The sequence below is a fragment of the Fodinicurvata fenggangensis DSM 21160 genome, assembly GCF_000686045.1.
GTDB lineage: Bacteria > Pseudomonadota > Alphaproteobacteria > Kiloniellales > DSM-21159 > Fodinicurvata > Fodinicurvata fenggangensis.
The window spans coordinates 1-228,798 of record NZ_JMLV01000001.1 but is presented as its reverse complement, the minus strand read 5'-3'; the positions used below and the strand labels follow the sequence as shown (position 1 = coordinate 228,798).

The window sequence follows — 228,798 nt, the reverse complement described above, 5'->3', positions numbered from 1 at the left end:
CCAGTATTATCCCAAGCTACAGTGCGGCATACCCTTCACACCGGCCACAGGGCCACGACTGCTGACCGCAACAGCCGAACAACCGCAATATGCGCGGCGCCTTTTGATCTCCGCTCTCTCCTCCGTCGCTGAACAGACCGGCGTCTCCTCCCTGCATGTTACCTTCCCGCCACAGGACGAGTGGGAGTCGTTTACATCTGCCGGCTTCCTGGCGCGTACAGGACAGCAGTATCACTGGCACAATCGCGGCTATGCCGATTTCAACGACTTCCTGGAAACTCTGTCCTCGCGCAAGCGCAAGAACATTCGCAAGGAACGTGCCCGTGTACGCGAAAGCGGGATAACGCTTTGTGCGCTCAGTGGAGATGACCTTCGCAGCGAGCATTGGGAAGCATTTCACCGCTTCTACATGAACACGACGGACCGCAAGTGGGGGCAGGCCTACCTGTCGCTGGAATTCTTCCTGCAACTGTCCGAGAAACTGGCCGACCGGATCGTGCTGGTCCTTGCCTACCAGGATGACGAGCCCGTGGCCGGTGCCCTGAATCTGCGCAGTGACGATTGCCTCTATGGCCGCAACTGGGGATGTGCGACGGACTTCCGCTTCCTGCACTTCGAAGCCTGTTATTATCAGGCAATCGATTATGCCATAGCCAACGGTCTGGCCCGGGTGGAAGCCGGCGCCCAGGGCGAACACAAAATCCAGCGCGGCTATCTGCCTGTGGAAACCTACAGCGCTCACCTGATTCGGGACCCGGCCTTACACGACGCCGTGGAGAGCTATCTGAGACGCGAACGTGAAATGGTTCGCCACACGATAGACCACCTTCAGGAAGAAAGTCCCTACCGCAAGACCTAGACATTCTGACCGGAACGTAACCCGTATAGTCAGGCGCGCAGCAGCAGGGTCGTCCAGTCCCCAAGCTTGTAGCGGGCTTCCAGTGCAAGTCCGGCACTGCGATGGCGTTGACGCACCCAGCGTTCCTGGTGCCATAGCAGGCCTGACAGGATGACATGGCCGCCCGGCTTCGCATGACGTGCTGTCTCCGTGGCCATGCGGCAAAGCGGAGCGGCAAGAATGTTCGCCACGATCAAATCATATGGGCCTTCGCGCTTGATCGCCGGATGTGCGTATCCTTGGCTCAAATAGGTCTGAATCCTGCGGGACACGCGATTGAGTCCGGCATTCTCGCGTGCCACCCGGACCGAGCCTGGATCATTGTCCGTGGCAAGAATCCTGGCCTTTGGCCAAAGATAGGCAGCACCCATGGCCAGGATGCCCGAGCCGCATCCCATATCCAGAACGCGCGTCTTGCGCCCGCGTTTGGCAAGATCGCACATGGCAAGGAGGCAGCCGCGCGTCGTTTCGTGCCGCCCTGTGCCGAAGGCAATATTGGCATCAACGAGCAATGGAATGGCGCCCGCTGACGGTCGCTCCTGGACATGGCTGCCGTGGACAAAGAAACGCCCAGCCCGCAAGGGCGGCAATGCCGCCTGGCTTTCAGCCACCCAGTCCGTTTCCGGCATCAGTTCATAACGATAGTCCGGAACGGCAATCTCACAGCCCAGCGCGGCAGCGGCCAGACGTCCGAACAGCTCGGTTTCTCCGTGATCCTCACCCAGATAGACCTGCAGCGGCGTATCTCCGTTGCGGTCCGGGCCTCCAACGGCTATGGCCGCGCCAAGTCCTTCCAGCGCGTCTTCGAAAACAGGAACTGTCTGTGACGGGACCGCAAAGGTCAGGCAATAGATTGGCTGGCTCATGGTCTGATTACTGGTCTTCCGTTGAGGCAGATAATGCGAGAGATGGACGCCTTCAGTCCGCTTCTTCTGCCGGAACAACAAAAGAGGCCATGACCTTCTTCTCGCCAGCATGATCGAAGCGAATGCTCAAGCGATCACCATCCACCACATCCACGGTTCCATAACCGAACTTGCGATGGAAAACACGCGCCTTCGGCGCATAACCTGAAGTGTTTGGAGCGAGACGCTCCACAGGCTGGGCCTGGACATCTATGACCTTGTCGGACGAGCGTTCACGCGCACGCATCATGCCTGGTGAAACCCGTGTCTCCCCCCAGCTGTCAAACCCGCCGAAGCGTCCACCACCCCAGGCCTGTGCCGAAGCGCCGTAGAGCCCCTGGTCACTTTCCTGAACCTTGTGCTCCTCAGGAAGCTCATCGATGAAACGCGAGGGTATGGCAGCCGCCCAGGAACCATAAAGGCGCCGGTTGGCTGCAAAACTGACGATTGCCCGAACCTTGGCGCGCGTCAGTCCCACATAGGCCAGACGCCGCTCCTCCTCCAGGCCCTTCAAGGCCTGCTCGTCAAGTGCCCGCTGGTTGGGGAACAGCCCCTCCTCCCAGCCCGGCAAGAAAACGGTCTCGAACTCCAGGCCCTTGGCCGCGTGCAGGGTCATCACGGAAACCTGGTCCTGACTGCTGTCCTCCAGGTTCTCCATGACCAGACTGACGTGCTCCAGAAACCCGGCCAGGGTTTCGAACTCTGCCAGCGCGTCTATAAGCTCCTTCAGGTTTTCCAGGCGCCCGGGGGCTTCGATCGATTTGTCCTGGCGCCACATGTCGGTATAGCCGGATTCCTCGAGAACCGTTTCCGCAAGTTCCGGATGTGGCATCTGCAGCATGTCCTCACGCCACTTGTCGCAAAGACCTATGAAGTTCTTGAGTGCACGCCGCGCCTGGGGGCGCAACTCATCGGTTTCCGTCAGGCGACGGGCCGCATCGAACAATGACAGACCGCCAGCCCGTGCCGTTTCGTGCAGGATCTTCAGTGCCACATCCCCCAGGCCACGTTTCGGCTTGTTGCAGATGCGCTCAAAAGCCAGGTCATTGTCCGTGGATGTCAGCAACCGCAGATACGCCAAGGCGTCGCGAACTTCCATGCGTTCATAGAAACGCGGACCACCGACCACGCGATACGGCAGTCCAAGGGTTACGAAGCGTTCTTCGAACTCGCGAGTCTGTGCACCCGTGCGGACCAGGATAGCAATTTCCGACAGAGCATGTCCTTTGGTCTGCAGTGCCTCGATTTCATCGCCCACAAAACGGGCTTCGGCTTCTCCATCCCAAAGTCCGCGCACACGGATGGGCTCGCCCTGGTCACCATCCGTCCAGAGCGTTTTTCCCAGACGGCCCGAATTGTGGGAAATCAGGCCCGAGGCCGCCCCCAGGATGTGGGGGGTGGAGCGATAGTTGCGCTCAAGGCGAATGACATGAGCTCCGGGAAAATCCTGCTCAAACCGCAGGATATTTCCCACTTCCGCCCCACGCCATCCATAGATCGACTGGTCATCGTCGCCGACACAGCAGATATTCTTGTGTTTCTGCGCCAGCAGGCGCAGCCAGAGATACTGGGCGATGTTGGTATCCTGGTATTCATCCACCAGGATGTACTTGAACTGGTCCTGATAGCGTCGCAGGACCTCATCATTCGTCTGAAACAGATGAACGCAGTGCAACAGCAGGTCGCCGAAATCACAGGCATTCAGTTCTCTCAGCCTGCGTTGATAGAGCGCATAGAGAGTTGGTGCGCGTCCGCCTGCAAATTCCGAACTGTCCTCAGCCGAAACCCGGTCCGGGGTAAGAGCCTTGTCCTTCCATCGTTCAATGATCGACAGCAATGCGCGTGGCGGCCAAGCTTTCTCGTCGATATTCTCGGCCTGCATGACGTGCTTCAACAGGCGCAACTGGTCATCGCTGTCCAGGATGGTGAAATTGGACTTCAGCCCCACCGATTCGGCTTCATAACGCAGGATACGCGCCGCCAGGGCATGGAAGGTTCCCAACCACCAGCCCTCTACCGACGGCCGTCCCAGTAGCTCGGCCACACGTTCCTTCATTTCACGCGCGGCCTTGTTCGTGAAGGTAACAGCCAGGATTTGCCCCGGCGCCGCCTTGCCGCTGTAAAGCAGATGCGCCAAGCGCGTGGTCAAGGCACGTGTTTTACCCGTTCCTGCACCAGCCAGCATAAGAACCGGACCATCCAGCTGTTCCACGGCATTCCGCTGGGCTTCGTTCAAACCCTCGGCGACAGCCTCGGGCAAAGGCGCCCTGTCATTCTGCAGTGAGGAGGATGGAGACGAAGAGATTGACATGCTTTCCTTCTGGCCCTTTCCAGGCGAGCTTATCGCGAGCATGGAGTCGCTCACGAATCCTCTAGCCTGCATTGACCGGACAGACGGCTCCGGTCATCTATTCATGATACCGCATTCCACGGGAACCACATGTCACATAGCATTGAACGCCAGATCCTTAAAGGCAGTCCGCCGGGCACCCAGCAGCAACTGCAAATCCACCGCTTTGGGCCAGCCGATGCGGACAGGAAGGCTTATATTCAGGCCTCACTGCATGCGGATGAAACGCCCGCCATGCTCGTGGCACAGCATCTTCTGAGTCTGCTGCGTGCCGCCGATTCAGAAAATCAGATCCTTGGACAGGTCACGCTTGTGCCCTACGCAAACCCGATTGGACTGACCCAGTTCGTCAATGGCGTGCACCTGGGGCGCCACAATCTGGGAGAAGGCGGCAACTTCAATCGATCCTGGCCGGATCTTTATGAGTTGATCCGGGAGTACCTGGCCGGAAAGCTCTCTCAAGATATCGAGCAGAACAGGGACACGATCCGGCAATCCATGAAAACGGCACTTGCCCGCATGGAAACCAGAAACGAGGCCGGCCATCTCAAACAACTGCTGGCACTGGAGGCCTGTGACGCCGATCTCGTTTTCGACCTGCACTGCGATGATGATGCACTGATGCATCTCTACCTTACGCCCCATCAATGGCCGGACGGCCAGGACCTGGCCGCCGATCTGGCCTGTGAAGCGGTATTGCTGGCTGAGGATTCCGGGGGCGGCTCATTTGACGAAGCCTTTTCCACACCCTGGCCGCGACTGGCAGAGGCCTTCCCGGACGTACCGATCCCAAGGGACGGCTGTTTTTCCGCAACTGTCGAATTGCGTGGCCAGGCAGACGTCAACGACGTTCATGCCGCAAGTGACGCCCGGGCCATTTTCAGGGAACTGCAAAGATCAGGGCTGTTGGAGGGCCAAGCTGAAGAAACGCCGCCATTGCGATGCGAGGCGACTGCGCTGGAGGCTTGTGAAATCCTTCGGGCCCCCGCAACTGGAATCCTGATTTACCAGGTTGAACTTGGGCAACAGGTAGCCTCCGGTACTGTCATAGCGGAACTGGTCGACCCTGCAGCTGAAGATGACAGGGCAGCACGGCAGACCATCCAGGCCGGGACCTCTGGCTTGCTGTTATCTCGCCGCCTGAAGAAATACGTTCACGCTGGTGATAGCATTGCCAAAATTGTCGGTCGCGCCCCCTTGCCAGAACGCAAAGGCTTGCTGCTCGATGACTAGTTCTTTCGATCCGACCGCACGAACGGAGATCCATTCGGCAGGCCCGCAGGATGCAAGCGATCTTTCCGAATTGATTCGGGAACTGGCCGTTAGCGAAGGAAAAACGGAAACGAAACACTTGAGTTCCAAGAAGGTGGCAAGCTGGTTGATGCAGTCCCCGCCACCCTTCGAAGCACTTCTGGCGGGGCAACCAGGTGAGAGACTTGGCTACATTGCCTTCTACAAGGTTTTTTCCCTTTTCCTTGGCGGCCCCGTCCTTCTGGTGGAGAATCTCTATGTCCGGCCGGCGGCGCGCGGACTTGGTCTCGGTCGATTGCTGCTCAGGCAGGCCAGCAGCCAAGCTGTCGAACAGGGAATCAATCGCGTGGAATTGAATGTTCGCAACGACAACAAGGAGACCACAGCCTTCTATCAGCATTGCGGATTCCATCACCCTGATGAGGATGTCTACCGGATCGAGGGCGACTCTCTGCGAAAATTCACGAGACAGGAGACGAGGCCTTGATTCGAATACGAGCTGCCCACCAGGAAGACTGCGCACAGATCCTACAGCTGATAAAGGAACTGGCTGACTTTGAAGAACTTTCGGACCAGGTGCTGGCAAGCGAAGAAGACTTGAAACGGGATGGTTTCGGAGAGTCTCCCCGTTTCGAATGCCTGATCGCTGAAGATCACGAAAACACTGCAGCACCTCCGACTGCGCTGGCCTTCGCGCTGTTCTTCCACACCTACTCGACCTTCGCGGGACGGCCCGGACTCTATCTTGAGGACATCTATGTACGCGAGAGGGCGCGCGGACTTGGGGTGGGCAGACAGCTGCTCTCCCGGCTGGCCGTCATCGCTCAAGAGAGAGGCTGTCCGCGCCTCGACCTCTCGGTACTACACTGGAACCCTGCCCGCAGCTTTTATGAGAAACTGGGATTCCGTCACCAGTCCGATTGGCTGCCTTATCGGCTCGAGGGAGACAGGCTGCAGGAACTGGCTGCCACACCCGAAAACACGACCGAAGAACGTTAAACCCGGTCAGTGAGCCCTTCACCAGAGCCGGCATTCTTCGCACAGTGCGCACAGCAGTATACCTTGCCATTGCTCTCGACCCCGTGCCCGATCACCCGGCAATCGCAGTGAGGGCAAACCGGAGCCATTGCGCGGATGGCGCACTCAAAGCTGTCGAAGGTAGAGGTCTGACCGCTCATGGTGACCTGGAAAGCCTTGTCATAGTCGTTTCCGCATTGCTCACATTTGGCCATTTTAATGATCTCCTATACGGGAAGTAGGACACCCCATATTTCGGGATCCACATGTCCATGACAAAGGAGTGGCTTGTGACTTTTATCTGGTCACGGGAAAGAACCCCTCCCGAAAGTAGAAGCCATCTCCCCAAAATCGTGGAAATACGGAAACTTCACTTGATTGCCACATCATGATCAAAAAATAACACTGGCCCGCATACACAAAGCTATTACGCTCGTTATCTGGAAAACAGTATCGTTATTTGCCCCGGGCTGATCTGACCAGCCTGCAATATTCTGGGAGTCCGATCATGAAAAAGCCTTTCTCGCTGCTCCTGCTATCCGGTATGGGCCTGCTGTTCGCCGCCAGTGCAACGGCCCAGGAATCCTCTACCGCAACTGCAACCTTCGTGGATGTGAGCGGCACCGAAATCGGGAACGCAACGGTCACCGAAACGCCCTCAGGTGTGATACTGGACCTAAGCGTTAACGGGCTGCCCGAAGCGACCTGGCTCGCCGTCCATATCCACGAGAATGGAGAATGCGATCCGGCCGGCGCCTTTGATTCAGCCGGCGGGCATTTCAATCCCGATGGTCGGTCTCATGGCTATTACACGCCTGACGGCCCGCATGCCGGCGACCTGCCCAATCAACAGACCCAGCCCACTGGGGAACTTCGTGCCGAAGTTTACAACCATCTCGTCACCCTTGATGGCACCGATACCGGAATTCGCGGCCGTGCATTGGTGATCCACGCAGATGCCGATGATTACGAGAGCCAACCTTCCGGTGATGCAGGCCGTCGCATTGCCTGCGCCGTGATCGAATAAGGCGGGAGAACAGCAGCAGGAAGCAGCAAAGTCAGCCTCAATTGCACCGGCCGACAGACCCTTCCCGGCAAACATACTCCCCATTGGTCCAGGTCGCACCGGACAGATCTGTAAAGGAAAAGTCGGTATTATCCAGGGTGGCTCCGCTGAGATCTGCATTCTGCAGGTTGGCTCTATAAAAGCGGGCATCGCGAAGATTCGCGCCTGACAGGTTCGCCCCCTTCAAATCCGCTTTCGTGAAATCAGCATTCACCAGGTCGGCGTCCGACAAATTCACATTCTGCATGTTTGCACTGACAAATTTCACCTTATACCCATCGATCCCCGACAGGTCGGCTTCGGAAAAATCGGCCCGGAAGAAGCTGGCCTCTCGCAAACGGGACTCCGGCATGTCCACGCCGGAGTAGTCGAGCCCGTCAAAGGAGCATCTCTGCCAGTCTGCGCCCGTAACCGGGGGATCGCTGCAGCCGGCGATACCTTGAGAGGGAAGAGCCAGAGACACCAGAAATACCAGTGCTGCCAGTAACGGTAATCGCATCACAGAAAAAGAGCCTTTCAGTCCAACAGGATATAACACCACACTAAGAATACGTCTTGTTCAAGGCCACTGGTTTATCCCACCTGCCTTTCAAGAGCACGAAAGCTCTGCAGTTTATGAACGCCTGCTTCCCTGGAATTGCGCGCCTGCTGCGGTGGAAGCCTCCAAGAAAAGAAGATAGCGTCCATAAACAAACGATAAAGTGGGGGAGTTGCATCTTGATACGTTCAGTATTGAGTTTCTGCGGGGGCCATGGTCCAAAGGTTCTATTCATTGGCGTATTTTTGGGACTGGCCGCCCCTGACCTGGCCGCCCTCCTGCGCCCTCACATTGGACCAATTGTCGGCGTTCTCCTGTTTTTCTCGCTGCTTCGTATAGAGTGGCAAGCGATGAGCAGCTACCTCAGACATCCTTTCAGCCTGGTTGCCTTGCTGGTCTGGCTGCTGGTGATCTCCCCCGCACTGATTATGCTGCTACTCTCGCCCTTCCCCCTGCCCGAGGCTCTGGAAACGGCCTTGATTCTCATGGCGGCAGCACCCCCCATCCTCGGCGCCAGTGCCATTGCGTTGCTCGTCGGCCTGGATGCCGCCCTTGCCATTGTTGTCGGCTTGATTGCAACTCTGCTGGCGCCCCTCACCGTACCACCTGTCTCCTTCTGGCTGCTGGGCGTGGAACTGGATGTCAGCACCTACGAATTCATGTTGCGCATGGGGATGGTCGTAGGCGGCGCTTTCCTGGCCTCGGTTCTGGTGCGCACGCTTGCCGGCAATCACCGGCTTCGTACGGCAGCACGAGAAATCGATGGCACGATCGTTCTGGTCATGCTCGTGTTTGCCATTGGCATCATGGACGGTGTCACCCAAACGCTCTTTGAGCGCCCCCACACCGTAGCACTGTGGGTCGCTGCAGCCTTCATCGCCAATCCCTTGCTTCAGGTTGCGGCCTTTCTTGTCTTTTACAAACTCGGTCGAAGCCGTGCGCTGACAGCCGGCCTCATGAGCGGGAACTGCAACATGGGTTTACTGCTCGCCTCCCTTCCGGAAAGCACGGATTACGATGTCGCGCTGTTCTTCGCTCTTGCACAGCTTCCCATGTACATGCTGCCCGCCCTGTGCGTTCCCCTCTATCGACGCTTGTTGCCTGAAAACACCCATCCGTCGTGAGTGGGACGATGCAATGTAGACACAGGCTTACGGCCTGTTGACCAGCCGCACGCACGATAACTGGCGTTTAACCTTTCCATATGATACTTGAGCCCTAATTCGTACTCACACTCGTTCAAGTTATGATGCAATGAATGGTGCGGGGAGAGATAGTGTGAGCAGGGGGACGGCTTGCCAGTCCCATCCATAACCACCCGCAGTCGTTGAAACTGGGTTAAAGCAATGATGCAAAGGCTGGCTGGCAGCATGGGGCAGAAGATGAAACCTGAGATGACGCGCGAACCAGTAGGCGAGCATTCGACAGCGCGCCGCATGTTCCATGGCAGCCGTTTTACAGCCTCAGCAATCCTCGTCAGCGCCGTGATGCTTCTTTCAGCTTGTGGCCAAATCCCGGAGGGTCATAGGCAGGTCAGTGGTCAGCCAATGGACCTTCTTTCTCCAGGAACTGTTCAGTACGCGCAGAACAGCGATGATGAAGGTTACCTGAGTGACGAGGATGCGGCCGCGATATACGGAACGGATACCCAGGTAAGCAGCGACGATCCCCTGGAACTCCTGAATCGCTTCGTTTTCGCCTTCAACGAGGCCCTGGATGTGATCCTGATTCGCCCAATGGCGGTAACCTATCGGGACCTATTCCCGGACCCGGTCAAGGATTCGGTACGCAACTTTCTGAGAAACCTGAGTACTCCGGTTGTACTGGCGAACGACTTCCTGCAGGGCAATCCGGACCGTGCCAGCGATACGGCCGCACGCTTCTTCATTAACACGGCCTTCGGGCTTGGTTTCTTCGACCCGGCCAGCGAACTCGGCCATCCCTATCACGACGAGGATTTCGGGCAGACGCTGGGAAGCTACGGTGTTGGTGAAGGCGCATATCTTGTCCTGCCGATTCTCGGACCATCCTCGGTTCGTGATACCGGCGGGCGTGTCGTGGACATGTTCTTCGATCCTTTGACCTATCTGCTGTCCGGTGATGAGGCAAGGACGGTCAGCATTTCCCGCGGCGCATTGCGCGGTATTGATTTCAGGTCTCGCAATATCGAGACCTTCGACGAGATCGCCGAGGATTCCGTTGACCCATATGCACGTTTCCGTTCGCTCTGGCGGCAGAACAGGCAGTATCAGATTGAAAATCGCGACAATCAGGTCGAGGGGATCAACTGATCCGGATCATATGAGTACTGCTATTATCTCATTTCAGTGCAACCGATTTGCTCGCGGGGAGCCCATGAAATCAGCAATTAAATACCTTTCCGTCGTATTCTTGATTCTGGGCCTTAGTGCCCCGGCTTTAGCCCAGGACAATGCTGAGCAGTTTATACAGGACTTTGGCTCAAAGGCTCTGGAAGAGCTCACGGATCAATCCATTTCCTCGGACGAGCGGGAAAAGAGGTTCCGCAGCTTGCTGCAGGAAGGCTTTGACCTGCGCTCCATCAGCCAGTTCATCATAGCCCGTCACTGGCGAAGCTCCAGTGAGGAGGAGCGCAAACAATTCATCCAGGTTTTCGAGGATTACCTGATCCAGCGCTTTTTGCCCCTGTTCGAGAAGTATCAGGGCGAAACCTTCCAGACCAATGGCATCCGTAGGGATGCCCAGAACGAAAACCTCTCCTGGGTAAAAGTGACATTCAAACGCCAGCAAGGCGACCCAGTGAACACGGAATGGCGCGTCCGCAATCAGGATGGCTCATTCAGCATTCTGGACGTCCGTGCCGAGGGGGCGAGCATGGCGCTCACCTTGCGCGATGAATATGCATCGGTGATGAATCAGCGTGGTGGACTTTCCGGCCTGATTGATGCCCTGAGGCAGAAACTGGACCAGGGGGCTTTCCGGCCCGATTGAAGTGGCAGCAACCAGCACGCAGGACCTGAACTGCGTGCCGGCAAATCCGGGACCTCTACTCTTCTGGAACCTCTATAAAGATGTCGTCGCCTTCACGCTTGACGTCATAAGTCGCAACAGGCACTTCCACCGGCCCTTCCAAGGCTTCGCCAGTGCGAATGTCGAACACAGCCTGGTGTAAGGGGCACTCGATGGTTTCTCCATCGACATAGCCTTCATGCAGGCAAGCATAGGCGTGCGTGCAGATGTTGTGGGTTGCAAAGAATTCACCATCGAGGTTGTAGAGTGCTATGGGCGTATCTCCCACCTTCACCTCGATGGCCTTGCCGTCCTCGACATCGTGACTGGACGCAACCTTATGCCAGGTCATACAAAACTCTCCTTGATACCGTCTTTTATAGGCCCTCAACTTGAAACCGGTCGTTCCGGAAGTTGTGCCGAATCGTGAACTTTGTCTCTCTCACATATCCTGCATGGAACGGGAATTCCACCCCTCGCCGAACACAAGGCTGGTCTGTCTGGCTTGGCACGATTGTCTCCTTGTTGCTACTGGTTTTTCCCGGGCCGTCCACAGGTGCGGAACCACTGGACGAACTCCATGTACTGATCAATGAATATCGTCAGCAGGCAAGTTTGCCATCCCTTGAACGGAACGGTGAACTCGACCGCGTCGCAGCGCGCCACAATAGCGACATGGCACGAGACGGGTTCTTTGCGCATTGCGCGCCAGATGGCAGTTGCCTGAAAGAACGCCTAAAGACAGAGGGGTACGAGGCGCATCTCTGGGCTGAAAACCTGGCGGCAGGACATGCGACAGCTGCCCAGGTCCTGCAGGCCTGGCATGAAAGTCCTGATCACCGTCAGAATCTTCGTCTGGAGCAGGCAACGCAGATCGGGCTTTCTATTCACCCCCACGGCAACAGCGCCGTTCCAAGTCCTTTGTGGACAGTCGTCCTTGGCCATCCTCGGTAAAGATCGGCCATTTGCGGTAAAGTTTGATTTTAGTTGATCAGTCAGTTGGCTGCGGCGGGATTGTTTCCTGAAAGCGAATGGCCTGTCCGGATGGCTGCTTGAGGAGTTCACCATCCTGCATGACCGTTTCGCCACGAATGATGGTCATCACGGGCCAACCTTTCACCTTCATCCCTTCAAAGGGGGACCAGCCACACTTCGAAGCGAGCCAATACGAGCTGATGGTTTCACTACGCCCCATATCGACAACAGTGAAATCGGCATCGTAGCCACGCGCAATCCGGCCCTTGGCTGCCAGTCCGAATATGCGTTGCGGTCCGGCACTGGTCATGTCCACCAGTCTCTGCAAGGTCAGGCGGCCTGCATTCACATGATCGAGCATCAGAGGCAACAGGGTTTGGACGCCCGGCATGCCGGAGGGAATGCGTGGATAGACCCCTTCTTTCTCGTCTCGCGTATGAGGCGCATGATCCGAACCCAGCACGTCAAAGACACCCTGGCGCACACCTTCCCACAGTGCCTCACGATGTTCGGCATCACGAATGGGTGGATTCATCTGTGCCAATGCGCCCAGGCGTTCATAACATTCGGGGGCAGAAAGGGTCAGGTGCTGAGGCGTGACCTCACAGGTTACCATGTCCTTGTGTTCGGCCAGCAGAGCCACTTCATCACCTGTCGTGATATGCAGGACATGAACACGCCGCCCCGTCTCCCGCGACAAGGCCAACAGGCGTTTCGTTGCCTTGACCGCTGTTTCCACATCGCGCCAAACCGGGTGCATTTCCGACCCACTGCCCTCCTCGATCACGGAGAGCCGTTCGCGCAGTCGCACCTCGTCCTCGGCATGTACAGCAACACGCCGACGCCCGGAAGACAGGACACGGCGCAGGGACTCGTCATCCTCGACCAGCAGGCTGCCTGTTGAGGATCCCATGAAGATCTTCACACCCGAACAGCCCGGCAGCATCTCCAGCTCTGCGAGCTTGTCCGCATTCTCCTCTGCCGCACCCATGTAAAAGGCGAAATCAGTCCAGGCCCGACCTTCTGCACGCGCCAATTTGTCGTTCAGGGCCTTTGCCGTCAGGGTTGAGGGGTTGGTGTTGGGCATTTCGAACAGGGCCGTGACCCCGCCGAGTGCAGCCGCCCGCGTCCCGCTTTCCAGATCTTCCTTGTGCTCCAGGCCAGGCTCACGGAAATGTACCTGGCTGTCGATCACACCTGGAAGCACTGTCAGGCCTTTCAGTTCATGAACTGCCTGGGCTGCGTGCCTCTCGAAATTTCCAAGGGCCGCGATACGCCCACCTGAAACCGCAACATCACATTCTACCGGTCCATTTGGCGTGAAGACGGTTCCCCCCTTGAGAAGCAAATCAAACATAGCTGTCATCAATCATTCTCCGGTTCACGCACTCATGCGGTAATATCGGCATGCCCGCCCTGACCTTCTGCCGTTCGTGCTTTCGAGCCCACAGGGACAGCTTCTCCCTGTGCTCGGTAGAAACAGGCCAGCCACCCGTCCGTTGCCAGGCTTTCCTGATGGTGAGCCTCATAGACCCGTCTGCCGCCTGCGGCAAGGCGATCATACAGCATGGGATCCTGCAATATCCGACGCAAGGTCCGTTGCAGGGCCTTGTCGTCCCCGTTTGTGCTCAACATGCCGCTGTCACCATGCCTTATCAAGCAGGCCGGACCAATCGCTCCCGCTCCGACAACCGGGCGGCTCTGGCTCCAGGCTTCGACAACGCTATAACCCACAGTGTCCATTGTGCTGGCTGCGACCACAACATCCGCCGCTGCATAAAAGGCCCTGTGGTCAAGGCGTGGCTCCAGCAGACGCAATCGGCTCGATGTTTCCAACCGTTCGGCGAAGGCCATCAGTTTCTTGTGATCGCGTTTGGGCGCTATCAGCCACAAGAATATATCCTTCATCTGCGCAAGCGCCCGGATCAGGCAATAGCTTCCGGGATCCCCTCTCGCCAATGGTGTGCTGACCACAAGATCAGCCTCAAAGGGGGTGTGAAGGACCTTGCGAGGAAAGGGCTGTCCGATCTCGTTGCTGACGGGCATGCTCGGAAGGTCGATATGGTCATCGGCCCAACCCTGCTCCCGAATGGCCTCTCCCAGATCCTCGTTCAGGGCAATCAATCGGGTACAGGCCCGCCAGCGAGAAACAGGCCCATAATCGCTGACAACCCCGACCAGGCAACGGTGACTTTCCATCCTAAGCGCACCCATGGCTTCCGGGCGCCACACAAGCACAACATCAGGACGATAGACCTGCAATCGCTCGGAAACCCGTGCAGGTGTGGAAAAATCCAGCCAACGACGAAACGGCAGGGTCTCAAGATTCAACCCCATGGTTTCCAGATCGGCCGCGGGCAATGCATTGTTGCGGATCAGGACCTGCTGCCCCACCTCCTCACGCCAGATTGGATCGTGAAAGGTGGCGCAGACTCTGGCAAAAAGTGTGCACAATTCCGGTTCGTCACGACCGAAATCGGCGATATGCATTATGCGCATGCAATGGCCCCCACTGAGAACCGGACCTTTCTCCAGGAACCTTCTTGTTCCGACTCGCCCGGCCACTTACCTAGGTCAGCGGAAGAAGGATAACAGCATGAGCAGAATTTTCGCCGTAAAACTTGAAGATCGTGGTCTCCTGGCCCTGAGTGGCCCGGATCTGAGGGATTTCCTGCAGGGGATTGTCTCCAACGATGTCAACCGTGTCAGTGCCAGCCAGTCGATCTGGGCCGCTTTTCTGACCCCTCAGGGCAAGTACCTCTACGATTTCTTCATCAGCCAACCAACGGAAGGTACCTTCTGGTTGGACGTTGAGGCGGAACGCCGTGCAGACCTCATGAAACGCCTGCGCATGTACAAGCTTCGCTCCAAGGTCGAGATGACGGATTTGAGCGAGGATTACGAAGTTCATGCCCTCTACGGTGAAACATCCGATATTCTGGACCTGCCCCCACTGGCGGGCGCCAGTCAGTCCTATCATGATGGTGTCCTGATGCGGGATCCGCGCCACCTCGACATCGGCTTGCGCCTTGTTGCTCCGAAGACCCAGACAGATCAGTTGTTGTCCGAGTTGGAAGCAGAGACCGGCACGCGCGAAGACTATGATGTGCAGCGAATAGCCCTTGGCCTTCCAGATGGCAGCCGGGACATGGAAGCAGAGCGGGCAACCCTTCTCGAGAACGGCTTCGACGAGCTTGGCGGGGTGGATTGGCAAAAGGGCTGCTACATGGGACAGGAACTGACGGCCCGCACCAAATACCGGGGCCTGGTTAAGAAGCGACTGATGCCGGTGAAGCTAGACGGGTCCCCGCCGGATATTGGCACTGCCGTTACGCTCAACGGGAAGCAGGTGGGTGAAATCCGCTCTTCTGCCAAGGGACGCGCCCTCGCCCTGTTGCGCCTGGACATTTTCAAGTCGGAAGACAGCCCACTGCTTGAAGCGGGTGAGGCCCGGCTTACGCCCCACCCACCCGATTGGGCAGATTTCTGGAAAGACTCTCGCTGAGATCGGCCAACCGATCAAAAGGCACGTCGCGCTCGTCCAGCTTCAGGCTTTCACATCGCTTTACCCCTTCGCGACCGAAGCGATCGCGCAGGGAATCCTCAAGCCAGTGTTCAGCCTGCTGCAGACGCAAGGCAGCCAATCTGGCGGGGCTGGAGAGCAGGCTTGCCCAGCGACTGTCCAGCCTGGCCCGTAGAGGCTCAACGCCTTCTGGCTCATGCAAGGCAAGGCGTAGAATGGCAACCTCGCTTCCATCCTTGGCCCTGCTCGGCAAGGCTTCTCGCAAACCCTGCTCGGCCCTGTGCGCAACAGCTCCCATGTCCGCTTTTGTGACCACAGCCAGATGCGGCGTTTCAGCTATGCCCGCCTTCATGAATTGAAGAACGTCCCCGCTTCCAGGCTGAACGCAGAAGACAACGCTATCGGCCAGGTTGGCCACATCGGTTTCCGATTGCCCGACGCCGACTGTCTCAACAATCACCCGATCATAATATGCTCGGAGCAAGACAGTTGCGGCCCAGGTAACATCCGCCAGTCCCCCCAGACGGTCCCGGGCCGCCATGGAGCGAATGAACAACCCGGAATCCTCGGGGTCACCCCCAAGCCTCACGCGGTCACCCAACAAGGCGCCACCGCTCTGTCGTGACGAAGGGTCCACTGCAACCACTGCCACGCTCAGATTCCTCTGGCGGAAGGACTGGATCAAACCCCGTATCAAGGTGGATTTGCCAACGCCGGGAGGGCCGGTCACACCGATCACATGCCCCTTGGGCGCCCGATAGGCTTCGGCCAGCAAGCACCGCGTATCCGGATCATCGGCACGACGCTCAATGGCTGCCAGGGCACGCGCTATAACGGCCTTGCCTACGGGTGGGCTGTGGTCCGCAGTATCACTGTTCATGCAATATCACTTTCCGGGGCGTACAGCTTTGGATCAATCCTTGTTTGCGGAAGCGTACTGCCCAAACCTGAAAGTTCCAAGACGGCACCTCATGCCATGAGCCGTACTCTTGTGCTTCTGGGAATAGAAAACGCCCGAAGCAATGCTCCGGGCGTTTTCCCGCCCAAGGCCCCTTAACTCTTTATCGAATTACACATCCCGTTCCGCTTCCTTGAGCGCTGCCTGTGCCGCCGCAAGGCGTGCAATCGGGACACGGAAGGGAGAACAACTGACGTACTCAAGGCCTGTCTCATGACAGAAGCGGATCGAGTCCGGATCCCCCCCATGCTCGCCACAGATGCCGAGCTTGATATCCGGGCGGGCACGACAGCCACGCTCCACAGCAATACTGACCAGTTCACCGACACCCTCCTGATCAAGGGAGATGAAGGGATCCTGCTCCAGGATGCCCTGCGACTGGTAGGCCGGCAGGAAATTGCCGGAATCATCACGGGACAGGCCAAAAGTCGTCTGAGTCAGATCGTTCGTACCGAACGAGAAGAAATCGGCTTCCTCAGCGATCTCCGCTGCACGCAGGGCTGCACGCGGTAACTCGATCATCGTACCAATCAGGTATTCGATTTTCTGCCCATGACTGTCCATGACTTCCTGGGCCACCCGTTTGACCAGGGCGCGCAGAATCTCCAGCTCCTTCTTCACGGAAACCAGTGGAATCATGACTTCCGGCACGATGGTATCGCCATCCTGCTTGTGGACCTCAACCGCAGCCTCGAAGATGGCGCGGGCCTGCATTTCATAAATCTCCGGATAGGTGATCCCCAGACGGCACCCACGATGGCCCAGCATGGGATTGACCTCGTGCAGCTTCAGCATGCGTGCGCGTGTCTGCTCCACCGGTACGCCGGCCGAGCGCGCCACTTCTTCCAGTTCCGCATCACCATTCGGCAGGAATTCGTGGAGCGGCGGATCCAGCAGGCGAATGGTCACCGGCAGGCCCTTCATGATCCGGAAGATGTCGATGAAATCCTGACGCTGCATGGGAAGGATCTTTTCAAGAGCCTTTCTGCGCCCTGCCTCGGTTTCGGCCAGGATCATTTCGCGCACGGCCACGATGCGATCGGCTTCGAAAAACATGTGCTCGGTCCGGCACAGACCAATGCCCTCAGCTCCAAACTGAACCGCCGTCCTGCAATCGTTGGGGGTTTCCGCATTGGTGCGGACCTTCAGCGTGCGTGTACGGTCGGCCCACTCCATAAGACGGGCAAAATCGCCGCTGAGTTCCGGCTGGACCGTAGGAACGTCGCCCTGAATGATCTCCCCGGTGGCCCCGTCTATCGTAATACGGTCGCCTTCCTTCAACTCGACTGCCCCGGCACGCAGAACACCGCCCTTGTAATCGATACGCAGTTCTCCTGCACCCGCCACGCAGGGGCGTCCCATGCCACGCGCCACAACGGCCGCGTGACTGGTCATGCCACCGCGCGTGGTCAGAATGCCCTGCGCCGCATGCATGCCGTGAATATCCTCGGGACTGGTCTCGATACGGCAAAGGATGACCTTCTGCCCGTCATTGGCCAGCTTCTCCGCCTGGTCCGCGGTAAAGACGATGGTCCCGGAAGCTGCACCCGGGGATGCCGGCAGGCCACGGCCTATGACCTTGCGCTCGGCCTGCGGATCAAGTGTCGGATGCAGCAACTGGTCCAGCGAGGCCGGATCTATGCGCTGGACGGCCTCTTCCTCGGTGATCACGCCGTCCTTGACCATGTCCACGGCAATCTTGAGGGCGGCCTTGGCCGTACGCTTTCCGGCGCGGGTCTGCAGCATATAGAGCTTGTCGCCCTGGACGGTGAATTCGATGTCCTGCATGTCGCGGTAATGCCGTTCCAGCAGGTCACGCACTTCCAGCAATTGCCGGAAGACATCGGGCATGACCTCTTCCATGGCCGGCATGTCCGAGCCCTGCTTCTCCTTGCTGCGCACGGTGATGTTCTGCGGCGTGCGAATGCCGGCAACCACGTCTTCCCCCTGAGCATTCACGAGATACTCGCCATAGAACTCGTTCTCGCCCGTGGAAGGATCGCGGGTGAATGCGACCCCCGTGGCACAGTTATCACCCATGTTGCCGAAGACCATCGCCTGGATATTCACAGCCGTTCCCCAGCCTTCGGGAATCTGGTGCAGGCGACGGTAAGTTACGGCACGCTGGTTGGTCCATGACTGGAAAACCGCAGATATGGCGGCCCAGAGCTGGTCCTTAGGATCTTGTGGAAAGGGAGTCCCGATCTCGGCGGCAATCTTCTCCTTGTACTGCTCGATAACACCCTTCCAGTCGTATGCTGTCAGTTCGGTGTCCAGGTTCGCTCCGCGATCCTCCTTGGCCAGTTCGAGAATTTCCTCGAAGTGGTAATGGTCAACGCCCAGAACGACGTCCCCGAACATTTGGATGAAGCGGCGATAGCTGTCGTAGGCAAAACGTTCATCGTTGGAGTGACGGGCCAGGCCTTCAACCGTGTTGTCGTTGAGGCCAAGATTGAGAACTGTATCCATCATGCCGGGCATGGACACGCGGGCACCCGAGCGGACGGACACCAGCAGCGGATTGTCCGAATCCCCAAAACGCGCACCTGTAATGCTTTCGATCTGCTTTAATCCGGCCTCAACCTGCTGCGACAGGTCATCCGGGTATTCCGAGGTTTGCGTAAAGTGCGCACAGACTTCCGTCGTGATAGTAAAACCCGGCGGTACAGGCAGTCCGATGGATGCCATCTCGGCGAGGTTCGCTCCCTTTCCGCCGAGAAGATTGCGCATGTCGGAACGGCCTTCGGAGTCACCGCCACCAAAGTTGTAGACCCACTTGGACATCTTGACACTTTCTCCCGATAGTCGACGCACTGCGCGCCGTGTCTATCCTTCAATCTTCGAAAAATCAGCCACTTCGGACAGGGTTTGGCCAATACGAGCCAACAAGTTCAAGCGATTCTCCCTTAACCCGCTGTCTTCGGTATTGACCGTCACGCTGTCGAAAAAGGCGTCCACAGGGCGGCGCAAGGCCGCCATGGCCGCCATGGCTTCTGCGAAATCTTCCCTCCCCAGTGCCGTTCTGGCATCGGCCGACGCTTTTTCCAGCGCCTTGTAAAGCTGGGCCTCTGCCTCTTCTTCAAGGCGCGATTGCGTCACCTTGCCTTCAAAGACCCGCGCATCCTTCTTGGACTCGATCCGAACGATATTGGCAGCCCGTCGCCACGCTATCAGAAGATTGGCCCCATCCTCGCTTTGCAGGAAGGCCTCCAGGGCCTCGACCCTGGCCAGCAAGCGTACAAGGTCATCTTCATCCCCGACTGCAAAGACCGCGGAGATCAGGTCGTGCCGTACCCCGCGATCGCGAAGGGTCACCTTTAGACGGTCGGCAAGGAACTCAAGCAACGAGACGTCTACTTGCTCCGCTTCCAACCCCTTGTATGTGCCTGCGGCATCTCTGAAGACCTCGAGCAACGGCATGCGCAGGCCATTCTCGACGATCAGGCGTATAACGCCCAGTGCTGCGCGACGTAGCGCATAAGGGTCCTTGGAACCTGTCGGCTTTTCGTCGATGGCCCAGAAGCCAACCAAGGTATCGATCTTGTCAGCCAGGGCGAGTGCGACGGAAACACCGGACGAAGGACAGGCGTCATTGGGTCCCAACGGTGAATAGTGTTCGGCTATGGCCTGCGCCACTTCCACATGCTCTCCATCGTAGGCCGCATAATAGCGCCCCATGATGCCTTGCAGTTCCGGGAATTCGCCCACCATCTCGGTGGTCAGGTCCGCCTTGCACAGCCGAGCTGCAGAGCGCACACGGTCGATATCCACATCCGTCATGCGATGCGCCAGCCCGACGGCCAAGGCTTCGATACGTCCCACTTTATCAGCCAAGCTACCCAGCCGGGCGTGGAACACCATATCGGACAGGGCCTCGACCCGGCTTTCCAGGCTATCCTTCCGGTCCTGCTCCCAGAAGAAGCGCGCGTCATCCAGACGCGCCCGCAATACACGCGCATTGCCGGAGATTATATTGTCCCTGATTCGCGACCCCTCAGGCGCCGCCATGTTCGCAACCAAAAGGAAACGGTCCGCCAGGCTGCCATCCGGCTTGACCAGCGCTAAGTACTTCTGGTGGCTGCGCATTGCGGTAATCAGAACCTCTGAAGGCAGTTCCATCAGGTCCTGGGGAATGGGAACCATCAGCGTTTCCGGCCATTCCACCAGACCGGCCACTTCATCGATCAGACCGGGATCCGGGCGCACCGCCAGACCCGCAGAATGGGCAAGCGCTGCGCTCTGCTCGACAATCATGCGCCGGCGCTCCTCCTGATCCAGGATGACATAAGCTTGGCGCAGCTTGTCCTGGTACTCTTCGAAAGAGCTTACCGCAAAGGGATCAGGATTCAGAAAACGGTGTCCCACGACACTGCAGTGCGAAACATCAAATCCCCAATCAGTCAGTTGGATGGCATCACCCAGTGGTTCTCTATCAAAAATTGCCACGATCCGGTGCAGGGGCCGGACCCAGCGCCCTTGGCCACTGGCCCAGCGCATTGACTTCGGCCAGGACATTGCCAGCAGAACAGCAGAAATCGTGTCGGGCAACACCGTGCGCGTGGCTCTTCCCTCAATATGGCGGACGGCAAAATAGAAATCGCCCTTGGGTGTTTGCCGAACCTCCGCCTGGGAAATGTCTTCAAGGCCATTGGCCTTCATGAAGCCTTCGACGGCCTTGTCGGGTGCGCCAACCTTGGGGCCCTTGCGCTCCTCGGTCACGTCCGGCTGGCGTTCCGGCAGACCCCGCACCACAGCAGCAAGGCGCCGGGGCGTCACGAAACATTCTATTCCCTCGTGTTCCAGCCCCGCTTCCTTCAGCTTTTCCTCTAGAAGTCGCTGCATGTCCTGGCGGGCACGCGATTGCATGCGGGCCGGAATTTCCTCGCCGAATAGTTCCAGCAGCAGTTCAGGCACTTGTTGCCTCCTGCGCCTGTTCGTCAGTGGCAAAGCTGTCCACCCAGACCTCGCAGCATCCCTTGGCCAAGGCCCGGACCTTGCCGATATAGGCCTGCCTCTCGGTAACGGAGATGACCCCTCGGGCATCCAGCAAGTTGAAGAGGTGACTCGCCTTCATGCATTGATCATAGGCGGGCAATGCCAGTTTCTGTTTCAGCAACAGGGCGCACTCAGCCTCGGCATCCGCGAAATGCTGGAACAAACGCGCCGTATCGGCATGCTCGAAATTGTAGGCTGAGAATTCGCGTTCAGCCTGCAGGAAGACGTCGCCGTAACATTTGCCACCACGACTCTCCGGCAGGCCATCCCAGTCAAGGTTATAGACATTGTCCACGCCCTGGACATACATGGCCAGGCGTTCGAGGCCATAGGTCAATTCCACAGGCACGGGATCACAGTCGATGCCACCCACCTGCTGAAAGTAGGTGAACTGCGTGACCTCCATGCCGTCACACCAGACTTCCCAGCCCAGCCCCCAGGCGCCCAGAGTCGGACTTTCCCAGTCGTCCTCAACGAAGCGAATGTCATGCTCCAGCGGATCGATCCCCATGGCTTTCAGGCTACCAATGTAGAGATCCTGGATATCTCCCGGAGACGGCTTCATCAGGACCTGGAACTGGTAGTAATGCTGGAGTCTGTTCGGATTCTCACCGTAACGGCCATCGGTCGGACGGCGCGACGGTTGGACGTAGGCACAGTTCCAGTCGCGCTCGGGACCCAGCGAGCGCAAGGTCGTGGCCGGATGAAAGGTCCCGGCTCCTACTTCCATGTCATAGGGCTGCAGGAGGACACAGCCCTGTTCGGCCCAATAGCTTTGCAGCTTGAGGATCAGACTCTGGAAACAGGTCGTCGGGTCGGCGGCGATCTTGGGCATGGAAACAATCGGAATTGCGCATCTGAAGGCGAGCGCACCCTATAGAGAGCAGGTCCTCAAATCAAGCCGCACTCAGGGTCCATCCACTGCCTGCCACTGATGACAGGGCAAGTTTTCGGCGACAGATCGGGTGTGCCTAGCCTGTCGGCACAGAAAAGTTGCAATGTATTGATAAAGTGCAATTTCCGCATCCAATGCAACCCGTGCCGGGAGACAGGGCAGAGTTCTCCCGGCGCCATGGCAGGAGTCCGTTTTATCGCGACAATTGAGAGAGATCAGTCAGTAGGGACAGTCGGAACGTCCGCAATTCACTGGATTGCTTGCCGGTACATAGGCACCGCAGCGAGTGCAGGCCTTCATTTCCTCGACTTCGCCTTTCGACTTGCGGCTCTCTTCTTCCTTTTGCCGTTCATAGGCTCGCAGCTTCGCCTCCGACTTTCGCGCATTGTCCAGTCGGTTGACGATCTTGAAGCCATACCAGACGACCAGAACGACGACGGCGAGGACCAGGAGTTTGGAAAGTGAAGGAAGTCCGAACATTCCTGCATTTATGCCTTTGCGGATGGCAGGGTCAAGCGCGCACGAAGACGCCGACCACTTCCAGATGAGCAGACCAGAGAAACTGGTCGACCGGGACGACTGATGCCAGCCTGTAGCCCCCCTCGACCAGAAGGGCCGCATCCCGGGCGAAGGTTGACGGATTGCAGGAAACCCCGATCACCCTGGGAACGCTGCTGGCCGCCAGATGGGCCGCCTGCTCCCTGGCCCCGCTTCGCGGCGGATCGAAGACCACGACATCGAATCCATCCAATTCCTCTGGGCGCAAGGGCTGGCGAAAGAGATCGCGATGTTCCGCTGTGATGCGCCCCGCCAGTCCGCGTCGGTTTGCGGCATTCTGCAAAGCCTTACAGGCGGCCAGGTCGCCTTCGACGGCACGCACTGGTCCCGATCGGGAAAGCGGAAACGTAAAGGTGCCACATCCCGAGAAGAGATCCAGGACGGGGCCGGTTTCTCGCGGCAAACCCTCCAGTACGGCCCTGCACAACAGTGCTTCACCCTCTGCTGTCGGCTGGAGGAAGGCCCCCGGGGGTGGTGAAACCAAGGTCTCACCAAAGCGCACTTCCGGTTCTGCCCGCTGAACCACGGGTTCGACAGGCTCTCCGATTGAAGGAGACCAGGAAAAACGTTTGATTTCAGGCAGGACGTCAGTATCCGCAAAGATTTCGCGTGCCTGCAGGTCGGGCAGATCGGTGCCCGAGAGCACGACATCAAATCCATTCTCCATCTCTGACATGAAGAGGTCGCCGACTGATTTCTGCTGAAGAAATGGCAGAAGATGGCGTTTCAACTCACGGCAAAGATTGAATAAACCCGGGGACAGCACATGGCATTCCTTCAAGGCCACAATCCTGTGGCTGAAGCGTTCCCGGAATCCCAGTTCAACGCCTTCGCCCGAGCGTCGCACGGCCAGAACGGCGCGGCGTCGGCTGTAGGGTGGCACTTGCTGGAGTGCCGAAACGGCGTCGGCCCTGATACCTGCGCGATCGAGTGCCTGTGTCAGCAGGTCCGCTTTCCAGGTCCGATAGGCTGTCTCCTCAAGATGCTGCAACTGGCATCCGCCGCATGGGCCGAAGTGTCGGCATCGAGGCTCCATTCGCCCTGGACCTTCCTCCAACAACTCCAGAGGCTCACCACGCATGCCTCCTGCCTTTTCGGCAGTCAATCGCACGCGAAGGCGGTCCCCCGGCAGAGTGGCCGGCACAAAGACGGGCCGCCCCTCCAGAGTGGCAACCCCATCCCCACGGCCGCCAATTGTATCGATCCGGACAACGACCTGCCGCCCACCGCCTTGTCGCGCGCGTCTACCCATGATTCGCGTGCCCTTTCCTTCCGGCCAGAGGGCGTTTAAGACTGACTTGATGCGCTGTATGACGACCGTCGCAGTGAATTGCAACAACCACCCGGGAGCCCGGCTGCATGCGCCTTATCGTCTTCCTGCTCAAATGCCTGGTCGGCTTCCTGGCAAGCATCGGGGTATTGGCACTGCTGCTTATTGGCGGCCTTGCCTATCTCTTCACGCAGTTTGAAAGTCACTTCGAAGACTGGACCGGGCAGGAAGAGCTGCCGCCGCGCATGGTTCTCATGCTCGACACGGCCGATGGGCTGTCACAAGGGCCATCCGGCCCGAACCTGCCCGTCTCGGGCCTTGGGCGGTCACTGAGTTTGATAGACGTCATGGAGGCCCTGGAGGCGGCAGCCGATGATCCCGCCGTAGAAGGGCTCGTGGTCCGGCTTGGCTATGGCCGCCTGAGTGCAGCCGATTCCCAGGAGCTCCGCAATCTGGTCGACGACTTCCAGGAAAGCGGCAAGTTCGCCATTGGTTTTGCCGAAAGCTTCGGCGAAGCCGGCAATGGAACCTTGCACTACAACCTGGCCACCGGCTTGGACGAGATCTGGCTGCAACCCTCCGGAAGCCTGGATCTGCTGGGTTTTCAGCTGGAGACCCCTTACTTCGCGGAGGTCCTGGAAGACTGGGATATCCGCGTGCGCTTCGACCAGCGGGAAGAATACAAAGGCCTGGCAGACGCCATGACACGGGACGACATGTCCCCCGAGGTACGCAGCAACGTCCAGCAACTCCTCGACTCCTGGTTCGCTCAAGTCGCCGAGGCCATCTCCAAAGGACGTAATATAAATCTGAACAGCGCCAGACAACTCATCGATCAGGGACCTTATTCCGCCCCTGAGGCGCTGGAAGCAAAACTGGTGGATCGCCTGGGCTACTGGGATGAATTGGTTGAGCGCTACGATTCGGATGAAGATACAGGTGACTCTTCGAATGGAAACTCTCCTGCCCTCTATCCGATTGCCGACTATCATGGCCAACTGGACGGAGCCTCAGAAGAAGACCAGACGGCCATTGCCCTGATCCATGTGAATGGACCGATCTCACTCGGCAAGGCGGATGGCAGTGCCCTCTCAACACCTGGTGCAGCCGCAGACCGCATCAGCGGTGCCATCGCAAATGCCGCGGCAAATGAGAACGTGAAAGCCATCATCCTGCGGATCGACAGTCCGGGTGGCTCCTATGTCGCCTCTGACACAATCTGGCGTGAAGTGACCAAGGCGCGTGAAAGTGGGCGTCCAGTCATTGTCTCGATGGCTTCCACGGCTGCGAGTGGCGGCTATTTCATCGCCGCCCCGGCCGACCGGATTCTGGCCCTTCCGGGCAGTGTCACAGGGTCCATCGGAGTGGCTGGTGGAAAGCTGGTGCTGTCCGGCCTATGGGACCGCCTGGGCATAAATTGGGATGGCCCTCAAGCTGGAGAGAATGCCGATATCTGGAGCATGAACAGTGATTTCGACAGGGAACAATGGCAGCGATTCCAGGATAGTCTGGACCGTGTCTACAGTGACTTCACAAAAAAGGTCGCCGAGGGACGTGATCTGACGGAAGACGAAATCGAGGCCGCGGCAGGTGGGCGCATCTGGAGTGGTGCAGATGCCTTGACCATGGGCCTTGTTGACGAACTGGGCGGCTTGCCACGGGCAATTGAAGTCGCTCGTGAAGAGGCCGGACTGCCCGCCGACGAGCCGGTACGACTGACCCCCTACCCGGATCCGGACAAGGCATTCCAGGACTGGATCCGCAGATCCCTTGCAGGCGGAATCGAGAGCCCGGAGACCTTGGCCAGGCTGGAGCGGATTCTGCTGCTCAGCGAGCGCCTGGCCCCGGTCATGGAAAAAATCGAGCACCTGGTCCAGGATCCGCGACATGGACTTCTGCAGGAAGACAGCTTCACGGGGCAATAAAGCCTGGTCCTGCAGCCTGGTCAGCGATCCCGAACACCTGCCATGAGGAACTCCCGGTTGCCCTGGGTGCCCGTTATGGGACTGTCCGCCAAACCCAGAGAACGCCAGCCGGGCAGCGATTCCAGCCACGCAATCGCCGTGCTGCAAACTTCCTCGTGAAGCGCGCGATCACGAACCAGTCCCCCCTTGCCAACCCTGTCACGCCCCACTTCGAATTGTGGCTTTACAAGCGCTATCATGATCCCGCCCGGGCGCACGAAATAAATGGCTTTTTCCAGTGCCTTGGCCAATGAGATGAAACTGGCGTCGCAAACCAGGACGTCGATCGGCTCCGGAACTTCCGCCCTGCTCAGGTAGCGCGCATTTACCCCCTCCAGGGAAACGACTCGTGAATCCCGCTTGAGCATTTCGGCAAGCTGATCATGGCCGACATCCACGGCATAAACCCTACGGGCCCCCTCGCGGAGCAGGACTTCGGTAAAGCCGCCCGTGGAGGCTCCGATATCCAGGCATACTGTTCCGCCAACTTCCAGGTTGAAATGCGCCAGGGCATGATCGAGTTTCTCGCCCGCCCGTGAAACCCGCATGGGCCCGGCGCCTTCAAGCAGCAACACGCAATCATCCGGCAACTTCTGGCTGGCCTTGGTCACATGTTTTCCATCCGCCAGGACGTGCCCAGCTGCGATCAATGCTTGTGCCTGTTCCCGACTGGGAACAAGGCCTTGGCGAACCATCAATCGGTCGGCACGATCCCTGGTCATCCCCTGTAAACCGCCTTTTCAAGCAGCCCCAGCTCGCTACGCCGGCTGAAACGCCAGATCGCCATGATCGCCACGGTCGTCAGTCCCACAGCAAGCCCCATCCAGATGCCTTCTCCTCCATAATCCAGTGGGAAGGCCAACACCCAGGCAGTTCCAATGCCAACGCCCCAATACCCCAGGCCAGCATAGATCATGGGAATCCGTGTATCACTCAGGCCGCGCAACATGCCGCCGCCCACCACCTGACCGGCATCGGCCAATTGGAAAAAAGCGGCAACGGCCAGGAATGAGATGCCCAGCGCAAAAGCCTCCGCATTATCTGGATTATCAGGGTTCAGAAAGGCTCCGATGAGGACCTCCGGAATGGTCACGAACATCAGTGCCGACAGGGACATGAATGCCAAGCCCAATGCCAGCGCAATCCAGCCGGCTTGACGCACCCCTTCCGCACTGCCGGCCCCGGCGGCAAGTCCGATACGCACGGTTGCGGCCTGACTGACCCCCAGTGGCATCATGAAGGTGACGGTTGCGCACTGCATCGCAACGGCATGAGCGGCCAGAGCTGTCGTCCCCAACCAGCCCATCATGAGCGAGGAGACAGCAAACAGGCCGGCTTCACTCATCAGGACCATGCCGATGGGCAGGCCAAGTGCCAGCAACTGTCTGAAGCGTTGCCAGTCCGGCTTCCAGAAACGGACCAGCAGGTCATACCTGCGGAACTGCGAATCCTTCAGGACATAAACCAACAGCCCCAGGAACATCGCCGTGTGTACAACAGCTGTACTGATGCCAGCGCCCAGCAACTCCAGGCGCGGAAAGCCAAGCATCCCGAACATCAGCAGGGCATTAAGCCCAATGTTCAACAGGACACAGGACAGCATGGCCACCATGGCGGCCCTGGGCCGTGAAAGCGCCGCGATGAAATAGCGCAGGACCACGAAGCCCATGCTGGCCGGAAAGGCCCAAAGTGCAGCACGCAGGTAGGTCTGTGCTTCTGCGGCAACCTGCGGTGTCTGCCCGATCAGAAGCAACAGGTCCTCGCTGTACCAGAGCACGCTCATCGAGGGCAGCGAAACCAGAACCGCTGCCCACAGGCCTTGGCGGACAGTCCGGCGTGCACCGACTTCATCAAGCGCACCGATCGCTTGGGATATCATGGGGGCAACAGCGGACAGTACGCCCAAAGTGAAGAGCCAGAAGAACATGAAGACATGGACGGCCAGTGCCCCAGCGGCCAGGGAGTCCTGCCCCAGCCAACCCATCATCACGACGTCTGTGGTCTCGATCGCGACCTGGCCAAGCTGAAGGGCGACCAGAGGCAGCGCCAGTCGCAGGGTTGCCTTCAGTTCGGTTTTCCAATCTGTCAGACGGTGCCGCCTGCGATACCCTCTTCCCAGAAGCCTGACTGCCCAAGGCAGACGGAAGCGCTTCATGCCGTGGCGGGTCGAATATCGGCGTCGTTGTAGCCCATGGCCCGCAAGGCCGATGACACGATGCCGTCCGCAGCCAACCCGACCTCCTGGTATTGCTTTTCAGGTTTTCCGTGGTCGATGAATCGGTCAGGCAGGCAAAGTGGGCGTACCTTGGCACCGCTTTCCAGAAGACCTTCACCAGCCAGCCATTGCAGGACATGGCTTCCAAAACCGCCAATCGCCCCCTCTTCCAGGGTCAGGAGCACCTCGTGCTCGGAAGCAAGCCGACGTATCAGGTCATGATCCAGGGGCTTGGCAAAGCGCGCATCGGCAACTGTGGCGGACAGACCGCGGGTTGCCAGTTCATCGGCAGCTTTCAGCGCTTCTCCCATTCGGCCGCCATAGGAGAGGATGGCCACCTTCGTGCCCTCGCGAAGCACACGCCCCTTGCCGATCTCCAGAGCTGTGCCCTGGTCGGGCATCTCCACGCCCCTTCCCTCGCCTCTTGGATAGCGCAAGGCCGAAGGCCGATCATCGATCTGCATCTGGGTCGCCACCATGTGCATCAACTCGGCCTCATCGGCGGCCGCCATCAATACGAACCCGGGCAGACATCCCAGATAGGTGATATCGTAGGAACCTTGGTGAGTTGCGCCATCCGCGCCTACCAATCCGGCACGATCAATCGCGAAACGGACTGGAAGCGACTGGATCGCCACGTCATGCACCACCTGGTCGTAAGCACGCTGCAGGAAGGTCGAATAGATGGTGGCAAAGGGCTTCATGCCGGCCGCCGCCAGTCCGGCACAGAAAGTCACACCATGCTGCTCGGCAATCCCAACGTCGAAGGTACGTTCAGGGAAGCGCTCGCCGAACTTGTCCAGACCCGTACCTGAGGGCATGGCGGCCGTGATGGCGACAACCGATTCATCCCGCTCGGCCTCGCTTATGAGGGCCTTGGCATAGACTGAAGTATAGGAAGGTGCCTTCGGCTCGCCCTTGGCCTGCTTGCCGGTGACCACATCGAACTTGGCTACGCCATGGTACTTGTCCTCGGCCTCTTCGGCAGGTGCATACCCCTTGCCCTTCTGGGTCACGGCATGCACCAGGATTGGCCCGTCATGCTCGGCATCACGAACATTCTTGAGGATCGGCAAGAGGTGATCGAGGTTATGCCCGTCCACCGGCCCGACATAGTAGAAGCCCAGTTCCTCGAACAATGTTCCGCCGGTCAGGAACCCCCGGGCATATTCCTCGGCACGCTGGGCCGCTTTCTGGAATGGGCTGGGGAAACGCTGGGAGAGGCTTTTCCCGAAATTGCGCACGGACTGATAGGACTGCGATGACAGCAGTTTGGACAGATGAGCGCTCATGGCCCCCACGGGCGGGGCGATCGACATGTCATTGTCGTTCAGGATGACGATCAGGCGTGAATTCTTGGCGCCGGCGTTGTTCATCGCCTCATAGGCCATACCGGCCGACATGGCACCATCGCCGATCACGCAGACGACACGATAATCCTCATGCTTCAGGTCGCGTGCCACGGCATAGCCAAGTCCCGCCGAGATGGACGTCGAGGAATGCGCAGCGCCGAAGGGATCATAGACACTCTCCTTGCGGCTGGTAAAGCCGGAGAGGCCGCCCTCCTGGCGCAATGTACGGATGCGATCGCGACGACCGGTGAGTATCTTGTGCGGATAGCATTGATGCCCGACATCCCAGATCAGCTTGTCGTTGGGTGTCTCAAAAATGTAGTGCAGCGCCAAGGTCAACTCGACCACCCCAAGCCCGGCACCCAAATGACCGCCGGTATTGGAAACTGCGTCGATGGTTTCCTCACGCAGCTCGTCCGCCAAGGCATGCAGGTCCGATTCATCGAGCAGACGCAAATCGCTCGGTGAGGAAACCTTGTCCAACAGCGGCGTCTTACTCATGATCACTCCTTGCAGCGCAATTAAGGGCCAACCTGTACATATGGTCAGGACCTCGGGGCATCTGAAGCCTTCACGCTTTTCGTTCGAGTACAAAAACGGTTACAGCTCGCAGAAAATCGGCTTTTGCTCCGAAAAGATCAAGGCTTTCCCAGGCTTGCTCAAGTAGCTCGGCCGCCTTTTCCTGCGCCCCGTCCGCGCCCAGTAGGTCGACAAAGGTAGCCTTGCCACGACCGGCATCACGGCCAACGGGCTTGCCCGTTTCCGCCTGGTTGCCTGTGTAGTCAAGAAGATCGTCCGCAATTTGGAAAGCCAGTCCCAGCTTCTCGCCATATTGCGCAAGTGCCGTACGTGCATTTTGATCCGCCTGGCCAAGATCGGCCCCGGCCGTACAGGCATAGATGATCAGCGCTCCGGTCTTGCGGGCCTGCAGGGCAATGATCTCGTCCAGGTCCAACGGCTGCCGAGCCTTTTCGGCAGCCAGGTCGAGCGCCTGTCCGCCGGCCATTCCATTCATGCCTGCGGCCGTACTTAGATCCTGAACAAGTTTCAGCCGAATGGTGGCATCGGGATGGGTTGCGGCACCGCCGAGCAGCCCAAAGGCTTCCGTCAACAGGCTGTCACCAGCCAGGATCGCCGTTGCCTCGTCAAACGCCCGGTGAACCGTCAAGTGTCCGCGGCGCAATTCACTGTCGTCCATGGCCGGCAGGTCATCATGTACCAGGCTGTATCCATGAACCATCTCCAGGGCCGCCGCCGCACGTAGTGACCTGTCTTCCGGAACCTCGAACAGGCCGGCACTCTCAAGCAGCAGGAAGGGCCGTAGGCGCTTCCCTCCCCCCAGTACGGCATAACGCATGGCCTCAACCAGCGTAGCCCGGGCGTCCTGGGGGACGGTCAGCAGGCAATCAAGTTCTGCCTCGACTCGTTCCGCGGTTCGCGCCAGTCGCTCCTGCATGGACTCTCGCTCCGTAACCACGGAGATCAGTTCTGGTCCAACGGCTCGGTCTGGGGCGTACCATCAGGCCCCATGCCAATCTTCTCGATCTTGGCCTGAGCCTCGCGCAATTTCAGTTCACAATGCGCCTTGAGCCTGGCGCCGCGCTCATAGGCATCTATCGCCTCGTCCAGGCGCCCTTCTCCCTTTTCCAGGCGCGTGACAATCTGCTTCAGTTCCTCGAGGGCTTCCTCGAAGTTCATCTCCGTGATGTCCTTCTCGCTCGTCTGTTCACTCATGCCAGTTGTCTTCCCGTAAATTTCAGGACTGCATCAAGGCGCGGACATGCGCGGCCGCAGACCGCCCCAGTGCCTGTAAGTCGTACCCGCCCTCCAGCAGCGAGACAACCCGGCCGCCACAGCCATGCTGGGCCGCCTCGAGAATCTCCTCGGTCGCCCAGGCAAAATCATCCTCGTGCAGCTTCAGTCCAGCAAGCGGATCGGCTTCGTGTGCGTCAAACCCCGCCGAGATGAAAACAAAATCCGGTGCAAAGGAGGACAGTCGCGGCAGGACAATGCTTGAAAAGGCTTCGCGAAATTCCTGTGAACCCGACCCGGTAGGCAGCGGAATGTTCAGGATGTTGCTCGCCGCCCCACGTTCCGATGCTGCACCTGTCCCGGGGTAGAGTGGCATCTGATGCGTCGAGATCAGCAAGAGGTCCGGGTCATCCCAGAAGGCAGCCTGCGTCCCGTTTCCGTGATGCACATCGAAGTCTACAACGGCGATGCGGTGCACCTTATGCGCTGCCCTGGCATGCTGGGCGGCAACGGCTGCGTTGCTGAACAGGCAGAATCCCATGGCCTGGCTTGGTTCGGCATGATGGCCTGGTGGCCGCACGGCACAGAAGGCATTCCTAGCTTCTCCGGACATGACAGCATCCACGGCCGCACAGGCGGCCCCTGCCGCCCTGAGCGCAGCCTCGCCCGAATCCGGTGACAGCACGGTATCTCCATCCAGGGAGGCATGTCCTTCCTCCGGGATGGCACCGAAGACACGGTCGATATAAGCTTCTGGGTGGACCCTGGAAATCTGTTCCCGCGTGGCCAGCGGCGCCTCACGACGTTCAAGCGTCTGGAATTCTTCTTTGTCCAGCTCCCGCAGGACGGCGCGCAAACGTTCGGGGTTTTCCGGGTGAGCGCGCCCCGTATCGTGGCGCAGGCAGGCTTCATGGGTATACAGGAATGTGCTCATAGAGATGCCGTCCCAGGGCTGGAATTCATTTTGCAGATAAGCGCGATCATGGCTGCCAAGGCGTTGCCCGGGAATGATCTCACTGCTACGAACATACAGTTTACAAGGGAGGACCGGCCGGTGGCCACGACAAAGCTGCAAACTGCCCAGGAAATGGGAGGGGGCATCCTGCCCGACCAGGCCATAACGGAACTGGTCCGGAAGGGCGCCATCAAATCCGACACGGACACTCTCGAGGAGCAGATCCAACCTGCCAGCCTTGACCTGCAGCTTGGACGCACTGCCTATCGTGTCCGCGCCAGTTTCCTGCCAGGGCGTGACAAGACGGTTCGCGAACGCATCGCGGAGCTCTCGATGCACGAGATCGATCTGACCAACGGTGCCGTGCTTGAGGTGGGCTGCGTCTATATCGTGCCTTTGCAGGAAGCTCTTGCCCTGCCAGAAGGCATTTCCGGCTTGGCAAATCCCAAGTCCTCAACCGGCCGGCTGAATGTCTTTACGCGTCTGATTGCCGACAACACCGAGCAATTCGACCAGGTTCCCGAGGGCTACACTGGCCCCCTCTACGCCGAAATAGCCCCCAACGCCTTCAGCGTGCTCGTGCGTCCTAGAGTGCGGCTGAACCAGCTGCGCCTCAGGCATGGCCAACCCGATATGGATGACGGCGACCTGCAGCGCCTGCACGAGGAAGCCGGTATCGTTGGCGAGAACGGAGAACAGCCCGGAACAGCCGAAATCCGCAAGGGACTTGTCTTCACGGTGGACCTGAGGGGCAAGGCAGAAACCCAACTGATTGGTTTCAGGGCAAAACGCCACACCTCCGTGGTCGACCTGTCCCGGATCGGCGCCTATGACCCCCGGGAGTACTGGGATCCGCTTTATGTAAGTCCACGCAACCAGTTGATCCTGGATCCCAACGAGTTCTACATCCTGGCTTCAAGGGAAAGTGTGCGCATCCCCCCCGACTATGCTGCGGAAATGGTCCCCTATGACACCCAGATCGGCGAGTTTCGGGTGCATTACGCCGGCTTCTTCGATCCCGGTTTCGGCTGGCAGGAAGAACGCAGTGGCGGCACGCGCGCCGTACTGGAAGTCCGCTCGCACGAAGTGCCTTTCGTTCTGGAGGACGGCCAGGCCGTAGGACGCCTTGTCTATGAAAAGCTTGCCGGCCGGCCAGAGCAACTCTATGGCGCAGGCATTGGCTCGTCCTACCACGCCCAGGCATTGACACTCAGCAAGCACTTCCAGCCCTGGTCGGCGTGAAACTCACCCCATGGCTCGCCAAGCATAGCGGATAAAGAAGACCCAGCCGACCATGAAGGCAAGTCCTCCGACGGGGACGACCGCACCGAAAACGCGCGGCGCACCCAGCGCCATGACATACAACAGGCCACAGAAAAGCAATGTTCCCAAAGTGAAGGCGTAACCGGCAAGCGTGATGTCCAGGCTACGCTCCTGTGCGCGGCCAAGGATGCCCAGGGCAATCAGAGCCAAAGCATGGAACATCTGATAGCGAACGGCTGTATCGATCCAGCCCAGGGCCTTCTCATCCAGTCGCGCCTCCAAGCCGTGGGCGGCAAAAGCGCCGATCAGAACCGTCAATAATGCACTCACACCGCCAATTGCCGTCCAAACGGGCATATCCTCACTCTCCATTCCATTGATTGCGTCTGACGAGGATCTCCTTAAGCAGGCTTGGCCGATCGGTCATGAGACCGTCGACGCCCAGATTCAGGAGAGCTTCCATCTCATCGCGTTCGTTCACTGTCCAGACATGCACCTGCAGACCGCGCTTCCGGGCCGTCCGCACAAACCTGTTGGTGACAAGCGGCATCCCCTTGTATCGTGGCGGCACCTGGACTGTCGGGAAGGGAGTGGCGACCTTGACCCCATGTGATGCCAGCCACAGCCGGGCGACCCCCATTTTCCCCGGCGCCCAGCATAGGCCAAGTCCCAGGCGCTTGCGCAGGTCATGGACACGATTTTCCTCGAACGAGGCGACACAGACCCTGTCCTCGGCCCTGCAATCAGAAAGGGCCCTGGCCAGGGGCTCGACGACAGCGTCGCTTTTGGGATCAATATTGAAGCGACAGTCCGGAAAGGCCTCAAGCACCTCCTCTAACCGGCTCAACAGCTCTCCCTGCTTGGTCCGCAGCTTCCGCAACTCGCGCCAAGTATGACTGGAGACAGTGCCCTTCCCATTCGTGGTTCGCTCCAACGTGGCATCGTGAAAAATCACCGCAACACCATCGGATGTAGCCTGGACATCCGTCTCGATATAGCGATACCCAAGCGCCACCGCACGCCCGAAGGTGTTAAGCGTGTTCTCCTCGCCTTCCAAAGCACCTCCGCGGTGTGCAAAGGCGAGTGGCCGCAAAGCATCCAGATAGGGGTAGCGATTAACCATAGCCAATCCAACAGGCTTTGCTGTCCAGCCATCGCTGGGGCTTTGCCTTAAAGGAACGGAGTGCTAGAGCAGTGTCATAAAGACTGAACACGTCGCCACACCTCTTCACCTTCAAGAGAATAGACTCGGCACGCTCCATGCAGCTTAGCGACTTTGACTTTGATCTGCCACGCGAGCTGATCGCACAGCGGCCAGCAGACCCGCGCGAGGACGCCCGACTGCTGCATGTCGGCGCGGAACTCATGGATTACCATGTTCGCGACCTGCCGAATCTCCTGCGCCCTGACGACCTGCTGGTTTTCAATGACACGCGCGTGATCCCGGCTAGACTGTACGGAAAGCGCGACCAGGTTCGGGTTGAGGTCACACTTCACCGGCAAACGGAGAACGGGAACTGGCGTGCCTTTGCACGCCCAGGCAAGCGTCTGCGTGAAGGACAGGAAATCATGTTCGGGGACAATTTGTCCGCTCGCGTCCTTCACAAGCTGGAGGAAGGAGAAATCGAGCTGAATTTCTCCCGCTCGGGGGCCGATTTCCTTGCTGCACTGGAAAGCCTGGGGCACATGCCGCTGCCCCCTTACATACAACGCCCTGAGGGCTCGGACGCTCGCGACCACCAAGACTACCAGACTGCTTATGCGCGCGAACCAGGTGCGGTCGCCGCACCCACGGCGGGCCTGCATTTCACCGATGCCCTTCTGGAACGAATCAGTGACCGTGGCGTTGAAACGGCCTGGGTCACCCTGCATGTGGGCGCCGGTACCTTTCTGCCGGTCAAGGTCGAGAAGATCGAGGAGCATCGCATGCACCTTGAGTACGGCCGGCTTTCGCAGCACACCGCCAGCCAGGTCAACCGGGCCCGCGCCGCGGGCCGACGCGTGGTTGCCGTCGGCACCACAGCTTTGCGCCTTCTGGAAACCGCGGCCAGTGAAGATGGCAAGTTGCAGCCCTTTGACGGCGAGACCGGAATCTTCATTTACCCTGGCTATCGTTTCCGCTGTGTCGATGCCCTGATCACCAACTTTCATCTACCCAAGTCGACCCTGTTCATGCTGGTCTGCGCCTTTGCGGGGACGGAACGCATGAAAGCGGCCTATGCCCATGCAGTCGAGCAGGGCTATCGATTCTTCTCCTATGGTGATTCTTCCCTTCTGGAGCGCGCATGAATAGATCCAACGGGACCGCTTTCACCCTTCTGGCCGAGGACGGTCTGGCCCGACGGGGACAGGTCGCCACGGCCCACGGACTGGTTGATACGCCCGCTTTCATGCCTGTAGGCACGGTGGGCAGTGTAAAGGGGCTCCTGCCCGAACAGGTTGCTGCCAGCGGCGCCCAGATCCTGCTGGGCAACACATATCACCTGATGCTGCGCCCCGGTGCCGAGCGGGTCAAGAAACTGGGCGGGCTGCATCGCTTCATGAACTGGTCGGGTCCGATCCTGACGGATTCAGGAGGTTTCCAGGTCATGAGCCTCTCGGAACTGCGCGACATGAACGAAGAAGGCGTTACCTTTCGTTCCCATCTGGATGGCAGAAAGCACCTTCTGACCCCCGAGCGTTCCATGGATATCCAGCATAGCCTGGATGCTGACATCACCATGGCCTTTGATGAGTGCACTCCCTTCCCGGCCAGTCACGAGGATGCGGAAAGCTCCATGCAACGCTCCATGCGTTGGGCGGCACGCAGCAAGAGGGCTTTTCAGCCAAGGCCCGGCTATGGTCTTTTCGGAATCGTCCAGGGCAGCGTTTACGAGGACTTACGCCGCAAGTCGGTGGAAGAGCTTTCCGAGATCGGGTTTGACGGCTATGCCATTGGCGGACTGGCCGTCGGCGAAGGCCAGGAAACCATGCTGCAGGTACTGGATTTCACACTGCCCGTCCTGCCCGCGGACAGTCCGCGTTATCTCATGGGCGTGGGCACGCCTGATGATATCGTGAAGGCCGTGCAGCGGGGAGTCGACATGTTCGACTGCGTCATCCCCACGCGCGCCGGGCGGACAGCGCGTGGCTATACACCGCGCGGCACCTTGAACCTGCGCAACGCGCGCCATCAGGAGGACCCGCGCCCCCTGGACGAAGCCTGTAGCTGTCCGGCCTGCAGGGATTACAGCCGCGCCTATATCCACCATCTCTTTCGCGCACAGGAAATGCTCGGCCCAATCCTTTTGACGCTGCACAACTTGCATTACTATCAGTCACTGATGTCCGGACTGCGACACGCCATTGAAGCGCGCGCACTGGACTCCTTCGTCGAGCGCTTTCGAAAGGATCAGGCGCAGGGTGACATTCCACCGATCGAGGCCAGCGAATGAGCGATACGAGAGAATTGAGGCTATCGCAGCTGGGCGATGACAGCCACCTCCCTGCTTCTCCGGACGAAGCGGTGCTTGACCCCATTCCCAATCCACACCCGAAGAAACTCTATCTGGTCCGCTTTACCTGCCCCGAGTTCACCTCGCTCTGCCCCGTAACAGGCCAACCCGATTTCGCACATCTGGTCATCGACTTCGCACCGGACCAGTTCCTTGTGGAAAGCAAGTCCCTGAAGCTGTTCCTTGGATCTTTCCGCAATCACGGAGCATTTCATGAGGATTGCACCCTGGATATTGCCGAACGCCTGGAGGAGGCCATAGAACCACGCTGGCTAAGGCTAGGCGGTTATTGGTATCCGCGGGGCGGCATCCCGATCGATGTTTTCTATCAATCCGGCCCCCCTCCCGAGGGATTATGGCTGCCGGACCAGGGCGTAGCTTCTTATCGCGGCCGTGGTTGATCCAGACGACATCAAGGCGGAGCTTCGAAAGCGCGCCCTCGAGATCGGATTCGATGCCGTCGGTTTCGCACCCGCAGATCAGCCACAGGAAGCCGGTGACCGCCTGAAAGACTTCGTTGAGGCCGGGTACTACGGCGACATGGGATGGATGCCAGAAACCTACGAACGGCGGCGCCACCCACAGGCTCTGTGGCCGGAAGCACGTTCCGTGATCGTACTGGCCCAGAACTATGGTCCGGAAGACGATCCCCTGGCAGTACTGGACCAGCCTGAACAGGGCGGCGTCTCGGTTTACGCGCGTCATCGGGACTATCACGACCTGGTTAAAAAGCGCCTGAAACAGCTGGCGCGCTGGATGCACGAAACACTGGATTGTGACGTGAAGGTTTTCGTGGATACAGCCCCTGTCATGGAAAAGCCCCTGGCTCAAAGCGCCGGGGTCGGTTGGCAAGGCAAACACACCAACCTGCTGTCACGTGACCTTGGCAACTGGTTCTTCCTGGGGGAAGTCTTCACGACCATGGAATTGCCGCCCGACGAACCGGAGAGCGAGCATTGCGGCAGCTGTCGGGCCTGCCTGGACATTTGCCCGACCAATGCCTTTCCTGCGCCATTTCAACTCGATGCTCGGCGTTGCATTTCCTACCTGACCATCGAGCACAAGGGGCACATTCCCGAAGAGCTGCGCAAGCCCATGGGCAATCGCATCTATGGCTGCGACGATTGCCTGGCGATATGCCCCTGGAACAAGTTTGCCCAAAAGACACGAGAGGAGAAGTTGCGCGCACGCGAGGACCTCAAAGGCCCCTCGCTGGCCTACCTTGCATCACTGGACGACGCATCATTCCGTGAATTTTTCTCCGGCAGTCCCATCAAGCGGACCGGCCGCAATCGCTTTCTTCGCAACGTGTTGATCGCGATTGGAAATTCCGGGCGAAACGAAATGATCCCCCATGCCACACAACACCTGGACGATGACTCTCCACTGGTGCGCGCAATGGCCGTTTGGGCCTTGTTCCAGTTGATGTTGCTCGCAGAGTTCAAGACCCTGCGCCAGAAGCACCTGAGCAAGGAAGAGGATGCTGCCGTCATAGAGGAATGGAATCGAGCCTCATGAATGAAGAAGCGCGCATTCCGACCCATATCTGGGTGGGCGCAGGTATACGCCAAGCCAATCAGGATGGCACACCAGCCATGTTGCGCCATCGCGGCGAGGCGATGGACGGTCAGGTCTATGTAAAGATTGACCTGCTGGATGGCCGGGCCTGGGTACTGATACGCCAGCGCAACATTCAGGGGGACTTATCCTGGACCAGCGTGCCGCGCTCGGAACCGCTTTCCACTGACGAGGCCGAAAGTTATCTGGAACGCGTCCTACAACGCGACCCCGACAGTTGGATCATCGAGGTAGAGGACCGTAAGGGCCGAAATCCCTTTGAATGAACAGCACGCGGCAGTGACGGCTTTTCACTCGGACGCGTGTCGCAGAATGAAATCCGCAATCCGCGGCTTGATCTGCTCACGCCAGCGCCGACCGTTGAATATGCCGTAGTGTCCGACATCCTTCTGCATGTAGGTCTCCTGCCTGTTTCGTGGCAGGGACGTGCAGAGATCATGCGCAGCCAGGGTTTGCCCGGGCGCGGAGATATCATCCAGCTCCCCCTCGACAGTCAGGAGTGCAGTCTTCTCGATCTTTCCTGGATCGACCCTCTGGCCGCGCCACAGCAGTTCCCCCTTGGGCAACAGATGGCGCTGGAAGATTCGATCGACGGTTTCCAGGTAGTACTTGCTGGGCGTGTCCATGACAGCCTGGTATTCGTCATAGAAAGCTCGATGAGCGGCGGCCGAATCCCCGTCACCGCGCACCAGGTGGCGGAACATCCTGAGGTGAGCGTCGAAGTGACGGGAAGGATTCATCGAGATGAAGCCACTCAACTGCATGAACCCGGGATACACCATGCGCCCAGCACCGGGGTAATAGGCCGGAACTTCGGTTACCAAACTGCGTTCGAACCATGACAGGGGCTTGGACTCGGCAAAGCGGGTCACCTGTGTTGGCTCGGCACGCGTATCAACAGGTCCGCCCATCAAGGTCATGGTTCGTGGCTGGGCGGGATCGTCCTGAGCTGCCAGTACAGCCACCGCCGCCAGTACGACAGGCGCCGGCTGGCAAACCGCAATCACGTGGCTATCACGGCCCAGATGCCTCATGAACCCCATCAATTCCTCGAGGTAGTCATCAAAGCCGAATTCGCCTTCATCCAGGGGCACTTCTCGGGCATCGCGCCAATCGGTGACATAGACCTCATGATCGGCCACCAGAGCCTGGACAGTTCCCCGCAACAAGGTGGCATAGTGCCCGGACAGTGGTGCAACCAGCAGGACCTTGGGCAGTTCCTTATCATCGGCGTCTTCACGACGGAAACGCTGCAAATGACAGAACGGCCGCTTCACGACAGAGTCACGATGCACCCGGCGCTTTTGCCCCTCGACTGTTACACTCTGTATGCGCCACTCCGGCCGTGGCCTCTGCCGAACGGCATCGTCAAAGATCTCCAGACCCGCCACCATGGACTTTCCCATATGCGTATAAGTGGCCGGGAAAAATGGATTGCTGAGCAGCTCGCGGGTCATTTCACCTGCCAGCCGCCACGGCATAAGTGCCGTCTGCTGAAATTCGTATAACCGATAGAGCATGCTGCTCCTTTCAGGTCCCTGTTTGCGGGGGTCCCCTTTTCAGGGAACGCCCAATCATTGCCCTTCAAGGGTTACCATTCCGTAAGCGGGGAAACACCCTTTATGTTCCGCAGGGCGTCAAGCCGATTTCAAGTGGAACGCGCAAGGCGTTGCAAGATGAGAGGTGCGGATGGAGCAGTCTCTGTAGCCTGCTCCATCGCGACCGCATCACCAGAAATACTTCTTCAAGCCCGCCAACCCCTTGCGCGCAAACAGCATCACGAAAATCAGCAGCGCGCCGAAGATGACCAGCCTCCAGGGCCCCAGCCCGCGGAAATACTCCTGGAAACCGATCAGCAGGAAAGCCGCAAAGATCGAGCCCCAAAGCGTACCACGTCCGCCAACGTATGTGATCGTCAGGATTTCCACTGTCCGATAGACTCCGAATTCTTCCGGAGTCGGAGAGAGAATGCTTATGTAATGAGCATAGTATGCCCCCATGACACCGGCAAAGAAGCTGGCGATCGTGAAGTTGTACAGCTTGTACTTTGTGGTGTTCAGTCCCATGCTCTGGCTGGCTAGTTGGTCTTCTCGCAGCGCCTCGAAAGCCAGGCCGAAACGCGATTTCACCAGCCACCACAGCGATCCCATGATGATGGCTCCCAGGACGAGCACCAGATAGTAGTAATTCAGCAGATCACCACGGCTGAAATCGATTCCCAGAATGTCCGGGTAAGGCGGCACGGACAGCCCGAGCATCCCACGTGTGAAATCCGGTGTATTGGAGATCGTGAAACGGATCGCCTCACCCACGAAGAAGGTCATCAGCGCAATATAGAGCCCCCGAAGCCTCAGCGTGATGACACCGGCGAGAAAACCGATGAAAGCGGTCATAAGCCCGCCTGTCAAAAGACCCAGCCAAGGTGATATACTGTAATGGAAAGAGCCTAGGGCTGAGGTATAGGCACCGATCGCAAGAAATCCGGCATAGCCGAAATTGATCAGACCTGCATAGCCGATCATGAGATCGAAGATCGCTGCCATCAGCCCCATCATCACGGCCGATATGAAGATACGGGTCAGATAATCATTGTCGATTAGGGTGGGTGCGAAGACCAGCAGTGCCAGCAGCACCACGATCTTGAGAATACGTGCCCCGTGGCTGTGCCAGACACCCGAACCAGCTGTCATCACAGTCTCGTTGGTCATGCTCTTTCCACCTTGCTTGAAGAGAACAGTCCACTGGGACGCACAATCAGGATCACGATTACCAGGACCGCGGTCATCACGTTCTGCCAGCCGCCAGACATGAAGAAGGACGAATAGGCCTCGACCACACCGAGCAGCATCGCCGCAATGATTGCGCCGGATATGTTCCCCAGTCCGCCCAGGATAACGCAGGCAATGGACTTGATGACCGGATAGAAACCGACAGTCGGATGTGCAGGAAAGAGTGAGATCAGCAGACCACCGGACAGTCCGGCAAGTGCCGCTCCAATACCGAATGTATAGGTATAGATGCGCTGGATATCGATGCCCAGGGTCTGAGCGGCTCCCGGATCCTGGGAGGTTGCACGGATCGCCTTGCCAAGGTCGCTGTAACGAATGAAGGACCAGAGCGCCAAGCCGACCGCAACAGCGACGGCAACGATCATCATGCGCTCATAGGTAATGATGATCGGTCCATAGACGAAGGTACCGTCAACAAGTCCACCTACACCACGCCGCTCCGTACCAAACAGAATAAGCGCCAGATTCTGCATCACCACCAGCATTCCGATGGTCAGGACGAAAGCATCCAGCAGCCAGTCACGCCCTGCCCGTTTACGCAGGGTCGCAATGAGGGTGCGCTCGATGAGCACCCCAAACCCGAAGAGGACCACTGCGGCGGCAGCAACACCCATTGGCCAAGGCAAACCCATGACACCGGTCACGAAGAACATGACATAGGCGCCGATCATGAAGAGCTCGCCGTGAGAGAAGTTCTTCACGCCCATGATGCCGAAGATGAGTGATAGGCCGGCAGCCATCAGCGCATACATCGAACCGCGCACCAGACCCTGGGCCAGGACCTGGGCCAGAATGCCGGGATCGAGTAAAAGGCTGAGCTCCATCAGATCCACTCCTTCACAATCTCATCCAGTCGTTCGGCGAACTCTTCCTTTGTGCCCTCATGGCGATTTTCACCCAGCGCCAGCGCATAGACATAATCCGCGATGGATATCGACTTCTTCACGTTTTGATCGACAATCAGGATGGTATATTTTTCATCCTTCAGCCTTGAAATCTCTTCATAAACCTCGTTTACCAGCTTCGGCATCAAGCCCACTGAAGGCTCATCCAGAAGAAGTGTACGCGGCCCGGTCATGGTCAGACGGGCAATCTCGAGAATTCTCTGTTCACCGCCGGAGAGTATACCGGCGGACAGGCGTCTTTTCTCCTTGAGGCGTGGATAGCGTTCGTAGATACGCTCCAGTGCTTCCCGACGCTCACTGTCCGAACCCATGATCCAGCCGCCGAGTTCCAGGTTTTCCTCGACCGTCATGCGCGGAAAGATGCTGTGGCCCTGAATCAGGTAGGCGATTCCCTTGCGCAGCATGTCCTTGGGGGAATATCCGACAATGGATTGCCCGTCGTGCTTGATCGTACCGCGCTCCGGCTTCAGGTAGCCGTAGATCGTTTTCAAAAGTGTGGATTTACCGGCCCCGTTCGGACCAATGATAACGGTTACACGTCCATCCTCAGCGGTCAGGTCAAGGCCATTGAGAATGGGAACTTCCCGCGTGTAACCGGCAACGACATCAGAGACTTCCAGACTCATTGCTATTGTCCCAGGTAGGCTTCGATCACGGTTGGGTTCTCGCGCACCTCGCTCGGGGTGCCGCGTGCCACGTTCCCGCCAGCGGCCAGCACCGCAACCGTGTCGCATAGTTCACTCACATGCGGCATTTCATGGCTGATGAGAAGGAAGGTTTTCCCCTGGTCATTGAGCTTGCGAACTATGCCTATCAGCACCTCGATCAGCGCAGGATTGATGCCATTGAAGGGCTCATCGAGAAGAATGAGGGAAGGGTCCGTCATCATCGTGCGCATGAACTCGAGGAGCTTCTTCTGCCCCCCCGAGATCTCGATCGCAGGGTTCGCCTTGACCCTGTCAAGCGTAGCCATCTCCAACAATTCCTCTGCACGCCGGATGGCCTCGGTTCGCGTCATCGACATGGGAACGGTTGGAACCAGCATGTTCTGAAGCACCGTCATTTCGTCAAAAACGCGTGCAACTTGAAAAGTTCGCCCAATTCCCATGGTGGCGATGCGGTGTACCGGTTTGTTCGTGATATCACGTCCCTTGAAACGAACGGTTCCACTATCAGCCGAATAGATCCCGTTGATTACGTTGAACAGGGTCGACTTCCCGGCCCCGTTTGGGCCCATCATCCCCTGAATCTTGCCTTCCTCGACGTCAGCGTCGACACCGTCCAGGACGACCAGGCCATCGAATTGCTTCTTAAGCCCGCGAACTTCGAGCAGACTCATGCGCGCAGCTTTCCTTGCTGTGACAGGAAGTTATTGGAGAGATAACGGCAGGATACCGGGGGCGGTTCGAATGGCCCGCCCCCGGCCGGAGACCTGCAAATCAGAGCCAAGGCGGTGCTTCGAATTCGCCCTGCGCATGCTCAAGCGGCCAGAGAATCTTGGCTTCACCGTCCTTGAGCTGGACAAGCGGGAAGAAGAAGCCTTCCTCGAAACCACCCACCTGGACTTCGCCTGGGCAGAGAGCATTCTCGCCGGCTTCATCGGCGAAGTTTATGCGCTGCCAGACACCCTGGTGATCGAGTTCCCGGGCACTTTCTACCAGGGCATCGAAGTCCAGCGTACCGGCACTCTGAAGCACCTTGAGGCCAGCCGTCATGTAGTCATAGCCTTGTTGTCCGGCTGGTGCCAAGGACGGCTCCTCGTCATACTTCTCGCGATAGCGATCAACCCACTCCTGCTGATAGGGCGCAATGACACGTGGTGAATCCATGGTCACCACGAAATCCGAAGCATCACCCGTCAATTCATGCCATTCGCTGAACCAGGTCAGGCCGTGACCGATCAGCAGTGCGGGAATCTGCTGGTCCCGGAACTGCTTGACGAAGTTGGAGGCACTGACGTTGCCAGTGACGGTCATGCCGACCACTGATACGTTCTGGGCACGGTATTTCGTCAGCAACGAGGAAAACTCGGTCTCGTCCAACGGGATGACGTCATAGGGCAGGACATCGAAACCGATTCGCTCAAGGGACTTCACGAGCGCATCCCCCCAGCCACGGCCATAGTCGGTATCCTCCACAACTACGGCGGCTTTCTTGTTTGCCGGTTCCCACAGGCCTTCATCCATGAAGTGCTGCAGCGGATCGCCATAGAGACCGGCAAAGATCGGTGGAGAGGCCCAGCCCTTGTACCAATGGGTGTATTTTCCTGGATCCTCGTTGATCTTTTCACAGATATACTGGGATTCACCGCCATGCCCCACATGAACGATTCCCATGCCGGCCTCGGCTTCCGATACGGCCATGGCGACGGATGAATGCCAGCCGGAAACCATGAATTGAACGCCTTCGCGGTCGACCGCATTCTGAACGGCACGAACAGCGCGCTCGGGGTTGGACTCGCTGTCCACCCAGACGATCTCGATGTCACGCTCCGAACCATCGATGTTCAGGGGCAGCAGGCCCTCTTCGCGCGCATCCTCGACTGCCATCATGGCGCCATTCTGAATGCCTTCTCCCGTACGGCTGGCCGCTCCCGTGAAGGGGCCCATCACGCCCACCTTGATGGGACCGGAGTCCGATTGCGCCCGGGCCAGTCCCGGCGCAGCAAAGAGCGTCGCCGCACCCAAGCCAACGGTCCCCGCCGTTTCCATGAAACGACGACGCGTTACGCCCTGTGGTGCGGGCTTTTGAACAGGCTTTTCGTCTTTCGTGGTCATTCTATTGCTCCCCATTCTTTGGATCTTGCACGTCTCGGGCCGTTCAGCCGTATTCTTCTTGTGCGATTTCCATCCCTTTCACAGCCCGAAAGGTAACGTGAGCTCTGCGAACGCTAGCACGATCTTTTTAGAGGAAGCAATCTCTCTGTTTTTACAAAGAAATTATATATTTTTCAGCAAATAACAAGACTATCATAGACAATTTTCAGTTGTTTTCTTCCAAGGCTTGATACGTCTTATCCATGCAAATAAAAGGCCGGACAGGGGTTCCCCGTCCGGCCGATATACCTAGAATTTGGTCCTAAGCTCGAGAAGATCAGGCTGCCTTGCTGGTAACCTTGTTCTCGCTCTGGCCTTCTATCGACTTCTGGCTCTTGCTGGAATCCGAGGACTCGATCTGAATGCTCCTCGGCTTCATGGCCTCAGGAATTTCCCTGACAAGCTCGATGTGCAACAGACCGTTCTCGAGGTTCGCTCCAGTGACCTTGATGTGGTCCGCGAGACGGAAGGACCTCTGGAATGCCCGTTCGGCAATTCCGCGATGCAGGTAGGTTCCTTCCTGCTCCTCGCTGTCCTTCTCCTTCCTGCCTTCAACCACCAGCGCGTTCTCCTGAACCGTGATACTCAGATCCTCATCCGAAAATCCGGCCACGGCCATCGTGATGCGATAATCATCCTCACCGCGCTTTTCGATGTTGTAAGGTGGATAACTCGGCGTTTCTTCGTAACGCGATACGTTGTCCATCAGGTCCATCATACGGTCGAACCCGACAGTTGCACGAAGCATTGGTGAAAAATCCAGACTGCGCATAACTATACCCTCCATTTGAGCGATACAGGTTTTAAATGCCCTCATGGGCCGCTGATTGGCGGAAAGCCCCTTCAGGCGACTTTCCATGCCATCCAGCTATCTGGGAATCCCCTCACGGCCTTTCAAGTCTCCGGCGCCCGATTCAAGTAAATATGATACGCCCTACTTCGCGCTTACGGTTTGGGTTTCCACCTCTTCTGAAGGAAGAGCCTCCTCTGCTTCGGGAAAAACCCAGCGCACTTTAAGCCCTGGATTGTTATCTTCAAGAAACAACTCGGATTCGTGCAGACGCGAAACGGCAGAAACCAGGCTGAGACCAAGCCCACTGCCCGGTTCGCTTCTTGCCGTATCCAGCCGCACGAAACGTTCGAGCACACGTTCCCGGTCGGCTTCGGGAATCCCGGACCCTTCATCTGCAACGGTCAAGGTAACCTGGCCTTCTGTCTTCACCAGTTGCAAGCTGACACAGCTGTCCTGAGGACTGTACTTGATCGCATTGTCCAGCAGGTTGGCCAATGCCTGCGCCAGAAGCTGACGGTGCCCGGTCACGTAAGCCGGGCTGTCCAAATCGGCCCGCAAGGAAACACCCTTGTCTTCAGCCACGGGCTCGTAGAGTTCCTGGACATCGCGCAGCACCTCGCCGAGGTCCAGGATCTCAAGCCGTGTGCGACTGACACCCGATTCTGCTTCGGCAATGGCCAACAGAGCGTTAAAGGTCGCCTGGATGGTATCGATCTCGGACAGAGCCTGTTCCAGTGTCTGGCGATAAGCCTCCACATCCGCCGGCCCAATCAGGGTCAACTCTATACGTCCCTTCAAATGGGTCATTGGACTGCGCAAATCATGCGCCAGACTGTCAGAAACAAGCCGCATACCGGTCATCAAGGCTTCGATGCGTTCCAGCATGCGGTTCAGGTTTCCTGCCAGGCGGTCAAATTCGTCGTTACTGCCCTCTCTCGGCACCCTCTGGCTCAGGTCCCCATCCATGATTCGCCGACTGGTCTCGGCCACAGCATCAACGCGCCGTAGGACATTGCGTCCGAATATCCACCCACCGCCAAGACCAAGAGCAAGTGTCACGCCCAAGCCCCAGGCCAAGGCTTCCTGGAGATTCTGTTGGAAGTTTGCGCGCGCCGACATGTCCCGGCCCACCAGCAAGCGATAGCCATTGGGAAGTTGGAAACTTCGCGAACCTACCAGGATCGGCTCATCACCGCGCTCACGGTGATACAGCGGCAGTACCGTCCAGCGGCCATCTGCAATTGCCGATTCCGGCCAGTTCCTGAGGTTTCCGGCAACAGGCTGAAAATTCTGGTCTGTCAGCAGGTAAACACTCTCGTGCTCCCCACCCCGGCCACTGCGCTGCGCGATCGCCGTCTCCAGCCCACTGATGCCTTCATTGCGATAGCGCTCTTCCAGACCTGTAATCTCGGCAGCCACGGTCTGCGCCACCTGCCCCTCGATCAGGGTAATGGTGGACCAGTAGATGAATCCGAACAGCAGCAGCACCGAAACTCCGAAAAGCCCGACATAGGCCAAAGCAAAGCGAAAGGTGGCGCTGTTTGAGATTCTAAGTATCTGCACGAAGCATGTATCCTGCGCCCCGCACAGTATGCAGGAGCTGTTTGTCGAAGCCCTTGTCGACCTTCTGCCGCAAGCGGCTTATATGTACGTCTATGACATTGGTCTGCGGGTCGAAATGATAGTCCCAAACCCCTTCCAGCAACATGGTTCGTGTTACTGTCTGGCCTGCATGGCGCAAAAGATATTCCAGAAGCCTGAATTCCCGGGGCTGCAATTCTATGGTTTTCCCGCCACGTTCAACTCGACGGGAAAGTAGATCCATCTCCAGATCGCCGACCTGCAGCTTGGTTTCAACAGCAGGTGCATTGTTGCGTCGAACAAGCGCTTCTGCACGGGCTTGCAGTTCCGAATAGGCAAAGGGCTTGGTCAGGTAATCATCACCGCCAGCGCGCAATCCCGCTACACGATCATCCACCTGGGCCAAGGCGCTGAGGATCAGTACAGGTGTGGAGCTGCCATTGGACCTCAGGGCCTGCAGCACGGCCAGGCCATCCAGTTTCGGGAGCATGCGATCCAGTATAATCAGGTCATGACCTCCCTCGCTTCCGAGAAAAAGGCCTTCATGCCCATCTGACGCCCGGTCAACGATATGACCGCTTTCCGTCAGTCCTTTGGCCATGTAATCGGCCGTCTTGTCATCATCCTCGACGATCAGGACACGCACCGGAACCATCCTTTCCGAATGTTTTCATCTTGCGATTGGACGGAAGTATAAAGCGACGACGCGCCAGGATGAAACATCCGGCGCGCCGTCGAGGTAGGCCGAAGACGATCCAGGGGAATAAACCGACTTCGGCAGAAGAACCGCGGTGAAGGAGATACCGCGGCTGTCAGGCGTCGCCCAGACGGAAACCCAGGAACAGCGGGCTGCCATCACGCTCGACAAGCAGGACTACCGTCTTCTTGCCATCACGTGTGGCCTGTCCCAGGCGTTCCGCCACTTCGCTCGGACTTGTGACTTCCTGTCCATCCACCTGCTCGATAACATCACCGGGTGCGAGTCCCTGGGAAGCGGCACGTCCATCCGGATCGACGTCGGTCACAACAACACCCGACATATCTTCAGGCAGGCCGAGACGCTCCTTGGTTTCCTCGTCCAGACCGGAAAGCGTTGCGCCAAGACGGTCGAGGCTACGCTCCACGTCACCCTCGCCTTCTGGCTGACTGCGTGAGCCACCAAAGGCCGCCATGCTTTCCTCAGTCTGTTCGGCTATGGTCGCATTCAGGATTTCTTCTTCGCCGTTGCGCCATACCACGATCTCTACATCCTCGCCTGCACTGACCGCAGCAACGATTCGTGGCAGGTCGCGCATGCGCTCGACGTCTTCACCAGCAAATTCCAGAATGACGTCACCGGCACGGATCCCTGCCTGGTCGGCTGGGCCATCAGGTTCGACGCTGGCCACCAGCGCACCCTTTTCCTCGTCCAGGCCCAGACCTTCCGCCAGTTCAGGCGTTACCTGCTGGATACGGACACCGAGCCAACCGCGTTCGACTTCACCCTTGTCACGCAGCTGTGTGATCACATCACTCGCCAGGTTGGAAGGAATGGCGAAACCGATCCCCACGGACCCGCCGGAGGGAGAGAAGATAGCCGTGCTAATGCCGATCACCTCCCCATCCATGTTGAACATGGGGCCACCGGAATTGCCTCGGTTGATGGCGGCATCCGTCTGCAGGAAGTCATCATAGGGACCGGCGTTGATATCGCGGCTGCGGGCCGAGATAATGCCGGCCGTGACTGATCCTCCAAGGCCGAAAGGGTTGCCAACTGCCATCACCCAATCGCCAACGCGCACTTCATCAGAATCGCCCATGTTGACAGTGGGCAGCTCATTATCCGATGAGATCTTCAGCAATGCCAAGTCCGTCTTTGAGTCGCGGCCGATCACCTCAGCCTCCAGATCACGACCATCGGACAGCTTGACACGGATATCATCCGCCTTGTCGATCACGTGATTGTTCGTAACCACGAAACCTTCCGAATCAATTATGAAACCGGAGCCCAAGCTTGTGGCCGGCCGATTTTGATACTGCTGTGGGCGCATGCCCTTGAAGTGCTCTTCGAACTGCCGGAAGAAATCCTCGAAGGGAGAACCTGGCGGCAAATCGAAAGGAAGGGAATCGCGTGAACGAGGACCGCGGTCTTCGTCCGGGGCACGTGTAGAAGAGATGTTCACAACGGCCGGACTGACTTCTTCAGCCAGATCGGCAAAACTGTCGGGCGGTGACGCTGCCTGCGCCACCGCCGACCACACCAGGAAACCACCCGTGACAAGGGCTGTTGCTGGTGCCTTGAGTGACTTGATCGCAAGAGACATAAAAAGGAACCTCCTAGGTACTCCTGAGCAATGCCCCTTATTTCTAATGCATGCCACCTAACAAGGCCGTGTCGTGAAGATTACAAATCGGTAATCTTTACCTGTGCAGCACGGCTTCTGCATCAGGTACGAGCAGCTGCAGCCTCGGCCAGGACTTCAGGCGTCAAACGCCCTTCTTCCACGGCATGGCAACGCACGCGCACATTCTTGCTTTCCGTAATTCCGGGGATCTCCTCTCGACAGCGTGCATCCGCAAAGGGGCAACGCGGATGGAAATGGCACCCCGCCGGTGGTGCCATTGGACTGGGCACCTCCCCGGCCACGGGAATACGTTTGCGACCGGACATTTCGAGATCCGGGATGGCATCAAGCAACATCCGTGTATAGGGATGCTGCGGATCATTGAAGATATCACTGGCTGTCCCGGACTCCACCAGACGTCCCAGATACATTACCCCAAGATAGTCTGAAATGTGTGAGACCACGGCCAGGTCATGGCTGATGAAAAGGTAGGTCAGCCCCAATTCCTTCTGCAGATCCTTCATCAGATTCAGGATCTGTGCCTGGACGGACACGTCCAGGGCCGATGTGGGTTCGTCGCAGACCAGGAACTCGGGATCTCCCGCCAAGGCCCTGGCAATGGAGATACGCTGCCTCTGGCCACCCGAGAATTCATGCGGGTACTTTTCGCCATCCTTATTCGAAAAACCCACATGATCCAGCAATTCGGCGACCCGCTTGCGCAAGGCCGCACCTTCCGGAAGCAGTCGGTGCGTACGGACAGGCTCTGCAATGATATCCCGAACGCGCCATCTTGGGTTCAGGCTGGCATAGGGATCCTGGAATATGATCTGTATGCGTCGCTGGAAATCAGCCAGATGGCGCCGCGTCTTCAATTGGGATACGGCACTGCCATCAAAGTAGATTTCCCCCTGAGTCGGCTGATAAAGCCCGACCAGCAAGCGGGCCACGGTCGATTTCCCGCACCCCGACTCGCCCACCAGGCTGAAGGTGCTGCCATGCGGTATGTCGAAGCTGACATCATCCACGGCGCGCAGGGCGCGGCGCGGCCGTCCCTGCAGAACCCGAGTCAGGAAGGGCGGGGAAACATCGAAGTACTTCGACATTCCTTGCACCGAAACAAGCGGCCCCGAGGGCTGGACTGATGGCCTCTTGTCCTGGAGCACATCCGTCATTGTTCTGTTTCTCCCGACAAGACCCGTGCGTCGTCATACAGCCAGCAGGCCACCTTCGATTCCTCAACTGCTATTGGATCCGGCCGTTCCGTATCACAACGATCGAATGCTTTGGGGCAACGTGGATGGAAGGCGCAGCCTGAGGGAATTTCCGTCAAGCGCGGCATGGCGCCATCAATCTGTGTCAGGCGCTCTAGCTTTTGACCGACTGTGGGAATGGCCCCCATCAGGCCCTTTGTGTAGGGATGATACGGCTGTTTGATGACATTCTGAACGGGACCGACCTCCGCCAACCGGCCCGCATACATCACGGCCACCCGATCTGCCGTCTCGGCAATCACTCCCATGTCATGGGTAATCAGCATCACCGCTGTCCCCTGCTCATGGCACAGACGCTTCAAGAGATCGATGATTTGTGCCTGTATCGATACGTCGAGGGCTGTTGTGGGCTCGTCGGCAATGATCAGCGACGGATTGGCACAAACGGCCAAGGCGATCACGATCCGCTGGCGCATTCCGCCCGAGAACTGATGCGGATACTGGTCGATCCGGTCCTGCGGAGCGGAAATTCCGACTTCGGAAAGCAACTCTATCCCGCGCTTGCGGGCCTGGCCTTCGCTCATGTTCATGTGTGTGCGGATCGTTTCCTCCAACTGGTACCCCACAGTATAGAGCGGGTTCAGGCTGGTCAGCGGATCCTGGAACACCATGCCGATCTGGCGTCCACGGATATGGCGCAATTTCTCCTGCGGCAGGTTATCGATACGCTGCCCCTTCAGGCGGACCTCCCCACCAGCGATACGTCCCGGCGGCTCCAGCAGATTTATCACGGCTGTTCCTGTTAGGGACTTTCCCGCACCGGATTCGCCGACCACTCCCAGCACCTCGCCGGGTTTGATATCAAAGGAGATATCATCAACTGCCACCAAGGTTCCGCGACGCGTCGGGAATTCGACACGCAGGTTGAGGACCTCAAGGAGGGGTGTCTCGGATGAATCTGTCTGAGCCATCATCTCAACTTCGGGTTCAAGGCATCGCGCAGCCAATCGCCCAGCAGATTCACTGACAGGGCAAGCATGATCAGCGCAATTCCGGGGAAGATGGTGATCCACCATTCGCCGGAGAAAAGGAAATCATTGCCAATGCGGATCAGGGTTCCCAGGGACGGTGTGGTCGGCGGCACCCCCACACCCAGGAAGGACAGCGTGGCCTCCGCGATAATAGCAAGAGCCAGGCCAATTGTCGCGATCACCAGCACGGACCCCATCACATTCGGCAATACGTGACGGAACAGGATGACAGCCGGTCGAACGCCAATGACCCGTGCTGCCTGTACATATTCACGGTTCTTCTCGACCATCGTGGTTCCGCGCACTGTACGGGCGTATTGCACCCAGTCAGACAGGCCAATGGATATGATCAGGACGTAGATGGCCATGTTTTCCTGGTAGTCGCGCGGGATCATGGCCTTGGCCAGACCGAAGATCAAAAGCGCAACCAGGATGGCTGGGAAGCTCAACTGGACATCGGCAATGCGCATGATGACCGTATCCACCCAGCCACCGCGATAGCCTGCGATCAGGCCCAGAGTCACACCAAGAACCATGGCAAAGAGCACAGCGCAAAAACCCACCAGCAGGGATATGCGCGCGCCATAAATGATGGCCGAGAAGACATCCCGCCCCTGATCGTCGGTCCCGAAAACATAGAAGTTCCCGCTCATGCCCTGTTCGAACGGGGGCGTAAATCCATCCATAAGATGCAGGGACCCTGCCTGGAAGGGCGTATAGGGCGCAATCAGGGGCGCGAAGATGGCCGCCAGGAAGAACAGCAGGGTTATGATGGCTGAAAGCACCGTGATCGGCGAATGCGAAAAGCTGTGCCAGATATCACTGTCGAAAATACGGTGCAGCCGTCCATGAGGTGCCTCTTCGGAGGCACCTGCCTGACCCTGCCGACTGTTCAGCGGCCCCTGCTGGCTGTTGGATTGCGAGGCACCCATTTGCGACTCTCCTTCAGGCAGCGGTCCGCGCCGCAGGCGTTTCCACTCGCAGGCGCGGATCCACAAGGTAATACAAAAGGTCGACAATCAGGTTGATGATCACGAAAAACAGCGCGATCAGGATCAGATAAGCCGCCATTACAGGTATATCGACAAACCGTATGGCAATGATGAATAGCAAGCCCACCCCGGGCCATTGGAAAACCGTTTCGGTAATGATCGCGAAAGCAATGATGGAGCCCAGTTGCAGGCCTGTAATCGTGATCACTGGCACCAATGTGTTCTTCAGGGCATGGCCGAAATTGACCGCACGATTGCTCAGGCCGCGCGCACGCGCAAACTTGATGTAGTCTGTCCGCAGAACCTCGAGCATCTCCGCACGCACAAGCCGCATGATGAGGGTTAGCTGGTACAGTCCAAGGGTAACTGCCGGCAAGATCAGGGCCTGCAGTCCGCTGAGAGTCAGAAAGCCTGTTCGCCAACCGCCCAGATCCACGACCTCACCCCGTCCATAGGATGGCAACCACTGCAGGTTCACGGCAAATATCCAGATCAACAGGATACCGATCAGGAATGTCGGCAGCGACACGCCGATCAGGGAGGCAGTCATGACAAAGCGGCTGGTCCAGCCATAGCGATTGAGCGCACTGTAAACGCCGAGCACGATTCCCAGGGTCAGCGCGAAAGCCGCGGAGGTAACCGCTAGCTCGACGGTGGCCGGCAGGCGTTCGGCAATCAGGTCCGCAACCGGTCGGGCTGTGCGATAGGATATCCCGAACTCCCCCTGTGCCGCATTGCCCACGAACCGGAGAAACTGGACGGGGATCGGATCGTTCAATCCCAGTCTTTCGCGCAGCTCTGCGCGCTGCTCCGTCGTGGCTTCCTGCCCCACCATGTTGTTGATGGGATCGCCAACGAAATTGAACAGGCTGAAGGCAACCAGGGCGACCACCAGCATGACCACGATGGACTGCAGGAGGCGGCGTACAATAAAGGCAAGCATCTGCTGAACCGCGATACGCTGAAGGTCGGAAAACCCGGAAAATCCCGCCGGAGCCAGGGAAACAGGCTCCGGCGGGATTGATCCAGACCGTTATCTCAATCGTTGAAGGTTGCCGTGGCGATATGGGGCTGGTTGTCTGCCCTCAAAGGCACGGTCACGCCCTCACGTGTCGCCCAGTTCAACACCTGAAGATGTATCGGAATGTAAACCAACTCCGACTGTGCCAGTTCCCAAGCCTCGGCGATCATTTCGTTGCGACGTTCTTCGTCGACCTCCGTTCCCATCTGCTGCACCAGTTCGTCCATGCGATCGTTGGAAAAACCGGTCGCATTCCAGGAACCGCGCTGGCCGTCATCCGTGTGATAGAGGTAGTTGAAGACGTACTCGCTGTCGAAGGTCGGTACACCCCATCCCAGCAGATAGAAGCCGGTTTCCCGATTGCCGATATCCTGGAAGTGCAGGCTCCGTGTCTGTGAGTTGAGATCGACAGTGACACCAACCTGCCCCAGCATTCCGGCTACGGCCTGGCAAATGGCCTCGTCATTGATGTAGCGGTCGTTGGGGCAGTGCAGAGTTACTTCGAAACCATCTTCGTAGCCGGCGTCCGCCAGCAGCTCACGGGCCCGCTCCTGATCGAAGGCAAGACGCTCGTCCAGCTCCTCGGGATAGCCGTTGATGAAAGGCGGGGCGATCGTTCCGGTCGGCACGGAACGGCCCCGCATGACCACCCGCTGGATGGTATCCGCATCGATGGCGTGGTACATGGCTTCGCGTACGCTCTTGTCGGCCATGGGGTTCTCGCCCTCGACGTTATCGTACTCACTGTCTTCCTCGCGCAGGTTCAGGCCAAGGAAGATTGTCCGGTTCTCCTCGCCCTGTTCGATATTGATGTCGCCTTCTTCCTCCAGGCGCTCCAGATCCTGAACGGGCGGATCCAGAACGAAATCCAGTTCACCTGAAAGCAGGGCAGCCACGCGTGTCGAATCAGAGGAAATGGGCGTGTAGACGATACGCTCAACCTCCATGGGGAAACGATCCATGCCCCAGTAGTCATCATTGCGGACCAGGACCGTGCGCACGTCGCCTTCCCGGGATTCAAGCTTGTAGGGCCCCGTCCCCATGGCATTGCGAACGGCGTAGTTCTCCTCGCCGCTTGCATAGTCCTGAGCGGTTTCGACGTCATTCTCTTCCGCCCAGGCCTTGCTCATCATGGAGATCTGCGTCAGCTGCTGCGGCAGGATCGGATTGGGGCCAGAAGTGTGGATGTGAACAGTGGTGTCATCCACAACCTCGACCTCCTCGATCGAAGAGATATAGTTGCGGAAATCGGAGGGCTCGGTGCCCGCTCGATTCAACGAAAAGGCCACATCTTCCGCCGTGAAGTCAGATCCGTCATGGAAAGTGACACCCTCTCGGATCTCGAACTCCCAGACTGTTTCCTCCACCGCTTCCCAGGAGGTTGCCAGACCGGGCTCGATCGCCATGTCATTGTCCCGCATCACCAGAGGGTCATGCAGATGCAGGGACATGGTATTGGTCGGCCCCTCGTTCTGGGCATGCGGATCCAGGGTCAGGGCATCCCCCTGACTGGCCCAGCGCAACGTCTCGGCCTGCGCGGCAGAGGCCACTGCCAAGCCGCTCCCCAGAACCAAGCTCATCAACAGTTTTCGTGATTGCATGCTTTCTATCCTTCTCCCTGTAAACGGCTTATCTGAAGCCGTTTTGATAATTGCATTGTTCAACCGGTCACATACCGATTGGGCAAGGCTTTGAAACCAGCATGGCACAGAGTCTTTTGCGTTGTCAGCCGAGTTTTTGACCCGCTACCTTAAAGGAAATAATCCTCAAGAAAGAACAATCGTTAAGTGTAATATATTTCCTGATCGTGCACTCCAATGAAATCTCACTCTGGATACCCGCTGATCAGATGCAGGAACGACCCGGCAACCGAGCCCCTGACAAGCCCTGCCTCCTCGCGTTCACGTCCCCGCGCATCCCATACCTTGAAGAGTGATGCGGCCGCACCGCTTTCGACCGTGTTTGCGTAATGGAACTCATGGCCCGCCAGGTAATGGCCGGACGCCTTCCAGAACGGCATAGGGCGACAGGTTTGAAGCCGGCGATAGCCGAGATGCAACCGCGGCTGTTCGAAGGAGGTGTGAAGGGGCAGCAGTCCCAGCATGGGAAAGGCCCGCCCCTTTCCGTCCGTCAGGCAATCCCCCAAAGTCATGAAGCCGCCGCATTCCCCGTAGATGAAGACACCTCTCTCTCCCGCATCCATCATGGCCTGACGAAACTGCCTGGCCTGGCTGAGACCTTCGGCATGTAGTTCTGGATAACCTCCCGGAAGGTAGATTGCGTCAGCATCCTGTCTGGGGGATTCATCCTTCAGTGGCGAGAAAAAGTGAAGCTCTGCACCCGCGCTTCGCCAATGGTGAAGCAGATGCGGATAGAGGAAGGAGAAGCAGGTATCCCGCGCAATGGAAACCTTCTGACCAGGTGGGTTCGGCAGGTCCCTGGACGAAATCGTCTCAGCCCCTTCTCCGCGTGCGGGTACGGCCATGCATGCAAGAGCGTCCAGGTCCAGGTGCTCGTCCATGCAGTCGGCAGCTCTTTCCAGGAAGGCTTCCAGATCCTGGTGCTCGCCTGCCTGGACCAGACCAAGATGCCGGTCCGGCAACGCGAGGTCCGTATCCCGGGGAATACCTCCAAGCAGCGGAACACCCAAAGGCTCGAGGGCGTCGCGCAACATGTCCATGTGAAAGCTGGAGCCAACTCGGTTCAGCACAAGTCCACCCAGATTCAATTCCGGCCTGTGCCCGCAAAACCCTTCCACCAATGCTGCGATCGACTGGGCCTGACCACGCACATCAACAACCAGGATTACCGGCAGGCCCAGTTGTATTGAAAGGTCTGCAGTCGAGCCCAGGCCATTGGAAGCAGCATCGAAAAGACCCATGACGCCTTCGACCAGCACCAGATCGCTATCTTCACCGGCCTGCCTGAAAAGATGTCTCTGCAGACCCCGCGACATGGCCCAGGGATCCAGGTTGTATGCGGCACGCCCTGTCGCCTGTGCGTGAAAACCCGGATCGATATAATCCGGACCGACCTTGGTGCCGGAAACGCGATACCCCCGGCGTCGCAATGCGCGCAGCAAGCCCAGGGTCAGTGTGGTCTTGCCCGAACCCGAGGCCGTTGCCGCAATAACCAACCCGTGCGGTTCAGCCGGCATCACTCGCCTGCCGCACACCCAGAGGGTCGGCCTGTGGCTGGCGGCCGGACAGGGCCCCAACCCAGTCCAGAGCCGCGCGAAGGCGCACCACCTCCCCAAGCACGACCATGGCTGGCGGCTGAATACCCGATTCCTCGAGGGCCTGAGGAGCTTCGCCCAGTGTGGTTTCCAGGACTTTCTGATCCGACAGGGTTGCCTGGCTTATGATGGCCAGGGGTTCATCCGCGCGGCGCCCTCCCTCCATCAGACGGTCCCGGATTTCGGTCAGGTGCTTCAGGGCCATATACATGACAATCACGGGCGAGGACCTTGCCACTGCCTTCCAGTCAATCGCACTTGGTGTCAGTCCCGTTGCATCATGCCCGGTCAGAAAGGTCACAAGGCTGTTGGTATCCCGGTGCGTAACCGGTATGCCCGCATAGGCCAAGCCACCGATCCCGGCGGAGATTCCGGGAATGATGCGGAAGTGAATCCCTGCATCAACCAGCGCAAGGGCCTCTTCACCACCGCGGCCGAACACGAAGGGGTCTCCCCCTTTCAAGCGCAGGACACGCTTGCCCTGTCTGGCCAATTCGATGATGCGCAGGGTGATATCCACTTGCTTGGCCGAAGGCTTGCCGCCACGCTTGCCTGCATACTCCAGAAGTGTGTCCTCGCCTGCCAGAGACAGGATGTCCTTTCCAACCAGGGCGTCGTATATGACCGCATCGGCCGAACGAAGTGCGTGAACACTCGCCAGGGTCAACAAGGCGGGGTCGCCCGGCCCGGCACCGGCCAGCCAAACCCACCCAGGTTCGAAGTTTGGCATTGGAAGGCCTTCAAGCATTTCGAACTCCTTCACCTACAAAGCAATGTTGCATCTGGCCTCCATCAGCCGATGCACCTATAAATCCAGAATGACTCGTAAACCGGAAGGAACGTTGCGCCGCGGATGGACCACAGGGGCCTGTGCCACCGCTGCCACAAAGGCGGCCTGCACGGCCCTGTTTGACGGCCGTTTTCCCGACCCTGTCCAGATCACGCTGCCCAAGGGAGAGACCCCGTCCTTCCCGCTCGCCTATGAAAGCCTGCAATCGGCCTCCGCTGCTGCCGGCATCATAAAGGATGCCGGAGACGATCCCGATGTCACGCATGGCGCTCTCATCATATCGACCGTCCGGCCCGGACCCGCCAACAGTGGCCTGGTCTTTCATGCCGGTCCCGGCGTTGGCACGGTCACGCTTGAAGGGCTTCCAGTTCCTGTCGGGGAAGCTGCCATCAATCCAGTCCCCCGACAGCTCATGACAGCCGTCGCACAAGAGGTCTCCGGACAGAAGTCCCCTTCCCTGGAAATCGAGATATCGATTCCTGAGGGTGAACAGCTTGCCGAGAAAACCTGGAATCCCAGACTTGGCATCCTTGGCGGCCTCTCGATTCTGGGCACCACCGGCGTTGTCCATCCCTTCTCCTGTGCGGCCTGGATTCACTCGATCCATCGTGGAATCGACGTTGCACGCGCCAAGGGCCTCCAGCGCGTCGCCGGTTGCACGGGGTCGACTTCGGAGAAAACCGTGCAGCAGCTCTATGGGCTGCCGGACCACGCCATGCTCGATATGGGGGACTTTGCCGGCGGCATGCTGAAATACCTGCGCCGTCAACCGGTCCCGCAGGTCACGATCGGCGGCGGATTCGCGAAGCTCGTGAAGTTGGCCCAGGGCTTCCTTGACCTTCATTCCGGGCGCAGCCAGGTTGATTTCGACTGGTTGGCGGCGGAACTGGCCACCCTCGGCGCCTCGTCGGAACTCCTCGACCAGGTTCGACAGGCCAATACTGCGGGGCAGGTGCTGATTCTCGCAACCGCCCACAACCTGCCCATAGCCACGCAAGTTGCCGAGAGAGCGCGGCAAACGGCCACGGAAGCCCTGAGAAACGCCCCCTGCGAAGTGGATATCGTCGTGGTCGACCGCCAGGGACAGATTGTCGGACGCAGTCATGCCTAATTTACTGATTCTGGGAGGAACGCAGGAAGCGGCAGAGCTGGCGCGCCATCTGACAGGGGAAACAGACTGGCGCATCATCACCTCCCTGGCGGGCCGCACCCGAAATCCGTCCGAGTTACCTGGTGAAGTGCGTATCGGTGGATTCGGCGGCAGTTCCGGTCTGGCCCAATACCTGAAAGACCAGTCAATCAATCTGCTTGTCGATGCGACCCATCCCTTTGCGCTCAGAATGCCGGGCCATGCCGAGCGCGCAGCCGACCTGGCCGGAGTGCCCCGCATCAAACTGCTGCGTCCACCCTGGCAGGCCGAAAGCGAGGATCGCTGGATTCCGGTTCCATCGCTCCAGCAAGCCGCCCAGGTCTTGCCACGTGACTGCAAGGCCTTCCTGACCACAGGGCGCCAGGAACTGGAACCGTTCGCACAGCGGCGAGACGTGGCATTCCTTGTGCGGCTTGTCGACACGCCAGAGCAGGCCCTCCCACTGGCACGGTACAGCGTCATCGCCCAGCGGGGCCCTTTCAGATCCCAGGAGGAACAGGAGCTGTTGCGCAAACACGAGATCGCCTGTCTCGTCAGCAAGAACAGCGGTGGTTCGGCATCGTATCCGAAGATCGAAGCGGCACGTGCGTTGGCACTTCCGGTCATCATGGTTGAACGCCCGCCGATTCCGCCCGGAGCCCTGGCCCGTTCGGTAACGGAGGCGCTGGACTGGATCGGCGAGATCATCCGCTGACCTTTTTCCTGTGTGGACGCAGGACATGGACATGATCCGCGTCATAAAGGGCGCTATCCCGAAAACGCCCGGGTTCAAGCACGGGCCCCACCAGGATCAGGGCCGTCCGTGTGATCTTGGCAGCCCTCACCTTGGCCTGAATATCCCCCAGAGTGCCATGGATGTAGAGCTCATCCGGCCAGCTTGCCCGATAGGCCACAACCACAGGGCAATCCTCTCCGTAATGGGGCACCAGCTTTTCACGCAGGATTCGCAGGTTTCTCACGGAAAGATGAATGGCAAGCGTCGCGCCGCTCTGCCCCAGGATTTCAAGATCCTCACCTTCCGGCATGGACGACGACTTCATGGCCGTACGCGTCAGGATCACAGTCTGGCTGATCTCGGGCAGGGTCAATTCACGCCCGATTTCCGCGGCAGCTGCTGCAAAGGCTGGAACACCGGGCACAATACGGAAGGGAATGCCCAGGTCCTCCAACCGTCGAATCTGCTCACCGATCGCCCCATAGATCGAGGGGTCACCGGAATGCACGCGTGCCACGTCCTCTCCGCGCTCGTGTGCGGCCTGAATGCGCGAGAGGATATCGTCCAGCGTCATTGAGGCGGTGTCTTCCACAACAGCACCTTCCGGTGCTTCCGCCACAACTTCGGCCGGCACAAGTGATCCAGCATAAAGGCAGACAGGACAGCGGCGAATCAGATTCAATCCCCGCAAGGTGATCAGGTCCGGCGCACCAGGGCCGGCCCCTATGAAATGTACTGTCATGATGCCGTCTCCATCCTGTCGTTCTTGGCGGCGTAGCCGCGCGGTGTGTAGACCCAAGACCCTCCGCCAGAGCGCGGGATTGCGCGACTTTGCGAGCTGCCAACCAGCACCGTGGTCAGCATGTCCACATCATCGACTTCAAGATCGGCAAGCCGAATGACATTCAGCTGCTCACCGGGGCGGCCAAGATTGGTGCCCAGCACAACGGGGGTCTCTTCAGGCCGCGCCTCCAGCAGGATCTCCTTGGCTCGTGCCAACTGCTGGCGACGGCGACGCGACACCGGATTATAGAAGGCAATCACGAAATCTCCTGCCGCAGCGGCTTCCAGGCGCCGCTCGATGGCCTCCCAGGGGGTCAGCAGGTCTGACAGGGAGATGCAGCAGAAATCATGGCCGAAGGGTGCCCCTATCCGAGCCCCCATGGCCTGGAAAGCGGATACGCCCGGTGCAACTTCAATATCGATACGCGCCCAATCCGGATTGTCCCCGCGCTCGAGCAACTCGAAAACCAAGGTGGCCATGGCATAGATCCCGATATCTCCGGAAGAGACCAGCGCCACGTTCCGCCCCTCGGCCGCCAGCTCAAGTGCAGCCTTCACCCGCACCTCCTCCTGACCCAGTTCGTAGACATGATGGCTCTTGCCCTCAGCCAAGGGCCCAAGAAGGTCCAGATAAAGGCCGTAGCCCACAAGGTCCCCAGCCTCGGAGATCATGCGCGTGACCTCTGGCGTGCGCCAATCCGCACGACCGGGTCCGATCCCCACAACGGACAGTCGGCCGCGCGCCACGCCAACCGCTTGGGGATCAATGATATCTACAGCCCGCGCCACCGCGCAGGTCGCACCACGACTCTTGTGCTTGGTGACTTCCAGGGCGCCCTGTGATCCGACCGCTGCAAGCGCTGCTGCCTCGGCCACGCCGTGGCAACCCACTTCCCGGAACACCAGGTCCGAAGGGTTGGCCAGGCGCGGGGTTTCCGCTTCCAGCCTTCCGGGAGTCAGGAATCGGGCCGGCACGTCCAGACGGCGGGCCAGATGATGAACGGCCACCTCATCCATCTTCAAGTCCACACTGACAACCAAGGCAATCGCTTCACGCGCCAAGCCTGCCTGCTGGAGCGTTTCTTCAACCAGTTCTTCAAGCTCTTCCGGTGGACAGTCACGTTCACAGCCCACACCCAAGGCAAGGACCGCGGGATGATAGACAAGGCAAGATCCATCCCCCTTCTTAACCGACGGCCCGAGAGCAATGTTAAGTGCCCCCTCAGGTGATTGAGGAAGACTCTGAAGGAATTTTGGCAATTCTCTGTTTTCGCGCAGTTTATCCCCGCGCATAAGCGCCGACGAAAAGGCCTTGGCATCCTTGGGATTGCCAAGGCGCCAACCGCTTGGAGGATCATCCAGAGCCATATCATAGTTCAGGTCGCCGGCCGTGGTAATTGCGGCGTGTCCTTCCAGCAGATCGGCAAGAAAACGTGCCAGACGATTGGCACCACGATGCCCACCCAACAAGGGAACAACTGAGCTTGCGTCTTCTGCCAACGAAAGAACCGGTGGCTCAGTCCTCTTGTCTGACAGCAAGGGCCCCAGAAAGCGGATCAGGATGCCCGAGGCACAGATACCAACGATTGGACGCTCCTGTACGAAAAGCTCTGCCAGTTCCTCGCCCGTATCCGAAAAGGCATGGTCACAATCCTCGACCCGCCCGGTCAGTCCATGGACTGTGCTTCCAGGCAGGTCGCGCTGAAGGCGTCGTGCCAGTTCCGCTCCCCTGCCCGTCAGGACAACAAAGGCCGCATTCCCGGGAATGGCTTCCTTCATTTCCAGGCGTCCCCTCGATGGTGCACCAGGATCATCGAGAAATAGGGCACAGAATCATCCGGTACATCGCGCATTTTGAGTATCCTCTGGTTTTCAAGTGTGGCCCGCTCCACGTAACGTGCCTGATCGAGCAGGCCCATGTGATCCAGCAGTGCCTGAATCCTGGCGAAATGTCGGCCGGGCTTGATGATGGCCACCGCATCGAAGTTCCGTAACCTGGCTTTGAGCTGTTCATCCGGAAGCGGGGCCGGCAGGACTGCCAGGGTATCATTCCGCGCTGCCAAGGGGGCTCCAGCCACAGCTGAACAGGCGGTCAGAGAGGTCACACCCGGAACGACAGAGGTGGGATAGCGTTCGGCAAGACGGCCGAAAAGATACATGAAAGAGCCATAGAAAAAGGGATCCCCCTCACAGAGCACGGCAACATCCCGCCCTTGGTCCAGCTCGCGCGCCAACTCCACACTGGCGCGATCATATGCCTGCTGGGCTGGGGCACGCTCCACCGTCATGGGGATTCGAATGACAATCTCCCGCTGACTGTCAGACAGGTAATCGGCCACGATCGAGCGGGCAAAGCTGGCTCCGTCCTCCAGTGCCGGATAGGCAACGACTGGACAGCTTGTCAGAATTCGGTGCGCCTTGAGCGTGAGCAGCTCAGGATCCCCGGGGCCAAGGCCCAGACCATACAGGTTTCCCGCCATCATCCTTCGTCCCTGGATTTGACCAAGGCAAACTGGGTAACCGGCATGGCAGGGCGCCACCCCCGGAAAGGACCGACGGCTTCCGCGCGTGAAACGGACAGCCGGCGCAATTCCCCACCATGCTCAGCCTGCAAGCTGGCCAGTCGCGCTTCCCCCTCCAGGGTCACAGCATTGGCGACCAGACGACCGCCCGGCATCAAGGACTGCCAACAGGCCTCGAATAGTCCCGAAGTATTGATACCGCCACCGATGAAGACGGCATCCGGGCGCTGCAGATCCGACAGGCAAGCTGGGGCCTCACCGGAAACCAGCTTCAGGTAGGGCGTGCCCAGGCGGGCCGCATTGCTGGTGATCATTTCGCACCGCGCGGCCTGGCGTTCGATTGCCACGGCACGGGCATTCGGGTCGGTCCGCATCCATTCAATGGCCACAGAGCCGCACCCGGCCCCGACGTCCCACAGGACCTGGCCCGGTCCCGGCATCAGAGCCGACAGCGTGACGGCACGCACCTCCCGCTTCGTGAGCTGTCCATCGTGATGGAACACGTCGTCCGGCAAGCCAGGAATTCTGGGCAGGATCTCTGCCCCTTCACCGGCCTTGCAGACAATCGCAAGCATATTGAAATCCGCGAATTCAGGAAAATCCTCCTGGTCGGCACGCAAATGCAGAATACGCTCCCTGGAGCCACCCAGATGCTCCAGGACATGCAGCTCACTCGCCCCAAACCCCTTTTCGCACAGCAGGCTTGCAACCTCGGTGGGAGTCTCGTGATTGTCGCTCAGAACCATGAGGCGGGCATCCGGCTGTATCGCTGGAACAATCAGGCTGGTTGGTCGGCCATGAAGTGTCAGGAGACTGACCTCCGGCAAGGACCAACCCAACTGCGCACAAGCCAGTGAAAAGGCGGATGGCGCAGGGATCACCTGCATCTCCGACATGGGGATGCGACGCGCCAGGGTCGTCCCGATGCCGAAGCAGAAGGGGTCACCGGTCGCCAATACGCACACGGCCTGACCACGCCGCGCCTCGATTTCACCCACCAGCCGGTTGAGAGGTGAGGGCCAGGCCAAGCGCTCACGCCCATCGTCGGGCAGCATGGACAGATGACGCGCACCGCCGATAAGGACGTCGGCCCGATCAACCAGGTTTCTTGCCTGCTCGCCCAGGCCAGAAAGACCGTCCTCGCCAATCCCCACGATCGAAAGCCAGGGAGTCATTACGCCAAATCCCCTGCCAATGCATTCACGGCAGCAGCTGCGATTGCGCTGCCGCCGCGGCGGCCCGTCAAGGTCACAAAGGGAATGCCCAGCGAGGCCTCGATCAGTGCCTGCTTGGATTCGACTGCCCCAACAAACCCGACAGGGGCAGCGACAATCACGGCCGGACAGGGCGCGCCCTCTTCCAGCAGTTCAATCAATCGAAACAGGGCTGTGGGGGCATTGCCGATTGCGACCACAGCCCCTTCCATCTGCGTTTTCCAGAGCTCGACAGCCGCCGCCGATCGTGTCGTCTGCTGCTGGTGCGCCAGTGACGGAACCGATAGATCATTCAGGCTGCACACAACCTTGTTGTCGGCGGGCAGCCTGGACCCAATGATGCCATGAGCCAGCATCTCGCAATCCACCAGAATCGGCTTTCCCGACTGCAGTGCGCGTGCACCTGAACCCGCCGGATCCCCCTCGACACGGACATCCCCGGCAATGTCCACCATCCCGCAGGCGTGGATCATTCTGACAACAAGACCCTGGGCGCCTGGCGGAAACTGCTCGAGTGCGGCCTCTCGTCGAACCGTCTCGAAAGACTGCTGATAGATTGCCGCCGGATCACGCAGGTAATCTCTCTGCGGCATGGTCATCCGCTCTGCTGGCCCCCTCCCGCATTCTCCTTCAGGGTGCGCGGCCCAAGAGGATGATCGGCATGCGGATAGGGGTGATGGTGGCTGTGGCTATGATCGTGCCCATGGTCATGCCCGTGTGAGTGGGAATGGCCATGGTCGTGGTGATGGTCCTCCTGCCCGGAACCAATGCCCTCGACATGGTGGTGATGGCTCTCCTGGGGCAGCCCGACTTCAGCCTCGAATCCCAGGACCTGTTCACGGTACTTGCACATCTGGCAATTCATGTTGTTGGTGCCTTCCAGAATCTCCTCGACGCGGGCCGCCATGGTATCCAGCACGCGGGGATGATCGTTCAGGTAAGGCGCCTTTATGAACTCGATATCCGGATGCCGCGCTGCAACACGGTCGGTATGCTCGTAGATCCGCCTGACCAGCACGCCGGTGAAAAGGAAGTAGGGGAAGACCACGATACGCTTGAATCCCAGGCGGGCAGCATGCTCCAGGCCTGGCTCAACCAGCGGGAAGGTGACACCGGAGTAACAGGTCTCGGCCCAACCGAAACCCAGACCTTCCCACAACATGCGGGTTACCTTCGCGACGTTGGAATTGGCATCCGGGTCCGATGCCCCCCGTCCGACAACAACCAGAAGCGTGTCATGGCGCGGAACTGTCTCGTCCGCACCATCCAGGGCTTCCTGGATGCGATCACCGGCGGCCTGAAGCATCTTCAGGTCGATACCCAGCTCGCGACCATAATTGATCTCGAGTTCCGGGTGCTGCGCCTGATAGGTGTTCAGAACCGAGGGAATGTCGTTCTTGGCATGGCCTGCAGCAAACAGCATTCCCGGCACCGCCAGGACGCGGTTCACCTGCTGTTCACGCAGACTGTCCAGACCATCGCGAATCACGGGGCGTGCGAATTCAAGATAGCCATAGTCAACAGGCCAATCGGTAAAGCGTTTGCGCATGTGTTCTGCTAGGCTGGCAAACTCCGCCACGGCTTGTTCGTCACGACTTCCGTGTCCGCAAACCATCAATCCCAGGCGCTCGGCCATATTCACTCTCCTGCCTTAATGAAGTCGGGGCTCATGCAATGCGCGCGTTCAAATTTGCCCACCGACAAGCATCCAGGTACCAGCTACGGCCATGGTGCCACCTGCCACGCGCATGGCCGGTGTATAGGCCAGTCGGCCTGCCACGACTCCAAGTATGACGCCAGCCGCATGCAGGAATGCAGTGGCCAGCAAAAAGCCTGCGATATAGGCCACCGGAGAACCACCGGCTGGTATCTCAGCACCATGTGCAAATCCGTGGAAAACGGCGAACAGGCCGACCATGGCGGCCCCGATCTCCCAGCGTACACGCACCGCTGCCGCAATCAGGACACCCAGGACCAGAACCGATAGCGCAATGCCGCTTTCAGCCATGGCAAACTGCCAACCGGCGAGACCGGCGGCACCGGCTACGGCCATGGCCAGCACGAACATGCTGGGAACAGCCCAAAGAGCGCGGCCTCCCAGCGTGTAGGCCCAGATCCCGACCGCCACCATGGCCAGAAGATGGTCCATGCCCGTTACGGGATGCGCGAGGCCGCCAAGAAAGCTCGCACCTGCCTGCACTTCGTGTCCCGGATGTGCAGCAGCCGCCGAAGCCAGGAAAGCTGCGGGCAGGAAAGCGGCGGCAAATCGAGCAAGTCTGAGAATGGCTGTATGGATCATCGTGTCCCCCTTGTTGCAGGCAGGCCAGCCGGCCGGCCTGGCTGTTCAATAGCGTACAGCCTCCCGAACGGTCCGGAAGGCCAGGAAATCATCTTTTGGCGGCAGGCTGACTGACTTGCGCGATGTCTACGCGATTGCGGACAGGCGCTTACAGATGCTGGAACAGTTCCGGACTTGGCCCCCGACTTGGGTCGGCCGCACCGGATTGCCTTTCATCCCCTATCGAGGAACCGTCCAATGTTGGTCTTACGGTAGAAAGCCCGTGAGGAAGGGTCAAGCACAGTCGCGGCACAATATGTCGTATATGAGAACCTTCATGGGCATAAAAGCAGCGGCATCCCACTTGAAGGCGCTCGATGATTCACCATTTCTTTCTACAAAGGCGCCATAATGGGCCTTTTCGCGGCGGGCCGGGACACGGACGCCGGTGAACCAAACAACCAGCAACCTTGCTCAAGAAGAGGAGGCAGCTGCACCTATGAGCCGATCTTCCTACCTGAATTCCCCGCTCCTGCTTGGGTTTGACCAACTGGAACGCGCCATAGACCGTATGCACAAGAGCAGTGGCGACGGTTACCCGCCTTACAATGTGGAGCAGGTGGACGAGCGCCACCTACGCATAACACTGGCTGTCGCCGGTTTCTCGGAAGATGACCTCGAAGTCAGGCTGGAGAACAACCAATTGACCATTCGCGGTCGCCAGCCCGAGGATGACAGCGAGCGCACCTTCCTTCACCGAGGCATTGCGGCGCGCCAGTTCCAGCGCAGCTTCATGCTGGCTGATGGCATGGAAGTCGAGGGAGCACGCCTCGATAATGGCCTGCTTCACATCGAACTGAAGCGCCAGACGGATGATGAGGTTGTTCGCACTATCAAGATCGAGCGCAAGCAGAAAGCCGAGGGTTCGGACACCAGGACCATTGATCAGAAATCCGCCTGATAGAAGGTGGGAAGACACCAAGGAGCCTGCGCCTCAGACAGCGTGGGTTGCCGCCAAGGGAAAGGTATATTTTATGATGCAGAATACACCCCACAGTGACCTGAAGCAGCTGACACAGGACGATTTCCTGTCCTTCGGCGTAGACGACGTGGCCTATGTCCGTCCATTCCAGGGCGCTGTCGGAATCTTCGCAGCAGACGGCACGAAGATTGCGGTCATGGCTGACTTCGATGTTGCCTGTGCCGCCGTTCGCCAAAACGGCATGGAGCCCATGACCGTCCATTGAGGCAATCAGCGTATGACAAAGGGGAATGTCCCACTTCCGGACATTCCCCCTTAAATCCACATCAAGCCCATGCGCCTTCAGGCAGCGTGACTGGCGGCCGATTCCGTTAAGATGGCATAGAGACCGTCACGACTGTCCGTCCCGCGCAGCTTGTCGCAAATCGCTTTGTCACGCAGCAGACGAGAAACACGCGCCAGGGCTTTCAGATGGTCTGCACCTGCCTTCTCTGGCGCCAGTAGCACGCATATCAGGTCCACAGGCTGCTCATCGATTGAATCGAATTCCACAGGCGTTTCCAGCCGCGCAAAAAGGCAATGCAAGCGATCAAGCTCTGACAGCTTCCCGTGCGGAATGGCAATGCCATAGCCTACACCCGTCGTGCCGAGACGCTCGCGCTCAACCAGAACCTCGAAGATCGCTCTTTCCGGCTGTCCGGTGACATCGGCAGCACGCCTTGCCATCTCCTGGAGGGCCTGCTTCTTGCTCGTCACACGCAATGCTGGAAGAACCCCTTCGGGGCTCAGCATATCGGCGATATCCATAACAAATTGTCCTGATATTAGCTTTCGCGGTTACCGCGTGGGTCAACCCATCCGACATTACCGTCATTCCGACGGTAAACCACGTTCAGGCCTCCATGTCCCCGGTTGCGGAACATGAGCACCTGTATATCAGCCAGGTCCATGCGCATAACGGCTTCTCCCACGGTTAGAATCGGGATCTCCGTCTCCATTTCGGCAATAACGATGGGCTGATCGCCCTCACCGGCTATGGCATCCTCTCCTGCTGGTTCTGCATCTTCTTCTTCTTGCGGTTCCGGTTCCGGGGCGAGGATATACTGCTGTGCCGGAATCACGTCCTGAGCAGCAGCACGCCCGTTGTTGTGGTCACGCAGGCGCCTCTTATAGCGGCGCAGCCGCTTCGCCAGACGATCTGCCGCCATGTCGAAGGCAGGATAGACCTCGTTGGCCTCGCCAGAAGCCTGCAGCAGCATGCCACGCCCTATGTGCGCCGACACATGGGCACGGAACAAATGCGATTCCTTGGACAGCGTGACATTTGCCTCGATGGCGTCGCCAAAGTACTTGTCCAGGATCGTGCTCAATTGATCTTGGGCATGCTGGCGGAAGGCTTCACCGGTATCGATGTGCCGACCTTTAACCGACAACTGCATGAGATGTTCCCCAGTAGTGAGCTCGAGTGTCATATTCGGCCCGGCTCAAGAGCGCGCGGACCATATGTGCGGCCTGCCGGTAAGTCAATAGTAACCAAACCACCCTTCACAGGCCCGTTCCAGAGTATATCGGAAGCCCCCCCCCTTACTGCAAGATAGAAGGTCATGCACGCCTAGCAATGGCTTCGTGTCTTTTCTTTTCTGCGCTGTACGGAGGACGGAATATTCATGGATTCTCGGTACTTGGCGACTGTTCTTCGGGCTATGTCAATATTTTCGCCGCGCAGGGCAACGACGATCGCGTCATCGCTAAGGATTGCCTTGGGTGATTCCGCATCGATCAACGAGCGTATCCTGTGGCGCACGGCCTCGGAAGAATGCTCACTGCCAGAGGTCCCCGATATCGAGGTTGTGAAAAAGTATCGCAGCTCGAATATCCCACGCGGGGTGGCAATGTACTTGTTGCTGGTTACCCGGCTGATCGTCGATTCATGCATTTCAACCTCTTCCGCGATCGTCCGCAACACCAGGGGTTTCAGATGCGATATTCCCTTCCGGAAAAACCCGTCCTGCTGCCGCACAATCTCCTCACTGACGCGCAGGATCGTGTTCGCGCGCTGATGAAGGGAACGGACAAGCCAGTTCGCGGCCTGGAACTGCTCATTCACGAACTCCTTTTCCTTGCGGTCCCGGCAGTGTGTCACGATCCTGTTGTAATCGGCTCGATTGACGAGCACGCGCGGCAATGTCTCGGGATTGAGTTCCAGTTGCCAGCTTCCATCGGGACGCATGCGCATCAGAATATCGGGGACGACCGGTTCAGCCGGCCTGGTATTATGCAGCAAGGCCGGTTTTGGATCCAACCGGCGCAACTCTGCGAGCATCTCGGAAAAGTCCTCCTCATCGACACCGCAGAGCTGTCGCAGTTTCCTGTAATCATGACTGGCCAAAAGCTCCAGATTATCGAGCAGGCACTCCATGGCCGGGTCAAAACGGTTCTGGTCGAGCAATTGCAGCTTCAGGCATTCCTTCAGATCGCGTGCAAAGATCCCTGCCGGCTCAAAACCCTGTAGGGTAACCAACACAGCTTCCAGCTTGTCCTGACTGCACCCCAGCTGTTGGGCCGCCTCCTGCAAATCTGTTTGCAGATAGCCGGCATCGTCCAGGCCGTCCACAAGATAGGAGGCTATCAGCTGGTCCTCAGGCGCCCCGAGAGCCAGAGGAACCTGGTCGAGCAACGTTTCCCGGAAGGAGCGCTCCGCAGCCAGGCTTTCATCCAATCCGCGCCCCTCATCCTCGAAGCCGCCACTGCTGTTCGATCCTGCTGTGGACTGTGACCAGCTTTCGGCTGTTCCCCAATCATCCGAAGGGCTGTTGTCATCATACTCATAGACGGCGTCCAGTGGGCCATCGCCGGCGCCAGTCAGCTCATCCGACAGGGAGCGATCATAACTGTCGGTTTCATTCTCCAGAGTGGCTTCACCCTCGCCAGAAGCCTCCACACGATCGGCGACAGCCTGCCTGTCGGGGATATCGATACCCCCGTCAGATGCCTGGTCCTCATCCCCATCCCGACGCTCAAGCAATGGATTCTGCTCAAGTTCGCGCTCGACGAACTCGGCCAGCTCCTGGCTGGAAAATTGCAGCAACTTGATCGCCTGCTGCAATTGCGGCGTCATGACAAGCGATTGGGACTGGCGCAGCTCTAGTCGCTGAGAGACAGCCATAGCAGAAAGCCTAAAGGCTGAACCTTTCACCCAGGTAAACGCGCCGCACTTCCTCGTGGGCCACGATCTCGGATGGCGCCCCCTCCATCAGCACACGTCCATCATGGATGATATAGGCACGATCGACGATCTCAAGCGTCTCCCGGACGTTGTGATCGGTAATCAGAACGCCGATCCCCCTGTCTTTCAGATGAATCACCAATTCGCGAATATCATTCACGGCGATCGGATCAATACCGGCAAGCGGCTCGTCAAGCAGTATGAACTGCGGCTGGGCCGCCAGAGCCCTGGCAATCTCGCAGCGTCGCCGTTCACCGCCAGAAAGGGAAACGGCAGGTGAACGCCGCAGGTGCGTGATCGAGAACTCGTCCAACAAGGCCTCCAGGGCTTGTCGCTGACGCGCCCGGTCCTTCTCCACAACCTCCAGAACGGCGCGAATGTTCTCCTCAACGCTCAGACCGCGAAAGATCGACGCCTCTTGCGGCAGATAGCCGATCCCCAATCTGGCCCTGCGATACATGGGCAAGTCGGTTATATCCTCGCCATCAAGGGCGATATATCCTGTATCCGGAGCGAGCAGTCCCGTAATGATGTAGAAGGATGTTGTCTTGCCCGCACCGTTCGGTCCCAGCAAACCAACCGCCTCACCGCGGCGCAGGCGGATCGAGATGTCCTTGAGGACAACGCGCTTGTTGAAGCTCTTTCCGATGCTGACGGCTTCCAACCCCCTGTGCTGGGGAACCAGCCGCGCTATCTCCTGCGTTGCATCGACGACCTTGCCTGACTCGTTCATTGGCTTTCCGGGGCGTTATTGCTGTCCCCGGACGATCCGGAGTCTTCATCCTCATTGGGCGAGATCAAACCACTGACACCCTGGCCTTCCGTGGACAGAAGGCGGCTGACGCCAGAGCGAAGATCGATCTCGGCACGATCTCCATTGAGTTGATTGTTGCCGCGCGTGATCTTCACGTTGTCTTCCAGAGTCGCGGTTTCATTATGAGCATAATATATGCCCTGATTGCCGCTGGCGAACACCCTGTCGTTCTCAACCTCGACATTGCCCACGGACTCGGCTTCCTGCATCTCTGAGTCGCCCTCTTCATTGTCGCGGAAGTAGGCGGTTATGACATCGCCACGTATCTGGTCGCCATTCGCACGATCGACGAATGCATCGCCACGCGCAATCGCAATGGGTCCCTCTCCTTCTGCATTCTCGAGATACTCCAGGCTGTCCCGTGCTGTAACCGTTTCTTCCGCGCTTTCATAGAGCAGGTCATCACCGGTAACCTCCAGAGCCCCCTCCTCCAGAAGATAGATGGCATGATCCCCGAAGATCTCTTCGCCATTTTCAGTGACGATCCGTACCTGGCCGACTGCCTCGACCTTGTATATGTCCTCCCGGTCGTCCTCGCTGCGGTAGTGAGCCAGCAGGCGGTCGGCATAGACAGTCAGGTCCTCGCGCACGGCCACGGCATCACCTATGGCGATATAGACCTGACGGTCGCGATGCCATTCGATACCATCGCTGGCCCTGACCTGGATTGTTGAATCCCCTTGCTGAACATTCATTTCCTGTGCAGCAGACAGGCTCGAAAGCGCCATGGCCGAAGCCAGCAGGCCCCCTGCCAGAAAAAGCCGTAAGCTCATTGTTCTCGATCCCCCCCCTGATCCGGCGTTGCGCTGCTCTCTTCTTGTTTCTTTTCGTCAAAGAGAGTCAGCTTGCTTTCCCCGGTAAAGTATATCACTCGGCCTTCATCCTCCAGCCGGAAGCCCTGCGAAATGATATGTCCGCCTGGCCCAAGCCCGTTCACGGGTTCATGGCCTTCCGCTCGCCCCTGTGACAGCTCCAGGTATGCCGATGACGTCATGATCTCAAAACCTTCGTCATTGCTCAGGTTGACGTTACCCTGCAGGTCCATGTCCTCGGCTTGGCGATCGTACATTCCCGACAATGCCGTCAGGCGAACCCAGCTTCCATCCTGCTCGAACAAGTCTCCCTTGGGGTTGTCCAGCTTGACGTAACGCTTGCTGCCCGAAGCATAGTTGGCCGTATTGGCCGTCAAATTATAGGGACGTCCCTTTTCATCGACACCTTCGAACCTGGGGCCGATCAAGCGTGAAGAAGATGTATCGGAATCGCGCCTGTCACTGCTCTTAAGGCCGAAGTCCCCGGATGATTCCTTGATCTGAGGCCAGAAGAAGATCAGGCCAACGGACAATACGGCAACAGTCGGAAGAATCACCCGCAGCCACCCCATCACCTTCCTGTTTCGGGAAAGAGCCGTCGGTGGTCGTACCTTGCGGTCCTCTTCGCTGTCGTTTGTCTTCATTTCGGTTCAGGCGACACCTTCACGCAACAGGTCGTGCATGCGAAGGAAGCCGATGGGCCTGCCTTCTTCCACAACGAAAAGACTGGTAATCTTGTGGGCATGCATCAACCGCAAGGCTTCGACAGCCAGGGCGCCGGCCCGGATCGTCAGAGGGGCGCCCGTCATCACATCCCCGGCCGCCTGCTCCAGCAGATTGGAGTCGATATGACGCCGCAGATCGCCATCGGTAATAATGCCAATCAATTCACCGGCTGCATCCACCACACCGACGCAGCCAAAGGTCATGGCACTCATCGTGATGATGGCTTCCTTCATGGAACTTTCGGGTTGGCAAAGCGGCAGTTCGCCTGGGCCGTGCATGATATCGGAAACCCGCACAAGCTTCTTGCCCAATGATCCGCCAGGGTGGAAAACCTGAAAGTCCTCCGGCGAGAAACCACGCCGTTCCAGCAGGGCAATTGCCATTGCATCGCCAAGCGCCAGGGCCATTGTTGTCGACGTCGTGGGCGCCAGCCCCATCGGACAGGCTTCGTCCACGGGCGGCAGCAGCAGGACCGTATCCGCAGCTTCACCCAGCACACTCTGACGCCGGCTGGTTATGGCAATCAGGGGAATGTTGAAGCGGCGGCTATAGGAAACAATCGCCGCCAATTCCGGTGTGTTTCCTGAATTCGACAGGGCAATGATGGCGTCCCCCCTGGCCACCATGCCCAAATCGCCATGGCTGGCCTCAGCGGGATGGACGAACTGAGAGGGCGTCCCTGTCGAGGCCAGGGTCGCTGCAATCTTGCAGCCTATGTGGCCGCTCTTGCCCATGCCCGTTACGATGACCCGGCCATCGACCCGCTCCAGGCGGTCCAGGGCTTCGATGAACTCCATGCCAAGGGACTCCGACAGCGCCGTAAGGCCTTCGGTTTCCGTGGCCAGGGCACGGCGCGCAGCCCTGATGTCGTTCTGTTCGGGCGTTTCTGCAGTCTCGGCTGTGCGTTTTGCCTGTGCATCCATGTCGAAAATGCGGTCCTGTGTTTACGTCAGCGCCAGATGATCCGGCAGCAACCTAATAATACATTGCCAGATGATATAGAAAGCCCGGGCTTTAAAGCAGAAAAAAACGGCGGCGATAAGACCGACCTATCGTCGCACTGAAGAAACACCGATGACCGTGTTAGTGGGCGAAGATGTCGATCTCGTCCCAGCCTGCCAGATCCAGCCTTGCGCGATGCGGCAGAAAATCGAAACAGGCCTGGGCAAGCTCCTGCCTGTTTTCCCGGGCCAGCATGGCATCCAGGCGTTCACGCAGCGCATGAAGGTAAAGAACATCGGATGCAGCATAGCGCAGCTGTTCTTCGCTCAGTTCTGCAGCCCCCCAGTCCGACGACTGCTGCTGCTTCGAGATCGTCACATTCAGAAGCTCACCGCAAAGGTCCTTCAATCCATGTCGATCCGTAAAGGTGCGCACCAGTTTGGAGGCGATCTTGGTACAGTAGACGGGGCTACAGGAAATGCCGAGATAGCGTTCGATCGCCGCGATGTCGAAGCGTCCGAAGTGAAACAGCTTCGTGATCCTCTGGTCGGCCAGCAGCGCCTTCAGTCTGGGCGCTTCGTAGCCGTCGCGAAACTGGACAAGGTGGGCCGTGCCGTCCCCCGTTGAAAGCTGTATGAGGCAAAGGCGGTCGCGTTGCAGATTCAGACCCATGGTCTCGCAGTCAACGGCCAGGCTGCCGCCTGTGGCCTCGAAATCCGTGGGCAAATCGTTAAGATGCAGGGTGACAGTCAAGATCGGCTTTCCAACAGGAACGTGTAAGCGTATGGCTTGGGCGTTGAATGCGCAAAGATACTGCCCGCCCGGCAGGTGTCAACTTTGCGGCACAGAAATGCTATATAGCCGCGCGACTCGAGCAGAAGCCAATCGGCGGAACGGCCGATTGCAGACAAGGGGTTCAGGAGGACTTGATGCAACAGGGTACAGTGACAATCTTCGGTGGCTCGGGCTTCATCGGACGCTATATTGTGGAGCGTCTGGCCGATCAGGGCTGGACCATCCGCGTGGCTGTCCGCCGCCCACAGCGTGCCCAGTTCCTGAAGCCCCTTGGCAATGTCGGACAGATTGTCCCGATCCCCTGTGACCTGAACAACCAGTCTGCCGTTCACGCCGCCCTTGAAGGAGCGGACGCTGCAATAAACCTGGTTGGAATCATGCAGGAAAGCGGTAGCCAGAGCTTCGCAAACCTGCAGAACGAAGGGGCACGGAAGATTGCGGAAACCGCTGCCGAGCTGGGAATCTCGTCTTTCGTGCAGCTTTCCGCAATCGGCGCCGATAAGGAGTCCGCCTCGGAGTATGCGCGCTCCAAGGCGGAAGGCGAAGAAGCCGTTCGCAAGGCCTTGCCGAACGCGGTCATACTCAGACCTTCCGTCGTATTCGGACCTGAAGATGATTTCTTCAATCGCTTTGCCGTGATGACGCGTATGTCACCCTTCCTGCCTTTGATTGGAGGTGGGCATACGAAGTTTCAGCCGGTCTATGTCGGGGATGTCGCCGATGCAGCCGTCCAGACCCTGCAGGATACCAAGTGTCAAGGCAAAACCTACGAGCTGGGTGGCCCACGGGTCTACAGCTTCAAGGAGTTGATGGAACTGATGCTCAAGACAATCCGGCGCAAGCGCCTGCTTGTCCCCGTTCCCTTTGGCATGGCCAAGGTCATGGGCAGTGTTGCGCAACTGCTGCCGTTTGCCCCCATAACGGCCGATCAGGTCGAGCTTCTGAAGAACGACAATATCGTTTCGAAGGATGCCCTGACGCTGGAAGACCTTGGCATCGAAAAGCATTCGGCCGAGGTCATCATCCCAACGTATCTGGACCGTTACCGGCCTGGGGGCCGCTTCAACCCCAACTGACAGGGCCAGCCTGGAGCAGCTTCAAACCTGGGGCTTCAGGTCTTCAGGAAAACGTTTCCTGATGCGTGCCATCAGCTGGTCGCGCACATCCCGATAGGCCTGGAGCTGAATCTCGCGATTGCCTTCGGTCAGGGACGGATCGAAGGTGTTCCAGAACTCCACATCGCAGGCCATGGTCCGGGTCATCTCGATGGCAGCATGCTGGGCTTCCGGTGACAGCGACACGATCAGGTCGAAGGAACTGTCCTGCAGGTCGTCGAAGGTCTTGCTCCTGTGACGCGAGAGGTCGATTCCCATCTCGTCGAGCACGGCTATGGCAAAGCCATCCACCTCGCCGGCCCGAATCCCGGCGGAATCCACGTAAATCCGGTGTCCCAGAAGGTGCTTCAGGATCGCTTCGGCAATGGGGGAGCGAATGGAATTCTCCGTACAGGCGAAGAGCACGGCCCCTGGAAAATCGGCAGCCATGGCCCCTCACCCACGCACATGCAGGACACAAAGCAGCGTGAACAGGCGCCGAGAGGTATCGTAATCCACCTCGATTTTTCCGCTCAGGCGCTCACGCAGCAACTCCGCGCCTTCGTTGTGCAGACCGCGCCGTCCCATGTCGATGGCCTCGATCTGAGAGGGACTGGCCGTGCGAATCGCCTCGAAGTAACTTTCACAAACCAGGAAATAGTCCTTTACCAGCTTCCGGAATGGCACCAGGGGAAGAACGATACTGCAGAGCCGTTCGCAAGCCGTGCGGTCGTAGACCTCGAAAATAAGCCTCGTGTTCTCCTCGATGCCCAAGTGCAGGACGAAGGGTCCCGTGAAATCGCCATGTGGTGCGAAGTGATTGTCTTCCAGCAAATCATAGATGGCGACAGCGCGTTCATGCTCGACTTCTGGACTGCGCCGAACCCCCATCCGCTCGTCGAGTGTGATATTGACGATGCGGTGGTCGATCATGGCTTCAGTTGTCCTGCTCGTCTCGCCCCAGGCGAATGGCAAGCGAAAGCGCATGCGCATCCAGTCCCTCGGCATGAGCCAATGCCATGGCTGGCGGCCCGATACTGCGCAAGGAGTCTTCCGTCGCCTGGATCAGGGAGCTGCGCTTCATGAAATCCAGGACGGACAGTCCCGAGGAGAAGCGGGCAGAACGCCCGGTGGGGAGCACATGGTTGGGGCCCGCCAGGTAATCACCAAGCGCTTCGGGGGTGTGACGTCCCAGAAAGATTGCGCCGGCATGGCGAATCTGCCTGGCCATGGCATCCGGATCGGCGACCGCCAACTCCAGATGCTCCGGCGCGATGCGGTCCACCAGACCGGGCGCATCGCCCAGGTTCTCGACCTTGATCAAGGCCCCGAATTGCCGCCAGCTCTGACCGGCGATCTCACTGCGAGGCAAACGTTGTAGATGGACGTCAATCTGCCGCTGCACCGCTTCCAGGAAATCCGAATCATCGGACATCAGGATCGACTGGGCCGAGGTGTCGTGCTCTGCCTGGCTCAACAGATCGGCAGCGATCCAGGCAGGATCGTTCTGGCCATCTGCCACCACAAGTATCTCTGACGGCCCGGCAATCATGTCGATTCCCACCTGGCCAAAGACATGACGCTTGGCAGAAGCCACATAGGCATTTCCAGGTCCGGTGATCTTGTCCACCGGAGCAACACTCTCGGTGCCATATGCCAGCGCAGCAACAGCCTGCGCGCCGCCCATGCGATAGATCTCGTCTACGCCGGCCATACGGGCTGCCACCAGAACCAGCGGGTTGATGCGCCCGTCCGGAGTTGGCACGGCCATGGCAACACGCTCCACACCAGCGACCTTCGCAGGAATTGCATTCATCAAAACGGACGAGGGATAAGAGGCGGTACCACCCGGCACATAAATGCCAGCCGCCTCAATGGCATTCCAGCGATGGCCCAACCGAACCCCGACCGCATCCTCGTAGGACAGGTCTTCGGGTTTCTGGCGTCGATGATAGTCCGTGATGCGCTCGGTCGCGAGTGCCAAAGCCTCAAGCGTTTCAGGATCGCAGAGGCTTTCAGCCTCATCGATCTCAGCCTTGTCAAAGCGCAAGCTGCCGGGCGCCAGGGACAGCCTGTCCAGTTTCTCCGTCAGCTCAATCAGTGCGGAATCGCCCTCTTGGCGAATACGGTCAATGATCTCCCTTACCGTCGCGTCGACCGCCTCCTCGCTCTCCCGGCGCATCTGCAGAAAGCCACTGAAATCGCTTTCAAACGAGCGGCTTGAGCTATCCAGTTCATATGGCATCTACAGCCTCGCGAAATCTGTCGATCCAGCCACTCAATGCCTTCGGACGTGTTTTGAGCGCCGCCCTGTTCACGATCAGCTTGGACGTCACATCAGCAATGGTTTCCACTTCGACGAGATTGTTTGCCGCCAGCGTGGAGCCTGTGGAGACAAGATCCACGATGCGCCTGCACAGCCCCAGAGCCGGCGCCAACTCCATCGCGCCGTTCAGTTTAATGCATTCTGCCTGAACACCGCGCGCGGCAAAATGCTGACGTGTCACCGAAGGATACTTCGTGGCCACGCGGATATGACTCCAGCGGGCAGGATCGTCACTTTTCTTCAGGCTTTGCGGTTCCGCAACGGACAGGCGGCAATGGCCGATATCCAGGTCAACCGGCGCATAGATCTCCGGGTAGTCGAACTCCATGAGCACATCATTGCCCGCCACACCCAGATGAGCTGCGCCAAAGGCCACGAAGGTCGCCACATCGAACGAGCGAACGCGCACCACCTCAATTTCAGGCAGGTTGGTGCGAAAGCGCAGCTGGCGCGACGACTCGTCGGAGAATGCATCTTCTGGCTTGATTCCCACCGCGCTCAACAAGGGGACAAGCTCTTCGAGAATGCGCCCCTTTGGAACGGCAAGGACAAGCGGTTGGGTTTGCGGCACTGCGCCTTCTCCCATCGGCATCGGAGAGTCGGGGCCTGTTACCTTGCCCCGGGAATGTTCGAGAACGCCGAAGGTTTAGCCCTCTTCCGCTCCGACGTCCAGCGCATGCTCCGGCCGCGCATAGGTTGGCCAGGATTCGCCCAGATCCTTCATGTGGCAGCGCACTTCCGAGACCTTCAGGCGTATTTCCCCGCCCTGCGAGAAATAGAGGATGATATCCTTCGGCCAGGTCGCAACGGTCAGCAGGTTCAGGAAGTGATCCTTGTCGTGCAAATCGATGTTCCGCGTTGAAACACCGCGCACCTTGTCGAAGACCAGTCCGGCATGCGTACGATGATAGACAGGACGGGCCTCGGCATCCCGGAAACTGGCATCTCCTGCGCCTTTATCCTGCACCTCCTCGACTTCAGGCATGCCCTCGTCCTGCAGGTCATCCTCTGCCTGCAGTTCATGCAGGGCCCGCCCCATGGCATCGGCTTCATCCAGCTCTTCCCATTTGAAACGGTTCAGAACCATCACGAAGCGCCTTTCCTTCTCCAGGAAGGCGATGTCCCTGACAGGCACAAGCGAATCCTGCAGGCAGGACGCAATCACGTCCATGTCCGCGGCATCGCGTGCGCGCAGCTTCAAAGGTGTTGAATCCGTCATGAGGAAACCTCCTCCTTGCTTCTGACGATACCTGCTCCGCAGGCTGCCAATTTTTCCTCGATCCGCTCGTATCCGCGATCCAGATGATAGACGCGATTGAGCTCCGTCTCTCCCTCGGCGGCAAGGGCTGCCAGGACAAGGGAAACAGAAGCTCTGAGATCCGTGGCCATGACCGGTGCGGCTTTCAGGCGTTCCTGCCCGCGAACCAGAGCCGAGGCCCCATGAACCGTGATATCGGCCCCCATGCGTGTCAGCTCCGGGACATGCATGAAGCGGTTCTCGAAGATCGTCTCGGTGATCATCGAAGCCCCTTGCGCTGTTGCCATCAGAGCCATGAACTGGGCCTGGAGGTCGGTGGCAAAGCCGGGAAAGGCCTCGGTCATGATATCGGTTCCCTGCAGAGGGCCATTGGCCCGATACACCCGAAGGCCCTTGTCGTTGGGCTCGATCGCGACACCGGCCTGGCGAAGCACCTGGAAGGGCTTTTCCAGATGATCGGGACGCGCCCCTTCCAGCTGCAGGTCGCCGTCACTGATCGCAGCCGCCATGACGAAGGTCCCGGTTTCGATGCGATCCGGTATGACGCTGTGACTTGCGCCTTTCAGCGATGAAACGCCCGTTATGGTGATGATATCACTGCCGGCGCCCTCGATCTGTGCCCCCATGGCTACAAGGCAGTTTGCCAGATCCACGATTTCCGGTTCGCGCGCCGCGTTGACCAACCGCGTTTGCCCCTCCGCAAGAGCTGCAGCCATCATGAGGTTCTCCGTAGCCCCGACGGACACGTTGGAGAACAGAATTTCGGCCCCTTTGAGTCCCTGCGGCGCACGTGCCTTGATATAGCCTTCCGACAACTCGATCTCGGCACCCATTGCCTCCAGCCCGGACAGATGAAGGTCAACCGGTCGGGTACCGATCGCACAGCCACCGGGCAGCGAGACCTCGGCATGCCCCAGGCGTGCCAGCAGCGGCCCAAGAACCAGGACACTCGCACGCATCTTGCGGACCAGGTCATAGGGGGCAACCGTCGAAGAGAGGCTGTTTGCGGTAAAGGCCAGGTCACCGGCACCATCACCCTCGCGGTTGTCCTCAACAGTTACGCCGAGCAGGCCAAGCAGCTCACACATTGTGCGAATATCGGCCAATTGCGGCACATTGCCAAAGTGCAGGGGCTCGGATGTAAGCAGGCTGGCTGCCATGAGCGGAAGCGCGGCATTCTTGGATCCGCTGATACGTATCGTCCCGTTCAGGGGGACGCCGCCGGTTATCTTGATCTTGTCCATTCAATCCTTGCCGTGTTCACTTTGGGCCGCTTGGAGATATCAAAGCCTCATTCTTCCTTGTTTTGCGCATTCCCCTCGTTCGCCTTGCGTGAACGTGCTTGCGCCTTGCGCTTCTTCAGGTTCGCGCGCAAGGCCGAAGCCAAGCGCTCCTGGCGGTCTTCCCCTCCCGTTTTCGGGTCGGAAGATGCACTTGAGCCGGATTTCCTGTCTGTCTGTGGCATGGCAGCACTCTTGTCGGGCAATAAGGCAAGGTCAAGGTAGGGTCGCGGAGAAAAACGGGCTTTCCCGAGCGGGATACATCTGTACCTTACGCCATGCAACTTTCCTGTTGACGCAGGACTTGTTCCTGTGTCGTCAACTAGCATCGCCGTGCAGGGTTGAAAACGGCTTTCACACTCTGCCTGGACGGTGACACAGACTCTGACTTGCTGATCATGGGGATCTCTCTTGCTGGATAGAAAATTTATCCTGGAAAACCTGGAAGCCGTCCGCAGCAATTGCATCAATCGCGGCATTGATGTCGATCTCGACCGACTTGTTGAGCTCAACGACAGACGACGCAAGCTGCAGCAGGAACTCGACGGCCTCAATCAGGAGTCCAATGCCACCGCCAAGTCCATCAAGGGGGCCAAGGACGCCGATGAACGGCAGAAGTTGATCGATCGCGGCAAGGAGCTCCGCAATCGACGCAACGAGGTCGAGGAGGAACTCCAAGGCGTGGCCGATGAACTAGAGTCCCTGCAGTCCATCATTCCCAACATGAGTCATCCGGCCGCTCCGATCGGGGCTTCGGATGCTGACAATGTCGAATTCGAACGCGGTTCCACGCCGATCCCGGAGTTCGACTTCAAGGCACAGGACCATCTGGAGATCGGTGAGCGCCTGGACCTGATCGACATGGAGGCCGGCAGCAAGGTCACCGGGCACGGGTTCTATTTCCTGAAAAACGACGCCGTGCTGCTGGACCTGGCGCTGCAGAACTATGCCCTTGGAATTCTGATGAGGGACGGTTTTGCGCCGATTTCGACACCGGACCTGGCACGCAACGAAGTCATGCAGGGGACCGGGTATGTTCCACGCGGACCGGAAACCCAGATCTACAGCATTGCCGACACCGATCTCAGCCTGATCGCCACCTCGGAGATCACCCTGGCGGGGCTTCAGGCCGGTGAAATCATCGCACCCGAACAGCTGCCCATAAAACTCTGCGGCATCAGCCATTGCTTCCGCACGGAAGCGGGTGCATACGGCCGGGCATCACGGGGGCTCTATCGCGTGCACCAGTTCACGAAGGTCGAAATGTTCGCCTTCACCCTGCCCGGGGAAAGCCCGCAGATGCACGACCGGATGCTGGACCTGGAAAAGCAGATCTTCGACGGGTTGGGTATTCCCTACCGCGTGATCGAGAACGCGACCGGCGATCTGGGTGCGGCCGCTTACCGGAAATACGACCTAGAAGCCTGGATGCCCGGACGGGGCGATACCGGAGAGTTTGGCGAGATCACCAGCACCAGCAATTGCACCGATTACCAGGCAAGACGTCTGAACATCCGCTATCGTGGTGAGGACGGCAAGGTGGCTGGTTTCCTGCACACCCTGAATGGCACGGCCATTGCGATCAGCCGGGCCCTGATCGCCATCCTGGAAAACTATCAGCAGGCCGACGGGACGGTCCGTGTTCCCCAAGTCCTGCGCCCTCATGTGGGCAAGGACGTGATCGTCCCCGTTTCAGGTCACTGAGCCTAACCGCCGCCATTCCAGGCGGCTGGGCTGCAAGGACTGAGTCATTTATTGGTACAGCCTGTTCTATGCCTTCATGGCGACAAATTCCCTTCCTATCTGAAGGGACATGGATAGGCGTGAAAGACTTTCATTCATCCCGGCCGTCTGCCTGATGGTTTTTCTGGCCGCCCTTTCGACTGCGGGCGTCGCCAATGCTCAGGTTCTGGACGATGCGGAATTCAGGATAAGGCTGAACGGCTTTCCTGTCGGCGAACACCACTTGCGCGTCGAACGGAAGGGGGAGCGTGTCATCGCCCAGCAAAAGGGTGAAGCCACGATCCAGATCGGACCGATCGTGATCACACGCGTCAGCCAGGAAACAGAGGAAATCCTGGAAAACGGAGAGTTGGTCGAACTCAACATCACGAACACCAACGGCTATTACAATGAGAAGGTTCGCCATATCACGGCGCGTCGAGGCGAGGATGGCGAGATCCACCTGAACGATGACGGCGATCGTGACCACGTCCTGCCGGCTTCCGCCCTGCCCGCCACGGGCTGGAACCCCGAGGCCCTGCGGGCGCCAGTCCTGATTCGTCCCCACAAGGGACGCCCCTCTGATGTTCCATCGGATATCGAGGTCATCCATCACGGCGAGGAAACGATCAACACGCCAGCCGGCCGTTTCCAGACTGAAAGCTGGGAGATGACAGGAGATCTTCGCGCGCGCCTCTGGTACGATAAGGAAAGCCAGAATCTTGTCCGCGTCGTATTCCGCTACAAGGGCAACAAGGTGGAATACGAACGCCTGCCTTGAGGAGGTGACTCGTCCGGAGAGCCACCGCAGAGCCTGTTTAGGGATTTCTTAACCCTCCACTGAGTAGAATTTTCCCTGGAATAATCCGTTCTGTGTCCCTGGACGTTCAGGGGAAAGGGTCGCTTGCGGCTGTGCAGTCCATGTATCGGAGAAAAACCTGGCCTCTGCTCTCCATCTGGCGACGCTATGCGCGCCGCAAGGAGGGTGCCGTCACGGTCGAGTTCGCGCTGATCGCCGGCGCGCTCGTGCTGCTGATCGTGGGCATCCTGGAACTCGGCATCATCATGCTCATAAATTCCAGCCTCGAGGGGTCGGCACGTTACGCCGCGCGCTACGGCATCACCGGCCAGGCCTCCACGATCAGCGTCGAGGAACGCGAAAGCCGGATCCGGGAAACCGCAGCCCGCATGCTGCCGAACTTCCTGGATACCGATCAGCTCGATCTTCACATGCTGAACTACCGGGAGTTCGACCATATCGGCGAGGCCGAGCCCTTCGAGGATGCCAACGGCAACGGCAGTTACGATTCGGGCGAGACCTTCACCGACCTGAACGGAAACGGGACATGGGACAAGGATGCCGGCCTGGAAGGCGCCGGCGAGTCGGGCAGCATTGTCGTCTACGAGCTGCGCTATCCCTGGTCCGTCGTCACCCCCCTGTTCGGGCAATTCTTCTCCGACGGCAAACTGGACCTCTCGGCGCGTATCGTCGTGAAGAACGAGCCCTATGATGTACAGGATCGCTAGTCTGTCCCCCATAGGCCGACGGCTGCGCGAATTCCTGCATGGCCGGCGTGCGGTGTCCGCCCTTGAATTCGCGCTGATAGCACCGGTCGTCCTGCTGTTGCTGATGGGCGGGTTCGAGATGTTCCGGCTCTACCTCTTCACCACCAAGGTGGATCGCGCCGTGGTCAGCATCGGCGATGTGACCGCACGCCTGCCGGAGATCACCGAAAGCGACCTGGTGGACATCTTCGAACTGGCCGGTGAGTTGGGCAGCCCCTTCGAACTGAGCGCGGGCGATTACCGCATCTATCTCGTCTCCATTTCCAACCAGGACGATGACCTGACGGTCAACTGGGTACGCGATCACGGCAGCCTGGCCGAAGACGGCCGGCTGGAGGATAACCTGGAAACACTGGTGGACCCGAATCTTGTCAGCGACGAATTCGACAGCCTGATCGCCAGCGAAGCCGTTTTCCGGTACGAGCCGGTCTTCCCGGGCTTCCTGTTCGACGAACGCCGGATCTACCGGAATGCCTTCTTCCGCCCCCGCCTGGGGCATCTGACGACGGTCAGCCCCTGACCCGAAAACAGCGAGACTCCTCGGGAATCCCGCTGCGATAAAGAAAACATTAACCAAAACCATCTATAAAAAACGACAGGAATTGGATCCAAGCCTGTTCGAAAGGGGCTGAATGCATGTGGCCGTCCACGAGAACCTTCCTTCGCCTGTCCACGCTCTCCCTGACTCTCGGCCTGGCCGCCTGCGGCTCTGTCGACAGCCGATACGAGCGGCCGGTCTCCGGCTCCAACATCGAAGAGATCAACGCGAGTGGAATGAGTTCGGATCAGCTGGTGCGCATCGCCAGCGCCAGCGCGAGCTCCGGCGACCTCTCGCTGGCGATGAAACTCTATCGGGACGCCAGCAAGAAGGCCCCACGCGACCCGACCCCCTGGATCGGCCTGGGTGATACCATGGTCAGTGCCCGGCTGCTCGACCAGGCAACAGAGGCCTACGACAATGCCCTCAACCTGGAGCCGGCCTCACCCGGCGCGAAGCTCGGCATGGCACGTATCCACTTGATGCTGGAGCAGGCTCCGGAAGCACGTGCCCTGCTGGAAGAGGTGCGGGAGATCCAGCCGGAAAACTGGCGAATCTACAACAGCTTGGGTGTGTCCGAAGACCTTGCCAAGAATCACGCGCGCGCCCAGGACTACTATCTCCAGGCCCTGGACTTCTCGCCACGCAACCTCTCGGTCCTGACCAACTACTCCCTTTCCCTGGCGCTCGAGGGCAACTACGCAGACGCCATCTCGCTCCTCGAGGACGTGATCGAGGAACCCTCGGCCACGGCGCGTCACCGTCAGAACCTGGCGCTGGTCTACGGCCTCGCAGGCTCCGAGAACAATGCCCAGCAAATGGCACGCCGGGATCTCTCCGACCGGGATGTCGAAAACAACATGGACTTCTACCGCTTCATCCGGGGCATGAAGAACGGATCGGCGGGCGAGTTCATCCCGCGTCAGTACGATGGCGGCCTGGACGGCCAATCGGGCGAGGAAAGCGGGCTCAGCGAAGCGGAACGGCAGGAGATGAAACAGGCCATGGACTCCTACTTCCAGTAACCCGGAGGCAGGGTCAACTTCATTGTTGAATCCGAAGGTTCCGAGCGTACCCTTCTCCATGAGGCCATTCATGGATATGCTCTGATGGCATACGTTCTGAAGCATGGAATGAATTCATCGGAAGCTGTTACAGACTCCCTTGACCTGACAGCTTGCCGGCGGCGAAAGGGATGACACAGAACATGCTCCCGATTGGCTGTAGAGAGGTTCTCCATTATGGATGAAGTGATCACAATGGAGATCGTCGACGGAGGCGGTATCTTCCAGTATGGCGATGCGCACGACGATATTCTGGAAGAACTGTACGAAGCGCTCGATCGGCGAGACGGCGGCAATGTCACACTCTCCGAATACACTGCCACTCTGAAGGACATCGCCGAACGCCACCCCCACTTCATCGACGCTCACACGCATCTTGGCTATGTGCTACTGGAGCGCGGCAAGCCGAAGCTCGCGCTACAAGCCTGCCTGCGTGGAATTGAGCTAGGAGAAGGCGCTATTCCCCCGGGATTCGCCGGAACCATCGAATGGGGCTTTCTGGAGAATCGTCCCTTCCTGCGCGCCGCGCACGGCGCCATCCTTTGCCACCTTGAACTCGGGCAGCGCCGCAAGGCATTGGCATTGATGGAGAAGGTACTGGCCTGGAATCCAAATGATAATCAGGGCATTCGCTATCTTGTTGGCCCAGAATACCTGAGGACCGGCGAGACGGAAAAGGCCCGCACGATCCTTGAAGCCGAGGCGGCGCACTACCCTCCTTATCACTATGAACTCGGGCTGCTGCATTTCAGGGAGGACAGTCTTGTCTCCGCCGTGACCAGCCTGCGCCGGGGCTTCACGGCGAACGTCTACATCGCCGAGATCCTGAACGGGAACCCGGATCCCACACCACGCGACATTTGGCACGGTACGAACTTTGCCGAACCGGAGTTGGCACACGAGTATGTGGGGCAATGCAGGCAACTCTGGCTGGACACCCCCGAAGCTATTGCGTTCCTGCGTTGGCTTTACACCCATCCCAAGATCAGGGCCGAGGATGCGGCGCTGACGGAGATCGGTGAGGCTCTTCTCTCGGAACGCAACTTCGAAGAACGCAATGCACTCCTGGATCGTGAAGCGAGTGCACTTGCCAGCATCGACGACCAGCTCTCCCGAGAACTCGTAACAGAGTACCGGAGAATGCCTAGGGCATGAGTTCCAGGGCGCTGAGGATGGCCGGCCCCAGTATAACGACGAACAGCGCGGGCAGGATGAAGACGATCAGCGGCACCGTCATTATGACGGGCAGTCGCCCGGCCTTCTGCTCGGCGGCCAGCAGGCGTTCCCGGCGAAATTCCGCCGACAGCGTGCGCAGGGCATGGGACAGCGGCGTGCCGTAACGCTCGGCCTGGGTCAGGGCCAGCACCACGCTGGTCGCCAGCGGCAGGTTCACACGCTTCGAGAAGTTGTGCAGCGCTTCCTCGCGGTCCTGGAAGAAGGTCAGCTCGGCATTCAGCAGCGAGAGCTCCTCCGCCGTCACCGGGTTGGAGCGCGCGAAATCGTCGGCCACCTTCTTGAGCGCCCCGTCCAGACCAAGCCCCGCCTCGGCGCAGACCACCAGCAGGTCGAGCGCATCCGGGATACCCTTGCCCAGCTTCTTGCGCCGGGACTCCGTGATCCGTCTCAGGACGAAGTCAGGTATATAGGAGAAGATCAGGGCCGCGCCCGCGACGGCAATGAAGCTGTAAAGCCAGCTTCCGTCCATGATCTCGCTGATCAGGATCACTGTCAGGGCCACTACTGCACCGGCAATCGGCAGCAGCAGCTTGAGCGCCAGATAGAGGATTACCGCTTCGCGCGCCCGAAACCCCGCCTGGATCAACGTCATGCGGATCTTCCCCGACTGGTCGTTGCCGACCAGCTTGATGCGATTGACGAGCCTTCCGAGCGCGGATACGGCCCTGGCAGGACGCCAGTGACGCTTTCGCTGGCGGCCGCGCAGATCCTCGCGACTGCGCGCACGCAGGTCCTCACGATAGCTGCTCATCGCACGTGCCACCCGCTTGCGCCGTTCGAAGCGCAGCGAGCTGTAATAGACGGCGACAATACTGATGAAGGTCAGGACCGAACTGAGGGTGATGGCGATCTCGAGGCTGTCAGGCATGGTTCGGGATCCTGTTCAGATATCGAAACGCATCATGCGCCACATCACGATGGCGCCGGTCACGATGCCGCCGCCACCGATCCACAGCAGGATATTCCCCGTATCCGTCTCGAAGAGCGGTTGGAGATAGCCGGGATTCAGCACACTCATGCCCCCAAGCAGCGCGATCGGCAAGGATCCGATCAGATAGGCGGACGCGCGCGCCTCGGACGACAGGGCCTTGATCTTGTTGCGCACCTGATGGCGCTGGCGCAGCAGGTCGGACAGGTTGCCCAGGGTATCCGCCAGGCTGCCGCCCGTTTTCTGCTGCAGGGTCAGGCTGGTCACGAGGAAATAGAATTCCTGGATATCCAGTCGCTCGGCAACGCTCAGCAGGGCCTCGTCAAGCGGCACCCCCAGTTTGGTCTGGCGGCCGATGTTGCTCAGTTCGCTTCCCAACGGTTCGTCGATCTGATCACCTACCGCCATGAGGCTCTGGGTCAGCGGCAGGCCGGCACGCACGGACCGCACGATCATGTCGAGAACGTCCGGCAACTGAGCCAGGATCTTCTTCTGCCGGCGCGCGCCCAGATAGACCACGGTAAAGTGCGGCAGTCCTATCCCGAAGATCACCGAAAGTGTTGCCTGCAGGATAAATGGCAGCGGCAGCATGCGCGAGAGCAGAAAAAGGGCCAGCAGCGTCAGCCCGCCCATCATGCAGAGATAGCCGGTCGCCGAGATGTCGAGGCCCGCTTTCCTGAGCAGGCCAGTGATCTGCGACAGGCGCGGCACGAAATTGAACAGAGCGGTCTCCATGCGCGCCGAGACGCCGGTGCGCTCCTCCCGCCGTATCCCCTCCCGCTCCTGGGACGCCTTCTTGCCGCCGGTCGTAGTTCCAGCGGTCCTAACAATCATCGCCAGCCGCCGCTGCCGGCGGCGGCGCTCCGGCGCGCTCAGCAGGTGCCACAGGAAAGTCAGCAGGATCATGAACCCCAGGGTTCCCAACGCACCGATGGCAGCGATCAGGATAGGCGCCGTCATGTCATGGACCACAGAACGGCATCTTCCAGGCCGTAGTAGCCGGCCTGCTCGATGAAGCGGGGGCGCACCTCACTGGAGACGAAGCGTCCCATCAGCTGGCCGTCGCGCGCCTCGCCTTCGTACTGGAAGCGGAACAGCTCCTGCAGCGTGATGATGTCGCCTTCCATGCCGATCAGTTCCGAGACGTTGGTCACGCGCCGCTTGCCGTCGCGCATGCGCTCGATCTGAACGATCAGGTCCACCGCGCTCGAGATCTGGGCGCGAATGGCCTTGCTGGGCAGCTGCACGCTCGAGGACATGACCATGTTCTCGATACGCGTCAGGGCATCGCGCGGCGTATTTGCGTGGATGGTGGACATGGAGCCGTCATGACCGGTGTTCATGGCCTGGAGCATGTCCAGGGTTTCCTCGCCACGCACCTCACCCACAATGATGCGGTCGGGGCGCATGCGCAGGGAGTTCTTCAGAAGCGAGCGCATGGTGATCTCGCCCCGCCCCTCCACGTTTGGCGGGCGCGTTTCCAGGCGCACGACATGGGGCTGCTGCAGCTGGATTTCCGCGGCGTCCTCAATGGTGACGATGCGCTCCTGCGGGTCGATCAGGCGCGACAGCGCGTTGAGCAGGGTGGTTTTCCCCGAGCCCGTGCCGCCCGAGACGATGATGTTGAGACGGCAGGCAGCGGCCACCTGGAGAAGGCGCCCCAGTTTCTCGGAGATGTTGTCCTGCCGGATCATGTCGTCCAGCGTGATCTTCCGTTTGGCAAACTTGCGGATGGAAATCGAACAGCCGTCGATGGCCAATGGCGGTAGGATGATGTTGACGCGGCTGCCATCCATCAGGCGGGCGTCCACCATCGGGCTGGCTTCGTCGACGCGCCGGCCGATGTTGTAGGCGATGCGCTGCGCGATCGCCGTGGCATGCGCGTCGTCGCGGAAGGTGATCGGCGTCAGCACGAGCTTGCCGTTGCGCTCCACATATACCTGCGAAGGCCCGTTGACCATGATATCGGTCACGGTCTCATCCTCCAGCAGGTCTTCCAGCGGACCGAGGCCGACCATGTCATCGACCAGGGCGTCCGCCACCTCCTTCTGTTCCGCGGCCGTAAGGCGATAGCCGTCCTCCATAGTGATATCGGCCACCATCTTGCCGATCTCGCGCGCCAGGGCCTCGCGGTCCAGATGGACGGCGGCGTCGAAATCGATGATCTGATAGACCTTCTTGCCAATGGTCTGCCGAACACTTTTCAGGCGGCCTGAATGCCGGCCTTCGGACGGCTCCTCCTCGATCACCACCGCAGCGCGCGGTGTTTTTACAGAATCAGGAGACACCGCCGCGGGACCTTCCGAAGGGCGCGGTTCCGCTTCCGGTGGCGGACTCTCGGGCTCCACGGGAACGGCAGGAGCCTCCTCGCCCCGGAGGTCGCTCAGCCCTTCCGTGAACTTCTGCGGCCTGTCGTCCTGTCGGCGCCGTCCAAACATCCCTGGGTTATCTCCCGATCAGGCGTTTCAGGATCGAACCACGGGTCCGGCGCAGATCGCCACGCCCGCTGACTCGTTCGGCGATGGCCTTGATCTGCCTGGAGGCGGCGTGGGAACCAGAGATCAGGGGTTCCCCCTTCAGTTCGGCATCCTGGAAGGCCTTCGTGTCCAGGGAGACCGTGAAATCGATGTTGCGCCCCAATTGCTCGCGGATTTCGCTCTCCTTGAAGCGTGCATTGCGGCTGTCCGGGGCCTTGTTGGCCACCACCAGCACCTCGCCCGGACACTGCAGGGCCCCCAGCGCCTGGACATAGCGCGCGGTATCCCGCAGGCCCGCAAGAGTCAGGTCGGTCACCAGCACGATCGTCGAAGCCGAGCGGACCATCTGAGCGGCCGGAGACAGCATATGGCGCGGCAGGTCGGCGACCACGAAGTGGCACTGCTGGCGCACTTCCTGCAGGAACGCCTCCATGCCGCGGAATCCGGACGATATGGGGCGTTCGAGCGGCGTTTCGCTGCCGAAGACGAGCAGCTTCTCGTCCACCTTGCTGGCCAGGCGCGCGACGACCAGGCTATCGGTGCGCCGCGGATCATCCAGGGCCTCCAGCAGGCCAGAGACCGGATCGCTGTCCAACAACAGGGAGGATACGCCTGTCTGCAGGTCCAGGTCCAGCAGCGAGGTTAGGCGCTTGAACTCCGAGGAAAAGTGATAGGCGATGTTCGCGGCCAGCGTGGAGGTCCCCACACCGCCACGCACCCCCATGAACACGCTCATGCGGGCGTTCTTAGTACCGATCCGCGTGTCCAATCCCTCCTCGGAGCTGACGACCGCCGTTTGCAGCAGGCTGTCGTTCAAGGGCTTGACCAGGTAGTCGCTGACTCCGGCCCGAACCAGGTCCCGGAACAGCCCCACGTCGTTCTGCTCGCCGATGGCGATCACCTTCACCCCTGGCTCGCAGACATCGGCCAGTGCATTGATGTCCTGCAACGGCATATTGGACTCGGAGAGATCCACGATCAGAAGCTGCGGGGAGCGCGTCTCCTCGAGCTGGCGTATGGCGACGGAAATGTCCCCACGCATGATCGAGGCATGTGGGATCAGTAGCTGCTGGACGAGCCCCTTGATCAGCTCCTCCGATTGGGAATCTTTGACGAAGGCCATGAACTGGGATCGATTCTCCATTATACCACTATCGGGCATCGCATGCGTTTCCAGAGTATCCATGGTCACTGCTCCCCGATCGGGAAAGGCTTGAGCTCGCCCGCGCGATAGCGCTCGATCGATCCGACGGCCGTCACGCCATCCACCGGCGCCAGGCCGCGATCCGGCGCCACGAGATCGCGGGGATCGGCCACCATCAGCCCCAGCGCCCGTTCGTTCGAACAGCCGAGGTTCGACATGGTGACGGCGTTGTGGCTGGTTCCGCCGGGAAGCGACCAGTCCCCGCATTCGGGGGGCACCACGGCGTACTGCAGGGCCTGCACGATCACCTCGGGCGGGCTGTCCTCGGGCGCGCGCAGCGAGCCGGACGAGCGGACGGGAAGTCCCAGCTCCTTAAGATGGGCGACCGCTTCTTCGCGCACCCGCGGCGCCGCGACATCGGCAACCGTGATCTCGCTGGCATCAAGCAGGCGAGCAGCCATGGCGTCGAGCCGGCGCCTGTCCTCGGCCTGAAGGGCCGTCTGGCCACGCCGCAGCGGCAGGCGGTATTCGCTCTGCGATTCCCGGACCTCGTTCTTGTAGACAACCTCTCTCGGCGGTTCGGATACGCGCGGCGTACAGCCGAGCGCGAGTACAAGGCTGCTCAAGACAAGGACGGTGGTGACTGTCTTCATGGAATCCACCCTCATTCCAGGATAAAGCCGGCACTGCCCTTGAGGCGCATGCCTCCGGGCCCGGTGGGAACGCCGTCGCCCCCACCCAGGTTGCTGCGCGCCGTGCGGTTCTTGAGCAGCCGTTCAATGGAATTGCCCGAACGCAGGCCATCGCCTGGCGCCGAAAGCAGGTCAGAGCCGGACACTGGTTTGACCACATAGGGCGTGACGATGATGATCAGTTCCGACTGGTTTCGGCGGAAGCTCTGCGAGGAAAACAGGCCCCCCAGGATCGGCAGGTCACCCAGTCCCGGGAACTTGTCGACCGTCGAATTGATGTTGTTCTGCAGCAGGCCGGCGATCACGAAGCTCTGCCCGCTCTTCAAGGCTACGGTGGTATCCGCCCGCCGCGTCGACAGGGCGGGAATGGATATGCCCTCGATCTCCACGGCACCGGTGCTGGTGATCTCGCTGACCTCGGGGCGCACCCGTAGGCTGATGCGGCCGCGGTCGACGATGGTCGGCGTAAAGTCGAGCCGGACGCCGAACTCCTTGAACTCGATGCTGATCCGGTCCTCGTCCGCCGACACGGGGATGGGGAACTCGCCCCCCGCCAGGAAGCTGGCGGACTCGCCCGACATCGCGGTCAGGTTGGGCTCGGCCAGGATGCTCAGCAGGTTCTCCTGCTGCAGGGCGTCGATCATCGCGTTGGCGTTGATGTCCCCGCTGGTATAGGAGGCACTGGCGCTGCCCAGCCCATCTCCGGCCCGATTCAGGCCGGAGCCGTTCAGGAAGTCGCGTCCGATGCCCAGCCCGAAGCCGAAGTTTCCGAAACTGGCGAAGCTTTCCCAGTTGATGCCGAGCTCGTCCGTGACCTCGCGCGAGACTTCCGCCACGCGGACCCGCAGGTTGATCTGGTTGACTTCGCTGACGGACATCATGTTGACCAGCGGAACCTCTTCGCCCATGGAGCCGCTGACCACTTCCATGATGTCGGCGGCCGCCTTGGCGGTGGACACGGAACCCTGGACCGCCACGCCGTCGTCCACGGCCTGCAGTTCCACCGTCTCGTCGGGAAGCAGCCGCTTGAGGGTCGTGTTCAGGCGCTTGAGATTGGGAGTGATATAGAGTTCGTACTCCGTCAGCTCGCCGTCTTCCTCGCTCAGGACGAACAGGCGTGTCGTCCCGCTTTGCTTGGCAAAGACATAGACGACCTCCGGCGAGTTTACCTGGACATCGGCGATATCCGGATCGGCCACGAAGACCTCGACGGCCGGCTCCTCCAGCTCGATCGCCCGGCCGTCGCTGACTTCCAGGGATATCTGCTGGGCCTGTGCCAGCGCAGACGACAGCGGCACCAGCAGAAGAACCGCCAGGACAGCGAGCAAACACCGGGGCATACGGAGGGTATCAGAAAACCTGTTCATTCATTCATTCCACCTGTTGGGCGCTTTCCTGCGCCTCCTCTTTCGACCTGCTGGTAATGGTTTCACTGCCACTGCCGCGCATCACCGCGACGGTTCGGGGCGCGCCGGAGCGGCTCTCCGAAAGGGCGGGAGAGACCTCGTAATCCCAGGATGCGGTATCGCCGAGCAGTTGGGGCGCTGGCGCCCCCTGCCCCGCCCGCTCGGACTCCGAGGCGATGAAGGTGTTGCTGTTGGGCAGGTTGGCGATGCTCTGCAGGACCACGGTCAGCTGCCCCAGCTGCTCGGCCAGGATGATGTGCTCGGCCTGGCGCCTGTCGACCTCGATGGTCATGGTCTTGGCGGGCTGGGCCGTCCGGTCGTTGTCTAGGGACTGGTCGACGGCGAGGACCCGCAGGCCCGACTGCAGCGTCTCGGACACCAGGTGCGTATCGCCGTTCTCCCCGTTCTCGACACGGTGCGTCAGGATCAGGTCGACCTGGTCGCCGGGCAGGACGAAGCCGGCGTTGCCGGAGGCCGTGTTCACGTTGACAGAGATCGCCCGCATGCCAGGTTCCAGGACGGCGGCCAGGAACCCGCCGTCCTCGGGCCGCAGAAAGGCGCGGCGCATCAGCGGCTCGCCCTCGCCGGTGTCGCGGCGCACCACCGCCCCGGTGATGGTCTCCATCTCGTCTTCGCTGCGCAGCACCATGCCCTCGGACACGGCATCGGCCGGCCAAGAGATCCAGCGCACGTCCTCGGACCTTATGAATGCACCCACCGACAGCTCAGCGGAGGTGGCCAGCACCTCGACCCGGTCGTAGGTTTCCCGCTCGACGACCGTCGTCCTCTCGGGCGATGCGGCCGTCTTACGGTCCTCGACCAGGTCATAGACAAGCAGCCCCACACCCGCAGAGGCGGCGACGGCGGCGATCAGGAAGATAACAAAGCGTAGACCCATTCCCGTATTCCCGGTTCAAAGCTGAGGAGGGCGAAAATGCCTCCTGCCGCTATTGCAACGCCGTAGGGAAGTCCCTGGGAAAGTGCTCGCCCCTCTGGCGAGCCTTCCGGGCCCGAGCCCGGCGTTGTCTGAGGGAACACTTTGGGGATTAACCCTTTCGAAACCGTAAACAGAGCCAGGATTCCTCCGGCAATCGACATGACGAACAGGAAGGTCGGCACCGCCGCCGGCTCGAGGAACAGCACCAGGACAGCTGCCAGCTTCGAATCCCCGGCGCCCAGCAGCTTGGTCAGGAACAACAGGAAGCCGACGGCGAAGACGATCGCGGCGAGCAGCAGGGGCACCAGGGGGTCGGCACCGGTCAGCAGGAAGCGCAGCCCGGCGAGCAGCAGGATCGCCAGGCTGACCCAGTTGGGAATGCGCCGGTTGGCGATATCACTGCCGGCCGCATAGGCCAGCAGCACGAGACAGGGCAGCGTCGTGGCCAGGAATGTCGGGGTCGTCAGGAGGTCTGTGGGCATGTCCGCACCCTGCCCCTCAGGTCACTTCACGATACGCAGGTTGTAGAGGCCGCGGCTGATGGTCGAGAAGACCTCTTCCAGCTTGTCGCCGTCCGGGGCATGGAAATAGTTGCCGTCACCCGAGGCACAGGTCTCCATGACCTGACGGATGCTGCTGTTCACACCGCCGCCGAAGGTGATGGTGTAGACTTGGATACCCTTCTGCTTGGCGGCCGCGCAGACGCGTTCGGTCCGGTCGTCGATCTCGGCGGTGGCCTGGTTCTTCGCCGTGCCGCCGAAATCGGGGAACAGGCGTTCGTCGGACAGGCGCCCATAGGCCGTATAGTCGGCGTCGTACTTCTCGGGATTCTCGTCCAGTGGCTGTCCGGGCGCGCCGTCCGGCCAGTCGTACCAGCCGTTCGCGCCGTCGGTCAGCAGGATGATCGCCTTCTTGATTTCCCACTCGTCATAGGCAACCGGCATCTCGTGTTCCAGGGTCGAGACATTCCAATAGGGCTCCCACTCCGGCGACAAGGTTCGCCAGCCCCAGGCCATGCCAATGTTGGTAAAGGTGCCGCCCCGGAAATAGGCGTTCAGGTTCCCCAAGCGTGCGTCGATCACCGCGCGGTCGTTGGTCAGCGGCTCGATCGGCTGCGGGCAGCCCAGGTTGGGACTGGTCGCCGTGTTCTGATAATCCTCAGGATCGCGGTAGGAGGACCAGGAGTGCGCGTCACCCCAGTCGTTGTCGCCGCGCACTCGGCTTCCCCTGTCCTTGTACATCAGGTCTTCCGTGGACGCCCAGAGATAGCGGACGAAACGCTCGTCCGTTATCTCCGGCGGGTCCGCGTCCAGGTCCAGCGGCAAGCGCGGCGGCGAGCGCTCGTCCGTCGAGCGCGCCTCAACGCAGCCCCGCCAATTCTCCTCGCCGAACTCGTTGGGGTCGATGGCGTGGCGCAGCCAGTCGCTGTTGTGGGTGCCGATGTTCACGCTGGCCGAATAGGGCACCAGGCTGACGTAGAAGTCCTCCGGAAAGGCCCCGTCGTCCTCCGCCATGATTTCCGTCAGGATCAGCGCCGCTGATTTCATCTGCTCCAGCTTGGAGCCCCAGCCACGTCCCATGGAGCCGGTGACGTCCAGAACCATGGAGAGCTCCAGCCCCCGCAACTCGCGCTCGACAGTGGCGGAGACCTTGAGCGGGATTGTGTCGACCCCCACCAAGCGCGCGGCAATGGTCGAGAGCCGCGCATCGGCCGTCACGACGTACTGGGTATCTCCTTCAATGAGCTCCATTTGGAAGTTCTCAAGCGAAACACCATTCTCGCTCTTGAAATTCGCCTTGAGGAAGGCCTCGGCGACCCTGTCTCTATCTTCCTGACCATAACTACGCGCTCCCGCCAGAGCAGCACCATCTACTGCGTAAGATAGGCGTGAATAGGTCATGTAAGCACGTGCGACCTCAATCCCCAAAAAGGAAAAAAAGACAATAAAAATCATTAAAAGCGCAATTATTACGGCTGTTGCGGCTTTCTCGTCTTCTTTCCATATCTTTATATAATAAAGAAAATCAGTACAGCGGACCATATAAAAATACTCCACAGTACTACTTAAAATAGTAGTAAATTATATAATTATAAATATAATTCCAGCGAAGTTATTATACTTCGCTGGAATTCCTTATTTATTCACTATTATTTGCTTTTATCTTCTAAATTCAATTCTCCAGCTACATCTTCTGAAAAGAATGTTTTGAGATCATCCCCAAATGCTGTAAAAGCACCTACGATTATGGCTCCCATAACTGCAACAATTAGCGCATACTCGACAGCAGTGGCGCCCTTTTCTTCTCTCAGGAAACCAAGAAACTTCAGCATATCCATTCCTCCTTGAAACCAACTGGCTCGGGCCACCCACACAGCAGCCTTATCTACAGGCATCAGGAATACACCTTTCCGCTTTTCATGGGAAGAAAAAAATGCGAAATTTAAAAATAAAAACAAGTATACGATGCATTTACTTTCGTTAAAAAAGAGTTAAGATTGTTAATCTTTATTAATTATAATATTTATTATAAAAATATAATTAGTAATAATCTACCATTAACCATGATACAGTTATAAAATTATCTTACATTATATGTTGATAATGGTTTATAAATTCTTAAACATGCGTTAAACTGGAATATAAAATCAAACATATTGAAGCATATATTCCAATTTCCCGATTCAAAAGGCGCGGATATGCTCAAAAATTCTGTCCCACCACAAGCGAATCCTGAGTCATCACAGACTGAAGATGACCAGATGCATGGTTAACCGTTCGTTAAATCAGTTCGGCCTTGAGAACAAAGACACGGACAGGCCTGCAGAGACGTCGATCATGACGGGCAAACCTGCCGCACCTTTCAAGTAGGAGAGTTGAAAGCTATTGCCCGCGGGCCCGGCTCATGCTTCGATTTCAGGCAGGGGGAGAGGGACATGATCGACACATCGAAGACGGGCTCCGGGCTGCGTGACAAGAGGGGACCCTGGCGCGCTTTCAGGCGCAGCCATCTTGCCGCGGGCCTTGCAGCAGGCCTGTTCCTGCTCTCCGCCCCTCTCACGGCCCTGGCGCAGCAATGCACGGCGGAGCGGACGGAACAGCTTGTCCCCGCCGACCCTGAGGTCTGCAGCGACCTGCGAGAGGCCGTGCGCGACCCCTCCGCCCTGCCGCTGGCCCAGTACCAGGACAGGCTGAACCGGTTCCTCGGGAACTACTGCCACCGTGCCGAGGGCTCCGGCTGGCGCCGCGACACCTCCGTGCGCGACACCGGCCCCTTCACGGCCAACCTGCAGGGCGGAGAGTGGCAAGGCAAGGATCACGGCACCCATGCCCCGGTGGTGATCTGGTATTCGCCGGAGATGGCCGACTGGCTGACCCGCTATCGCTCGGACGGCGAGTCCACGGCCAGCGATGCGCCGCCGGTGCCGGATGGTGCCATCATGGTCAAGGAGATGTTCCCGGCGCCGGCCAGCCGCTGCAGCGACGTGGATCCCCTGAAGCTCCATCCGACCAACGGCGCGGCCATCATGATCCGTGACAACGAGGCCTCATACGACGGCTGGTACTGGGGCTGGTACGGCTTCGGCGAGAACAGCGGCTGGGCGCCCGACTGGCCGCCTGCACCCACCAACCCCATGCCCAACCAGGGCTTCGCGCAGTACTGCATGAACTGCCACGCCTCGGCCGAGGACAACCTGACCTTCGCCTCGCCCAACAACATCAAGGGTGCGCCGGGCACACCGCTGAGTTTCCTCAGCCAGAATTTCTTCGAGGCCCCCGCCCCTGAGGCGCGCCATCGTGAAGTGGCCCTGCCCGACGACGAGGTCCATCGCCTGGGCACCCCGCATTACAAGAGCGACCAGGAGTTGCTGGAAGCACTGCGCGCGCTCTCTGACGAGTTGCCGGACTGGGACAGCGTCTCGAAAATGCCCTCCCAGACCTATGACAACACCTGGGTCGGCGCCGATGGCCCCGATGCCTCGGACGCGTTCCTGACCTCCAGCCAATGCGCAGGCTGTCACGACGCAGGCAGCACCGGCCTGCAGTTCGACATGACCGAGCCCAACCCGCACGGCGACGATCTCTTCAACCTCTCGCCCTACGCCACCTGGCGCAGCTCGCCCATGGGCCTGGCCGGGCGTGACCCCTTCTTCTTCGCCCAACTGGCCAGCGAGACCCAAAGTTTCCACCCCGAAGACCCCGGTATGGTGGAGGACACCTGCCTCGGCTGTCACGGCGTCACCGGCCAGCGGCAATTCCACATCGACCAGTACACTGAGACGGAGTCCTGTCCGGACTTCCGGCGCGAGACGGTCAACGCGGTGCCCTGGCCGGACGATCATCCCGGCGTGGAGAATGCCCAGTACGGCGCGCTGGCGCGCGACGGCATCTCCTGCACCTCCTGTCACCGCATGGCGCTGGGCGAGGAAACTGAGGATGCGCTTTTGCAGCCCGAGAATGCCTGCGTGGAGAAGCGCCAGGCACTCCTGAATCCGGACAACAAAGGCTTCGCCAAGACCTTCACGGGCAGTTTTCCGGTGCGCCCGCCCGACTCCCTGATCGGTCCCTTCGAGAACCCGAAGGTCAAGCCCATGGAGAACGCCCTGGGGATCACGCCGGAGCACAATACGGATATCGCCAGTTCCGAGGTCTGCGGCAGCTGTCATACTGTCCACCTGCCGGTTCTGCAGAAGGGCGAGGTGATCGACTACACCTACGAGCAGACCACCTATCCAGAATGGGCTTTCAGCGCCTATCGCACCGGCGACACGCCGGACGGCCCCCTGCCCCACGGCAAGGGCGCGCGCGCCGAGTCCTGCCAGAGCTGTCACATGCCCTCGGAAGACAGTGACGGAACACCCTATCGCAGCAAGATCGCCAGCATCCAGGAACACAGCAATTTCCCCGAGGCCGAGCACAGCCTGGGGCCCGACGACATCGACCTGGACGTGCGAGACAATTATTCCCGCCACACGCTGGTCGGCCTGAACGTCTTCCTGATCAAGATGGCCCAGCAGTTCCCGGACATCCTGGGCATCCGCACGGTCGATCCGATGCTTGTTAGCATGGGAGTCGATCCCCTGCTGCGCACCGAGCAGGCGATGCTCGACCTCGCCTCCAATGAAACCGCCGAGATCGCCGTGGACAAGCTCGACAGCAGCACGGACAAGCTGACCGCCCACGTCTCGCTCACCAACAAGGTCGGGCACAAGTTCCCCTCGGGTGTCGGCTTCCGCCGGGCCTTCGTCGAGTTCCGCGTCCTCGATGCCAAGGGAGATACCCTCTGGGCCTCGGGACGCACCAACGGCGCGGGCGTCCTGGTGGACCAGTCCGGCGAGCCGATCGAGGGCGAGTACTGGTGGTCGAAGGACTGCAGTGCACGCATCCGCCCTGAGGAACGCCTGCACCAGCCGCACTACGAGACGGTCGCGCGCCAGGACAAAGTCCAGATCTATCAGGAGCTGGTCTCCACACCGCCTGACGACGCCACCGCCGCGACCTGCGGCAAGGGGACGGAACCGGCGGGACAGCTGACCACGAGCTTCCTGTCCATCTGCAGCACCGTGAAGGACAATCGCCTGCTGCCCCACGGATTCCTGCCGGACGATCAGCGCAACGAGATCGCAAAGGCCCTGGGCGCCGGCGATGAACTGGCCGAGGACGTCGCGCCGTTCGCGGTCGGGGACGATCCCGACTACAACCAGGGCGGCGGGGATTCGCTGGTCTACGAGGTGCCCCTGGCGGACCTGCCGGACGGCGCGAAGCCCGCGGCCGTCAAGGCCACACTCTATTACCAGGCAACGCCGCCCTTCTATCTTCAGGATCGCATGTGCACGGCGAAGGGCGAGGATCGCGACCGCCTCGGCTTCCTGGCCGGGCACTTGAATCTCGATGGCACTCAGGCCGAGGACTGGAAGCTGGAGGTCGTCTCAAGCGGCGCCGTTCCCCTGTCGCAGTGAGCTTCGGCTTTCCTTAAGGCTTCGTCGCGTATAAATACGCACACGACCGGGCCATCGCGCGGCGTCGACTTGGGACCCCCATGATCACGAATTTCCTCATCCTCTTTGCCACTTCGCTCGCTTGGTCGACGAGTTATCTCTTTATCAGCGGGGCCAAGGAGATCCCGCCGATCACGGCCACCGCCGTGATGACGGCCATCGCCGCTGTCGTGATCCTGCCCGGCGTGCGCTATATCCTGCGGCGGCCCCTCATGCAGCCATTGCGCATCCGTCCCTGGGTGCCGGTGGTTATGGGATTGACGGCAATCGCCCTGCCCAATCTTTCCGTTGTCATCGCCGAACACAGGATCACGCCGGGACTGGCGGCCATTCTGGGAACGACCGTCCCTGTGACCACCTTCCTGCTGACCACCTTCGTCACCCGCGAGACGCCGTTTTCCCCGCTGCGGCTGCTCGGCGTACCGCTGGCCGTGATCGGCCTGATCACTTTCGTGGGCTGGCACCACCTGACCAATCATACCGATGAGCTCTTCAGCATGCTGATCATGATGTCGGGCGGGGTCGTGTTCGCCTTCAACGGCATCTTCGTCGCCCGGCAATCGAAGGACCTGGATAAGTTCGCGCTGACCGCCTGGACCATCCTGTTCGGCGCGATCGCCCTCTCCCTGGCCGCCTTCGTCATAGAACAACCGCTGCAGACGGATTTCTCAGGCGCTCTCTGGGCCCTGGCCGGCGAAGGGATCCTGGGCATGGGGCTGGCCTACCTGGGTTACTATCTCTTGGTGGCGAAGGCAGGAGCGAACTTCGCCTCGCTCTATGCCTTCCTGGTGCCGCCCCTGGGCGCCTTCGGTTCCGCCCTGGTGCTGCACGAGCCGGTCACCTCAGGGCACAGTCTGGGCGTCTTCCTGGTGCTCTGCGGCATGATCCTGATGTCGCGTCAGCCGAAACGGGCGCGTCTTGCAGCTGCGTCCGGCAGCAGTGTGACCTGACCGACGGTTCAGTGTTTCTTCAGCGTTCCAGAGAAGCCAGAACCTTGGCATATACGGCCTTCACTTCTTCAGCAAAGTGCTCGACTGAGTATCCCTTGGAAAATTCCCGCGCTTGCCTGCCAAGAGTAGCTCGTAAGTCCCTCTCCTGTATGAGGCGCCTTACGGCATCCCTCCATTGATCGCGAACTTCGCGCGTCTTGAAGCCATTGTAGTCCTGACGCACCACGTCATCGATTCCGCTGGAACGAACGGCAACGACCGGCAAACCGGATGCCATGGCCTCGAGGATCACCATCCCTTGGGTTTCGGACTTCGAGGCAAACACGAAGATATCACCCAGTCCGTAGTAGTTCGGCATTTCCTTGGGGGGCACACTGCCGACTAGCGTACAGCAATCGGACAGCCCCAGCTCATTCAGACGCCTTTGCAAGCGCGGCTGCTGGTCCCCTTCACCGATCAGAAGTAACCGGAAGGGCTGATCAATACGCTGCCGCAAGTCCGCCAGGGCATCGAGCATGAAATCAATGTTCTTCTCCAGCGAGATCCGCGAAACACTGATCAGCACAACTTCATCCTTGATGCCAAATTCCTTGCGCAACGCCCTGACCCGGGCAGGGTCGACATCCTGGAAGCGCTCGAACTCGATCCCGGTTGGTTGAACGAAGATGTCGCGCTTCACACCGATCATGCGCAGATACTCTTCGGCCGAGGCGGTCGGCACGATGATTCCGTCACACTTGTTGGCGAATCGCTTGACCAGAGCATGGGATATGAAGTTGCGGAAAAGGCGCCCTGGGACTGGCACGAAATGCGCATAGTGTTCCAGGCGGGTGTGATAGGTATAGATTGCCGGAATACGCATGCGCCTGGCCATGAAAAGGCCCAGGGATCCCAACCAGAAGGGATGGTGCAAATGAATGATGTCCGGCTTGAACTCCCGTACCCTGCGCCGGATGCCGGGCAGGAAGATGTTGGCCATGCGGAATTCACGCTTTCGCCCGACCGGCAGGAGTGAAGGTACATAGAGTGTATTCTCTTCCTCTTCCCCGATACCGGAATAACGCGGAGCAATCACCAGGCTCCTGTTTCCCAGAGCCTCCAGGCCTCGCCGCAATCGAGCTATGGAAATCGGAACCCCGCCAATGAAGGGTAGGTAGTTGTTCGTGAACATTGCCACGCGGAGAGGTTTGTTTAGCCAGGGGGACGGGTCGATGTCGTAATCGGGATAATAGTCCCGATCCAGAAAGATCATCGTGTAGAGACGAATGGCAATCAGGGTCAGGACACTGACCAGCAGGATGAAGTTCTGATAACCGACATAAAACAGCGAGTAGATGAAGAACCAGAAACTCTCCAGCTGTTTCAGGATCGGGTGCTGACCGATGTCCAGGGGAACCAGTTCGACCTCGAAATCCTCAGGGGTCACATTCACCCGGATGAAGTGATGGAAACTGACATCATTGTTCAGGATCAGGCCCCCTGCCCCTCCTGTGGTGATGAATTCGGTATCCGCGACGGACTGCTGGGAATACAGCGGCAGGTTTGCGGAAAAGACGGCATCCACCTCGTGCCGCTGTATGAGATCGAGCAGTTGCAGGCGTGAGGTTTCAGAATCCCAGTAGGCATCGGAGGAACCAAACAGCACAGACTGCTCGGCCTCGAACAAGGGGTGGCCGACGAAAACGAAAACATGATCCGATTCATCCGCCTCCAGAATGTCTTCCAGCCAGCGGTGCTGCCAGGAAAAGGGCGTCTTCCCCGTGCTGTCCAGGAATATCAGCCGGCTGTTGTTGGCAACCACGGAATAGAAATGCGGCCCGAAATGCTCATAGAAGCGAAAGCTCCCAAAATCCTCGTACTCGTTCTCACCAAAAGTCAGAAGATAGGGGATCTCAAGATTGCTCAGGCTGCCATGCAGGGCTCTGTACTTGTCCTCGCCACCCCCACTGACGGCATTGCCTGCGGAAACCAGGAAATCAATGTCGGACTCGTTGAGCATGGGAACGATCTTGCGTTCGAAAATGCCGACCGAGTTGTTGATGTTGCCTACAACGGCAAAGCTGAAGTCATCTTTGCCTTCCAGTCTTTCCTCAAGTTGCGTCAGCTGTTCCGTATGTTCCGCGTTGAAATCGGAGAGGAAGTAGTTGAGATAGGCCTTGTAACCAATCAGGAAGACAACAATCAGGACGTTCAGATAGAAAAGCAGTTTAAGGGGATTACGTCGTTTCACGCGCTTTCTTTCCCGGTGCGATCTCCAGCTGCATGATCACGAGGCCGACCAGCATCCCGATGTAAACAGTTACCACGCGCCATGCCAGGATCACCAATATCAGGTGGTCGGGTGTAAGGATGCCGCTGAAGAAGCTACCGAACACTCCCTCCGATATCCCGGCCGCTCCGGGGGTCGGCGAAAAGTACATGACAAAGGTCGTGACCACCAGAAGACCGGTCGTGACAATATAATCCACGTGATACCCCAATCCCGCAATGATCAGCGCCGGAAAACTGAACAGACTGAGCAGGAAGAGAAACGTGAAGAATATGGAAAGCGATACGTATGCTTTCGGCCCCTGCAGGTAGATTGCGAAACTGTACGAGAAGTGCAGCATTTCGCGCCGGCACTTGTATTGCCAGCGAATATGTCTTTCCTGGCTAATCAAATGCAGCCAGCGTAACGCCTTCAAAACCCGTGAGACCGGCCCGATCAGCCAGCGCGCACGCAACAGGACGACTGCGAAGAATCCGAGATACAGCACGATCAGGACAGAGAGTATCCAGCTGATCCGGCTGATAAGCGTCTGGTTGTGCAAGGCATCCAGCGTCAGCAGGAATACAGGTGTCAGAGTGAAAATGAAGACAACAGCCAGAACGGTTCGGATCGTGGTTGCAGCTGTGGCCGTACCGACCCGTACGCCATGTCGTTGAAGATACCATATCTGCGCCACACCGCCGCCTGTTGCCATCGGCGTCACGTTCGAGAAGAAAATATTGATGAAGACCAGACGGAAGATCTGACTGAGCGGTACGCGCTGGCCCAGCGCGCGCAAGGTGAAATACAGTCGCAATCCATCGGAAAGAATATAGACAACGAACAGGCCTGAGATGGAGAGCACAGTCGACCAGGCAAGCAGCCGGGTATCGAAAACAAGACTCTTGCCGGCAAACTGAGCGTACACGGCATAAAAGCCGAGAAAGGTCAGCAGCGCGAAAAGTCCGGAGAAGACCAGGAGCCGCCGACCTGAAACCAGTGGCTGTCGGGGAGCATTCTCGTCCTGTGCGCTCATGCTGTCCTGTATGTGTGAATTGGCAGGTTGATGTTGAACTGCGATCTATAACAGAAGATCGGCATTTTACGAGGCTTGCATTTCCGGGAAATTCGGCTATTGGGACGTCGCTGTAGGTCGCAGCCGTGCTTCACCTACCCCGACTGCGCTAAGGTCTGCGCAGGATGGCGCGCTGCCGCATTCATTGCTTTCAGGTAAACAGAACCCTATCCTTGCCTGAAAGCGTTAATGGTTACTTACCATCATGGACAAGAACGAAGAACTGCCCAAACTTGTGAGTGAAGATGCTCTAGACCGGGACCTGGAACTCCCGGCATTTCCCTTGTCCTCGAATGGCAAAGAAAGCCCGGATTCTGCCGAGCCAATTGCCGACGCCATAACCCTGTCATTGCAGGACCTGCTGCCTGACAGCGAAGGAGACGTCGTGCTGGAAAACAGCCTGGGCAGCCTGATCATCCTTGAAGGAGCAGAGGTGGCTGAACAAGGCATCCTTCAAGACGCTCATGTGACCGATAGTGGACAGGATGTTTCGGGCATGGCCTACGCACGCTTCATGGATGGCACAACACTCTATTACGATCCGGAGAACACGGTAGAGTTCGCCTGAACTGCAAGCCTGCCCATTGCGGGACTATTCCTTCTGAGGGGTGCCTTGTTCTGCTGTTCCACCCTGGGCTTGCCGCCGGCGCTGGAGTTGCTCAGCATTCAAGCGCGCTGGCGGGTTGGCGGTAAACCAGACCAGGCTGTCCCCCTTCCCGCCAGGCAAGGGGACCACCCGAATGGCCACGGTAATCAACCGGCCCGGAATGGCCAGCACCATGCGTCCGGGCAGCACTTTATCGTGCCCTTGGCGCGCTTCCTCAGCTGCCCTCGAAAATAGGTCCGGTGGATGAAACCTGAGAACGCGATGCGCATACTGGCCTATGAGACTGCCGGTTTTCTCCCCGAAAACTTCGGCTGCCGCCTGATTCACGGAAAAGATCAGGCCTTCGGCGGAAATGAAAAGGCAGGGGCTTGGACTGGCGGCAAGCGCACGTCGCAAGGCAGTACTGTCACCAGTCCCGACACTATCGGGACTTCCAAGTGACAGGGCTTCAGCCAGGCAAAAGCAGCGGACATAGGACGTCTGATTGTCACTATCACACCCCTCCAGCAGTTCATGAACGAACTGGCCAAGAGGAACCTCCCGGCGATGAGCCATTGTTTCCAGAACATTCCAGAACGCGCCTTCCAGGCGTAGCATCCTGCGGCGTCCCTGGTGCTGAAGCACACGCGAGACCGGGACCGTTCCGCTATAGGCCGTTCTGCGCCCTTTTCGCCTGGGCCTGCCCCCCTTCCCCTGTTGCCTCGTGGAGGAAAGCTCTTCCATCAGCTCGACGCCTTCCTTCTCCAGTCCCTTCTCGATGATTCCGCTGTCAGACGTTTCCTTCGTCTTCCGGAGTTATGCTCTGGCTTTCCAGCATGACTTCAACATCGTTCTGCTGGACGGATTCATCCAAGGCAGTGATCACGTTTTCATCATATCGGTGCGTGTTATCCCTGAGAATTGCAATGACTTCACCAAGGCTTATGCGGCCACGATAGGACCGCGTACGAATACGGGCTGCGACCACATCGCATACAGCCAGTATTCGTGCCAACAGGCCGATTTCATCCCCGGAAAGCCCACGTGGATAACCTGTACCATCCAGGCGCTCATACATCTGCTCGACGGTTTCACGTACAGGCAGGTCGTAATCGATGCCGGAGATGATTTCGGACGCATACTCGATGTGCCGATTCATGATCTCCAATTCCTGGGCGTCCAGTCGGCTTTCCTTGGCCACGATGGACGCGGGTATCAGGACCTTCCCGATCTGTGCCAGATGTGCAGCAATCTGCAATGTGAGATGTTCATCGGAAGACAGCTCCATTTTTTCCGCAACTGTGGCAGCCAACTGGGCCACAAGGTCGGAATGACCGCTTAGATGCGGGTCGATACGGCCAACAAGACGGTCGAAGGCCTCAGCCGTCTGCAGCATGGCCTTTTCACGCCGGCGCCGTTCCTCGATCTGCTGGGTCATGTCCCGGCCCACCAGGACGATCCCGTCGATATCGCCTCGTTCGCCCTTAAGGGGAACACGGGATATCTCGATGTGCCGCAGTTCGTCCTGCAGATAGAGATCGTGCACTTCGGCTGGCCGGCTTTCTCCCGCAAGGGCTGCCGAATCGTCTTCTTTCAGGCGCTGGGCCGTGTGATAGCCAAACACGGCTTCATCGTTTGTGCCGACAATCTGGTCCTCCGGCCGACCCACAGCACGTGCCAGAGCCGGATTGGCATAAACATAAACACCGTCGCGATTCTTGAGGCCAATCCACTCGCGGATCGAATCGTTGATACCGGCCAATAGCTTGCGGTGCGCCTCAATGCGTGCCGCCAGGCTGCGATATTGCTCGGCCATGGCTTCCACAAAGGCCCCTTTCTGCCGCAACCATACCAGGATCAGGAAGGCTGATATGACACAGAAGATCAGGACGCTAAGCAGAATGATCTGCAGGCGTTCCTGGCCCTGGGTCACCAATGCGCTGCTGAGATCCGTTTCCTGGACCAGGATCCAGGGCGTACCTTGAATCTGGCGCCCTTGGGAGTACACCTCCTGCTCGCCCAAAAGCGAGGTGCGCACACCAAAAGGAAAACGCAGTTGCCCGGACTCTCCCGGCTCCAACGGTTGCACTCTTTCCTCTTGCAGGGGAACAAGACCGGCACGTTCGGGAGCCACCACCTGGAGCGCACCCTCATCTGCCTGCTGAAGCAGGCGTGTTGTCTCCCCAGGATCTGACAGCGGGCGGTTTGCCAACAGGCGGGTCATCTCCTCCGCAACAGGCAGGACAGTCATGATCACGCCCACAACCTCGTCCTCGGCGATCTCGCTGTCACCGGTGTTGCCGGCCTGAATCGCGAAGATCGGCTGGAACATATCCATCAAAAGCCGTCCGTCATCCTCACGAACGCCTGGTATGATCGTATCGCCCACTTCGGACACACGACGCGCTGCGGCAATCTGCTCCTCAGACAAGCCGGCCGAATCGCTGGACAGGATTTGATGCCCTTCGGACGACAGGATGTAGGCTCGCTCAACCGGGTTGCGTGCAACGAAATCGTCCAGCACAAGGGAAAGATAACGCGCCTGTTCTCCAGACCCCGCATCCAGGGCCTCATCTTCTCCGCCCAGTGCCGTTTCCGTGGCAAAGACCCTGATGAACTCATTGGTCGAAATCTGCCGGGAAACCTGTTGACGCCCGTTCAGCCAGGTCCTGAAGGTTTCCTCTCGTCCTTCCAGGAGTATGCCTGTACGTTCCTCAACCGCCTGCCTGGTCTCCTCCGCCCGGCGCTCGATCAAGCTGTAGGAAACGGCTGCAACGACGAGACCGATGACCACGATGGCAACGGTCAGCAAAAGACCGGTGCGCCGAAGTCGGCGTGGCATGCGGTCCTCATCCGGAGCCCCTTCCAGCAGGGCCAGGGTATCAGGTTCGGAAGTGTCACTGTTGCGGGTCATGAGCTCTACTCACTTGGTCCGGACGTTCATTCGACCGATGACGGGGAAATGTGAACCCAGCGATGGTTCGCATTCAGGGAGTACTGAGGCGCGTACTGCGGAAGCTGGTCGTCGTTCAGTACCACCGAGAAATTGTTGTCCAGGATGAAAGTCTTGTCATTGTAATCCACAGCCAGCACGGCATGAGGCACGTCACGCAGGGTATCCTGAAGAACGACGATGCGCATGCTGTCCTCGGGAAACCCCAGTTCGCGCAGGCTGGCATACTTGAGAATCGCGTAATCCTCGCAGTCCCCGGAGTGTCTCAGGAACTCCTGAGGTGCGGCCCAATAGTCACTCTGACCATAAACCTGCGGATCCTCGAGATAGGGCATGGCCTCGTTGATGAAGCGATTGAGTTCATCCATCTGGGACATCGGATGCCGATTCTCCAGTGACTTGACCCGTGCACGCCAGGCAGAGAAACGATTGTTGAGACATTCGTTCTCTTCATCACACAAGCGATTCAGCTCCTTGAGCTCTTCGAGTTCATCCAGGACTCGCAGCCATTGAGGAAACGCCTGAAGATTGGACGATCGGAACTCGATCGTGCCAAAAAGACCCTTGGCCAGGCTGCTTAGATCGCTGTCACCAGACGACTGGGCCAGCAGGATCTCGGGCCAAGGGACGTAGAGGTCAGCACTTTGGTCGTGCCTGTCGACCATCCCATCATCCTGGCTGCCGCTTTCGTGAGAAGCGTGCTGTGATGTTGTTGGCTGCTCCAAGCCGATGAGAAGCCAGAAAGCTGACAGCAAGGCAGAAACGAGGAAGGCCAGACAAAGCCCTCCCAGCAATCTCTCAGACGCTATGCCACTCCCTTTGTCCGGCATGCTACTAGCGCTCCGTCAAGGCTTCCTGGCGCGCCTTGGTCAAGGGTTTGAGCAGATAGTCCAGAATGGATTTTTCGCCTGTCAGGATATCAACGCTTGCCACCATCCCCGGAATAATGGGTAAGGGATCCGTTGGCTCTCCGAGGTAGTTCTTTTCCGTTTCCACAATGACCCGGTAATAGGGTTCATCCGTCTCCTCGTCGATCCGCGTATCCGCTCCGATACGCGTGATCTCGCCATCCAGTCCGCCATAAACGGAATAGTCGTAAGCGGTCAGCTTCACTGTTGCCTTCAGGCCGGGACGCAGGAAAGCAACATCCTTCGGACGTATGCGCGCTTCGATCAGGAGTACGTCATCCACGGGCACGATCTCGACAATGTCCTCGCCCGACTGGATAACCGAACCGATGGTGTTCACATTCAGGGCATTGACCACGCCATCCACGGGCGCAACGACGTCCGTACGGAACACGCGCTGACGTGCGGCCTTCAGGCTTTCCTCGATCACGGAAAGCTCGCTCTGCTGATTGTTCAATTCCTGCCGGGCTTCAGAGCGAAAACGAAGATAGATGTTTTGGATACGCTCATACGCCTCCTCGAGCGCGGATTCGGCGCGGGGCTTGGAATCGATCACACCATCAAGCTCGCTTTGCAGGTCGTTGACTTCACGACGAAGCCGCAGGATCTCGACCTTTGGAACCACACCGCGATCGGCCAGGGGGCGATTCATCGACAGTTCTTCCTGAGCCAACTGCAAACTTTCGCGCAAGGCGTCTTCCTGGCGCTTGTAATCCTTCAACTCCAATTCGCGCTGGCGAGCCTGCTGGCGCGCTATGCCAATCTCGGCTTCCAACTCCTCCTTGCGCGCCTGGAAAAGCTCGCGTTGGCTCTCGACGATATTCGGATGGGTCTCTTCCATGTTTTCCGGAAAATCGATCTCTTCCTGGTCCCGGACTTCAGCCTCAAGCCTGGCAATGCGTGCCTCGATCGCTCTTTGTTCGGCCCGTAGTTCTCCCAGTGAGGAGGAGACACTGGTGTCGTCGATCTTGAGCAGGGGTTGCCCCTTTTCGACCAGGTCGCCTTCGCTGATCAGGATATCCTGAACAATCCCTCCTTCCAGGCTCTGCACCTTCTGCAGCTGGCTGGAGGGAATCACACGCCCGTCACCACGGGTGATTTCATCAACGGTGGCATTGGCCGCCCAGACAACAGCGGCCACGATCAGGGCAATAACCACCAACAGGAAAATCTGTGTCGAGCGGCGCGAACCCTGATGCAGCGCGGATTTTACTTCCTGCGCATAGTCATAATCCTTCCAGCGGACTGAGCTCATTGCTCCTCCACTCGAAACTTGCCACCCCGAAGGCGGTTCATGACCTCGTCGCGCGGGCCGTCGGCGACAAGCCGTCCCCGATCCATAACAATCAGGCGGTCCACCAGGTTGAGCAGGCTCGTTCTGTGCGTGGCCAGGATCAAAGTGCGCCCCGTATCAAGCACTTCCCTCAGGCGGTTGATCATGGCCTGTTCCGAGGCAACATCCATCGCGCTGGTCGGTTCATCCAGAACCAGCGTCGGCGGGTCGGTCAGCAGGGCACGCGCCAGGGAGATGGCCTGCCGCTGTCCCCCGGAAAGATTCTGCCCACGTTCGCTGATGACCATGTCGTAACCTTCAGGATGAGCTCCGACGAAGTCGTCCACCCCCGCGAGTTTCGAGGCCCGCAGGATCAGCGCATCATCTGCCTGAGGAAAACCGAGTGCGATGTTCTCACGCACGGTTCCATAGAACAGGGTCACGTCCTGCATCATGAACCCGACATTCCTGCGAATGTCGGCTGGATGAATCTGGCGCAAATCGGTGCCGTCGAGCAGGACCGCCCCTTCATCGGGCTCATAGAGTCCCGAAGCAAGTCGCCCAATCGTCGTCTTGCCCGATCCGATGCGCCCCAGGATGCCGACACGTTCACCCTGATTCACACGGAAGGAAACTTCGCGCAGAGCTTGGGTCCGCGCCTCCGGATAGGTGAAGTTGACACCCCGGAACTCGATTTCGCCATTCATGCGACCGCGACTGACAAAACGCCGGTCGACCGGCCGCTCGACCGGCAGCTTCATGATCCCGTCCAGGGTCTTAAGCGCGACAATGGACTGGTTCATGCGAGACAGGGTATTGGCCATGCCGCCCAAGGGGGCCACCGCCCGTCCCCCCAGGATCACACAGGCAATGATGGCCCCCATGCTCATTTCACCCTCTGACGCGAGATAGACGCCAAAGATGACAATCCCGACGGTCGTTCCCTGCTGCAGGAAGGACGTCGTATTGATACCGAAGTTGGAGAAAAGTCGCGAGCGCTGGGCCGTCCGCGAGGTGCTGCCGACAAACTGCTCCCAGGAGCGCTGCATGCGTCCCTCGGCCCCTGCCACCTTGATCGTGTCCAGGCCGCTTAGGGTTTCCACCAGAATTCCGTGTTTCTGAGCGGCCTCCTTGTGGGTTTTCCGCACCACGGCGTTCAACGGGAACTGGATACAGAACCCTGTCACCAGGGCCAAAACCACGGCGGCAAGCGGTATATAGACGAGCGGTCCGCCAATCATCCAGATGATGAAGAGGAAAAGTCCGACGAACATCAGGTCCGTGAGAGATGCCAAAGTCGAGGAGGTGAAGAAGTCGCGCACCGTCTCGAATTCACGCAGGTGATTGGCAAAGGCGCCCGTGGATCCTGGTCGGACCTTCATCTGAATGTTCAGCACCTGTTCAAACAGGCGGCTGGCCAGCAGCACGTCCGCACGTCGTCCTGCATTGTCGATCAGGGCTGCACGCAGGTTGCGCAGCAGAAAGTCGAAAAACATGGCAATGCCCATGCCGGCGGCCAAGACCCAAAGCGTCGAGAACGCCTGGTTCGGCAATACACGGTCATAGACATTCATCACAAAGAGAGGCGAGGCGATGGCCAGCACGTTCACAACGGCGGCCGCCCCCATGACCTGGAGGTAGACCGGCCAGAGCCGGGCCAGAGTTCCCCAGAACCAGGACCGATTCTGCGGACGCTCGTCCTCTTCTTCCTTCATGCGTGCGTCGAACTGGTACTCCGGACGCACATAGAGGGTATAACCCAGATAATCTTCTTCCAGCGTATCGAGGGGGATTACAGTGGTCCCCTCGCCGCTGTCGGGCAAGACAACTTCCGCCTGCCCATCCTGTCGCCAGGCAGTCAGGACACAGCATTCGCCGTTCTTCATCAGAAGAACGGCGGGCAACACGAAATCCGGTATGGACTTGAGGGGACGCCGAACAATACGGGCGCTCAATCCGACGCGGCTTGCACATCGCGAAAAAAGGTCAACCGTAAGCCGCCCATTGTCCAGGGGCAGGCCTGAAATCAAGGCATCACGAGACGTTGGTCTGTGATGATACTTGCTTAGGAAGACAAGCGATTCCAACAGCGGGTCAACAACACCCTGCTGAACCTCGGCTGCCTCGACCCGCTCCTGCTGAAGACTGGAATCCTGAACCATTTAACGCGCCATACACTCTCTCTAGGCGCAGATCCCCGCCATCCTGGCGGGGATACTGATCATGAATCTTAGTCTGACTGAAGCCACCGCGGCTCCTGCCTGGACATCGTTTCCTCTTCCGGAGTTTCCGGAACAGTAGCTTCCTGCCTTGCCATTGCCTGGGCCTGCTTGGGCGGCTGAACACCCAGCGTATCCAGTAACTGTCCCGCGGCAGCCAGAACACGATAACGTGCGAATATTTCCGCGTACTCACTGGTTGCGAGCGAAACCCGCGCATTGAAGAGTTCGTTCTCGGAGTCCAGCAAGTCGAGCAGTGTGCGCTGTCCGATACCGAACTGATCAAGATAGGAGTTGCGGACCTGTTCACTGCTCACGACCTGATCCTGCAGCACTTCGATACGGCGTTCATTGGCCATCACCGAACTCCAGGACTGGCGAACAAGCTCTTCAGCTTCACGCTCCTGGTTAAGGACCGCTTCGCGGGCCTGGCTGATCTCGCGGACAGCGATCTCGCGATTGGCCGTATCGATACCGCCGGTGAAGAGCGGATAACTGACAACAAGCTGCAGAGACAGGTCATTGTTCTTGCCCTCGGTATCATCAAGGTTGTAACCGGCACGTGCCGTACCCACCAGGCTGACCTCAGGATAGAAGGCCGACTTCGAGGCCTCCCAGTCCGCATAGGCTGCATCAAGATCCGCACGGGCAAACTGGATACTGGGATTGTTTTCCAGCGCCATCTGCACTGCCTGCTCGCGAGAATTGGGCATCCTCTGCGGCCCTGATTGCATATCCGCCAGATTTTGGGGCGGTTCGCCGACTAGACGCTCGAACGTGATTTCCGCCTCTTCGAGGCTGCGCTCAAAATCGATCAACAGCGACCGCGCATTCTGGACCCGCTCATCGGCCTGCTGCTGGTCGGCAACACTGGATGCGCCACTGTTCACGCGATCGGCAACGTCCCGGTAGATTCTCTGAAGGGTATCCAGATTCTGGTTGGCCAAATCCACCAGTTCACGCTGACGGAGAATGTCGATGTAGATACGTACCACCTCCAGACCGATAAACTCCGAACGCTCCATGACCCGCAAGGCCGCAGAATCGATCCTGGCCGCCGAGGCTTCGACCTCACTGTCTGTCGCAAAACCGTCGAAAAGCATCTGCTGGACGGTCACCGAAGCCTCGCTGCGCAGGCGCCAGTCTCTGTTGCCATCATTTGCGCGGGTCTCGCGATAGCCAGGGCCGCTACGGCCCTCCAGCGTCACCTGTGGATAGTAGTTGCCACGCGCACGATCCAATTCGAAGTTGCGCGCTTCCTTGTTGGCGACTGCCTCTCCAATTTCCGGATTTGTTTCCAGCGCCACCTGGACTGCTTCCTCAAGCCCCAGGGCGAAACTGCTGCCCGGTGCCATGAGAATGGCGGAAGCACCACAGAACAGCATGGCTTTCAGCGCCGGTTTGAATGAATTACCTGCCATCACCCCCTCCTCGTAAGAGTTCTCGCCCCCAGTCGGAGCACAAAGATGCAAAATTGTTATTCTTTTCCTTAAGACCTAAAATGCTTTGAGGCGCCGCTGTATGACGCCATGCTCTCGCGCTAAACGCTTCCAGCTATTTTGGGATAAACCTTCGCAAAAATCGGTAGCTTCAGCCACCACCTCCTACCTATGCGTTAGGTTTCACGGTTCTAACATACTCTGATCTATATTCAAGCGATTGCTGTTTTTGATCCGTTATTTTCCTGTATTTTAGCTAAATAACTTTCCCAACATGGCGAGAAAGCCACAGGGTATGCAGCAAAGGGTTAACAAGACCTTACAGCTAACCACAATCTATTCTAGGAATAAGTCGTTTCGGGGCGAAGCCTGCGAGACCTTCGATCAGTACCAGGTGGCCAGAACTGCAATGCAATCCCCCCCGCGGACAATGCCCGGGAAGTGTCGTGCAACAAGCAGACCGTCCATGGTTGCGTAGTAGTCTCGAGGGGGGACGCCCGTCCGTCGGATATTGTGCACGCGTGCGATGACATCTCCCTCATGCACCGTATCTCCCAAATCGACACAGGGCTCCAACAAGCCGTCGTCTTCCGAAGACACGAAGCATTCATCTCCGGGCATATCGAGCTTGATGCTCTCGGTGCGCTCGGGAACACCATCCAGGATGCCCGCATGCTTCAGGAAATTGCGCACGCCCCGATCGGCAATACGGACGTTTCGCGCTGAGGCCGTACCTCCTCCACCGAGTTCCGTGGTGACAAATACCTTGCCCAGGGCCTCGGCTGCGGTGTCATACATGCCGCGGCTGTCCATCTCCAGCATCTGCATCGAATAGGGCGCCGAAAAGGCCTCCATGGCGGCGCGACATTGGTCTTCCTGCTCCTTGTCAGGCAGGATGTGACAAGCAGCGAAAGGCACGAACTCAAGCGTCTTGCCGCCGGAATGAAAATCCAGAACATAGTCCGCCATGGGCAGAAGGTAACGCTGGAAATAGTCTGCGATCTTCTGTGTGGTGGTTCCATCCGGGCGCCCGGGAAACATCCTGTTGAGGTTACCGCCATCAATGGGCGAAGTCCTCCGCGCTGCATTGAAGGCCGGATAATTCATGGCGGGCAGGATAATGACTCGTCCTCGAATCTCGTCCGCCGTCAAGGTGTTGGCCAGCTTGAACAAGGTAACGGGCCCTTCATACTCGTCCCCATGATTCCCACCGGTCAACAGGGCAGTTTCCCCTTCGCCGTTACGTATCACGGTAATGGGAATCATGATGGCGCCCCAGGCCGAGTCATCGTGCGAATACGGCAGTTTCAGGAATCCGTGCTGAACTCCGTCGTAATCGAAATTCAGTGAGGTCGAGATCGGATTGGGCGGCAGAAACTCAACACTAGCCAGCATGGCGAATTCAGTCCTTGATCAAAAGCTTCCTGGGATAGTTACAGAAGGCTTCGGCTCCCGCTTCGGTGATGGTGAAACTTTCGGTGATCTCCAGTCCCCAGTCATCCTGCCAGATCGCCGGAATCAAGTGAAAACACATGCCAGGACGCAATTCGGTCCTGTCGCCCGGCCTCAGACTCATGGTGCGCTCACCCCAGTCCGGAGGATAGGACAGCCCTATTGAGTAACCGCAACGGCTTTCCTTTTCCAGGCCATGCCGGGCAATGGCCTGACGCCAGGCAGCCTCGATATCCTCGCAACTGTGGCCTGGCCGAGCCGCGTTCAGAGCAGCTTCGATCCCCTCCAGTACCGCCTTTTCGGTATCCAGGAACTTTTGTGGCGGCTTGCCGAGAAAAATCGTGCGTGAGAGTGGACAGTGATAGCGCCGATAGCAGCCGGAAAGCTCGAAAAAGGTTCCTTCACCCTCCTTGAACGGCTTGTCATCCCAGGTCAGGTGCGGCGCCGAGGCATCCGCACCGGATGGCAGCAAGGGCACGATGGCCGGATAATCACCGCCATATCCATCAACGCCGCGAATCTGGGCATCGTAGATCTCTGCCACCAATTGATTCTTCGGCAGACCGGGCTCCACCTTCTCCCAGACCCGCTGCTGGGTGGCCTCGCTGATCCGCGCTGCCCGGCGCATGTACTCCAATTCCTGCGGCGACTTGATCGCACGTCGCCAGTTCACCAGTCCCGTCGCGTCCTTGAAGGCAGCATTGGGCAAGTGCTGCTGAAGGGAACGGAAACAGGCAGCGCTGAAGTAATAGTTGTCCATCTCCACACCGATCGATGCCGTACCCTTGCCACGGTCCTCGATGATGCTGGACAGAAGATCCATGGGATGGCGTTCAAGTGACTGAACGTAATGATCGGGGTAGTGCAGGATGTTCTCTTCACGCATGAAAACCGTGCGCCGGGCACCGTTCGCATCCTGCATGCGGCCATACCAGACGGGCTCGTCCTCCAGGCCCAGAACCACGCACTGGTGAACGTAGAAGGACCAACCGTCGTACCCCGTCAACCACGCCATGTTCGAGGGATCGCTGACGATCAGCAGATCCATGCCTTCTCTTTCCATCGCGGCCCGGGTTGCCGACAGGCGCTCGTTGTACTCCGAACGTTCAAACGGCAATGAAACTTGCGCCATTACAATTGACTCCAAAAAACAGGATTCATGAAGTGAAACTCGCCCCCGCACCTGTTGCAACTGCACGCTTGCGGGCGAGCGTAGCAATCGCGGTATCCTGAACACCCGTACCGGTCAGGTCACATAATGTAATCTGATCATCACTCTCCCGTCCTTTCTCGCGACCTGAGACAATGGCACCAAGTTCAGGAAAGACCTTGTCTTCCGGCACCACTCCCGCCTCCAGTGCATGATGAAGCTCCCCCATCAGGGCGCATTGGCTTTGACGGTCGCAGACATAACGATCCACTTCCAGAAACACATTCGGTGAAATTTCGTTCTTATGCTCCGAATCGGACCCCATGGCCGTCACATGCTGCCCTTGCCTCAACCACCCCGGCTCTATCAACGGTTCGCGGCTCGGCGTTGTGGTGACGATCACCTCACCCTGATCGACGGCCTGCCTCGCAGTATTACATACATCCACTTCAAGCTGCAGTTCGCGCCTTGCCCATTCAGCAAACTCGCTCGCACTTTCACTTCGACGTGCCCAAATGCTGACCCGAGCGATATTCCTTACCAGGGTCAGAGCCTGCAACTGAAGCCGCGCCTGCACACCAGCCCCAAGGATGCTGGCCTGTGTGGCATTGCGCGGTGCCAAATGCCGGGCTGCGACCGCGCCTGCCGCTGCAGTACGCACATCGGTCAGATAGCCGTTGTCCAGCAGAAGGGCTTCCACCAGGCCCGTTCGGGCGGAGAACACGACCATCAGGCCGTTCAGGCTGGGCAAGCCAAGCTTTGGATTGTCGAAGAAGCCCGGACTCATCTTGATGGCAAAGGAGTCGAGGCCGGGCACATAGGCAGTCTTGACGTCGACCTCGCCATTGGCCTCTTCGATATCAAGACGCATGACCGGCGGCATGACAACGCCAGCCCCGGCCAAACGGGAAAATGCCTCCTCGACACAATCCACGGCCTCCGCATCGAGCGGCACCAGCGCACGCAAGTCGGTTTCGCTCAGGATCGATATCTCAGACATCTTTCCCCTCCAGAGCTCCTCCATCCTTGCTGCAAACCAGCTGGCGATGCTGGTCCATATCCAGATTACGTCCACTAAGGACAACAAGTGTGGGGCCCTGGGGCTTCAACCGACCGCTTAACAGTGCAGCGATGCCAGCCGCCGCCCCGCCTTCGAGCACCTGCTGCTCCTCAAGGTAGGCATGCCGGATCGCCTCCGCCAATTCCTCCTCCTCCACCAGTAGACAACGCTCCACAAGGTCACGGACGATCGCAAAGGTGTAGCGGTTCTGCAGCCCGATCCCCCCACCCAGGGAATCGGCAAGGCTTTCGACCTCCGCAACCTCGACCGGTTGTCCTGCTTTCAGGCTCTCATACATCGCCGCGCCCCGCGACATGGTCACACCAACCAGGCGGATGTCAGGACGATGGGTTTTCATGGCCAGTGCGACCCCTGACAGAAGTCCCCCACCGGACAGGGGCACGACAACGGTCTCGGCCTCGGGCATGTCCTCGAGCATCTCCAGGCCCAGGGTTCCCTGCCCTGCAATTACGTCGGGGTTGTCGAAAGGCGATATGTAGGTCATGCCCTCGCGTTCCAGACGCAGCGCCTCTTGCTCGGCCTCGTCCTGGCTGCGCCCGCAAATCTGCAGCTCCGCCCCCAGAGCCTCGATGGCCGCAACCTTGTTGCGTGGGACCAATTCGGAAAGACAGATCACGGCCTTGACGCCGGCCACTCTTGCGGCATGAGCTACAGCACGGCCGTGATTGCCCGTTGAAACCGCCACCACGCCTTTTGCACGCTGTGAGTCGGAAAGCATGGCGAGCGCGTTGGCAGCGCCGCGCAGCTTGAAGCTACCGGTGATCTGTGTGTGTTCCAGTTTCATGTGAACGGGCACGCCCACCTTCTGTCCTAGTGACAGAGAGGGATTCACTGCGGTTCGGGACACGGTCCCTGCAATCCTGTCCCGAGCCTGTTCGATGTCTGCCAAACCAATTCCGTAGTCCATCATGCGGAGTCCCCAGGCAAAGGCATGTGCATCAACCGCCCGGCACCAGCCACAGCATCATCGCGCCCCATCAGCCTGATGGCATGCCAAGCCAGGGCCTGATTGCTGGCCACCACCGGTCGTCCCAGTTGATTTTCCAGAAGATCCACGAATCCCGACGCGCGAAGCGCCGTACAGGAGACAAACAAGGCATCCGCGTCTTCGTCAAGCACCTGCCTCCCCCCTTCCAGCAAGGCTTCAGGAGAAAGGGCGGCCATATCGTAATCGCTCTCGAGATCAAAACAGGCGACATTGGTGACGCTGCAGCCGAAGCCTTCGACTTGCTCGACAACGGACCGCGTGACAGCGGGCGTATAGGGGGTCAGGACCGCAACACGCCGAACCTCCAGACTACGCAGGGCTTCACGACAGGCACCTAGAGGCGTGGTTACGGCTATTCCGGGGCGCACCTGGTGGATGAGGCGCGCAATCTCGCCCTCACCAATCGCTGCGGTTCCGGACGTACAGCCATAGATCACCGCATCCAGTTCACCTCCGGGAAGCAGCTTCGCGGTCTCCGATTCAATTGAGCCGGCCATGGCCCGAAGGGTCTCGACCGTCACCGGATTGCGGTAATCCAGGCGTGACGCGTAGAGATCCACATCATCCGGCAACAGCTGCGGCAGGTCTGACTCACTGGCCAGATCCGTAGCCAAGGCCAGCAAGCCGATGCGGGCGTGACGTATCCCGCCTGCGCTTGACGGAGTTGCCGTCAGCGTTGCGATGTCCCCGTGCCACCCATTCATCTCAGTGCGATCGTCGGCAGGAAGAGCGCAATCTGCGGGAAGGCAATCAGAAGTCCTGCCGCCATCACCAGGATAAAGATGAATGGCGGTGTTCCGCGTATCACGTCCATGTAGGGTCGCCGGAAAACGGCCATGGCCGTGAAGATGTCACAGCCAAAGGGCGGCGTCGCCGAACCGATCGCAACCTGCAGGGTAACCAGCGTGCCTACATGCACCGGATCCAGTCCCGCAGCCGCCACCAGGGGTGCGAAGATCGGGGTCAGGACCAGGATCACCACAATCGGATCCACGAACATGCAGCCTATGAAATAGGCGATCGTGATCGCGATCAGCGTCATCGTCGGCCCAGCGCCTTCCAGTCCCAGTCCGCCGATGACGGCCTGCGGCACCTGGGCAAATGAAATGACCCACGAAAAAGCGGCACCCGCTCCTACCAGAATGAAGACAACAGCCGTGATCATGCCTGTGGAAAAGGCAATCGAGGGAACTTCCGAAAGCTTCACCGCCCGGAAGATGAAAACCTCCAGGATAAAGGCATAGAGCACGGCAATGGCGGCCACTTCAGTGGGACTGAATAAACCGGCATAGATGCCGCCAATGATCAGGATCGGGAAGAAGGCTGCCAGCCCGGCCCTTTTGGCAATGCGAATACGTTCGCTCCAGCTTGCCTTGGGCTGAGTCGGGATATTGTTCACACGTGCGTAGATCCAGCAGAAGACAGAGAACATCGCCAGGATCATGAGGCCCGGTACGACGCCAGCCAGGAACAGTTCCCCAATGGAGGTCTTTGCCACCACGCCATAGACGATCATGCCGATCGATGGCGGAATCAGGAAGGCGATGTCACTGGCATTGATGATCAGCGCAAGCGTGAAGCTGTCCTTGTAACCCGCATCCAGCATCTTGGGCCGCAAGGGGCTGCCCATGGCGACCACGGTCGCCTGAGTGGACCCGGAGACAGCGCCGAACATTGTACAGCCAAGTGCTGTTGTGATGGCCAGACCACCGCGCACATGACCGACAAAGGACATGGCCAGGTCAAGCAGACGGTCGGCCGTATGTCCCTTCGTGACGATATCCGCCGCAAAGATGAACATCGGCACCGCAATCAGGGCCACCGGGCTGATGCCACTGATCATCTGCTGAACGATAATCGTAGGGTCGAGCGCGGGAATGAAGATGAAGAAGCCAACGAAAACGGCTGCCAGCAACGGCACCATCATGGGGAAACCCAGCAGGAGCAAACCGATCATGACGGCGAGAATGGTAACTTCCATGATGTGCCCCCCTTACATCGTTGACTGACCGTCAGACTCCACGTCCTTGACGGTATAGGAAAGATAAACACCGGGGCTCAGGATGTTGGCGGCCGCCGCAAAGACATACTGTATGGCCGTAAGGAACAATCCCAACGGCACGAAACTGTAGATGATATAGACTGGAAGGCGCAGCGATGGCGTCAGCCGATTTGATTGGTAGAGACTGAGAAGGTAATTGATCGAGAATACCATCAGGGCGAACAGAAGGGCCGCCGTCACGATGGCTATGATTGTCATCATCACCTTGCGGGGCCTCTCGGGAAGAACGTCCGTGATTGCCGACATGCGGATATGACGCCCATAGCGTGCTGCCGTACTTGCCCCCACGAAAGTAACCAGAACGATCAGAAACTGATTGAATTCTTCGGCAAAGAACAAGCTGGAGCTGAAGCCGATCCTGGCAATGACATTGGCGACGGTGTTAATCGCCATAAGCATGACCGAAATCGCCAATATCTGGCGCTCCACAAAGGCAATACCGCTGTCAATAGAGGTCAGACAGCGGATTGCGGCCGATCTCCCGGCAGGCGCTTTTTCCGACATGAGTTACCTGTTTTTCCCTGTTGCCCTTAGGTCCCGCATTTTCCGAATGCCCAGAATTCTTGGTCATTTCATGCGGCTTTTATCGCGGGACAGCATGCCTTCTTACTTAAAAGCGATTCAATCATTATATTGTCCTGATACAATTCAGGAGAGAAATCCTGTAGCGTTTATGGCCGGATATCTTTGGAAGGTTTCGCGGATAACCTCCAGGGCTTCCTCCAAACGCATTCTGTCTATCTGGCCACCCAGGCAGATTCGTATGGCATTCGGGCGGTTTGCACCAAGCGTCATGAAGGGGTCTGAAATGGTGACAGCCACGCCTCGCTCGCGCAGGGCCTGGAGCAATGCTTCCTCTGACCAGTAGTCGGGGACCGAAACCCAGGCTGCAAGCCAGTTAACCGGATTCCGGATAACCTGCTCCCCCAGGGCCTTCGTCACAAGCTGCTGCCGTGCCCTCATTTCACGCCTTTGCACAGCCACAAGGTGCGCAGCCGTTCCGTCTTCGACCCAGCGTGAAGCTATCTCGGCCAGCAGGGGTGTGGCCATCCATCCGGTAACCCTCAGGATGCTGGCAACCCGCAATGTCAGAGAGGTTGGTACAACCAGGTAGCCAGTGCGAAGTCCCGTCAGGACAGATTTGGTGAAACTCGTGCAATAAAACGCCAACTCGGGAATGAAGCTGGCGATAGCCGGCAATGCATCAGGGCAAAGGGGACGGTAAACCTCGTCCTCGATCACGTACACGCCATGATGCTCGGCCACCTGTGCAATTTGCTTGCGACGTTGCGCGCCAGCCAGAGCACCGGTCGGATTACTGTAGGTCGGTGTACATACCAAGGCGCGCACCTTTGTATGACGACAAAAGTTATCCAGTGCGTCCGGCAGGACGCCCTGCTCATCCGTTGGCAGGCCTCTTAGGGTAAACCCCAGGACATTGGCACAGCCAATTACACCGTGATCCGTCAGGCTACCGGTCAGGACGACGTCATCGCTTTGAATGATCGAACTGAGGGCAAGAAAGAGCCCCTGCGAGCCACCGTTCGTTATGACCAATCGCTCGCCAGGAACCTCCAGGCCATGACTTGATAGCCATTTGCTGCCAACGGCGCGGTGCCATTCGGTGCCGGCCACGGGCCTGCAGGACCGCATCCAGGCTGCATTGTCACTCTCAGAAAGGTCACTGAAGATCTGGCGCGAGGCCTTCTCCTGCTCAAAACCGTAGGCAGCACGCACAATGGAAAGATCAATCAGGTCCTGGGGGCGGTTGTCCAGCATGTAAGAACCAGCCCCTTCTGTCAGGCGCGTGCGGACAAAGGTTCCCCGTCCGACTTCTCCTTGCAGGTACCCCAGGCGTTCGGCTTCGCGATAGGCAGCACTGACGGTCTGAACACTGACTTTCAGGCGCTGAGCCAGCGCCCGGTGTGTGGGCATGCGATCCCCGCTGTTCAGAAGCCCCTTGCCGATATCCGAGACAATCGCCTCGGCCAAAGCCTTGTGCTTCGGAACGCCCGGATGCAAGCGCTCCAGGTTCGGAGTCCATGCCATTTCCGTCCCTCTGTCCGATTGACCTAGGACAATACTTTTATTGACACGTTTCAATATGCAATCAACTCTTTTTCTGGCAATTGTAGTTAGAGTCCTACCTGAGTGGCGCAGGGCTGTCTTCAGCCAGGCGGCGCGTCAGGTCTTAATACAGATAAATTCTAGGAGGCACAGGAGATGCACAGGAAAGCGTTGCTCGCTGTTACGACAGCAGCTTCCGTCATGTTCGCAGCCGGCACTTTGGCTGCCGAGGAATGGAAGTTTGCTCACGAGGAAAGTGATGGCGACGTCCAGGATATCTATGCACAGGAATTCAAGCGCCTCATCGAGGAAAAGACGGACGGTGATGTCACCGTCACGATCTATACCTACGGTCAGTTGGGCAACGAGAACGACATCACGGAACTGACCGCGAATGGAGCCGTCCAGTTCTCCAACGCCTCACCGGGGCACCTCGGAAGCTTCGTACCGGAAATTCAGGTTCTCCTGATTCCCTACCTGCTTTCGGAAAACGAGGACGTGAACAAGGAAGTCCTCAGCAACAGTGAAGCACTCTATGGCGAGCTTTCGGATGACTTCGAGAGCAAGGGTCTGAAGCTGTACGACATCTATCCCGAAGGCGAGATGGTCTGGACCACGAAGAAGGAAGTTCGCACTCCGGAGGACCTGGAAGGGGTGAAGTTCCGCGTGATGACATCGCCCTTGCTGGTCGAAGCCTATGATACCTTCGGTGCCGATCCGGTGGCCCTGCCCTGGGGTGAGGTCTACAGCGGCCTTCAGCTCAATACGATCGATGCACAGGTTAATCCGATCTTCTTCATCGAAAGCGCCAAGTTCTACGAGGTGACCGACTACCTCATCTGGACGGGTGAGCAGGAGTACACCACAACGGTCGTGGCCAATGCAGATTTCTGGAACGGTCTGTCTGAAGACCGTCAGGACATGCTGATGGAAGTCCGCTCGGAACTGACCGACTTCATCTATGAAGAACAACAGAAGCTGAACCAGGCGAGCCGCGAAAACATCGAGGAAGCGGCAGACGACATCGAGTTCATTGAACTTACGGCTGATGAACGTGAGGCCTTTGCCGAGCGGGCCAAGGAACTGGATCAGTTCTATATCAATGAAGTCGGCGGCAATGCCGAGGAGGTGGTGAACAAGCTGCGCTCCGAGATTGCCGAGACGGAAGAGAAGATGGGAGCCAACTAACGCCCTTCTGAACTTCCGGACACCCGGAACTGAACGCCCCGGCTTGCTTCTTGATGACAGTCGGGGCGTTCTTTATTTGAAGCCTTGTTGCCATGTAACAAACCCCGACATGCTGGGCTCCATGAAACTAGACGAGATTGACATTCGAATTCTCTCCGCGCTCCAGCGTGAAGGGCGGATAACGAAACTGAAGCTGGCGGAGAAGGTGAATCTCTCTGCCACACCCTGCTGGGAACGTCTCCGGCGGCTCGAGAAACAGGGCGTCATTGCAGGATATCATGCAACACTGGATCTTTCTCAGCTTGCACGCTTCACCTTGGTCCTGACCGAAATATCACTGCACCGCCACCAGCAAGCGGATTTCAAGCGCTTCGAACAGACAATGCAGGAAACGGACGAGGTCCTTGAATGCTATGCGACAGGTGGAGGCATCGACTATCTGCTCAAGGTCATCGCGCGTGATGTCGATCATTACCAGCGCCTGATCGATCGCCTGCTGACCCTGGATGTCGGCATCGACCGCTATTTCACCTACATCGTCACGAAGCCCATCAAGGAAAGCCGTGAAGTTCCACTGACGGCACTGATGGGTAAAGAACACCTGCCGTCAGAAGAGAAACTCTCTTGAGGCCAGCTGCGTCTCAGGAAAACTCTCTGCTTGAGCGAACAAGTTCAAAAACCCTCTCCCTGTCTGTGCTGTTAGCTTGCCCAGAGATTATGGGTCTGCATGCCCCTTCCTGCCCAACCAGGCAGGAAGACGGGTTGTGCGGGCCTTGTGTGACTGGCGCCGTTCCGACGTGGAAGTATTCCGATCTGGAAGTTCCTTCGGATGCGCCCTCAAACAATAGGGAGTGCACGTGATGCTGACACAGGAGAAAGTCCAGCAGACTTCAGTCCTGCCGCTTCTGCGCGATGCCCGCCTGTTTCGTGAACAGGCCTACATCGACGGGAAGTGGTGTTCTGGCCCGAACGGCAAGGTCCTGGCGGTAACCAACCCTGCTGACCAGAGCTATATCGGCAGCGTCCCCGCTCTGGACGAGCACGACGCCAGCCGGGCCGTCGAGGCTGCACAATCGGCCTTTCCTGCCTGGAACGCCCGTCTGCCCCAGGATCGTGGCGCTATCCTTCATCGCTGGTACGAACTGATGCACGAGAACCGCGAGGACCTCGCCATCCTGATGACGCTCGAGCAGGGCAAGCCCCTGGAGGAATCCCGTGGTGAGATCGATTATGCAGCCTCTTTCCTGCAATGGTATGCCGAGGAAACAAGGCGCATCAACGTGGAGACCATCACGCCGCATCTTCCGGACTGCGACATGGAGGTCCGGCGTCAACCCATCGGAGTCGTGGCCGCGATCACGCCCTGGAACTTTCCTGCCGCCATGATCACGCGCAAGGCTGCCGCAGCGCTTGCGGCCGGTTGCCCTGTGGTCGTTCGTCCGGCCACGGAAACCCCCTTTTCGGCACTTGCGCTGGCTGAATTGGCCGAGCGCGCCGGCCTGCCTGCCGGGCTCTTCTCGGTCCTGACGGGAGATCCGGAAGCCATCGTAGGGGAACTCAATCGCGATACCAGGGTCCGGGCTCTGTCCTTTACGGGTTCAACGGAAGTTGGACGCAAGCTCCTGGCCCAGGGGGCGTCCACCGTCAAGCGCATGTCCATGGAGTTGGGGGGTCATGCCCCCTTCATCCTCTTCCCCGATGTCCCGATGGACCAGGCCGTCTCGGGCGCCCTGGCCGCAAAATTCGCAACCACGGGACAGGATTGCCTGGCGGCCAACCGCTTCTACGTCCATCAGGATATCTATGAGCCCTTCCTGAAGGCCTATGCCGAAGCTGTCTCTGCCCAGAGGGTCGGAAACGGACTGGAAGCCGAAGTCGACCTTGGCCCTTTGATGAACGAGAAGGCCGTTGCCAAATGCCAGGAACACGTGGACGACGCAGTGTCAAAGGGCGCCCGCCTCCTGACCGGTGGTGGGCTGCATGAAAGAGGTGGCCTGTTCTTCCAGCCAACGCTGCTTGCCGATGTCACGCCCGAAATGAAAATCTATCGCGAGGAAACCTTCGGTCCTGTTGCGGCCGTCTGTTCCTTTGCAAGTGAAGAGGAAGTGGTGCATCGTGCGAACGATACGGAATACGGACTTGCCGCCTATCTCTACACGCATGACCATGGGCGCGTGAAGCGCATCAGCAACCAGCTCGAGTACGGGATGGTGGCCGTGAATCGCGTGAAGATAACCGGCGCTCCCATTCCCTTTGGTGGCATGAAACAGTCCGGCCTGGGCCGGGAAGGCAGCCGCCATGGAATGGAGGAGTTCACCGAGATCCAATACGTCTGCAGTTCGGCCTGACTCCGAACGCCCACGACATTCCACAACAAAGAGAAAGGTAAACTCATGCGCAACAATCCTACACCTGAATTGCAGGAACTCGATCGCGCACATTTCTTCCATCCCTCGACGCACATGCGTCAGCACGCCGAGGGAGAAAGCCCGAATCGCATCATCTCCAGTGGCCAGGGTGTTTATATCGAGGACACCGAGGGAAAGCGCAGCCTGGATGCCTTTGCTGGCCTCTACTGTGTCAATGTGGGTTATGGACGACAGGAAATCGCGGATGCGATTGCTGAACAGGCCAGCAAGTTGGCCTACTATCACACCTACGCCGGGCACGGGAACGAACCAGCGATCCGCCTGTCCGAGCGCATTATCCGCAAAGCGCCGGAGGGCATGAGTCGCGTCTATTACGGAATGTCCGGCTCCGATGCCAACGAAACCCAGATCAAGCTGGTCTGGTATTACAACAACATCCTGGGCCGTCCCGAGAAGAAGAAGATCATTTCGCGCTGGCGCGGATATCACGGCTCTGGCGTCATGACGGGCAGCCTGACGGGCCTGGAACTCTTCCACAAGGCCTTCGACCTGCCGCGCTCGCCCATCCTGCATACCCGCACCCCGCACCACTACTGGCAGGGCGAAGAAGGCGAGGATGAACGTGCCTTCTCGCGCCGCTGTGCTGCGGAGCTGGAAGAAATGATCCAGCAGGAAGGCCCGGATACCGTGGCCGCCTTCATCGGAGAGCCGGTTCTCGGGACCGGTGGCATCGTACCCCCGCCCGAGGGCTACTGGCAGGAAATCCAGGCCGTCCTGGACAAATACGACATCCTGCTGATCGCCGACGAGGTCGTGACCGGCTTCGGGCGCACCGGCGCCTACTTCGGATCACAGAAGTACGACATGAAACCCGACCTGATCACCGTGGCCAAGGGTCTGTCCAGCGGCTACCTGCCGATCTCCGGCGTCATCGTCGGCGAGAAGGTCTGGAAGGTCCTGGAACAGGGCTCTGACCAGATGGGCGCCATTGGGCACGGCTGGACCTATTCCGCGCACCCGATCTGTGCGGCAGCGGCCAACGCCAACCTGGACATTGTCGACGGCGAGGACCTGACGGGCAATGCGGAACGCACCGGCGCCTATTTCCAGCAGCGCATGCATGAAACCTTTGACGATCACCCGCTTGTCGGCGAGGTGCGCGGCGTGGGCCTGCTGGCGGCCCTGGAGTTCGTGGCGGACAAGGAGAAGAAACAGCCGCTGGATCCCTCGCTCAAGGCCGGTCCCACCCTGTCAGCTGCCTGTCTGGACAATGGGATTATCGCCCGGGCCATGCCGCATGGGGACATTCTGGGCTTTGCCCCACCGTTGGTCATCAACCGGGATGAAGTCGACCAGATCGTCGACAGCACCCGCAAGGCGGTGGACAGGGTCTACGAAAAGTTTCGCGCCGAGGACGCTCTTTCAGCTGCCTGATTGAATTAACGGGGTGCCATCGCTGAAGGATGGCACCCCGTCAAGCAGGCAGATATTGTGATGTTTTTCTCCCGTGGCTAGAATTTTCATGCCTTTTTAAAAGCTAATCCATAGAATGTAGGGCGTTATATTGGCGTGTATCAGGATCCGATGTGAAGAGTCAGGGCCAGTTCGCACATCATCTCAGTAACTTCAGTCTGCCGCTGTTTCTCGGCGGCGGAGCACTTTCCTTCGGCCTGGCTGCTGTCTTGTTGCCTGGCGCTCTGCAAACACCAACAGCTCAGACAATCCTGTTCGCCTTGGCAACAGCCTGTATGCTGGCGCTGTTGGTGCTCCATGTCAGCCTTGCTCAGCGCAAACGCAATCTTGAACAGACAATCGCCACCGAAGAGCAGCACAATCGGGACGTCCGCAAGGAACTGCAGAACCTTCGTGAAGCACTGGATATCACGCCCAGTCCATTTGCACTCTACGACCATGACAATCGGTTGCTGGCCTGGAACAAGGCCTATGAAAACGTCCACGATGAAGCCTTCTCCAAGCTGCCGCGTCCCCTTTACTACGAGGACCTCCTGCGCTTTACCCTGGATGAGGAATTGACACCGGCAGAAGCCGACCGGGAAATCGCAAAGCGGCTTCAGCTTCACAAGGTGGCTGATGGTCGGCCGAGCGACAGTCTATATCCGAGCGGGCGCTGGTTCCGCATCCTCAAGAAGCGAACCGCCAGTGGCGCAATTGCAGGCTTTGCCACCGACATCACGGAACTCAAGCATCGGGAATTCGAGCTGGAACAGGCCAATCGCGCTGCCGAGCACGCCAGCATCGCAAAATCCGAGTTCCTGGCCATGATGAGCCACGAATTGCGCACGCCGCTAAATGCGATCATAGGCTTTTCCGATATCATCCAGAACGAGGTCTTCGGCGAGATCCGTGTTGCTCGCTACAAGGCTTATGCCCAGGACATACACAACAGCGGCCAGCACCTTCTTCAGGTCATCAACCAGATTCTGGATATGTCGAAAGCCGAAGCCGGCAAGCTGGAAATCGGGAATGAAACGGTCGTACTGAACGACCTGCTGGCCCGGGCGATCACCATGATCGGACCACGCGCCCGACAACAACAGGTTACCCTGGAACACGCTTTACCTGCAGAAGAACTGCTCTTTCGTGGAGACAGTGTCAGATTGCTTCAGATCCTGCTCAACCTGCTGTCCAATGCGGTCAAGTTCACGCCGAAAGGCGGACGGGTTCATGCAAGCCTGCTCGAAATTGACGAGGGGGTGGCTTTCGAGATCGAGGACACCGGGATCGGTATCTCACGCGAAGACCTTGAGAAGGTTCTGCAGCCTTTCTATCAGGCTCTTTCGACCAGCAACCGCGGTTACGAGGGAACGGGGCTTGGGTTGCCTCTCACCAAGAGCCTGATTGAACTGCACGGCGGAAGCATGGAAATAGTTAGCGAAGTGGAACAGGGAACAACGGTCCGGGTCATCCTGCCTGCTGAACGCATGGCCCAGGAACCGAAGGACGACATGACCTCGAAACACGCCAGCTCATCTTCATAGGGCGCCCTGAACCTCAATCTGTTGCCCCTGGTGATTCCGGCGCCAACTGGACGGCGTCATGTCAAATTCACTGCGGAAACAGCGCGCAAAATGCGAACAGGAATCAAAGCCCGTGGCAATCGAGATCTCGGTAATCGAAAGATCGGTGAAGTGGACCAGCCGCCGAGCTTCCTGAAGGCGTATTGACCGATAGACCTTCTGGGGTGCTGCCTGGAAGGTGCTGTGAAACAACCGCTCCAGATGGCGTACGGATAGACCGACCACCTCGGCCAGGTCGGCGCTCGACAGCGGCTCTTCAATATTCTGTTTCATGACCTCGAGACAGGCTGCCAATTTTTCTGGCAAGGCCGTGTTCTGTGGCTCCGGCGCCTCCGGCAGAACCGGATAACGACTGCGCCGTGCCACACTGCTGGACAGACTGCGGCCATGATCCTGGCGCAGCTGCTCGAACATGGCCTCAAAGGCACTGCCACCGCCGGACCAGGTCAAGCGCTCACGATCCAGCACAAAGGGATGCGCCGGCTCGGGCACGAGATCGAAGGTTTCCCGGAACGCCAGGTGATATCCCCCACCAAGCGCAAAGCGATACCCGCCCAGCAAGCCGGCGCGCGCCAGAATCCATATGCCGGCGTCCACCCCTCCCATCTGGCAGCCACGCCGGGAAAGCTGGCGCAACCAGTCGAGGACATTCCGGTTGTCATAGGACGTTCCCTGGCTTCCAGCGAAGAGGACCAGGCGGTCATACCCCGTGGACTCTCCGGCAAGGGCGCGCCCGGACACTGCGATGCGACTGGCACTCTCGACAGCCTGCCCGCTTCCAGTGACAACCTCCCAACTGTAGAGCCTTTGCTGCGCCACCTCGTTGGCAAGCCGCAGCGCTTCACAACAGACGGAAAAGCTGACCAGGTCGAAACCCGGCATGATAAACAGGCCGTATCGTACTGTACTCATCTCAATCGCTGTTTATTTGTTTGCAGGTCAATATCTTCCATCCCTGCAAAGCTCGCCATCACAGACACTCCTGACAAGCAAAAAAATGGCGGGCGCGAAACCGCCCGCCATGGAAGCTGGAGAAACGAAAACTGTCTCAGGCCGTAGCCTCTGCCGCCTTTGGCTTCCGCCCAGGCGTCCGCGCAGTCTTGCGCATGTCGGTTCTCACATGCTTATCGCTATAACCGTTGAACAGATGACCAATCAGGCCGCGATCCAGGTCCGATGTGCCAAACAGCCAGTCCATGATCGGGAAGGTCAGATTCATGTTCCTTTCCATCATGATCGACTGGTTATGGTGCGCCGTATGGTGGCGACGCAGCGTGTTGACGAGCGGCATATTGCGCACGAAGGCATTCTCTTCCACATGGCAGCAGAAGTGCATGAACTCATAGATCATGTACATGCTGGTCGTGGTGCACATGGTCAGCCAACCGACGTTGGCCGAGAAGATCCAGCCCAGCAGCAGAGCTCCCGGGATCGTCATCAGAATGAAGACCGCCAAGGCATAAGGCGGGAAGAAGGTCACACGCCAGTCTCGAGAGCCGTCGAAACGCATCTCTTCATCGGTGAAGAACTGGTGATGCATCAGGGTGTGGCGTGTGTAGACCGCTCGCAACAACTTGTTCTTCTGTGGACGGTGCATGATGTGGCGGTGCAGGAACCACTCGAAGAAGTTACAGAACAGGAAGACGGCCGGAACAATCAGCCATTCCCACCACAGAACGTTCTGTATATTGGAGATGTAGATAACCATGGCCGCGATGCCGATGCCGTAGATGACGGCAACATGCAGCGGGCCATTGTACCAACTTGCAATACGGCTGCGGTATTCCTCGCGGAAACGCGCCTGGCGTTCTGGCATCATGACGTGAATCTCCTTCGTTTCCGTTTGATCTTAAGCGTAATATATCACAGATAGATCAGCTGCCAAACCATAGAATCCCGCCCTCTTCCGCAACGCATGAGCGGAAAGTCAGGCTTGTTGCAGCAGGTTAAACAGATAGGCCCCAGATATTCGGGGTCCTGGACGAGGCATAGCCGGACACAAAAGGTCGGCTACGCCCACTGGCCGGTTCATAGACAGAGCGCTCGACCAGACCGATGTTCGCTCCATAGAGGTGGATCGAGATGGAAACGCGATCATCAAAGGAATTGATGACTTCATGTATGTCGCCGGCCTCCGGCGACACATAAGCTATATCCCCAGGATTGAGCACTTCATGCCGTGTCGGGACCAGGCCCGGTTCTTGTTCGGAAACCTCGTAACCTTGAGAGATTTCCGAGCCGCGCAGCATTCCGATCAGGCCCCAGGTACCATGGTTGTGGACCGGCGTTTTCTGACCCGGCCCCCAGACAAAGGAAATCAGGCTGAAGCGTTCCAGCGGATCACAGTGCAAAAGGTACTGTTGGTAATGCTCTGGGTGAGCGGCGGCGAATTCCTCGGGCAACCAATCATCGCTTGAGATCAGGTCCACCAGCTGGCTTCGACAGAAATTCACGAAGGCTTCGGAGTCCGTGTCGCCCTCCGCATTCGCCCGGTTTGTCAGAGCCTTTATGAAGGTGCGTAGCCGCGCCACGCCGCCAGTATCCGTCATGCCGCGTCGCTCTTTTCTTTCTGCTGCAGCGCAAATATGGAGGTATAGCCTCCGCTCCAGTCCGGCGGGATCAGATGCGGCCGCCCATCATGATGGGCCCACTTGGCCGGTTTGCCCCGCACACACTGCTGATAATACTTGGTCTTCAGTGGATTGTAAGTGTAGGGCATGGCATCGGCCGCAGACAAGACATTGAGCAGCAGGGGCCGGCCTGCATCCGAACGGTTCGGTTCCGAGCCATGGACCGCGCGGTAATTATGGAGGGTCAGTGAGCCGGCAGGACCGCAAAGATACTCCGCCTTGTCGGTCGCCACACGCTTCAGGTCCTCTTCAGCGATATGACCGCTCCAGTCCCCTTCGCTGTCGTAGTGATCGAATATCTCCGTTTCATGGCTACCGGGCACCACGCCCAATGGGCCCTGATCCATTCCGCAGTCATAAAGATAGGTCCCCACCGTCAATACGGCCGGGTTCGTGTGCGGAAAGAAAGGTGCATCCTGATGCCACTTCACTTCAGTGCCACCCTTGGCCCACTTGAAGTTCAGCTTTGACTGATGGAACTTCACATCCGGGCCCAGCAAGTCGGCAAGAAGGTCTCCCAGCCTGGACTCCACAACGTAATTCCAGAAGGTCACGTCCTCGTCGTTCGGGCTTGAGACCCGTCGCAGACGAGGAGAGTCCGCCGTGTGGCCAGGCTCAAGATCAAAAACGGAGTCGGACTGCGTTACGGAGCGGCTGCGCTCGACCAGACCGTCGACGGATGCCCGAAGGCGCTCCAGCCATTCATCCTCCAGAAACTTCTCGACCAGGAGGTAGCCATTCTCAAAGTAGGATTCCCTCTGCTTCTGAGTCAGAATTCGGGGCGGATGGGACAAGATATCCTCGGGTGTCATGGCATTTCCTCTCCTGCCGGAACCTCTTGTCCGGCTGTTTGCTGCCGCACTGAGGCGGCTATTCGGCCACCAGGCCGCTATTCTGCCAGCAGGTTATCGATATCCTGGCTGGTCATCTCCCAATCGTTATTGAAATTTGCGACGGCTTTGCGCATGAAGCTGTCGTAGTGCTCAAGTGCCTTGCAATCATCCTGGAAATGATCCGCAAGAATGGCCAGGGCCAGCTGCGCTGGCGCCTCACCCTCATAGGTCCACTCAAAGCCCTCTTCCGAGAGTGTCTTCAAGTCAAACCGAGGATCCAGCGGATTGCCGTCCACGGTCACCTGGGGGCCATCCATCGTACGCTGTCCAAGGTAAGTCTTCACACCTCAGCTCCTTTCATATTCGACTGATATATCATATTTCGTGACACCCTTCCACCGCTCGCCAGGTTCCCCTTTAGTTCGAGTGACGACAGGTCAGTTGAAGATGATGTCCGGCAGCCACAGCACCGTTTGCGGGAATGCCATGACGATGCCGAGGGTGATGGCCTGCAAGGCAAGGAATGGCACCACCCCCCGATACATGTCGGTCAACTTCAATTCCGGTGGCGCAATGCCACGCAGATAGAAGATGGCGGGGGCCATGGGCGGTGTCAGGTATCCTGTCTGGATGACAATAAGGAACAGAATACAAAACCAGACCGGATCGAACCCCATCTGCACGACAACCGGTGTAAAGATCGGAATGAAGATCAGGAGGATCGAGATCCACTCCAGGAAGAACCCCAGGATAAAGGCCATCAGCAGGATGAAGAGCAGCAGCAGCCAGGGGCTGAGGTTCATTCCCAGCAGGAACTCCGAGATCATGCTGCCGCCACCCATGGAGAAGAAGACACCGGTAAAGACCGTGCCGGCCAACAGGATCAGCATGATCATGCAGGTGACGCGCAGGGTCTTCATGATGGCTTCCCAGAACAGGGGAAGCGTCAGCGAGCCATAGCTCATGGCCAGGATGACAGCCCCTGCACTACCAATTGCGGCGGCCTCAGTCGGAGAGGCAACCCCGGCAAGGATCGAACCGAGCACGGCGATAATCAGCATAAGGGGCGGCAAAAGCGCCTTGGCCGAAATCACGAGCTTCTGTCCCAGGGGAACATCCGCCTCATCGACGGGGCGTGGTCCGGCTTCCGGGCGCAAGGTGCAGAGCCCGATGGTATAGATTATGTAGAGCAGTGCCATGATCAGGCCGGGAATCATGGAACCGGCAAAAAGCCACCCGATCGACACGTCGGCCAGCGGCCCCATGACGATGAGGACGACCGATGGCGGAATGATCGTCCCCAACGAGCCACCGGAACAGATTGAACCGGCAATCAAGCCCTTGTCATAGTTGTACTTCATCATCGCCGGTATGGCGAGCAGCCCAACCACCGTCTCCGTGGCCCCTACAACACCCGTTGATGCCGCAAAGATGATGCACATGATGATGGTGCCGACAGCCAATCCACCCGGCAACCGGCGGACCCAGAGCTGTATGGCGTCGAACAGGCGCTCGGCGATGCCAGAGCGTTCCAGCAGCGAGCCCATGAAGACGAAAAGCGGTACGGCGGCCAGGATGTAATTGCTGGCCAGGCTCTCAACACGCCCGACAAACTGCCAGATCAGGGCATCCCCATATACGAAGATGCCAAAGATGAGACCAACGCCGAAAAGGGCAAATGCGATATGAAGACCAAGAAAAATCAGTGCCAGAAGCACCACGAACATGAGGATAGCTGCGAGTTCCATCACTCGGCCTCCTCAAGGCTGGCCGACTGACCCACAAGGACCGACAGACACTTCAGGCTTTCGGCCAACAACTGGATGGCCAGAAGGATAAATCCAATCATCATGCAGAGGCGAAACGGCCAGATCACCGGGTTCCATGCGGATTGGCCGGAAGTCTCACCAAACATCAAGGCTTCCTCGTAGTACATGAAAAGCCCCCAGGAGAGCCAAATGGTGAAGGGCAGCATGATGACCGCATAACTCAGGAAATCGATTGCCGCCTTGGTTCTCGGCCCCCGGAAGGCATAGATGAGATCGATGCGGATATGCGCCTTTTCCTTCAGGGTGTACGCCATGCCAAGCAGGAAGTGCGCCCCCATGCCCATGTAACCCAACTCGTAGGCCCATATGGTCGGTGCCCCGAACATGTAACGGGCGAAGACTTCGTAGCAGGTTGTCACTATAAGCGGGATGATGATGAGAGCGGCAATGATGCCGCTGCTATGGGTGATCTTCTCGAGAAAACGCACGACAATAAGCATTCAGGCCTTCCCCGTCCCGCCATGCACTCGAGGAGAGCGCATCTAGAGCGGTTCCGTTCGCTGCAGGAAGCAGCACTATGGTCTGAAAAGAAATATCTGAACAGTTCTTCGGACGGAGCTCGCTGGAACTCCGCCCGAAGGTATTCTGATCAGGGTTTATTCGGCGTCTAGGCCGATGGACCGTGTTTCAGGTGAAAGGCGGCGATAGGTCTCCGCATCGGCCCACAGTTTTTCGAATTCGCGCTGGGAGTCCCAGGCACGCTTGAACCATTCGTTCTCGGCTGACTGTTCATTGGCCCACTCGATACCGATCTCACGCGCCTTGACCTGGACTTCCGTGTCGAGCTCAACGATCTCGAGGCCTTCTTCTTCGAAGAACCTCATGGCTTCGGCACTTTCGTGGCCAACCCTCATCCAGGATTTCAGGGTTGTCAGCTCTGCTGCCGTTTCGATCAACTCTCGATCACGCTCGCTTAGGCTGTCCCAGACTTCCTGGTTGACCTGCAGCTCGAAGGGCGCAACCGGCTGATGCACGCCGGGCACGATGATGTAGTCGGTCACCTCGTAGAACTTGGGATAGGTATCCTCCCAAGGTGTGCCCCACTCGGTCGCATCAATCACACCGCGTTCCAGCATGGGATAGATCTCATCGCCGGCCGTGGTCACGGGCGAGGCACCGAGTTCCTTGGACATGTCGATCCAGGCACCCGCCGTGCGCATCTTCAAGCCGTCCAGATCCTCGAGGGTCTGGACCTTCTTCCTTGAGTTCAGGAAGATCTCGGCGGTTCGGGAGAACAACGGCATGCCAACCACACCGAATTCTTCCTGTCGCCACTCTTTCCAGAGCTCGACACCACCACCCTCGTAGAGCCAGTGCATCATGCGCTCGTCGTCCATGGTACCGGCGAAGCCACCGAAGACAACAGCCGTGGTATCACGGCCCCAATCGTAGCCTGGCCATGTATGCCCCATGTCAGCGATGCCGCGGCGCACGGAATCCGTCACCTTCAGGGGTTCGCCGATGGCACCTCCCTGGAAAACCTCAACCTTCATGCGGCCATCACTGAGCAGTTCAAGGCGATCCGCGAAGGCCTGCGCCCCAATATCCATGAGTGGGCCGCCACCCCAGCCCGTTGCCATACGCCATTCATAGGTCTCTTGCGCATGCGCGCTGCCTGCCATGGCGGCGACGGCGAAGGTCGCGGCAAGCGTTGTTGTCTTCACAATAGAATTCATTGAACTGAGTCCTCCCTTTCCCTTTTCAGTGTTATGCTGTCTGATAATTCTGATGCAGACAGATTAGATATTACTGATATATCTATTAGGGAGGTACGCTATTGCAGCTTCCATTGGCCGTCAAGTCACTCAGCCAAAGCTTTTTTGATAAGACCCGAGTTTCACTCTACCGGCGCCAATAAAGATATATTTAATATGTTTCTTTTTTGAGCGCATCAATATACACGCAGACGTAGCGCCAAGTATTATTTGGGCCACTTGCCCTCAAAACGAGTTTTCAGGAAGCCTCAATAGCGTGTGGGCGCATCCAGGCTGGCGCGCGTAAAGTCTTCGATATAGTTCATGAGGTCATCGCTCGCCTGCATGGCTTCCTGGGAATTTCCCTGGGAAATAGCCAATGCAAGGGATGCGTGGAGACGCGCACAGAGAGGAAGGTCCAGAACCTCTTTATAATGAGAATACCAGAAGCGCCGGGAGAGACTTTGGATCAGCCCGATTGCATTGGTGATGTACTCATTGCGCGCTGCTTCGCAGAGAAGGTGATTCAACCGGCGATCCAAACGCATGAAGGTGATGTCGTCGTCGTCCTCGGCCGCCTTCTTCATGCCGTCAGCGAGCTGCTTGAACTCTTGACGCTCGCTGCTGTTGGCCCGCCGGGCGCTGCAGCCAGCCATCAGGCGTTCCAGTTCCCGACGCACCTCCAGCAACTTGAGCTGTCTTGTGACATTGATCTCGGAGACAAGGATTCCACGCCGTGGCAATATGACGATCAAGCCTTCACGCGAAAGCCGCTGCAGAGCTTCACGAATAGGCGTTCGACCGATGCCCAATTGCTTCGCAAGCTGCGCTTCGGAGAGAACCGCACCAGGCGCCAGTTGGAGAGTTACGATCAACTCCTCCAGGCGCTTGTAAGCTTTTTCGGTCAGGCTCTTACCCTGCTCACTTACAGTGGCTTCGTCTGGTCCGAGTGCCTCTCTCTCCTCACTCAAGCTCACCTCGTCGCGCTCCTCCAGATTCCGAGCCAATCACAACTATGGGCTCAAACTTTCCAGCAAGATTCAATTCAATACTAATGCTGCTTGCGCTTTTCAACCATAGTGAGAAAAGATTCGTATTCGGCTTCGTTTATGCTGTAGGAGTGATCATCATCCGGAAAGCTGCCCGATTTGACCTCATCCACATACTTCTGCAAGCCGTCGACCGCCACTTCCGTCAGGTTCGCGTAGCGTTTCGTGAACTTGGGCTTGAAGTCGGTAAAGACGCCCAGCAGATCGTAGGATAGCAGAATCTGTCCGTCCGTCCCTGCGCCAGCACCGATCCCAATGGTTGGGATTTCCAGCTGTTCCGAGATCACCTTGGCAATGGTGGCGGGGACCGCTTCGAATTCCAGCATGAAACATCCGGCATCCTGGATGGCGAGCGCGTCCTCCAGAATCTTCATGGCGGCCTCGGCTGTTCTGCCCTGGATCTTGAAGCCACCGAACATGGCGATGGTGTGAGGGGTCAGGCCAATGTGCGAGGCCGTGGGAATCCCGGAATCGACCAGAGCCTTGAGGATATGCGCCTGGCTCTTGCCGCCCTGCGGCTTGACGGCATCGCAGTCAGCTTCCTGCATGAAACGGGTCGCATTCACCAGGGCGCGATCCACCGTATTGTAGCTCTGATAGGGCATGCATCCGAGCACGAATGTGTTGGGTGCGCCTCGGCGTACGGCCAGGGAATGCATGACCATCATGTCCATGCTGGCCGGAATGGTACTGGCATGGCCATGCGCCACCATGGCAAGGCTGTCACCGACGACACAGACATCGACCCCGGCCATTTCCGCCCAGCGGGCCGAGGTGTAATCCGGCACCGATGTATAGACCATCTTCTCGCCGGTCTTCTTGGCTTCCCGGATCTCAGTGATGCTGCGTTTCTTGTTTTCTGTCGCCACAACAGGCCTCCTCGTGAATCATTAATTGCTGATAGACGCTTGATATATTAGTAACATGCTTAAAGGCTGACCTTAAAAGGGTCAAGCAATCGCTGTTGTTGAAGCGATATCCATAGAGGCCGCGCGCGGCTGCCACGCAACGCAACATAACGAGTCCGCACTATGAATGAACTCGACATCCTGGCATGGATTTCCACCGCGATCGCAATCCTGCTGGCCTCCCTGCTTGGATTGAACCTTGCCTATTCAGGCCGCCGCATGAACCGACCGCCCTTACTCATGAAGCCTGTTGGCGACCTGGCGGTGCTGGGACTGGCCTTGCCGGGCCTCGTCACACTCTTTCTTGTTGTTTACTTGATTGTCACTTCAAGCAATTGGCCGGCCCTGGCCATCGCGACAGGGCTTGCGATCCTAGCTGCACCCCCGCTCCATCAACACCTGGGCGCGTTTTTGCGCAATAACCTGATTGGCGCCGCCTTGCTGAGCATGCTCTGTCTAGTTTCAACCCTGTGTCTCGCAACAGTGCGCTGGAGCCTCTAGCCGATACCGCCTTACTGACCAGACCCTTCCCGTGCTGAGATGGATGACAGAAGCCGATTAAGGCAGATCTCAAGCACGTGCAGCCTCTCCGGTCTAACCGGAGAGGCTGTGCTCTTCGTTCTTCTGTGCGCAGGTCACAGCCACCTCTGACACGCCACGGAACAATCTATATGGCATCACTTCATAGCAAAGCTTGAATCTTCATCTTAACTCTTTGCTAATAGAGTGATTGTCCGTCTGACAGGAGCTGTGTCGTTGCCTCAGAACCAAGCTAAGACTCATGCCGGGACCGCCTTCATTGAAGGGCGCTACCTGCCGATCGCAGAGGCCGCCATCCCGATCGAGGACTGGGGTTTCCTGCATTCCGATGCCACCTATGACGTCGTGCATCTCTGGAACGGCCACTTCTTCCGGCTGGAAGAGCACCTGACACGGTTCCAGGAAAGCATGAAGGGCCTGCGTCTGAACTGCCCCTACAGCCGGGAGCAGATTGGTGACATCCTGAAGGAATGCGTGCAGCGCAGCGGTCTGAAGGATGCCTATGTTGAGATGATCTGCACGCGCGGGCAACCCGCCCCTGGATCGCGGGACCTGAGAACCTGTCGCAATCGGTTCTATGCCTTTGCGGTGCCCTTCATCTGGCTGGCCAATGAAGAACAGCGGTCCCGTGGACTGCACCTGTCCATCAGCGAGACCGAACGAATCAGCCCCAAAGCCGTCAATCCGGTCATCAAGAATTACCATTGGCTTGATTTCGTCCGCGGCCTTTTCGATGCCTATGACAGAGGCGCGGAAACCGCCGTTCTGGTCGACGGATCCGGGAACGTCATCGAAGGTCCGGGATTCAATATCTTTGCCGTGCATGGCAACCGCCTGACGACGCCGGCCAGCGGTATGCTGGAAGGCATCACGCGCCGTACCGTCCTTGAACTGGCCGCAGAAAGCGGCCTGGAGATCTCCGAAACCGCCCTGCCGACCGACAGGCTCCGTCAGGCGGATGAGGCCTTCATCAGCAGCACGGCCGGCGGAATCATGCCCATTGGAACAGTCGATACCAGACCGGTTGGCCAACAGGTCCCTGGACGGATCACGCAGAACCTGATGAATGCCTACTGGGCCCTGCATGATGATCCAAACTTTGCCACCCCCGCCTATGACTAGGGCCTACCAGGGAACCCTGGTTCCGCGATAATCCAGGAAACCGCCAGTCTCCGCCACCGTCAGCCCGTCGATCACCTGCAGCAGGTCGGCCGCAGCCTCTTCGGGTGAACGGACATTGAGGCCTTGTTTCGAGAATGGCTTCGTCAAAGGCGTATCGACAGTGCCCGGATGCAAGGCAACACAAATCCCCTCAGGCCACTTGCGTGACAATTCGATCGCGGTCGTTCGGACAAGCTGGTTAAGCGCCGCCTTCGAAGCACGATAGGCATACCAGCCGCCATATCCATTGTCCCCGATACTGCCGACCCGCGCAGAGAGTGTCGCGAAGACAGCCTTGCCCCCCAGCGGCATCAGCGGAAGCAGATGTTTCATGAGGAGCATTGGCCCCAATGCATTGACCTGAAAGGAATACTGGAGATGTTCCGGATCGATGTGACGCCAACTGCGCTCCGGACGATAGGTTTCGCTGTGCAGGAATCCCGTGGCATCGATGACAAGGCGTAGTGGCAAGGCACTGTCCAACACCTGCTCTGCCAAGACGCGAACAGAGGCTTCATCCACGATATCCACCGCCAGTGGACCGCTGCGCGATGCCTCCAGAACGCCTTCCAGTCGCCCTGAGGCCCGAAGACCCGAAGCCAAGGCTTTGCCAATTCCCCCTGAAGCCCCGACCACCAGGGCCAGGCCACCATCGGGAAAGGACGTCAGATGATTTGCCATACAGGATTTCCTCTTCTCATCATAAGAGGAACTGTAGACCAAGCGATAAAAGACAATGGCAGGCACCAACCAGAAGCTGGCAACCGGTCAGGCCTCAAGTCCCGATCGCCGCAAGGCCTCGAGCGCCTGCAATCGGGCTGGGCGGTCTAGCAGGGGGTCGACGGTGACCTTAGCCCTCTTCAACCATCCCAGGGCACTTGAGGCCAGGTCGTGCTGACGCGCCCCTTCCCTGCAAAGCCGGTGGTACCAGTCATAGGGCTGTAATCCATCAAGAACCTGAATCGGCAGGTAGGTAACGACCGACTGCACCCTGTCATCAGCGAAGGACAACACCTCAAAGGCATTGTCCCGGTCATAGCCCTTGCCAGCTGCCTCCGCACGATCGAGTGCGGGCAGGTCGCCTTCCTCCAGACGAAACAGGACACCCTGCGCATTCGCCTGCTTCTGCGGGACGAGGCCTGCCTTTCCCGATCCATCCAGGGCCGGCTTCACGAAATCCACACTCCAACCCTGCACCTCCGCGCGCCCAACAGGTTGTGCCGAGGGGCAACGCGCCTGAAGGCGCGCGGTCAGCATGTTGGAGCCATAGGCAAAGTAGAGAAAACTCATAGCCTACAGAGTACGCAAAATCCGCGCCGGGTCACGGGTGGCCCACGGCTCTCCGGCGGCATGGAAGGTCAGCAGGCGCTCTTCTGGGGCGTCCGTTCAACCGCCAGGCCAAACCAGGGACGCAGCCGTGTTCCGAGCCAATTGCCCGCCAGTGCTGCCACGATCCAGACCCAGCCGTGCAGGCTGCCCGAGGCAATGCCACTGAAATAGGCGCCGATGTTGCAGCCAAACGCCAGGCGGGCACCGTAGCCCAGAAGCAGGCCGCCGATAATGGCCGCCACCACGGACCGCGCCGGCAGATTCCAGACTGGCGCGAACTTGCCCGCCAGGCCTGCGGCCAGGAATGCGCCAATGATGACACCGAAGTTCATCACGCTGGTGATGTCGGCAAAGACCGACTGATCCAGTGCGGCGGCCCTGCCAGGCCTCGACCAGTACCCCCAGGCAGCCACGTCCACACCGCTCGCACCCAAGGTCTTGCTGCCCCAGAGCGCAAAGGCAGAGGTGATGCCCCAGGGCCGTCCGGCCAGCGCCAGAGTCATGAAATTCAGGATTGCCAGGGCAACGGCACCCCAGACAAGCGGCCAGGGCCCACGCAGGAATCGCTGCCAGCCCTGCGTCTGGGCCTCTGCACCTTCAAGCAATTTGCCGTGGCGCCGCTTTTCGAGCCAAATCGTGCCCAGATAAACGGCCGCAAAGACCGCCAGGTTGCCGAGCAGGGCCGGAAACCAGCCGAAACTGCCGACCAGCGAAACCGGCTGGAAGGCAGGTTGTTCCTGCCACCATGGCAGATGATAGGCGCCCAGGACGGAGCCGGCGATGAAGCCGAACAGGGTTATGACCATGCGGGTGCTGCCTCCACCAACTGTGAAGAGCGTCCCGGAAGCGCAGCCACCGCCAAGCTGCATGCCCAGCCCGAAGAGAAAGGCCCCGATCACGACGGAAACCCCGACCGGGGCCACGAAGCCCGACACCTCGCGACCGAAAAGTTCACCGGAAGCCAGCGCGGGAAAGAACAGGGCACAGGCCAGCGCCAGCATGATCATCTGTGCCCGCAGGCCCGCCCCACGGCGATCCGAGAAGAAAACCCGGAAGGCCGAAGTGAATCCGAAGAGAGCATGATACAGCACCAGGCCCAGGGCTCCCCCGACAATGAACAGCCAGGCCTGACGTCCATCGATCACTTCGTTGAGAAAGATCGCCCCCAGAAGCAGCAGGGCCAGCCCCGAGGTGACGATGCGCAGGTCCGCGGCACGCAACGGCGCCGCAAAGCTTCGCTTGGTGTCCAGAGTGATGTTGCTCATCGCAAATGCTCTTATAAAACTGTGAAATATTAGATTAATACCATAATTGCGCAGTTAATTATGGTGATCAAGATATTTCACGTATATAAGACGCAGTATATGCAGTTCTCTGTCATGCAGATCACGCAAAGGCAGGGTATTATCCTTTCAAAAGATGACCTTGAAAGGAGTAAATCAATTCATTATTAATACACTATAACAGTGTTATTTTGTTGAGTGAGGCAGTTCGACAGGCTGACCATGCGGCGTGCTCAGATAGGCTTCCTCCCACGCGCGGCGGCGCTGCCGAAGCGAGTCGGCTTCCGCCAGACCCTTCGCCTGAAGCAGTTCTTCCAGGGCCGCAAGCCAGCAGTCATAATAGCGTGCCCCTGTTGTATCCGGGCCATTGCTGGCCTCGTCCTTGGCTATGGCACGCCCAAGAGCATCGCTCCACTCAGCCCGAGAAAACCGCCCCGCCTCCTGAAGACTGACCGCCAAAGCAAAAACCTGAGCCTGCCAGGGATAATCAAAGGCCGGAGCCTCCCCCTGCCCCTGCTGATATGGAGGTTCTCTATCGCGCATTGAGGTGAGGCTCCCAAAGGTCGATATGAACGGAATCCCTTGGCGAGGCCTGATCTCCCCACAGATCGCGGGCCGAAAAGCGAACTGTGTAGAGATGCTGTGGCTGTTCGCCCTCCCCCATCGCGTGGGCGTCTGCGAAGACATGAGCCCCGTGATACAGGACCACTTCACCCCACTTGTCGCGGGCATAGCGTGGCAGGCGGGTGTGACCGGCAGGGTGAATGTTCCGGGTACGCACCGAATCGCCCACCGAGAAACGCGGAGTGGACGGAGCCTCACGCGCGGTAGGTCCGCCCCGGGCCAGGATTTCCCGGACCCGGTCAGCCGTGACGGGCGGTTTGGATGGCTCTGCATCTGGACTCGGCCGTCCCTGTCGGAGCTCTTCTCGGGACAAGAGGCCGTTTTCCACAGTCAGATCAACCAACGCAGCAATCCAGCGCTCGTAGTAGGACATGGAAAGATAGGATTCCGGCGGCAATGCCTCCCGCGCATAACGCGAGCGGTCCAGATTCCAGCGCCGCCATCCGGCCAGTGCCAGGGTCATGGCCAGGGCCCTGGCCTCCCAATCTTCATGGAAGACCGGCTCGTTCTCCTCAATGGGGATGGGGCCGAAGCCATGCATCCCGCCCATGTCGTGGACACCGTTCATTGGCCTGCCCTCCCCGGTTCTACCGCTCTGGAGACACCGATCATGGAATCACGCGTCACCAGTTGGGCCAGCCCTTCTTCCGTCAGGCCGTCACTGCCCTCCGGACGCTCGGGCAGCACCAGGTAGCGCATCTCCGAGGTGCTGTCCCAGACGCGCACCTCGATGTCATCGGAAAGCTCCAGCCCGAATTCCCTGAGGACTGCACGCGGTTCACGCACCACCCGCGCCCGATAAGCCGAGGACTTGTACCAGGCAGGCGGCAAACCCAGGACGGCCCATGGGTAGCAGGAACAGAGCGTACAAACGACCACGTTATGGACTTCGGGTGTGTTCTCCACGACCTTGAGATGCTCACCCTGGCGACCGCTGTAGCCCAGTTCCCCAATGGCGGCCGTGCCGTCGGCGAGCAGGCGCTGGCGATACTCCGGGTCGCTCCAGGCGCGCGCCACCACGCGTGCCCCGTTCATGGGTCCGACCTCCTCGCTATAGACCTGGATATAGGTCTCCAGCGCGGCCGGATCGACCAGTCCCTTCTCGACCAGGAGGGATTCCAGTGTCTTCACGCGCAGTTCAGGATCGGATGGCAGAAGACTATGCGGATGGTCGTGTGAATGGTTGTCGCCTGTCATGGAGTCCTCCTTTGCGCCCATTCTAGCCGGCAAAAGCTGATCATTTCAAAAGCTTTGCTGACACAGGCAGTGAGGACAGCGCTCTCTTCGAACGGCAAGCTTGTCCTGCCCGGCAGATTGCCTATTTGATGATGCACAGCCACCCTTCCGAGCGACACGCCACAAGATCAATAACAATCATCACAGGAGAGAGCCTTGGATATCTTCGAAGCCATTGAACAGGACCACCAGGAAATCCGGCGCCTGATACACCGGCTAAGGGGCCTGGAGGAGGATGACCGTGCAAACCAGGACAAGGTCTTCGAGGAACTCAAGGCCCTGCTGCTGCATCACCATGAAGCTGAGGAGCGAACCTTCTTTCACGCGCTTCTGGATGACGAGAAAGTCCGGCATGAAGGTATGCACGCCCTGCAGGAACATGGCGAACACAAGAAAGTCCTGGAGCAGATGGAGGACATGCGCCCAGGCAGTGATAACTGGTGGAAGCGCTTCGCCGAACTGGAACACGATATCCTGCACCATCTTGAAGAGGAGGAAGAGGATATCTTCCCCCTTGCGCGCAAGGTCTTCTCGAAACAGGAAGCCGATGACCTTGGAACCCGCATAGGCCAGGTCAAGGGTGGACTGAATGCCTCCAGCTGAATGACACCCTCTGCCCACCAAGAACGAGACAATGTCCAGTCCTGGCTGGATCGCGTTCTCAAGTCACGCCATTCGCCTCTTGCCATGGGGGGGCTTTCCTTTCTGGAAAGTACGGTCCTGGCCGTACCGCTGGAACTGGTCCTGATCCCCTATCTGCTCGCCAACCGACACCGCCTCTGGTGGATTGCCACACTGGTGACCCTGGGATGTCTGTTGGGGGCGTTCTGCGGCTATCTGGCCGGCATGGTGGCCTATAACACCCTGGGCACCTGGATGATCGAGCAGTTCGGCTGGCAGCAGCTGGCCCAGGATTTTGAACGCGAAATCCGCCAGAACGGCTTCCTGGCGGTCCTGCTGGTTGGAATCACGCCCGTGCCTTTCCAGATTGCCATGTTGACGGCGGGAGCCAGCGGCTACTCCCTGCCACTGTTCCTCCTCGCCGCAGGTATCTCACGGGGCATACGCTACTTCGGCCTGGCCCTTCTTGTTTTTCTTTTTGGCGAAAGGGTCGAAGAGCTTCTGAAGAAATGGCGCATACGCAAGCGGACCGTCATCGCCCTCATGCTTCTGCTCGCACTTGGCCTGACCATCGTTTTCGCGCTTATCCCATGACTGGACAAACAGTCTGTCGTTTGATTTGGAACTTCTGTATGTCAGGAAAGCTTGGCAGCATGACACCACCCTGGATCAACAGGATCGAATCCCTTTGGGCTATATCTCTTCCCCTGAGCCCGGATCAGGCGTTCCGGATCAGGCGTTACGGAATGCATCATGACATCGGACCGTGACCGCCATGCCGACTGAAAGACGCCTGGGACCCGTTCTCTATTTCCGGGGTGCAGACAATGCCGAATGGCATGTCAGGGCACTGATCGGGCTGGAGGAGGGTGTCGACCCACCTGCGGCGGGAACCGATCTGCAGGAAGCTCAGGCGTTGCGGCTGGAGTCCCGACTCGGGGTCACCATCTGGGCCTATGACCTGGCATTCCCGCGTGCTGTTGCCGATCACGATGCAGCCTATCGAATAGGAAATGCATCCTGGATCGTGGCCGTACCGGGCCGAGACAGGGGCCTGCACATCGCGTTCACCGCCTGCAACGGATCGGAAGCCGGCGACCTGGATCACCCAGTGGCGGGCCGCAACCATCTTTGGGACCGATTGCAGGATGCCCATCGCGTCACATCCTTTCATCTTCTGCTGCAGGGTGGCGACCAACTCTATGCAGATCCTGTCTGGAACAAGGTGCCGGAACTTTCCAGGCGCATTAAGAATCAGAAGCCGGACACCCTGGGGCCTCAGGTCACGCAGGAAACCGTTTCCGCCATCCAGGACTACTATTTCGACCGCTATCTCCGGCTCTGGTCCCAGAAGGAGCTGACCCCCTTGCTGGCCAGCATCCCCTCGCTGATGATGTGGGACGACCACGACATCTTTGATGGCTGGGGCTCGCACCCCCCGGAATGGCAGGCCAGCGAACCCTACAAGAGCGTCTTCGAAGGTGCGCGCCGTGCTTTCCGCGTCTTCCAGCTCGGGTTGCCTCCCGAAGGCGAGTCCGATAGCCCGAACAATGGCTTCTTCAGCCGAAGCCTGTCCCATTTCGGATGGGTCTACCGGGTTGGGGACACAGGCTTCCTGGCGCCTGATTTGCGCAGCGCACGCACAAAACAGCAGGTCATGTCACCGGCCGCCTGGCAGGGGTTCGAAGCGGCCCTGGATCATCTCGACGGCTGCCGCAACCTTGTCTTGCTCTCCAGTGTTCCGCTCATCAACCTTGACCTGAGCGCCCTCGAGCGCCTGATGGTCTGGATACCACAGCAACAGGACTACCAGGACGACCTGCGCGACCAGTGGCAATCCTTCGCCCACCGAAGGGAATGGACGCGCATGATGAGCCAGCTTTTCCTCTATGCGAAACGCAATGACGCGCGCATCCTGGTGACCTCGGGGGAAATCCACCTTGGCGCCTTCGGACGGGCCAGCAATGGGCAGCAACTGATCCACCAGCTGATCTCGTCCGGTATCGTGCACCCGCCGCCGCCACAGGCCTTCGCCAAAGCACTCTCTCTGCTCAGCCGTATCTGCAAGCCGTCCACGCGGGGGATACGAACCCACATGCAGGCCATCCCGGGCTTCGGCCGGCGCTATCTGGCGGAACGGAACTGGCTGGAATTGGACCTTCCCTCTCAGGCAGGGCCACGAGCACGCTGGCACGCCGAGGACTCGGGCATCAGCGCCTGGGTGGAGTTGAAGTAGCGGCGTCTCAATTCCGGTCTACGGAAAAGAAGCGCTCCAGCCTCTCGAAGAACAGGTCGGTCACGATCGCCAGTAGCGCAACCAGAATGGCCCCCTGCAGGACATAGGCGACATTCTGGCTGACAAGACCGGAGATGATTGGTGTTCCCAGGCTACGGGCCCCAACCGTGGATGCAATGGTGGCCGTGCCGATATTGACGATGACCGAGACCCGGATTCCGGCGGTGATCACCCGCATGGCAAGCGGCAGCTCGACGCGTGTCAGGATTTCGCGCTTCGACAAGCCCATGCCCCTGGCCGCTTCCAGTGTGGCAGAGGGCACTGTCTCCAGGCCCGCCATGGTGTTCTGCACAATGGGCAGCAAGCCATAGAGAGCCAGGGCCACGAGTGCCGGCTTGAACCCGAAACCGGCCAGAGGCGCCACCACAGCCAGAACAGCCGCTGGGGGAAAGGTTTGCCCGATGGCACTGACAGCCGAAATCACGGGCTTGAATTCCTGGCCGACCGAACGTGTCGCAAAGATGCCGGCACTGACGCCGATGAATACCGAGATCAAGCTGGATGCGGCAACAAGCACAACATGATCGAGCACCAAGTCCGGGAAGCTGTGTCGGTCATAGACCGGATTGTCCAAACCCGGCAGTAGCCATTCGAACAAAGGGGCGGACTGGCCCATGAAAAGCGTCAGCGCAACGAACAGCGCTGCCAACCAGGGCAGCGCACCTGTTCGCGGCAGGCTGGCTGAAAGGCTGCGACTTCCGATCACGGCCGCTCCATGACCTTGCTCAATCCGACCTCACCCGTCAGGCGGCCGTCTCCATCCACCACGGGCAACCAGCCTGTCTTGCGCCAGACCATGTGCGACAGGGCCTCCTTCAGGCTCATCTCTGGCGTGGCATGGCTTTCCTGGCCCAGAGGTCTAAGGCTACGATCAAGGTCATCCTGCCCTCCAGGCGCTTCCGTCAGCAGGCCCTCCACCTGCCCTTCGGGCGAAAGCAGCCACACATGGTCGGCCTGCCCGAACTGGCTGCGGATATTCTCTATCGGCGCACTGCGTGAAATCGAGGCTGCCGGTTCCAGGCGCGTTTCCACCGACTCGCAAGCCAGCATCTTCAGGCCCAGGTCGGACTGACCCACGAAATCGAGCACGAAGTCGTTTGCCGGACTGTTAAGAATTTCTCTTGGGGAGCCGACCTGTACCAGGCGGCCTTCATCCATGATGGCAATGCGCGAGGCCAACTTGAGGGCTTCGTCCATGTCATGAGTCACGAACACGATGGTCTTTCCGGTTTCCTCGTGCACGCGCCGCATTTCTTCCTGCAGGGAATCGCGCGTTATCGGGTCCAGTGCCCCGAAAGGTTCGTCCATCAGCAACACTTCCGGATCCGCGGCCAGGGCCCGCGCGACACCGACGCGCTGCGCCTGTCCTCCGGACAGCTGATGTGGGTACTTGTCCCGAAACTGACCGGGTTCCAGGTGGAACAACGCCAGCAGCGACTCGACCCGCTCGCGCACCCGCTTTGGGGACCATTTCAGCAGGCGAGGCACCACGGCGATGTTCTGCTCGACAGTCCAGTGCGGGAACAGGCCGATGGACTGGATCGCATAGCCGATACGCCGGCGCAATTCCTCGGCCCGGACAGAAGCTATGTCCTGGCCTTCGATACGGATCGTCCCCCCGGAGAGCGGGATCAGGCGATTGATCATCTTCAGCGTCGTCGACTTGCCACTGCCCGATGGTCCGATCAGGACACAGAAGTCGCCCTTGTCGACAGAAAGCGTGACGGAATCGACGACATTCTTTCCATCATAGGTCTTGGTAACCTGGTCGAGCTCGATCATGTGACACCTTTCCGTCGACTGAGCGAAACAAGAAGCTGAAGCAGGCAATCCGCAAGGACAGCCAGTATTATAGTGGGTATTGCGCCCAGCAGTACGAGATCTATTGCATACTGCCCCAGCCCATTGAAAACGAAGGTGCCCAGGCCACCCGCTCCGATCAGCGCGGCCACCACGGCAAGCCCTATCGACTGGACCACAACGATCCTGAGGCCAGACAACAGGACGGGAAGCGCCAGGGGCACCTCGATACGCCACAGAATTTGCTGCGGCGTCATTCCCATACCCTGCGCCGCCTCTATGGCGGCCGTCGGCACCTGGGCGAAGCCCGCATAGGTATTTCGTGCTATGGGCAACAGGGCATAGAGCACCAGGGCGATAATGGCCGGCGTGGACCCGATACCCCGAATGCCCAGGTCCCGGAACAGCGGAACAGCCTCGCCAAGCGCTGAAAGCGGTGCCACCAGCAAACCGAACAGGGCAATGCTGGGCACGGTCTGGAAAACATTCAGCGTGCTGAAAAGACCACTGCGCAGACGCAGCCTGCGCAAGGCCAGCAAGCCCAATGGCACACCGATAACAAGAGCTGGCCCCAGCGCCGAAATCACCAGCATCATGTGCTGGACCAGCGCCCCGGCAAAGGCCTCTTGCCGATTGGCGTATTCCCGCATGATCGACAGCTGGTCCAGCGCGCCGCTGAAAAACAAGAGCATCACGGCCGCGAAGGCAAAAAGCGCAAAGAAGACCTGCATGAAGATGGACCGCGTCATGCGCTGCAGCACATCGATCATCATCAGGCTGAGGCAGAAGATCTGGGCCCAGAAGGCGCTACTGAGTGACACTCGTGCTGCCGGCCCTGCATCCTCAAGGCTGCGTGTGGCAAAATCCCCGGCCGCATAAATGACCAGCAGCAGGAGGCAGAGGCAACAGACCAGCGTGGCATTGCCGTTGAGAACCGGCCGTTTGTACCAACTGACCGCCATTCCGGTCAGACTCACCGTCAGCGCCAGTGCCGCCACCAGCTGGCCGGTCGTCAGGGCCGACCAGAAACGATAGGGGGTCCCGCTCACCAAGCGGTTTTCCGCCAGGTTGGCAAAAGGCAGCAACAGCGTTGCAGCCAGCGCAAGGACCAACAGGGTTACGATGACGCGGTTCGGCTTCATGGAACGCTAGGGAACAGGGCTTCGGTGCACGGGTCCTTCGGGGCACTCAACGCCGGAGCCCTGTTCCGGACATATCGCCCATCAATCCAGGAAATCGTTCTCCTCGAGATAGTCCTGTGCCACCTGCTGCGCATCCAGGCCATCAACGGCAATCTGGGAGTTCAGACCCTGCAGGGTTTCAAGGGTGAGGCTTTCGAACACGGGGTTGAGAAGGTCCGCTATTTCCGGATGTGCATCCAGGACTTCCTGGCGGACGATCGGGGCCGGCTCGTACACGAACTGCACCCCCTTCGTGTCCTCCATCACCACAAGGCCAACTGCAGACAGGGCGCCGTCTGTGCCATAGGCCATGGCCGCATTTGCATCATTCATGCCTTCGGCGGCGGCACGAATCGTGGTCGCCGTATTTCCACCGGACAGCTCCAGGAGCTGGTCCCCATCGAGTTCAAAACCATAGGTTTCCTGGAAAGCCGGCAGCGCATTCGGCGTGGTCACGAACTCGGCCGAGGCCGCCAACTTCACCTCACCGCCTTCGGACACCCAGCGCCCGAAATCCTCCATTGTTGCCAGGCCTTCTGCCTCGGCCACATCACGGCGTACGGCGATGGCCCAGGTGTTGTTGGCCGGGGCCGGCTGAAGCCAGACGATCCCGTTTTCCTCCAGGTCCAGCTCGCTTACCGTTTCATAGGCCTCATCCGCGTTGTTCCAGACATCGCTGTCTTCCATGCCGAAGAAAAAGGCGCCATTACCGGTGTACTCGGGATAGATATCGATTTCGCCGGCGGTAATGGCTTCGCGCACCACATTCGTTGGCCCCAACTGGATACGGTTTTCGACCTCGATGCCCGCATCTTCCAGGAGAACCCGGATCACGTTGCCCAGGAGTTCGCCTTCCGTATCGATCTTGGACGCCACCGTGACACTGTCCTGGGCAGCGGCGGAGGTTGCGACCCCTGCACTCAGGGCCGCGGCGAAAAGGGCTGTCTTGAAGTTCTTGAAAGTCATCCGGATGCTCCCTGTTTTCTTGTCCGGAGAAGGATTTACCGTCTGCGGGCCGCTACGCGATCGACCTGCACAGGTTGATGAAATAGCCGTCAGTGACCTGATTTCCAGTCTAGCCACAGCAAGGCACTCAAACCAGAGCCTTCCTTCAAAAAATGAGGAACAACCCTGCGGCTTCGCTCGGAAAGGCCTTTTCCCACCCTGTATCAGCTGTCATTGGGCCTTTCGGGAAGAACTACAGGAAGCCGCATTCCCTCAGCCTTGTGCGATAGGTCCGGCCCACAGGAACAAGGCGACCATCCGTCAGCCTGAGCAACTGCTGTTGGCCACTGCGCTCAACGCCAGAGAGCGCATCCCTGGCAACCCACCAGGAGCGATGGACACGCTGGCCCAGTCCGTCCAGCTCACGTGCCGCATCCTCCATGCGGCAAAGGATCAATTCGCTGCCTTCACTGCTATGCACAGCCAGATAGTGATCCTGCATCTCCAGGCACAGCAGCTTCCCTCGTAACGGCTTGCTCAAGCGAGCGAAAAACAGCGGAGCCTCCCTGTCACCGATTCGCTGGCCTGCCACAGGCGCCAAGCCAGCCTTATCGTCACTTTCGCGCCGGCTTGCTCGATAGCCCACCACTGAAATCACGGCACACAGCAGAAGCACCTTTCCGTAGAGCTCCAGGAGATTGCTGTCCCGAGCCACGCCGGCAATGGAACTTGCCATGTGAACGACAGCGGTCGCTGGCAGGGAAACCAGGAAACTGCCCCCCAGAGGAACAAGCAGATGACGCCCGGGCAGGCTTTCGGAAAGTCGCGTATCGATTTGCCGGATCGCCAGGTCGCACAGCAGCCAGTTCAGCGAGACGACCGAAAGCCAATAAACCAATCGAGGCAGGACGGCGATAGCGTCGTAGGTGCCAAATGGCCCCAGCAGCCCCAACAGAAGCCCGACGGCAACCGGCGGCCCCAGACGCATCGGCCAGCCCCCCTTCCCTTCACGCTTCGCGAATGAACCTGAGATGCCGTTCACGAATTTCACAAGACTTTCCCGCAGCTTTGCTTGAGCCAAACCCTCAATCCCCGGCATTCCCTGGCGCACAGTACGGCCGCTGCCCATGCGCGCCAATGACCACAGCTGTTTCATCAAAGGACAAGATGAGATGATCGAGTTGCTGCTTGTACCTCATATCCTCTCGGGGTTCCTGGCTCTTGGCGCAGCCGGCGTGGCCGTCGCGGCAAGCAAGGGTGCGCGCCTGCACCGCCGGGCCGGAACAATCTATGTGCTGGCGATGCTGGTCGTATCACTGACGGCCCTCGCATTGGTCTTCATCCACCCCAATGCCTTCCTGTTGGGGATCGGGATATTCAGCTTCTATTTCGTGTTTACCGGTTGGCGGACAGCCAAACAGCGTGACGGAAGAACCCGGCCAATCGATGTTGGCGCGGCGCTACTCATGACCGTAACAGCCCTGGCGATGACAGGTTGGGGCCTCATGGGCATGTCCGAACCGGGGGGAAGCGACCGCGCGATCATCCTGTTGGTGTTCGGCGCCATCGGATTGAGCATGGCCATCACGGACCTGCGCCAATGGCGCAAGGAACCTGTGACCGGCAAGCAGCGCATCGCGCATCATCTGACCCGTATGCTGGGTGGAACGATTGCGACAATCACCGCGGCGGTGGTGGTCAACCTGACCTTCCTGCCCGACCTGGTCGGCTGGTTGGGCCCAACAGCCCTGATCACACCGCTGATCGTCTGGTGGAACATGCGCCTTCTGCGGCCCCGCCACTCAGCAGAGCGAACACTACACGGTCGCGCCTAGCGAATGAGGCTGTCGGCGTACGCGCGCCCCAAGCCGATGGCTTCATAGTGCCGAATCGCATTGTCCAGCTTGGTGAAGACGTCCTCGTAGTCGAGCGCGTTGCCGTCCGGATCGACGTAAGTATAGCCGCCCGTTACATGAAACAGCGTCACCATTTCATCGACCCCCTCGGGAACGACAAGCGTATGCGTCTCTCCCGGAGGCTCGAATGCGTAATCCCCCTCACGGGCAACCCAATCGTGCTCCAGATAGTGCCACTCACCCCGCAAGGTGAAAGCGTGCACCGGTCCCGTGTGTCGATGACGGGACAGGATGCCGGACTGGCGCACACGCAGCAGGTTCACATAATAGCCTTGGCTCACCGACAGGACGAGAGGACGGAACCAGACGCCATCGGCCTGCGGAACCCAGGCCTCGTCGTTGCCATCCAACTCGAGTGCCCCCTGCACGAAGATGTCCGGCAGCATCGAGGTGGGCTGGGGCCGCTGATAGGCAATCTTGCTGCTGTCTCGCTTGTCGGTGCTTGTCGTCATCTCTTCATTTCCCGTCAACTCGGCTTCTGTGGCAGGACGACGACTGTGCAGAGGCACAGTCCTTTCCACAACCTTGGTTACAAGTATGCCACGGCCCCTGGCGCCAAGCTATTGCTGTACGCTTCAAGAGATTAAAACAATCAATGGCTTCGCAGAATCAACGCCTCTTAGGAGAAACGCCCTGTAGCCCGAGAATCGAAAGTTTTCTGCGCTCTAGAGGCTCTGCTGCCTCCTTGACGAACAAAGACCCACCGACCTTGACCCTGACGGCTCCTGGTATTGCTTCGAGTGCGGTGCGACAAGAATCATCGGCAGCGAAGATTGGGCCCAAACCGGTCATCCGCGAAGTTCCGGGGCTCCGGTGTTTTCATTCTCCTCTTCCGCAGCTCGTTCCAGGTGAGCGGGCTTCGCAACGTCTTGATACACCTACGAGCATTTCCGGCCAGCCCCCTGTGAGGCTCCGAGCGCACCGTGCTTCGCTAGCGCTCATAACATTTGGCGGGCAGCTGTTTCACTGGGAAATCAGATTGTGATTGTTGCGTTCAAGCGAGGAATGTCATGCTATCTCTTATATACACTGTATTACAGTGCATTTGACAGCACACTGTTTCGTAAGCATAATTTTCTAAATTTTTTATAGATTTTAATATCGCCTGATCACCATCAACGGCACAGGAGCCGGATGGGAGGATTGCGATGACGCGGACGACGGGCCATCCAAAGGCTGATCTGGCGCAGCACGGCGGTGGCCGATGCGTTATGGTACCACCCCCAAGTGAAATCCTGCGTGCGAGTTCGGCGTTCACGCGGCCGCAACGTGCCCTGCGAAGCGCGATCACGATCGCGTCAGTCGTCGCCTTGATGGGCGCCGGGACAGTGCCGGCCACAGCAGAGGATGGCGATACGGTTGAAGAGAGTCTCGCTGACGAATTGGCGGCGGATGCCGCTTCCGAAATCGCTCCTGACGCCAAGGAAGGATTGGATGAACGCCAGGAAAGCGACACCCGCCAGCAGAACCGGGCCGACCAAGAGAGCCGCGAAGGCGGCTCGATCCAGGAACGCCAGGAGGAACGTGCTCGTGACGAAATCAAGGACGCGGTCACCAAAGCCTATCTGAGCGGCGAAGACGGCTCGGAGGCCGCTCGTGATGCAGCGAGTGACGACAGCTCTTCAAGCAACGACGAAGACAAGAATAACCAGGATGATAAATCCGCCGGGGGTGAAGGCGAGGCCGCATTCGACGTGGCGGTGCCCAAGGCCAAGCCGATCCCGGATAACGACTCGGATATTGAAGAGACAGGCGCAACGGGTGCCACCGACGGAATCGAACTTGGCTGGGGCACCTATCCCGGTGTTGGGCCCGACATTTACGGGGCCGAGGTTGTAGGACGGCTTGCCAATCAGGTTCTCCCGTCAGGGCCGATGACTGAAGGCGGAAACCCCATGGGGGCCGGCTACGGCGGAATCTTCGGCAGTCTAGCCGGTGTGAGGGCCCCGTCGGCGTCCGAATCCGGCCGCATGCAGGGCGACGGAAGCGATGGTATTCCAGCACGCGAAATGGGCGATCACATTATTATATACGACGACGAGGGGCATGAGGGGCATGTCGTCCAAACAGTCGAAAAAGACGATGTCGATACCGTTACGGGATCCGACGGCGACTGGCATATCGATGCGTCCGGTGAATTAAAGATTACATGGTCGGAAAATTCCGGTTCCGGATCAGATCAAACGGGCGGTAGCGACGAAGACGAAGAGACCATGGAGTTTGGGGCAGACGAAGCCGTTGGAGAGAACAGTAACGACGACGATTCAGAGTCGGATCAAGAGGCGAGAAACGAAAGCAATTCAGAGTCAGATCAGGAGGACAGTAACGAATCAGATTCAGAGTCCGAATCAGAGTCATCGTCAAACTCCGATAATAGCAACGATAGCGAGGAAGGCGAAGACAAGGCCGACAAGGATAATGGAGATACCTTGCCAGCGCCCGGTCAGCGCGGTGGTCCGCCGATGACGGAGGAGGAAAAGGAACTCGTTAACCGTTTCAATGACACCGATGAAGATATCGAGCGCGCTGCCAGCAACTCAGACACCACGATGCCGGCCAATCCGGGGGATGGTAAGGTTGATATGAACCTACCATGGGAGGTCCTAAACCCACTGGACAAGACGACGATGCCAGTTCGGCCCGGCTCCATGCAGAACTGGGCCATGCCGTTGCCGCCGTCGTTCTGGAACCCCGGAACCATTGATCCGGTTCCCCCTGACAGCTGAATCAAGTCGGTCTGCCAACCAAATGTAGTGCGCAATTATACGACTATCTATAGCGACCACTGAGCCATCAAGCCCTCTGACCCAGGATGGGCTGTGTAGGGCACTCTAAAGCGAGGTCGCGGCCAACCATCAAAGTCCACGTGTGACAGACGACACGGATGGGAGGTGCTTTTGGCGAGTGCAGCGAAACAAGTGGGCCCTCGGGAACCCCGTGGTTTTGATTTGTTTTCCGGCTCGAGGCCAACACTTGACAGGCCCCATTGTATCGCCGCGGCCGCGGCCGGTTTCCTAACCCTCGTTGCGCCCCCTGCACAGGGTCAGGAACTGCCCGAATTGTCGGATCAACGTCCGGCCACACGGGCCTTGCTCGAGAGTTCGAACCTGGGGCATCTGACCTTCAATCAGAACCGGGCAGATCAGTTCGGCCGTTTCCCGGCCATGGACCGATGGGAGGAACGCGGCGATCGATGGGAGGAGCGCGGGCCGCCCGGCTCGGGCCCCAACGTTTCGGCGATCCGGGTCGAATTGCGTCAACTCTATCTGGCGACAGTACAGCCGGCTCAGCTTGCGGCTGATGCCGTGCCAACCGACCAGGACGCTCGACGGAACGATCAACGTGCGCAGACTACGCCCGGGATTCAGTTGGCGTCGGCCGACCCGGCCCGCGACGGCCGGCTACAACAAGCGCGAACGCCCGCGTATGGCGAACTGGCGACATTGCTGGGCCGTGATCCGCAGGCCGCGATCGATGAATTGGACCAGCTTACCGCAGCCAATCCTAACGACGGGCGCCTGTGGCAACTGCTGGGGGCGGCGCAGCTGAGTGTCGAGGATTACGGACAAGCGGTCGGCGCCTTGCGGCTCGCGATCGAACACGGTCGCGACAAGCCTGTGGTCCGTCAGGCGCTCGGAGATGCGCTGCTGGGCGTCAACAAGCCTGGCGCGGCACTCGATCAGCTGCGGCAAGGACCCGATACCGGCCGTAACCGGCTCGGGCAGGCGACCGCGCTGATCCGTCTGGAGAGGCTGGATGAGGCGCTGCCCTTGCTGGATGAAGCGGAAAAGCTGGCGCCGGAACTCGAAGCCCGCATAAGTGCGGTGCGCGCTGGCGCGCTAAAACTGGCGGATCGCCAGGAGGAGGCCGAGGAGGAAATCGCCCGTGGGCGCTCTCTCGCAAGGGACCGCGAGCTTCTGGACAGCTACGACCGGATCGCGCGGCCCTATCCTTCGAGAGGGACGGGCTCCTGGGGTTACAGCGCCTCCCTGAACGCTGGCTACAACGACAACGTTGCTTTGCGCTCGGACAGCGCGCCGGGTTCGGCGCCGAACAGGGCCGACTACCAATTCAAGCCGGCTCTCAGCGGCTGGGGCGTGTTGTTCGGCAATCAGGCAACCCGTGTCGTAGCATACGGCAACGTTGATGGTCGGCTTCATGCCGACCGTGAAGAGTTCAACGAGGTGTTCACCGATCTGGGCCTTAGGGTCGAACATGATCTCGACGAATCGTGGCAAATCTCAGCTGGTATCGGGGCCGAATACGGCAATATCGACGGCGACAGCTACGTCTTCACCACGCGCGGAGAAGTCGGGCTCCACTGGCAACAGACGGATTGGAGCGAGACTTCGATAAGCTACACGCTATCGCATCGGGACTTCATGTTCGAGACATCGGCTGAAGAAGACCGCGACGGTCTCTTACACCGGGGCGTTCTCTCGCAAACCTTGTGGTTTGACGAGTTGGCTGAGGGCGCACGGTTGTCGCCCTATGTTTCCCTGTCCCGGGAACAGACCGAAGGTGCGTCTGCGGAGAACCATGGTTGGGGCGTTGGTCTGGATGGCCGTATCAGGCCGTCCGACAAGCTGACCTTGTTCGCTGGAGGCGGCTATCGCACCTACAATTACGACAATCCCAGCGTGCGGACGAACTTCGACTTCGAGCGTGAAGATAAAACCTGGCACGCCAGTGCCGGCGTTCGGTATCGGGCGACGGACTGGGCGACTGTCGGCCTACGCTACAGCTATCTCGATAAGGACTCCAACATCCCGGCGTCATTCAGTTACGAGCAGAACACGATACTTGCGACGCTGACCATTCGGGGTCCGTAGTCTTCGGGAACAAGACAGGCGCTTCCAGTTTACTCAACGCCTTATAGGAAGATTGGCGTCCCCTAGGGGATTCGAACCCCTGTTGCCGCCGTGAGAGGGCGGTGTCCTAGGCCTCTAGACGAAGGGGACGCAGTGTCCGGGCCGGGAGGCGAGGATATACAGAATTCGCCGGGGCTCGGCAACCGCTTTCACGTGCCCGGCGGCAAGAATTTTCGCTAGTTGCCTTGCAGCTCTATGCGGCCGCGCACTTCACCGTTTCCGGCATCCAGCAGGATGATCTGATCGCACTCTGCGCGTGCCTGGGCTTGTCCTTTGAGCAGGAGCAACAGTCCGCCCTGCCCGTCGCTCTTGAGGTTCTCCACTTCACAGCCGTCAGGCAGATTGACACGGGTTTCGAAATAGCTGCTTTCGGAAGGGCCGGTCTCTTCGCTCTTCTCGGTCATCTGGGTCGCCTGGCGTGCAAAGCCCCAGACAACCAACCCCATACCGACGATGATCAGAAGCCCCATTCCAATCACCAATGCCTTTAATGCGTGCATGAATCCCTGTTCTCCGAAATAATTGAGCCGGTAAGCGCCCCCGGCCACGCGGGCGCATCACCTCTTCATACGCGCGCTGCACACACGGCCAGTCAAGCATGTCCGACGACACTGAAAAGCCGAATGCCTGTGAAACGGAATCTGGCCGTCACGAAATCGCTGTGACCCCTGAAGACTCCGACATGCGCCTCGACCGTATGCTGGCGACCAAGCTGCCTGACCTCTCGCGCAGCCGGATCAAGACCCTGATTGCCCAGGGCGCTCTGAAGCATGACGGACAGACGATAGTCGACCCCTCATTGCGGGTCAAACCTGGCCAAAATTTCGCCATAGATATCCCCGAGACTCGCAAACAGATACTGGAAGCCCAGCCCCTGGGGCTGGATATCCTATTCGAGGACGCCGATCTGCTTGTCCTCAACAAGCCATCCGGCCTGGTTGTCCACCCGGCGGCCGGCACGCCAGACGGAACTCTGGTCAATGCCTTGCTGGCTCATTGTGGCGACAGCCTCAGGTCCGTTGGCGGGGAGGAGCGTTGCGGCATCGTTCATCGCCTGGACAAGGACACCAGCGGCGTCCTTGTCGCAGCAAAGAGCGAGGCGGCATACAACAGTCTGGTCAGCCAGTTTGCGGAAAGGCGTGTCTCGCGTGAATACATGGCCTTGGTGTGGGGCTCACCGAGCCCGCGGGAGGGAGAGATTGAAGGCAATATCGGCCGAAGCCCGACCAACCGCAAGAAAATGGCTGTCCTGCGCACAGGCGGGAAGCCGGCGCGCACCCATTACCGCACCCTCCACAGCTACGGCGCAGAGGCCGTCAGCCAACTGTCATGCCGCCTTGAAAGCGGGCGGACGCACCAGATCCGCGTGCACATGGCGCAGGCGGGGCATCCCCTTGTCGGGGACCCTCTCTATGGCCGCCGCCGTCCGGCGCTCTTGAAACAATTGCCCGAACAGGTGTCCGCCACTTTGAGTGCCTTCCCGCGCCAGGCCCTGCACGCCCGAACGCTGGGTTTCGAACATCCGAGTACTGGAGAATGGCTTGATTTTACGACAGATCTGCCTTGCGACCTAAAAAACTTGATCAAACTTCTGGAATGCTTATAAAATAATCATGACCATATTGGTATGGTTTCAATCGGCCCGGTCAGGAAACAACCGGGCCGTAAAGGAGTCGTGAATATGACCGGTTTACCTTCTGCTTCGAAATTGCCCGCACTGACAAGCGACAGCAACCTGACCCGCTACCTGCAGGAAATCCGCAAGTTTCCCATGCTGGACGCGGATGAGGAGTACATGCTGGCCAAGCGCTGGCAGGATCGTGAAGATACCGAGGCTGCCCACAAACTGGTGACCAGCCATTTGCGCCTGGTCGCCAAGATCGCCATGGGCTATCGCGGTTACGGCCTGCCCATCTCGGAACTGATCTCGGAAGGCAACGTCGGCATGATGCAGGCGGTCAAGCGCTTCGATCCCGAACGTGGTTTCCGTCTGGCCACCTATGCCATGTGGTGGATCCGCGCGGCCATCCAGGAATACATCCTGCATTCCTGGTCCCTGGTCAAGATGGGCACGACAGCAGCGCAGAAGAAGCTGTTCTTCAACCTGCGCAAGCTGAAGGGACAGATGCAGGCCATCGAGGACGGGGACATGAACCCCGACCAGGTCTCGCACATCTCGGAACAGCTCAGCGTGCCCGAACAGGACGTCATCAACATGAACCGCAGGCTGGCCAGCCCGGATCATTCCCTGAACGCACCCCTGCGGATCGACGGTGAAGGTGAATGGCAGGACTGGCTGACCGACGAAACCGAAGACCAGGAAACCCTGCTTGGCGACCAGCAGGAGATGAACAAGCGTCGGCAACTTCTTTCCGGTGCCATGGAGAACCTGAACGAGCGGGAGAAGCACATCCTTCAGGAACGCCGCCTGAAGGAAGAGCCGACCACGCTGGAAGAGTTGAGTCAGGAGTACGGCATCAGCCGTGAACGCGTACGCCAGATCGAGGTGCGTGCCTTCGAGAAGCTGCAAAAGGCCATCAAGAACGCGGCCCTGGACGAAAAACTGGCAGCCAACTGACAGACTCGTTCTGACAAATGGAACTGGAGGTACGGCGGAGCCGGCTCAGCCTGGCTCCGCCGTTTTCCTGTCCGGGTCATCGTCAGTAACGGTCAATCCGCTGACATCCTCACCCCATTCATGAACCAGCTTTTCCTGTCGCTGGCGAAACTGCTTCAAGCGCGACTGGGTGAGCATGGTGTAATAGGTATGGCAGACCGGCATAGCCAGCATCAGGATCAGCCACCCGGTCGCTGCTGCTCCATAAGCTGTCAACCAGACCATCAGATCGCCAATCAGCACCATCGCAGCAGAAAGACTCTGCCCCATTGCCCAGAGCTTTACCAACGAAGGCAAGGCGCCGCAGAAGTTCAGGAGCGAAACCGTCAACGCCGTATGTCGGTCCGGCTGCCTGTCAGCGATTAAAGCCACCAGGCTGGGCAGCATGGTCACGCAAATCAGGATGAACGTCGGGAACAGGATCACGATCGCAGGAATACCCAACAGGACACCGGCCGATAGCCGCATCCAGCTTATTCCCTTGCCTTTCCGTCCCTGGCCTTCCATGCCCTGGATGGTGTTTCCCGTAGCCTTGTTTGTGCGTGCTGCCATCGTCCTCGTACTTTCAGGTTACATACAGCAAGGTCATGAACAGCAGGCCGACACCGGAGGCCAGAGCAGCGGCCACGGCCGAGGCAGAGCGGGCCCGTGCGGATACAAACACACCATCAGTTAACTTTCCTTCCTCGAGCCCCTGGCATTCGCGTTCCAGGGCCTGGTACTCGCGGCGCGCAAGATCGAACCCCCGCTCGTCCCGTTCGCGGCGTTCCCTGTCCCCAACGGCCCGTGCAAGGTCTGGAAGGCTGCCTGCTTTCACGGCCGAATCTATGGAGCGCTGCAGTTCCTCGCGGAGCTGCCGGCTGTGAAAGGACTCCACGAAGGGCTTGAGATACTCGGACAGCCAGACCGCAAGCTTGGGCAGATGGTGCTGCTCTGTCCTGTGAGCCACCTCGGCCAGGAACAGGACGATGCCGCTGATCCGATCGGCTTCTGTACCAGTTTCACCCAAGGCCATTATGGTGCGATCCGGGATGTCTCCCAATTGGGAACAGGCGAAGGCGGCAATGTGCCGGTCCAGAGGCTCCACATCCCTGCTGCCCGACGCGCGCGCCTCAAGTGCCTGCAGCAACCGCTTCACATCCGTTACATAGGCCTCACGTACCAAGGGACTCAAACAAGGCCAGCCCGGGTTGAACTGATAGAGACAACGTTCGATCCCGTATCCCGGCAAGGGTCGCGAGATGTAATTGTAGAGATCCTCGAAGGTGCGCTGCATCACGCCGTGTTCGGCCGAGGGGTGCGGTTGTGCCTCCAGCCAGGTTTGCGGCAAGCGACGCGCGATGACTTCGCTGATCAGTTCCTGGAACCCCGGGGTCTCGAATTCCACGGCCAGGGCCTGGGTCAGGCCGTCAGGTTCCACTGAAAGTTCGCGATAGCGGATCGGGGCCAACGGGTCCATGACCATCAGAAGCCGGCTAAGCGCCTTGTCCGACAGGGATTCCGAACTGCCGGAAAAACTGCTTTTCCGGACCTGCCCTGTGCTTTCCAAGACTCTGTCCGAAAGGGTCTCATCGCCCAAGCTACGGCGAATCCATACCGCGATCTCATGTGCATCGACTTCGCTTTGGGCTGTTTTCCAGTCACTCCCAATCGCAGCGCTCAGGGAACGCAGGTTCCAGTATTTCGCTTCACGGTAGGTAAAGGGCCGGGCCCCTCTCTGCGGCAGGCTGGGCTGCTTGGGGCTGAGGTGCCGCCCGTTTGCCCAGATCGAGAGGTTTTCAAGGGTCCAGCGTTCACGCGGATCATCGCAGAGCAACCCGCGCAGTATTTCCATGATCGGCAGCGATGCACGCAGATTGCGCACCACCGTGGCATAGGTTCCCTGAGAAATCTTCGATTGAACCAGCGCATGACGGCTCATTCCCTCAACCGGATTCTTCCCGTTCAGCAGGAAGACCAGCATGATCCCAAAAGCATAGAGGTCATCGGCGATCGAACCGGGCCCTCGCCCCGAAGGCCGTGACAGCCCCCCTTCAATGGGCTCGTAGACATCCGGCTGGTCCAAACCTGCCGGTGCCGTCACGCATTCCCCCAACATGACACTGTTCTGCGCGACATCGCGCCAAAAGAGGTTGGTGGCCCGAATGGCCCGATGGGTCACTCCGCGTTCCGCCATGTTCTCCAGCAAGGGCACCAGGGGCTGCACAACCTTGCGCGCCAGGGAATCCTCGTTGATGGCGCTGAAAGCTGCATCGGGGGAGGACTGAACTCTCTCGCCGATAGGTTCCTCGAAAATGATGGCCGGCCGGCGCATCCCCTCCTGCATGCCCCAGTCGGCAAAGCCGAAGGACACAGGCTGCATCAGGTAATCCAGGTCCTCGCCCTTCAGATGACGCATGGCATCCAGGCGTGGCGACAGGAGTTCCTCGCAAACCAGCGCATAATAGCTGTCCCCTTTGCCGGCACTGAGGAAACGCTTGTCCTTGGCTGCAAAGGCGCGTGCATGGGGCTGATTGAGGTGTGGCAAGGGCCGACGTGGGTCGATCTCCCAATTCTTGCCAAGCGCGACCGGCTCAAGCCGAACTCCGCCCGCCGACTGGGACGAAGAGTGCTCGCTGCGCTTCTGGGCGGTTGCCTCACTCATTGCCGATACAGCCACTATTCCGGAACAGAAAAGGTTTTGTGCGTAACCTTCCCCGTACTACCGCAATAGAGATAATTAAGTGTTAACGTGGCTGTGCTTCTGAGGAAGCAGCAGGCATCAGCCTGCGTAGGGATCCCGCATCACGATGGTGTCGTCGCGTGACGGACTGGTGGACAGCAGCGTAACGGGTGCCTCGATCAATTCCTCGATCCGGCGAATGTACTTCACCGCGGTCGCCGGCAGTTCAACCCAGGACCGCGCCCCCTGAGTGCTCTGCTGCCAGCCTTCAAAGGTCTCGTAGATCGGCTGGGCCCGGTCCTGCAGGCGCGACTGGGACGGCAGATGGTCATAGCGGCGCCCGTCGATTTCGTAACCAACGCAGACTTTCAACTCATCCATTCCATCCAGGACATCCAGCTTGGTCAAGGCGATGCCATCGATCCCACCGGTCTTGATCGTCTGGCGCACCAGAACGGCATCAAACCAGCCACAGCGCCGCTGGCGGCCGGTTACCGTGCCAAACTCGCGACCCTTCTCACCCAGTTGACGGCCGACATCGTCATCCAGTTCCGTCGGGAAAGGCCCCGCCCCCACACGCGTGGTGTAGGCCTTGGTGATACCCAGCACCATGTCGATGGCATGCGGCCCTGTCCCCGAACCGGCTGCCGCCTGGCCACCAACCGTGTTGGAGGAGGTCACATAGGGATAGGTGCCATGATCCACGTCGAGCATGGCCCCCTGCGCCCCCTCGAAAAGGATACGCCGTCCCTGACGACGCGCGGTGTCGAGCGTCGCCCAGACACGCGAGGCAAAGGGCAGGAGCTTTGGAGCAATGTCCTGCAGGTCGGCGATCAGGGAGTCGCGCTCCATCTCAGCCTCACCCAGACCACGCAGCAGGGCATTGTGATGGACCAGCAGGGCGTCCACGCGCTCTGCGATCAGGTCCGGATCCGACAGGTCGCACAGACGCACGGCACGGCGTCCGACCTTGTCCTCGTAAGCAGGTCCGATCCCGCGGCCGGTCGTCCCGATGGCCTTGCCGCCCCGTGCCGTTTCGCGGGCGCGATCGACGCGTCCATGCAGGGGCAGGATGAGTGCAGCGTTGTCGGCAATGCGCAGGTTGTCCGGCGAAATCTGCACGCCCTGGCCCTGCAGGCGCTCGATCTCTTCCATCAAGGCCCAGGGATCCACCACGACGCCATTGCCAATGATGGACAGCTTGTCCGAGCGCACCACACCGGACGGCAGGAGGGACAGTTTGTAGGTCACATCGTCAATGACCAGCGTATGGCCTGCATTGTGCCCACCCTGAAAACGCACGACCACATCCGCACGTTCACTCAGCCAGTCGACAATCTTGCCCTTGCCTTCGTCTCCCCACTGGGAGCCGACAACCACAACATTGGCCATGAGACCCTAGTCCTCCAGTTCCTCGATCTTGTTTCCCACAAGAATGTGGGTGCAATTCAGGCGAAGCGCTTCACTTCTGGGATCAATCCTGTCGTCAAGTGCCGCCACGGTAACCCAGCCCGCTGCCCGATAAGCCGTCGCTGCGGCGCCGTCCGCATCTACAGGCAGGAAAAGGCGCCGTCCCTGCGAAGGTCCGGGAAGCGCACGCAGTACAGAGTCCATGAAGAGAGTAAAGCCAATGGCGGGCTCTCCCTCGACCTCGCCGCGCGGGGCGTCATAGCGGCCACCACGTCCCAACTCGCCACGCACGCCAGAGGCAAAGAGGGTAAAGGAGAGGCCCGTCTGGTATTCAAAGCCGCGGTGGTCGACGCAATCCACTGTCATGACCAGACCGGGATTCATGGCGCGCACCTCGCCGATCACCTGGACGAGACGTTCGACCTCTCCCCTCACCGCAGCTGGCAATGGCAGTTTCTCGATACGCTCCAGGGCCTCTTCGGCCAACCCCGAAGCGCGCAGCAGTCCGTCGAAAAGTGCGGCATGCGTGCCAGCCGACTGCTGCACGGCCGCGGAGTCCTTCCGGTCCAGAGCCGCCCGCAGGTCCTGTTGCATGCTGTCCGGCAGTTCCAGCGCCTCGAACACCCGTCCTACCAGGGTCGGCAGGGACAGATCGACGGACAACTCTTCGACTCCCAGGGCCAGCAGCGCATCCGCAGCCAGGAACACGGCCTCGGCATCGGCACGCGAGGCGGAACTGCCGATCAGTTCCACACCGACCTGGGTGAATTGGCGTTCCGGGCGCAGCTGGCTGCCCCGCACACGCAAGACCTCACCGGCATAGCAAAGCCGGAGCGGTCGCGGTTCCTGGGCCAATCGCGAGATGGCGACACGCGCCACCTGCGGTGTCATATCTGCCCTCAGGCCCATCATGCGCTGGCTTATGGGATCCATCAGGCGAAAGGTCTGATCCGAAACCTGACCACCCGGACCGGCCAGAAGGCTGTCCTCGAATTCAATCAGTGGTGGCTTGACGCGTTCATAGCCATGGCGGCTTACATGGCGAATCAACTTCTCCACAATGGCCGCTTCATTGGCCGCATCCGGGTAGAGTACGTCCTGCAGGCCAGCAGGCAGCAACGCCTGCCTCGCACCGTTTGCTTCGCCGGAGTACATGTAACCCCCATCCTTTCGGCAGCTGACAAACAGGACGTGGCCTGTCCAGACCGCCGCACCTGCCCAGTCTCGAACGACCGTGAAGCCACGGACCCGCTTTAATGCAAGCGACCCGTGGCCTCACTGTTCATACTGCCATAGACCGTAAAATCGGGCGCATTGATCCCACAAGAAACGGCCCTGCTCCAGCGTTTTTTGGTGCGCAGGGGCTGCCATCTGGCCAGAAGGCTCAGAAGCGCAGGGGTTCCGCCCGCAGAACCTGTGGCAGCTCGCGAATTTCCTTCAGGATGGGGGCCGGCACATCGCCATCAAGCTCAAGCAGGCAAATGGCGTCGCCGCCGAATTCGGTCCGCCCCAGATGGAAGGTTGCGATATTCAGCCCCGCATCGGAAAGAATGCGCCCCAGGGCGCCGATCACACCGGGCTTGTCCTGATTGGTCAGATAGAGCATGTGCTTGCCCAGCTGTGCCTCGACCTGGATGCCCTTGATCTCCACGAGCCGTGGCTTGCTACCTCCGAACAGGGTTCCGGCCACGGAGCGTTCCTGGTTCTCGGTCTCGACCGTGACGCGAATGAGGGTCTGGTAGTCACAGTCGCGTTCGTACTTGACCTCCGCCACGTCGATGTCCCGCTCACGCGCCATGATCGGCGCGTTCACCATATTCACGGAATCCAGCATGGGCTGCAGCAGGCCGACCAGCACCGTCTGGGTCAGCGGCCTGGTGTTCAGGCCGGCGACATGCCCCTCGTACTCGATCCTTACCGACTGCAAGCCCGTGCGTGTGAGCTGGCCAGCGAAGGAGCCAAGCTGTTCGGCCAGCGACATGTAGGGGCCCAGGTGCTTGGCATCCTCTGCACTGAGCGAGGGCATATTGATGGCATTGGTCACGGCGCCGGTCAGAATGTAGTCCGACATCTGTTCGGCCACCTGTACGGCCACCTTCTCCTGCGCCTCGCTGGTAGAAGCGCCGAGGTGCGGCGTGCAGACAAGGTTCGGGTGACCGAAGAGCGCATTCTCCTTGGCCGGCTCCACCTCGAAAACATCCAGTGCCGCCGCGGCGACCTGACCGGAATCCAGTGCCTGCTTCAGATCCTCTTCCACAACCAGGCCACCACGGGCACAGTTGACGATACGCACGCCCTCCTTGCACTTGGCCAGGGCCTTGGTATCCAGTATCCCGCGTGTCTGGTCGTTCAGGGGCACATGAAGCGTGATGAGGTCGGCACGTGCCAGCAGATCGTCCAGCTCGACCTTTTCGATGCCCAGATCCTTTGCACGCTCCAATGACAGGAACGGGTCATAGGAAACCACCTTCATCTTCAGGCCATGTGCCCGCTCGGCAACGATGGTGCCGATGTTTCCGCAACCGATCAGCCCCAGGGTCTTGCCGGTCAGTTCGGTGCCCATGAACTTGGACTTTTCCCACTTTCCGGCCTGCGTGGATTCATTGGCCTGGGGAATCTGGCGCGCCATGGCGAACATCATGGCGATGGCGTGCTCGGCTGTGGTGACGGCATTCCCGTAGGGCGTGTTCATCACAACCACGCCGTTGGCCGTCGCAGCCGGGATATCGATGTTGTCCACACCAATACCGGCGCGACCGACGACCTTCAGGTTACCCTTGGCGCCGGCTTCCAGAACCCGTTCCGTCGCCTTCGTTGCGGAACGCACCGCGAGACCGTCATAATCGGCAATACGTTCGACCAATTCGTCTTCCGAAAGTCCGGTGACGACATCGGCTTCCAGGCCGCGCTGTCGAAAGACATCGACAGCAAGCGGGCTCAGTTTGTCTGCAATAAGGATCTTTGGCATGAATCAATGATTTCCATTCAGTTTCAAGACAGGTTTCGTCGGCTGTTTCAGGCGTTGGAAGCCTTGACCTCGGCATAGGCCCAATCAAGCCACGGCAGAAGCGCCTTCATGTCGCTCTGCTCAACTGTGGCACCGCCCCAGATACGCAATCCCGCCGGCGCATCCCGGTAGGCATTGATATCGTAGGCCACGCCCTCGTCCTCAAGTTTTGCCGCCACACCATCGGCCACACTTGCCTGCTTGTCCGCCGGCAGTGCCGTAAACCAGGGGTCGACAATCTTCAGGCAGATGGAGGTCGAAGACCGGCTGCCCGCTTCCTCGGCCAGGAAATCGGCCCATTCACTCTGGGCCACCCAGTCGGCGACGACCTGGAGATTGTCGCGAGAGCGTGCAACCAGTGTGTCCAGGCCGCCAATGGACTCCGCCCACTTCAGCGCATCCAGGGCGTCCTCGACGCAGAGCATCGAAGGTGTGTTGATGGTGGCGCCGCGGAAGATTCCCTCGTTCAGCTTGCCACCCTTGGTCAGGCGGAAAATCTTCGGCAAGGGCCAGGTCGGGGTGTGGCTTTCCAGGCGCTCGACGGCGCGCGGACTCAAGGCCAGCATGCCGTGCGCACCTTCACCGCCCAGGACCTTCTGCCAGGACCAGGTCACGACATCCAGCTTGCTGTAATCCAGGTCCATGGCAAAGGCTGCCGAAGTGGCATCACAGATGGCCAGGCCCTTGCGATCGGCCGGAATCCAGCCCGCATCCGGAACGCAGACACCCGAGGTCGTACCATTCCAGGTAAAGACGATGTCGCGATTACCGTCCACAGAGGACAGGTCAGGCAGTTGTCCGTAATCGGCTTCCAGCCGGCGGACATCCTCAAGCTTCAACTGCTTGACCACGTCGGTCACCCAACCGGAACCAAAGGATTCCCAGGCCAGCAAATCGACACCGCGCGCACCGAGCAGGGACCAGAGCCCCATCTCGACAGCCCCGGTGTCGGACGCCGGAACAATACCCAGCCGCCAGTCATCCGGCAGGCCCAGTATGGATTTGGAGCGATCGATCACTTCCTGCAACTTTGCCTTCCCTGCCTTGGCCCTGTGGGAACGGCCGGTAAAGGCATCTTCCAGCGCAGAAAGGGACCACCCGGGCCTCTTGGCGCAAGGTCCGGAAGAGAAATTCGGATTCGCGGGACGTGTCGCTGGCTTGTATGCCGCGCTTACAGTCATATTCATGTGAAATGGCGCTCCTTCGCGCTTATAGGTCGCTTCAGCGATAGCTGAGGGCTGGATACTAGGCCTGATGTTGCAGTGCGTCAACGCAGCTTGCGGAAAATATCCGGAAACGACGGAATCCGCCCCGCTTCTGCCCAGCCGAACAAAATCAGAAGAATAACATCTATTTTTCAGTTAGATAATAACGCGGACCTTGAAAGTTCCGCAGGCCTAGATAACCATCTGGAAGTGTTTCCTGTAAAAAGAAAACCCTTATAGGCTGCTGGACGCGCTGTTTGACTGCCAGCGCATCAGTCCATCTGGAAAACACCAACAGTGTGCGCGTGATCCACGCCGCCTTCACCCTGCCCGTAGCCGGGTGGTGTCTTCAGGGCGCGACGCAGATACGCGCGCGCACGTGCCACCGCCTGGCTTCTGGTGAGTCCCTGCGCCAACCCCGTTGCCACGGCTGAAGCCAGGGTGCAGCCCGTCCCATGCGTCTGTCTGGTCTCAATCCGTTTATCCGAGAAAACCTCGACTCCCTCGGAAGTCGCAAGAACGTCGTAAAGGATTGCGCCTTCAAGGTGTCCGCCTTTCAGCAGGACCGAGCGTGGCCCCATTTCCAGCAGACTGCGCGCCGCGGTCTGCATCTGCTCAGGCGAGGTAATCTCCATGCCTGTGAGCTTCTCGGCCTCCGGTACATTGGGCGTAAGGACGTCTGCCAGCGGTAGAAGATTTTCCTTGAGACTCTCCACGGCTTCCGGTTCCAGCAAGTTGGCACCGCTTTGAGCCACCATGACGGGATCGAGGACAAGAGGAATCCGATTGCTGTAGTCCCGCAGTTCCCCTGCCACCGTCTCGATGACGGCTGGTGAATGCAGCATGCCCGTTTTCAGGGCATCGGCTCCAATATCCTGCAGGACCACTTGGATCTGCTGGGCTATGAAATCTGGATCGATGCCATGCACGCCATGAACACCCAGCGTATTCTGGGCCGTAAGGGCCGTGATTGCCGTGGCAGCATAGCCCTTCAGGGCAGTGACGGTCTTGATATCCGCCTGAATCCCGGCCCCACCGCCGGAATCAGATCCGGCGATAATGAGGACACGTCCCATCATATTTCTGCTCAGCCTCCCTGAACCTTCGTGAAATCCGACAAGACCGCCTCACCATTCTGTTCCGTAACAATGAAATCCCGGGCACGACGTGCGGCCTCCTGGTTCCCGTGACCCAGCGCCAATTGACAGGCCACTGCCGTGGAGAGATTGGGCGTATCGAGTCCTGCCTCACCCTGTCTCGTCACCGGGAAGTCCCGCTCGTACAGAATGCCCTCGTCATCCAGGAAGATATCGACACCACCAGCCCGACCCGGGTCCTGTGCACTGAGAAGCACACTTTCGCTGCCGAGCGTCGCCAGTGTCTCGGCAACATGCGGCAGTTCCTCCCGGCCTTCAGCCTGGAACCCGCCAAGAGCATCCGCCTCTCGCTCCGTCACGACAACCATCCGTGCCAAGTGGGGCAAGCGCCGTTTCCAGTGGGCGATTGCCCGCACGCCCAGAGCCGGCTCGTCGTTCGCACGAAAGAACGCGGGTGAGATCAACACGGGACAGCCGGACAATCGGCTGTCTTCCAGGATTCTTGCGGTCGCCTCGATCTGTTCCTCCGAGGAAAGACGCCCGATTTTCACGACATCGATCTTCTGGGAGTCCAGGATGGCTTCCGCCTGCCGAATGATGAAGGTTCCCGGCAGTTCGGTTTCATCGAAATTCCGGCCTTCATCGTGTGCGGTCAAGCTCATGATAACCGTGGAGGTTGTCAGGCCATGAACACCGGCTGTCCAGATACCAGCCTGAACGCCCTTTTCCCCCAGGCAGTCGGAACGGCCTATCAGCAGAATCCTGCCTTTTGTCATCGCGTCGTGTTCCTTTCGTGAACGGGCTAAACCTCGGCTATCGATTGGACAATGTCGTCCACGACCTGCTTGACGAGACTGGCATCGTCGCCTTCGGCCATCACGCGGATCAAGGGTTCCGTGCCTGACTTCCGGATCACCAGCCGGCCCCCCGCGCCAAGCCTGTCCTCTCCATCACGAATCGCCTCCTGAACAGGCCCGGCCTCGAGCGGCTGGCCACCATTGAAACGCACATTCCTTAACAATTGGGGAACAGGTTCGAAGACCGACAGAACTTCGCTGGCCGCCCGCCCGTCGGTGACCAGGGCCTCCAGAACCTGCAATGTGGCAATCAGACCGTCGCCCGTGGTCGTGAAATCGCTCATGATGATATGACCAGAGGGCTCCCCCCCCAGGTTGCAATTCTCCTGGCGCATGCGCTCGACGACGTATCTGTCACCAACCGGCGTGCGCAGCAGCTCCAGGCTGTTCTCTCCGAGCCAGCGTTCCAGGCCCAGATTGGACATCACGGTTGCGATCACATTTGCACTGCTGAGGCGGCCGGCCCGTTTCCAGGTGCCCGCGATCAGTCCCATCACCTGGTCGCCGTCCACAATGCGCCCATTCTGGTCACAGAAGACAACACGGTCCGCATCGCCATCCAGGGCCACCCCCAGGTCTGCGCCTTCCGCTTGTACGCGCTCCGACAGAGTTCCTGGTGAGGTGGCGCCACAATCCAGGTTGATGTTGAAACCATCCGGCTCCACACCCACGGGAATGACTTCGGACCCCAACTCGTACAGCAGGTCCGGCGCCACACGATAGGCGGCCCCGTTTGCGCAATCGACCACGATCTTCAGTCCATCCAGCTGCAGGCCACGCGGAAAACTGCTTTTGACAAACTCCAGATAGCGGCCCAGGGCGTCTTCCAGCCGTCGCGCTTTGCCCAGTTCGGCGCCTGCCGCGCGAATATGAACAGGGTCCTCCTCCATCGCCACTTCGATGGAGCCTTCCACCGCATCAGACAGCTTGAAGCCATCCGGACCGAACAGTTTTATGCCATTGTCCTCGAAGGGATTGTGGGACGCGGAAATCATGACACCCAGATCGGCCCGCAGGCTGCGCGTCAACATTCCCACGGCCGGTGTCGGAATCGGGCCCAGCAGAACCACGTCCATGCCCACTGAAATAAAGCCAGAGGTCAGCGCCGGCTCCAGCATGTAGCCCGAAAGCCGCGTATCCTTACCAATGACCACGAGGTTGTGTTTCGAGCCGCGCGCGAACTGTGCCCCGGCGGCCATCGCCAACTTCAGTGCCGTCGTGGCCGTTACCGGTTCCTCATTGGCGCGGCCGCGAATGCCGTCGGTTCCGAATAGCCGTCGTCTCATGCCTAGAGCCCTCTATCCTCACTCGTGAATCCCGAAACGAATCCGCTCGTCACCTTTCCACAGCGCCCTCGATGGCTTGCCACACCCTGATGGTCTGCAGGGCCTGGGCCACATCATGCACGCGATGCATCTGCACCCCACGCGTCCATCCGGCCAGAAGCGTGGCCATGGTTCCTGAAACGCGTTCACCGGGCTCCAGCTTTCCGCAAAGCTGCGAAATGAAGGTCTTCCGGCTTGCCCCCAGTAGGATCGGACAGCCCAGAGTGTGGAACACGGACAGGCGATTGAGAAGCTCCAGGTTGTGGTCAAGCGTCTTGCCAAAGCCGACACCTGGATCCACAGCAATCCGCTCCCGCTCAATTCCCGCCTCAAGGCAGCGCTCGATCCGCTGCTCCAGGAAATCGAGGATATCCAGCGCCACGTCCTCATAGGATGGTGATTTCTGCATGGTCTGCGGGCGTCCCTGCATGTGCATGAGAATAACCGGCAGGCCACTTTCCGCCACCAGCTCCAGGCTATGGGGATCTCCGGTCAGGGCGGTGATGTCGTTGATCACGGCGGCACCAGCTTCGATTGCCGCCTCCATGACAGAGGCGTGATAGCTGTCGATGGATACGCGCACGCCGGCCGCGCTCAGTTCGCGGATCACCGGAAGAACACGGCGCTTTTCTTCCTCGTCTGGAACCGGTTCAGCCCCTGGCCGTGTGGATTCCCCGCCTACATCCACGAAAGCAACGCCCGCCTCCCACATGGCCAGGCCATCGGCAATGGCCTGTTCGGCGGCATAACGCTCGCCCCCATCGGAAAAGCTGTCCGGCGTTACATTCACGATCCCCATCACGCTGGGTCCCGTCATGTCCACACCGGCAAAGGGCGCCCGCGGTGCCGTGAGACGCTCAAGAACACCCGCGGCCTCATCCCCCAGCTCGTCCAGAGGAAGGCTCTCGCGCAGGACAGCACCACGTTCGTCGCGCAGCGCCCTTATGCAACGGGAAAAGCTGTAGGGGCCTCCGGCAAGGGGACGGCTGCCAGGTGGCAGCTGACGGGAAAGGCAATCGGGTTCGAGATAGAGTCTACACTGTGCCATGTCTTGCTTATATCGAGGATGAACAGCGCAAAAAAGCGCTCAATCCCAAGAGCCCACATACGAAAAGGGCGCCTGATTGCAGGCGCCCTTTTCTCTCTTCATTGGCTCCAGGCCTTAACCCGCTGGTTCCGGTTCCGGTCCCATACCACCAGGGTTTTCCTTGCCCTGGCCGGAACGGCCACTGGAAGGCACCGACGACCGCTTGCCAGGTCCGGGCTTGGGCGGTTCTGAGACGTCGGGCCGTTCTATCGGCTCGTCATTCAGCACCTTGTTGACCTCGTCCGCGGTCAAAGTCTCGTACTCAAGCAGGGCCTTGGCCAGTTTGTGCAAGTCGTCCCGATGCTCGGTCAGGATCTCATGCGCCTTCTTTTCGGAATCATCGATAATGCGGCGCACTTCCTCGTCGATCATCTGGGCCGTGGCCTCGGAGATGCTCTGGTGCCGCGCCACCGAGTGCCCCAGGAAGACCTCGTCCTGGTTCTCGTTGTAACGCAGGGGACCCAGCTTCTCGCTCATACCCCATTCGGTCACCATGCGGCGTGCCAGGTTGGTGGCCTGCTGGATGTCGTTTCCAGCACCGGTGGTGACGTTCTCCGCTCCGTAGATGAGTTCCTCGGCCACACGGCCGCCGAACATCATGGCCAGCTTGGCCTCGATCTCACGCTTGGCAAAGCCCAGGCGGTCCCGCTCGGGCAGTGACATGGTGACACCCAGGGCTCGACCACGCGGGATGATTGTCACCTTGTGCAGGGGATCGTTGCCCTTGACGAACAGGGAGACCAGCGCGTGTCCGCCTTCGTGATAGGCGGTCAGTTCCTTTTCCTCGTCGGTCATGACCATCGATCGCCGTTCAGCGCCCATCAGAACCTTGTCCTTGGCCTGCTCGAAGTCGTGATGAGTCACGACCCGCTTGTTGGTACGTGCGGCGATCAGGGCGGCCTCGTTCACCAGGTTGGCAAGATCCGCGCCCGAGAAACCAGGCGTGCCCCGTGCGACGACCTTGGCATCCACATCGGGGCCCAACGGCACCTTGCGCATGTGAACCCTCAGGATCTTCTCGCGTCCCAGCACATCGGGATTGGGCACGACCACCTGGCGGTCGAAACGCCCCGGGCGCAGCAGGGCCGGATCCAGGACGTCCGGACGGTTGGTCGCCGCCACCAGGATGACGCCCTCGTTCGATTCGAACCCATCCATCTCGACCAGCAGCTGGTTCAGGGTCTGCTCACGTTCATCGTTGCCCCCGCCCAGGCCGGCGCCACGCTGACGCCCCACGGCGTCGATTTCGTCGATGAAGATGATGCAGGGAGCGTTCTTCTTGCCCTGCTCGAACATGTCACGCACGCGGCTGGCGCCCACACCCACGAACATCTCGACGAAATCCGAACCGGAGATGGTGAAGAAGGGAACATTGGCCTCACCCGCAATCGAACGGGCCAACAGGGTCTTACCCGTACCCGGGGGACCAACCAGCAGCATGCCCTTGGGGATGCGGCCACCCAGGCGCTGGAACTTCTGAGGGTCACGCAGGAATTCCACGACCTCTTCCAGCTCGCCCTTGGCCTCGTCGATACCGGCCACGTCCTCAAAGGTCACGCGGCCTGTCTTTTCGGTCAGCATCTTGGCCTTGGACTTGCCAAAGCCCATGGCCTTGCCGCCACCACCCTGCATCTGACGCATGAAGAAAATCCACACTGCGATCAACAGCAGCATGGGAAACCATGAAATCAGAATGGACAGCAGCGGGTTGCCGCTATCTTCCGGCTTGGCGTTGATCTGGGTACCTGCATCTTCCAGGCGCGAGACCAGGTTGGGATCTTCCGGTGGCGTATATGTCGAGAAAGTCTGGCCATCACGCATGCGGCCTTCGATCTTGTGGCCCTGAATGGTGACTTCCTGGACCGCGCCTTCTTCGACCGAGTTCACGAACTGGGAATAGGACAGCTGTTGCTGCGGAGACTGCTCGGTGCTGCCCTGGAACAGGTGGAACAGCGCGAATAGCAGCAGGATGATTATAAACCAGAGCGCTGCATTACGACTGAAATTCAAAGCTCGATATCCTCACTATAACCGGTCGAAAACCAGTAAAAACACGTAGTTGTTCTTACAGGCTGCACGACGGTCTCAACCATCAAGATCCACTCACTGCCAGCCGAAAAATGGATTCAGCCAGGGAATGATGCGGCTGCGGAACGCACGAGATGCCGTACTTATCCCGCATTTTATAACATTTATAATTCAGGTGGGGGACCGCAAGCAAACCGTCAAGACAGAACACCGCAGGAAAAGACGCCCACGTCCGTCTCGGCATACGGCATTGTTGCAAACTTGGGACCGAACGCGCCAGTTTGCCAGCCGTATCCTCACCCAATCCACGGATCATGACAACCTTCTGGTCTGGACAGTCCGGCAAGCGCCTAAAACGGAAGCGGCCATCCCAGATCAGTGCCGCCCCCGGTTTCAAGGCAACATCCGGAAGTCCGACCGGCTCGCGCATGACCAACAGCTGACCCGCATCGAATTCCTGGATACGGCACCTGCCCAATGTTTCCGGCATGCGCCCCCTGGCAAACAGGAAAGCGCGCGCCTCATCCAGTGAGGCACTGCGAACGCTGTGGGCTGTTCCCCCGACTGTGCGCAATAGCCGCGCCCAGAACCCGCGCCAGAGCCATTCCGGTGCATCCTGCAGAACCGCTTTCTGCACCAGGGCATAGCCGGCAGGGTGAAGCTCCACGGCGCGCGCCAAGAGCCTGGCAGTCTCGGCGTCGGACCAGGCGCGCAAGCGGCCGAGTGCCCCGGATGTGGAGAGAAGCGTCCGGGTCAGCTGCTTGCCTTCGTCTGCCTCGCCCAGCACGGCTCGATACCGAACACGGCGATGTCCCGCATTCCGGTTCGAGGGATCCTCGTGCCATTCCAGTCCATGCAGCTTCAGGGTCGCTTCCAGACGTGCTTTCGGAATGCCGAGCAAGGGCCGCAGGAGGCGCAGGTCCGGCAGGTAACGCACGGCCGACATGCCCGCCAAACCTGCAAGGCCACTGCCCGATTGAAGGCGCAGAGCCAAGGTTTCGGCCTGATCATCGGCGTGATGCGCAAGGGCAAGATGAAGGACTGCCTCTTCCCGACAGCAGTTCGACAGCAACGCATAACGCGCCTTCCTGGCCGGCTCCTGAACCGCTCCCTTCGGTTTCGCCCCCTGCCAGGGCAGGATCCGGCCCTTGAGACCAAGCGAGCGGGCCTGCCGCATGACGTCCTCGGCTTCTCCCGCAGACCCCGTACGCAAGCCGTGATCAACGCTCAGAACCAGCAATTCATGTCCCGACCGCTGACACCACTGCGCCAGCAGCAGCAGCAGCGCCGTACTATCCACGCCACCCGAGACCGCACAGGCGATCCTGGCGCCGGCCTCGAATGGCGCAAACGGCTGCATGAGGTCCGAGAATTCATCGGGCGAAATCGCCCTGCTGCTGGCTTCATGCCCGCTCATGGCCCGCAAGAGCACCTCCAGTCCAATGCAGGACGACAGGGCTCAGCAGTCCAGACGCTCTCGTTCCGCGCGAGAGCGCTCCAGAATCTGGCTGGCTGCATCACTGTAGCGCTCTTCCAGTTCCTCAAAGGTCCCACAGGCATCCTCGACCTGTTCAAGCGCAGCCAGCGACATTCCGAGTTTCAACAGATTGTCCGGTGCCTTGTTGCTGTCTGGATAGTCCTTGTACCCCTCGGCAAAGGTCTGTGCTGCCTCGATATAATCCTGGCGCACATAGTATGTCTCTCCCAGCCAATACTTCGCATTGCCCGCCAGGGAATCATCCGGGTGTTCCGCGACAAATGCAGCCAGGGCTGCTTCAGCCTGCTCCCACTCTGCTTCCTGCAGCAAGCCAAAGGCATAGTTGTACTGCTCGGTCGCGCTGCCCTCGGGCAGACTTCCATCGCCGCCGGCAGGCTCCGCAGCTGCCGAATCTGAACCGTCTTCCTCCCTGTCATCCGGCACTGTCCCGAGATCCCTGGGCTGCGAGTCTTCGCTTCCCCTGCCCGCCGTCTCGTCGAAATCTTCCAGGGTCTCTTCGCCCTCGGCGACGCCTGAGGTATCGACGGTCTCACTGCTGTCACGCGCCTGCCCCTGCTCGGCTTCCAGCTGCTCAATGCGGCGGTTGGCCTCACGCAGCCGATGCTCGAGACTCTCCACACGCCCAGTCAACTCACGTACCAGGCGCTCGAATTCATCCAGCCTATCGCTGTAGGCCATGAAGCGTGACTGATCGGAGGTCTGCTGGGCCGTCGCGGGCGCTGCTAGACCAGCGGGCGCTGCTAGACCAATGGAAACCGCAACCAGGCCTGCGGAGAGGATCCGCCCTAAGCCTGCGCCTGATCGCCTGTGCGAGTTTCCGGAACTTCTGTATGGCGCTATCATCCTGCCGTCCATTCCCATGGATTAGATGTTCACATCATCTGTAGAGCATTCGTGGCACAAATGAGGCATTTTGGCCAGTTGGCCGAAACGTTGCCGAACAGTCACCCGATACTTGCGGCCATCGGAAAAGCAAAATGCCCGGATCAGGTGAACCGGGCATCTGCTGATCGCCAAGTTGTTATCCGAAATTAGCGGAGAACGAATTCTGCACGGCGATTGGCCGCCCAGGCTTCCTCGTTCGATCCAATCTCGGCCGGTCGTTCCTTGCCATAGGAAATCGTCGTCAGCCGGGACTCCGGCACCCCAAGCGCAACCAGCATTTCCTCCACTGCATTTGCGCGACGCTCGCCAAGGGCCAGATTGTACTCACGCGTTCCGCGTTCGTCGGCATGCCCCTGGATGCTCAGCTGCACATTGTCATAGCGTTGCATCCATTCGGCCAGCAACTCGACGGTACGCCGTTGATCCTGGCGAACACTGCTGCTGTCGAAGTCGAAGAACACGCGGTCGCCGATCCGCTGCTCAAGGTCTTCCTGGGTGCCGGGGTCGGCCGAGCCCAGATTGTCCTGACTCAGGCTGGAATCGCTCCCGCTTCCGGAACCGCTTGCTGAAGCCTCACTGCTGGCCGAATCGGATTCACTGGGTGTGGATTGACAGGCTGCGAGCAGCAGAGCTGCAGCAACACCAAGAAAAGCTAAACGCATTGTAGGTCCCCTTAAGAGCTACCCTGACTCTCGGTCAGGAAATCAAGACAATAAAATGATGCGACTGCTCGCCGCGCCTGATCGAAGAAAACCCCGTGCATCGGCCGAATCGAGAGCCTTGAGCATACGGAGGGCCTGTCCGCCGATCAAGGGGTTCCGGGCTGTGTCAAAAGTGGTGACCAGGCTGGATCCGAGGCATCCATGGGCGTTGGCAGTTCGCGCTCGTTAAAGCCCGTTACATCGACACTGACCAGCTTGCTGCTGACTCGTCCGGTGCTGTCGGCCGGCTCCTGCTTGAAGAAGGCGAGAACACGTCCGTTCGGCGCCCAGGTTGGGCCTTCCACCAGGAAGCCACGGCTGATCATGCGCTCTCCACTGCCATCGGGTCGCATGACGCCAACGTAGAAGTTCCCCTGGCTCATGCGGGTGAAGGCAATCTGGTCTCCGCGCGGTGACCAGACCGGGGTGGCATAACGCCCATCGCCAAAGCTGATCCGCTCAACATTCGAACCGTCCGCGTTCATTACGTAGATCTGCTGCTGGCCACTGCGATCCGAGTTGAAGACGATTTTCTGGCCATCCGGCGCGTAGGACGGCGAGGTATCGATCGACGGATGATTGGTCAGCTGGCGCATCTCCCGTGTGCGCAGGTCCATGGTGTAGATGTCGGAGTTCCCGCCCTCGGCCATGGAAAGGATGACCTTGTTGCCATCCGGAGAGAAGCGCGGCGAGAAGGTCATGCCCGGAAATTCCCCCAGCACCTCTTGCTGGCCGGTATTGAGGTTGAGCAGATAGACGCGGGGCGAGTCGCCCGCATAGGACATGAAGGTGATTTCCTGGGAGGTCGGCGAGAAACGCGGAGTCAGGACCAGACTGCTTCCATCCGTCAGGAAACGGTGGTTGGCTCCATCCTGGTCCATGATAGCCAGGCGCTTCACCCTGCGGTCCTGTGGCCCGCTTTCAGCGACATAGACGATTCGGGTGTCGAAATACCCCTCCTCTCCCGTCAGGCGCTCATAAACCTCATCCGAGATGATATGAGCAATGCGCCGCCAATTGTCGGGCGAGGTCGTGTAGGCCAACCCCTGCATCTGCTCTTCCGCCAGGACGTCCCACAAGCGGAATTCCACACGCATGCGCCCATCGCTCTGCATTTGCACGCGGCCGCTCACCAGAGCCTGGGCATCGATCAGACGCCAATCCGCAAAGCGCGGGCCCGCATCTAGTGCAGCGGGGTCCTGGATAAAGGAGCGCTGGTCCAGCGGTGCAAAGAGCCCGGAATTTTCCAGATTGTCGGAAATCACCTGCGCCAGGTTCGACCCGACCTCGGCACCCTCGTTGTCCTCGGAATAGAAGTCCGATATGGCGACAGGGAGGGGTTCGACAAAGCCTTTCGTAATATCGACCGTCAACTGTGCCTGGGCCTGGGACGCCGCCAGGCCGAAAGCGGCCAATGCCAGGAAAACCAGGCCAGGCAAGCGGAATAACATTTGGATCGTCCGCATCAGAACATCTCCCTGGGATTGAAGTTCAATATCATGTCACGCCAAAGCTCATAATCCTCTGACGGCAGGTCAAACGGCTGGCATTCCTGAACGGCGCGCCGCGCGTTCTCCGCGGCAGCACGATAATACTGGTCGCGGTTCATCCGGGCGCTGTCCTGTATTTCAGGTAGTTGGCGCAACCGACCGTCCGGTGCAAGCTGAACCCGTATGGGCACCACCAGATCCTGGGCGCGCTGCGCCCCGGGATCTATGCGCCAGCAACTTGCAACCTGAGCCTGGATGGCCTGGGCCAGTTGCTGGGCCTTGCGCTGATTGTCCAGCGAACGTGGCTCATCTTCAGCTTCCTCGTCGGTCTCCGAACTGTTTTGCTGCCGAGGCTGGGACTCCATTTCCTCGACATTGCGCAGAATCGACGACAAGCGGTCTTCCTGAGGCTCGCTTGTCTCATCTTCAGCGGTTTCCTGTTCAGGCTCGGGTTCTGCTTCAGGCTCAGGCTCGGTTTCTTCTTGGGCAACCTGTTCTTCCTCGGGCGGCGCTTCCTCGGCAACATCAGGCGTCTCTTCCGGCTTGGCCCGGGGCGCCGGTGGCGTTACCTCGCTCAAGCGATCCTCTGGATCTTCCTCAACGGCCTCCGCTTGCTCCACGGCCTGATCGGCTGCCTCTGCCTGGGTTGTCTCGGGCGTCGTTTCCTCCTGGGGCTCAGTCTCCACCTCGCCTGCATTCTGAACCTCAGGTTCAGGTGCGCTTTCCGCCACTTCGCTTTGCGGCTGGCTTTCGGCAGTCTCCGGCTCGGGTATTGCTTCCGCCACCGTCTCGTCCTGCTGAGCTGCGCTTTCACTCACCGAGGGAGGTTCCGGTGGCTGCAGCGTCTGGGAATCAGGCAGAGCCTCCTGTACCGGCTCTGGCTCCGGCGCGCCCTCCAGAGCCTCTTCCTCCAGCGGCATCTCCTCTGCATCCTCCACGGGGGTCTCTTCGATTTCCTGAGAGGTCAGGTCGTCTTCACCAACCATTTCCACAGGAATGATGGTCACCGGTTCGGGTTTGGAATGCAGGAAAGGCAGGCCGAAAACGGCCAGGAGTACAAGCACGGCATGCAACGCCAGGGAAACCGCAAGCGCCCGCTGCGTTGTCCCACCGTCATCCCAGTTCCTGTTTGTGGGGCCGGCCTCGGTCATGGCGGCGTCCGCACTCCTGTCACTCTTGGCGTGATGGCTGCTCGACGATCAGTGACACGCGCGAAAAGCCCGCCGTATTGATACGTCCCATGACCTGCATCACCTGGCCATAGGAAACATTCTCGTCACCACGCACATGGATCCGGCTTTCGAAATCCTCTCCGGTGATGGCCGTGAGCCGGGGCACAAGCGCCTCCAGATCCACTTCAGTCTCCTGAATATAGACCTGACCGTCATTGGAAACGGTAATTTCCAGTGGCTCTCCGGGATCATTGAGCTGTCGTGCCGAAACCTTCGGAAGGTCAATGGGGACCCCGACGGTCAGCAATGGTGCCGTAACCATGAAGACGATCAGCAGAACCAGCATGACATCCACGAAGGGCGTCACGTTGATCTCACTCATCGGCTGCCAGCGGCGGCGGCGAAAGCCTCCCTGAGTCTCGCCGCGCCTGCTCATGATGGGACCTCCGGCCATGGCTAGCGTGTCTCCTCAAGCTGGCGGGACAGGATGGCGTTGAACTCTCCGGCGAAAGCTTCCAGCCGCTGTCCATAGCGCCCGATATCATTGTTCAACTTGTTGAAACCGATCGTGGCAGGAATCGCGGCCACCAGTCCCAGGGCTGTCGCGAACAGGGCCTCGGCAATGCCAGGCGCCACCACGGCAAGGCTGGTGTTGGCTGTTCCGGCAATCGCGGTAAAGGCGTTCATGATCCCCCAGACCGTTCCGAACAGTCCGATGAAGGGTGCCGAAGAACCGACCGAGGCGAGGAAGATCATATGCTTCTCGACCCGGTCCATTTCCCGTCCAATCGTGATCCCCATCACGCGTTCGATCCGTTCCTTCAGGGCCGCGGTTCGTTCCTGTGCCACTTGACCGCCACGTTGCGCGAAGCGCTGCCACTCTCGCATCGCCGCGGCAAAAACCGATTCGAAAGGATCGTTTGGGACCTCGCCGACCTCGTCATAGAGCCGGTCGAGCGATCGCCCGGACCAGAATTCGTCCTCGAAGGCTTCAGCCTGGGCCCTCAGTCGGCGCAGCTTGATCAGTTTCTCGATGATGATCGCCCAGCTCCAGATGGAGGCCGAGACGAGAATCAGCATGACAAGTTTCACGACGATGTCGGCCTGAAGGAAAAGGCCCCAGATGCTCAGGTCACCCGAAGCCGACCCGGCCAGCACCGCTGCGTCGACCGCTTCATTCTCCATGGGGATGTACTCCGAATTTCATCGATTGCAGCTAGGATTGTGAATACGGCATGAGTATGTCGCGTATGAAGGTGGGAAGACGCCGCGCGCGTGTGTTCTCGGCATCAACCGTAACCACCTGTACCTTCAGTGACACAAGCCGGGTTTCGCCCAGCATGACATCCTGCTCCAGGTCCAACCGCGCTCCGCCCAGACGGGCCATGCGGGTATGAATCCATACAAGATCGTCAAGGCGCGCCGGCCATTCATAATCAACTTCGACACGACGGACGACAAAGAGCAGTCCGTGGTCTTCGCGCAGCCTCTTCTGGTCCAGGGAGAGGCTGCGCAGGAACTCGGTGCGGGCGCGCTCGGCAAAGCGCAGGTAATTCGCATAATAGACGATGCCTCCTGCATCGGTGTCCTCGTAATAGATCCGGATGGGGCAGACATGCGTCTTTCCATCGAACCATCCGGGCAGGCCATATTCCTGTCCCCCCTCCGGTGCGCTCACCCCTCTTCCTCCTGCTCCATGGAAGATATCAGGTCCAGCTGCTCGACAAGGGCGGCCGGTGGCTCCAGGCCAAGATGCCCGAAGCCGCCGGGTGTCAGTAAGCGTCCCCGCGGCGTCCTTTGCAAAAAACCTTGCTGTAACAAATAGGGTTCGATCACTTCCTCAATAACGTCACGCTGCTCCGACAGAGCCGCAGCCAGCGTCTCCGCGCCCACAGGCCCACCTCCGTAGTGCTCGGCGATGCACTGCAGATAGCGACGGTCCATGGCATCAAGGCCACGCGAATCCACCTCGAGCCGACGCAGGGCCGAATCGGCTACAGCGGCATCCACGGTGGCATCGCCAGCCACGGCGGCAAAATCCCGTACACGGCGCAGCAAACGCCCGGCCACACGAGGCGTGCCACGGCTACGGCGTGCAATCTCGGCGGCGCCGTCCTGGGTCAGCGAGAAATTCAGCACCCTGGCTCCCCGGCGCACGATCTCCTCGAGCTCTTCCGGAAGGTAGAACTGCAAGCGTTGGGGAATCCCGAATCGCTCACGCAAAGGACGCGTTATCAGGCCACTTCGCGTTGTTGCCCCGACCAGCGTGAAGGGCGGCAGGTCGATTCGCACCGAACGCGCCGCCGGTCCCTCACCGATGATGATATCCAGTTGGAAATCCTCCATGGCAGGATAGAGGATTTCCTCCACGGCGGGGCTGAGGCGATGTATCTCGTCGATGAACAGCACATCGCGCGGCTGAAGGTTTGTCAGGATCGCAGCCAAATCCCCGGCCTTGGCAATGACAGGTCCGGAGGTTGCCCGAAAGTTCACTCCCAACTCGCGCGCCACGATCTGGGCCAATGTCGTCTTTCCCAGGCCCGGAGGACCATGGAACAGTACATGGTCCAGGTTCTCCTCCCGAGCCCTGGCTGCCTCTATGAAAACCCGCAGATTGGCGCGCAACTGCTGCTGGCCGATAAAGTCCTCGAGCGTGACCGGCCGCAAGCCGCTGTCTGGCTCCTCACCTCCTGCTTCCGGAGAGACCATGCGTGTTTCCGTCATGATGACAGCTCCCGCAGTGCTTCACGGATCAGGCCCTGCAGGCTGGCATCCTCGCCCTGCTGGCGCGCCGATTTCGAAACGGCAGCGAAGGCTTCTGTGCGACGATAGCCCAGGTTCACCAGGGCCGAGACGGCGTCTTCGGCTTGCCCGCCCATGCCCGTCTCTCCTGAGGATACACCCGCTGCGCCACTGCTGCTGATTTCGTGAGCCAGGCTTTCCGACGTCGCGAACTGGCCAGCCTTGTCCTTCAACTCGCTGATCACGCGCGCTGCCAGTTTCGGCCCGACGCCATTGGCACGCGTGAGGGACGCACGATCCTGGGCAGCAATGGCCTGTGCCAGCGACAGAGGGGGCAGGATTGAAAGAATTGCCAACGCCATGCGGGCGCCCACCCCCTGCACCCCTGAAAGCAGGCGGAACCACTCACGCTCCAGGGATTCTGCGAATCCATAGAGGTGGATGTGATCTTCCCGCACATGGGTTTCGATCAAGAGACTCGCATTCTCGCCGGTCGAAGGAAGGGCACTCAAGGTCCGGGCAGAACAGAAGACGATATAGCCGACCCCACCGACATCCAGTATGACATGGTCCTCGGCCGGCTGGTCCACGACTCCTGTCAGCTTGCCAATCATGAAGCGCTCCCTGCCGCTTCACGGCTTCGCGCTGACCAGCTCTGTCGAGTGGCCGCATGATGGGCATGACAGATCGCAACCGCCAAGGCATCTGCTGCATCCGCCGAATGGGGACTGCAACCCGGCAACAGGCGCTCGATCATCATGGTCACCTGCTCCTTCTTCGCATGGCCCGTCCCGACAACAGACTTCTTCACGATCATCGGCAGGTACTGCGTCACTTCCAGGCCCGCAATCGCCGGAACCATCAAGGCCACACCGCGAGCCATGCCCAGCTTCAGTGTCGAGTCGGGATTTCGGTTTGCCAGGGTTTCCTCTACCGCGGCGGCCTGCGGGCGATGCTGTCCAAGCACCTCTTCCAGGGCGCTCTTGAGCTGCACCAAGCGTTCCGGCAGGTCGCAGCGATCATCGCTGCGCAAGGTTCCATTGGCCACATGGGAAAGCCTGCTGCCGTCTGTATCTATGATACCCCAACCCATGTGGCGCAGGCCCGGATCAAGGCCGATTACCCGCATGTCTGCTCACTCCCCCGCCACTGCCTGGGCTTGCGGCTATAGGCGCCCTGCTTCAAGTGCCGTCTCCTCAGGCCGTGAGGCGGGCCAGGACCTCGTCGGAAACCTCGAAGTTGGTCGAAACCTCGCGCACGTCGTCGTTATCCTCGAGCACCTCGATCATCTTGAAGAGTGTCGAGGCCTGATCCTCATCGATGGGCGTCGTGTTCATCGGCCGCCAAACCAGTCGCGCCTCGCTCGGATCGCCATACTTCTCGGTCAGGCTATCACGCACATCAGAGAAATCATCTGGCGCGCAGATGATGGTATGGTTCTCCTCATCGCTCTGAACATCCTGGGCACCTGCTTCGGCAGCCGCTTCGAAGACCTCTTCATGGTCGGCGGTATCAACCGGATAGACGATCTGGCCGGCGCGCTCGAACTGAAAAGCGACCGAGTTGGTTTCCCCCAGCGAGCCGCCATGCTTCGAGAACGCCGCCCGAACTTCCGAAGCCGTACGATTCTTGTTGTCGGTCAGGGCTTCGACGATCATGGCGACGCCGCCCGGGCCATAACCCTCGTAGCGCATCTCCTCATAGTTGACGTCTTCGCCCTCGCCCGTGGCCTTCTTGATGGCGCGGTCAATGTTGTCCTTGGGCATGTTTGCCGACCGGGCATCCGCAATGGCCCCACGCAGTCGCGGATTCATGGCCGGGTCGGGCAAACCGCTTTTTGCGGCAACGATGATCTCGCGCGTCAGCTTGGCAAATTCCTTGGCACGCTTTTTGTCCTGCGCACCCTTGCGATGCATGATGTTCTTGAATTGGCTATGGCCAGCCATGGCACCTCAACCTCATGTTCTTGCAAACTCGTGTCGTCTCGTGCGGCAATATCGTTGCTTTGGCACGCTCTGTCAGCCCCGCGGCCCGGTGCGGTTCGTCGCAATCCGCACTCAACATCACAGCGATAAAGTCCTACAGTGGCATTAACCCACTTTTAAGGGCTGTTAAATACTCTTGCTCGAGCGTGTTTAACAGAACGTTCTCGAACCGCGAAGCGGAGTTTGACCATGGGCCTGCCCGAAAAGCTGCTGGAAGATTTGCGGACTCCCGAAGGTGCGGCATCGGACAGGCTGGCCCGTGCCGTGGAGTCGGTCGAGGGTTTTGCCCAAACCCAGTGCCTCGAGAGCCTGGACCGCATTCTGGCCTTCTCCGACCATTTCGATGGAGCTGAAGCCATTCACGGTGAAGCCGCGCTTAGCGAAAGCAGCCGCATCACCGAGATGACCGCGGTACTCAACGAGGAAGTCGCACGGTTCCTCTCTCTCCATCCATCTCAGGAAAACTGAGCGCAGGCCGTCCCCTTCAGGGCGCTGTCGCCTTGAGACGTGCCCCCCGGCGGACAGGTTCGATTCTTCTGGCCAGTCCCGTAGCGTCGTCGGTTTCCACCAACACGGCACAGAGGTCAGCTGGCCCGGTTGCAACGCTCAGGCGTTCGGTCGGCAGCTTGCGAGTGAAGCGTGCGATCGGCGCTTCCTTGTTCATGCCGATGACCGAGTTGTAGTCACCACACATGCCGGCATCCGTCTGATAGGCCGTCCCGCCCGGCAGGATTTGGGCGTCGGCAGTCGGAATATGGGTATGGGTTCCCACCACCAGTGAAACCCGGCCATCGACACAGTGCGCCATAGCCATCTTTTCGCTGCTGGCCTCGGCATGGACGTCCAGGATGAAGGCGTCCACGTTCCCCTTCAGGCGGAAGCGTTCCAGCTCACGCGTCACGACTGCGAAAGGGTCGTCCAGCGGATCCATGAACAGGCGTCCCATGACATTCATCACGGCCACCTTCTGCCCCTTGATGGTGCTGTAAACACCGATTCCGCGTCCAGGCGTTCCGGCTGGATAGTTCGCAGGACGCAACAGGCGTGGCTCGCGGTTGATATACTCCAGGCATTCATTCTTGTCCCAGCTGTGATTGCCGCCGCTTATGACGTCAGCTCCCAGTTCGAACAGTTCGGCACAGATCTTTTCCGTCATTCCGAAACCGCCGGCTGCGTTCTCGGCATTTATGACAATGAAGTCCGGCTCCAGCTCGCGGCGCAGCTTCGGCAACTCCTCATGCACGATTTCCCGGCCGGAGCGACCGACGATGTCTCCACAGAACAGCAGTTTCACAGCTTGTGCCTTTAAAAGAAATGAGACCTGTCAGAAAGCCTGGACACCCTGCTCAGTCACGACCATGTCCAGTTTCTGATCATGCGGCCCTCGAGGCAAGAAATCCATATGTTGCCCGGCAAATCCCAACCCAATGGCCAACGTCCCCCGCTCGGCGCGCAGCTTTTCAAGCGTTCGGTCATAGAAGCCGCCGCCATAGCCCAGACGATAGCCTTCATTGTCGAAGGCCAACAGGGGCACAAGCAGGATATCGGGCACCTGCTCGGCTGCCGACGGCTCGGGCACCGAAGTTCCGAAAGCCTCCGTGACCAACCGGTCACCCGGCTGCCAGGCGCGAAAGACCAATGGTTGGGCGTTCTCCGTCACCACCGGCAGGCACAGCCCAACACCTTTCGCGTTCAACGCCTCCATTGCCGGTCGTGGGTCGATCTCGTCGCGCATTGGCCAATAGGAGGAAACCCAGCCGGCATTGGCCAGTTCCTTGCGACCCAGAAGGTTTTCCGCAAGGCGCAAGGCTGCATCCGGCCCAGACTCTTCGCTGGCAAGGCGACGACGTGCTGCGGCCTCACGCCTGAGACTCTTCTTGCTTTCGTCGGGATTGACGCTGTCCGTCACTGGACGTCTCCAGAGCGCATCATGGCAGGCCTGAAGCCCGTAAGGTGAGCATTGAAAAGGGGTGTGCCGCGAGAGCCGTTGGTTACTGTGCATCCTCTGTGGCCTGTCGTCGACAGGTGGGTGCCGTAATACCGAGACCACGATCCCGGCAGGGACAGCTCCCTAGAGGTGATTATTGGCCCCAGGGATAGAAGAACCTGACGCACTCCGCAGCACGAGCCCCAGCAAAGTCGAAATGCTTTGCCGTCTGCAGTATCTAGAGTTCGCGATGCCGCGCGACAAGGGTTTCTATATGATCGGCAACGGCACCCAGCAATTCCGCCTGTGATTCATCCGTGCCCGCGCCTTCTGAAACGCTATCCATCGAGGCGGCTGGTGCTGCCTCATCCGAACCGTTGGCGCGCAACCCTCGCATCTCGTCGACCATCAGCAGCCCCGTCAACAGGAGCAAGCGCGCCTCACCGGGTTGCCCGACACTGCGCACCAGCTGTTGCACACGGCTATCCAGTTCGGCAGCCAGGTCCCGCAGCTGGTCTTCCTGCCCATCGTCACAGGTCACATCGTAATTGCGACCATTCACGGTCAAGCTCACCTGTGCCATCAGCCCTTGTCCTCCAGGGTTTCCTGCAGACGCTTGGTCACACCGTCCACTTTCTCCGACGCCTGCTCCAGCCTCTGCCTGAGATCCTTGTTCTCGGCTTGCGCGGCTTCCAGCGCCTGCCCGAGTTCGGATATCTTCGCGGACTTCTGCTCAATCAGGCCTTCCAGGCTTTCGAGAGCCTGTTCCAGCCGCCTGGCTGCATCGTCCAATGTTGCATCCGTCGCACCGTCCGGTGCGTCTTCACTCTCCGCTGTCTCTTCGGAGGAGATGGGGCTTTCGTTCGAGGACATTTCACTCGCCATTGTATTATCGATGGAAACAGTTGAATTTAGGCTTCGCCAGGCAGCGGGGTCAACAAGCGGCCAGCCAAGCCGGTCACAAAGGATCATAAAGACCCGACACAAGCCGGTTTCAGGCGGATACAAAACACCAGCTTGTCGGTTGACCCTTTCCAGCGCCGGCGGCATTGTGCATCGCATCAAGGGCATTCAGGCCATTGTTGCGTGACGCACCCTGTCACTTGCGCTTGGAGTATGTCTGAAACTGTCCGGATAACTCTTTGACGTTCAAACAAAGATGGAATTCTGAAATGAGCGCTGCGCGCGAGAACGAAGCGGCCCAGGCCGTGGACAAGGTCGGTCACAACAACATGGCCAACGCCATCCGGGCCCTGTCCATGGATGCCGTTCAGAAAGCCAAGTCCGGCCATCCCGGCATGCCCATGGGCATGGCCGACGTCGCGACCGTCCTCTTCACACGCTACATGAAATTCGATCCCGCCCGCCCTGAGTGGCCGGACCGGGATCGTTTCGTCCTCTCTGCCGGTCATGGCTCGATGCTGCTCTATTCGTTGCTGCATCTGACCGGCTACGCCGACATGACGCTGGACGAGTTGAAGTCCTTCCGCCAACTGGGTGCTCGTACCGCCGGCCATCCCGAGTTTGGTCATGCCTCGGGCATCGAGACGACGACGGGGCCGCTGGGACAGGGTCTCGGCAACGCAGTGGGCATGGCCCTTGCAGAACGCCTGCTGGCCCGGAAGTTCGGCTCGGAACTCGTGGATCACCACACCTATGTCATTGCCGGTGACGGCTGCCTGATGGAAGGGATCAGCCACGAGGCCGGCTCCCTGGCAGGTCACCTTAAGCTCTCCCGCCTCATCGTGCTTTTCGACGACAACGGTATCTCCATTGACGGGCCGACCACGCTTTCCTGTTCCGACGACCACCTGAAACGCTTCGAATCCTATGGCTGGCACTGCCAGCGGGTGGATGGTCACGATCCCGAGGCCGTAGCTGCAGCCATAGAAGCGGCACAGGCCAGCGATGCCCCTTCGATGATCGCCTGCAAGACCGTGATCGGATTTGGCGCACCGAACAAGGAAGGCACCGCAGCCACGCACGGTGCGCCGCTGGGCGATGAGGAGATCGCGGCGGCGCGTGAAAAGCTCGGCTGGCCGCACGGCAACTTCGAGATCCCGGATGATATCCTTCAGGCATGGCGTGCGGTTGGGCAGAAGGGCAGTGAAGCCTCCCGTCAATGGGATGAACGCCTGTCCAAGGCTGACGCGGCCCTGCGTCAGGAATTCCAGCGCCGCATGGCGGGTGAACTGCCCGGGGGCCTGGATGACCTGATTGCCGATTTCAAGAAGAACGTCATCTCCGAGCAGCCCAAGCTGGCCACGCGCGTTTCCTCGAATCAGGTTCTCGACGCACTGGCAGAGACCATGCCGGAGCTGCTGGGCGGCTCTGCTGACCTGACCGGTTCGAACAACACCAAGGCCAAGTCCCAGGAACCTGTATCCGCACCAGATTATGACGGCAGTTACGTCTATTACGGTGTGCGCGAACACGGCATGGCGGCCGCCATGAACGGCATCGCCCTGCATGGCGGTCTCGTCCCCTACGGCGGCACCTTCCTGGTGTTCACCGACTATTGCCGCCCCTCCATTCGCCTGGCGGCGCTGATGAAGCAGCGGGTCGTCTATGTCATGACCCATGACTCCATAGGCCTGGGCGAGGACGGGCCAACCCACCAGCCCGTGGAGCACCTGTCCTCTCTTCGGGCCATGCCGAACCTCAAGGTACTGCGCCCGGCCGATACGGTTGAAACCGCGGAATGCTGGGAAATGGCCCTGCGGTCCCAGGATGGCCCCTCTGTTCTCGCGCTCAGCCGACAGGGGCTGCCGACCGTGCGCAAGGAAGGAACTGACAACTGGTCCGCGCTGGGCGCATACATCCTGTCTCCTGCGCATGGAGATCGCCAGGCCACACTTATTGCCAGCGGTTCGGAAGTCCACCTGGCGTTGGAAGCGCAACAGCAGTTGCGGGACCTGGGAATTTCAACCGCTGTCGTTTCCATGCCTTGTTGGGAGGCTTTCCTTGAGCAACCGCCGCATTATCGTGACGAGGTGATGGGACCCGGATCGCTGCCGGTCGTGATCGAGGCTGCGTCCTACTATGGTTGGGAGCGCTGGGCCGGACTGGACGGAATCTTCATCGGCATGCGCGGATTCGGCGCATCTGCCCCGGCAGGCGACCTTTACGACCACTTCGGCATCACGACCGAAGCCATTGTCTCGGCTGTACGCAACGGCCTGTGACCCTATGTGAATAACAGAATAAGCTGGAGGATAGGCGTATGACTCTTCGTGTCGGTATCAATGGTTTCGGACGGATCGGCCGTCTGGTTTTGCGCGCGGCCCTGGAATCGGGACGCAAGGACCTGGAGTTCGTGGCCATCAACGACCTGGGGACAGCAGAGGCTAACGCGCACCTCCTGAAATATGATTCGGTTCATGGCCGCTTCCCGGGCATCGTGACAGCCAAGGATGATGCAATCGAGATCGACGGCCAGAGGCTCAAGGTTCTGGCCGAGCGTGATCCTGCCAATCTGCCCTGGGGTGACCTGGGCGTCGATATCGTCCTGGAGTGCACGGGCTTGTTCACCAGCCGTGACAAGGCCGCCGCTCATCTGAAGGGTGGTGCAAAGAAGGTCCTGGTCTCCGCACCTGCCGGAGATGCCGACCTGACTGTCGTCTATGGCGTCAACCATGACCAGCTGAGTGCCGAGCACGAAGTGGTTTCCAACGCGTCCTGCACCACCAACTGCCTGGCACCCGTCGCCTATGTCCTGAACAAGGCCGTTGGGATCGAACGCGGTTTCATGACCACGATCCACGCCTATACCGGTGATCAGAAGACCGTGGACACGCTGCACAAGGATCCGCACCGTGCCCGCGCCGCAGCCATGTCCATGATCCCGACCTCCACCGGAGCCGCACGTGCGGTCGGCCTGGTCCTGCCGGAGCTCAAGGGCAAGCTGGACGGCGTCGCCATTCGCGTGCCAACCCCGAATGTCAGTCTGGTGGACTTGAAGTTCGATGCCCCACGCGACGTGACCACCGAGGAAATCAATGATGCCATTCGCACGGCCGCAGCCGGTGAGTTGAAGGGCGTTCTTGAAACCTCGGACGAACCGCTGGTCTCCGTGGACTTCAACCATAATCCCGCCAGTTCCACCTTCGACCTGAACGGGACCCAGGTGATCGACAAGCGCCTGGTCCGTGTCATGTCCTGGTACGACAACGAGTGGGGCTTCTCCAGCCGCATGAGCGACACCGCCGTTGCCATGGGCAAGCTGCTCTGAAGGCTTCCGCGCGCGACGGCGGGCTGAGCCCGCCGTCGGCCGGCGGAAAGTGTATCAGCGATGACGGCTTCAATCCTGCCCGTCGCGCTCGAGATCGCATCACTTCGCACGGCAATCATCGCCGCGCGCGTGGCGACTCAGAGACAACAGCAGGTTCTGCTGGTCTCCACGCCTGACGCAGCCGCACAAGCCGGCAGTCTCTGGTTTATCGAAATCGCTCGACAAACCGCCTCAGAAGTACCGGAAGCTGAAGTTTCCATGGTCCTGGATTGCGGGGATACCGCCGGTTACGCACTGGAGGCCCTGCACAGTGGCGCTGGCGGCATAATATTCCGTGGCCAGACAGAAACCACCCGACGCCTGCAGCAACTGGCCGATCTGCAAGATGCCCTTTTCCTGATGGCACGGCCCCGTTGCCTGTTTCTTGACAGAGAGCCCGATCCCCTGGCCGCATGCCGGGCATGGTTCTGGTTCCGGGAAGAACCGACCTAGTTCCTGACGTCAGTCTGTCTGGAATTGCATTCCCCGGGGGGCTTCGTTATTCAGAAGCTCGGTTATCAATCCGGGCGACAGGTATGCTTCCCTGGTCTTGTTGTCCGCTGCATGGAAGATGGTGAGGAACGATCATGAAGCTGACACAACGCGTCAAACGCATTCTGGCAAACTACGAGAGCGACAATCCAGGGACCAAGGCCAACCTGGCTCGAATCCTGATGCACGGGAAACTCGGCGGAAGCGGCAAGCTGTTGATCCTCCCGGTGGACCAGGGTTTCGAACATGGCCCCGCGCGGAGCTTCGCGGCGAACCCCGATGCCTATGACCCGCACTATCATTTCCAGCTCGCGGTGGACGCCGGGCTCAATGCTTTTGCCTCGCCGCTAGGCATGATCGAGGCCGGCGCCGACAGCTTCGCGGGCGCCATTCCGACCATCCTCAAGGTCAACAGCTCCAACAGCCACGCCACCACAAAGGACCAGGCCATTACCGGCAGCGTCAACGATGCGCTGAGGCTCGGCTGCTCGGCCATCGGTTTCACGATCTATCCGGGTTCAGACGAGGCCTTCGAGATGATGGAGGAAATCCGGGAAATGGCGGAAGAGGCCAAGTCCGTCGGCCTGGCCGTCGTGATCTGGTCCTATCCGCGCGGCGGCAAACTCTCCAAGGAAGGCGAAACGGGCATCGACGTCACGGCCTATGCGGCGCACATGGCGGCCCTGCTGGGCGCACACATCATCAAGGTGAAGCCGCCCACCGAACACATCGAGCAGGACGACGCCCGCAAGGTCTACGAGAAGCAGAAGATCGACATCTCCAATCTCTCGGCCCGCATTTCCCATGTCATGCAGTCCAGCTTCAACAACCGCCGTATCGTCGTGTTCTCGGGCGGCGGCGCCAAGAGTACCGAAGACGTGCTGAACGAGATCCGTGCCCTGCGCGATGGCGGCGCCAATGGTTCGATTATCGGGCGCAACACCTTCCAACGCCCGCGCAAGGAGGCCCTGGAAATGCTGGATACGATCATCAAGATCTACCAGAACAAGGCTTGAGCAGGAGCAGCCGGATGCGCTGCCGCCTTTATCTCGTCACGCCGCCCGCGTTTCTCTCGGGCGGCGTTGACATTTCGGACGCCTGCTCACGTGTGGAACATGCCCTTTCGGCCGGTGATGTGGCCGCTGTCTTGCTGCGTTCCGGCCAGGGTGACCCCGACACCACCCGGAATGCCCTGAAGGCTTTGCTGCCCGTCATCCAGCAAGCCGAAGCCGCAGCCGTCCTGGAAGGCGATCCTGATATGGCGGTCGAAACCGGATGCGACGGCATCCAGATTCCCGCAGATTCCCGACAACAGCGTAGCTTGCGGCAGAGGCTGGGGGACGAGAGGATTCTGGGAATTGACTGCGGACATTCGCGCCATGCCGCAATGGAAGCCGGCGAACAGGATGCCGATTACGTCATGCTCGATTCCAGCGAAACGGAGCTGCTTGCCTGGTGGGCAGAGTTGATGGAGGTGCCGTCCGTGGCAGGTGGCGTGAATGGCCTGGAAACGGCTTCTGCTGCAATCAGGGCCGGGGCTGACTTCATTGCCGTGGGCGATGCGGTCTGGCACCACTCCGAAGGGCCGGAGGCAGCTGTCACCGCTTTCAACAGCCTTCTCGACGAAGAGGCTGGCGAAGCCACCTGAGTTTCCTTTACCGTCCTTGCGGCTGCTACTTTGCCTGCTTGCGCGCGTGTCGCAGGATTTCCCGGCTCAGGCTGGCCATCTCCTGGGCAGCCTTGCCCTTCGGCTGGACTTCGCCCACGGCACGCCCTTCGGAAAGTGCGGAGGCAAAAACCACACGGTTGCCGACCTTGGTCTTGGCCACTTCGGCGCCAAGTTCCTTCAGGGCCGTCAACATTTCCTCGGTCAGGCGTGCCCGCGGGGGTACCCGGTTCAAGACCGCCAATGCGGCTGTCCCCTCCCCCTTTGCGAGTTCGAGCGTCGGACGGGTGGCCCAGATATCCATGGGTGATGGCTGGACGGGCACCACCACAAGGTCTGCACTGCGCACGGCAATGCGCGCTTCTGTCTCGGCATGGGGAGGAGAGTCGATCAGGACCACATCATGATCTTCTGCCAGCTTCTGGACCTCGTTTCGCAAGCGCCAACCATTGATCTGGCTGACCAGGAGGCCGGCGCCCGCATCCCCCAGCAGCGCTTGGCGCTGCTTGTACCAGAAGGTCAGGGATTGCTGGGGGTCGATGTCGACCACGGCGACCTTGTGTTTTGCCGCAGTCAGGGCAACGGCCAGATGAGCGGCCAGGGTCGTCTTGCCCGCACCGCCTTTTTGCTGTGCAACAGTGATGATACGCGCTGTCATAGGGAGACCTGTCCTTCTGCAAGATGCAGATTGTTGCACATGCGAAGACCGCGCGGAAGAGGATAAGGCGTTGACGCTCTGGTCCAAGCTGACAATCCTGCGCCATCTGTCGGTACGTGAAAATCCATGACTCTTCTTCTTTCGAACACGCCTGGGGATATCGCAAAGGCTGCACAGCTGCTTCAGCAGGGCGAACTGGTGTCCTTTGCCACCGAGACTGTCTATGGCCTTGGCGGAAATGCCTGCGACGATCAAGCCGTGGCCGGCATCTTCGAAGCCAAGGGGCGTCCCAGGTTCAATCCACTGATCGTTCACTTTCCGGACTCTCAGGCTGCGGCGCAGGAGGTTGTTTTCTCGCAAACAGCTCTTAAGCTTGCCTCGGCTTTCTGGCCAGGCCCTCTGACGCTTGTCCTGCCCCGCCGTGCAGACAGCCGCATATCCCTGCTCTGCTCGGCCGGGCTCGACAGCCTGGCCGTTCGAGTCCCGGCTCCCGAAACAGCCCGGACACTGCTCAGGAAGGCCGGCTGCCCTGTTGCAGCTCCAAGTGCGAACAGAGCCGGCAAGATAAGCCCGACCCGCGCCGCGCACGTCATGGACGAGCTTTCCGGCCGCATTGCCGCAGTCCTGGATGATGGCGCCTGCAAGGTTGGGGTCGAATCGACTGTTGTTTCCCTGACAGGCGAAAGGCCGGCTCTGCTCCGGCCCGGAGGACTGGCACGCGAAGAGATCGAGAAATTGCTGGGTAGCCCCCTGGACTCGCCGTGCACGGAGAATCCGGTGTCCTCTCCGGGCATGCTCAAGAGCCACTATGCGCCGCAGGCCGCTCTTCGCCTGAATGCAACCTCCATCAAGCCGGAAGAAGCTTTCCTGGCATTCGGTGACGAGCATGAAGCAAAAGGGAAGGCCCATTTCAACCTGAGCCCTGCAGGCGACCTGAGGGAAGCAGCGGCGAATCTCTTTGCGGCACTCAGGGAACTGGACCGCCCTGGCATTTCAACCATCGCGGTTGCTCCCATCCCTGATCGGGGATTGGGGCAAGCCATCAATGACCGTTTGCAGCGTGCCGCCGCCCCACGCGACAGCTGAATCATCCGTGGTACCGCGTTTGCGCCCGCCTGCGTCCAAAAATTGTCTCCGGCTCTCCCGATCCCCTGATCTGGAAAGTTATAGCAAGCGTATTAGCTAAGACTCCGAGAATACGGGGTTTTGCACGCCTGCATGATTGCAGCAGGACCTCTTGGACAGGCCGAAGCGGAATTCATAGATCTGAAAATGAAGCACACATCATCCGATTACGAACTTGTCAGCCAGGCAAGAAACTACCTGCAGCAATTGGGTCTGCATGACAAAAACCGATTGGAAAGCCTGTCTTGTCAGGTGCCAGGGACTTTTGGCTCCCTCCAGGCGCTTCGCAAGGAAGTGGCCCGTTGGGTGGAGGACACTTGTTACCTGAAACTGCCACAAGATGAATCGGGAGTGGCCATGGCCGAAGCGGCAATTCTGCTCAGCGCTTTCGCCGAAAGCGACCCGCTACGTTTCCTGTCCCGCACCGAACGTCCGCAACGTGCCTTGATTGACGAGTTGCGTCACTCCCTGCCGATGGCGGTCCCACAGCAGCGACAGACTGTCATGCCAACACAGTCGCTGCAGCCTATCAGAGCACCGAGTTGGCTGCAAAAGCCGCTGAAGGCCCCCAGACCGGCCATAGCGAGCAACTGATTCCAGGAGAATCATCCAGGTCATGACCAGCGCCTCCGCGCACCACACATCACTTCCGGCTTTGTCCGGACGCATGTCAATAATGGTCGCAAGCCTCGTAACGACGGGACTTGGGGGCTGGATATCCCTGCACTTGGTGCAAGGGCAGGCCTCCACTGCAGTGACAATCGCCCTGCTTTCGCTTTTCACGCTCCTGCTGTTCTGGATCGCCCTTTCCTTCTGGACCAGCCTTGCGGGTTTCGCTTCATTGGCGACCAGGCGTTCAGGATCCGGATTGTCACCGTCTGACCTTCAACAGCCACTGCGCAGCCGCACCGCTATACTGATTCCCGTCTATAACGAAGACCCCAACCCCGTCTTTGCCAACCTGGCGGCCATGTACGAGGACCTGGCCCGAAGTCCCCAGGGTCGACACTTCGATTTCTTCGTCCTCAGCGACACCACGGAACCGCGTATATGGATTGCGGAAGAAGCCGCCTGGTACATGGTGCGGCGGCTCTTGAAGGGGGGTGGGCAGATCCACTACCGCAAGCGGTTGTCCAACAGTGGTCGCAAGGCGGGTAACATTGCCGACTTCTGCAGGCGCTGGGGCCGTAATTACGACTACATGGTGGTTCTCGATGCCGACAGCTTGATGTCAGCGAGCACGCTGCTGCAGATGGTGCGACGGATGGATGCCAATCCACGCGCTGGCCTCATGCAGGTGCCTCCCGTCCTCATAAACCGTCACAGCCTCTTTGCCCGCATACAGCAATTCTCAAGCGCATTGGCCACACCAATCCTGGCACACGGCTTGGCGTTCTTTAGCCGCAGCGAGGGAAATTTCTGGGGTCACAATGCCATCATAAGGGTTCGTGCCTTCACGGAAAGCTGTGGCTTGCCGGAATTGTCAGGCCGCAAGCCCTTTGGCGGAACGGTTCTCAGTCATGATTTCGTGGAAGCAGCCTTGCTGCGTCGTGCCGGCTGGCAGGTCTGGATGTTGCCGGACCTGGATGGCAGCTACGAGGAGCCCCCACCCTCCATCATGGACCATGCCCTGCGCGACCGTCGTTGGTGCCAGGGCAATCTGCAGCACCTGAAGGTTCTTCCCGCACAGGGACTGCATTGGGTCAGCCGCCTTCACCTTCTCCAGGGCATATTCTCCTATCTCGCCTCCCCCCTCTGGCTGGCCTTCCTGGTACTTGGCATTGGAACTGCACTGCAGGGAAGCGACCAGCTTCCTTCGGGATCGGCGGTCCCTGTGCTCGGAGTGGGGCCAGGAGAACTCATGACCCTGCTGCTTGCCATTATCCTGACCATGCTCTTCGCACCTCGACTGCTGGGCCTGGCATGGGCCCTTCGCACGCCAGTGTCAGCCCAGGCCTATGGTGGCCGCACAAGCGCCCTGCTGAGCCTGGGACTTGAAATGCTGTTCTCTGCTCTGCTGGCCCCGATCATGATGATCCTGCACAGCCGCTTTGTCCTGGAAGTCCTGCTGGCCCGCGACAGTGGCTGGAAGCCACAACAACGAAGCGAGTCACAGCCTCTTCCATTGGCGCAGGCTTTGAAGGCCTGCCGCCTGCAGGTCTTCTGCGGCATGATTTCGGCCGTGGCCCTGCTTGCCTTGCCGCTGCAGGTCGCCTACTGGTTTTCACCCATCCTGGCCGGACTGCTGCTAGCGCCTTTACTGGTCTGGCTTACCTCGCATCCGGTTGCAGGACGGGTCAGCCGCCATTTGGGCCTTTTCCTTTGCCCCACCGAGATTCAACCAGAAGAGGTTATCCTGCGCACCAGGGAACTCGCCACTCACCCGCTTGTCTCTCCACCCGAAAGCGCATTGCGCGCCTTGAGCCAGGACCAGAAGCTGTGTTTCCTGCACAAGGCTGTCCTGGCGGCGACAGTCCAGGAACAACCGGACAGCACAGTCCTGAACCGTGCCCTGCGCAGATACAGTGCGGGTGAGCAATTGGAGCAGGAAGAGGAGAATGCGCTCCTGTCCAGCCCTGACGCTCTCCAGAAAATTGCCGCACCTTTGGGCGAATTGATGGATTCTGCCCCCAATCAGACGGCACAGGCGGCATGACTCCCCTCGACAGTCAGGAAATTTGAAACAAATAAATACCACCAGCTAGCGCAAGCCCGGGCCTCTGGTCAGAAAGCAAGTTCAATGGCGGATTTCGATAATCCCACCCTGCAACGCGGACAAGAATTGAAGGTATTGCGCCAAAACAGCCTGTTTTGGCTACTTGCGGGGGCTGTCTGCCTAGTAGCGGGTCAAAGTCTGCTGAAAGTACTTGCAGGTATTTCGACAGGAGCCCTGATCCTTCCCTTTTTCCTCTATCTGGGCATTGCCTGCGGCGTCTGGTTGGGCCTGCCGGCCCACCTGCCACAGCGCAGCTTTGGCCTGGCGAATGGCATCACCCTACTGCGGGCCGTCTTGACCTGCCTACTGGCCGGCCTGGTTGTCCAGACGCCGCCTGAGCTACTTGGCTGGCTGCCCCTTGCCGGGGCATTGACCATCCTGCTGCTAGACGGACTGGACGGTTGGGTGGCGCGTAAAACAGCCCAGGCTTCCGCCTTCGGCGCACGCTTTGACATGGAGATGGACAGCCTCCTCGTCCTCCTGCTCTGTGCCACCGTGCTGTTGATGGACAAGGCCGGTCCGTGGGTCCTGTTGGCTGGCGGGCTGCGCTACATTTTCCTGGCCGGCACCGGGCTCTTGCCCTGGATGAAAGGGACTCTTCCCGAAAGCTTCAGGCGGAAAGCACTCTACGTCATATCGACATGCGGTGTTATCCTTGCACTCGCACCTGTTGTGACAGGACCCTTAAGTCATGTGATCTCCGTTGTTGCCGTCGCCGGTCTTGTGATTTCTTTCATGATCGACATTTCATGGCTTTACAGGAACACCCGAAAGGAAAGGAAATCCTCATGAGAAACTTGAAGAGCGCCACTCTGCCAGTCACGGCAATGGCCGCCTTTGCAGCCACTGCCGCTTTCAGCCTGGATGCCCTGGCTGCACCCGAGGAATACAAGCTGGACCCTGCCCATACCTATGTGGTCTTCAAGGTCGATCATATTGGCTACAGCCAAGCCATCGGGCGCTTCAACGAAGTCGAGGGCAGTTTTGTCTTTGATGAGGAAGAGCCCAGCATCTCGGACCTGAATGTGACCATCCAGGCCGAGTCCGTAGACACCAATCACGAGGAACGGGACGAGCATCTGCGTAGTGGTGATTTCCTGGACGTTGAGAACCACCCCGAAATCACCTTTGTGATGACCGGTTCGGAGCAAACCGATGACCGGACCGGCAAGATCATGGGAGATTTGACGATCCTGGATACGACACGTGAAGTCACGCTGGACGTAACCTGGAATGCCAGCAAGCCCTACCCATTCGGAGAGAACTATGTAACCGGCGCCTCTGCGAGCACCAGCATCAACCGTAGTGACTTTGGCATGAACTACGGCGTTGAAGGCGGAATGATCGGTGACAGCGTCGATATCGAAATCGAAATCGAAGCAATTCGCCAGTAACAGTATCTCCAGTGAGGTAGGCAAGTCCGTGTCACTTCAGCGCTTGACGCGCCTTACGGGCTTCCTGCGCTCGCTGGCGATTTATCATGGCCGCCCAGGGCGACTGAAACGCGAAACGGCTTTTCTGGGTTCCCTGATTCACGCAGGTGACCTCTGTTTCGATGTGGGCGCCCATGCCGGCAACCGGACTAGAAGCTTGGCTCACCTGGGCGCGCAAGTAATCGCCCTGGAGCCCCAGCCGCTCTTTGCTCGTTTCCTGGCCTGGTTCTTTCGCCACCAGGGATCCGTCACGATCCTGCCGTGGGCCGTTGGCGCCGACAGCGGAGAGGTGAAGCTGAACATCAGTCCCCGCACACCGACAACCACAACCGTGTCCAGGGATTTCGTCAAAGTGGCCGCCCGAACAGAGGGGTTCCAGCAGGTGCGCTGGACGGAGCATCTGATCGTGCCACAAACGACTTTGGATCAGTTGATTGCCCGGCATGGCCAGCCACGTTACTGCAAGATCGACGTGGAGGGTTACGAAGCCGAAGTGCTCGAAGGCCTCTCGGTCCCACTGACCATCATCTCCATCGAATACCTCGGCCAGAACCCGCAGCCGGCCATAAAGGCACTTACACGACTGCAGGAACTGGGGGACTATCGCTACAATGCCTCTCCCGGTGAAAGCATGAAATTTCACTTTCCGGAATGGCGATCAGCAAAGGAAATGTCGGACTGGCTGGAAGCTGGCGCCGAGGGGCAGCCCTTCGGCGATATCTATGCCGTTCGTGCCAACGAAACAGACCTGCTCGACCGACTGCAGAAGGTTGCATAATGTCCCTGCCCTTCGAACTTTTCTCTGACGCTCTGGCCGAACTCTATGCACCACTGACAGAGGCAGATTCATGGACAACGGGGCATCTGGGTCAAAGCCTCGACGGGCGAATTGCGACTCTCAGCGGTGCCTCCTGCTATGTCACGGCTGACGAGAACCTGGATCATTTGCATCGGATGCGTGCCCTGGCCGATGCCGTCATCGTGGGGGCCGGAACGGTGGAGCATGACAATCCGCGCCTGACCGTACGCCGTGTCGAAGGCCCCAATCCCTTGCGGGTGGTTCTTGATCCGAACGGACGCCTTGAATCCTCGCATGGCATCTTCACGGATGGACAGTCGGAAACACTGCTGATCAGCGGTGTTCCGGACCATGCCGTCTCTACTCACTGTGCCCGGACAGTATTCCTGCCCAAGGAAACGGGGGTGCGGCACTTCTATCCCGGGGACGTCATTGCCCTGCTGCGGGAACGCGGGCTCAAGCGCCTGTTCATTGAAGGTGGTGGAATCACCGTCTCGCGTTTCCTGCAGGCCGACAGTCTGGACCGGCTTCATATCTGCATTGCACCGGTCATTATCGGCGAAGGTGTACGTGGCATCGATCTGCCCGGATGCGAGCACATGGAGCAGACCCTGCGTCCACCTGCCCGGCACTATCTCATGGGCAAGGACGTTTTGTTCGACCTGGACCTTCGCTCCTGACGCCGCACACCCGCATCGATCAAAAGTACGAGTGCACCCGGCAAGGCCCCGAGCAGAACCAGGAGGCCATAGCCGATCGAAACAGCAAGGCCCTCCTCGATGGAATGCCCGCTCAGGCCCCAGAGCCCCACGGTGGCAACCTCGCGCACCCCCCAGCCGGCAATGGTAAAGGGAACGGCCATCGACAGGAGGACAAGCGGCACGGCCGTAACCAGGAACAATGGAGCCATCGGAACCTGCAAGGCATAGGCACTGCATGCGAACACAAGTACATAGCTGGCCAGAATCAGGAGCGACAGGAACAGTTGTCGTTCCCATACCCCCCGGACCAGCAGGGCGGTGCGCAGCTCCATGAAGAAAACACTGAGGCCGCGAAAGAGCACCAGATGTCTGACCTGGAAAGGCAAAACCACCAGGACGCCAAGAACGGCCAGCAGCAGGGTTCCGGCCACGAGATTCCAGGGCTTGGGCACCCAAAGGTAAGCCCCGGCCGCGGCAAAGGGCAGCAAGGCCAGGTAACCGGCGCTGCGCTCGATCATGACAACCCTCAAGCTGGGGAAGAAGCCCGTGCGGGACTGTTCCCTATGGTCCTTGCGACCATGACGCCAGGCTCGGAAAAGGTCACCGCCAACGCCGCCCGGCAAGAGCTGGTTCAACAGTGTGCCCAGGAAGTATTCCCTGATCGACCAACCCTTTGAAATCGTTATCCCCACATGACGCGCGGTCAAGCGCCAGCGCAGGGCTGACAGCACGACCTGCCCACTTGCCAGCAGCACGCCCGCAATCAACCAGCCTGGATGCAAATCACCCAGACGCGCCAATGCCTGCGCACCATCGACCCTGAACCACAGGAAGATCAGGAGGCCCGGTGTTATGATCCAGGGAAGGACCTTTTGGGCAAGCTGAAAGATCACGACAATTGCCCTTCTGGCACGGCAAGGAGGTCTTCATGCCCAATACGAAGCCAACTCTCGCCCCGTTCCAGGGCAGCCAGTCGATGCGCCAGCCATGCATCCACCTGTTCAGGCTGATCGCTGAGTTCCAGGGCAGCAGCCGCTATCCCTTTCAAGAGTTCCTGCTGCAGTCCGCCCTGGTCAACGCCCAACTCCCAAGGGCTTTCGTCGAGCTGGCAGTCGAAGCCACAGGAGGTCAGGATCTCACTTGACCGGCGTGGCGCCTGGCCGCCCATAGCCGGTCCAAATCCCTTGTCTCCACTCTGGTGGCGATTGAACAGCTCGGCAATCCTTCTGTCGGCTTCCAGTGCAAGATGGAACCGCATATGCCCATTGTAATTCAGTGGAAAATACAAGACGGCCGCGCGGCATTCGCCGACCAACTGTTCCAGCCACTCGGGGGAAACCAGATCCAGAAGCGCCGACCCCGTGATCAGGTCTGCCCTGGGCAGTCCTTCGAACAGCGCGCCGGACAGGTCCTGATGGACCATGGACACCTCTCCAGCCCAGCTTTCCGTAGTCAGGAGGAGACCGTCGCTGCTTTCCCTGGCCTCTCCACCGGTCTCGACACACCAGCGCACGAGCCGGTCAGAGGCGAACTCGAGCAACCGGGCATCATGATCCAGCAGGAACCAGCGCTGCTTGCCACCAAGAAACGGGGCCAGCGCACGCAGATTGGCGCCCGTACCCGCTCCCAGATCATGGATCACGCACTCTCCATGCCTCTCGGCTCCAACAATGTTGGCCAGATGCTCCTGAAGCGGGAAACTGCGGGCAACCAGGTCCGCCGGTTCCCGAAGGTCCAGCCAATTGGCTTCGAAGTATCCGCTCATTTCCCTGCTACGATCCGGTCCGGGGCGAGCAAGCGTGCGAACCCATCAACAGCATCTTCCCAACGTGGCAGTGACTTCCGTGCTTCCAGGGCCCTTGCCTGCAATGTGGCGAGACAATCGGCGTCGTTCAGCACCCTGTCCAGGGCCTGCCTCAAGTCCGTCAGGTCTCCCGGTTCGACAAACAGCCCGCAATTATCCGGCAAGGTCTCCACTATGCCGGCGGACCTTGGCGCCACAATCGGCAGTCCCCGGGCCAGGGCCTCGGCAAAGACCATGCCGTAGCCTTCCAGCAGGGACGGCAGGACGAAGACATCTGCATCATAATAACACCTATCCAGCTCGGCAGGAGATAGCTCGCCCGTCACGATCACACGGTCCTGCAACCCCAGGCCAAGAACCGCCTGCGCCACCTCTGCGGCATAGGCCCTGTCGCGCTGGTCGGAGCCGGCCAGCGTCAGTTTCCAGTTCCCGGTAAGTTTCAGTTCGGCCAGAGCCTCCAGAAGCTGCAGCTGGTTCTTGCGGGGGGTCAGTGTCGCGACGGTAAGCAGGTTGCAGCACCCTTCTTCCCCGCCAGTCGCCAGGTCCTGATGCTCCGTTCCCGGCAGGATGACCTGCAACCGCATTTTTGGGACCTGGTAGTCGGAATGGAGTTCCCGCGCCGTTGCCGGTCCGGTCACCACCACCCGATCCGCGAAGGCCAGGGACCGCCGCTCACTCAGATAAAGCTCCTCCCGCTGCTCTCGCGTCAAACCCGTTTCCCTGGCCAGCGGATGATGGACCAGGGCAATCAATTGGCGGCCTTGCGTCAGTCGTGCAGCCAGATGCTCGGGAAAGGCGCCGAACGCAAGGCCATCGACGACAACTGGCCGATCCGATGGCAGGCGCGAGATGATTTCTTCCACCTGGACCAAAGCGTCGGAGCCGGGAAAGGGAAAGTCCTCGCTCAGGCGTGCGAGCTCTACGCTCAAGCCCCGTTCCTCGAAGCCCTTCATGATCTGCCTGTCATAGTGATAGCCACCGGTCCGGGTTTCCGGATCACCGGGAATCATGAAGCACACAGCGGGCATGCTGCTTCAGTCCCGCCCTGCGGCAACAGGTCCCTCATAGGATGCCCAGGCAATATGGGACTCATGCAATGTAACCTTCAGCGCCTGCAAACCCATGGCACTGTCCCCCAGACGCCCTTCCGCGATGGCCGCTGCCAGGCGGCGGTGAATTTCACCCGCAAGAAATTCGGTGGTGGTATTCCGCCCCTGGAACGTCTCTTCTTCATCAAGGTTGCGATAGTTCAAGGTTCCCAGAATGTGCTTCAGGGTTTCACTGGCCAACCCGATATCCACGACCAGGCCGTCGGCATCCAGTTCCGGCCGGCGGAACTCCGCATCCACCACATAGGTTGCACCATGCAGGTTGCGCGCTGGCCCGAAAACCTCTCCGGCGAAGCTGTGCGCAATCATGAAGTGGTCTCGTACGGTCAGGCTGTACATAGCTTATTCCCGGTCATTCACTGGTCGATCCCATAACGAATACGATGACAGAGTACCCCGCGCCCATTGTCTGCAAGTTTCTCCATTACGTCAGGAAGCTCCTCGAAGGCGCTCTCCCCGGTGATCAAGGCTTCCAGTTCACGCGCGCAAAGCAGGTCCAGGGCAATCTCCATCCGCCTGCGGTGTCCCTTCCTGGCGTTTCTGGTCGGCGAAACGCCCCCCACCTGTGAGGAACGTAGGGTGATGCGCTGGGAATGGAAGGCCTCACCCAAGGGAAGCGTAACCTTTCGCTCGCCGAACCAGCTCATCTCGAGGACCGTGGATTCATAGCCCGCAGAAGCCAGGGCCATAGCCAAAGCCTCGGGAACGCCACTGGCATGGATGACCAGGTCGCAGCCCGTTGGAGCATCTTCCGGGGGCTTGAGTGTCAGGCCAAGGCGCTGCGCCACTGCAGCCTTGGATATATCGGGGTCGACCAGAGTGACTTCCGTTCCCGGAATGGCCTGGCTTAGCCAGGCCAGCAGGAAACCGACCGTACCGGCCCCATAGACGGCAATCCGGTCTCCCAGGCAGGGCGTAGCATCCCACAGTCCGTTCAGGGCCGTTTCCATGTTCGCGGCCAGAACCGCTCGTTCTGGTGGCAGGTCGGGCGGCAAGGGGACCACATCTTCGCTTGGCACCACATAGGCCGACTGGTGGGGATGAAGACAGAACACCGCCCGCCCCAGCAGGTCCTCGGGTCCTTCCAGGACTTTACCGACCGAAATGTAGCCATATTTTACTGGAAAGGGTAAAGATCCCTCCTGAAAGGGTGCGGCCATGGCATCATACTGGCTTTCCGGGATCAGGTTGTTAAAAACCAGGCTTTCGGTGCCACGGCTGATAGCACCATAGAGTGTTTTCACCAGAACCTCTCCCGGACGCAAAGCTGGCAAGGCCTGGGGGCGCAATTCGCCACGGCGAGGCGCCGTGATCCAGTAAGCTGATGCCATGGGATGCGGCATGCAATGATCCGGAAGCTGTTGAGATAATGAAACTTTTCAAGAAGGCTACCCCAGGGAAAGAGACCGCGCCAGCGTCTTTTGACGCCAAGCGCGACGGAGGCCTGCTGGCATTCCTCCTGGCCGCATGCTTTTTCTGGCTGCTCTTCAGTCTGCCTGGCCTTCTTCACGGTTGGAGCTGGTGGACCTTCCGGCTGCCCCTGGAGGTCGTCGTGATCGTGGCCGCCTTTGCCATACTGCCGCGATCAGCCAGCCGCCCCCTTCGTTGGCCGCTGGCTCTGCTCATCTTCTCGGCGGCTCTGATCCTGTTCCTTGACCAGGCCTTGCGTGTTTATTTCGGACGCCCGCTGAATCTGGTTTTCGATATCGATCTGCTGCTTCCCGGCCTGGAATTGCTTTGGGGCGCAGCAGGTCCAGCACTGTCAGCGATACTGCTGCTGGCCTTGGCGGCGACATTCCTGATCGTCCTTTTTGCTTGCTGGCGCGCGCTCTCGATCCTTGAACCGGTGCGCGCGCCAAGGACAGCCATGGGGGTGCTCGCGCTGGTCCTGGTGGCAGCCCATCTGCCGGGCGCGCAAAGACACCAGCTTCCCATTACGGCGGAACTGACGCACAGCCTGACAGGACAGATCCAAAGGATGGCCGCTGTCATCCGGGAACGCCCGCAGTTCGAGGCCGCCCTAGAGAAGGATCGCTATGCCGACAGCATCCCCGAGGAGGCCCTCGGGGCCCTGTCCGACACCAATGTCATGCTGGTCTTTGTCGAATCCTACGGCCGCCAGGCAGTGGAGAATCCAAACTATTCCGAAACCACTGCAGCGGCTCTGCAGGACCTGCAGGACGCCACGGAGACCAAGGACATCCAAGGCCGCTCGGGCTGGGCCAAGGCGCCGACCATCGGTGGCCAGTCCTGGCTGTCGCATGCCAGCTTCCTCAGTGGCCTGCGGGTTGATAACCAGATCAAGTACCAACTGCTCAGCGAGAGTGAGCGGCGGACGCTGGCAAGGGCGTTCTCGGACAGAGGGCATGAAAGCGTACTTGTCATGCCCGCCATTACCCGTGCCTGGCCGGAAGCCGATTTCATGGGGTTCGACCGTCATATCTTCGCCCGCGACATGGGCTATGCCGGCAAGCCCTATAATTGGGTCACCATGCCCGACCAGTACACCCTCTCGCACTTTGATCGCACAGTTCGCAAAAGCGAAAAGCCCTTCTTCGCCATGCTTGCCCTGATCAGCAGTCACGCCCCCTGGACCCCGGTTGCACCGGTCCTGGACGACTGGACGAGCATTGGTGATGGATCCATATTCTCGCAATGGGCGGACCAGGGCGAGAGCCCCGCCTCGCTCTGGCAGGACCCGGTCCGCGTTCGCGAGCACTACGGATGGTCCATAGATTACGTCCTCAGGACCCTGGCAAGCTACATCCGGAATGTTCCGATTGAAGAGGAGCCCTTCCTGATGGTCGTGCTCGGCGATCATGAAGCCGGAGCCATCGCCTCTGGCTCCGATGCGGCCAGCGAGGTTCCCGTGCATATCCTGTCAAACCGGCAAGAGCTTTTGGCCCCCTTCGATCAGCTCGGCTTCACACCAGGCATGCAACCGAAGGAGTCCACTGCTATTTTGCAGATGCATGACTTTCGGGATCTCTTTATTGAAAACTACCAGGGTGAAATGACCCAGACAGTGAGTGCCAAGTGAGAGCATCCGTCAGCAGGCAGAAGAATAGACACGGTCTGACCGCAGTCCGCTTGGGATGCGCCTCGCTGATCACCCTTTCGCTCAGCGGCTGCTCTATCCTTGAGGAAATCTGGCCTGGTGCTGAAAGCAGTGATGTTCCCCCGCCCCGCGAGAATCTGATCCAGGGCGTGGACTACGATACGGACATCACGGGAGATTTGAACGAGCACCTGCGCAACCTGATCGATGAAAGCTCGGCCCTTTTGACCCAAAGCGAGCGACAGCCGGCAACGCCTGCCGCCTTGCGCCGGCGTATGGAGGATGATGTTGCGCGTTTCCGTCGAATTCTTCGCTCTGAAGGCTACTACAACGGCACGGTCGAAACCTCGGTGGACCAGGATGCCCAGCCCATCCAGATCACCATAGAAATCGATCCCGGCAAGCAGTTCACGCTGTCCGAGTACAACCTGAGTTACCACCCCACCGTACCGGAAGGAGATACGGTCCCCCGCTCGGCCAGTGACCTGGGATTGGACATCGGCCAACCAGCCCGTGCCGAAAGCCTGAAACAAGCGGAATCACGCATCACCCGGCTGCTCTCCCGACAGGGTTATCCGGATGCAGAACTGGCTGAGGCGCGTTATCTGGCAGATCCGGAAGACGAGACACTGCGCGCCGAAATCACGGTGAACACGGGTGTGCGCGCGCGCTTCGGCAGCCTTTCGCTTAGTGGCCTGGAGGACGTGCGCGAATCCTACATCCGCGAACTCGTGAACTGGCCCGAAGGTGCCACCTATGATTCCCGCGAGGTGGAGCGCGTACGGCAGGAACTTGGCAAAACCGGCCTATTCTCCTCGGTGATCGTCGAACGCAAGCAGGAGGAAGACCAGGACGACAGCCAGGCAGAGGAGGCCAACAGACAACAGCAGGCTGGCGATGGGGACGACGGGGCGGTTCCCGTCTCAGCGGAGGTGATCGAGGCCCCACACAGGTCCATTGGTGCAGGCGTGAACTATTCCACGGACGCAGGACCGGGAGTTGACGCCCTATGGGAACACCGCAATCTTTTCGGAGAGAATGAGAAACTGCGCCTGGAAGCTTCCGTTTCAAGATTCTCTCAGCAGGCAGAAGGCAACTTTCGCAAACCCAATTTCCTGCAACGCGACCAGAGCCTCCTGTTCGAGAACAAGTTCCGGCGGGAGACGAGTGATGCCTATGACGAGTTGACCTTCGACCAATTCCTGGGAGTGGAACGCCCCCTTGGTGAACACTGGACAGCCCGTTTCGGCCCGCGGCTGACCTTGACCCAGGTCGAGGAGGACGACGAAGAGGACAAGCACTTCTTCCTGGCCGGTGTAACCGGCTCGGCTATCTTCGACAATCGGGATGACCCGCTCAATCCCACGAAAGGCCTGCGTTTCAGCTACAGCATGACACCGCTCATGAGCCTCTATGGCGAAAGCACGCAGTACATCATCAACGATGCTTCGGTTTCCAGCTATCTATCGGTCCTGGACGAGGATCGTCTCGTGCTGGCCGGGCGTGTCCACCTGGGCAGCATTATCGGCGCCTCGCAAGGGGATGTTCCTGCGAACCAGCGCTTCTACGCCGGCGGCGGCGGGTCCGTACGCGGTTACCCCTACCAGGCCATTGGCCCCCTGGACGAGGATGACGACCCGGAGGGCGGCCGTGCGCTGTTCGAAATGAGTCTGGAAGCCCGATTCCGGGTGACGGACTCCATAGGGGTGGTGCCCTTTATCGATGCAGGACAGGTCTATGAGACCTCCTGGCCAACGATAGACAACCTGCGTTGGGCCGCTGGCCTGGGATTGCGCTACTATACCGGCATCGGCCCCCTGCGCCTGGATGTTGCCGTCCCACTCAACCGACGGCCCAAGGTGGATGACCCTTTCCAGTTCTATGTTTCCATAGGGCAGTCTTTCTGAATCATGAGCCAGGCCAGAATCCAGACGTCCGACCGCCCGCCGCGGCGCAGGTTCCTCCTGCTCCGCCTTTTGCTCGCCTCGCTTGCCACCGTCATCCTCATGCCGGTGCTACTGCTGGTCGGCCTGCTGCTCGGACTGCAGACCGAAACAGGTCGCACCCTGCTGGGCGAAACGATCGAGCAGCTGGCATCACAGCCGGGCCGCATGGAAATCGCCATTGGCGAGATTGAAGGCCCCCTGCCCCATCGGCTTCGGGTGAACGACCTCCGGATCAGCGATGATGAGGGAACCTGGCTTTCCCTGGACCAGGCCGAACTGCGCTGGCAACCCCTCAAGCTGCTTGAGCGCCGGCTTCAACTGGACCTTGTCGAGGTGGGACACCTCGAGCTCGATCGGCTTCCGCCGCCGGCGGATACGGCTCCGGATCAGGCCGCTCAACCGCCCGAAAAAATAGATCTGAATATGCCCGAATTGCCGCTGTCGCTGCGGCTGGAGCGGTTGTCCGCCGAACGCATAAGCCTGGGCCGAGCGGTCCTGGGCACCTCTGCGGTCCTACGTGTGGAAGGCAATGCCAACGCCGAGCGAGGTGGCAGCCTGCAGACCAACCTAGAGGTCGCGCGCATAGATGGAACGCGTGGCCTGGTTCAGGCCGACTTGCTCTACCAACCCGAAACCCGCGAGCTGACAGCCAGTGTCACGGCTGAGGAGCCACAAGGCGGCCTGATCGCACGGGCACTTCAGATCAAAGGCTATCCCGAGGTCAACCTGTTACTTGAGGGAAAAGGGCCTGTCGAAGCCTGGAATGCGCACCTGACGGGCGAAGCCGGCAGCAACGCCAGGATCGAATCCCGTCTGGCAGTGGTCGGCCTCGACCCCCTGCGTATTGACCTGGACAGCACTGCGGATCTCTCCGCTCTCATGCCTGACGACCTACAGCCATTGGCAAGACCGAACCTCCAGCTCTCGCTCAGTGCCATACGACAGTCCGACGGCACCTTGACGATAAGTAACGGCAGCCTTGAAAGCCAGGCTGCACACCTGACTTTCGAAGGAACCCTGGACCAGGATGGGCAGGGAATCACCGCTCAAGCTGAATTGCTGACTCGTGACGCCGAAGTGATTGAGCCCTTCATTACCCCGGCCAGCTTTAGCGAGGGGCAACTGCATTTGGACGTTAGCGGCACCATAGCCAAACCAAGCGTCAATCTGAGGGGACAGCTATCCGGCCTTTCGACAAGCGAAGCCGAGATCTCCGAGACCCGGATCTCCATGAATCTGGTGCCGGACCGCCCCTTGAGCGACCCCGAAGCCAAGGTTGACTTCGAACTGGATCTCGAGGCCACCGGCATCGACTACAGATCCGAAGAAATGGGCCAGACGCTATCCGATAAAGCCAGCCTGGTCGCCTCGGGCCGTGCGCCCCCCTCTGGACAGGCTTTTCGCTTGAACCGCCTCCGGGGTGACTTCGGGGTCTTCGAACTGGATGGCCAGGGCGGTATCGATCTGGAAAGTGAAGAGTCCGACCTTGAGATCACGCTTTCGCACCCCGACCTGGCGAACTTCTCCGGCCTTTTGGCCACACCTGACATTTCGGGGGCCGTTACCGGCCGACTGACCGCACGTCAGCGGCCGGGGGACCCTTTGATTGCAAAGCTTCAGTTGGACCTTTCCGGTTTCTCCAGCGGGCAACCGCTGGCAGACAGCCTATTGGGCAAGAACCTGCGCCTCGCCGGCCGTGTCGAGAAGCCCTCAGATAATGAGCAGCTGTCTGGCAAGGTCATGCTGGTCAGCCAGGGCCTCTCCGCCACAATCGAGGGAAGCGGCGACCTTCAGGCCGAAACGCTGGCGCTCGACTACAGCCTGGACCTGCCCTCCCTGAATCCGCTCAGCAGCAGTCTTGGCATGCCCCTGGATGGCGCCCTTGCCCTGAAAGGCACGGTTCAGGGCGATTTCACCGAACCCGCGATAACCGCTGCCCTGACCAGTCCAAGCCTGAATCTGGCCGGCAACGCCTTCAAGGATCTCGACAGCAAGCTCGATCTCGCACTGTCGGATGGCCGACCAAGTGGCAACTTCCTGCTCCAGGCACAAACCGATTATGGCGCCCTTGCCGCTCAAACCGACTTCGACCTGCAGGAGGACGGCATCCTGGATCTTCGCAACCTGTCCCTGACACAGGGTGAGGATACCCGCCTCACCGGAAATCTCGGCCTGCCCCTGGATGGCACACCTGCCGAAGGCAGTCTGCAGGGACAGGGAATACAGCTTTCCAGTCTGTCGGAATTGGCCGGCCAGCAATTGAGCGGGACTCTCGACCTGGATATCACCCTGAATCAGTCGGATAGCCAGCAGGGGATAGTCCTGGAAAGTCAACTGAGTGACTTGCGTCTTGGCGCGCCTTCAGCCCCGGATCTGAGCGTACAGCAAACACGTCTTGAGTTGAACCTTTCGGACGCGCTTGCCGCTCCAACCATGGACGGAACATTGTCCCTGGCTCAAGTTTCTGCCCGCGGCACGGCCATGGAAAGCCTTGAGGCACGGGCGCAGGGGCCGCTGAATGCCATCCGTCTGTCCCTTTCCGGGTCCGGGGAACTGGACCAGCCGCTCACCTTTACGGTCAACGCAGAAGGCGACGTCACCTCGGAAACCCCTGCCGTACGCATAACCGACCTGGAAGCGGACTACGGTGATATCCCGCTTCGCCTCCAGCGGCCCCTTGGCATCACCTATGGGCAGCGTCTGGAGATTCAGGACCTGGCCCTCGGAATCGGCAATGGCCGGCTCACCGGTGGAGGCGCTCTTGGCCCGGACAATACGGACATGGAGTTCGCCTTGCGTGACCTGCCGCTTGAATTGCTGGAAGCGATCGATCCGGAATTCCCGCTGCGCGGCCTGGCTGCCGCCGACCTCAGGCTGCAGGGCGCCTCGCGCAATCCCCAGGGGCGTTTCGACTTGCGCCTGAGCGAAGTCAATCGACGGGAAGAACAAAAGCTGGGCAGCCTCCCAGAACTGTCAGGACAGGTCACCGCGCAGCTGCAAGATGGTCAACTTCAAGTCAATGGAAGCCTGTCAGGCTTTGCCGAGGAAGCCTTGCGCCTTAGCGGCAACCTGCCGGTGCAACTGTCACTCCAGCCCTTCGCCTTCGAGCTGGCTGATTCTGCCCCGCTTGAGGGCCAGCTAAGCTGGAGCGGAAACATCGAGAACGTGGTCGGGCTTCTTCCTGTCGACACCATTCGCCTCACAGGTGGCGGCGAGGTCGATATGTCCCTTGGCGGCACACTGGCCGATCCGGATTTTGGTGGCCGCATTGCACTGAACGACGCCGTCTATGAGAACTTCTTCTCCGGTACACTGCTGCAATCGCTCAATCTGGTCATAGAAGGGCGCAGTGACCGCCTGGAGATCACGAAGCTGGAAGCCAGCGATGGCGGCAATGGCACTTTCAGCGGACAGGGATCCGTGCAATTCCGCGATGGCGAAGAACTGCTCAGCGACCTGTCCCTTGAGTTCAGCAACATGGGGTTCGTGCACCGTGATGATGTGACGGCTCACCTTTCGGGCAACCTCTCCCTTCAGGGGGACTTGCTCGGCCAGTCCGAACTGACAGGTGAAATCCGCAACGACACCATTGAGATCCGCCTCGTCGACGACCTCCCCCCATCGGTCACAGAGCTGAACAACGTCATCATCCTGGGACAAGACGAGGGCAACAGTCAGGAGGAAACGTCTGATGACGAACAGGAAGAGGAACAATCCGCCTCTTCCGGCCCGGACATCAGTCTGGATGTCGAAATCGACCTGCCACGCCGCGTCTTTGTTCGTGGACGTGGCCTCGACTCGGAATGGGGCGGTCACTTCTCTGTCTCGGGAACGGCGGCCTCGCCACGGGTCGTCGGCAGCCTGGAACCGCAACGCGGCAGTTTCTCCATTGCCGGCAAGTCTTTCCAGCTTCAGGAAGGCAGCGTTTCCCTGCCGCCGGGGAATGACCTGAACCCGACCCTGGACCTCTCAGCAGCAACCCAGGCCGGCGACATCCAGGCAATCATAAAAATCATGGGCACGGCTTCTTCGCCCGAAATCAAGCTTACCTCCAATCCAATCCTGCCCGAGGACGAAGTCCTCTCGCGCGTCCTGTTCAACAAGAACAGCAGCCGGTTGTCCCCGGGTGAAGCGCTGATGCTGGCGAACACGGCGGCAACGCTGACCAGCGGCGGTCCCGGCATCACCGATATTGCCCGCAATATGCTGGGCGCTGACGTGGTCTCTTTCACTCCAGGTGAGGAAGAGGACGGCGGCCTGGGCAGTGTCACCGTCGGCCGCTACCTGGCGGACGGCGTTTTCGTCGGCGTGGAACAGGGCACACAGGCCGGCAGCACCGAACTGGATGTGGAACTGGATGTTACCAACAACATCAAGGTGAACAGCAAGACCGGCTCGGACGGCAGCAGCCAGGTGGGTATCCGCTGGCAGTGGGACTACTGACCATACCTCTGCCTCCGGCAGTTCACGACCCGGCCATAGCTTGACCTTTTGGGCAGTCTCGGCTACCGCCCCTGCAGTTACGCCCATCCCCACTCGCAGCAGGACACGCAATCATGATTCCCCGCTACAGCCGCCCGGAAATGACCGCCCTTTGGGAACCCGAAGCCAAATTCCGCATCTGGTTCGAGATCGAGGCCCATGCCTGTGACGCCATGGCGGAGCTGGGCATCATTCCAAAGGAGGCTGCGAAAGCCATCTGGGACAAGGGCGCCTTCGAGGTGGAGCGCATCGACGAGATCGAGCGCGAAACCAAGCACGACGTCATTGCCTTCCTGACCAACGTGGCCGAACACGTGGGTGAACCGGCACGCTTCCTGCACCAGGGCATGACCTCTTCTGACGTGCTCGACACCTGCCTGGCCGTCCAACTCACCCGCGCCACGGACACCCTGCTGGCCGACCTGGACCGTCTGCTGGAGGCACTGAAGAAGCGGGCTTATGAGTTCAAGCACACCGTCTGCCTGGGCCGCAGTCACGGAATCCATGCCGAACCCATAACCTTCGGCCTGAAGCTGGCCAGTCACTATGCCGCCTTTGCCCGCAACCGCGCACGCCTTGAGCAGGCCCGCAGCGAAATCGCCACCTGTGCGATATCGGGGGCCGTTGGCACCTTCGCCAACATTGATCCCTTTGTGGAGGAATATGTGGCGCAGAAGATGGGGCTGGCGCCGGAGCCTGTCTCGACACAGGTCATCCCGCGCGACCGCCATGCCGCCTTCTTCGCGACCCTGGGCGTAATCGCCTCGTCCATGGAAAACCTCGCCGTGGAGATTCGCCACCTGCAGCGCACCGAAGTGCGCGAAGCCGAGGAATTCTTCTCGCCGGGCCAGAAGGGCTCTTCGGCCATGCCGCACAAGCGCAACCCCGTCCTGACCGAGAACCTGACCGGCCTAGCCCGCATGGTGCGCTCGGCCGTCACCCCGGCCATGGAGAACGTGGCCCTGTGGCACGAGCGCGACATCTCGCACTCCTCTGTCGAGCGCATGATCGGCCCGGACGCCACGGTCACCCTGGACTTCGCCCTCAATCGGATGGCCGGCGTGATCGAGAAACTGCTGGTCTATCCCGAGAACATGCAGCGGAACCTTGACCAGCTGGGCGGCCTCGTGAATTCCCAGCGCGTCCTGCTTGGCCTGACCCAGGCCGGGCTCAGCCGCGAGGATGCCTACGCCTTGGTCCAGCGCAACGCCATGAAGGTCTGGGAGGAGCAGGCCGACTTCCTGGAGCTGCTCAAGGCGGATCCCGAGGTCTCCATTCCCGATGCAGACCTCGAGGCCCTCTTCGATCCCAGCCATCACACCAAGCACGTGGACACGATCTTCCGCCGGGTTTTCGGAGAGACATGAGCCCAGACACCTTGGCCAGCGGCATCTACGTACCCAGGACAGGCATTTCAGCCCCGGCAAGAAGGAGCCTTTCACCATTAGCCCAGGCTTCGGGTGCCTTGGGGTAACAGTTGTGGCCTTTCATGGAACGGAGGGATAGATGGAAATCCTGGCCGGGTTCGAAGAGCGGGAACAAGAGATCGTGGATCTCTTCACGGCGGTCTTTACCGCCTCGGAAGGGCCTGAAGAAGGGCAATTGATCGGCGATCTGGTTAGCAACCTGCTGTACGGTACGCCAAACAAAGATATGTTTGTATTCACCGCCGTGGCGAACGAGGCCGTGATGGGCGCAATCATCTTCTCACGGCTGATCTACGACAAGGATGAGCGCAGCGTATTCCTTCTGGCGCCCATCGCCGTGGCAACCGGTCAGCAAGGTAAGGGGGTTGGTCAGACGCTTCTGAGCCACGGTCTGGCGGCTCTGCGGGAAGCCGGCGTCGACATCGTCATGACCTATGGCGACCCGAACTATTATTCCCGTATGGGTTTCACGCCGCTCACCGAAGCCCTCGCACCGGCTCCCTTCAGACTGAGTCAGCCTGAAGGCTGGCAGGGCCAGTCCTTGACGGCTTGCAAGATGACACCATTGAAAGGCCCTGCACGTTGTGTCGAAGCCTTGGACGACCCAGCCTATTGGTAGACTGATGCACACATGGCCCTTGTGGACATTCAATCAGTACTATAACCCTGCTTCCCTCAGAAGACCGGTGCAGTAGGATGCCCCCTCCGTATCCCTGGTGAAGGGACTCGCCTCTGCGCTACGGCGACTTGCAGATTGCAGGTAACGGACGGTCCCAAAGCGGGACCGTCCGTTTTCTAGACGGTTTGGTAACAGGTCTCGATTATTCCGCCATGATTTGCTGCTTTGCCACGGTTAGCAGTTCGTCCATCTTCTTGCGCAGGCGATGCTCGGAAAAATCAACGTCGCTGCCCTGGATATCGGCCATGACCTTTCGAACCACATCCTCGTCGCCCGGTTCCTCGAAATCCGTGCTGATCACCTCGCGGGCGTAGTTCTCGGCCTTTTCCCCGGTCAGCCCCAACAATTCCGCGATGAAAAGGCCAAGAAGCTTGTTCCGGCGCACCATAACCTTGAACTGAAGTTCCTGATCGTGCTTGTACTTGTCCTCGAAAGCCTTCTGGCGGTCACTGAAACTCATGAATGTCTGCCTTTCACTGTTGCGGGCCGGGGAAGCTGTCGAAATTACGGCCTTCCCGCTTTTTGTATCCGGAAGCGCCGTTATAGCGTTTCGGACCCGATAGGTGAATAGCCAGCAGTAAACGGATTTTCGACTATGTGCACTCTCGTCATTGATCGCGCGCCGGGCCACGACTGGCCCATCCTGGTCGCAGCCAACCGCGACGAGATGCAGGACCGCCCCTGGAAGGCGCCCGGGCGGCACTGGCCCGACCGGCCACATGTCGTTGCCGGACAGGACCTGCAATCCGATGGCGCCTGGATGGGACTCAACGATGACGGCCTGATGGCAGCTGTCCTCAATCGCTATGGCAGCCTCGGCCCCTCCCCGGACCGCCGCAGCCGCGGCGAACTGGTCCTGGAAGCACTGGATCATGCCGAAGCCACGGCGGCGGCCGATGCCCTGGCCGATCTGGACCCGCGCGCCTACCGTAGTTTCAACCTGGTCGTGGCCGACGCACTGGACGCCTTCTGGATACGCCACAGCGATGCTGAAGACGCCGAGATCGAGGTTTTTCCACTGCCCCCGGGCTTGTCGATGCTGAGCGCCTTCGACCTGAACGACACTTCCAGCGGACGGATCCGTCGCTATCTGCCCCGTTTCCGTGCCGCCACGCGGCCTGATCCGGAGAACAGCCAGTGGCAGGACTGGCAAGAGCTGCTAGCTGCAACTGAAGTCTCTTCAGGCGAAAAGGACTCGGCGGCCATGTGCTTTTCCCTGGAGAACGGCTTCGGCACGCTTTCCAGTTCTCTGCTTGCCCTGCCCGACATTCGCCTGGACAGCGTCGAAACGCCACGCCGGCCGATCTGGCTCTTTGCCCCGGGGCGACCGGACCAGACCGGCTTTCAAGCGATCAATCTAGAAGAGTGATCCCTGCAACGGCGCCGTGTCTTCCTGTGGGATCGGCCGCAGCAGTGAAGGGTCCTCCACGCGGGAGTCGTTGAGCGCCTGCGGAAAGGCATCGATCGCAAGCTCATCCTCGGGATAACGATCCAACACTGTCGCCAAGTCTGCGCCGGACGTCGTCGGATCAAGCCAGTCGTCATAATCCTGGGGCTGAAGCATGACCGGCATGCGGTGATGGACGCTCCGCAACGCCCCGCGTGCGGCGGTCGTCAGGATGGTACAGCTTTCCAGAGCGCGGGGCGCCGTTTGTGCAGGATCGTACCAGCGCTCCCAGAGTCCCGCAAAAACCAGCAGTTCACCCTCGCGGTGACGCACGCCATAGGGCTGTTTCGGTCCACGCCCCTCGGGCCATTCCAGGAAACCGTCCGCCGGGATCAGGCATCGACGCCGCTGCCAGGCCTCCCGAAAGGCCGGCTTCTCGGGCGCGCTTTCACAGCGTGCATTCTTCAGGCGCAAGGCGATTTCCTGGTCTTTCGCCCAGGCAGGGACCAGACCCCACTGCGGTGCGAAAAAGGCAGCCCCGCTTCCCTCTTCATTGCGAACCGCCGGAATGGCGCTGCCCGGCGCAATATTGGCCCTGGGGCGGAGTTGCGGGACAGTCTCCAGACGAAAAAGCTTCCGCAGGCGTTCCGCAGGGGACAGAAGATAATAGCGACCACACATGACTAACTGGTTACGGCGCCAAGGCGAGTCGCCACAAGATGGACTGTTCCCTCTTGGCCACAGGCTTGCTCCACAAAGAATGTTCCTGATATGTTCCAATAGACAGAAAATACGCTTCTGCTAGATTTGGTGTGTTGGCCGGGGGAATGCGCAATATTTTGTGCACAGGCCAACTTTTCACAGCTTGTGGACAAATGGAGATTGGAATGGACGGCGCGGCAGTATTGCAGGCGAGACGGGCGAATGCGGAGTCCGAAAAGCCTGTGGACAAGGTGGGGACAGATGCAAGCGCAGGGGCCGACTCCCACGACGAAAGTCCCCGGGGGCCAGCCGAGGACGCCGTCCATTCCGCCACCGAGGAGCTTTTGCCGGACGATTCCATCCGGGATCGTTTCCAGAATGACCGCGGAATCACCGTGGAAGTGGATCGCGACCGGGATACACGCCTGACCTCTTTCGGCAAGGCGACATTGGTGGACCGCTACCTCCTGCCCGGCGAGTCGTACCAGGATCTCTTCGCCCGTGTGGCGGCCCATTACGCGGACGATTCCGCCCATGCCCAACGGCTCTATGACTACATCTCAAAACTCTGGTTCATGCCGGCTACACCCGTGCTTTCCAACGGCGGCACCCAGCGGGGCCTGCCGATCTCCTGCTTCCTGAACGAGGCCGGCGATTCCCTGGATGGCATTGTGGACCTGTGGAACGAAAACGTCTGGCTGGCTGCCCGCGGCGGCGGAATTGGCAGCTATTGGGGCAACCTGCGCTCCATCGGCGAGAAGGTCGGCATGAACGGCAAGACCAGCGGTGTCATCCCCTTCATCCGGGTCATGGACTCCCTGACGCTCGCCATCAGCCAGGGCTCCCTGCGCCGCGGCTCGGCGGCCGTCTACATGCCTGTCGAACACCCGGAGATAGAGGAATTCGTGGAACTGCGCCGTCCCACCGGCGGCGACCCCAACCGCAAGGCGCTCAACCTGCATCACGGCATCACGATCCCCGATGCCTTCATGCGCGCGGTCATCGACGACGAGGACTGGGCCTTGAAGAGCCCGAAGGACGGATCTGTCATCCGCAGGATCTCCGCGCGCCAGCTCTGGATCCGGATCCTGACCGCCCGGGTCGAAACGGGCGAGCCCTACCTCATCTATTCCGACCATGTGAACCGCGCGATCCCCGAGCACCAGAAACGTTCGGGCCTCAGTGTGAAGATGTCCAACCTCTGCAGCGAGATCACGCTGCCCACGGGTATCGACCACCTGGGCAACGATCGTACGGCCGTCTGTTGCCTATCTTCGCTGAACCTGGAGACCTGGGACGAGTGGAACGACCAGCCCGGCTTCATCGAGGACGTCATGCGTTTCCTGGACAACGTCCTGGAAGATTACATCCAGAACGCGCCGGACAGCATGGCCCGTGCGCGCTATTCCGCGCAGCGTGAGCGCTCCGTGGGTCTGGGGGTGATGGGCTTCCACTCCTTCCTGCAGAAGAACCGCATCCCCTGGGAAAGCGTCATGGCCAAGGTGTGGAACGAGCGCATCTTCAAGCACGTCCGGCACCAGGCCGATGCGGCCTCCCGCAAGCTGGCCGAGGAGCGCGGGCCCTGCCCCGACGCGGCCGAACACAGGATCATGGAGCGTTTCTCGAACAAGATGGCGATCGCGCCGACGGCCTCGATCTCCATCATCTGCGGCGGTGCATCGCCGGGCATCGAACCCACGGCCGGCAACTCCTTTACCCACAAGACGCTGTCCGGTTCCTTCAACGTCCGCAATCCGCACCTTCTGGCCCTGCTGGAGGAACGTGGCCGCAACGACGAGGAAACCTGGAGTTCGATCACGCTGAACAACGGCTCGGTCCAGCATCTCGATTGTCTCGACGATCACGAGAAGGACGTCTTCAAGACCGCCTTCGAACTGGACCAGCGCTGGCTGATCGAACTGGCGGGTGACCGGGCGCCCTACATCTGCCAGGCCCAATCGCTCAACCTCTTCCTGCCGGGCGACGTGCACAAACGCGACCTGCACCAGATCCATCTCATGGCCTGGAAGCGGGGCGTGAAAAGCCTCTACTACTGCCGCTCGCGTTCGGTGCAGCGCGCGGAATCGGCCATGGGCCTGATGTCCGGCGCGATGGTTCCCTTGCAGGGGAAGGTGAACGGAGATGACCAGCCGACCGCGCAGGACGGCAACACCGATTACGAGGAATGCCTGTCCTGCCAGTAGCAGGACGCGCCCTCTCACCATACGGCCAGCTGTAAAGCCAGAACGGGAAAGTCATTCCATGTCGCTTCTGAAATCCGATCCGATCTACAAGCCCTTCCGCTACCCCTGGGCCTATGACGCCTGGTTGACGCAACAGCGCATTCACTGGCTGCCAGAAGAGGTGCCGCTGGCCGATGACGTAAAGGACTGGCAGCGCAACCTGACCCAGGCCGAGCGCAACCTGCTGACCCAGATCTTCCGCTTCTTCACACAGTCGGATGTGGAAGTGAACAACTGTTACATGAAGCACTATTCGCGCGTCTTCCAGCCGACGGAAGTGCAGATGATGCTGGCGGCCTTCTCGAACATGGAGACCATCCACATCGCCGCCTACAGCCACCTTCTGGACACCATCGGCATGCCGGAGACGGAGTACAGCGCCTTCCTTCATTACAAGGAAATGCGCGACAAGTACGACTACATGCAGCACTTCGGTGTAGAGACAAATCGCGACATCGCGCTGACCCTGGCCGTATTTGGCGGCTTCACAGAAGGCCTTCAGCTCTTTGCCAGCTTTGCGATCCTGCTGAACTTCCCGCGCTTCAACAAGATGAAGGGAATGGGGCAGATCGTCTCCTGGTCCGTGCGCGACGAATCCCTGCACACGGCCTCCATCATCCAGCTGTTCCGCACCTTCGTCGAGGAGAACCCGGAAGTCTGGGAAGGCGGTCTGGAACGCGAACTCTACCGCGCCTGCGAAACCATCGTCACCCACGAGGATGCCTTCATCGACCTGGCCTTCGAACTGGATGACATCGAGGGGCTGACAGCCGACGAAGTGAAGCGCTACATCCGCTACATCGCCGACCGTCGACTGTCCCAGCTGGGCCTGCAGCCCATCTACCGAATCGAGCAGAACCCCCTGCCCTGGCTGGATGCCATGCTGAACGGCATGGAGCACACCAACTTCTTCGAGAACCGGGCCACCGAGTATTCCAAGGCCGCCACGCGCGGCAGCTGGGAAGAAGCCTTCGAGTGATCCCGTTGGAAACCTCCGGACGGGATCACTCGACAGGGCTCACTTGAAGCGCAGCCGCCTGAGCCGCAGGGCATTGGCAATCACCGAAGCCGAGGACAGCGCCATGGCGGCAGCGGCGAAGATCGGGCTGAGTAGCAGGCCGATAAAGGGATAGAGGATACCTGCCGCCAACGGCACGCCCAGCGAATTGTAGACGAAGGCGAAAAACAGGTTCTGGCGGATGTTGCGCATGGTCGCCAGCGACAGCTGGCGGGCACGCACGATTCCGTTCAGGTCGCCTTTGACCAGCGTGACGCCGGCGCTTTCCATGGCCACATCGGTACCGCTGCCCATGGCAATGCCTACGTCCGCCATGGCCAAGGCCGGGGCATCGTTGACGCCGTCACCCGCCATCGCCACGACACGGCCCTCGCTGCGCAAACGCGCGACGACTTCGCTCTTCTGCTCCGGCAGGACCTCCGCCTCGACTTCGTCGATGTTCAGTTGCTGTGCCACGGCCCGGGCAGTCCGCTCGTTGTCCCCGGTCAGCATGACAATGCGTAGGCCGGCAGAGCGTAGCGTTCGGATTGCCTGTTCCGTGGTCTCCTTGATCGGATCGGCAATGGCCAGCAAGCCAAGGAGCACGCCGTCACCTGCCAGATAGACGACCGTGGCTCCCTCCGCACGCAGCTCGTCGGCCCGCGATTCAGCCGTCTCCAGCGAAACGGCTTCATCCTCCATCAGATAGCGATTGCCAAGCGCGATGCGACGTTCGCCAACCTTCCCGACAATCCCCCGTCCCGAAGGGGCATCCACCGTCTTCGGAGCCTCGGTGGCAAGTCCCCGCTCCTCGGCGGCCTGCATGATTGCAAGGGCCAATGGATGTTCGCTGGCTCGCTCCAGGCCCGCGGCCAGGGCCAGGATATCCTCCTCCGAGACATCGGCCAGGGCTTCGACCTGCGTCACCCGCGGACGTCCCTCAGTCAGGGTGCCTGTCTTGTCCACGACCAGCGTATCCACCTTCTCGAAACGTTCGAGGGCTTCCGCATTTCGGATCAACACTCCAGCGCCCGCGCCATGCCCGACACCCACCATGATGGACATCGGCGTGGCCAGCCCCAGCGCACAGGGACAGGCGATAATCAAGACGCTGACGGCTGCGATCAGGCCATAGGACAGTGCCGGCGAGGGCCCGACCAACAGCCACACGACAAAAGCGATCACGGCCACCGCGATCACTGCGGGAACGAACCAGGCTGAAACCTTGTCCGCGAGGCGCTGAATTGGCGCTTGGCTGCGCTGTGCATCGGCCACCATCTGGACAATGCGCGAAAGCAGGGTATCCCGCCCAACTTTCTCCGCCTCCATCACCAGGGCTCCGCTGCGATTGAGCGTTCCTCCCACCAGCGCGTCGTCAGGCTCCTTGCGGACTGGCTGCGACTCGCCGGTCACCATGGATTCGTCGAGAGTCGCACTGCCTTCGAGAATGCGCCCGTCAACCGGCACCTTTTCACCTGGTCGAACGCGCAAGTGATCGCCGACCTGAATGTCCTCCAGGTCCACTTCTTCCTCCTCCCCGTCCCGGATGCGCCGGGCGGTTTTCGGCGCCAGGCCCAGCAGGGCCTTGAGCGCGCCCGAGGTGCGTTCACGCGCCCTCAACTCCAACACCTGGCCCAGCAGAACCAGGGTCACGATCACGGCTGCGGCCTCGAAGTAGACGGCGACCAGGCCATGCTCATTGCGGAAAGTCTCAGGGAAGACCCCCGGCCAGGCAGCGGCAATCATGGAGTAGGTCCAGGCCACACCGGTCCCCATGGCAATCAGGGTGAACATGTTCAGGCTGCGGGATTGTACAGACTGCCAACCACGCAGGAAAAAGGGCCATCCCGCCCAGAGCACCACTGGCGTCGCCAGAACAGCTTGCACCCAAACCGACATCTGCGGCGGCAGGAGTTCGAGTCCTAAGAGATGCGCCCCCATCTCCAGCACGACCAGTGGCAGGCTGAGCACCAGTGCCACCCAGAAACGCCTTGTCATGTCGATCAGTTCGGGGTTCGGCGCATCATCCAGGCTGACCGTCTCGGGTTCGAGCGCCATGCCGCAGATGGGACAGTTCCCTGGCCCCTCCTGCCGGATCTCGGGATGCATGGGGCAGGTATAGATCGTGCCGGCCGGCACGGCCTCCTCGCGTTTCCGGCGTTTGTCGGGATCAAGATAGTCTTCCGGTGCGGCCTGGAATTTCTCCCGGCAGCGGGCAGAGCAAAAGAAGTAGGCTGTCCCCTGGTGGCTGGCGCTGTGCTTTGCCGTTTCAGGATTCACGGACATGCCGCAAACCGGATCGGTCACGTCGCTCCCAGAAATCGTATTGTCGCTTTTGCGACAGCAATTGTCATCTGAATGTACGGTTCCCATCGATTCCCTGTCGTTTCTGTGACTGTGAGGGGAGGTCATGGCTTCATGCTCTCTTTTGCTGACGACGTCGCTCCTTGATGAAGAATGTCGCTCTGAAAACAAAATGCCCTGGCGAGCGACGTCGTTGAATTAGCTGCTATGCTGCATATGCCCCTTCCACCAACTGGAAGGTCAAGACATTCATCAGAAATGACAGACGCTTGTGCAGCAGGGAATACATGTCTGTTTGCGACACGGATGACGCTTTGAGCAAAAAAACTTCGGCTAGGGGGTTGCAAGTATCACCGAAAATCATCTATGTCTTAGGTACGACGCACATATCCTCAAAGCGACTTAGGTAAACAATGTTTTATCAAAATGCTCGCTTTTCAGAGTTTAGAGGACTCGTTCAGGAATTCGTTGAACAGGTTTTTACTTGCTAAAGTAGAAATCGGCCGCTGATTTAAATGGTTTTATCGGCGACGATTCCGGTTCTGCGCAAAAATTCATCGTAATGCTCACGAAGGTGAGCTTTGAGAAGTGCGCCCAGTATCGGGACGCACAAGACCGAGGGAGCAATCATGCATAACGAACACTACAAGCACGAATATACAGAGGAATTCGCACAGCGTTGGGACGACCTGATCGGCTGGGAAGGCCGCCAGGAAGGGGAAGCCGGTTTTTTCGAACAGCTTCTCGAAAAGCATAATTGCCAACGCGTGGCCGACATTGCGACGGGCACCGGCTATCACGCCGTGATCCTGGCGCTGAACACCGATCTGGACGTTGTTGCCACCGACGGCTCAGCCAACATGATCGAGCAGACCAAGCGCAACGCAAAGCAGCACAATGCGGATCTCGAAGACATTGCCGTGGTCGACTGGCGTGATCTCGCCGAGCACTACGGTGAGGAATCCTTCGATGCCCTGCTCTGCCTGGGCAACGCCTTCACGCACATGTTCGAGCATGAAGCGCGCCTGGAAGCCCTGACCGCCATGCACAAGGCACTGCGTCCGGGCGGAATCCTGGTGCTGGATCACCGCAATTACGACCGCATCCTGGATGAAGGCTTCTCCAGCAAGCATCAGCACTATTACACCGGCGACAACGTCGACGCCCGTCCGGTGGAGATCTCTCCGCAGGTGGTTCGCTTCGAATACACCTACCCGGACAAGAGCAAGTATCACCTGAACATGTTCCCGCTGCGCCACGACTACGTGGTGAAGACCATGAAGGAAGCCGGGTTCAAGGATGTCGAAAGCTATGGCGACTTCAAGAAGCCCTACAAGACCAACGAAGTCGACTTCATCCAGCAGATTGCCATCAAGGCCAAATAAGACGCGTTTCGAACCGCGTCTCTGAAGCCTGAAAACGGAGGTATTTATGGATACCGATATTGGTAAGATCGTTCGCGAGACAAAAGCCTATTACGATGGCGCCGCGGACGAGATCTACCGCGACATCTGGGGCGAAAACATTCACATCGGCTTTTTCAACAGCCCTGATGAAAGCCTGACCGATGCCATGGTCCGCTCGAACGAGCAGATGGCGGAGCGCGTCACACTCGGCCCGAACGATCGCGTGTTGGATGTGGGCTGTGGCTATGGTGCGCTTGCCCGCTTTCTGGCACGCCGCTTCAGCTGCGAGGTCCTGGCCACGAACATTTCCGACCGAGAGCTCGCTCATGGCCGTGAAATGACGGCCAAGGAAGGTCTCGACGATCTCGTGACCTTTGAATGGGCCGACTTCCACGACCTGCAGTACGAAGACAACAGCTTCGAAAGCTATTGGTCCCAGGAGGCTTTCCTTCACGCCGTCGACAAGGGCCGCGTGATCGAGGAGGCCTATCGGGTGCTCAAGCCCGGCGGCACGCTCGTCTTCACGGATCTTCTTGTACGCAGCGGCACTCCCCAGGAGGACCGCGAGAAGATTTATGACCGTGTCAAATCGCCCGACATGTGGGATACAGAGGACTACATGAACGCGTTGAAGAAGGCCGGATTCTCCCTGGCCCATCACGCCGACTGGTCCGAGAATGTGGCCCCGACCTATGATTGGGTCCGCACCCAGCTTGAGAATCGCCGCAAGGAATTCGAGCGCCGTATCGGCAAGCAGGTCGTCGACAAGACATCCGACGCCCTGAAATTCTGGGTCGATTCCGGCAACGCGAACAAGATCGGTTGGGAATTTTTCCTGGCGACCAAACCTCACTGAGGTTGATTGCCCCGACAATTCGTCCGGGCCGCCAGGAATTGTGCGGCCTGGACGTTTTTTTGCATCGCGGTTTATCGCGATAAACAAACAGTGTAACTACAGAAAGGGGATCCCTGATGCCCAAGGAATATATCTTTTCTTCTGAATCCGTCGGAGCCGGCCATCCGGACAAGTTGGCCGACAACATCTCCGACGCCGTTCTTGACGAAATCCTGAAGCAGGACCCGGCCGCTCGCGTCGCCTGCGAAACGATGGTGAACACCGGTCTCTGCATTCTCTCCGGTGAAATCACCGCGAATGCGACCGTCGACTACACCCAGATTGCGCGCGACACCATTCTCGACATCGGTTACGACCGCAGCGAGCTGGGCTATGATGGCAACACCTGCGGCGTCCTGCTGTCCATCGACAAGCAGAGCCCGGACATTGCCCAGGGTGTCGACGAGGGCACCGGCCTGGATCGCAGCCAGGGTGCTGGCGACCAGGGCATGATGTTCGGTTATGCCTGTCGTGAGAGCGACGAACTGATGCCGCTGCCCATCCTGCTGTCGCACAAGCTGACCGAACGTCAGAGCATCGTGCGCAAGGAAGGCAAGATCAGCTGGCTGCGCCCGGACGTGAAGTCCCAGGTTTCCGTTGCCTACGAGAACGACAAGCCGACGCACATCGATACGGTCGTCCTGTCCACGCAGCACGATCCCGACGTCGAGCACAAGGACCTCGAGGAAGCCGTGGTCGAGGAGATCATCAAGCCGGCCCTGCCGAAGCACATGATCAGCGACAAGACCCGCTACCTGGTCAACCCGACCGGTCGTTTCGTGATCGGTGGCCCGGTTGGCGACTGTGGCCTGACCGGCCGCAAGATCATCGTCGACACCTATGGCGGCATGGGCCGTCACGGCGGCGGTGCCTTCTCCGGCAAGGACTCCACCAAGGTTGACCGTTCGGCTGCCTATGCCACCCGCTACGTCGCCAAGAACGTCGTCGCAGCTGGCCTGGCCGACAAGTGCGAGGTGCAGATTGCCTACGCCATTGGCGTGGCCGAGCCGATGTCCATTCACGTGAACACCTTCGGCACCGGTCGCATCGACGAGACACAGATCGAAAAGCTCATCCGCGAGCACTTCGACCTGCGTCCGAAGGCCATTGTCGAAGACCTGGACCTGCGTCGTCCGATCTTCCGCAAGACTGCCTCCAACGGCCACTTTGGCCGCAACGACCCGGACTTCACCTGGGAGCGCACCGACAAGGCCGAAGCCTTGGCCAACGACGCGGGCCTGATGGCCGCAGAGTAAGCCCGAAAGGCACGCGAGCCTGAAGCGGCGGCCGGACAATCCGGTCGCCGCTTTGGTGCAACCAGGTGAACAGATCAAACAAAGGATCAAGAGATTAATATGAGTACCGTAAAGAAAGAAGCGAACTTCGACGACTACAAGGTGAAGGACATCAGTTTGGCGGACTGGGGCCGTCTTGAGCTTGAGATTGCCGAGACGGAGATGCCGGGTCTGATGGCGACGCGCGAGGAGTTTGCGTCCTCGCAGCCACTGAAGGGTGCGCGCATTGCCGGCTGCCTGCACATGACGATCCAGACGGGTGTGCTGATCGAGACGCTGACGGCGCTGGGCGCCGAGGTGCGCTGGTCGTCGTGCAACATCTTCTCGACCCAGGACCAGGCGGCGGCGGCGATCGCGGCCTCGGGTGTTCCTGTCTTTGCCTGGAAGGGCATGAGCGAGGAGGAATACGAGTGGTGCATCAAGCAGACCATCGAGGGCCCCAACGGCTGGCGCCCGAACATGGTTCTGGACGACGGCGGCGACCTGACGGCGATGCTGCACCAGCCCGAGTACGCCGAGATCATGAAGGACGTGAAGGGCATTTCGGAGGAGACCACCACGGGTGTGCTGCGTCTCTATGAGATGGCCAAGGCGGGCACGCTGCTGGCACCGGCGATCAACGTGAACGACTCGGTGACCAAGTCGAAGTTCGACAACAAGTACGGCTGCCGCGAGAGCCTGGTGGACGGCATCCGCCGCGCCACCGACGTGATGATGGCGGGCAAGACCGCCGTCGTGGCCGGCTTCGGCGACGTGGGCAAGGGCTCGGCCGAGTCCCTGCGCCATGCCGGGGCACGCGTGATGGTGACCGAGATCGATCCGATCTGCGCCCTGCAGGCGG

216 protein-coding genes, 1 tRNA gene, 1 other RNA gene and 1 riboswitch (1 of these 219 only partly in view) are annotated in these 228,798 nt (G+C 59.4%); of the genes, 71 read left to right on the top strand and 147 right to left on the bottom strand.

All coding sequences use genetic code 11. The features are described 5' to 3' along the window. Positions 1–859: the 3' portion of a GNAT family N-acetyltransferase gene (locus BP38_RS0101090; protein ID WP_026986210.1), read on the top strand. The gene continues 299 nt to the left of window position 1, outside the view; only the last 859 of its 1,158 coding nucleotides appear in the window; its start codon lies off the left edge, out of view; it ends in the stop codon at positions 857–859. Positions 860–888: 29 nt separating this feature from the next. Here BP38_RS0101090 and BP38_RS0101085 read toward each other — a convergent pair whose 3' ends face one another. Together BP38_RS0101085 and BP38_RS0101080 are read right to left on the bottom strand one after the other, a co-directional pair. Beyond that, positions 889–1,764 (bottom strand): 50S ribosomal protein L11 methyltransferase, encoded by an 876-nt coding sequence (locus BP38_RS0101085; protein ID WP_026986209.1) that lies wholly within the window; start codon positions 1,762–1,764, stop codon positions 889–891. A 52-nt stretch (positions 1,765–1,816) separates the two neighbouring features. Next, on the bottom strand, positions 1,817–4,114 hold the full coding sequence (locus tag BP38_RS0101080; protein ID WP_035723088.1) for an ATP-dependent helicase: 2,298 nt from the start codon (positions 4,112–4,114) through the stop codon (positions 1,817–1,819). Between the two features lie 129 nt (positions 4,115–4,243). Here BP38_RS0101080 and BP38_RS0101075 point away from each other — a divergent pair, with 129 nt between their 5' ends. The 3 genes from BP38_RS0101075 to BP38_RS0101065 are packed head-to-tail and all read left to right on the top strand — an operon-like array spanning position 4,244 to position 6,403. Beyond that, positions 4,244–5,386: a succinylglutamate desuccinylase/aspartoacylase family protein gene (locus tag BP38_RS0101075; RefSeq protein WP_035723086.1), complete on the top strand. Its 1,143-nt coding sequence runs from the start codon at positions 4,244–4,246 to the stop codon at positions 5,384–5,386. Beyond that, positions 5,379–5,891, top strand: coding sequence for a GNAT family N-acetyltransferase (locus tag BP38_RS21570; protein WP_026986206.1), 513 nt, complete (start codon positions 5,379–5,381; stop codon positions 5,889–5,891). The genes BP38_RS0101075 and BP38_RS21570 overlap by 8 nt, the downstream gene beginning before the upstream one ends. Beyond that, entirely contained in the window at positions 5,888–6,403 is a 516-nt protein-coding gene (locus tag BP38_RS0101065) for a GNAT family N-acetyltransferase (RefSeq protein ID WP_035723084.1), read from the top strand. The genes BP38_RS21570 and BP38_RS0101065 overlap by 4 nt, the downstream gene beginning before the upstream one ends. On the opposite strand, the gene BP38_RS22025 is transcribed toward BP38_RS0101065, so the two are convergent. Continuing rightward, on the bottom strand, positions 6,400–6,636 hold the full coding sequence (locus tag BP38_RS22025; protein ID WP_081816373.1) for a metallothionein: 237 nt from the start codon (positions 6,634–6,636) through the stop codon (positions 6,400–6,402). The genes BP38_RS0101065 and BP38_RS22025 overlap by 4 nt on opposite strands. A gap of 293 nt (positions 6,637–6,929) precedes the next feature. Here BP38_RS22025 and BP38_RS0101060 point away from each other — a divergent pair, with 293 nt between their 5' ends. Next, positions 6,930–7,448 (top strand): superoxide dismutase family protein, encoded by a 519-nt coding sequence (locus BP38_RS0101060; RefSeq protein WP_026986204.1) that lies wholly within the window; start codon positions 6,930–6,932, stop codon positions 7,446–7,448. A 37-nt stretch (positions 7,449–7,485) separates the two neighbouring features. On the opposite strand, the gene BP38_RS0101055 is transcribed toward BP38_RS0101060, so the two are convergent. Further along, positions 7,486–7,986, bottom strand: a complete 501-nt coding sequence (locus tag BP38_RS0101055) for a pentapeptide repeat-containing protein (protein WP_026986203.1) — start codon at positions 7,984–7,986, stop codon at positions 7,486–7,488. A 116-nt stretch (positions 7,987–8,102) separates the two neighbouring features. Here BP38_RS0101055 and BP38_RS0101050 point away from each other — a divergent pair, with 116 nt between their 5' ends. The 3 genes from BP38_RS0101050 to BP38_RS0101040 all read left to right on the top strand — a co-directional run bounded on the left by BP38_RS0101050 (position 8,103) and on the right by BP38_RS0101040 (position 10,995). Further along, a complete protein-coding gene (locus tag BP38_RS0101050; protein ID WP_081816372.1) occupies positions 8,103–9,149 on the top strand; it encodes a bile acid:sodium symporter family protein in 1,047 nt (348 codons plus the stop codon). Between the two features lie 270 nt (positions 9,150–9,419). After that, on the top strand, positions 9,420–10,316 hold the full coding sequence (locus tag BP38_RS18390; RefSeq protein WP_162175097.1) for an MlaA family lipoprotein: 897 nt from the start codon (positions 9,420–9,422) through the stop codon (positions 10,314–10,316). Beyond that, positions 10,279–10,995, top strand: a complete 717-nt coding sequence (locus tag BP38_RS0101040; protein ID WP_162175096.1) for an MlaC/ttg2D family ABC transporter substrate-binding protein — start codon at positions 10,279–10,281, stop codon at positions 10,993–10,995. The genes BP38_RS18390 and BP38_RS0101040 overlap by 38 nt, the downstream gene beginning before the upstream one ends. A gap of 55 nt (positions 10,996–11,050) precedes the next feature. Here the strand turns inward: BP38_RS0101040 and BP38_RS0101035 are convergent, their stop codons facing one another. Next, positions 11,051–11,365 carry a Rieske (2Fe-2S) protein gene (locus tag BP38_RS0101035; protein WP_026986200.1) on the bottom strand — a complete coding sequence of 105 codons (315 nt, stop codon included), beginning with the start codon at positions 11,363–11,365 and terminating at the stop codon, positions 11,051–11,053. A 170-nt stretch (positions 11,366–11,535) separates the two neighbouring features. Between BP38_RS0101035 and BP38_RS22020 the strand changes: the two genes are divergently transcribed. Then, positions 11,536–11,967: a CAP domain-containing protein gene (locus BP38_RS22020; RefSeq protein ID WP_162175095.1), complete on the top strand. Its 432-nt coding sequence runs from the start codon at positions 11,536–11,538 to the stop codon at positions 11,965–11,967. A gap of 37 nt (positions 11,968–12,004) precedes the next feature. Here the strand turns inward: BP38_RS22020 and BP38_RS0101020 are convergent, their stop codons facing one another. Further along, the gene (locus BP38_RS0101020; protein WP_026986199.1) at positions 12,005–13,354 is read right to left on the bottom strand and encodes a dihydroorotase; all 1,350 of its coding nucleotides are present in this window, start codon (positions 13,352–13,354) and stop codon (positions 12,005–12,007) included. 23 nt (positions 13,355–13,377) lie between these two features. Further along, positions 13,378–14,487 carry a glycosyltransferase gene (locus tag BP38_RS0101015; protein ID WP_026986198.1) on the bottom strand — a complete coding sequence of 370 codons (1,110 nt, stop codon included), beginning with the start codon at positions 14,485–14,487 and terminating at the stop codon, positions 13,378–13,380. A 97-nt stretch (positions 14,488–14,584) separates the two neighbouring features. Between BP38_RS0101015 and ygfZ the strand changes: the two genes are divergently transcribed. Beyond that, a complete protein-coding gene (gene ygfZ, locus BP38_RS0101010; RefSeq protein ID WP_026986197.1) occupies positions 14,585–15,493 on the top strand; it encodes a CAF17-like 4Fe-4S cluster assembly/insertion protein YgfZ in 909 nt (302 codons plus the stop codon). Here ygfZ and BP38_RS0101005 read toward each other — a convergent pair. The 6 genes from BP38_RS0101005 to BP38_RS0100980 form a co-directional block, all read right to left on the bottom strand. Next, a complete protein-coding gene (locus tag BP38_RS0101005; RefSeq protein WP_026986196.1) occupies positions 15,444–16,391 on the bottom strand; it encodes an ArgK/MeaB family GTPase in 948 nt (315 codons plus the stop codon). The genes ygfZ and BP38_RS0101005 overlap by 50 nt on opposite strands. Positions 16,392–16,580: 189 nt before the next feature. Then, complete coding sequence (gene ppdK / locus BP38_RS0101000; protein WP_026986195.1) at positions 16,581–19,253, bottom strand: pyruvate, phosphate dikinase; 2,673 nt, start codon at positions 19,251–19,253, stop codon at positions 16,581–16,583. A 42-nt stretch (positions 19,254–19,295) separates the two neighbouring features. Beyond that, positions 19,296–21,383, bottom strand: coding sequence for a glycine--tRNA ligase subunit beta (gene glyS, locus BP38_RS0100995; RefSeq protein ID WP_026986194.1), 2,088 nt, complete (start codon positions 21,381–21,383; stop codon positions 19,296–19,298). Continuing rightward, a complete protein-coding gene (locus tag BP38_RS18380) occupies positions 21,376–22,299 on the bottom strand; it encodes a glycine--tRNA ligase subunit alpha (protein ID WP_035723078.1) in 924 nt (307 codons plus the stop codon). Before BP38_RS18380 ends, glyS begins: the two co-directional genes overlap by 8 nt. Before the next feature lie 279 nt (positions 22,300–22,578). Continuing rightward, entirely contained in the window at positions 22,579–22,839 is a 261-nt protein-coding gene (locus BP38_RS0100985; protein WP_026986193.1) for a hypothetical protein, read from the bottom strand. Positions 22,840–22,870: 31 nt separating this feature from the next. Beyond that, a complete protein-coding gene (locus BP38_RS0100980) occupies positions 22,871–23,908 on the bottom strand; it encodes a class I SAM-dependent RNA methyltransferase (protein WP_051608802.1) in 1,038 nt (345 codons plus the stop codon). Between the two features lie 368 nt (positions 23,909–24,276). Here BP38_RS0100980 and sppA point away from each other — a divergent pair, with 368 nt between their 5' ends. Beyond that, on the top strand, positions 24,277–26,112 hold the full coding sequence (sppA, locus tag BP38_RS18375; RefSeq protein ID WP_051608800.1) for a signal peptide peptidase SppA: 1,836 nt from the start codon (positions 24,277–24,279) through the stop codon (positions 26,110–26,112). 20 nt (positions 26,113–26,132) lie between these two features. Here sppA and BP38_RS0100970 read toward each other — a convergent pair whose 3' ends face one another. From BP38_RS0100970 to BP38_RS0100945, 6 genes are all read right to left on the bottom strand, one after another. Then, complete coding sequence (locus BP38_RS0100970) at positions 26,133–26,873, bottom strand: TlyA family RNA methyltransferase (RefSeq protein WP_026986191.1); 741 nt, start codon at positions 26,871–26,873, stop codon at positions 26,133–26,135. Further along, positions 26,870–28,306 (bottom strand): MATE family efflux transporter, encoded by a 1,437-nt coding sequence (locus tag BP38_RS0100965; protein ID WP_051608797.1) that lies wholly within the window; start codon positions 28,304–28,306, stop codon positions 26,870–26,872. The genes BP38_RS0100970 and BP38_RS0100965 overlap by 4 nt, the downstream gene beginning before the upstream one ends. Continuing rightward, a complete protein-coding gene (gene dxs / locus BP38_RS0100960) occupies positions 28,303–30,219 on the bottom strand; it encodes a 1-deoxy-D-xylulose-5-phosphate synthase (RefSeq protein WP_035723075.1) in 1,917 nt (638 codons plus the stop codon). The genes BP38_RS0100965 and dxs overlap by 4 nt, the downstream gene beginning before the upstream one ends. A gap of 70 nt (positions 30,220–30,289) precedes the next feature. After that, on the bottom strand, positions 30,290–31,174 hold the full coding sequence (locus BP38_RS0100955) for a polyprenyl synthetase family protein (RefSeq protein ID WP_026986188.1): 885 nt from the start codon (positions 31,172–31,174) through the stop codon (positions 30,290–30,292). 26 nt (positions 31,175–31,200) lie between these two features. Beyond that, entirely contained in the window at positions 31,201–31,452 is a 252-nt protein-coding gene (locus tag BP38_RS0100950; RefSeq protein ID WP_026986187.1) for an exodeoxyribonuclease VII small subunit, read from the bottom strand. 22 nt (positions 31,453–31,474) lie between these two features. Continuing rightward, positions 31,475–32,404 carry a histone deacetylase family protein gene (locus BP38_RS0100945; protein WP_026986186.1) on the bottom strand — a complete coding sequence of 310 codons (930 nt, stop codon included), beginning with the start codon at positions 32,402–32,404 and terminating at the stop codon, positions 31,475–31,477. 120 nt (positions 32,405–32,524) lie between these two features. Between BP38_RS0100945 and BP38_RS0100940 the strand changes: the two genes are divergently transcribed. Then, the gene (locus BP38_RS0100940; RefSeq protein WP_211250212.1) at positions 32,525–33,667 is read left to right on the top strand and encodes a 2'-deoxycytidine 5'-triphosphate deaminase; all 1,143 of its coding nucleotides are present in this window, start codon (positions 32,525–32,527) and stop codon (positions 33,665–33,667) included. Between the two features lie 3 nt (positions 33,668–33,670). Here the strand turns inward: BP38_RS0100940 and BP38_RS0100935 are convergent, their stop codons facing one another. Together BP38_RS0100935 and BP38_RS0100930 are read right to left on the bottom strand one after the other, a co-directional pair. Then, a complete protein-coding gene (locus BP38_RS0100935) occupies positions 33,671–34,045 on the bottom strand; it encodes a DUF423 domain-containing protein (protein ID WP_035723279.1) in 375 nt (124 codons plus the stop codon). Between the two features lie 4 nt (positions 34,046–34,049). Continuing rightward, positions 34,050–34,811 (bottom strand): glycerophosphodiester phosphodiesterase family protein, encoded by a 762-nt coding sequence (locus BP38_RS0100930; RefSeq protein ID WP_026986183.1) that lies wholly within the window; start codon positions 34,809–34,811, stop codon positions 34,050–34,052. A gap of 137 nt (positions 34,812–34,948) precedes the next feature. On the opposite strand from BP38_RS0100930, the gene queA reads away from it, so the two are divergent. From queA to BP38_RS0100905, 5 genes are read left to right on the top strand one after another with little or no spacing between them, the layout of a single operon-like run. After that, a complete protein-coding gene (gene queA / locus BP38_RS0100925; protein ID WP_026986182.1) occupies positions 34,949–35,977 on the top strand; it encodes a tRNA preQ1(34) S-adenosylmethionine ribosyltransferase-isomerase QueA in 1,029 nt (342 codons plus the stop codon). Next, on the top strand, positions 35,974–37,122 hold the full coding sequence (gene tgt, locus BP38_RS0100920) for a tRNA guanosine(34) transglycosylase Tgt (protein ID WP_026986181.1): 1,149 nt from the start codon (positions 35,974–35,976) through the stop codon (positions 37,120–37,122). Before queA ends, tgt begins: the two co-directional genes overlap by 4 nt. Further along, positions 37,119–37,583 carry a preQ(1) synthase gene (gene queF, locus BP38_RS0100915; protein WP_026986180.1) on the top strand — a complete coding sequence of 155 codons (465 nt, stop codon included), beginning with the start codon at positions 37,119–37,121 and terminating at the stop codon, positions 37,581–37,583. The genes tgt and queF overlap by 4 nt, the downstream gene beginning before the upstream one ends. Continuing rightward, positions 37,576–38,700, top strand: a complete 1,125-nt coding sequence (queG, locus tag BP38_RS0100910; RefSeq protein ID WP_245602282.1) for a tRNA epoxyqueuosine(34) reductase QueG — start codon at positions 37,576–37,578, stop codon at positions 38,698–38,700. Before queF ends, queG begins: the two co-directional genes overlap by 8 nt. Continuing rightward, entirely contained in the window at positions 38,697–39,026 is a 330-nt protein-coding gene (locus BP38_RS0100905; RefSeq protein WP_026986178.1) for a DUF1491 family protein, read from the top strand. Before queG ends, BP38_RS0100905 begins: the two co-directional genes overlap by 4 nt. A 24-nt stretch (positions 39,027–39,050) precedes the next feature. Here the strand turns inward: BP38_RS0100905 and BP38_RS0100900 are convergent, their stop codons facing one another. The 17 genes from BP38_RS0100900 to cobA all read right to left on the bottom strand — a co-directional run bounded on the left by BP38_RS0100900 (position 39,051) and on the right by cobA (position 58,191). Continuing rightward, entirely contained in the window at positions 39,051–40,280 is a 1,230-nt protein-coding gene (locus tag BP38_RS0100900; RefSeq protein WP_026986177.1) for a polyhydroxyalkanoate depolymerase, read from the bottom strand. 207 nt (positions 40,281–40,487) lie between these two features. Next, the gene (locus tag BP38_RS0100895; RefSeq protein ID WP_026986176.1) at positions 40,488–41,468 is read right to left on the bottom strand and encodes a branched-chain amino acid ABC transporter permease; all 981 of its coding nucleotides are present in this window, start codon (positions 41,466–41,468) and stop codon (positions 40,488–40,490) included. Beyond that, the gene (locus BP38_RS0100890) at positions 41,465–42,373 is read right to left on the bottom strand and encodes a branched-chain amino acid ABC transporter permease (RefSeq protein ID WP_035723070.1); all 909 of its coding nucleotides are present in this window, start codon (positions 42,371–42,373) and stop codon (positions 41,465–41,467) included. The genes BP38_RS0100895 and BP38_RS0100890 overlap by 4 nt, the downstream gene beginning before the upstream one ends. Beyond that, complete coding sequence (locus BP38_RS0100885; protein WP_035723068.1) at positions 42,373–43,080, bottom strand: ABC transporter ATP-binding protein; 708 nt, start codon at positions 43,078–43,080, stop codon at positions 42,373–42,375. Before BP38_RS0100885 ends, BP38_RS0100890 begins: the two co-directional genes overlap by 1 nt. Positions 43,081–43,082: 2 nt before the next feature. Then, on the bottom strand, positions 43,083–43,793 hold the full coding sequence (locus tag BP38_RS0100880) for an ABC transporter ATP-binding protein (protein WP_026986525.1): 711 nt from the start codon (positions 43,791–43,793) through the stop codon (positions 43,083–43,085). Positions 43,794–43,893: 100 nt separating this feature from the next. After that, positions 43,894–45,231, bottom strand: a complete 1,338-nt coding sequence (locus BP38_RS0100875) for an ABC transporter substrate-binding protein (protein ID WP_026986173.1) — start codon at positions 45,229–45,231, stop codon at positions 43,894–43,896. A 316-nt stretch (positions 45,232–45,547) separates the two neighbouring features. Next, the gene (locus BP38_RS0100870) at positions 45,548–46,018 is read right to left on the bottom strand and encodes an Hsp20 family protein (RefSeq protein WP_437123985.1); all 471 of its coding nucleotides are present in this window, start codon (positions 46,016–46,018) and stop codon (positions 45,548–45,550) included. Positions 46,019–46,204: 186 nt separating this feature from the next. Then, positions 46,205–47,626 (bottom strand): sensor histidine kinase, encoded by a 1,422-nt coding sequence (locus BP38_RS18370; RefSeq protein ID WP_051608794.1) that lies wholly within the window; start codon positions 47,624–47,626, stop codon positions 46,205–46,207. After that, positions 47,613–48,290: a winged helix-turn-helix domain-containing protein gene (locus BP38_RS0100860; protein WP_026986171.1), complete on the bottom strand. Its 678-nt coding sequence runs from the start codon at positions 48,288–48,290 to the stop codon at positions 47,613–47,615. Before BP38_RS0100860 ends, BP38_RS18370 begins: the two co-directional genes overlap by 14 nt. 166 nt (positions 48,291–48,456) lie before the next feature. Then, the gene (locus tag BP38_RS0100855; RefSeq protein WP_051608792.1) at positions 48,457–49,947 is read right to left on the bottom strand and encodes a DegQ family serine endoprotease; all 1,491 of its coding nucleotides are present in this window, start codon (positions 49,945–49,947) and stop codon (positions 48,457–48,459) included. Between the two features lie 122 nt (positions 49,948–50,069). Beyond that, positions 50,070–51,143 (bottom strand): ABC transporter ATP-binding protein, encoded by a 1,074-nt coding sequence (locus BP38_RS18365; protein ID WP_051608790.1) that lies wholly within the window; start codon positions 51,141–51,143, stop codon positions 50,070–50,072. Then, the gene (locus BP38_RS0100845; RefSeq protein WP_026986169.1) at positions 51,140–52,156 is read right to left on the bottom strand and encodes an ABC transporter ATP-binding protein; all 1,017 of its coding nucleotides are present in this window, start codon (positions 52,154–52,156) and stop codon (positions 51,140–51,142) included. The genes BP38_RS18365 and BP38_RS0100845 overlap by 4 nt, the downstream gene beginning before the upstream one ends. Further along, positions 52,153–53,145: an ABC transporter permease gene (locus BP38_RS0100840; protein ID WP_081816366.1), complete on the bottom strand. Its 993-nt coding sequence runs from the start codon at positions 53,143–53,145 to the stop codon at positions 52,153–52,155. Before BP38_RS0100840 ends, BP38_RS0100845 begins: the two co-directional genes overlap by 4 nt. A 13-nt stretch (positions 53,146–53,158) precedes the next feature. Then, on the bottom strand, positions 53,159–54,148 hold the full coding sequence (locus BP38_RS0100835) for an ABC transporter permease (protein WP_026986167.1): 990 nt from the start codon (positions 54,146–54,148) through the stop codon (positions 53,159–53,161). A gap of 95 nt (positions 54,149–54,243) precedes the next feature. Next, positions 54,244–55,827 (bottom strand): ABC transporter substrate-binding protein, encoded by a 1,584-nt coding sequence (locus BP38_RS0100830; RefSeq protein WP_026986166.1) that lies wholly within the window; start codon positions 55,825–55,827, stop codon positions 54,244–54,246. Positions 55,828–56,051: 224 nt separating this feature from the next. Continuing rightward, positions 56,052–57,383: a cobyrinic acid a,c-diamide synthase CobB gene (locus BP38_RS0100825; protein WP_026986165.1), complete on the bottom strand. Its 1,332-nt coding sequence runs from the start codon at positions 57,381–57,383 to the stop codon at positions 56,052–56,054. Continuing rightward, positions 57,373–58,191 carry a uroporphyrinogen-III C-methyltransferase gene (cobA, locus tag BP38_RS0100820; protein WP_322098930.1) on the bottom strand — a complete coding sequence of 273 codons (819 nt, stop codon included), beginning with the start codon at positions 58,189–58,191 and terminating at the stop codon, positions 57,373–57,375. The genes BP38_RS0100825 and cobA overlap by 11 nt, the downstream gene beginning before the upstream one ends. A gap of 88 nt (positions 58,192–58,279) precedes the next feature. Between cobA and BP38_RS0100815 the strand changes: the two genes are divergently transcribed. Together BP38_RS0100815 and BP38_RS0100810 are read left to right on the top strand one after the other, a co-directional pair. Continuing rightward, positions 58,280–59,362: a cobalt-precorrin-5B (C(1))-methyltransferase gene (locus BP38_RS0100815; RefSeq protein ID WP_026986163.1), complete on the top strand. Its 1,083-nt coding sequence runs from the start codon at positions 58,280–58,282 to the stop codon at positions 59,360–59,362. Further along, positions 59,355–60,095 carry a cobalt-precorrin-6A reductase gene (locus BP38_RS0100810; RefSeq protein ID WP_026986162.1) on the top strand — a complete coding sequence of 247 codons (741 nt, stop codon included), beginning with the start codon at positions 59,355–59,357 and terminating at the stop codon, positions 60,093–60,095. Before BP38_RS0100815 ends, BP38_RS0100810 begins: the two co-directional genes overlap by 8 nt. Here the strand turns inward: BP38_RS0100810 and cobM are convergent. Genes cobM through BP38_RS0100775 form a run of 7 tightly spaced genes read right to left on the bottom strand, consistent with a single transcriptional unit; the run spans position 60,085 to position 66,934 of the window. Beyond that, positions 60,085–60,858 carry a precorrin-4 C(11)-methyltransferase gene (gene cobM, locus BP38_RS0100805; RefSeq protein ID WP_026986161.1) on the bottom strand — a complete coding sequence of 258 codons (774 nt, stop codon included), beginning with the start codon at positions 60,856–60,858 and terminating at the stop codon, positions 60,085–60,087. The two genes, BP38_RS0100810 and cobM, sit on opposite strands and share 11 nt — an antisense overlap. Then, complete coding sequence (gene cobJ, locus BP38_RS0100800) at positions 60,855–62,678, bottom strand: precorrin-3B C(17)-methyltransferase (RefSeq protein ID WP_026986160.1); 1,824 nt, start codon at positions 62,676–62,678, stop codon at positions 60,855–60,857. The genes cobM and cobJ overlap by 4 nt, the downstream gene beginning before the upstream one ends. Then, on the bottom strand, positions 62,675–63,382 hold the full coding sequence (gene cobI / locus BP38_RS0100795) for a precorrin-2 C(20)-methyltransferase (protein ID WP_322098929.1): 708 nt from the start codon (positions 63,380–63,382) through the stop codon (positions 62,675–62,677). The genes cobJ and cobI overlap by 4 nt, the downstream gene beginning before the upstream one ends. Then, positions 63,379–64,596: a bifunctional cobalt-precorrin-7 (C(5))-methyltransferase/cobalt-precorrin-6B (C(15))-methyltransferase gene (locus BP38_RS0100790; protein WP_026986158.1), complete on the bottom strand. Its 1,218-nt coding sequence runs from the start codon at positions 64,594–64,596 to the stop codon at positions 63,379–63,381. Before BP38_RS0100790 ends, cobI begins: the two co-directional genes overlap by 4 nt. Then, on the bottom strand, positions 64,596–65,234 hold the full coding sequence (locus tag BP38_RS0100785; protein WP_026986157.1) for a precorrin-8X methylmutase: 639 nt from the start codon (positions 65,232–65,234) through the stop codon (positions 64,596–64,598). Before BP38_RS0100785 ends, BP38_RS0100790 begins: the two co-directional genes overlap by 1 nt. Next, positions 65,231–66,271 (bottom strand): sirohydrochlorin chelatase, encoded by a 1,041-nt coding sequence (locus BP38_RS0100780; RefSeq protein WP_026986156.1) that lies wholly within the window; start codon positions 66,269–66,271, stop codon positions 65,231–65,233. The genes BP38_RS0100785 and BP38_RS0100780 overlap by 4 nt, the downstream gene beginning before the upstream one ends. A 48-nt stretch (positions 66,272–66,319) precedes the next feature. After that, positions 66,320–66,934, bottom strand: a complete 615-nt coding sequence (locus BP38_RS0100775; RefSeq protein WP_051608788.1) for a HupE/UreJ family protein — start codon at positions 66,932–66,934, stop codon at positions 66,320–66,322. Between the two features lie 83 nt (positions 66,935–67,017). Beyond that, positions 67,018–67,184: riboswitch (cobalamin riboswitch) on the bottom strand. Positions 67,185–67,412: 228 nt separating this feature from the next. Here BP38_RS0100775 and BP38_RS18360 point away from each other — a divergent pair. Together BP38_RS18360 and BP38_RS0100765 are read left to right on the top strand one after the other, a co-directional pair. Continuing rightward, the gene (locus BP38_RS18360; RefSeq protein ID WP_035723066.1) at positions 67,413–67,874 is read left to right on the top strand and encodes an Hsp20 family protein; all 462 of its coding nucleotides are present in this window, start codon (positions 67,413–67,415) and stop codon (positions 67,872–67,874) included. 73 nt (positions 67,875–67,947) lie between these two features. Next, positions 67,948–68,160, top strand: coding sequence for a DUF1150 family protein (locus BP38_RS0100765; RefSeq protein ID WP_026986154.1), 213 nt, complete (start codon positions 67,948–67,950; stop codon positions 68,158–68,160). A 77-nt stretch (positions 68,161–68,237) separates the two neighbouring features. Here BP38_RS0100765 and ptsN read toward each other — a convergent pair whose 3' ends face one another. From ptsN to BP38_RS0100725, 8 genes are all read right to left on the bottom strand, one after another. Further along, complete coding sequence (ptsN, locus tag BP38_RS0100760) at positions 68,238–68,702, bottom strand: PTS IIA-like nitrogen regulatory protein PtsN (RefSeq protein WP_026986153.1); 465 nt, start codon at positions 68,700–68,702, stop codon at positions 68,238–68,240. Positions 68,703–68,719: 17 nt separating this feature from the next. Then, entirely contained in the window at positions 68,720–69,334 is a 615-nt protein-coding gene (gene hpf / locus BP38_RS0100755) for a ribosome hibernation-promoting factor, HPF/YfiA family (protein WP_026986152.1), read from the bottom strand. Positions 69,335–69,507: 173 nt separating this feature from the next. After that, on the bottom strand, positions 69,508–71,061 hold the full coding sequence (rpoN, locus tag BP38_RS0100750) for an RNA polymerase factor sigma-54 (RefSeq protein WP_026986151.1): 1,554 nt from the start codon (positions 71,059–71,061) through the stop codon (positions 69,508–69,510). Between the two features lie 10 nt (positions 71,062–71,071). Next, positions 71,072–71,854 carry an LPS export ABC transporter ATP-binding protein gene (gene lptB, locus BP38_RS0100745; RefSeq protein ID WP_026986150.1) on the bottom strand — a complete coding sequence of 261 codons (783 nt, stop codon included), beginning with the start codon at positions 71,852–71,854 and terminating at the stop codon, positions 71,072–71,074. Further along, positions 71,851–72,708 (bottom strand): LptA/OstA family protein, encoded by an 858-nt coding sequence (locus tag BP38_RS18355; RefSeq protein ID WP_035723064.1) that lies wholly within the window; start codon positions 72,706–72,708, stop codon positions 71,851–71,853. Before BP38_RS18355 ends, lptB begins: the two co-directional genes overlap by 4 nt. Continuing rightward, positions 72,705–73,391 carry an LPS export ABC transporter periplasmic protein LptC gene (gene lptC, locus BP38_RS18350; protein ID WP_081816365.1) on the bottom strand — a complete coding sequence of 229 codons (687 nt, stop codon included), beginning with the start codon at positions 73,389–73,391 and terminating at the stop codon, positions 72,705–72,707. The genes BP38_RS18355 and lptC overlap by 4 nt, the downstream gene beginning before the upstream one ends. 6 nt (positions 73,392–73,397) lie before the next feature. Continuing rightward, positions 73,398–74,396, bottom strand: coding sequence for a KpsF/GutQ family sugar-phosphate isomerase (locus BP38_RS0100730; RefSeq protein ID WP_026986149.1), 999 nt, complete (start codon positions 74,394–74,396; stop codon positions 73,398–73,400). 160 nt (positions 74,397–74,556) lie between these two features. Continuing rightward, complete coding sequence (locus BP38_RS0100725; protein WP_026986148.1) at positions 74,557–75,168, bottom strand: ribonuclease D; 612 nt, start codon at positions 75,166–75,168, stop codon at positions 74,557–74,559. A 176-nt stretch (positions 75,169–75,344) separates the two neighbouring features. Between BP38_RS0100725 and BP38_RS0100720 the strand changes: the two genes are divergently transcribed. After that, positions 75,345–76,286, top strand: coding sequence for a complex I NDUFA9 subunit family protein (locus BP38_RS0100720; protein ID WP_026986147.1), 942 nt, complete (start codon positions 75,345–75,347; stop codon positions 76,284–76,286). 21 nt (positions 76,287–76,307) lie between these two features. On the opposite strand, the gene BP38_RS0100715 is transcribed toward BP38_RS0100720, so the two are convergent. The 7 genes from BP38_RS0100715 to BP38_RS22880 all read right to left on the bottom strand — a co-directional run bounded on the left by BP38_RS0100715 (position 76,308) and on the right by BP38_RS22880 (position 81,353). Beyond that, positions 76,308–76,754, bottom strand: coding sequence for an arsenate-mycothiol transferase ArsC (locus tag BP38_RS0100715; RefSeq protein WP_026986146.1), 447 nt, complete (start codon positions 76,752–76,754; stop codon positions 76,308–76,310). 6 nt (positions 76,755–76,760) lie between these two features. After that, on the bottom strand, positions 76,761–77,234 hold the full coding sequence (locus tag BP38_RS0100710) for a UPF0262 family protein (RefSeq protein ID WP_026986145.1): 474 nt from the start codon (positions 77,232–77,234) through the stop codon (positions 76,761–76,763). Positions 77,235–77,241: 7 nt separating this feature from the next. Continuing rightward, complete coding sequence (gene hisD / locus BP38_RS0100705) at positions 77,242–78,549, bottom strand: histidinol dehydrogenase (RefSeq protein ID WP_026986144.1); 1,308 nt, start codon at positions 78,547–78,549, stop codon at positions 77,242–77,244. After that, on the bottom strand, positions 78,539–79,201 hold the full coding sequence (hisG, locus tag BP38_RS0100700) for an ATP phosphoribosyltransferase (RefSeq protein ID WP_026986143.1): 663 nt from the start codon (positions 79,199–79,201) through the stop codon (positions 78,539–78,541). The genes hisD and hisG overlap by 11 nt, the downstream gene beginning before the upstream one ends. Before the next feature lie 75 nt (positions 79,202–79,276). Then, positions 79,277–79,849: a DUF2948 family protein gene (locus BP38_RS0100695; RefSeq protein ID WP_026986142.1), complete on the bottom strand. Its 573-nt coding sequence runs from the start codon at positions 79,847–79,849 to the stop codon at positions 79,277–79,279. Further along, positions 79,846–81,132: a UDP-N-acetylglucosamine 1-carboxyvinyltransferase gene (gene murA / locus BP38_RS0100690; RefSeq protein WP_026986141.1), complete on the bottom strand. Its 1,287-nt coding sequence runs from the start codon at positions 81,130–81,132 to the stop codon at positions 79,846–79,848. The genes BP38_RS0100695 and murA overlap by 4 nt, the downstream gene beginning before the upstream one ends. 47 nt (positions 81,133–81,179) lie before the next feature. Continuing rightward, positions 81,180–81,353 (bottom strand): hypothetical protein, encoded by a 174-nt coding sequence (locus BP38_RS22880; protein WP_169737824.1) that lies wholly within the window; start codon positions 81,351–81,353, stop codon positions 81,180–81,182. Positions 81,354–81,579: 226 nt separating this feature from the next. Here BP38_RS22880 and serS point away from each other — a divergent pair, with 226 nt between their 5' ends. The 6 genes from serS to BP38_RS0100655 all read left to right on the top strand — a co-directional run bounded on the left by serS (position 81,580) and on the right by BP38_RS0100655 (position 87,213). Next, complete coding sequence (gene serS, locus BP38_RS0100680; protein ID WP_026986140.1) at positions 81,580–82,872, top strand: serine--tRNA ligase; 1,293 nt, start codon at positions 81,580–81,582, stop codon at positions 82,870–82,872. Positions 82,873–82,981: 109 nt separating this feature from the next. Further along, positions 82,982–83,671, top strand: coding sequence for a DUF6134 family protein (locus BP38_RS0100675; RefSeq protein ID WP_026986139.1), 690 nt, complete (start codon positions 82,982–82,984; stop codon positions 83,669–83,671). A 140-nt stretch (positions 83,672–83,811) separates the two neighbouring features. Beyond that, positions 83,812–84,417 carry a TadE/TadG family type IV pilus assembly protein gene (locus BP38_RS18345; protein ID WP_035723262.1) on the top strand — a complete coding sequence of 202 codons (606 nt, stop codon included), beginning with the start codon at positions 83,812–83,814 and terminating at the stop codon, positions 84,415–84,417. Continuing rightward, on the top strand, positions 84,398–84,976 hold the full coding sequence (locus tag BP38_RS21565; RefSeq protein ID WP_081816364.1) for a TadE/TadG family type IV pilus assembly protein: 579 nt from the start codon (positions 84,398–84,400) through the stop codon (positions 84,974–84,976). Before BP38_RS18345 ends, BP38_RS21565 begins: the two co-directional genes overlap by 20 nt. A 116-nt stretch (positions 84,977–85,092) precedes the next feature. After that, a complete protein-coding gene (locus tag BP38_RS0100660) occupies positions 85,093–86,019 on the top strand; it encodes a tetratricopeptide repeat protein (RefSeq protein ID WP_026986138.1) in 927 nt (308 codons plus the stop codon). Positions 86,020–86,235: 216 nt separating this feature from the next. Next, positions 86,236–87,213: a tetratricopeptide repeat protein gene (locus tag BP38_RS0100655; protein WP_026986137.1), complete on the top strand. Its 978-nt coding sequence runs from the start codon at positions 86,236–86,238 to the stop codon at positions 87,211–87,213. On the opposite strand, the gene BP38_RS0100650 is transcribed toward BP38_RS0100655, so the two are convergent. From BP38_RS0100650 to BP38_RS18315, 10 genes are all read right to left on the bottom strand, one after another. Further along, positions 87,203–88,162, bottom strand: coding sequence for a type II secretion system F family protein (locus tag BP38_RS0100650; protein ID WP_026986136.1), 960 nt, complete (start codon positions 88,160–88,162; stop codon positions 87,203–87,205). The two genes, BP38_RS0100655 and BP38_RS0100650, sit on opposite strands and share 11 nt — an antisense overlap. A gap of 15 nt (positions 88,163–88,177) precedes the next feature. Then, the gene (locus tag BP38_RS21560) at positions 88,178–89,182 is read right to left on the bottom strand and encodes a type II secretion system F family protein (RefSeq protein WP_051608780.1); all 1,005 of its coding nucleotides are present in this window, start codon (positions 89,180–89,182) and stop codon (positions 88,178–88,180) included. Continuing rightward, positions 89,179–90,660 (bottom strand): TadA family conjugal transfer-associated ATPase, encoded by a 1,482-nt coding sequence (locus BP38_RS18330; RefSeq protein WP_081816363.1) that lies wholly within the window; start codon positions 90,658–90,660, stop codon positions 89,179–89,181. The genes BP38_RS21560 and BP38_RS18330 overlap by 4 nt, the downstream gene beginning before the upstream one ends. A gap of 7 nt (positions 90,661–90,667) precedes the next feature. Next, entirely contained in the window at positions 90,668–91,885 is a 1,218-nt protein-coding gene (locus tag BP38_RS0100635) for a CpaE/TadZ family protein (protein WP_155992131.1), read from the bottom strand. A gap of 2 nt (positions 91,886–91,887) precedes the next feature. Then, on the bottom strand, positions 91,888–92,511 hold the full coding sequence (locus tag BP38_RS0100630; protein WP_026986134.1) for a CpaD family pilus assembly lipoprotein: 624 nt from the start codon (positions 92,509–92,511) through the stop codon (positions 91,888–91,890). Continuing rightward, positions 92,508–93,902 carry a type II and III secretion system protein family protein gene (locus BP38_RS0100625; protein WP_081816362.1) on the bottom strand — a complete coding sequence of 465 codons (1,395 nt, stop codon included), beginning with the start codon at positions 93,900–93,902 and terminating at the stop codon, positions 92,508–92,510. The genes BP38_RS0100630 and BP38_RS0100625 overlap by 4 nt, the downstream gene beginning before the upstream one ends. Positions 93,903–93,906: 4 nt before the next feature. After that, the gene (cpaB, locus tag BP38_RS21555) at positions 93,907–94,839 is read right to left on the bottom strand and encodes a Flp pilus assembly protein CpaB (RefSeq protein ID WP_026986132.1); all 933 of its coding nucleotides are present in this window, start codon (positions 94,837–94,839) and stop codon (positions 93,907–93,909) included. After that, positions 94,812–95,360, bottom strand: a complete 549-nt coding sequence (locus tag BP38_RS18320; protein WP_051608778.1) for an A24 family peptidase — start codon at positions 95,358–95,360, stop codon at positions 94,812–94,814. Before BP38_RS18320 ends, cpaB begins: the two co-directional genes overlap by 28 nt. A gap of 21 nt (positions 95,361–95,381) precedes the next feature. Beyond that, entirely contained in the window at positions 95,382–96,920 is a 1,539-nt protein-coding gene (locus BP38_RS0100610; protein ID WP_081816361.1) for a pilus assembly protein, read from the bottom strand. A gap of 107 nt (positions 96,921–97,027) precedes the next feature. Beyond that, positions 97,028–97,273 carry a Flp family type IVb pilin gene (locus tag BP38_RS18315; RefSeq protein ID WP_035723055.1) on the bottom strand — a complete coding sequence of 82 codons (246 nt, stop codon included), beginning with the start codon at positions 97,271–97,273 and terminating at the stop codon, positions 97,028–97,030. 540 nt (positions 97,274–97,813) lie between these two features. Here BP38_RS18315 and BP38_RS0100600 point away from each other — a divergent pair. Both BP38_RS0100600 and BP38_RS0100595 read left to right on the top strand, forming a co-directional pair. Beyond that, a complete protein-coding gene (locus BP38_RS0100600) occupies positions 97,814–100,837 on the top strand; it encodes a cytochrome P460 family protein (RefSeq protein WP_155992129.1) in 3,024 nt (1,007 codons plus the stop codon). Positions 100,838–100,917: 80 nt separating this feature from the next. Next, positions 100,918–101,826 carry a DMT family transporter gene (locus BP38_RS0100595; RefSeq protein ID WP_026986128.1) on the top strand — a complete coding sequence of 303 codons (909 nt, stop codon included), beginning with the start codon at positions 100,918–100,920 and terminating at the stop codon, positions 101,824–101,826. A 19-nt stretch (positions 101,827–101,845) separates the two neighbouring features. Here the strand turns inward: BP38_RS0100595 and BP38_RS0100590 are convergent, their stop codons facing one another. Continuing rightward, on the bottom strand, positions 101,846–104,056 hold the full coding sequence (locus BP38_RS0100590) for a glycosyltransferase (RefSeq protein ID WP_026986127.1): 2,211 nt from the start codon (positions 104,054–104,056) through the stop codon (positions 101,846–101,848). Continuing rightward, positions 104,043–105,110: a lysylphosphatidylglycerol synthase transmembrane domain-containing protein gene (locus BP38_RS0100585; protein WP_026986126.1), complete on the bottom strand. Its 1,068-nt coding sequence runs from the start codon at positions 105,108–105,110 to the stop codon at positions 104,043–104,045. Before BP38_RS0100585 ends, BP38_RS0100590 begins: the two co-directional genes overlap by 14 nt. A gap of 244 nt (positions 105,111–105,354) precedes the next feature. Between BP38_RS0100585 and BP38_RS0100580 the strand changes: the two genes are divergently transcribed. Continuing rightward, positions 105,355–105,717, top strand: coding sequence for a hypothetical protein (locus BP38_RS0100580; protein WP_026986125.1), 363 nt, complete (start codon positions 105,355–105,357; stop codon positions 105,715–105,717). A 24-nt stretch (positions 105,718–105,741) separates the two neighbouring features. Here the strand turns inward: BP38_RS0100580 and BP38_RS0100575 are convergent, their stop codons facing one another. The 14 genes from BP38_RS0100575 to ehuR all read right to left on the bottom strand — a co-directional run bounded on the left by BP38_RS0100575 (position 105,742) and on the right by ehuR (position 123,309). Beyond that, the gene (locus BP38_RS0100575) at positions 105,742–106,479 is read right to left on the bottom strand and encodes a ribbon-helix-helix domain-containing protein (protein WP_081816360.1); all 738 of its coding nucleotides are present in this window, start codon (positions 106,477–106,479) and stop codon (positions 105,742–105,744) included. A 46-nt stretch (positions 106,480–106,525) separates the two neighbouring features. Beyond that, on the bottom strand, positions 106,526–108,649 hold the full coding sequence (locus BP38_RS0100570) for an HD-GYP domain-containing protein (RefSeq protein ID WP_026986123.1): 2,124 nt from the start codon (positions 108,647–108,649) through the stop codon (positions 106,526–106,528). 26 nt (positions 108,650–108,675) lie between these two features. Further along, on the bottom strand, positions 108,676–109,353 hold the full coding sequence (locus BP38_RS18310) for a transglutaminase-like cysteine peptidase (protein WP_162175094.1): 678 nt from the start codon (positions 109,351–109,353) through the stop codon (positions 108,676–108,678). Positions 109,354–109,522: 169 nt separating this feature from the next. Beyond that, positions 109,523–110,851: an HlyD family type I secretion periplasmic adaptor subunit gene (locus BP38_RS0100560; protein WP_026986122.1), complete on the bottom strand. Its 1,329-nt coding sequence runs from the start codon at positions 110,849–110,851 to the stop codon at positions 109,523–109,525. Then, positions 110,848–113,031: a type I secretion system permease/ATPase gene (locus tag BP38_RS0100555; protein ID WP_026986121.1), complete on the bottom strand. Its 2,184-nt coding sequence runs from the start codon at positions 113,029–113,031 to the stop codon at positions 110,848–110,850. Before BP38_RS0100555 ends, BP38_RS0100560 begins: the two co-directional genes overlap by 4 nt. A gap of 68 nt (positions 113,032–113,099) precedes the next feature. Continuing rightward, the gene (locus BP38_RS18305) at positions 113,100–114,509 is read right to left on the bottom strand and encodes a TolC family outer membrane protein (RefSeq protein ID WP_051608776.1); all 1,410 of its coding nucleotides are present in this window, start codon (positions 114,507–114,509) and stop codon (positions 113,100–113,102) included. 402 nt (positions 114,510–114,911) lie between these two features. Beyond that, positions 114,912–115,922, bottom strand: a complete 1,011-nt coding sequence (doeB, locus tag BP38_RS0100545; protein WP_035723052.1) for a N(2)-acetyl-L-2,4-diaminobutanoate deacetylase DoeB — start codon at positions 115,920–115,922, stop codon at positions 114,912–114,914. 7 nt (positions 115,923–115,929) lie between these two features. Continuing rightward, positions 115,930–117,111 (bottom strand): ectoine hydrolase DoeA, encoded by a 1,182-nt coding sequence (doeA, locus tag BP38_RS0100540; protein ID WP_026986119.1) that lies wholly within the window; start codon positions 117,109–117,111, stop codon positions 115,930–115,932. 25 nt (positions 117,112–117,136) lie between these two features. Continuing rightward, positions 117,137–118,129 carry a cyclodeaminase gene (locus tag BP38_RS0100535; RefSeq protein WP_026986118.1) on the bottom strand — a complete coding sequence of 331 codons (993 nt, stop codon included), beginning with the start codon at positions 118,127–118,129 and terminating at the stop codon, positions 117,137–117,139. After that, the gene (eutB, locus tag BP38_RS0100530) at positions 118,122–119,120 is read right to left on the bottom strand and encodes a hydroxyectoine utilization dehydratase EutB (protein ID WP_245602279.1); all 999 of its coding nucleotides are present in this window, start codon (positions 119,118–119,120) and stop codon (positions 118,122–118,124) included. The genes BP38_RS0100535 and eutB overlap by 8 nt, the downstream gene beginning before the upstream one ends. After that, entirely contained in the window at positions 119,117–119,902 is a 786-nt protein-coding gene (locus BP38_RS18300) for a maleate cis-trans isomerase family protein (protein ID WP_155992127.1), read from the bottom strand. Before BP38_RS18300 ends, eutB begins: the two co-directional genes overlap by 4 nt. Then, a complete protein-coding gene (locus BP38_RS0100520; protein WP_026986116.1) occupies positions 119,899–121,179 on the bottom strand; it encodes a TRAP transporter large permease in 1,281 nt (426 codons plus the stop codon). The genes BP38_RS18300 and BP38_RS0100520 overlap by 4 nt, the downstream gene beginning before the upstream one ends. A gap of 12 nt (positions 121,180–121,191) precedes the next feature. Further along, positions 121,192–121,764: a TRAP transporter small permease gene (locus tag BP38_RS0100515; protein ID WP_026986115.1), complete on the bottom strand. Its 573-nt coding sequence runs from the start codon at positions 121,762–121,764 to the stop codon at positions 121,192–121,194. Positions 121,765–121,908: 144 nt separating this feature from the next. Then, positions 121,909–123,309: a MocR-like ectoine utilization transcription factor EhuR gene (ehuR, locus tag BP38_RS0100510; protein ID WP_026986114.1), complete on the bottom strand. Its 1,401-nt coding sequence runs from the start codon at positions 123,307–123,309 to the stop codon at positions 121,909–121,911. 174 nt (positions 123,310–123,483) lie between these two features. Between ehuR and BP38_RS0100505 the strand changes: the two genes are divergently transcribed. From BP38_RS0100505 to BP38_RS18295, 5 genes are all read left to right on the top strand, one after another. Beyond that, positions 123,484–124,515: a TRAP transporter substrate-binding protein gene (locus tag BP38_RS0100505; protein WP_026986113.1), complete on the top strand. Its 1,032-nt coding sequence runs from the start codon at positions 123,484–123,486 to the stop codon at positions 124,513–124,515. Between the two features lie 121 nt (positions 124,516–124,636). Next, positions 124,637–125,143 carry an Lrp/AsnC family transcriptional regulator gene (locus BP38_RS0100500; protein ID WP_051608899.1) on the top strand — a complete coding sequence of 169 codons (507 nt, stop codon included), beginning with the start codon at positions 124,637–124,639 and terminating at the stop codon, positions 125,141–125,143. Between the two features lie 232 nt (positions 125,144–125,375). Beyond that, complete coding sequence (locus tag BP38_RS0100495) at positions 125,376–126,863, top strand: NAD-dependent succinate-semialdehyde dehydrogenase (RefSeq protein ID WP_026986111.1); 1,488 nt, start codon at positions 125,376–125,378, stop codon at positions 126,861–126,863. Positions 126,864–126,908: 45 nt separating this feature from the next. Beyond that, complete coding sequence (locus BP38_RS0100490) at positions 126,909–128,318, top strand: aspartate aminotransferase family protein (RefSeq protein ID WP_026986110.1); 1,410 nt, start codon at positions 126,909–126,911, stop codon at positions 128,316–128,318. 152 nt (positions 128,319–128,470) lie between these two features. Beyond that, positions 128,471–129,883, top strand: coding sequence for a sensor histidine kinase (locus tag BP38_RS18295; RefSeq protein ID WP_026986109.1), 1,413 nt, complete (start codon positions 128,471–128,473; stop codon positions 129,881–129,883). Here the strand turns inward: BP38_RS18295 and BP38_RS0100480 are convergent. The 10 genes from BP38_RS0100480 to panB form a co-directional block, all read right to left on the bottom strand. Beyond that, positions 129,878–130,834: a GlxA family transcriptional regulator gene (locus tag BP38_RS0100480; RefSeq protein WP_081816358.1), complete on the bottom strand. Its 957-nt coding sequence runs from the start codon at positions 130,832–130,834 to the stop codon at positions 129,878–129,880. The two genes, BP38_RS18295 and BP38_RS0100480, sit on opposite strands and share 6 nt — an antisense overlap. Before the next feature lie 136 nt (positions 130,835–130,970). Beyond that, positions 130,971–131,741, bottom strand: a complete 771-nt coding sequence (locus BP38_RS0100475; RefSeq protein WP_211250211.1) for a sterol desaturase family protein — start codon at positions 131,739–131,741, stop codon at positions 130,971–130,973. 127 nt (positions 131,742–131,868) lie between these two features. Beyond that, positions 131,869–132,471 carry a cysteine dioxygenase family protein gene (locus tag BP38_RS0100470; protein ID WP_026986106.1) on the bottom strand — a complete coding sequence of 201 codons (603 nt, stop codon included), beginning with the start codon at positions 132,469–132,471 and terminating at the stop codon, positions 131,869–131,871. Next, entirely contained in the window at positions 132,468–133,364 is an 897-nt protein-coding gene (locus tag BP38_RS0100465; protein ID WP_026986105.1) for a phytanoyl-CoA dioxygenase family protein, read from the bottom strand. Before BP38_RS0100465 ends, BP38_RS0100470 begins: the two co-directional genes overlap by 4 nt. A 77-nt stretch (positions 133,365–133,441) precedes the next feature. Further along, positions 133,442–133,729, bottom strand: a complete 288-nt coding sequence (locus tag BP38_RS0100460; RefSeq protein WP_026986104.1) for a DUF6166 domain-containing protein — start codon at positions 133,727–133,729, stop codon at positions 133,442–133,444. A gap of 93 nt (positions 133,730–133,822) precedes the next feature. Continuing rightward, positions 133,823–135,133: a TRAP transporter large permease gene (locus tag BP38_RS0100455; RefSeq protein ID WP_211250210.1), complete on the bottom strand. Its 1,311-nt coding sequence runs from the start codon at positions 135,131–135,133 to the stop codon at positions 133,823–133,825. Beyond that, a complete protein-coding gene (locus BP38_RS0100450; protein WP_026986102.1) occupies positions 135,133–135,654 on the bottom strand; it encodes a TRAP transporter small permease subunit in 522 nt (173 codons plus the stop codon). Before BP38_RS0100450 ends, BP38_RS0100455 begins: the two co-directional genes overlap by 1 nt. A gap of 156 nt (positions 135,655–135,810) precedes the next feature. Beyond that, a complete protein-coding gene (dctP, locus tag BP38_RS0100445; protein WP_035723047.1) occupies positions 135,811–136,890 on the bottom strand; it encodes a TRAP transporter substrate-binding protein DctP in 1,080 nt (359 codons plus the stop codon). Positions 136,891–137,177: 287 nt separating this feature from the next. Then, on the bottom strand, positions 137,178–137,879 hold the full coding sequence (locus BP38_RS0100440; RefSeq protein ID WP_026986100.1) for a GntR family transcriptional regulator: 702 nt from the start codon (positions 137,877–137,879) through the stop codon (positions 137,178–137,180). 80 nt (positions 137,880–137,959) lie between these two features. Then, positions 137,960–138,826 (bottom strand): 3-methyl-2-oxobutanoate hydroxymethyltransferase, encoded by an 867-nt coding sequence (gene panB / locus BP38_RS0100435; protein WP_026986099.1) that lies wholly within the window; start codon positions 138,824–138,826, stop codon positions 137,960–137,962. 162 nt (positions 138,827–138,988) lie between these two features. Between panB and BP38_RS0100430 the strand changes: the two genes are divergently transcribed. Together BP38_RS0100430 and BP38_RS0100425 are read left to right on the top strand one after the other, a co-directional pair. Beyond that, positions 138,989–139,366, top strand: a complete 378-nt coding sequence (locus tag BP38_RS0100430) for a hypothetical protein (protein ID WP_026986098.1) — start codon at positions 138,989–138,991, stop codon at positions 139,364–139,366. 255 nt (positions 139,367–139,621) lie between these two features. Continuing rightward, on the top strand, positions 139,622–140,527 hold the full coding sequence (locus tag BP38_RS0100425; protein WP_026986097.1) for an aminotransferase class IV: 906 nt from the start codon (positions 139,622–139,624) through the stop codon (positions 140,525–140,527). Positions 140,528–140,530: 3 nt separating this feature from the next. On the opposite strand, the gene BP38_RS0100420 is transcribed toward BP38_RS0100425, so the two are convergent. From BP38_RS0100420 to nthA, 6 genes are all read right to left on the bottom strand, one after another. Continuing rightward, positions 140,531–141,247, bottom strand: a complete 717-nt coding sequence (locus tag BP38_RS0100420; protein WP_026986096.1) for an SDR family NAD(P)-dependent oxidoreductase — start codon at positions 141,245–141,247, stop codon at positions 140,531–140,533. A gap of 87 nt (positions 141,248–141,334) precedes the next feature. Then, positions 141,335–141,856 (bottom strand): gamma-glutamylcyclotransferase family protein, encoded by a 522-nt coding sequence (locus BP38_RS0100415; protein WP_026986095.1) that lies wholly within the window; start codon positions 141,854–141,856, stop codon positions 141,335–141,337. Positions 141,857–141,924: 68 nt separating this feature from the next. Then, positions 141,925–143,160: a YeeE/YedE family protein gene (locus tag BP38_RS0100410; protein WP_026986094.1), complete on the bottom strand. Its 1,236-nt coding sequence runs from the start codon at positions 143,158–143,160 to the stop codon at positions 141,925–141,927. Positions 143,161–143,364: 204 nt separating this feature from the next. Next, on the bottom strand, positions 143,365–143,721 hold the full coding sequence (locus BP38_RS0100405; protein ID WP_051608773.1) for a nitrile hydratase accessory protein: 357 nt from the start codon (positions 143,719–143,721) through the stop codon (positions 143,365–143,367). Further along, on the bottom strand, positions 143,711–144,370 hold the full coding sequence (gene nthB / locus BP38_RS0100400; RefSeq protein WP_026986092.1) for a nitrile hydratase subunit beta: 660 nt from the start codon (positions 144,368–144,370) through the stop codon (positions 143,711–143,713). Before nthB ends, BP38_RS0100405 begins: the two co-directional genes overlap by 11 nt. Beyond that, positions 144,367–144,999 carry a nitrile hydratase subunit alpha gene (gene nthA / locus BP38_RS0100395; RefSeq protein ID WP_026986091.1) on the bottom strand — a complete coding sequence of 211 codons (633 nt, stop codon included), beginning with the start codon at positions 144,997–144,999 and terminating at the stop codon, positions 144,367–144,369. The genes nthB and nthA overlap by 4 nt, the downstream gene beginning before the upstream one ends. A 195-nt stretch (positions 145,000–145,194) precedes the next feature. On the opposite strand from nthA, the gene BP38_RS0100390 reads away from it, so the two are divergent. The 3 genes from BP38_RS0100390 (at position 145,195) to BP38_RS18290 (ending at position 147,895) form a co-directional block, all read left to right on the top strand. Then, positions 145,195–145,641 carry a hemerythrin domain-containing protein gene (locus tag BP38_RS0100390; protein WP_026986090.1) on the top strand — a complete coding sequence of 149 codons (447 nt, stop codon included), beginning with the start codon at positions 145,195–145,197 and terminating at the stop codon, positions 145,639–145,641. Beyond that, positions 145,642–146,253 (top strand): YqaA family protein, encoded by a 612-nt coding sequence (locus tag BP38_RS0100385; protein ID WP_035723044.1) that lies wholly within the window; start codon positions 145,642–145,644, stop codon positions 146,251–146,253. Between the two features lie 181 nt (positions 146,254–146,434). Next, a complete protein-coding gene (locus BP38_RS18290) occupies positions 146,435–147,895 on the top strand; it encodes an alkaline phosphatase D family protein (RefSeq protein WP_051608772.1) in 1,461 nt (486 codons plus the stop codon). A 7-nt stretch (positions 147,896–147,902) separates the two neighbouring features. Here the strand turns inward: BP38_RS18290 and BP38_RS0100375 are convergent, their stop codons facing one another. The 5 genes from BP38_RS0100375 to BP38_RS0100355 form a co-directional block, all read right to left on the bottom strand. Further along, positions 147,903–148,661 (bottom strand): ABC transporter permease, encoded by a 759-nt coding sequence (locus BP38_RS0100375; RefSeq protein ID WP_245602278.1) that lies wholly within the window; start codon positions 148,659–148,661, stop codon positions 147,903–147,905. Then, the gene (locus tag BP38_RS0100370) at positions 148,658–149,737 is read right to left on the bottom strand and encodes an ABC transporter ATP-binding protein (RefSeq protein WP_026986087.1); all 1,080 of its coding nucleotides are present in this window, start codon (positions 149,735–149,737) and stop codon (positions 148,658–148,660) included. Before BP38_RS0100370 ends, BP38_RS0100375 begins: the two co-directional genes overlap by 4 nt. Next, complete coding sequence (locus BP38_RS0100365) at positions 149,734–150,897, bottom strand: ABC transporter permease (protein ID WP_026986086.1); 1,164 nt, start codon at positions 150,895–150,897, stop codon at positions 149,734–149,736. The genes BP38_RS0100370 and BP38_RS0100365 overlap by 4 nt, the downstream gene beginning before the upstream one ends. Before the next feature lie 81 nt (positions 150,898–150,978). Further along, entirely contained in the window at positions 150,979–151,902 is a 924-nt protein-coding gene (gene osmF / locus BP38_RS0100360; protein WP_081816357.1) for a glycine betaine ABC transporter substrate-binding protein OsmF, read from the bottom strand. A 232-nt stretch (positions 151,903–152,134) separates the two neighbouring features. Further along, positions 152,135–152,932 carry a LytTR family DNA-binding domain-containing protein gene (locus BP38_RS0100355; RefSeq protein WP_162175093.1) on the bottom strand — a complete coding sequence of 266 codons (798 nt, stop codon included), beginning with the start codon at positions 152,930–152,932 and terminating at the stop codon, positions 152,135–152,137. Between the two features lie 121 nt (positions 152,933–153,053). Between BP38_RS0100355 and BP38_RS18285 the strand changes: the two genes are divergently transcribed. Beyond that, entirely contained in the window at positions 153,054–153,716 is a 663-nt protein-coding gene (locus BP38_RS18285; protein ID WP_081816355.1) for a DUF2306 domain-containing protein, read from the top strand. Here BP38_RS18285 and BP38_RS0100345 read toward each other — a convergent pair. Then, positions 153,713–154,249: a 2,4'-dihydroxyacetophenone dioxygenase family protein gene (locus BP38_RS0100345; protein ID WP_026986083.1), complete on the bottom strand. Its 537-nt coding sequence runs from the start codon at positions 154,247–154,249 to the stop codon at positions 153,713–153,715. The genes BP38_RS18285 and BP38_RS0100345 overlap by 4 nt on opposite strands. A gap of 696 nt (positions 154,250–154,945) precedes the next feature. Between BP38_RS0100345 and BP38_RS0100340 the strand changes: the two genes are divergently transcribed. Both BP38_RS0100340 and BP38_RS0100335 read left to right on the top strand, forming a co-directional pair. Beyond that, positions 154,946–156,523 carry a hypothetical protein gene (locus BP38_RS0100340; protein ID WP_035723039.1) on the top strand — a complete coding sequence of 526 codons (1,578 nt, stop codon included), beginning with the start codon at positions 154,946–154,948 and terminating at the stop codon, positions 156,521–156,523. Between the two features lie 333 nt (positions 156,524–156,856). Next, the gene (locus BP38_RS0100335) at positions 156,857–158,629 is read left to right on the top strand and encodes an outer membrane beta-barrel protein (RefSeq protein ID WP_026986081.1); all 1,773 of its coding nucleotides are present in this window, start codon (positions 156,857–156,859) and stop codon (positions 158,627–158,629) included. Positions 158,630–158,682: 53 nt separating this feature from the next. Here BP38_RS0100335 and BP38_RS0100330 read toward each other — a convergent pair. Together BP38_RS0100330 and BP38_RS0100325 are read right to left on the bottom strand one after the other, a co-directional pair. Next, positions 158,683–158,758 (bottom strand) — tRNA-Glu (locus BP38_RS0100330). Positions 158,759–158,844: 86 nt separating this feature from the next. Then, positions 158,845–159,168, bottom strand: coding sequence for a hypothetical protein (locus tag BP38_RS0100325; protein WP_155992123.1), 324 nt, complete (start codon positions 159,166–159,168; stop codon positions 158,845–158,847). Between the two features lie 98 nt (positions 159,169–159,266). Here BP38_RS0100325 and BP38_RS18280 point away from each other — a divergent pair, with 98 nt between their 5' ends. Both BP38_RS18280 and rpoH read left to right on the top strand, forming a co-directional pair. Further along, on the top strand, positions 159,267–160,274 hold the full coding sequence (locus tag BP38_RS18280) for an RluA family pseudouridine synthase (RefSeq protein ID WP_051608767.1): 1,008 nt from the start codon (positions 159,267–159,269) through the stop codon (positions 160,272–160,274). 75 nt (positions 160,275–160,349) lie between these two features. Then, a complete protein-coding gene (rpoH, locus tag BP38_RS0100315; protein WP_026986079.1) occupies positions 160,350–161,246 on the top strand; it encodes an RNA polymerase sigma factor RpoH in 897 nt (298 codons plus the stop codon). A gap of 45 nt (positions 161,247–161,291) precedes the next feature. Here rpoH and BP38_RS0100310 read toward each other — a convergent pair whose 3' ends face one another. From BP38_RS0100310 to BP38_RS0100200, 23 genes are all read right to left on the bottom strand, one after another. Then, positions 161,292–161,837, bottom strand: a complete 546-nt coding sequence (locus BP38_RS0100310; RefSeq protein WP_026986078.1) for a hypothetical protein — start codon at positions 161,835–161,837, stop codon at positions 161,292–161,294. A 13-nt stretch (positions 161,838–161,850) separates the two neighbouring features. Beyond that, positions 161,851–163,929, bottom strand: coding sequence for a serine/threonine-protein kinase (locus tag BP38_RS0100305; RefSeq protein ID WP_026986077.1), 2,079 nt, complete (start codon positions 163,927–163,929; stop codon positions 161,851–161,853). 117 nt (positions 163,930–164,046) lie between these two features. Then, entirely contained in the window at positions 164,047–165,339 is a 1,293-nt protein-coding gene (locus BP38_RS0100300) for an adenylosuccinate synthase (protein ID WP_026986076.1), read from the bottom strand. A gap of 6 nt (positions 165,340–165,345) precedes the next feature. Then, complete coding sequence (locus BP38_RS0100295; protein WP_035723036.1) at positions 165,346–166,512, bottom strand: ATP phosphoribosyltransferase regulatory subunit; 1,167 nt, start codon at positions 166,510–166,512, stop codon at positions 165,346–165,348. Positions 166,513–166,741: 229 nt separating this feature from the next. Beyond that, positions 166,742–168,325: a phosphoglycerate dehydrogenase gene (serA, locus tag BP38_RS0100290; protein WP_026986074.1), complete on the bottom strand. Its 1,584-nt coding sequence runs from the start codon at positions 168,323–168,325 to the stop codon at positions 166,742–166,744. A 47-nt stretch (positions 168,326–168,372) separates the two neighbouring features. Then, the gene (locus BP38_RS0100285) at positions 168,373–169,545 is read right to left on the bottom strand and encodes a phosphoserine transaminase (protein WP_026986073.1); all 1,173 of its coding nucleotides are present in this window, start codon (positions 169,543–169,545) and stop codon (positions 168,373–168,375) included. A gap of 296 nt (positions 169,546–169,841) precedes the next feature. Next, positions 169,842–170,648: a bifunctional hydroxymethylpyrimidine kinase/phosphomethylpyrimidine kinase gene (gene thiD, locus BP38_RS0100280; protein ID WP_026986072.1), complete on the bottom strand. Its 807-nt coding sequence runs from the start codon at positions 170,646–170,648 to the stop codon at positions 169,842–169,844. An 8-nt stretch (positions 170,649–170,656) separates the two neighbouring features. Further along, the gene (locus BP38_RS0100275; protein ID WP_026986071.1) at positions 170,657–171,442 is read right to left on the bottom strand and encodes a bifunctional hydroxymethylpyrimidine kinase/phosphomethylpyrimidine kinase; all 786 of its coding nucleotides are present in this window, start codon (positions 171,440–171,442) and stop codon (positions 170,657–170,659) included. Between the two features lie 26 nt (positions 171,443–171,468). Then, positions 171,469–172,809: a phosphoglucosamine mutase gene (gene glmM, locus BP38_RS0100270; RefSeq protein ID WP_026986070.1), complete on the bottom strand. Its 1,341-nt coding sequence runs from the start codon at positions 172,807–172,809 to the stop codon at positions 171,469–171,471. Positions 172,810–172,858: 49 nt separating this feature from the next. Then, entirely contained in the window at positions 172,859–173,896 is a 1,038-nt protein-coding gene (gene folP / locus BP38_RS0100265) for a dihydropteroate synthase (RefSeq protein ID WP_026986069.1), read from the bottom strand. Between the two features lie 114 nt (positions 173,897–174,010). Continuing rightward, on the bottom strand, positions 174,011–175,945 hold the full coding sequence (gene ftsH / locus BP38_RS0100260) for an ATP-dependent zinc metalloprotease FtsH (protein WP_026986068.1): 1,935 nt from the start codon (positions 175,943–175,945) through the stop codon (positions 174,011–174,013). A gap of 82 nt (positions 175,946–176,027) precedes the next feature. Next, positions 176,028–177,380 (bottom strand): tRNA lysidine(34) synthetase TilS, encoded by a 1,353-nt coding sequence (gene tilS, locus BP38_RS18275; protein ID WP_051608766.1) that lies wholly within the window; start codon positions 177,378–177,380, stop codon positions 176,028–176,030. Positions 177,381–177,422: 42 nt separating this feature from the next. Then, positions 177,423–178,139: a tol-pal system protein YbgF gene (ybgF, locus tag BP38_RS18270; RefSeq protein WP_051608763.1), complete on the bottom strand. Its 717-nt coding sequence runs from the start codon at positions 178,137–178,139 to the stop codon at positions 177,423–177,425. 353 nt (positions 178,140–178,492) lie between these two features. Further along, entirely contained in the window at positions 178,493–179,008 is a 516-nt protein-coding gene (gene pal / locus BP38_RS0100245) for a peptidoglycan-associated lipoprotein Pal (RefSeq protein ID WP_026986067.1), read from the bottom strand. Positions 179,009–179,154: 146 nt separating this feature from the next. Further along, on the bottom strand, positions 179,155–180,513 hold the full coding sequence (tolB, locus tag BP38_RS0100240; protein WP_035723033.1) for a Tol-Pal system beta propeller repeat protein TolB: 1,359 nt from the start codon (positions 180,511–180,513) through the stop codon (positions 179,155–179,157). After that, entirely contained in the window at positions 180,513–181,688 is a 1,176-nt protein-coding gene (tolA, locus tag BP38_RS0100235) for a cell envelope integrity protein TolA (RefSeq protein ID WP_026986065.1), read from the bottom strand. Before tolA ends, tolB begins: the two co-directional genes overlap by 1 nt. A gap of 19 nt (positions 181,689–181,707) precedes the next feature. Beyond that, the gene (gene tolR / locus BP38_RS0100230) at positions 181,708–182,145 is read right to left on the bottom strand and encodes a protein TolR (RefSeq protein WP_035723220.1); all 438 of its coding nucleotides are present in this window, start codon (positions 182,143–182,145) and stop codon (positions 181,708–181,710) included. Positions 182,146–182,165: 20 nt separating this feature from the next. Beyond that, entirely contained in the window at positions 182,166–182,894 is a 729-nt protein-coding gene (gene tolQ / locus BP38_RS0100225) for a protein TolQ (protein WP_026986063.1), read from the bottom strand. A gap of 31 nt (positions 182,895–182,925) precedes the next feature. Beyond that, on the bottom strand, positions 182,926–183,387 hold the full coding sequence (gene ybgC, locus BP38_RS0100220; protein WP_245602277.1) for a tol-pal system-associated acyl-CoA thioesterase: 462 nt from the start codon (positions 183,385–183,387) through the stop codon (positions 182,926–182,928). Continuing rightward, positions 183,384–184,433 carry a Holliday junction branch migration DNA helicase RuvB gene (ruvB, locus tag BP38_RS0100215; RefSeq protein ID WP_026986061.1) on the bottom strand — a complete coding sequence of 350 codons (1,050 nt, stop codon included), beginning with the start codon at positions 184,431–184,433 and terminating at the stop codon, positions 183,384–183,386. Before ruvB ends, ybgC begins: the two co-directional genes overlap by 4 nt. Continuing rightward, on the bottom strand, positions 184,430–185,065 hold the full coding sequence (gene ruvA / locus BP38_RS0100210) for a Holliday junction branch migration protein RuvA (protein ID WP_026986060.1): 636 nt from the start codon (positions 185,063–185,065) through the stop codon (positions 184,430–184,432). The genes ruvB and ruvA overlap by 4 nt, the downstream gene beginning before the upstream one ends. Next, positions 185,062–185,580, bottom strand: coding sequence for a crossover junction endodeoxyribonuclease RuvC (gene ruvC, locus BP38_RS0100205; RefSeq protein WP_026986059.1), 519 nt, complete (start codon positions 185,578–185,580; stop codon positions 185,062–185,064). Before ruvC ends, ruvA begins: the two co-directional genes overlap by 4 nt. 67 nt (positions 185,581–185,647) lie before the next feature. Further along, complete coding sequence (locus tag BP38_RS0100200) at positions 185,648–186,397, bottom strand: YebC/PmpR family DNA-binding transcriptional regulator (protein WP_026986058.1); 750 nt, start codon at positions 186,395–186,397, stop codon at positions 185,648–185,650. Between the two features lie 228 nt (positions 186,398–186,625). Here BP38_RS0100200 and BP38_RS0100195 point away from each other — a divergent pair, with 228 nt between their 5' ends. Next, positions 186,626–186,904, top strand: coding sequence for a hypothetical protein (locus tag BP38_RS0100195; RefSeq protein WP_026986057.1), 279 nt, complete (start codon positions 186,626–186,628; stop codon positions 186,902–186,904). Between the two features lie 16 nt (positions 186,905–186,920). Here the strand turns inward: BP38_RS0100195 and BP38_RS0100190 are convergent, their stop codons facing one another. The 5 genes from BP38_RS0100190 to BP38_RS0100175 form a co-directional block, all read right to left on the bottom strand. Beyond that, complete coding sequence (locus BP38_RS0100190) at positions 186,921–187,730, bottom strand: TIGR00282 family metallophosphoesterase (RefSeq protein WP_026986056.1); 810 nt, start codon at positions 187,728–187,730, stop codon at positions 186,921–186,923. A 30-nt stretch (positions 187,731–187,760) separates the two neighbouring features. Next, positions 187,761–188,345, bottom strand: coding sequence for a 5-formyltetrahydrofolate cyclo-ligase (locus BP38_RS0100185; protein ID WP_026986055.1), 585 nt, complete (start codon positions 188,343–188,345; stop codon positions 187,761–187,763). Between the two features lie 59 nt (positions 188,346–188,404). Further along, a non-coding RNA gene (ssrS, locus tag BP38_RS22015) (6S RNA) lies at positions 188,405–188,564 on the bottom strand. Positions 188,565–188,601: 37 nt separating this feature from the next. Then, positions 188,602–188,946, bottom strand: a complete 345-nt coding sequence (locus BP38_RS0100180; protein ID WP_026986054.1) for a cell division protein ZapA — start codon at positions 188,944–188,946, stop codon at positions 188,602–188,604. Further along, a complete protein-coding gene (locus BP38_RS0100175) occupies positions 188,946–189,236 on the bottom strand; it encodes a hypothetical protein (protein ID WP_026986053.1) in 291 nt (96 codons plus the stop codon). The genes BP38_RS0100180 and BP38_RS0100175 overlap by 1 nt, the downstream gene beginning before the upstream one ends. A 299-nt stretch (positions 189,237–189,535) precedes the next feature. On the opposite strand from BP38_RS0100175, the gene tkt reads away from it, so the two are divergent. The 5 genes from tkt to BP38_RS0100150 all read left to right on the top strand — a co-directional run bounded on the left by tkt (position 189,536) and on the right by BP38_RS0100150 (position 194,773). Continuing rightward, on the top strand, positions 189,536–191,548 hold the full coding sequence (gene tkt / locus BP38_RS0100170; RefSeq protein WP_051608761.1) for a transketolase: 2,013 nt from the start codon (positions 189,536–189,538) through the stop codon (positions 191,546–191,548). Positions 191,549–191,586: 38 nt separating this feature from the next. Further along, positions 191,587–192,594, top strand: coding sequence for a type I glyceraldehyde-3-phosphate dehydrogenase (gene gap / locus BP38_RS0100165; RefSeq protein WP_026986051.1), 1,008 nt, complete (start codon positions 191,587–191,589; stop codon positions 192,592–192,594). Between the two features lie 60 nt (positions 192,595–192,654). Then, on the top strand, positions 192,655–193,086 hold the full coding sequence (locus tag BP38_RS0100160; RefSeq protein WP_026986050.1) for a hypothetical protein: 432 nt from the start codon (positions 192,655–192,657) through the stop codon (positions 193,084–193,086). Between the two features lie 134 nt (positions 193,087–193,220). Next, positions 193,221–194,141 carry a class I fructose-bisphosphate aldolase gene (locus BP38_RS0100155; protein WP_026986049.1) on the top strand — a complete coding sequence of 307 codons (921 nt, stop codon included), beginning with the start codon at positions 193,221–193,223 and terminating at the stop codon, positions 194,139–194,141. Between the two features lie 14 nt (positions 194,142–194,155). Next, entirely contained in the window at positions 194,156–194,773 is a 618-nt protein-coding gene (locus tag BP38_RS0100150; protein ID WP_035723029.1) for a thiamine phosphate synthase, read from the top strand. 25 nt (positions 194,774–194,798) lie between these two features. Here BP38_RS0100150 and parA read toward each other — a convergent pair whose 3' ends face one another. Further along, a complete protein-coding gene (gene parA / locus BP38_RS0100145; protein ID WP_026986047.1) occupies positions 194,799–195,449 on the bottom strand; it encodes a ParA family partition ATPase in 651 nt (216 codons plus the stop codon). 126 nt (positions 195,450–195,575) lie between these two features. Between parA and BP38_RS0100140 the strand changes: the two genes are divergently transcribed. The 7 genes from BP38_RS0100140 (at position 195,576) to BP38_RS18250 (ending at position 202,202) form a co-directional block, all read left to right on the top strand. Next, entirely contained in the window at positions 195,576–196,535 is a 960-nt protein-coding gene (locus tag BP38_RS0100140) for an L-threonylcarbamoyladenylate synthase (protein WP_026986046.1), read from the top strand. Between the two features lie 186 nt (positions 196,536–196,721). Next, the gene (locus tag BP38_RS0100135; RefSeq protein WP_155992121.1) at positions 196,722–197,168 is read left to right on the top strand and encodes a hypothetical protein; all 447 of its coding nucleotides are present in this window, start codon (positions 196,722–196,724) and stop codon (positions 197,166–197,168) included. A gap of 22 nt (positions 197,169–197,190) precedes the next feature. Beyond that, entirely contained in the window at positions 197,191–199,230 is a 2,040-nt protein-coding gene (gene mdoH / locus BP38_RS18265; RefSeq protein WP_081816353.1) for a glucans biosynthesis glucosyltransferase MdoH, read from the top strand. A gap of 84 nt (positions 199,231–199,314) precedes the next feature. Then, positions 199,315–200,082, top strand: coding sequence for a CDP-alcohol phosphatidyltransferase family protein (locus BP38_RS18260; RefSeq protein ID WP_051608757.1), 768 nt, complete (start codon positions 199,315–199,317; stop codon positions 200,080–200,082). Beyond that, on the top strand, positions 200,079–200,684 hold the full coding sequence (locus BP38_RS0100120; protein ID WP_026986044.1) for a YceI family protein: 606 nt from the start codon (positions 200,079–200,081) through the stop codon (positions 200,682–200,684). Before BP38_RS18260 ends, BP38_RS0100120 begins: the two co-directional genes overlap by 4 nt. Positions 200,685–200,712: 28 nt before the next feature. After that, entirely contained in the window at positions 200,713–201,501 is a 789-nt protein-coding gene (locus BP38_RS18255; RefSeq protein ID WP_162175092.1) for an FkbM family methyltransferase, read from the top strand. After that, positions 201,501–202,202 (top strand): RibD family protein, encoded by a 702-nt coding sequence (locus tag BP38_RS18250; RefSeq protein WP_081816351.1) that lies wholly within the window; start codon positions 201,501–201,503, stop codon positions 202,200–202,202. The genes BP38_RS18255 and BP38_RS18250 overlap by 1 nt, the downstream gene beginning before the upstream one ends. On the opposite strand, the gene BP38_RS18245 is transcribed toward BP38_RS18250, so the two are convergent. From BP38_RS18245 to BP38_RS0100085, 5 genes are read right to left on the bottom strand one after another with little or no spacing between them, the layout of a single operon-like run. Then, positions 202,154–203,116 carry a lysylphosphatidylglycerol synthase transmembrane domain-containing protein gene (locus tag BP38_RS18245; protein WP_051608753.1) on the bottom strand — a complete coding sequence of 321 codons (963 nt, stop codon included), beginning with the start codon at positions 203,114–203,116 and terminating at the stop codon, positions 202,154–202,156. The two genes, BP38_RS18250 and BP38_RS18245, sit on opposite strands and share 49 nt — an antisense overlap. Next, the gene (locus tag BP38_RS18240; protein WP_051608751.1) at positions 203,113–203,988 is read right to left on the bottom strand and encodes a small ribosomal subunit Rsm22 family protein; all 876 of its coding nucleotides are present in this window, start codon (positions 203,986–203,988) and stop codon (positions 203,113–203,115) included. The genes BP38_RS18245 and BP38_RS18240 overlap by 4 nt, the downstream gene beginning before the upstream one ends. Further along, positions 203,985–205,055 (bottom strand): glycosyltransferase family 4 protein, encoded by a 1,071-nt coding sequence (locus BP38_RS18235; RefSeq protein WP_081816349.1) that lies wholly within the window; start codon positions 205,053–205,055, stop codon positions 203,985–203,987. The genes BP38_RS18240 and BP38_RS18235 overlap by 4 nt, the downstream gene beginning before the upstream one ends. Positions 205,056–205,061: 6 nt before the next feature. Next, a complete protein-coding gene (locus tag BP38_RS0100090) occupies positions 205,062–205,475 on the bottom strand; it encodes a 6-pyruvoyl trahydropterin synthase family protein (protein WP_026986042.1) in 414 nt (137 codons plus the stop codon). Positions 205,476–205,492: 17 nt separating this feature from the next. Next, on the bottom strand, positions 205,493–206,467 hold the full coding sequence (locus tag BP38_RS0100085; protein ID WP_245602276.1) for a zinc-dependent alcohol dehydrogenase: 975 nt from the start codon (positions 206,465–206,467) through the stop codon (positions 205,493–205,495). A 38-nt stretch (positions 206,468–206,505) separates the two neighbouring features. On the opposite strand from BP38_RS0100085, the gene BP38_RS18230 reads away from it, so the two are divergent. The 5 genes from BP38_RS18230 to BP38_RS0100060 all read left to right on the top strand — a co-directional run bounded on the left by BP38_RS18230 (position 206,506) and on the right by BP38_RS0100060 (position 216,668). Then, entirely contained in the window at positions 206,506–208,176 is a 1,671-nt protein-coding gene (locus BP38_RS18230; RefSeq protein ID WP_051608750.1) for a sulfatase-like hydrolase/transferase, read from the top strand. 50 nt (positions 208,177–208,226) lie between these two features. After that, positions 208,227–210,101 carry an autotransporter assembly complex protein TamA gene (locus BP38_RS18225; RefSeq protein WP_051608748.1) on the top strand — a complete coding sequence of 625 codons (1,875 nt, stop codon included), beginning with the start codon at positions 208,227–208,229 and terminating at the stop codon, positions 210,099–210,101. Positions 210,102–210,104: 3 nt separating this feature from the next. Beyond that, complete coding sequence (locus tag BP38_RS0100070) at positions 210,105–214,583, top strand: translocation/assembly module TamB domain-containing protein (RefSeq protein ID WP_026986040.1); 4,479 nt, start codon at positions 210,105–210,107, stop codon at positions 214,581–214,583. A 113-nt stretch (positions 214,584–214,696) separates the two neighbouring features. Next, positions 214,697–215,989, top strand: a complete 1,293-nt coding sequence (gene purB / locus BP38_RS0100065; RefSeq protein ID WP_026986039.1) for an adenylosuccinate lyase — start codon at positions 214,697–214,699, stop codon at positions 215,987–215,989. A gap of 139 nt (positions 215,990–216,128) precedes the next feature. Further along, on the top strand, positions 216,129–216,668 hold the full coding sequence (locus tag BP38_RS0100060; protein WP_026986038.1) for a GNAT family N-acetyltransferase: 540 nt from the start codon (positions 216,129–216,131) through the stop codon (positions 216,666–216,668). Between the two features lie 202 nt (positions 216,669–216,870). Here BP38_RS0100060 and BP38_RS0100055 read toward each other — a convergent pair whose 3' ends face one another. Further along, entirely contained in the window at positions 216,871–217,188 is a 318-nt protein-coding gene (locus BP38_RS0100055) for a DUF1476 domain-containing protein (RefSeq protein WP_026986037.1), read from the bottom strand. Positions 217,189–217,323: 135 nt separating this feature from the next. Between BP38_RS0100055 and BP38_RS0100050 the strand changes: the two genes are divergently transcribed. Then, on the top strand, positions 217,324–218,097 hold the full coding sequence (locus BP38_RS0100050; protein ID WP_026986036.1) for an NRDE family protein: 774 nt from the start codon (positions 217,324–217,326) through the stop codon (positions 218,095–218,097). Here BP38_RS0100050 and BP38_RS0100045 read toward each other — a convergent pair. Further along, positions 218,086–218,796: an SOS response-associated peptidase gene (locus BP38_RS0100045; protein ID WP_026986035.1), complete on the bottom strand. Its 711-nt coding sequence runs from the start codon at positions 218,794–218,796 to the stop codon at positions 218,086–218,088. The two genes, BP38_RS0100050 and BP38_RS0100045, sit on opposite strands and share 12 nt — an antisense overlap. Before the next feature lie 206 nt (positions 218,797–219,002). On the opposite strand from BP38_RS0100045, the gene BP38_RS18220 reads away from it, so the two are divergent. Together BP38_RS18220 and BP38_RS0100035 are read left to right on the top strand one after the other, a co-directional pair. After that, positions 219,003–221,021 (top strand): ribonucleoside-diphosphate reductase subunit alpha, encoded by a 2,019-nt coding sequence (locus BP38_RS18220; RefSeq protein ID WP_081816348.1) that lies wholly within the window; start codon positions 219,003–219,005, stop codon positions 221,019–221,021. Between the two features lie 58 nt (positions 221,022–221,079). After that, the gene (locus BP38_RS0100035) at positions 221,080–222,039 is read left to right on the top strand and encodes a ribonucleotide-diphosphate reductase subunit beta (RefSeq protein ID WP_026986034.1); all 960 of its coding nucleotides are present in this window, start codon (positions 221,080–221,082) and stop codon (positions 222,037–222,039) included. A gap of 39 nt (positions 222,040–222,078) precedes the next feature. On the opposite strand, the gene BP38_RS0100030 is transcribed toward BP38_RS0100035, so the two are convergent. Further along, entirely contained in the window at positions 222,079–224,364 is a 2,286-nt protein-coding gene (locus BP38_RS0100030) for a heavy metal translocating P-type ATPase (RefSeq protein WP_437123984.1), read from the bottom strand. A gap of 626 nt (positions 224,365–224,990) precedes the next feature. On the opposite strand from BP38_RS0100030, the gene BP38_RS0100020 reads away from it, so the two are divergent. The 4 genes from BP38_RS0100020 to BP38_RS0100005 form a co-directional block, all read left to right on the top strand. Continuing rightward, complete coding sequence (locus tag BP38_RS0100020; RefSeq protein WP_026986032.1) at positions 224,991–225,746, top strand: class I SAM-dependent methyltransferase; 756 nt, start codon at positions 224,991–224,993, stop codon at positions 225,744–225,746. A 46-nt stretch (positions 225,747–225,792) separates the two neighbouring features. Then, entirely contained in the window at positions 225,793–226,623 is an 831-nt protein-coding gene (locus BP38_RS18215; RefSeq protein WP_051608745.1) for a methyltransferase domain-containing protein, read from the top strand. A gap of 113 nt (positions 226,624–226,736) precedes the next feature. Continuing rightward, positions 226,737–227,918, top strand: coding sequence for a methionine adenosyltransferase (gene metK / locus BP38_RS0100010; protein ID WP_437123987.1), 1,182 nt, complete (start codon positions 226,737–226,739; stop codon positions 227,916–227,918). Between the two features lie 99 nt (positions 227,919–228,017). After that, positions 228,018–228,798 (top strand): adenosylhomocysteinase (locus BP38_RS0100005; RefSeq protein ID WP_026986030.1); only part of this gene is annotated, 781 nt, incomplete at its 3' end.

What these genes read in the sequence shown, in the direction of transcription:
- BP38_RS0100840 (WP_081816366.1), bottom strand. Translation starts at nt 53,145, where the DNA reads ATGGGTGCCTCGCAATCCAACAGCCAGCAGGGGCCGCTGAACAGTCGG.
- cobI (WP_322098929.1), bottom strand. Translation starts at nt 63,382, where the DNA reads ATGATGGCGGGAAACCTGTATGGTCTGGGCCTTGGCCCCGGGGATCCT.
- BP38_RS0100815 (WP_026986163.1), top strand. Translation starts at nt 58,280, where the DNA reads ATGACTCGTAAACCGGAAGGAACGTTGCGCCGCGGATGGACCACAGGG.
- BP38_RS0100585 (WP_026986126.1), bottom strand. Translation starts at nt 105,110, where the DNA reads ATGAGCGCACAGGACGAGAATGCTCCCCGACAGCCACTGGTTTCAGGT.
- dxs (WP_035723075.1), bottom strand. Translation starts at nt 30,219, where the DNA reads ATGAGTAAGACGCCGCTGTTGGACAAGGTTTCCTCACCGAGCGATTTG.
- BP38_RS21560 (WP_051608780.1), bottom strand. Translation starts at nt 89,182, where the DNA reads ATGACGGCGCCTATCCTGATCGCTGCCATCGGTGCGTTGGGAACCCTG.
- tgt (WP_026986181.1), top strand. Translation starts at nt 35,974, where the DNA reads ATGAATAGATCCAACGGGACCGCTTTCACCCTTCTGGCCGAGGACGGT.
- BP38_RS0100325 (WP_155992123.1), bottom strand. Translation starts at nt 159,168, where the DNA reads ATGCACGCATTAAAGGCATTGGTGATTGGAATGGGGCTTCTGATCATC.
- doeB (WP_035723052.1), bottom strand. Translation starts at nt 115,922, where the DNA reads ATGCTGGCTAGTGTTGAGTTTCTGCCGCCCAATCCGATCTCGACCTCA.
- BP38_RS18285 (WP_081816355.1), top strand. Translation starts at nt 153,054, where the DNA reads ATGATCGAGTTGCTGCTTGTACCTCATATCCTCTCGGGGTTCCTGGCT.
- BP38_RS0100630 (WP_026986134.1), bottom strand. Translation starts at nt 92,511, where the DNA reads ATGAGGGTGGATTCCATGAAGACAGTCACCACCGTCCTTGTCTTGAGC.
- BP38_RS0100140 (WP_026986046.1), top strand. Translation starts at nt 195,576, where the DNA reads ATGACTCTTCTTCTTTCGAACACGCCTGGGGATATCGCAAAGGCTGCA.
- BP38_RS18305 (WP_051608776.1), bottom strand. Translation starts at nt 114,509, where the DNA reads ATGGCAGGTAATTCATTCAAACCGGCGCTGAAAGCCATGCTGTTCTGT.
- tolA (WP_026986065.1), bottom strand. Translation starts at nt 181,688, where the DNA reads ATGACCGAGGCCGGCCCCACAAACAGGAACTGGGATGACGGTGGGACA.
- BP38_RS0100555 (WP_026986121.1), bottom strand. Translation starts at nt 113,031, where the DNA reads ATGGTTCAGGATTCCAGTCTTCAGCAGGAGCGGGTCGAGGCAGCCGAG.
- BP38_RS0101055 (WP_026986203.1), bottom strand. Translation starts at nt 7,986, where the DNA reads ATGCGATTACCGTTACTGGCAGCACTGGTATTTCTGGTGTCTCTGGCT.
- BP38_RS0101020 (WP_026986199.1), bottom strand. Translation starts at nt 13,354, where the DNA reads ATGACAGCTATGTTTGATTTGCTTCTCAAGGGGGGAACCGTCTTCACG.
- BP38_RS0100475 (WP_211250211.1), bottom strand. Translation starts at nt 131,741, where the DNA reads ATGATGCCAGAACGCCAGGCGCGTTTCCGCGAGGAATACCGCAGCCGT.
- BP38_RS0100835 (WP_026986167.1), bottom strand. Translation starts at nt 54,148, where the DNA reads ATGCTTGCCTTTATTGTACGCCGCCTCCTGCAGTCCATCGTGGTCATG.
- BP38_RS0100175 (WP_026986053.1), bottom strand. Translation starts at nt 189,236, where the DNA reads ATGTCCTCGAACGAAAGCCCCATCTCCTCCGAAGAGACAGCGGAGAGT.
- BP38_RS0100610 (WP_081816361.1), bottom strand. Translation starts at nt 96,920, where the DNA reads ATGGTCCGCTGTACTGATTTTCTTTATTATATAAAGATATGGAAAGAA.
- BP38_RS22025 (WP_081816373.1), bottom strand. Translation starts at nt 6,636, where the DNA reads ATGGCCAAATGTGAGCAATGCGGAAACGACTATGACAAGGCTTTCCAG.
- BP38_RS0101060 (WP_026986204.1), top strand. Translation starts at nt 6,930, where the DNA reads ATGAAAAAGCCTTTCTCGCTGCTCCTGCTATCCGGTATGGGCCTGCTG.
- BP38_RS0100365 (WP_026986086.1), bottom strand. Translation starts at nt 150,897, where the DNA reads ATGAAGCCGAACCGCGTCATCGTAACCCTGTTGGTCCTTGCGCTGGCT.
- gap (WP_026986051.1), top strand. Translation starts at nt 191,587, where the DNA reads ATGACTCTTCGTGTCGGTATCAATGGTTTCGGACGGATCGGCCGTCTG.
- BP38_RS0100970 (WP_026986191.1), bottom strand. Translation starts at nt 26,873, where the DNA reads ATGACCAGGGATCGTGCCGACCGATTGATGGTTCGCCAAGGCCTTGTT.
- BP38_RS0101015 (WP_026986198.1), bottom strand. Translation starts at nt 14,487, where the DNA reads ATGCGCATAATGCATATCGCCGATTTCGGTCGTGACGAACCGGAATTG.
- tolR (WP_035723220.1), bottom strand. Translation starts at nt 182,145, where the DNA reads ATGAGCAGGCGCGGCGAGACTCAGGGAGGCTTTCGCCGCCGCCGCTGG.
- BP38_RS0100595 (WP_026986128.1), top strand. Translation starts at nt 100,918, where the DNA reads ATGATCACGAATTTCCTCATCCTCTTTGCCACTTCGCTCGCTTGGTCG.
- parA (WP_026986047.1), bottom strand. Translation starts at nt 195,449, where the DNA reads ATGACAGCGCGTATCATCACTGTTGCACAGCAAAAAGGCGGTGCGGGC.
- BP38_RS0100780 (WP_026986156.1), bottom strand. Translation starts at nt 66,271, where the DNA reads ATGGCCGAGCGCCTGGGATTGATGGTTTGCGGACACGGAAGTCGTGAC.
- BP38_RS18380 (WP_035723078.1), bottom strand. Translation starts at nt 22,299, where the DNA reads ATGCCCAAGATCGCCGCCGACCCGACGACCTGTTTCCAGAGTCTGATC.
- BP38_RS0101050 (WP_081816372.1), top strand. Translation starts at nt 8,103, where the DNA reads ATGAACGCCTGCTTCCCTGGAATTGCGCGCCTGCTGCGGTGGAAGCCT.
- BP38_RS0100720 (WP_026986147.1), top strand. Translation starts at nt 75,345, where the DNA reads ATGCAACAGGGTACAGTGACAATCTTCGGTGGCTCGGGCTTCATCGGA.
- serA (WP_026986074.1), bottom strand. Translation starts at nt 168,325, where the DNA reads ATGCCAAAGATCCTTATTGCAGACAAACTGAGCCCGCTTGCTGTCGAT.
- BP38_RS0100340 (WP_035723039.1), top strand. Translation starts at nt 154,946, where the DNA reads ATGACGCGGACGACGGGCCATCCAAAGGCTGATCTGGCGCAGCACGGC.
- BP38_RS0100580 (WP_026986125.1), top strand. Translation starts at nt 105,355, where the DNA reads ATGGACAAGAACGAAGAACTGCCCAAACTTGTGAGTGAAGATGCTCTA.
- BP38_RS0100625 (WP_081816362.1), bottom strand. Translation starts at nt 93,902, where the DNA reads ATGAACAGGTTTTCTGATACCCTCCGTATGCCCCGGTGTTTGCTCGCT.
- BP38_RS0100965 (WP_051608797.1), bottom strand. Translation starts at nt 28,306, where the DNA reads ATGAAGCGCTTCCGTCTGCCTTGGGCAGTCAGGCTTCTGGGAAGAGGG.
- BP38_RS0101075 (WP_035723086.1), top strand. Translation starts at nt 4,244, where the DNA reads ATGTCACATAGCATTGAACGCCAGATCCTTAAAGGCAGTCCGCCGGGC.
- ppdK (WP_026986195.1), bottom strand. Translation starts at nt 19,253, where the DNA reads ATGTCCAAGTGGGTCTACAACTTTGGTGGCGGTGACTCCGAAGGCCGT.
- BP38_RS0100880 (WP_026986525.1), bottom strand. Translation starts at nt 43,793, where the DNA reads ATGAGTCTGCTCGAAGTTCGCGGGCTTAAGAAGCAATTCGATGGCCTG.
- BP38_RS0100570 (WP_026986123.1), bottom strand. Translation starts at nt 108,649, where the DNA reads ATGACCCGCAACAGTGACACTTCCGAACCTGATACCCTGGCCCTGCTG.
- BP38_RS0100285 (WP_026986073.1), bottom strand. Translation starts at nt 169,545, where the DNA reads ATGACTGTAAGCGCGGCATACAAGCCAGCGACACGTCCCGCGAATCCG.
- ruvA (WP_026986060.1), bottom strand. Translation starts at nt 185,065, where the DNA reads ATGATTGGCAAGCTGACAGGAGTCGTGGACCAGCCGGCCGAGGACCAT.
- BP38_RS0100055 (WP_026986037.1), bottom strand. Translation starts at nt 217,188, where the DNA reads ATGAGTTTCAGTGACCGCCAGAAGGCTTTCGAGGACAAGTACAAGCAC.
- nthA (WP_026986091.1), bottom strand. Translation starts at nt 144,999, where the DNA reads ATGACAGGCGACAACCATTCACACGACCATCCGCATAGTCTTCTGCCA.
- BP38_RS0100875 (WP_026986173.1), bottom strand. Translation starts at nt 45,231, where the DNA reads ATGACCACGAAAGACGAAAAGCCTGTTCAAAAGCCCGCACCACAGGGC.
- BP38_RS18260 (WP_051608757.1), top strand. Translation starts at nt 199,315, where the DNA reads ATGGCGGATTTCGATAATCCCACCCTGCAACGCGGACAAGAATTGAAG.
- BP38_RS0100535 (WP_026986118.1), bottom strand. Translation starts at nt 118,129, where the DNA reads ATGTCTGAGATATCGATCCTGAGCGAAACCGACTTGCGTGCGCTGGTG.
- BP38_RS0100765 (WP_026986154.1), top strand. Translation starts at nt 67,948, where the DNA reads ATGATGCAGAATACACCCCACAGTGACCTGAAGCAGCTGACACAGGAC.
- BP38_RS0100955 (WP_026986188.1), bottom strand. Translation starts at nt 31,174, where the DNA reads ATGCAGGAGCGACTGGCGCGAACCGCGGAACGAGTCGAGGCAGAACTT.
- BP38_RS0100045 (WP_026986035.1), bottom strand. Translation starts at nt 218,796, where the DNA reads ATGTGTGGTCGCTATTATCTTCTGTCCCCTGCGGAACGCCTGCGGAAG.
- BP38_RS0100465 (WP_026986105.1), bottom strand. Translation starts at nt 133,364, where the DNA reads ATGACACCCGAGGATATCTTGTCCCATCCGCCCCGAATTCTGACTCAG.
- dctP (WP_035723047.1), bottom strand. Translation starts at nt 136,890, where the DNA reads ATGAATTCTATTGTGAAGACAACAACGCTTGCCGCGACCTTCGCCGTC.
- BP38_RS0100295 (WP_035723036.1), bottom strand. Translation starts at nt 166,512, where the DNA reads ATGTACTCCGGCGAAGCAAACGGTGCGAGGCAGGCGTTGCTGCCTGCT.
- BP38_RS18290 (WP_051608772.1), top strand. Translation starts at nt 146,435, where the DNA reads ATGCCGACTGAAAGACGCCTGGGACCCGTTCTCTATTTCCGGGGTGCA.
- BP38_RS0100810 (WP_026986162.1), top strand. Translation starts at nt 59,355, where the DNA reads ATGCCTAATTTACTGATTCTGGGAGGAACGCAGGAAGCGGCAGAGCTG.
- BP38_RS0100500 (WP_051608899.1), top strand. Translation starts at nt 124,637, where the DNA reads ATGAAACTAGACGAGATTGACATTCGAATTCTCTCCGCGCTCCAGCGT.
- BP38_RS0100855 (WP_051608792.1), bottom strand. Translation starts at nt 49,947, where the DNA reads ATGTCTCTTGCGATCAAGTCACTCAAGGCACCAGCAACAGCCCTTGTC.
- BP38_RS0100470 (WP_026986106.1), bottom strand. Translation starts at nt 132,471, where the DNA reads ATGACGGATACTGGCGGCGTGGCGCGGCTACGCACCTTCATAAAGGCT.
- queF (WP_026986180.1), top strand. Translation starts at nt 37,119, where the DNA reads ATGAGCGATACGAGAGAATTGAGGCTATCGCAGCTGGGCGATGACAGC.
- BP38_RS0100730 (WP_026986149.1), bottom strand. Translation starts at nt 74,396, where the DNA reads ATGGATGCACAGGCAAAACGCACAGCCGAGACTGCAGAAACGCCCGAA.
- BP38_RS0100950 (WP_026986187.1), bottom strand. Translation starts at nt 31,452, where the DNA reads ATGAGTGAACAGACGAGCGAGAAGGACATCACGGAGATGAACTTCGAG.
- cobA (WP_322098930.1), bottom strand. Translation starts at nt 58,191, where the DNA reads ATGCCAAACTTCGAACCTGGGTGGGTTTGGCTGGCCGGTGCCGGGCCG.
- BP38_RS0100305 (WP_026986077.1), bottom strand. Translation starts at nt 163,929, where the DNA reads ATGAGTGAGGCAACCGCCCAGAAGCGCAGCGAGCACTCTTCGTCCCAG.
- BP38_RS0100655 (WP_026986137.1), top strand. Translation starts at nt 86,236, where the DNA reads ATGGATGAAGTGATCACAATGGAGATCGTCGACGGAGGCGGTATCTTC.
- lptB (WP_026986150.1), bottom strand. Translation starts at nt 71,854, where the DNA reads ATGAACGAGTCAGGCAAGGTCGTCGATGCAACGCAGGAGATAGCGCGG.
- tolB (WP_035723033.1), bottom strand. Translation starts at nt 180,513, where the DNA reads ATGCGGACGATCCAAATGTTATTCCGCTTGCCTGGCCTGGTTTTCCTG.
- BP38_RS0100715 (WP_026986146.1), bottom strand. Translation starts at nt 76,754, where the DNA reads ATGGCTGCCGATTTTCCAGGGGCCGTGCTCTTCGCCTGTACGGAGAAT.
- BP38_RS0100420 (WP_026986096.1), bottom strand. Translation starts at nt 141,247, where the DNA reads ATGGCAAATCATCTGACGTCCTTTCCCGATGGTGGCCTGGCCCTGGTG.
- BP38_RS18345 (WP_035723262.1), top strand. Translation starts at nt 83,812, where the DNA reads ATGTATCGGAGAAAAACCTGGCCTCTGCTCTCCATCTGGCGACGCTAT.
- BP38_RS0100900 (WP_026986177.1), bottom strand. Translation starts at nt 40,280, where the DNA reads ATGCTCTATCGGTTATACGAATTTCAGCAGACGGCACTTATGCCGTGG.
- BP38_RS0100035 (WP_026986034.1), top strand. Translation starts at nt 221,080, where the DNA reads ATGTCGCTTCTGAAATCCGATCCGATCTACAAGCCCTTCCGCTACCCC.
- BP38_RS0100515 (WP_026986115.1), bottom strand. Translation starts at nt 121,764, where the DNA reads ATGTCGGAAAAAGCGCCTGCCGGGAGATCGGCCGCAATCCGCTGTCTG.
- BP38_RS21570 (WP_026986206.1), top strand. Translation starts at nt 5,379, where the DNA reads ATGACTAGTTCTTTCGATCCGACCGCACGAACGGAGATCCATTCGGCA.
- folP (WP_026986069.1), bottom strand. Translation starts at nt 173,896, where the DNA reads ATGGCACAGTGTAGACTCTATCTCGAACCCGATTGCCTTTCCCGTCAG.
- doeA (WP_026986119.1), bottom strand. Translation starts at nt 117,111, where the DNA reads ATGGCGCAAGTTTCATTGCCGTTTGAACGTTCGGAGTACAACGAGCGC.
- BP38_RS0100120 (WP_026986044.1), top strand. Translation starts at nt 200,079, where the DNA reads ATGAGAAACTTGAAGAGCGCCACTCTGCCAGTCACGGCAATGGCCGCC.
- BP38_RS0100635 (WP_155992131.1), bottom strand. Translation starts at nt 91,885, where the DNA reads ATGGATACTCTGGAAACGCATGCGATGCCCGATAGTGGTATAATGGAG.
- BP38_RS0100575 (WP_081816360.1), bottom strand. Translation starts at nt 106,479, where the DNA reads ATGGAAGAGCTTTCCTCCACGAGGCAACAGGGGAAGGGGGGCAGGCCC.
- sppA (WP_051608800.1), top strand. Translation starts at nt 24,277, where the DNA reads ATGCGCCTTATCGTCTTCCTGCTCAAATGCCTGGTCGGCTTCCTGGCA.
- nthB (WP_026986092.1), bottom strand. Translation starts at nt 144,370, where the DNA reads ATGAACGGTGTCCACGACATGGGCGGGATGCATGGCTTCGGCCCCATC.
- rpoN (WP_026986151.1), bottom strand. Translation starts at nt 71,061, where the DNA reads ATGGCTGTCTCTCAGCGACTAGAGCTGCGCCAGTCCCAATCGCTTGTC.
- hisD (WP_026986144.1), bottom strand. Translation starts at nt 78,549, where the DNA reads ATGCCATATGAACTGGATAGCTCAAGCCGCTCGTTTGAAAGCGATTTC.
- murA (WP_026986141.1), bottom strand. Translation starts at nt 81,132, where the DNA reads ATGGACAAGATCAAGATAACCGGCGGCGTCCCCCTGAACGGGACGATA.
- BP38_RS0100600 (WP_155992129.1), top strand. Translation starts at nt 97,814, where the DNA reads ATGATCGACACATCGAAGACGGGCTCCGGGCTGCGTGACAAGAGGGGA.
- BP38_RS0100675 (WP_026986139.1), top strand. Translation starts at nt 82,982, where the DNA reads ATGGATAGGCGTGAAAGACTTTCATTCATCCCGGCCGTCTGCCTGATG.
- BP38_RS0100155 (WP_026986049.1), top strand. Translation starts at nt 193,221, where the DNA reads ATGAAGCTGACACAACGCGTCAAACGCATTCTGGCAAACTACGAGAGC.
- queA (WP_026986182.1), top strand. Translation starts at nt 34,949, where the DNA reads ATGCAGCTTAGCGACTTTGACTTTGATCTGCCACGCGAGCTGATCGCA.
- BP38_RS0100370 (WP_026986087.1), bottom strand. Translation starts at nt 149,737, where the DNA reads ATGATCGAGCTCGACCAGGTTACCAAGACCTATGATGGAAAGAATGTC.
- BP38_RS18310 (WP_162175094.1), bottom strand. Translation starts at nt 109,353, where the DNA reads ATGGTCGACAGGCACGACCAAAGTGCTGACCTCTACGTCCCTTGGCCC.
- BP38_RS18315 (WP_035723055.1), bottom strand. Translation starts at nt 97,273, where the DNA reads ATGCCTGTAGATAAGGCTGCTGTGTGGGTGGCCCGAGCCAGTTGGTTT.
- tkt (WP_051608761.1), top strand. Translation starts at nt 189,536, where the DNA reads ATGAGCGCTGCGCGCGAGAACGAAGCGGCCCAGGCCGTGGACAAGGTC.
- BP38_RS0100480 (WP_081816358.1), bottom strand. Translation starts at nt 130,834, where the DNA reads ATGAGTACAGTACGATACGGCCTGTTTATCATGCCGGGTTTCGACCTG.
- BP38_RS22880 (WP_169737824.1), bottom strand. Translation starts at nt 81,353, where the DNA reads ATGCCACAGACAGACAGGAAATCCGGCTCAAGTGCATCTTCCGACCCG.
- BP38_RS18355 (WP_035723064.1), bottom strand. Translation starts at nt 72,708, where the DNA reads ATGAGCTTACGGCTTTTTCTGGCAGGGGGCCTGCTGGCTTCGGCCATG.
- BP38_RS18220 (WP_081816348.1), top strand. Translation starts at nt 219,003, where the DNA reads ATGGACGGCGCGGCAGTATTGCAGGCGAGACGGGCGAATGCGGAGTCC.
- BP38_RS0100490 (WP_026986110.1), top strand. Translation starts at nt 126,909, where the DNA reads ATGCGCAACAATCCTACACCTGAATTGCAGGAACTCGATCGCGCACAT.
- rpoH (WP_026986079.1), top strand. Translation starts at nt 160,350, where the DNA reads ATGACCGGTTTACCTTCTGCTTCGAAATTGCCCGCACTGACAAGCGAC.
- BP38_RS0100345 (WP_026986083.1), bottom strand. Translation starts at nt 154,249, where the DNA reads ATGACGACAAGCACCGACAAGCGAGACAGCAGCAAGATTGCCTATCAG.
- BP38_RS18390 (WP_162175097.1), top strand. Translation starts at nt 9,420, where the DNA reads ATGACGCGCGAACCAGTAGGCGAGCATTCGACAGCGCGCCGCATGTTC.
- BP38_RS0101005 (WP_026986196.1), bottom strand. Translation starts at nt 16,391, where the DNA reads ATGAACAGTGATACTGCGGACCACAGCCCACCCGTAGGCAAGGCCGTT.
- BP38_RS0100310 (WP_026986078.1), bottom strand. Translation starts at nt 161,837, where the DNA reads ATGGCAGCACGCACAAACAAGGCTACGGGAAACACCATCCAGGGCATG.
- BP38_RS0100455 (WP_211250210.1), bottom strand. Translation starts at nt 135,133, where the DNA reads ATGGAACTCGCAGCTATCCTCATGTTCGTGGTGCTTCTGGCACTGATT.
- glmM (WP_026986070.1), bottom strand. Translation starts at nt 172,809, where the DNA reads ATGAGACGACGGCTATTCGGAACCGACGGCATTCGCGGCCGCGCCAAT.
- BP38_RS0100895 (WP_026986176.1), bottom strand. Translation starts at nt 41,468, where the DNA reads ATGACCAACGAGACTGTGATGACAGCTGGTTCGGGTGTCTGGCACAGC.
- BP38_RS0100195 (WP_026986057.1), top strand. Translation starts at nt 186,626, where the DNA reads ATGGGCCTGCCCGAAAAGCTGCTGGAAGATTTGCGGACTCCCGAAGGT.
- BP38_RS18320 (WP_051608778.1), bottom strand. Translation starts at nt 95,360, where the DNA reads ATGCCCACAGACCTCCTGACGACCCCGACATTCCTGGCCACGACGCTG.
- BP38_RS0100180 (WP_026986054.1), bottom strand. Translation starts at nt 188,946, where the DNA reads ATGGCACAGGTGAGCTTGACCGTGAATGGTCGCAATTACGATGTGACC.
- BP38_RS0100930 (WP_026986183.1), bottom strand. Translation starts at nt 34,811, where the DNA reads ATGGTTAATCGCTACCCCTATCTGGATGCTTTGCGGCCACTCGCCTTT.
- BP38_RS0100660 (WP_026986138.1), top strand. Translation starts at nt 85,093, where the DNA reads ATGTGGCCGTCCACGAGAACCTTCCTTCGCCTGTCCACGCTCTCCCTG.
- BP38_RS0100020 (WP_026986032.1), top strand. Translation starts at nt 224,991, where the DNA reads ATGCATAACGAACACTACAAGCACGAATATACAGAGGAATTCGCACAG.
- BP38_RS0100160 (WP_026986050.1), top strand. Translation starts at nt 192,655, where the DNA reads ATGACGGCTTCAATCCTGCCCGTCGCGCTCGAGATCGCATCACTTCGC.
- BP38_RS0100505 (WP_026986113.1), top strand. Translation starts at nt 123,484, where the DNA reads ATGCACAGGAAAGCGTTGCTCGCTGTTACGACAGCAGCTTCCGTCATG.
- BP38_RS18280 (WP_051608767.1), top strand. Translation starts at nt 159,267, where the DNA reads ATGTCCGACGACACTGAAAAGCCGAATGCCTGTGAAACGGAATCTGGC.
- BP38_RS0100885 (WP_035723068.1), bottom strand. Translation starts at nt 43,080, where the DNA reads ATGAGTCTGGAAGTCTCTGATGTCGTTGCCGGTTACACGCGGGAAGTT.
- cobJ (WP_026986160.1), bottom strand. Translation starts at nt 62,678, where the DNA reads ATGAAGGAAGCCATTCCCGGGAATGCGGCCTTTGTTGTCCTGACGGGC.
- osmF (WP_081816357.1), bottom strand. Translation starts at nt 151,902, where the DNA reads ATGACTTTCAAGAACTTCAAGACAGCCCTTTTCGCCGCGGCCCTGAGT.
- BP38_RS0100090 (WP_026986042.1), bottom strand. Translation starts at nt 205,475, where the DNA reads ATGTACAGCCTGACCGTACGAGACCACTTCATGATTGCGCACAGCTTC.
- BP38_RS0100410 (WP_026986094.1), bottom strand. Translation starts at nt 143,160, where the DNA reads ATGAGCAACATCACTCTGGACACCAAGCGAAGCTTTGCGGCGCCGTTG.
- BP38_RS0100070 (WP_026986040.1), top strand. Translation starts at nt 210,105, where the DNA reads ATGAGCCAGGCCAGAATCCAGACGTCCGACCGCCCGCCGCGGCGCAGG.
- BP38_RS0100275 (WP_026986071.1), bottom strand. Translation starts at nt 171,442, where the DNA reads ATGACAAAAGGCAGGATTCTGCTGATAGGCCGTTCCGACTGCCTGGGG.
- BP38_RS0100150 (WP_035723029.1), top strand. Translation starts at nt 194,156, where the DNA reads ATGCGCTGCCGCCTTTATCTCGTCACGCCGCCCGCGTTTCTCTCGGGC.
- BP38_RS0101035 (WP_026986200.1), bottom strand. Translation starts at nt 11,365, where the DNA reads ATGACCTGGCATAAGGTTGCGTCCAGTCACGATGTCGAGGACGGCAAG.
- BP38_RS18300 (WP_155992127.1), bottom strand. Translation starts at nt 119,902, where the DNA reads ATGAATGGGTGGCACGGGGACATCGCAACGCTGACGGCAACTCCGTCA.
- BP38_RS0100135 (WP_155992121.1), top strand. Translation starts at nt 196,722, where the DNA reads ATGAAGCACACATCATCCGATTACGAACTTGTCAGCCAGGCAAGAAAC.
- BP38_RS0100385 (WP_035723044.1), top strand. Translation starts at nt 145,642, where the DNA reads ATGACACCCTCTGCCCACCAAGAACGAGACAATGTCCAGTCCTGGCTG.
- BP38_RS18365 (WP_051608790.1), bottom strand. Translation starts at nt 51,143, where the DNA reads ATGACGGATGTGCTCCAGGACAAGAGGCCATCAGTCCAGCCCTCGGGG.
- BP38_RS0100905 (WP_026986178.1), top strand. Translation starts at nt 38,697, where the DNA reads ATGAATGAAGAAGCGCGCATTCCGACCCATATCTGGGTGGGCGCAGGT.
- BP38_RS0100085 (WP_245602276.1), bottom strand. Translation starts at nt 206,467, where the DNA reads ATGGCATCAGCTTACTGGATCACGGCGCCTCGCCGTGGCGAATTGCGC.
- BP38_RS18215 (WP_051608745.1), top strand. Translation starts at nt 225,793, where the DNA reads ATGGATACCGATATTGGTAAGATCGTTCGCGAGACAAAAGCCTATTAC.
- BP38_RS18235 (WP_081816349.1), bottom strand. Translation starts at nt 205,055, where the DNA reads ATGCCCGCTGTGTGCTTCATGATTCCCGGTGATCCGGAAACCCGGACC.
- BP38_RS0100415 (WP_026986095.1), bottom strand. Translation starts at nt 141,856, where the DNA reads ATGAGTTTTCTCTACTTTGCCTATGGCTCCAACATGCTGACCGCGCGC.
- BP38_RS0100560 (WP_026986122.1), bottom strand. Translation starts at nt 110,851, where the DNA reads ATGAGCTCAGTCCGCTGGAAGGATTATGACTATGCGCAGGAAGTAAAA.
- BP38_RS0100650 (WP_026986136.1), bottom strand. Translation starts at nt 88,162, where the DNA reads ATGCCTGACAGCCTCGAGATCGCCATCACCCTCAGTTCGGTCCTGACC.
- purB (WP_026986039.1), top strand. Translation starts at nt 214,697, where the DNA reads ATGATTCCCCGCTACAGCCGCCCGGAAATGACCGCCCTTTGGGAACCC.
- BP38_RS0100845 (WP_026986169.1), bottom strand. Translation starts at nt 52,156, where the DNA reads ATGATGGCTCAGACAGATTCATCCGAGACACCCCTCCTTGAGGTCCTC.
- BP38_RS0100495 (WP_026986111.1), top strand. Translation starts at nt 125,376, where the DNA reads ATGCTGACACAGGAGAAAGTCCAGCAGACTTCAGTCCTGCCGCTTCTG.
- BP38_RS0100830 (WP_026986166.1), bottom strand. Translation starts at nt 55,827, where the DNA reads ATGCAATCACGAAAACTGTTGATGAGCTTGGTTCTGGGGAGCGGCTTG.
- hpf (WP_026986152.1), bottom strand. Translation starts at nt 69,334, where the DNA reads ATGCAGTTGTCGGTTAAAGGTCGGCACATCGATACCGGTGAAGCCTTC.
- lptC (WP_081816365.1), bottom strand. Translation starts at nt 73,391, where the DNA reads ATGAAGACAAACGACAGCGAAGAGGACCGCAAGGTACGACCACCGACG.
- eutB (WP_245602279.1), bottom strand. Translation starts at nt 119,120, where the DNA reads ATGATGGACTACGGAATTGGTTTGGCAGACATCGAACAGGCTCGGGAC.
- ptsN (WP_026986153.1), bottom strand. Translation starts at nt 68,702, where the DNA reads ATGGATATCGCCGATATGCTGAGCCCCGAAGGGGTTCTTCCAGCATTG.
- BP38_RS0100945 (WP_026986186.1), bottom strand. Translation starts at nt 32,404, where the DNA reads ATGAGCACATTCCTGTATACCCATGAAGCCTGCCTGCGCCACGATACG.
- pal (WP_026986067.1), bottom strand. Translation starts at nt 179,008, where the DNA reads ATGCGTTTAGCTTTTCTTGGTGTTGCTGCAGCTCTGCTGCTCGCAGCC.
- BP38_RS0100430 (WP_026986098.1), top strand. Translation starts at nt 138,989, where the DNA reads ATGAATGAACTCGACATCCTGGCATGGATTTCCACCGCGATCGCAATC.
- ruvB (WP_026986061.1), bottom strand. Translation starts at nt 184,433, where the DNA reads ATGACGGAAACACGCATGGTCTCTCCGGAAGCAGGAGGTGAGGAGCCA.
- BP38_RS0100825 (WP_026986165.1), bottom strand. Translation starts at nt 57,383, where the DNA reads ATGCCGGCTGAACCGCACGGGTTGGTTATTGCGGCAACGGCCTCGGGT.
- BP38_RS0100870 (WP_437123985.1), bottom strand. Translation starts at nt 46,018, where the DNA reads ATGCTTCGTGCAACTGTCGGGTTCGACCGTATGATGGACCTGATGGAC.
- BP38_RS0100200 (WP_026986058.1), bottom strand. Translation starts at nt 186,397, where the DNA reads ATGGCTGGCCATAGCCAATTCAAGAACATCATGCATCGCAAGGGTGCG.
- BP38_RS0100985 (WP_026986193.1), bottom strand. Translation starts at nt 22,839, where the DNA reads ATGTTCGGACTTCCTTCACTTTCCAAACTCCTGGTCCTCGCCGTCGTC.
- BP38_RS0101080 (WP_035723088.1), bottom strand. Translation starts at nt 4,114, where the DNA reads ATGTCAATCTCTTCGTCTCCATCCTCCTCACTGCAGAATGACAGGGCG.
- cobM (WP_026986161.1), bottom strand. Translation starts at nt 60,858, where the DNA reads ATGACAGTACATTTCATAGGGGCCGGCCCTGGTGCGCCGGACCTGATC.
- BP38_RS18230 (WP_051608750.1), top strand. Translation starts at nt 206,506, where the DNA reads ATGAAACTTTTCAAGAAGGCTACCCCAGGGAAAGAGACCGCGCCAGCG.
- tolQ (WP_026986063.1), bottom strand. Translation starts at nt 182,894, where the DNA reads ATGGAGAATGAAGCGGTCGACGCAGCGGTGCTGGCCGGGTCGGCTTCG.
- BP38_RS0101085 (WP_026986209.1), bottom strand. Translation starts at nt 1,764, where the DNA reads ATGAGCCAGCCAATCTATTGCCTGACCTTTGCGGTCCCGTCACAGACA.
- BP38_RS0100300 (WP_026986076.1), bottom strand. Translation starts at nt 165,339, where the DNA reads ATGGCCAATGTTGTGGTTGTCGGCTCCCAGTGGGGAGACGAAGGCAAG.
- BP38_RS0100405 (WP_051608773.1), bottom strand. Translation starts at nt 143,721, where the DNA reads ATGCGCGATAGAGAACCTCCATATCAGCAGGGGCAGGGGGAGGCTCCG.
- BP38_RS0100050 (WP_026986036.1), top strand. Translation starts at nt 217,324, where the DNA reads ATGTGCACTCTCGTCATTGATCGCGCGCCGGGCCACGACTGGCCCATC.
- ruvC (WP_026986059.1), bottom strand. Translation starts at nt 185,580, where the DNA reads ATGCGGGTAATCGGCCTTGATCCGGGCCTGCGCCACATGGGTTGGGGT.
- tilS (WP_051608766.1), bottom strand. Translation starts at nt 177,380, where the DNA reads ATGAGCGGGCATGAAGCCAGCAGCAGGGCGATTTCGCCCGATGAATTC.
- cpaB (WP_026986132.1), bottom strand. Translation starts at nt 94,839, where the DNA reads ATGGGTCTACGCTTTGTTATCTTCCTGATCGCCGCCGTCGCCGCCTCT.
- BP38_RS18250 (WP_081816351.1), top strand. Translation starts at nt 201,501, where the DNA reads ATGTCCCTGCCCTTCGAACTTTTCTCTGACGCTCTGGCCGAACTCTAT.
- BP38_RS0100785 (WP_026986157.1), bottom strand. Translation starts at nt 65,234, where the DNA reads ATGACCATGCCGCAGAGAGATTACCTGCGTGATCCGGCGGCAATCTAT.
- BP38_RS0100060 (WP_026986038.1), top strand. Translation starts at nt 216,129, where the DNA reads ATGGAAATCCTGGCCGGGTTCGAAGAGCGGGAACAAGAGATCGTGGAT.
- ygfZ (WP_026986197.1), top strand. Translation starts at nt 14,585, where the DNA reads ATGAGCAGAATTTTCGCCGTAAAACTTGAAGATCGTGGTCTCCTGGCC.
- BP38_RS0100935 (WP_035723279.1), bottom strand. Translation starts at nt 34,045, where the DNA reads ATGCCCGTTTGGACGGCAATTGGCGGTGTGAGTGCATTATTGACGGTT.
- BP38_RS21565 (WP_081816364.1), top strand. Translation starts at nt 84,398, where the DNA reads ATGATGTACAGGATCGCTAGTCTGTCCCCCATAGGCCGACGGCTGCGC.
- BP38_RS0100890 (WP_035723070.1), bottom strand. Translation starts at nt 42,373, where the DNA reads ATGGAGCTCAGCCTTTTACTCGATCCCGGCATTCTGGCCCAGGTCCTG.
- thiD (WP_026986072.1), bottom strand. Translation starts at nt 170,648, where the DNA reads ATGATGGGACGTGTCCTCATTATCGCCGGATCTGATTCCGGCGGTGGG.
- ybgF (WP_051608763.1), bottom strand. Translation starts at nt 178,139, where the DNA reads ATGGCCTACAGCGATAGGCTGGATGAATTCGAGCGCCTGGTACGTGAG.
- BP38_RS18330 (WP_081816363.1), bottom strand. Translation starts at nt 90,660, where the DNA reads ATGTTTGGACGGCGCCGACAGGACGACAGGCCGCAGAAGTTCACGGAA.
- BP38_RS0100450 (WP_026986102.1), bottom strand. Translation starts at nt 135,654, where the DNA reads ATGCTTATTGTCGTGCGTTTTCTCGAGAAGATCACCCATAGCAGCGGC.
- BP38_RS0100790 (WP_026986158.1), bottom strand. Translation starts at nt 64,596, where the DNA reads ATGACTCCCTGGCTTTCGATCGTGGGGATTGGCGAGGACGGTCTTTCT.
- BP38_RS0100520 (WP_026986116.1), bottom strand. Translation starts at nt 121,179, where the DNA reads ATGGAAGTTACCATTCTCGCCGTCATGATCGGTTTGCTCCTGCTGGGT.
- mdoH (WP_081816353.1), top strand. Translation starts at nt 197,191, where the DNA reads ATGACCAGCGCCTCCGCGCACCACACATCACTTCCGGCTTTGTCCGGA.
- BP38_RS0100695 (WP_026986142.1), bottom strand. Translation starts at nt 79,849, where the DNA reads ATGACGGATTCAACACCTTTGAAGCTGCGCGCACGCGATGCCGCGGAC.
- BP38_RS18360 (WP_035723066.1), top strand. Translation starts at nt 67,413, where the DNA reads ATGAGCCGATCTTCCTACCTGAATTCCCCGCTCCTGCTTGGGTTTGAC.
- ehuR (WP_026986114.1), bottom strand. Translation starts at nt 123,309, where the DNA reads ATGGCATGGACTCCGAACCTGGAGCGCTTGCATCCGGGCGTTCCGAAG.
- BP38_RS18240 (WP_051608751.1), bottom strand. Translation starts at nt 203,988, where the DNA reads ATGAGCGGATACTTCGAAGCCAATTGGCTGGACCTTCGGGAACCGGCG.
- BP38_RS0100775 (WP_051608788.1), bottom strand. Translation starts at nt 66,934, where the DNA reads ATGATCCATACAGCCATTCTCAGACTTGCTCGATTTGCCGCCGCTTTC.